This is a genomic window from Streptomyces sp. NPDC001544 (genome assembly GCF_042894285.1).
Lineage (GTDB): Bacteria > Actinomycetota > Actinomycetes > Streptomycetales > Streptomycetaceae > Streptomyces.
The window spans coordinates 56,521-279,944 of record NZ_JBIAVN010000010.1 but is presented as its reverse complement, the minus strand read 5'-3'; the positions used below and the strand labels follow the sequence as shown (position 1 = coordinate 279,944).

General features: G+C 70.3%; 224 protein-coding genes, 4 tRNA genes, 2 pseudogenes and 1 riboswitch (2 of these 231 only partly in view). Of the genes and pseudogenes, 75 read left to right on the top strand and 155 right to left on the bottom strand.

Annotated features, from left to right (window positions below; all coding sequences use genetic code 11):
- Positions 1-254, bottom strand: partial view of a tRNA (adenosine(37)-N6)-threonylcarbamoyltransferase complex dimerization subunit type 1 TsaB gene (tsaB, locus tag ACFY0F_RS25575; RefSeq protein ID WP_388798585.1) — the 5' portion only. The gene continues 403 nt to the left of window position 1, outside the view; 254 of the gene's 657 nt are visible here — the first part of the coding sequence; its start codon is at positions 252-254; the stop codon falls past the left edge of the window.
- Between the two features lie 126 nt (positions 255-380).
- Between tsaB and ACFY0F_RS25570 the strand changes: the two genes are divergently transcribed.
- A complete protein-coding gene (locus tag ACFY0F_RS25570) occupies positions 381-929 on the top strand; it encodes a hypothetical protein (RefSeq protein WP_388798583.1) in 549 nt (182 codons plus the stop codon).
- Positions 930-1,337: 408 nt separating this feature from the next.
- Here ACFY0F_RS25570 and ACFY0F_RS25565 read toward each other — a convergent pair whose 3' ends face one another.
- The 7 genes from ACFY0F_RS25565 to ACFY0F_RS25535 form a co-directional block, all read right to left on the bottom strand.
- Positions 1,338-1,505, bottom strand: a complete 168-nt coding sequence (locus ACFY0F_RS25565; RefSeq protein WP_388798580.1) for a hypothetical protein — start codon at positions 1,503-1,505, stop codon at positions 1,338-1,340.
- A 130-nt stretch (positions 1,506-1,635) separates the two neighbouring features.
- On the bottom strand, positions 1,636-2,148 hold the full coding sequence (gene tsaE / locus ACFY0F_RS25560) for a tRNA (adenosine(37)-N6)-threonylcarbamoyltransferase complex ATPase subunit type 1 TsaE (RefSeq protein WP_388798577.1): 513 nt from the start codon (positions 2,146-2,148) through the stop codon (positions 1,636-1,638).
- A complete protein-coding gene (locus ACFY0F_RS25555; protein WP_388798574.1) occupies positions 2,114-3,385 on the bottom strand; it encodes an alpha/beta fold hydrolase in 1,272 nt (423 codons plus the stop codon). The genes tsaE and ACFY0F_RS25555 overlap by 35 nt, the downstream gene beginning before the upstream one ends.
- 88 nt (positions 3,386-3,473) lie before the next feature.
- Positions 3,474-4,643 carry an alanine racemase gene (gene alr / locus ACFY0F_RS25550; RefSeq protein WP_388798571.1) on the bottom strand — a complete coding sequence of 390 codons (1,170 nt, stop codon included), beginning with the start codon at positions 4,641-4,643 and terminating at the stop codon, positions 3,474-3,476.
- Between the two features lie 59 nt (positions 4,644-4,702).
- The gene (locus ACFY0F_RS25545; protein WP_388798568.1) at positions 4,703-5,617 is read right to left on the bottom strand and encodes a L,D-transpeptidase family protein; all 915 of its coding nucleotides are present in this window, start codon (positions 5,615-5,617) and stop codon (positions 4,703-4,705) included.
- Positions 5,618-5,717: 100 nt separating this feature from the next.
- Complete coding sequence (locus tag ACFY0F_RS25540; RefSeq protein WP_388798565.1) at positions 5,718-7,151, bottom strand: NAD(P)H-hydrate dehydratase; 1,434 nt, start codon at positions 7,149-7,151, stop codon at positions 5,718-5,720.
- A 31-nt stretch (positions 7,152-7,182) separates the two neighbouring features.
- Entirely contained in the window at positions 7,183-7,947 is a 765-nt protein-coding gene (locus tag ACFY0F_RS25535) for a helix-turn-helix domain-containing protein (RefSeq protein ID WP_388798562.1), read from the bottom strand.
- An 88-nt stretch (positions 7,948-8,035) separates the two neighbouring features.
- Here ACFY0F_RS25535 and ACFY0F_RS25530 point away from each other — a divergent pair, with 88 nt between their 5' ends.
- Positions 8,036-9,025: an LLM class flavin-dependent oxidoreductase gene (locus ACFY0F_RS25530; RefSeq protein WP_388798559.1), complete on the top strand. Its 990-nt coding sequence runs from the start codon at positions 8,036-8,038 to the stop codon at positions 9,023-9,025.
- Here ACFY0F_RS25530 and ACFY0F_RS25525 read toward each other — a convergent pair.
- Complete coding sequence (locus tag ACFY0F_RS25525) at positions 8,980-9,351, bottom strand: holo-ACP synthase (protein ID WP_388798556.1); 372 nt, start codon at positions 9,349-9,351, stop codon at positions 8,980-8,982. The genes ACFY0F_RS25530 and ACFY0F_RS25525 overlap by 46 nt on opposite strands.
- 35 nt (positions 9,352-9,386) lie before the next feature.
- On the opposite strand from ACFY0F_RS25525, the gene ACFY0F_RS25520 reads away from it, so the two are divergent.
- Complete coding sequence (locus ACFY0F_RS25520; RefSeq protein ID WP_388798553.1) at positions 9,387-9,740, top strand: VOC family protein; 354 nt, start codon at positions 9,387-9,389, stop codon at positions 9,738-9,740.
- A gap of 43 nt (positions 9,741-9,783) precedes the next feature.
- Here ACFY0F_RS25520 and glmS read toward each other — a convergent pair whose 3' ends face one another.
- Positions 9,784-11,631, bottom strand: coding sequence for a glutamine--fructose-6-phosphate transaminase (isomerizing) (gene glmS / locus ACFY0F_RS25515; protein ID WP_388798550.1), 1,848 nt, complete (start codon positions 11,629-11,631; stop codon positions 9,784-9,786).
- Between the two features lie 200 nt (positions 11,632-11,831).
- Here glmS and coaA point away from each other — a divergent pair, with 200 nt between their 5' ends.
- Together coaA and ACFY0F_RS25505 are read left to right on the top strand one after the other, a co-directional pair.
- Positions 11,832-12,800, top strand: coding sequence for a type I pantothenate kinase (gene coaA, locus ACFY0F_RS25510; protein WP_388798642.1), 969 nt, complete (start codon positions 11,832-11,834; stop codon positions 12,798-12,800).
- A 16-nt stretch (positions 12,801-12,816) separates the two neighbouring features.
- On the top strand, positions 12,817-13,758 hold the full coding sequence (locus tag ACFY0F_RS25505; RefSeq protein ID WP_388798547.1) for a DUF389 domain-containing protein: 942 nt from the start codon (positions 12,817-12,819) through the stop codon (positions 13,756-13,758).
- On the opposite strand, the gene glmM is transcribed toward ACFY0F_RS25505, so the two are convergent.
- From glmM to rplM, 3 genes are all read right to left on the bottom strand, one after another.
- On the bottom strand, positions 13,755-15,113 hold the full coding sequence (gene glmM, locus ACFY0F_RS25500; RefSeq protein WP_388798544.1) for a phosphoglucosamine mutase: 1,359 nt from the start codon (positions 15,111-15,113) through the stop codon (positions 13,755-13,757). The two genes, ACFY0F_RS25505 and glmM, sit on opposite strands and share 4 nt — an antisense overlap.
- 165 nt (positions 15,114-15,278) lie before the next feature.
- Entirely contained in the window at positions 15,279-15,791 is a 513-nt protein-coding gene (gene rpsI, locus ACFY0F_RS25495) for a 30S ribosomal protein S9 (protein ID WP_004927169.1), read from the bottom strand.
- A 42-nt stretch (positions 15,792-15,833) separates the two neighbouring features.
- Complete coding sequence (gene rplM / locus ACFY0F_RS25490; protein WP_014674395.1) at positions 15,834-16,277, bottom strand: 50S ribosomal protein L13; 444 nt, start codon at positions 16,275-16,277, stop codon at positions 15,834-15,836.
- 930 nt (positions 16,278-17,207) lie between these two features.
- Here rplM and ACFY0F_RS25485 point away from each other — a divergent pair.
- Positions 17,208-18,086 carry a hypothetical protein gene (locus tag ACFY0F_RS25485; RefSeq protein WP_388798541.1) on the top strand — a complete coding sequence of 293 codons (879 nt, stop codon included), beginning with the start codon at positions 17,208-17,210 and terminating at the stop codon, positions 18,084-18,086.
- 205 nt (positions 18,087-18,291) lie between these two features.
- Here the strand turns inward: ACFY0F_RS25485 and ACFY0F_RS25480 are convergent, their stop codons facing one another.
- The 32 genes from ACFY0F_RS25480 to rpsJ all read right to left on the bottom strand — a co-directional run bounded on the left by ACFY0F_RS25480 (position 18,292) and on the right by rpsJ (position 36,903).
- Entirely contained in the window at positions 18,292-19,047 is a 756-nt protein-coding gene (locus ACFY0F_RS25480) for a polyprenol monophosphomannose synthase (protein WP_388798639.1), read from the bottom strand.
- Between the two features lie 289 nt (positions 19,048-19,336).
- On the bottom strand, positions 19,337-20,200 hold the full coding sequence (gene truA / locus ACFY0F_RS25475; protein ID WP_388798538.1) for a tRNA pseudouridine(38-40) synthase TruA: 864 nt from the start codon (positions 20,198-20,200) through the stop codon (positions 19,337-19,339).
- A gap of 73 nt (positions 20,201-20,273) precedes the next feature.
- Positions 20,274-20,768, bottom strand: coding sequence for a 50S ribosomal protein L17 (gene rplQ, locus ACFY0F_RS25470; protein WP_388798536.1), 495 nt, complete (start codon positions 20,766-20,768; stop codon positions 20,274-20,276).
- A 189-nt stretch (positions 20,769-20,957) separates the two neighbouring features.
- The gene (locus ACFY0F_RS25465) at positions 20,958-21,980 is read right to left on the bottom strand and encodes a DNA-directed RNA polymerase subunit alpha (protein ID WP_003966937.1); all 1,023 of its coding nucleotides are present in this window, start codon (positions 21,978-21,980) and stop codon (positions 20,958-20,960) included.
- Between the two features lie 255 nt (positions 21,981-22,235).
- On the bottom strand, positions 22,236-22,640 hold the full coding sequence (rpsK, locus tag ACFY0F_RS25460; protein ID WP_003956432.1) for a 30S ribosomal protein S11: 405 nt from the start codon (positions 22,638-22,640) through the stop codon (positions 22,236-22,238).
- 66 nt (positions 22,641-22,706) lie between these two features.
- The gene (gene rpsM, locus ACFY0F_RS25455) at positions 22,707-23,087 is read right to left on the bottom strand and encodes a 30S ribosomal protein S13 (RefSeq protein WP_004984507.1); all 381 of its coding nucleotides are present in this window, start codon (positions 23,085-23,087) and stop codon (positions 22,707-22,709) included.
- A 189-nt stretch (positions 23,088-23,276) separates the two neighbouring features.
- Positions 23,277-23,390 carry a 50S ribosomal protein L36 gene (gene rpmJ / locus ACFY0F_RS25450; protein WP_003998809.1) on the bottom strand — a complete coding sequence of 38 codons (114 nt, stop codon included), beginning with the start codon at positions 23,388-23,390 and terminating at the stop codon, positions 23,277-23,279.
- Between the two features lie 59 nt (positions 23,391-23,449).
- Complete coding sequence (infA, locus tag ACFY0F_RS25445; RefSeq protein WP_003948620.1) at positions 23,450-23,671, bottom strand: translation initiation factor IF-1; 222 nt, start codon at positions 23,669-23,671, stop codon at positions 23,450-23,452.
- A 199-nt stretch (positions 23,672-23,870) separates the two neighbouring features.
- Complete coding sequence (gene map / locus ACFY0F_RS25440; RefSeq protein WP_388798531.1) at positions 23,871-24,707, bottom strand: type I methionyl aminopeptidase; 837 nt, start codon at positions 24,705-24,707, stop codon at positions 23,871-23,873.
- 121 nt (positions 24,708-24,828) lie between these two features.
- Positions 24,829-25,491 carry an adenylate kinase gene (locus tag ACFY0F_RS25435; RefSeq protein ID WP_388798528.1) on the bottom strand — a complete coding sequence of 221 codons (663 nt, stop codon included), beginning with the start codon at positions 25,489-25,491 and terminating at the stop codon, positions 24,829-24,831.
- Positions 25,491-26,804: a preprotein translocase subunit SecY gene (gene secY, locus ACFY0F_RS25430; RefSeq protein ID WP_388798525.1), complete on the bottom strand. Its 1,314-nt coding sequence runs from the start codon at positions 26,802-26,804 to the stop codon at positions 25,491-25,493. Before secY ends, ACFY0F_RS25435 begins: the two co-directional genes overlap by 1 nt.
- A 230-nt stretch (positions 26,805-27,034) precedes the next feature.
- Positions 27,035-27,490, bottom strand: coding sequence for a 50S ribosomal protein L15 (gene rplO, locus ACFY0F_RS25425; protein WP_030745257.1), 456 nt, complete (start codon positions 27,488-27,490; stop codon positions 27,035-27,037).
- A 2-nt stretch (positions 27,491-27,492) separates the two neighbouring features.
- Positions 27,493-27,675: a 50S ribosomal protein L30 gene (rpmD, locus tag ACFY0F_RS25420; protein WP_003974250.1), complete on the bottom strand. Its 183-nt coding sequence runs from the start codon at positions 27,673-27,675 to the stop codon at positions 27,493-27,495.
- Between the two features lie 2 nt (positions 27,676-27,677).
- Complete coding sequence (gene rpsE / locus ACFY0F_RS25415; RefSeq protein WP_030860989.1) at positions 27,678-28,283, bottom strand: 30S ribosomal protein S5; 606 nt, start codon at positions 28,281-28,283, stop codon at positions 27,678-27,680.
- Positions 28,284-28,319: 36 nt separating this feature from the next.
- Positions 28,320-28,703, bottom strand: a complete 384-nt coding sequence (rplR, locus tag ACFY0F_RS25410) for a 50S ribosomal protein L18 (protein WP_030174556.1) — start codon at positions 28,701-28,703, stop codon at positions 28,320-28,322.
- A gap of 3 nt (positions 28,704-28,706) precedes the next feature.
- Complete coding sequence (rplF, locus tag ACFY0F_RS25405) at positions 28,707-29,246, bottom strand: 50S ribosomal protein L6 (protein WP_132857212.1); 540 nt, start codon at positions 29,244-29,246, stop codon at positions 28,707-28,709.
- 24 nt (positions 29,247-29,270) lie between these two features.
- Positions 29,271-29,669: a 30S ribosomal protein S8 gene (rpsH, locus tag ACFY0F_RS25400; RefSeq protein ID WP_007494756.1), complete on the bottom strand. Its 399-nt coding sequence runs from the start codon at positions 29,667-29,669 to the stop codon at positions 29,271-29,273.
- 213 nt (positions 29,670-29,882) lie between these two features.
- The gene (locus ACFY0F_RS25395) at positions 29,883-30,068 is read right to left on the bottom strand and encodes a type Z 30S ribosomal protein S14 (protein WP_003948630.1); all 186 of its coding nucleotides are present in this window, start codon (positions 30,066-30,068) and stop codon (positions 29,883-29,885) included.
- 5 nt (positions 30,069-30,073) lie between these two features.
- Positions 30,074-30,631, bottom strand: a complete 558-nt coding sequence (gene rplE, locus ACFY0F_RS25390; RefSeq protein WP_015658460.1) for a 50S ribosomal protein L5 — start codon at positions 30,629-30,631, stop codon at positions 30,074-30,076.
- Positions 30,631-30,954, bottom strand: a complete 324-nt coding sequence (gene rplX / locus ACFY0F_RS25385; protein WP_030671805.1) for a 50S ribosomal protein L24 — start codon at positions 30,952-30,954, stop codon at positions 30,631-30,633. The genes rplE and rplX overlap by 1 nt, the downstream gene beginning before the upstream one ends.
- 2 nt (positions 30,955-30,956) lie before the next feature.
- Positions 30,957-31,325 (bottom strand): 50S ribosomal protein L14, encoded by a 369-nt coding sequence (gene rplN / locus ACFY0F_RS25380; RefSeq protein ID WP_003998823.1) that lies wholly within the window; start codon positions 31,323-31,325, stop codon positions 30,957-30,959.
- Between the two features lie 208 nt (positions 31,326-31,533).
- On the bottom strand, positions 31,534-31,818 hold the full coding sequence (gene rpsQ / locus ACFY0F_RS25375) for a 30S ribosomal protein S17 (RefSeq protein ID WP_018543912.1): 285 nt from the start codon (positions 31,816-31,818) through the stop codon (positions 31,534-31,536).
- The gene (rpmC, locus tag ACFY0F_RS25370) at positions 31,818-32,042 is read right to left on the bottom strand and encodes a 50S ribosomal protein L29 (protein ID WP_007494763.1); all 225 of its coding nucleotides are present in this window, start codon (positions 32,040-32,042) and stop codon (positions 31,818-31,820) included. Before rpmC ends, rpsQ begins: the two co-directional genes overlap by 1 nt.
- Positions 32,042-32,461 carry a 50S ribosomal protein L16 gene (gene rplP / locus ACFY0F_RS25365; protein ID WP_132857211.1) on the bottom strand — a complete coding sequence of 140 codons (420 nt, stop codon included), beginning with the start codon at positions 32,459-32,461 and terminating at the stop codon, positions 32,042-32,044. Before rplP ends, rpmC begins: the two co-directional genes overlap by 1 nt.
- A gap of 5 nt (positions 32,462-32,466) precedes the next feature.
- Positions 32,467-33,291 carry a 30S ribosomal protein S3 gene (gene rpsC / locus ACFY0F_RS25360; RefSeq protein WP_094215512.1) on the bottom strand — a complete coding sequence of 275 codons (825 nt, stop codon included), beginning with the start codon at positions 33,289-33,291 and terminating at the stop codon, positions 32,467-32,469.
- On the bottom strand, positions 33,291-33,638 hold the full coding sequence (gene rplV / locus ACFY0F_RS25355; RefSeq protein WP_019329637.1) for a 50S ribosomal protein L22: 348 nt from the start codon (positions 33,636-33,638) through the stop codon (positions 33,291-33,293). Before rplV ends, rpsC begins: the two co-directional genes overlap by 1 nt.
- Before the next feature lie 43 nt (positions 33,639-33,681).
- Positions 33,682-33,963, bottom strand: coding sequence for a 30S ribosomal protein S19 (gene rpsS / locus ACFY0F_RS25350; protein ID WP_073753479.1), 282 nt, complete (start codon positions 33,961-33,963; stop codon positions 33,682-33,684).
- A 12-nt stretch (positions 33,964-33,975) separates the two neighbouring features.
- A complete protein-coding gene (gene rplB / locus ACFY0F_RS25345; RefSeq protein ID WP_388798514.1) occupies positions 33,976-34,812 on the bottom strand; it encodes a 50S ribosomal protein L2 in 837 nt (278 codons plus the stop codon).
- Positions 34,813-34,852: 40 nt separating this feature from the next.
- Positions 34,853-35,272 carry a 50S ribosomal protein L23 gene (gene rplW / locus ACFY0F_RS25340; protein ID WP_145886671.1) on the bottom strand — a complete coding sequence of 140 codons (420 nt, stop codon included), beginning with the start codon at positions 35,270-35,272 and terminating at the stop codon, positions 34,853-34,855.
- The gene (gene rplD / locus ACFY0F_RS25335; protein WP_388798511.1) at positions 35,272-35,925 is read right to left on the bottom strand and encodes a 50S ribosomal protein L4; all 654 of its coding nucleotides are present in this window, start codon (positions 35,923-35,925) and stop codon (positions 35,272-35,274) included. Before rplD ends, rplW begins: the two co-directional genes overlap by 1 nt.
- 8 nt (positions 35,926-35,933) lie before the next feature.
- On the bottom strand, positions 35,934-36,578 hold the full coding sequence (gene rplC, locus ACFY0F_RS25330) for a 50S ribosomal protein L3 (protein ID WP_005481233.1): 645 nt from the start codon (positions 36,576-36,578) through the stop codon (positions 35,934-35,936).
- A 16-nt stretch (positions 36,579-36,594) separates the two neighbouring features.
- On the bottom strand, positions 36,595-36,903 hold the full coding sequence (gene rpsJ / locus ACFY0F_RS25325; RefSeq protein ID WP_003948644.1) for a 30S ribosomal protein S10: 309 nt from the start codon (positions 36,901-36,903) through the stop codon (positions 36,595-36,597).
- A gap of 614 nt (positions 36,904-37,517) precedes the next feature.
- Here rpsJ and ACFY0F_RS25320 point away from each other — a divergent pair.
- Positions 37,518-38,045, top strand: a complete 528-nt coding sequence (locus tag ACFY0F_RS25320; RefSeq protein WP_388798508.1) for a restriction endonuclease — start codon at positions 37,518-37,520, stop codon at positions 38,043-38,045.
- Between the two features lie 526 nt (positions 38,046-38,571).
- Here the strand turns inward: ACFY0F_RS25320 and ACFY0F_RS25315 are convergent.
- The 8 genes from ACFY0F_RS25315 to rpsL all read right to left on the bottom strand — a co-directional run bounded on the left by ACFY0F_RS25315 (position 38,572) and on the right by rpsL (position 49,265).
- Entirely contained in the window at positions 38,572-39,084 is a 513-nt protein-coding gene (locus ACFY0F_RS25315) for a hypothetical protein (RefSeq protein ID WP_388798505.1), read from the bottom strand.
- 109 nt (positions 39,085-39,193) lie between these two features.
- Positions 39,194-40,984 (bottom strand): alpha/beta hydrolase, encoded by a 1,791-nt coding sequence (locus ACFY0F_RS25310; protein WP_388798502.1) that lies wholly within the window; start codon positions 40,982-40,984, stop codon positions 39,194-39,196.
- Positions 40,985-40,991: 7 nt separating this feature from the next.
- Entirely contained in the window at positions 40,992-41,270 is a 279-nt protein-coding gene (locus ACFY0F_RS25305; RefSeq protein ID WP_388798499.1) for a hypothetical protein, read from the bottom strand.
- Between the two features lie 404 nt (positions 41,271-41,674).
- Positions 41,675-44,710, bottom strand: coding sequence for a glycosyl hydrolase 115 family protein (locus ACFY0F_RS25300; protein ID WP_388798496.1), 3,036 nt, complete (start codon positions 44,708-44,710; stop codon positions 41,675-41,677).
- 194 nt (positions 44,711-44,904) lie between these two features.
- On the bottom strand, positions 44,905-46,098 hold the full coding sequence (tuf, locus tag ACFY0F_RS25295) for an elongation factor Tu (RefSeq protein ID WP_388798493.1): 1,194 nt from the start codon (positions 46,096-46,098) through the stop codon (positions 44,905-44,907).
- Between the two features lie 156 nt (positions 46,099-46,254).
- Positions 46,255-48,381, bottom strand: a complete 2,127-nt coding sequence (gene fusA / locus ACFY0F_RS25290; RefSeq protein WP_388798491.1) for an elongation factor G — start codon at positions 48,379-48,381, stop codon at positions 46,255-46,257.
- Between the two features lie 39 nt (positions 48,382-48,420).
- Complete coding sequence (gene rpsG, locus ACFY0F_RS25285) at positions 48,421-48,891, bottom strand: 30S ribosomal protein S7 (RefSeq protein ID WP_003992340.1); 471 nt, start codon at positions 48,889-48,891, stop codon at positions 48,421-48,423.
- 2 nt (positions 48,892-48,893) lie between these two features.
- On the bottom strand, positions 48,894-49,265 hold the full coding sequence (rpsL, locus tag ACFY0F_RS25280) for a 30S ribosomal protein S12 (protein WP_003948652.1): 372 nt from the start codon (positions 49,263-49,265) through the stop codon (positions 48,894-48,896).
- A 402-nt stretch (positions 49,266-49,667) separates the two neighbouring features.
- Between rpsL and ACFY0F_RS25275 the strand changes: the two genes are divergently transcribed.
- From ACFY0F_RS25275 to ACFY0F_RS25250, 6 genes are all read left to right on the top strand, one after another.
- A complete protein-coding gene (locus ACFY0F_RS25275) occupies positions 49,668-50,423 on the top strand; it encodes a Crp/Fnr family transcriptional regulator (RefSeq protein ID WP_388798488.1) in 756 nt (251 codons plus the stop codon).
- 170 nt (positions 50,424-50,593) lie between these two features.
- Complete coding sequence (locus ACFY0F_RS25270) at positions 50,594-51,499, top strand: hypothetical protein (protein ID WP_388798485.1); 906 nt, start codon at positions 50,594-50,596, stop codon at positions 51,497-51,499.
- A complete protein-coding gene (locus ACFY0F_RS25265; protein ID WP_388798482.1) occupies positions 51,496-53,688 on the top strand; it encodes a hypothetical protein in 2,193 nt (730 codons plus the stop codon). Before ACFY0F_RS25270 ends, ACFY0F_RS25265 begins: the two co-directional genes overlap by 4 nt.
- A 51-nt stretch (positions 53,689-53,739) precedes the next feature.
- Positions 53,740-55,335 carry a hypothetical protein gene (locus tag ACFY0F_RS25260; RefSeq protein WP_388798479.1) on the top strand — a complete coding sequence of 532 codons (1,596 nt, stop codon included), beginning with the start codon at positions 53,740-53,742 and terminating at the stop codon, positions 55,333-55,335.
- Positions 55,332-55,841: a Pycsar system effector family protein gene (locus ACFY0F_RS25255; protein ID WP_388798476.1), complete on the top strand. Its 510-nt coding sequence runs from the start codon at positions 55,332-55,334 to the stop codon at positions 55,839-55,841. Before ACFY0F_RS25260 ends, ACFY0F_RS25255 begins: the two co-directional genes overlap by 4 nt.
- Positions 55,842-55,921: 80 nt before the next feature.
- Entirely contained in the window at positions 55,922-57,193 is a 1,272-nt protein-coding gene (locus tag ACFY0F_RS25250) for a M48 family metalloprotease (RefSeq protein ID WP_388798473.1), read from the top strand.
- A gap of 81 nt (positions 57,194-57,274) precedes the next feature.
- On the opposite strand, the gene ACFY0F_RS25245 is transcribed toward ACFY0F_RS25250, so the two are convergent.
- The 10 genes from ACFY0F_RS25245 to ACFY0F_RS25200 form a co-directional block, all read right to left on the bottom strand.
- Positions 57,275-61,174 (bottom strand): DNA-directed RNA polymerase subunit beta', encoded by a 3,900-nt coding sequence (locus tag ACFY0F_RS25245; RefSeq protein WP_388798470.1) that lies wholly within the window; start codon positions 61,172-61,174, stop codon positions 57,275-57,277.
- Between the two features lie 102 nt (positions 61,175-61,276).
- On the bottom strand, positions 61,277-64,762 hold the full coding sequence (gene rpoB, locus ACFY0F_RS25240; protein ID WP_388798468.1) for a DNA-directed RNA polymerase subunit beta: 3,486 nt from the start codon (positions 64,760-64,762) through the stop codon (positions 61,277-61,279).
- A 568-nt stretch (positions 64,763-65,330) separates the two neighbouring features.
- The gene (gene rplL, locus ACFY0F_RS25235) at positions 65,331-65,714 is read right to left on the bottom strand and encodes a 50S ribosomal protein L7/L12 (protein WP_358656822.1); all 384 of its coding nucleotides are present in this window, start codon (positions 65,712-65,714) and stop codon (positions 65,331-65,333) included.
- Between the two features lie 116 nt (positions 65,715-65,830).
- Positions 65,831-66,361 carry a 50S ribosomal protein L10 gene (gene rplJ / locus ACFY0F_RS25230; RefSeq protein ID WP_388798465.1) on the bottom strand — a complete coding sequence of 177 codons (531 nt, stop codon included), beginning with the start codon at positions 66,359-66,361 and terminating at the stop codon, positions 65,831-65,833.
- Positions 66,362-66,653: 292 nt separating this feature from the next.
- On the bottom strand, positions 66,654-67,574 hold the full coding sequence (locus ACFY0F_RS25225) for a hypothetical protein (protein ID WP_388798462.1): 921 nt from the start codon (positions 67,572-67,574) through the stop codon (positions 66,654-66,656).
- A 165-nt stretch (positions 67,575-67,739) separates the two neighbouring features.
- On the bottom strand, positions 67,740-68,465 hold the full coding sequence (gene rplA, locus ACFY0F_RS25220; protein ID WP_388798459.1) for a 50S ribosomal protein L1: 726 nt from the start codon (positions 68,463-68,465) through the stop codon (positions 67,740-67,742).
- Positions 68,466-68,564: 99 nt separating this feature from the next.
- Positions 68,565-68,999, bottom strand: coding sequence for a 50S ribosomal protein L11 (gene rplK, locus ACFY0F_RS25215; protein WP_316750050.1), 435 nt, complete (start codon positions 68,997-68,999; stop codon positions 68,565-68,567).
- 168 nt (positions 69,000-69,167) lie between these two features.
- Positions 69,168-70,019: a transcription termination/antitermination protein NusG gene (gene nusG, locus ACFY0F_RS25210; RefSeq protein WP_388798455.1), complete on the bottom strand. Its 852-nt coding sequence runs from the start codon at positions 70,017-70,019 to the stop codon at positions 69,168-69,170.
- Between the two features lie 80 nt (positions 70,020-70,099).
- On the bottom strand, positions 70,100-70,384 hold the full coding sequence (gene secE, locus ACFY0F_RS25205) for a preprotein translocase subunit SecE (protein WP_388798452.1): 285 nt from the start codon (positions 70,382-70,384) through the stop codon (positions 70,100-70,102).
- Positions 70,385-70,491: 107 nt separating this feature from the next.
- A tRNA-Trp gene (locus ACFY0F_RS25200) sits at positions 70,492-70,564 on the bottom strand.
- A gap of 261 nt (positions 70,565-70,825) precedes the next feature.
- On the opposite strand from ACFY0F_RS25200, the gene ACFY0F_RS25195 reads away from it, so the two are divergent.
- A complete protein-coding gene (locus tag ACFY0F_RS25195) occupies positions 70,826-72,052 on the top strand; it encodes a pyridoxal phosphate-dependent aminotransferase (RefSeq protein ID WP_388798449.1) in 1,227 nt (408 codons plus the stop codon).
- 127 nt (positions 72,053-72,179) lie between these two features.
- The gene (locus ACFY0F_RS25190) at positions 72,180-73,220 is read left to right on the top strand and encodes an adenosine deaminase (RefSeq protein ID WP_388798447.1); all 1,041 of its coding nucleotides are present in this window, start codon (positions 72,180-72,182) and stop codon (positions 73,218-73,220) included.
- Here the strand turns inward: ACFY0F_RS25190 and ACFY0F_RS25185 are convergent.
- Positions 73,165-73,878 (bottom strand): hypothetical protein, encoded by a 714-nt coding sequence (locus ACFY0F_RS25185; RefSeq protein WP_388798444.1) that lies wholly within the window; start codon positions 73,876-73,878, stop codon positions 73,165-73,167. The two genes, ACFY0F_RS25190 and ACFY0F_RS25185, sit on opposite strands and share 56 nt — an antisense overlap.
- Positions 73,875-74,471 carry a TetR/AcrR family transcriptional regulator gene (locus tag ACFY0F_RS25180; RefSeq protein ID WP_388798636.1) on the bottom strand — a complete coding sequence of 199 codons (597 nt, stop codon included), beginning with the start codon at positions 74,469-74,471 and terminating at the stop codon, positions 73,875-73,877. The genes ACFY0F_RS25185 and ACFY0F_RS25180 overlap by 4 nt, the downstream gene beginning before the upstream one ends.
- A 135-nt stretch (positions 74,472-74,606) precedes the next feature.
- Here ACFY0F_RS25180 and ACFY0F_RS25175 point away from each other — a divergent pair, with 135 nt between their 5' ends.
- Positions 74,607-75,239: an NAD(P)-dependent oxidoreductase gene (locus tag ACFY0F_RS25175; protein WP_388798441.1), complete on the top strand. Its 633-nt coding sequence runs from the start codon at positions 74,607-74,609 to the stop codon at positions 75,237-75,239.
- Between the two features lie 15 nt (positions 75,240-75,254).
- Here ACFY0F_RS25175 and ACFY0F_RS25170 read toward each other — a convergent pair whose 3' ends face one another.
- The 4 genes from ACFY0F_RS25170 to ACFY0F_RS25155 form a co-directional block, all read right to left on the bottom strand.
- Entirely contained in the window at positions 75,255-76,310 is a 1,056-nt protein-coding gene (locus ACFY0F_RS25170; protein WP_388798438.1) for a UDP-N-acetylmuramate dehydrogenase, read from the bottom strand.
- A 143-nt stretch (positions 76,311-76,453) separates the two neighbouring features.
- Positions 76,454-77,923, bottom strand: coding sequence for a DHA2 family efflux MFS transporter permease subunit (locus tag ACFY0F_RS25165; RefSeq protein ID WP_388798436.1), 1,470 nt, complete (start codon positions 77,921-77,923; stop codon positions 76,454-76,456).
- A gap of 93 nt (positions 77,924-78,016) precedes the next feature.
- Entirely contained in the window at positions 78,017-78,586 is a 570-nt protein-coding gene (locus ACFY0F_RS25160; RefSeq protein ID WP_388798433.1) for a TetR/AcrR family transcriptional regulator, read from the bottom strand.
- A 32-nt stretch (positions 78,587-78,618) separates the two neighbouring features.
- A complete protein-coding gene (locus tag ACFY0F_RS25155; RefSeq protein ID WP_388798430.1) occupies positions 78,619-79,191 on the bottom strand; it encodes a CGNR zinc finger domain-containing protein in 573 nt (190 codons plus the stop codon).
- Positions 79,192-79,247: 56 nt separating this feature from the next.
- Here ACFY0F_RS25155 and ACFY0F_RS25150 point away from each other — a divergent pair, with 56 nt between their 5' ends.
- Positions 79,248-80,768 carry an MFS transporter gene (locus ACFY0F_RS25150; RefSeq protein WP_388798427.1) on the top strand — a complete coding sequence of 507 codons (1,521 nt, stop codon included), beginning with the start codon at positions 79,248-79,250 and terminating at the stop codon, positions 80,766-80,768.
- Positions 80,769-80,827: 59 nt separating this feature from the next.
- Here ACFY0F_RS25150 and ACFY0F_RS25145 read toward each other — a convergent pair whose 3' ends face one another.
- From ACFY0F_RS25145 to ACFY0F_RS25125, 5 genes are all read right to left on the bottom strand, one after another.
- Positions 80,828-81,256: a MaoC family dehydratase gene (locus tag ACFY0F_RS25145; RefSeq protein WP_388798424.1), complete on the bottom strand. Its 429-nt coding sequence runs from the start codon at positions 81,254-81,256 to the stop codon at positions 80,828-80,830.
- A gap of 7 nt (positions 81,257-81,263) precedes the next feature.
- Positions 81,264-81,719: a MaoC family dehydratase N-terminal domain-containing protein gene (locus ACFY0F_RS25140; RefSeq protein WP_388798421.1), complete on the bottom strand. Its 456-nt coding sequence runs from the start codon at positions 81,717-81,719 to the stop codon at positions 81,264-81,266.
- Between the two features lie 100 nt (positions 81,720-81,819).
- Positions 81,820-81,984 carry a 50S ribosomal protein L33 gene (rpmG, locus tag ACFY0F_RS25135; RefSeq protein ID WP_003948671.1) on the bottom strand — a complete coding sequence of 55 codons (165 nt, stop codon included), beginning with the start codon at positions 81,982-81,984 and terminating at the stop codon, positions 81,820-81,822.
- An 88-nt stretch (positions 81,985-82,072) separates the two neighbouring features.
- Positions 82,073-82,145, bottom strand: a tRNA-Met gene (locus ACFY0F_RS25130).
- Positions 82,146-82,191: 46 nt separating this feature from the next.
- A tRNA-Thr gene (locus ACFY0F_RS25125) sits at positions 82,192-82,264 on the bottom strand.
- 284 nt (positions 82,265-82,548) lie between these two features.
- On the opposite strand from ACFY0F_RS25125, the gene ACFY0F_RS25120 reads away from it, so the two are divergent.
- Together ACFY0F_RS25120 and ACFY0F_RS25115 are read left to right on the top strand one after the other, a co-directional pair.
- A complete protein-coding gene (locus ACFY0F_RS25120) occupies positions 82,549-83,829 on the top strand; it encodes an amidohydrolase family protein (protein ID WP_388798418.1) in 1,281 nt (426 codons plus the stop codon).
- 100 nt (positions 83,830-83,929) lie between these two features.
- Positions 83,930-84,586 (top strand): NAD(P)H-binding protein, encoded by a 657-nt coding sequence (locus ACFY0F_RS25115; RefSeq protein ID WP_388798415.1) that lies wholly within the window; start codon positions 83,930-83,932, stop codon positions 84,584-84,586.
- Positions 84,587-84,628: 42 nt separating this feature from the next.
- Here ACFY0F_RS25115 and ACFY0F_RS25110 read toward each other — a convergent pair whose 3' ends face one another.
- A complete protein-coding gene (locus ACFY0F_RS25110; RefSeq protein WP_388798412.1) occupies positions 84,629-84,841 on the bottom strand; it encodes a hypothetical protein in 213 nt (70 codons plus the stop codon).
- A 280-nt stretch (positions 84,842-85,121) separates the two neighbouring features.
- Positions 85,122-85,203: transfer RNA gene (locus ACFY0F_RS25105), tRNA-Tyr, on the bottom strand.
- Positions 85,204-85,428: 225 nt separating this feature from the next.
- Between ACFY0F_RS25105 and ACFY0F_RS25100 the strand changes: the two genes are divergently transcribed.
- Complete coding sequence (locus ACFY0F_RS25100) at positions 85,429-85,917, top strand: YajQ family cyclic di-GMP-binding protein (protein ID WP_152778272.1); 489 nt, start codon at positions 85,429-85,431, stop codon at positions 85,915-85,917.
- 58 nt (positions 85,918-85,975) lie between these two features.
- Here ACFY0F_RS25100 and ACFY0F_RS25095 read toward each other — a convergent pair whose 3' ends face one another.
- The gene (locus ACFY0F_RS25095) at positions 85,976-86,242 is read right to left on the bottom strand and encodes a GlsB/YeaQ/YmgE family stress response membrane protein (RefSeq protein ID WP_388798409.1); all 267 of its coding nucleotides are present in this window, start codon (positions 86,240-86,242) and stop codon (positions 85,976-85,978) included.
- A gap of 155 nt (positions 86,243-86,397) precedes the next feature.
- Between ACFY0F_RS25095 and ACFY0F_RS25090 the strand changes: the two genes are divergently transcribed.
- Positions 86,398-87,663 carry an APC family permease gene (locus tag ACFY0F_RS25090; RefSeq protein ID WP_388798406.1) on the top strand — a complete coding sequence of 422 codons (1,266 nt, stop codon included), beginning with the start codon at positions 86,398-86,400 and terminating at the stop codon, positions 87,661-87,663.
- Between the two features lie 93 nt (positions 87,664-87,756).
- Here the strand turns inward: ACFY0F_RS25090 and ACFY0F_RS25085 are convergent, their stop codons facing one another.
- The 12 genes from ACFY0F_RS25085 to ACFY0F_RS25030 form a co-directional block, all read right to left on the bottom strand.
- Positions 87,757-88,149, bottom strand: a complete 393-nt coding sequence (locus ACFY0F_RS25085) for a YccF domain-containing protein (RefSeq protein WP_388798403.1) — start codon at positions 88,147-88,149, stop codon at positions 87,757-87,759.
- Positions 88,146-89,009, bottom strand: coding sequence for a zinc metalloprotease HtpX (gene htpX, locus ACFY0F_RS25080; RefSeq protein ID WP_388798400.1), 864 nt, complete (start codon positions 89,007-89,009; stop codon positions 88,146-88,148). The genes ACFY0F_RS25085 and htpX overlap by 4 nt, the downstream gene beginning before the upstream one ends.
- A 185-nt stretch (positions 89,010-89,194) precedes the next feature.
- Positions 89,195-90,721, bottom strand: coding sequence for an NADH-quinone oxidoreductase subunit N (locus tag ACFY0F_RS25075; protein WP_388798397.1), 1,527 nt, complete (start codon positions 90,719-90,721; stop codon positions 89,195-89,197).
- A complete protein-coding gene (locus ACFY0F_RS25070; protein WP_388798394.1) occupies positions 90,718-92,292 on the bottom strand; it encodes an NADH-quinone oxidoreductase subunit M in 1,575 nt (524 codons plus the stop codon). Before ACFY0F_RS25070 ends, ACFY0F_RS25075 begins: the two co-directional genes overlap by 4 nt.
- Before the next feature lie 6 nt (positions 92,293-92,298).
- Positions 92,299-94,293 carry an NADH-quinone oxidoreductase subunit L gene (locus ACFY0F_RS25065; protein ID WP_388798391.1) on the bottom strand — a complete coding sequence of 665 codons (1,995 nt, stop codon included), beginning with the start codon at positions 94,291-94,293 and terminating at the stop codon, positions 92,299-92,301.
- Positions 94,290-94,670, bottom strand: coding sequence for an NADH-quinone oxidoreductase subunit NuoK (gene nuoK, locus ACFY0F_RS25060; protein ID WP_388798388.1), 381 nt, complete (start codon positions 94,668-94,670; stop codon positions 94,290-94,292). The genes ACFY0F_RS25065 and nuoK (ACFY0F_RS25060) overlap by 4 nt, the downstream gene beginning before the upstream one ends.
- Positions 94,670-95,329: an NADH-quinone oxidoreductase subunit J gene (locus ACFY0F_RS25055; RefSeq protein WP_388798385.1), complete on the bottom strand. Its 660-nt coding sequence runs from the start codon at positions 95,327-95,329 to the stop codon at positions 94,670-94,672. The genes nuoK (ACFY0F_RS25060) and ACFY0F_RS25055 overlap by 1 nt, the downstream gene beginning before the upstream one ends.
- Positions 95,326-95,985 carry a 4Fe-4S binding protein gene (locus ACFY0F_RS25050; RefSeq protein ID WP_388798382.1) on the bottom strand — a complete coding sequence of 220 codons (660 nt, stop codon included), beginning with the start codon at positions 95,983-95,985 and terminating at the stop codon, positions 95,326-95,328. The genes ACFY0F_RS25055 and ACFY0F_RS25050 overlap by 4 nt, the downstream gene beginning before the upstream one ends.
- Positions 95,985-96,953, bottom strand: a complete 969-nt coding sequence (locus tag ACFY0F_RS25045; RefSeq protein WP_388798379.1) for an NADH-quinone oxidoreductase subunit H — start codon at positions 96,951-96,953, stop codon at positions 95,985-95,987. The genes ACFY0F_RS25050 and ACFY0F_RS25045 overlap by 1 nt, the downstream gene beginning before the upstream one ends.
- Complete coding sequence (locus ACFY0F_RS25040) at positions 96,950-98,188, bottom strand: NADH-quinone oxidoreductase subunit C (protein ID WP_388798376.1); 1,239 nt, start codon at positions 98,186-98,188, stop codon at positions 96,950-96,952. Before ACFY0F_RS25040 ends, ACFY0F_RS25045 begins: the two co-directional genes overlap by 4 nt.
- Positions 98,185-98,868, bottom strand: coding sequence for an NADH-quinone oxidoreductase subunit B (locus tag ACFY0F_RS25035; protein ID WP_388798373.1), 684 nt, complete (start codon positions 98,866-98,868; stop codon positions 98,185-98,187). The genes ACFY0F_RS25040 and ACFY0F_RS25035 overlap by 4 nt, the downstream gene beginning before the upstream one ends.
- Positions 98,859-99,263 (bottom strand): NADH-quinone oxidoreductase subunit A, encoded by a 405-nt coding sequence (locus ACFY0F_RS25030; RefSeq protein ID WP_388798370.1) that lies wholly within the window; start codon positions 99,261-99,263, stop codon positions 98,859-98,861. The genes ACFY0F_RS25035 and ACFY0F_RS25030 overlap by 10 nt, the downstream gene beginning before the upstream one ends.
- 244 nt (positions 99,264-99,507) lie before the next feature.
- Here ACFY0F_RS25030 and ACFY0F_RS25025 point away from each other — a divergent pair, with 244 nt between their 5' ends.
- From ACFY0F_RS25025 to ACFY0F_RS25005, 5 genes are all read left to right on the top strand, one after another.
- A complete protein-coding gene (locus ACFY0F_RS25025; protein WP_388798367.1) occupies positions 99,508-100,704 on the top strand; it encodes a sensor histidine kinase in 1,197 nt (398 codons plus the stop codon).
- 112 nt (positions 100,705-100,816) lie between these two features.
- A complete protein-coding gene (locus ACFY0F_RS25020) occupies positions 100,817-102,187 on the top strand; it encodes a sensor histidine kinase (protein WP_388798364.1) in 1,371 nt (456 codons plus the stop codon).
- A gap of 233 nt (positions 102,188-102,420) precedes the next feature.
- A complete protein-coding gene (locus ACFY0F_RS25015; RefSeq protein WP_388798634.1) occupies positions 102,421-103,080 on the top strand; it encodes a LuxR C-terminal-related transcriptional regulator in 660 nt (219 codons plus the stop codon).
- A 138-nt stretch (positions 103,081-103,218) separates the two neighbouring features.
- Positions 103,219-105,147: a 2-oxoacid:acceptor oxidoreductase subunit alpha gene (locus tag ACFY0F_RS25010; RefSeq protein ID WP_388798361.1), complete on the top strand. Its 1,929-nt coding sequence runs from the start codon at positions 103,219-103,221 to the stop codon at positions 105,145-105,147.
- A complete protein-coding gene (locus ACFY0F_RS25005; RefSeq protein WP_388798358.1) occupies positions 105,140-106,219 on the top strand; it encodes a 2-oxoacid:ferredoxin oxidoreductase subunit beta in 1,080 nt (359 codons plus the stop codon). The genes ACFY0F_RS25010 and ACFY0F_RS25005 overlap by 8 nt, the downstream gene beginning before the upstream one ends.
- A gap of 14 nt (positions 106,220-106,233) precedes the next feature.
- Here the strand turns inward: ACFY0F_RS25005 and ACFY0F_RS25000 are convergent, their stop codons facing one another.
- A complete protein-coding gene (locus tag ACFY0F_RS25000; protein WP_388798355.1) occupies positions 106,234-106,623 on the bottom strand; it encodes a winged helix-turn-helix transcriptional regulator in 390 nt (129 codons plus the stop codon).
- A 96-nt stretch (positions 106,624-106,719) separates the two neighbouring features.
- Between ACFY0F_RS25000 and ACFY0F_RS24995 the strand changes: the two genes are divergently transcribed.
- The gene (locus tag ACFY0F_RS24995) at positions 106,720-107,574 is read left to right on the top strand and encodes an SDR family oxidoreductase (protein WP_388798352.1); all 855 of its coding nucleotides are present in this window, start codon (positions 106,720-106,722) and stop codon (positions 107,572-107,574) included.
- Positions 107,575-107,710: 136 nt separating this feature from the next.
- A complete protein-coding gene (gene rarD, locus ACFY0F_RS24990) occupies positions 107,711-108,742 on the top strand; it encodes an EamA family transporter RarD (RefSeq protein ID WP_388798349.1) in 1,032 nt (343 codons plus the stop codon).
- Positions 108,743-108,775: 33 nt separating this feature from the next.
- Here rarD and ACFY0F_RS24985 read toward each other — a convergent pair whose 3' ends face one another.
- The gene (locus ACFY0F_RS24985; protein ID WP_388798346.1) at positions 108,776-109,777 is read right to left on the bottom strand and encodes a hypothetical protein; all 1,002 of its coding nucleotides are present in this window, start codon (positions 109,775-109,777) and stop codon (positions 108,776-108,778) included.
- Positions 109,778-109,981: 204 nt separating this feature from the next.
- On the opposite strand from ACFY0F_RS24985, the gene ACFY0F_RS24980 reads away from it, so the two are divergent.
- Positions 109,982-110,569, top strand: a complete 588-nt coding sequence (locus ACFY0F_RS24980; RefSeq protein ID WP_388798343.1) for a flavodoxin family protein — start codon at positions 109,982-109,984, stop codon at positions 110,567-110,569.
- 13 nt (positions 110,570-110,582) lie between these two features.
- On the opposite strand, the gene ACFY0F_RS24975 is transcribed toward ACFY0F_RS24980, so the two are convergent.
- The 4 genes from ACFY0F_RS24975 to ACFY0F_RS24960 form a co-directional block, all read right to left on the bottom strand.
- On the bottom strand, positions 110,583-111,464 hold the full coding sequence (locus tag ACFY0F_RS24975) for an ABC transporter permease (RefSeq protein ID WP_388798340.1): 882 nt from the start codon (positions 111,462-111,464) through the stop codon (positions 110,583-110,585).
- A complete protein-coding gene (locus ACFY0F_RS24970; protein ID WP_388798337.1) occupies positions 111,451-112,425 on the bottom strand; it encodes an ABC transporter ATP-binding protein in 975 nt (324 codons plus the stop codon). The genes ACFY0F_RS24975 and ACFY0F_RS24970 overlap by 14 nt, the downstream gene beginning before the upstream one ends.
- A 62-nt stretch (positions 112,426-112,487) precedes the next feature.
- Complete coding sequence (locus ACFY0F_RS24965; protein ID WP_388798335.1) at positions 112,488-113,717, bottom strand: outer membrane lipoprotein carrier protein LolA; 1,230 nt, start codon at positions 113,715-113,717, stop codon at positions 112,488-112,490.
- Between the two features lie 240 nt (positions 113,718-113,957).
- Positions 113,958-114,968, bottom strand: a complete 1,011-nt coding sequence (locus ACFY0F_RS24960; protein ID WP_388798332.1) for a polyprenyl synthetase family protein — start codon at positions 114,966-114,968, stop codon at positions 113,958-113,960.
- Between the two features lie 527 nt (positions 114,969-115,495).
- Positions 115,496-115,679: riboswitch (cyclic di-AMP (ydaO/yuaA leader) on the top strand.
- Positions 115,680-115,684: 5 nt separating this feature from the next.
- Here ACFY0F_RS24960 and ACFY0F_RS24955 point away from each other — a divergent pair.
- Positions 115,685-116,164, top strand: coding sequence for a transglycosylase SLT domain-containing protein (locus ACFY0F_RS24955; RefSeq protein ID WP_388798329.1), 480 nt, complete (start codon positions 115,685-115,687; stop codon positions 116,162-116,164).
- A gap of 17 nt (positions 116,165-116,181) precedes the next feature.
- On the opposite strand, the gene ACFY0F_RS24950 is transcribed toward ACFY0F_RS24955, so the two are convergent.
- Positions 116,182-117,003: an HAD family hydrolase gene (locus ACFY0F_RS24950; RefSeq protein ID WP_388798327.1), complete on the bottom strand. Its 822-nt coding sequence runs from the start codon at positions 117,001-117,003 to the stop codon at positions 116,182-116,184.
- Between the two features lie 284 nt (positions 117,004-117,287).
- Here ACFY0F_RS24950 and fahA point away from each other — a divergent pair, with 284 nt between their 5' ends.
- The 8 genes from fahA (at position 117,288) to ACFY0F_RS24910 (ending at position 126,996) form a co-directional block, all read left to right on the top strand.
- Entirely contained in the window at positions 117,288-118,502 is a 1,215-nt protein-coding gene (fahA, locus tag ACFY0F_RS24945; protein ID WP_388798324.1) for a fumarylacetoacetase, read from the top strand.
- A 467-nt stretch (positions 118,503-118,969) separates the two neighbouring features.
- Positions 118,970-119,908, top strand: coding sequence for a M56 family metallopeptidase (locus ACFY0F_RS24940; protein WP_388798321.1), 939 nt, complete (start codon positions 118,970-118,972; stop codon positions 119,906-119,908).
- A gap of 160 nt (positions 119,909-120,068) precedes the next feature.
- Entirely contained in the window at positions 120,069-120,860 is a 792-nt protein-coding gene (locus tag ACFY0F_RS24935) for a GntR family transcriptional regulator (protein WP_388798319.1), read from the top strand.
- 41 nt (positions 120,861-120,901) lie between these two features.
- On the top strand, positions 120,902-121,129 hold the full coding sequence (locus ACFY0F_RS24930; RefSeq protein WP_031166915.1) for a ferredoxin family protein: 228 nt from the start codon (positions 120,902-120,904) through the stop codon (positions 121,127-121,129).
- A 15-nt stretch (positions 121,130-121,144) separates the two neighbouring features.
- Positions 121,145-122,500: an ABC transporter substrate-binding protein gene (locus tag ACFY0F_RS24925; protein WP_388798316.1), complete on the top strand. Its 1,356-nt coding sequence runs from the start codon at positions 121,145-121,147 to the stop codon at positions 122,498-122,500.
- Complete coding sequence (locus ACFY0F_RS24920; protein WP_388798313.1) at positions 122,497-123,423, top strand: ABC transporter permease; 927 nt, start codon at positions 122,497-122,499, stop codon at positions 123,421-123,423. The genes ACFY0F_RS24925 and ACFY0F_RS24920 overlap by 4 nt, the downstream gene beginning before the upstream one ends.
- Entirely contained in the window at positions 123,407-124,204 is a 798-nt protein-coding gene (locus ACFY0F_RS24915) for an ABC transporter ATP-binding protein (protein WP_388798310.1), read from the top strand. Before ACFY0F_RS24920 ends, ACFY0F_RS24915 begins: the two co-directional genes overlap by 17 nt.
- 11 nt (positions 124,205-124,215) lie before the next feature.
- Positions 124,216-126,996: a fumarate reductase/succinate dehydrogenase flavoprotein subunit gene (locus ACFY0F_RS24910; RefSeq protein ID WP_388798307.1), complete on the top strand. Its 2,781-nt coding sequence runs from the start codon at positions 124,216-124,218 to the stop codon at positions 126,994-126,996.
- Positions 126,997-127,009: 13 nt separating this feature from the next.
- On the opposite strand, the gene recQ is transcribed toward ACFY0F_RS24910, so the two are convergent.
- The 15 genes from recQ to ACFY0F_RS24835 all read right to left on the bottom strand — a co-directional run bounded on the left by recQ (position 127,010) and on the right by ACFY0F_RS24835 (position 145,191).
- The gene (recQ, locus tag ACFY0F_RS24905) at positions 127,010-128,986 is read right to left on the bottom strand and encodes a DNA helicase RecQ (RefSeq protein WP_388798631.1); all 1,977 of its coding nucleotides are present in this window, start codon (positions 128,984-128,986) and stop codon (positions 127,010-127,012) included.
- Between the two features lie 142 nt (positions 128,987-129,128).
- Positions 129,129-130,778, bottom strand: coding sequence for an NADH-quinone oxidoreductase subunit NuoN (gene nuoN / locus ACFY0F_RS24900; protein ID WP_388798305.1), 1,650 nt, complete (start codon positions 130,776-130,778; stop codon positions 129,129-129,131).
- Complete coding sequence (locus tag ACFY0F_RS24895) at positions 130,775-132,346, bottom strand: NADH-quinone oxidoreductase subunit M (protein ID WP_388798302.1); 1,572 nt, start codon at positions 132,344-132,346, stop codon at positions 130,775-130,777. Before ACFY0F_RS24895 ends, nuoN begins: the two co-directional genes overlap by 4 nt.
- 5 nt (positions 132,347-132,351) lie before the next feature.
- Complete coding sequence (gene nuoL / locus ACFY0F_RS24890) at positions 132,352-134,298, bottom strand: NADH-quinone oxidoreductase subunit L (protein ID WP_388798299.1); 1,947 nt, start codon at positions 134,296-134,298, stop codon at positions 132,352-132,354.
- Positions 134,299-134,313: 15 nt separating this feature from the next.
- The gene (gene nuoK, locus ACFY0F_RS24885) at positions 134,314-134,613 is read right to left on the bottom strand and encodes an NADH-quinone oxidoreductase subunit NuoK (protein WP_361449666.1); all 300 of its coding nucleotides are present in this window, start codon (positions 134,611-134,613) and stop codon (positions 134,314-134,316) included.
- Complete coding sequence (locus ACFY0F_RS24880; RefSeq protein ID WP_388798295.1) at positions 134,610-135,452, bottom strand: NADH-quinone oxidoreductase subunit J; 843 nt, start codon at positions 135,450-135,452, stop codon at positions 134,610-134,612. The genes nuoK (ACFY0F_RS24885) and ACFY0F_RS24880 overlap by 4 nt, the downstream gene beginning before the upstream one ends.
- On the bottom strand, positions 135,449-136,099 hold the full coding sequence (gene nuoI / locus ACFY0F_RS24875; RefSeq protein WP_388798292.1) for an NADH-quinone oxidoreductase subunit NuoI: 651 nt from the start codon (positions 136,097-136,099) through the stop codon (positions 135,449-135,451). Before nuoI ends, ACFY0F_RS24880 begins: the two co-directional genes overlap by 4 nt.
- Positions 136,092-137,456, bottom strand: coding sequence for an NADH-quinone oxidoreductase subunit NuoH (gene nuoH / locus ACFY0F_RS24870; protein ID WP_388798289.1), 1,365 nt, complete (start codon positions 137,454-137,456; stop codon positions 136,092-136,094). Before nuoH ends, nuoI begins: the two co-directional genes overlap by 8 nt.
- Positions 137,453-139,957 (bottom strand): NADH-quinone oxidoreductase subunit G, encoded by a 2,505-nt coding sequence (locus ACFY0F_RS24865; RefSeq protein WP_388798286.1) that lies wholly within the window; start codon positions 139,955-139,957, stop codon positions 137,453-137,455. Before ACFY0F_RS24865 ends, nuoH begins: the two co-directional genes overlap by 4 nt.
- On the bottom strand, positions 139,954-141,303 hold the full coding sequence (gene nuoF, locus ACFY0F_RS24860) for an NADH-quinone oxidoreductase subunit NuoF (RefSeq protein ID WP_388798283.1): 1,350 nt from the start codon (positions 141,301-141,303) through the stop codon (positions 139,954-139,956). The genes ACFY0F_RS24865 and nuoF overlap by 4 nt, the downstream gene beginning before the upstream one ends.
- Complete coding sequence (gene nuoE / locus ACFY0F_RS24855; RefSeq protein WP_388798281.1) at positions 141,300-142,172, bottom strand: NADH-quinone oxidoreductase subunit NuoE; 873 nt, start codon at positions 142,170-142,172, stop codon at positions 141,300-141,302. Before nuoE ends, nuoF begins: the two co-directional genes overlap by 4 nt.
- Complete coding sequence (locus ACFY0F_RS24850; protein WP_388798280.1) at positions 142,169-143,506, bottom strand: NADH-quinone oxidoreductase subunit D; 1,338 nt, start codon at positions 143,504-143,506, stop codon at positions 142,169-142,171. The genes nuoE and ACFY0F_RS24850 overlap by 4 nt, the downstream gene beginning before the upstream one ends.
- Complete coding sequence (locus ACFY0F_RS24845) at positions 143,503-144,267, bottom strand: NADH-quinone oxidoreductase subunit C (RefSeq protein WP_388798278.1); 765 nt, start codon at positions 144,265-144,267, stop codon at positions 143,503-143,505. Before ACFY0F_RS24845 ends, ACFY0F_RS24850 begins: the two co-directional genes overlap by 4 nt.
- Positions 144,264-144,818 (bottom strand): NADH-quinone oxidoreductase subunit B family protein, encoded by a 555-nt coding sequence (locus ACFY0F_RS24840; protein ID WP_007383964.1) that lies wholly within the window; start codon positions 144,816-144,818, stop codon positions 144,264-144,266. The genes ACFY0F_RS24845 and ACFY0F_RS24840 overlap by 4 nt, the downstream gene beginning before the upstream one ends.
- A 13-nt stretch (positions 144,819-144,831) precedes the next feature.
- Entirely contained in the window at positions 144,832-145,191 is a 360-nt protein-coding gene (locus ACFY0F_RS24835; protein ID WP_007383963.1) for an NADH-quinone oxidoreductase subunit A, read from the bottom strand.
- A gap of 762 nt (positions 145,192-145,953) precedes the next feature.
- Between ACFY0F_RS24835 and ACFY0F_RS24830 the strand changes: the two genes are divergently transcribed.
- On the top strand, positions 145,954-146,781 hold the full coding sequence (locus ACFY0F_RS24830) for a C40 family peptidase (protein WP_388798276.1): 828 nt from the start codon (positions 145,954-145,956) through the stop codon (positions 146,779-146,781).
- A 128-nt stretch (positions 146,782-146,909) separates the two neighbouring features.
- The gene (gene def, locus ACFY0F_RS24825) at positions 146,910-147,536 is read left to right on the top strand and encodes a peptide deformylase (RefSeq protein WP_388798273.1); all 627 of its coding nucleotides are present in this window, start codon (positions 146,910-146,912) and stop codon (positions 147,534-147,536) included.
- Here the strand turns inward: def and ACFY0F_RS24820 are convergent, their stop codons facing one another.
- A complete protein-coding gene (locus ACFY0F_RS24820) occupies positions 147,537-148,871 on the bottom strand; it encodes a geranylgeranyl reductase family protein (protein WP_388798270.1) in 1,335 nt (444 codons plus the stop codon).
- 49 nt (positions 148,872-148,920) lie between these two features.
- On the opposite strand from ACFY0F_RS24820, the gene ACFY0F_RS24815 reads away from it, so the two are divergent.
- The gene (locus tag ACFY0F_RS24815) at positions 148,921-149,430 is read left to right on the top strand and encodes a GNAT family N-acetyltransferase (RefSeq protein WP_388798267.1); all 510 of its coding nucleotides are present in this window, start codon (positions 148,921-148,923) and stop codon (positions 149,428-149,430) included.
- A 143-nt stretch (positions 149,431-149,573) separates the two neighbouring features.
- Positions 149,574-149,891: a PASTA domain-containing protein gene (locus tag ACFY0F_RS24810; protein ID WP_388798264.1), complete on the top strand. Its 318-nt coding sequence runs from the start codon at positions 149,574-149,576 to the stop codon at positions 149,889-149,891.
- On the opposite strand, the gene ACFY0F_RS24805 is transcribed toward ACFY0F_RS24810, so the two are convergent.
- The 7 genes and pseudogenes from ACFY0F_RS24805 to ACFY0F_RS24775 all read right to left on the bottom strand — a co-directional run bounded on the left by ACFY0F_RS24805 (position 149,878) and on the right by ACFY0F_RS24775 (position 156,648).
- Positions 149,878-150,573, bottom strand: a complete 696-nt coding sequence (locus tag ACFY0F_RS24805; RefSeq protein ID WP_388798261.1) for a demethylmenaquinone methyltransferase — start codon at positions 150,571-150,573, stop codon at positions 149,878-149,880. The genes ACFY0F_RS24810 and ACFY0F_RS24805 overlap by 14 nt on opposite strands.
- A gap of 225 nt (positions 150,574-150,798) precedes the next feature.
- A pseudogene (locus ACFY0F_RS24800) lies at positions 150,799-151,011 on the bottom strand (ABC transporter substrate-binding protein); the annotation flags it as partial.
- Positions 151,012-151,245: 234 nt separating this feature from the next.
- Entirely contained in the window at positions 151,246-151,851 is a 606-nt protein-coding gene (locus tag ACFY0F_RS24795) for a hypothetical protein (RefSeq protein ID WP_388798258.1), read from the bottom strand.
- A 7-nt stretch (positions 151,852-151,858) separates the two neighbouring features.
- Complete coding sequence (mqnC, locus tag ACFY0F_RS24790) at positions 151,859-153,058, bottom strand: cyclic dehypoxanthinyl futalosine synthase (RefSeq protein WP_388798255.1); 1,200 nt, start codon at positions 153,056-153,058, stop codon at positions 151,859-151,861.
- 81 nt (positions 153,059-153,139) lie between these two features.
- Positions 153,140-153,874 (bottom strand): prepilin peptidase, encoded by a 735-nt coding sequence (locus ACFY0F_RS24785; protein ID WP_388798252.1) that lies wholly within the window; start codon positions 153,872-153,874, stop codon positions 153,140-153,142.
- 134 nt (positions 153,875-154,008) lie between these two features.
- A complete protein-coding gene (locus ACFY0F_RS24780; protein WP_388798249.1) occupies positions 154,009-155,676 on the bottom strand; it encodes a serine/threonine-protein kinase in 1,668 nt (555 codons plus the stop codon).
- 123 nt (positions 155,677-155,799) lie between these two features.
- Complete coding sequence (locus ACFY0F_RS24775) at positions 155,800-156,648, bottom strand: menaquinone biosynthetic enzyme MqnA/MqnD family protein (RefSeq protein WP_388798246.1); 849 nt, start codon at positions 156,646-156,648, stop codon at positions 155,800-155,802.
- Between the two features lie 287 nt (positions 156,649-156,935).
- Here ACFY0F_RS24775 and ACFY0F_RS24770 point away from each other — a divergent pair, with 287 nt between their 5' ends.
- Positions 156,936-157,139, top strand: coding sequence for a cold-shock protein (locus ACFY0F_RS24770; protein ID WP_003992177.1), 204 nt, complete (start codon positions 156,936-156,938; stop codon positions 157,137-157,139).
- A gap of 179 nt (positions 157,140-157,318) precedes the next feature.
- Here ACFY0F_RS24770 and ACFY0F_RS24765 read toward each other — a convergent pair whose 3' ends face one another.
- Entirely contained in the window at positions 157,319-157,933 is a 615-nt protein-coding gene (locus ACFY0F_RS24765; RefSeq protein WP_388798243.1) for a helix-turn-helix domain-containing protein, read from the bottom strand.
- Positions 157,934-158,001: 68 nt separating this feature from the next.
- Here ACFY0F_RS24765 and ACFY0F_RS24760 point away from each other — a divergent pair, with 68 nt between their 5' ends.
- Together ACFY0F_RS24760 and ACFY0F_RS24755 are read left to right on the top strand one after the other, a co-directional pair.
- Positions 158,002-158,706: an AzlC family ABC transporter permease gene (locus ACFY0F_RS24760; RefSeq protein WP_388798241.1), complete on the top strand. Its 705-nt coding sequence runs from the start codon at positions 158,002-158,004 to the stop codon at positions 158,704-158,706.
- Positions 158,703-159,023 (top strand): AzlD domain-containing protein, encoded by a 321-nt coding sequence (locus ACFY0F_RS24755; protein WP_388798239.1) that lies wholly within the window; start codon positions 158,703-158,705, stop codon positions 159,021-159,023. The genes ACFY0F_RS24760 and ACFY0F_RS24755 overlap by 4 nt, the downstream gene beginning before the upstream one ends.
- Positions 159,024-159,444: 421 nt before the next feature.
- On the opposite strand, the gene ACFY0F_RS24750 is transcribed toward ACFY0F_RS24755, so the two are convergent.
- A complete protein-coding gene (locus tag ACFY0F_RS24750) occupies positions 159,445-159,834 on the bottom strand; it encodes a VOC family protein (protein ID WP_388798236.1) in 390 nt (129 codons plus the stop codon).
- Positions 159,835-159,935: 101 nt separating this feature from the next.
- Here ACFY0F_RS24750 and ACFY0F_RS24745 point away from each other — a divergent pair, with 101 nt between their 5' ends.
- Positions 159,936-160,706 (top strand): TetR/AcrR family transcriptional regulator C-terminal domain-containing protein, encoded by a 771-nt coding sequence (locus ACFY0F_RS24745; protein WP_388798233.1) that lies wholly within the window; start codon positions 159,936-159,938, stop codon positions 160,704-160,706.
- Positions 160,707-161,156: 450 nt separating this feature from the next.
- On the opposite strand, the gene ACFY0F_RS24740 is transcribed toward ACFY0F_RS24745, so the two are convergent.
- A complete protein-coding gene (locus tag ACFY0F_RS24740) occupies positions 161,157-161,696 on the bottom strand; it encodes a DUF6817 domain-containing protein (protein ID WP_388798230.1) in 540 nt (179 codons plus the stop codon).
- A gap of 153 nt (positions 161,697-161,849) precedes the next feature.
- Between ACFY0F_RS24740 and ACFY0F_RS24735 the strand changes: the two genes are divergently transcribed.
- The gene (locus tag ACFY0F_RS24735; RefSeq protein WP_388798227.1) at positions 161,850-162,743 is read left to right on the top strand and encodes a LysR family transcriptional regulator; all 894 of its coding nucleotides are present in this window, start codon (positions 161,850-161,852) and stop codon (positions 162,741-162,743) included.
- Here ACFY0F_RS24735 and ACFY0F_RS24730 read toward each other — a convergent pair.
- On the bottom strand, positions 162,682-163,185 hold the full coding sequence (locus tag ACFY0F_RS24730) for an ATP-binding protein (RefSeq protein WP_388798224.1): 504 nt from the start codon (positions 163,183-163,185) through the stop codon (positions 162,682-162,684). The genes ACFY0F_RS24735 and ACFY0F_RS24730 overlap by 62 nt on opposite strands.
- 127 nt (positions 163,186-163,312) lie before the next feature.
- Here ACFY0F_RS24730 and ACFY0F_RS24725 point away from each other — a divergent pair, with 127 nt between their 5' ends.
- Both ACFY0F_RS24725 and ACFY0F_RS24720 read left to right on the top strand, forming a co-directional pair.
- Positions 163,313-164,179: a helix-turn-helix domain-containing protein gene (locus tag ACFY0F_RS24725; RefSeq protein ID WP_388798221.1), complete on the top strand. Its 867-nt coding sequence runs from the start codon at positions 163,313-163,315 to the stop codon at positions 164,177-164,179.
- The gene (locus ACFY0F_RS24720; protein WP_388798218.1) at positions 164,176-164,385 is read left to right on the top strand and encodes a DUF397 domain-containing protein; all 210 of its coding nucleotides are present in this window, start codon (positions 164,176-164,178) and stop codon (positions 164,383-164,385) included. The genes ACFY0F_RS24725 and ACFY0F_RS24720 overlap by 4 nt, the downstream gene beginning before the upstream one ends.
- Here the strand turns inward: ACFY0F_RS24720 and ACFY0F_RS24715 are convergent.
- The 4 genes from ACFY0F_RS24715 to ACFY0F_RS24700 form a co-directional block, all read right to left on the bottom strand.
- Positions 164,345-165,550, bottom strand: coding sequence for a cytochrome P450 (locus ACFY0F_RS24715; RefSeq protein ID WP_388798215.1), 1,206 nt, complete (start codon positions 165,548-165,550; stop codon positions 164,345-164,347). The genes ACFY0F_RS24720 and ACFY0F_RS24715 overlap by 41 nt on opposite strands.
- A complete protein-coding gene (locus tag ACFY0F_RS24710; RefSeq protein WP_388798212.1) occupies positions 165,550-166,539 on the bottom strand; it encodes a DUF1259 domain-containing protein in 990 nt (329 codons plus the stop codon). The genes ACFY0F_RS24715 and ACFY0F_RS24710 overlap by 1 nt, the downstream gene beginning before the upstream one ends.
- A gap of 111 nt (positions 166,540-166,650) precedes the next feature.
- The gene (locus ACFY0F_RS24705; RefSeq protein ID WP_388798209.1) at positions 166,651-168,621 is read right to left on the bottom strand and encodes an AMP-dependent synthetase/ligase; all 1,971 of its coding nucleotides are present in this window, start codon (positions 168,619-168,621) and stop codon (positions 166,651-166,653) included.
- Between the two features lie 395 nt (positions 168,622-169,016).
- Positions 169,017-170,315: an acetyl-CoA C-acetyltransferase gene (locus ACFY0F_RS24700; RefSeq protein ID WP_388798206.1), complete on the bottom strand. Its 1,299-nt coding sequence runs from the start codon at positions 170,313-170,315 to the stop codon at positions 169,017-169,019.
- Between the two features lie 85 nt (positions 170,316-170,400).
- On the opposite strand from ACFY0F_RS24700, the gene ACFY0F_RS24695 reads away from it, so the two are divergent.
- Both ACFY0F_RS24695 and ACFY0F_RS24690 read left to right on the top strand, forming a co-directional pair.
- Positions 170,401-171,744: a 3-oxoacyl-ACP reductase gene (locus tag ACFY0F_RS24695; RefSeq protein ID WP_388798203.1), complete on the top strand. Its 1,344-nt coding sequence runs from the start codon at positions 170,401-170,403 to the stop codon at positions 171,742-171,744.
- Complete coding sequence (locus tag ACFY0F_RS24690) at positions 171,744-172,610, top strand: MaoC family dehydratase (protein ID WP_388798200.1); 867 nt, start codon at positions 171,744-171,746, stop codon at positions 172,608-172,610. Before ACFY0F_RS24695 ends, ACFY0F_RS24690 begins: the two co-directional genes overlap by 1 nt.
- Here the strand turns inward: ACFY0F_RS24690 and ACFY0F_RS24685 are convergent.
- The 9 genes from ACFY0F_RS24685 to ACFY0F_RS24645 all read right to left on the bottom strand — a co-directional run bounded on the left by ACFY0F_RS24685 (position 172,592) and on the right by ACFY0F_RS24645 (position 179,988).
- Entirely contained in the window at positions 172,592-173,293 is a 702-nt protein-coding gene (locus tag ACFY0F_RS24685; protein WP_388798197.1) for a TetR/AcrR family transcriptional regulator, read from the bottom strand. The genes ACFY0F_RS24690 and ACFY0F_RS24685 overlap by 19 nt on opposite strands.
- Before the next feature lie 46 nt (positions 173,294-173,339).
- Positions 173,340-173,651, bottom strand: coding sequence for a DUF4229 domain-containing protein (locus ACFY0F_RS24680; protein ID WP_388798194.1), 312 nt, complete (start codon positions 173,649-173,651; stop codon positions 173,340-173,342).
- A 112-nt stretch (positions 173,652-173,763) separates the two neighbouring features.
- Positions 173,764-174,288 (bottom strand): GNAT family N-acetyltransferase, encoded by a 525-nt coding sequence (locus ACFY0F_RS24675; protein ID WP_388798191.1) that lies wholly within the window; start codon positions 174,286-174,288, stop codon positions 173,764-173,766.
- A gap of 16 nt (positions 174,289-174,304) precedes the next feature.
- Complete coding sequence (locus ACFY0F_RS24670; RefSeq protein WP_388798189.1) at positions 174,305-174,958, bottom strand: UdgX family uracil-DNA binding protein; 654 nt, start codon at positions 174,956-174,958, stop codon at positions 174,305-174,307.
- Positions 174,959-175,110: 152 nt separating this feature from the next.
- The gene (gene mqnE, locus ACFY0F_RS24665; RefSeq protein ID WP_388798186.1) at positions 175,111-176,274 is read right to left on the bottom strand and encodes an aminofutalosine synthase MqnE; all 1,164 of its coding nucleotides are present in this window, start codon (positions 176,272-176,274) and stop codon (positions 175,111-175,113) included.
- A 51-nt stretch (positions 176,275-176,325) separates the two neighbouring features.
- Positions 176,326-176,781 (bottom strand): Lrp/AsnC family transcriptional regulator, encoded by a 456-nt coding sequence (locus ACFY0F_RS24660; RefSeq protein ID WP_388798183.1) that lies wholly within the window; start codon positions 176,779-176,781, stop codon positions 176,326-176,328.
- Positions 176,782-176,849: 68 nt separating this feature from the next.
- Entirely contained in the window at positions 176,850-177,506 is a 657-nt protein-coding gene (locus tag ACFY0F_RS24655; RefSeq protein WP_388798180.1) for a UbiX family flavin prenyltransferase, read from the bottom strand.
- Between the two features lie 125 nt (positions 177,507-177,631).
- Positions 177,632-178,534 carry a menaquinone biosynthesis prenyltransferase MqnP gene (mqnP, locus tag ACFY0F_RS24650; RefSeq protein ID WP_388798177.1) on the bottom strand — a complete coding sequence of 301 codons (903 nt, stop codon included), beginning with the start codon at positions 178,532-178,534 and terminating at the stop codon, positions 177,632-177,634.
- The gene (locus ACFY0F_RS24645) at positions 178,531-179,988 is read right to left on the bottom strand and encodes a menaquinone biosynthesis decarboxylase (RefSeq protein WP_388798174.1); all 1,458 of its coding nucleotides are present in this window, start codon (positions 179,986-179,988) and stop codon (positions 178,531-178,533) included. The genes mqnP and ACFY0F_RS24645 overlap by 4 nt, the downstream gene beginning before the upstream one ends.
- Positions 179,989-180,064: 76 nt before the next feature.
- Here ACFY0F_RS24645 and ACFY0F_RS24640 point away from each other — a divergent pair, with 76 nt between their 5' ends.
- The 3 genes from ACFY0F_RS24640 to ACFY0F_RS24630 all read left to right on the top strand — a co-directional run bounded on the left by ACFY0F_RS24640 (position 180,065) and on the right by ACFY0F_RS24630 (position 181,450).
- On the top strand, positions 180,065-180,352 hold the full coding sequence (locus ACFY0F_RS24640) for a PLDc N-terminal domain-containing protein (protein ID WP_388798171.1): 288 nt from the start codon (positions 180,065-180,067) through the stop codon (positions 180,350-180,352).
- 121 nt (positions 180,353-180,473) lie between these two features.
- On the top strand, positions 180,474-181,100 hold the full coding sequence (locus ACFY0F_RS24635; protein WP_388798168.1) for a DUF6232 family protein: 627 nt from the start codon (positions 180,474-180,476) through the stop codon (positions 181,098-181,100).
- Entirely contained in the window at positions 181,097-181,450 is a 354-nt protein-coding gene (locus ACFY0F_RS24630; RefSeq protein WP_388798165.1) for a hypothetical protein, read from the top strand. The genes ACFY0F_RS24635 and ACFY0F_RS24630 overlap by 4 nt, the downstream gene beginning before the upstream one ends.
- A gap of 27 nt (positions 181,451-181,477) precedes the next feature.
- Here the strand turns inward: ACFY0F_RS24630 and ACFY0F_RS24625 are convergent, their stop codons facing one another.
- Together ACFY0F_RS24625 and ACFY0F_RS24620 are read right to left on the bottom strand one after the other, a co-directional pair.
- Positions 181,478-182,455: an isopenicillin N synthase family dioxygenase gene (locus ACFY0F_RS24625; protein WP_388798162.1), complete on the bottom strand. Its 978-nt coding sequence runs from the start codon at positions 182,453-182,455 to the stop codon at positions 181,478-181,480.
- Positions 182,448-182,924, bottom strand: a complete 477-nt coding sequence (locus ACFY0F_RS24620; protein WP_388798159.1) for a nucleoside deaminase — start codon at positions 182,922-182,924, stop codon at positions 182,448-182,450. Before ACFY0F_RS24620 ends, ACFY0F_RS24625 begins: the two co-directional genes overlap by 8 nt.
- A 179-nt stretch (positions 182,925-183,103) precedes the next feature.
- On the opposite strand from ACFY0F_RS24620, the gene ACFY0F_RS24615 reads away from it, so the two are divergent.
- A complete protein-coding gene (locus ACFY0F_RS24615; RefSeq protein WP_388798156.1) occupies positions 183,104-185,224 on the top strand; it encodes a hypothetical protein in 2,121 nt (706 codons plus the stop codon).
- The gene (locus ACFY0F_RS24610; protein WP_388798152.1) at positions 185,224-186,774 is read left to right on the top strand and encodes a hypothetical protein; all 1,551 of its coding nucleotides are present in this window, start codon (positions 185,224-185,226) and stop codon (positions 186,772-186,774) included. Before ACFY0F_RS24615 ends, ACFY0F_RS24610 begins: the two co-directional genes overlap by 1 nt.
- On the opposite strand, the gene ACFY0F_RS24605 is transcribed toward ACFY0F_RS24610, so the two are convergent.
- The 8 genes from ACFY0F_RS24605 to hemL form a co-directional block, all read right to left on the bottom strand.
- Positions 186,771-187,028, bottom strand: a complete 258-nt coding sequence (locus tag ACFY0F_RS24605; RefSeq protein WP_388798149.1) for a hypothetical protein — start codon at positions 187,026-187,028, stop codon at positions 186,771-186,773. The two genes, ACFY0F_RS24610 and ACFY0F_RS24605, sit on opposite strands and share 4 nt — an antisense overlap.
- A 123-nt stretch (positions 187,029-187,151) precedes the next feature.
- Positions 187,152-188,234 (bottom strand): c-type cytochrome biogenesis protein CcsB, encoded by a 1,083-nt coding sequence (gene ccsB, locus ACFY0F_RS24600; protein WP_388798146.1) that lies wholly within the window; start codon positions 188,232-188,234, stop codon positions 187,152-187,154.
- Positions 188,231-189,949, bottom strand: a complete 1,719-nt coding sequence (locus ACFY0F_RS24595; protein ID WP_388798143.1) for a cytochrome c biogenesis protein ResB — start codon at positions 189,947-189,949, stop codon at positions 188,231-188,233. Before ACFY0F_RS24595 ends, ccsB begins: the two co-directional genes overlap by 4 nt.
- Positions 189,950-189,952: 3 nt before the next feature.
- Positions 189,953-190,726 (bottom strand): cytochrome c biogenesis CcdA family protein, encoded by a 774-nt coding sequence (locus ACFY0F_RS24590; protein ID WP_388798140.1) that lies wholly within the window; start codon positions 190,724-190,726, stop codon positions 189,953-189,955.
- 1 nt (position 190,727) lies between these two features.
- Entirely contained in the window at positions 190,728-191,318 is a 591-nt protein-coding gene (locus ACFY0F_RS24585) for a TlpA family protein disulfide reductase (RefSeq protein WP_388798137.1), read from the bottom strand.
- 66 nt (positions 191,319-191,384) lie between these two features.
- A complete protein-coding gene (locus ACFY0F_RS24580) occupies positions 191,385-192,659 on the bottom strand; it encodes a hypothetical protein (protein WP_388798134.1) in 1,275 nt (424 codons plus the stop codon).
- A gap of 144 nt (positions 192,660-192,803) precedes the next feature.
- Entirely contained in the window at positions 192,804-193,508 is a 705-nt protein-coding gene (locus tag ACFY0F_RS24575) for a histidine phosphatase family protein (protein WP_388798132.1), read from the bottom strand.
- Positions 193,505-194,824: a glutamate-1-semialdehyde 2,1-aminomutase gene (gene hemL / locus ACFY0F_RS24570; protein ID WP_388798628.1), complete on the bottom strand. Its 1,320-nt coding sequence runs from the start codon at positions 194,822-194,824 to the stop codon at positions 193,505-193,507. Before hemL ends, ACFY0F_RS24575 begins: the two co-directional genes overlap by 4 nt.
- Positions 194,825-195,119: 295 nt before the next feature.
- On the opposite strand from hemL, the gene ACFY0F_RS24565 reads away from it, so the two are divergent.
- Positions 195,120-195,767: a hypothetical protein gene (locus ACFY0F_RS24565; protein WP_388798130.1), complete on the top strand. Its 648-nt coding sequence runs from the start codon at positions 195,120-195,122 to the stop codon at positions 195,765-195,767.
- Between the two features lie 67 nt (positions 195,768-195,834).
- On the opposite strand, the gene ACFY0F_RS24560 is transcribed toward ACFY0F_RS24565, so the two are convergent.
- Both ACFY0F_RS24560 and ACFY0F_RS24555 read right to left on the bottom strand, forming a co-directional pair.
- The gene (locus ACFY0F_RS24560) at positions 195,835-197,178 is read right to left on the bottom strand and encodes a tyrosine-type recombinase/integrase (protein WP_388798625.1); all 1,344 of its coding nucleotides are present in this window, start codon (positions 197,176-197,178) and stop codon (positions 195,835-195,837) included.
- A gap of 1 nt (position 197,179) precedes the next feature.
- Positions 197,180-197,476: a helix-turn-helix domain-containing protein gene (locus ACFY0F_RS24555; protein ID WP_388798127.1), complete on the bottom strand. Its 297-nt coding sequence runs from the start codon at positions 197,474-197,476 to the stop codon at positions 197,180-197,182.
- A 483-nt stretch (positions 197,477-197,959) separates the two neighbouring features.
- Between ACFY0F_RS24555 and ACFY0F_RS24550 the strand changes: the two genes are divergently transcribed.
- The 5 genes from ACFY0F_RS24550 (at position 197,960) to ACFY0F_RS24530 (ending at position 203,144) form a co-directional block, all read left to right on the top strand.
- Positions 197,960-198,202, top strand: coding sequence for a helix-turn-helix transcriptional regulator (locus ACFY0F_RS24550; RefSeq protein WP_388798124.1), 243 nt, complete (start codon positions 197,960-197,962; stop codon positions 198,200-198,202).
- A 137-nt stretch (positions 198,203-198,339) separates the two neighbouring features.
- On the top strand, positions 198,340-199,590 hold the full coding sequence (locus ACFY0F_RS24545; protein ID WP_058081473.1) for a DUF3631 domain-containing protein: 1,251 nt from the start codon (positions 198,340-198,342) through the stop codon (positions 199,588-199,590).
- Between the two features lie 220 nt (positions 199,591-199,810).
- Positions 199,811-200,668: a DUF2637 domain-containing protein gene (locus ACFY0F_RS24540; RefSeq protein WP_388798622.1), complete on the top strand. Its 858-nt coding sequence runs from the start codon at positions 199,811-199,813 to the stop codon at positions 200,666-200,668.
- Between the two features lie 119 nt (positions 200,669-200,787).
- Positions 200,788-201,438, top strand: a complete 651-nt coding sequence (locus ACFY0F_RS24535; RefSeq protein ID WP_388798121.1) for a MobC family plasmid mobilization relaxosome protein — start codon at positions 200,788-200,790, stop codon at positions 201,436-201,438.
- Positions 201,435-203,144, top strand: a complete 1,710-nt coding sequence (locus ACFY0F_RS24530; RefSeq protein WP_388798118.1) for a relaxase/mobilization nuclease domain-containing protein — start codon at positions 201,435-201,437, stop codon at positions 203,142-203,144. Before ACFY0F_RS24535 ends, ACFY0F_RS24530 begins: the two co-directional genes overlap by 4 nt.
- 68 nt (positions 203,145-203,212) lie before the next feature.
- On the opposite strand, the gene ACFY0F_RS24525 is transcribed toward ACFY0F_RS24530, so the two are convergent.
- On the bottom strand, positions 203,213-203,767 hold the full coding sequence (locus ACFY0F_RS24525; protein WP_388798115.1) for a flavoprotein: 555 nt from the start codon (positions 203,765-203,767) through the stop codon (positions 203,213-203,215).
- Positions 203,764-205,035: a helix-turn-helix domain-containing protein gene (locus ACFY0F_RS24520; protein ID WP_388798111.1), complete on the bottom strand. Its 1,272-nt coding sequence runs from the start codon at positions 205,033-205,035 to the stop codon at positions 203,764-203,766. Before ACFY0F_RS24520 ends, ACFY0F_RS24525 begins: the two co-directional genes overlap by 4 nt.
- Positions 205,036-205,142: 107 nt before the next feature.
- Between ACFY0F_RS24520 and ACFY0F_RS24515 the strand changes: the two are divergent.
- From ACFY0F_RS24515 to ACFY0F_RS24500, 4 genes and pseudogenes are all read left to right on the top strand, one after another.
- Positions 205,143-205,373 (top strand): annotated as a pseudogene (locus ACFY0F_RS24515) (DNA mismatch repair protein MutT); the annotation flags it as partial.
- A gap of 790 nt (positions 205,374-206,163) precedes the next feature.
- On the top strand, positions 206,164-207,159 hold the full coding sequence (locus ACFY0F_RS24510; protein WP_388798108.1) for an STAS domain-containing protein: 996 nt from the start codon (positions 206,164-206,166) through the stop codon (positions 207,157-207,159).
- 236 nt (positions 207,160-207,395) lie between these two features.
- Positions 207,396-207,908, top strand: a complete 513-nt coding sequence (locus ACFY0F_RS24505) for a DUF5994 family protein (protein ID WP_388798106.1) — start codon at positions 207,396-207,398, stop codon at positions 207,906-207,908.
- 132 nt (positions 207,909-208,040) lie between these two features.
- Complete coding sequence (locus ACFY0F_RS24500) at positions 208,041-209,234, top strand: PP2C family protein-serine/threonine phosphatase (protein WP_388798103.1); 1,194 nt, start codon at positions 208,041-208,043, stop codon at positions 209,232-209,234.
- A gap of 52 nt (positions 209,235-209,286) precedes the next feature.
- Here ACFY0F_RS24500 and ACFY0F_RS24495 read toward each other — a convergent pair whose 3' ends face one another.
- The 3 genes from ACFY0F_RS24495 to ACFY0F_RS24485 all read right to left on the bottom strand — a co-directional run bounded on the left by ACFY0F_RS24495 (position 209,287) and on the right by ACFY0F_RS24485 (position 211,880).
- A complete protein-coding gene (locus ACFY0F_RS24495; protein WP_388798100.1) occupies positions 209,287-209,769 on the bottom strand; it encodes a DUF5994 family protein in 483 nt (160 codons plus the stop codon).
- A 462-nt stretch (positions 209,770-210,231) separates the two neighbouring features.
- On the bottom strand, positions 210,232-210,786 hold the full coding sequence (locus ACFY0F_RS24490; protein WP_388798097.1) for a flavoprotein: 555 nt from the start codon (positions 210,784-210,786) through the stop codon (positions 210,232-210,234).
- A 95-nt stretch (positions 210,787-210,881) separates the two neighbouring features.
- The gene (locus ACFY0F_RS24485) at positions 210,882-211,880 is read right to left on the bottom strand and encodes a 4,5-dihydroxyphthalate decarboxylase (RefSeq protein WP_388798094.1); all 999 of its coding nucleotides are present in this window, start codon (positions 211,878-211,880) and stop codon (positions 210,882-210,884) included.
- Positions 211,881-211,987: 107 nt separating this feature from the next.
- On the opposite strand from ACFY0F_RS24485, the gene ACFY0F_RS24480 reads away from it, so the two are divergent.
- Positions 211,988-212,842, top strand: coding sequence for a LysR family transcriptional regulator (locus ACFY0F_RS24480; protein WP_388798090.1), 855 nt, complete (start codon positions 211,988-211,990; stop codon positions 212,840-212,842).
- Positions 212,843-212,864: 22 nt separating this feature from the next.
- Here ACFY0F_RS24480 and ACFY0F_RS24475 read toward each other — a convergent pair whose 3' ends face one another.
- On the bottom strand, positions 212,865-213,782 hold the full coding sequence (locus ACFY0F_RS24475) for an NADP-dependent oxidoreductase (RefSeq protein ID WP_388798087.1): 918 nt from the start codon (positions 213,780-213,782) through the stop codon (positions 212,865-212,867).
- A gap of 287 nt (positions 213,783-214,069) precedes the next feature.
- On the opposite strand from ACFY0F_RS24475, the gene ACFY0F_RS24470 reads away from it, so the two are divergent.
- The 6 genes from ACFY0F_RS24470 (at position 214,070) to ACFY0F_RS24445 (ending at position 220,188) form a co-directional block, all read left to right on the top strand.
- A complete protein-coding gene (locus ACFY0F_RS24470) occupies positions 214,070-214,870 on the top strand; it encodes an SAM-dependent methyltransferase (protein ID WP_388798084.1) in 801 nt (266 codons plus the stop codon).
- A gap of 203 nt (positions 214,871-215,073) precedes the next feature.
- Entirely contained in the window at positions 215,074-216,156 is a 1,083-nt protein-coding gene (locus tag ACFY0F_RS24465) for a mannosyltransferase family protein (protein ID WP_388798081.1), read from the top strand.
- Positions 216,157-216,192: 36 nt separating this feature from the next.
- Positions 216,193-216,774 (top strand): 1,4-alpha-glucan branching protein, encoded by a 582-nt coding sequence (locus tag ACFY0F_RS24460; protein ID WP_388798078.1) that lies wholly within the window; start codon positions 216,193-216,195, stop codon positions 216,772-216,774.
- Positions 216,775-217,373: 599 nt separating this feature from the next.
- Positions 217,374-218,210: a molybdate ABC transporter substrate-binding protein gene (modA, locus tag ACFY0F_RS24455; RefSeq protein WP_388798075.1), complete on the top strand. Its 837-nt coding sequence runs from the start codon at positions 217,374-217,376 to the stop codon at positions 218,208-218,210.
- Positions 218,207-219,061: a molybdate ABC transporter permease subunit gene (gene modB / locus ACFY0F_RS24450; RefSeq protein WP_388798072.1), complete on the top strand. Its 855-nt coding sequence runs from the start codon at positions 218,207-218,209 to the stop codon at positions 219,059-219,061. The genes modA and modB overlap by 4 nt, the downstream gene beginning before the upstream one ends.
- On the top strand, positions 219,058-220,188 hold the full coding sequence (locus tag ACFY0F_RS24445) for an ABC transporter ATP-binding protein (RefSeq protein WP_388798069.1): 1,131 nt from the start codon (positions 219,058-219,060) through the stop codon (positions 220,186-220,188). Before modB ends, ACFY0F_RS24445 begins: the two co-directional genes overlap by 4 nt.
- Positions 220,189-220,289: 101 nt before the next feature.
- Here ACFY0F_RS24445 and ACFY0F_RS24440 read toward each other — a convergent pair whose 3' ends face one another.
- Entirely contained in the window at positions 220,290-221,753 is a 1,464-nt protein-coding gene (locus tag ACFY0F_RS24440; protein WP_388798066.1) for an amino acid permease, read from the bottom strand.
- Between the two features lie 153 nt (positions 221,754-221,906).
- On the opposite strand from ACFY0F_RS24440, the gene ACFY0F_RS24435 reads away from it, so the two are divergent.
- Both ACFY0F_RS24435 and ACFY0F_RS24430 read left to right on the top strand, forming a co-directional pair.
- The gene (locus tag ACFY0F_RS24435; protein WP_388798063.1) at positions 221,907-222,605 is read left to right on the top strand and encodes a FadR/GntR family transcriptional regulator; all 699 of its coding nucleotides are present in this window, start codon (positions 221,907-221,909) and stop codon (positions 222,603-222,605) included.
- Between the two features lie 44 nt (positions 222,606-222,649).
- Positions 222,650-223,424: the 5' portion of an APC family permease gene (locus tag ACFY0F_RS24430; RefSeq protein ID WP_388798060.1), read on the top strand. It continues 698 nt past the right edge of the window; only the first 775 of its 1,473 coding nucleotides appear in the window; it begins with the start codon at positions 222,650-222,652; its stop codon lies off the right edge, out of view.

Below are 223,424 nucleotides of genomic sequence, written 5' to 3'. Positions count from 1 at the left end.
GCGAGTCCGAAGGTGTCGGCGGTCATCAGTCCCACGCGCAGCCCGGTGTAGGGGCCGGGTCCGATGCCCACGACGATCCCGGTGACGGCTTCGAGCTTCAGCCCGGCCTCGGCGAGTACGCGGTCGACGGCCGGCAGCAGCAGCTCGCCGTGCCGGCGCGCGTCCACCTGGCTCGAGGAGGCGATGACGGCCGTGCCGTCGTGCAGCGCGACGGTGACGGCGGGGGTGGCGGTATCCAGAGCGAGCAAGAGCACGCGAACAGCCTACGGCTCCGCACGGCCCGTGTCGGCCGTCCCGGTCAGGTGGTCACCGAGTGCTACCGTCTGCACAACGTTCTGTACGAAGTAGGACAAATAACACGAGACAGAGGTGGGCGACACGTGGCAGGGACCAGCTCGTCGATCGTGGCCGGGCTCACCGCGGCGGCCGTCGGGGCGATCGGCCTCCTCGCCTACCAGGCCTCGGCCACCGTCCCCGCCGGGCCCGGCAAGGCCCCGGCGAGCGCGTCGCCCCTGGCGAAGGTCCCCCGGGACAGACGGAACCCCCTGGCGCTGCCCGCCATGTCCGGATCGGGTGAACGCGTGGTGTACGCGATGGACGACGACCGGGTCTGGCTGGTCAGCGACCACAACCGGGTGCTGCGCACCTTCGGGGTGCGGCCCGGCAGCGTGGACCCGCTGCCCGGCGCGTACGTCGTCACGTCCCGCTCGAACGCGGTCACCGGCACCGACGGCACCCCCATCGAGCACGTCGTGCGCTTCACCAGCGTGGACGGGGTCACCATCGGCTTCAGCGCCGCGGTGGACCAGAACGCGGCCCAGGTGCCGGACCCCATGGTGCGGACGGGCGGGATCCGCGAGACACGGGCGGACGGGGAGGCGATGTGGATGTTCGCGACGATCGGGGTGCCCGTCATCGTGATGCGGTAGCCCTGCCGGGCGGATCGAGTGGTGGGGGCCCGACGGCTCGCCACCTTGCCACGACGGCGTGCGCCCGCGCCTCCCGGCGACGCAGGCACTCACCCGCCCCCGGACACCCCGCGCGTCCTGGCAGCCCCACGCACTCGCGCCTCTCGGCGACCCCGGACTCACCCGAACCGGGCTCCGGCAGTCTCGGCAACGCCACACGCCCGCGCCTTCCGGCGACGCAGAACGCACACGTCCCGTCCCGGCGACACCGAGCTCACCCGGCCCCAGGCACCCCGCGCCCCGGCAACGCCGTACTCCCGCACCCTCCGGCGGCGCCGAGTCCGTGTCGGCGGGCTCCGGTCGTGCGGTGTGAAGGCCGGGCGCGGGGCGCACTCGCCGGGGGCTCGGCTCGGGTCCACCCGGGCGTGGTCACGCCGCGTCGCGGTGCCGTCGTACCGGCTCCATCCGCTCGGGCTCGGGTTCCGCCGGTGGCCGGGAGATCACCGCCGCCGCCGCACAGGAGGCCAGCAGGTCGCGCATGGACACCCCGGCGGGCACGGGCGGCCGCCACGGCACCTTGGACTGAGAAGCGGGCATGGGGCGCCTCCTGAGGTGCGGGGGCGGACGTACTTAGGCAGACCTAACTACGGACTGGACACCATGTCACCACGGCTGCCAGGCCCGGCGCAATGTGTTGCCGACGGTTTGTCGGAACGTGTCGGCGGCGTCAGGCCGCCAGCGACTCCAGGTCCACGGACTCCCACCGTTCCCCGAGACCGGTGAGGGCCACCCGCCGCACTTCGTCGGTGGTGTCCCCGACGGTCCGGTGGATCACGACCTGCAACCGGTCCTCGGTGAGTTCCTCGACCTTGCCCTCGCCCCACTCGACGACGATCACCGACTCGGGCAGCGACACGTCCAGGTCGAGGTCCTCCATCTCGTCCAGGCCGCCGGACAGCCGGTAGGCGTCGACGTGGACGAGCGGCGGGCCGTCCCCCAGCGACGGGTGGACCCGGGCGATCACGAAGGTCGGCGAGGTGACCGCGCCGCGCACGCCGAGCCCCTCGCCCAGCCCGCGGGTGAGCGTCGTCTTGCCCGCGCCGAGCTCGCCGGTGAGCATCACCAGGTCGCCCGCGCGCAGCAGCTTGGCCAGGCGGCGGCCCAGTTCCCGCATCTGCTCCGGGGAGGTCACGGTCAGCTGGGTCTCAGCGGGGTTGTGCGGTGCTGCTGGTGCTTCCATAGCCACTTACGGTAGCCCCTGCGGGCACGGCACCCGCGCGGGTGAGCAGGTCGGCGAGGCGGTCGGTGACCACTTCCGGGTGTTCCAGGATGACCAGGTGCCCGGCGTCCGGTACGAGGACCAGCTCGGCGTCGGGCAGCAGGTCGGCGATGGCCTCGCTGTGCTCGCTGGGCGTGACCAGGTCCTGGACGCCGGCCAGCACGAGCACCGGCATGTCGGTGAAGCAGGCGAGGGCCTCGGTCTTGTCGTGGTCGGTGAAGGCCGGGTAGAACTCGGCGACCACGTCGATCGGCGTCGACTCGATCATGCGTTCGGCGAAGCGGGCGATCGCCGGGTCCACGTCCCGCCCGGCGAACGAGTACCGCTTGATGATCCCGGCGAACAGGTCGGCGGTGGCCCGTCGCCCCTTCTCCACCAGCGCCGCCTGCTGCCCGAGCGCCTTCAGCACTCCGGGGAGCACCCGGCGCACCGCGTTGACGCCGGCGACGGGCAGCCCGAAGTTGACCTCGCCGAGCCGCCCGGACGACGTGCCGACGAAGGCGGTGGCGACCACCCGGTCCCGGATCAGCTCCGGGTACTGCGCGGCCAGCGCCATCATCGTCATCCCGCCCATGGAGTGCCCGACCAGCACGATCTGGCCCTCGGGCGCGGCCGCGTCGATGACGGCCTTCAGGTCGCGGCCGAGCTGGTCGATGGTGAGCGGCACCCCGTTCTGGACCTGGTCCACGCCCCGCGCCGACCGGCCGTGGCTGCGCTGGTCCCAGTGCACGGTGCGTACGACACCGCGCAGGGCGGCGCGCTGGAAGTGCCAGGAGTCCTGGCTGAGGCAGTAGCCGTGGCTGAAGACCACGGTGACCGGGGCGGGCGCCTTGCGGCCGAACAGCCGCCGCCGGCGCGGGGAGAGGTTCGGGCCGCCGGTGTCGGGCTCGACGTCGTCGACCTCGTAGTACAACTCGGTTCCGTCGTCGGCGTGCGCCTTGCCCGGGGTGCCGCGCAGCGCCCCGTACGGCCCCGCCGAGTCCAGCGCCAGCCGGGCCTTCCTGCGCATCCCCCGGCCGACGGTCATCCGCTCGATGGCGACACCGGCGGCCGCGCCCGCGGCGAGCACGCCTATCGCGGCGCCGGCGAGGCCGGTCGCCCTGCGCCAGCCCCCGACCGCCCCCGCGGCGGAGGCGACGACGGCCGCCGCGGCGACATCCGCCACGTCGGCCACGACCTCCGCGCTGCTCTCGCTCACGTACCGCTCCTCATCACAACTGCTGCTGCGTCACAGGTGTCACCGTGGCCACACCACTCCGGGTGCCCACCGGTGCGGGTAACCCGTCCTACCGGTCTTGTTCCCCGTTCACATAGACGCGCGGAACACGCGTTCCGATCCGCGTGACGATTTCGTACGCGATCGTGCCGGACGCCTGCGCCCAGTCCTCCGCGGTGGGCTCGCCCCGGTCGCCGGGCCCGAACAGCACGGCCTGCGCCCCCGCCTCGGGCTCGTCTCCCCCGAGGTCCACCACGAACTGGTCCATCGCGACCCGTCCGGCGACCGTACGCCACTTGCCCGCGACCAGGACAGGGCCGCTGCCGGAGGCGTGCCGCGGGATGCCGTCCGCGTAGCCGACGGGCACCAGGCCGAGGGTCGTCTCGCCCGGGGTGACGTAGTGGTGCCCGTAACTGACCCCGTGCCCGCCCGGTACGTGCTTCACCAGCGCCAGCGACGCCGACAGGGTCATCACCGGGCGCAGTCCGAAGTCGGCCGGGGTGCCGAGTTCGGGGCTCGGTGAGATCCCGTACACGGCGATGCCCGTCCGCACGAGGTCGAAGTGGGCCTCGGGCAGCGTGAGGGTGGCCGGGGAGTTGGCGATGTGCCGCACCTCGGGGCGCACGCCGCGCTCCTCCGCGTACGCCAGCATCTCCCGGAAGCGGACGAGCTGGGCGTCGATCGAGGGGTGGCCGGGTTCGTCGGCGCAGGCGAAGTGCGACCACAGCCCGGTGATCCGCAGCAGTCCCTCGCGTTCGGCGTGCAGGGCCTCGGCGACGAGTTCGGCCCAGTCCGGACCCGGCTGGCAGCCGCCCCGGCCCAGCCCGGTGTCGGCCTTGAGCTGCACGCGCGCGGGGCGGCCGGCCTGCCGGGCCGCCGCGACGACCTCCCGCAGCGCCCACATGGCGCTGACCGAGACGTCGAGGTCGGCCTCGATCGCCTCCCGCCACGGCCCGCCCGGCGTCCACAGCCAGCACATGATCCGCCCGGGCAGCCCGGCCGCGCGCAGTTCGAGGGCCTCCTCGGGGGTGGCCGTGCCGAGCCAGCCCGCCCCGGCCTCGACGGCCGCGCGGGCGCAGGGCACCGCCCCGTGCCCGTACCCGTCGGACTTCACCACGGCCATCAGGGCCGACTCGGGCGCGCGGGCACGCAGCGTCCGCACGTTGGCCCGGAGTGCGGCCAGGTCGATCTCGGCGCGGGCGCGCAGGGGCGCGCTCGGCGCAGGTGCTCTTTCAGTCATGGCGCCCCCAGTGTCTCAGAGGCCCCCGAGAGCCCCCGGGCGCAGGCCCTCCGCACGGCCTACGAGCCGGGCCTGCGGCCCCACACGAATACCCGGTCGCCCTTGCGCAACACGCCCCACAGCCTGCGCGCGTCGGCCAGCTCGAGGTTCACGCAGCCCCAGGAGCCGACGGTGGTGTAGATGCTGCCGTAGACGGCGTGGAAGGCCTGGCCGCCGTCGAAGAACTGGGCGTACGGCATGGGCTGGTTGTACAGCGTCGACCAGTGGTTCTTGTGCCGCCAGTAGACGGTGTGCCAGCCGGCCCTGGTGGCGTACCCCTTGCGCCCGCTGCGCATGGGCACCGGCCCGAACAGCACCTTCCTGCCCTTCTGCACCCAGGTGAGCTGCCGGCTCAGGTCCACGCAGGCGACCCGGTAGGTCCGCACCGGGCACTTCCCGGCCGCGTTGGGGTTCTTCCGGGCCGAGATGAGCGTCATCCGCGCCCAGGTGACCGGGCCGGCGAACCCGATCGCGGGCTTGATCCCGTGCTTCTTCTGGAAGTTCCGGATGGCCTTGCAGTCGGCCGTGGACTGTCTGCCGTCCACCTTCAGCTTCAGCCACCGCTCGACCTGCCGCTGGTACGGCCCGGCCTGTCTGCTGCACGCCACCTTGGCGACGGCGTCACCGAGCGGGACGTACTCGATGAGGTCGTACGTCCCCGGCGCGGCCTCCCGCGGCTCCCTGGCGTTCTCGCGGGCGCTGGGCGTGTACACCTTCGGCGGCAGCATCTGGTCGGGGGTGTCGATCTGCCAGGGCTGGGCGGGTCCCGGGGCCACCCCGGGCACCAGGGGGGTCGACGGGCCGGAGGCCGGCGGTGCGGGGGTGGCGGCCCTCGGTGCGCGGGGCGCGGCCGAGGTGGTTCCGGCGGCCGGGAGGGCGGTGACGGCGGCCAGGAGCACGGCGACGCCCCGGTAAGCGATATGTCTGCTGATCACACCATCAGCCAAGCCGCCTGCTCCCCCGAATCCCGGCAGCCGCGCGGGGAGGTCACCCGAGGGGACTCAGGGGGCCCAGGAGGCCCAGAGGGCCTCGCGCTCAGTCGATCACGTCCCGCCAGGCCTCCGGGATGGCCGCCGCCACGTCGTGCGCCCCGGCCGGTGCCCCGTCCGCCGCGTACCGCCCAGCCAGGCCGTGCAGATACGCCGCCGCGCTCCCCGCGTCCAGCGCCGACAGCCCCGACGCCAGCAGCGACCCGGCCAGCCCCGACAGGACGTCCCCGCTGCCGGCCGTGGCCAGCCAGGGCGTCCCCGTGGCGTTCACCCGTACGGCCCCGCCCCCGGGGTCCGCGACCAGCGTGGTCGACCCCTTCAGCAGCACCGTCGCCCCGTACAGCAGCGCCAGCTTCCGCACGGACTCCAGCCGCGCGCCCTCGACCTCCTCGCGGGCCACCCCGAGCAGCGCCGCGGCCTCACCGGCGTGCGGGGTCATCAGCGTCGGCGCGGTACGGGCGCGTACGGCGTCCCGGTCGGCGAGGCGCAGCCCGTCCGCGTCGACGAGCACCGGCACGTCCGTCCCCACCACCTCGGCGACGGTGCCGGCGTCGTCCCCGGCGCCCGGCCCGACCACCCAGGCCTGCACCCGCCCCGCCTTGTGCGGGCCCTGGTCGGAGACGAGGGTCTCGGGGAAGCGGGCGATCACGGCGTCCGCGGCGGGCCCGACGTACCGCACGGCGCCCGCCCCGCCGCGCAGCGCCCCCGACACCGCGAGGACGGCCGCGCCCGGGTACCGCGCCGAGCCGGCCGCGATCCCGACGACACCCCGCCGGTACTTGTCGCTCTCGGCCGCCGGCCGCGGCAGCAGCCGGGCCACGTCCGCGTGCTGCAGGGCCTCCAGTTCGGCCTCGGGCGGCAGCTCCAGCCCGATGTCCACGAGGCGCACGGTCCCGGCGTACTCCCGGGCGGGGTCGACCAGCAGCCCCGGCTTGTGCGTCCCGAAGGTCACGGTCAGGTCGGCCCGGACCGCGGCCCCGCGCACCTCCCCGGTGTCCGCCTCGACCCCGCTCGGCAGGTCCACGGCGACGACCGCGGCCCGGGAGGTGTGGGCGGCCTCCGCGAGCGGCGCGGCGTCGGCGCGCAGGCCCCCCTTCCCGCCGATCCCGACGATCCCGTCGACCACGAGGTCGGCCCGGGCCACGAGGTCCTCCGCGGCCGCACCCGGCCCGGCGACGGTGCCGCCCGCCCGGCGCAGCGCCGCGAGGCCGCCGGGGTGGGTGCGGTCGGGACTGAGCAGGACGGCCGCGACCCCGGCGCCGCGCCGGGCCAGCCGGGCGCCGGCGTACAGGGCGTCGCCGCCGTTGTCCCCGCTGCCGACGAGCAGCACCACCCGGCTGCCGTACACCCGGCCGAGCAAGTCCGCACAGGCGGCGGCGAGTCCGGCGGCGGCCCGCTGCATCAGGGCCCCCTCGGGGAGCCGCGCCATGAGCTCACGCTCGGCTGTCCTGACCGTTTCCACGCTGTAGGCGGTACGCATGCGATCGAGTCTGCCCCGAACAAGCCCGGCATCACACCCCGGGCAGCGCACCCGTGGACGAGCCGGCGACAGCCGAGAGGATCGCGGCCGTCTCCGCGTCGGCGGGCAGGAAGGCCTCCAGTTTCAGTTCGGAGAGGGTCACGTCGACAGCGGTGGCGAAGGTCGTCACCGTCGTCGTCAGGTGCAGCTCGCCGTGGGAGGACCGCAGCCGCAGCGGGACGGCGAAACCGAGCTGCCCGGCCGACGGCTCCGGATCCGGGACGTGGGCGGCGAGTTCGGCGCGCAGCTCCGGCAGATGGTCCAGGCGGACCAGGATGTGACGCGCCCATTCCGCGAGGTTGAGGATCCGGGGGGCCAGACCGTCGGGGTGCAGCGCCAGACGGTAGACGTTGGCGCCGGGGCCCAGCAGTTCGGCGGCCGCTCCCTCGGTGATCAGGCCGAACGCGTCGTTCGCCGCGATCAGACCACCGCCGCGGTCCGTCACCAGCGCGGGGTACGGCAGGTGTCCGCGCAGGATGTGGTGGATCGCCGTGCGTACGGGAGCCAGCGCCGGGTCGTCGAGGGAGCTCTCGGGATAGGCGGGCGCGTACCCGGCGGCCAGCAGCAGCTCGTTCCGTTCCCGCAGCGGCAGTTCCAGCGACTCGGCCAGCCGGACGACCATGTTCCGGCCGGGAGCGGAGCGGCCCGACTCGATGAAGCTGACGTGCCGCTGGGTGGTACCCGCCCGCAGTGCCAGCTCCAGCTGGCTGACACGGGAGCGGGTACGGCGTTCACGGAGCGCACGGGCGATGTCCACGCCGCCTGTTGTAACGCCGAGGCGGGACTCCCGGCCATTCCCCGGAGGGAATTGTCGCCACCCCGCCCTCGTCGCCAGCATCATGGGCATGGACATCGGTGTACTGCTTCCGACCGGAACCGCCCAGTGGGACAAGGGCGACGATCCCCGTGAGCTGGTCGCCTTCGGCCGCGATGCCGAACGCGCGGGCTTCTCCTCCCTGTTCGTCAACGACTCCCTGATCACCCCGCGCGTCGAGGCCCTGACGATGCTGGCCGCGCTGGCCCCCGCCACGGAGACCGCGACCCTGGGGACGGCCGCGCTGCTGCCCTTCCTGCGCCGGCCGGTGCAGGCCGCCCAGTCACTGGCCTCGGTGGACCTGTTGTCCGGCGGCCGCCTGACCGTGGCCGTCGGCGCCGGCTTCCCGGGGCGTTTCGGCCGTCCCCTCTACACCCTCTCCGAACTCCCCTGGGAGCGCCGCTTCACCCGCCTGGACGAGACGGTGGCGCTGTGGCGGGCCGTCTGGGCGGGTGCCGACGCCTTCCGGGGCGACATCCTCCGGTTCACCGGCATCCCGCCCGGGACCAGGCCGTTCCGGTCCGGGGGCCCGCCCGTCTGGCTCGGCGGCGCCACCCCCGCCGCCCTGCACCGCACCGGCCGGCTGTACGACGGCTGGCTGCCCTACCCGCCCGACCCCGCCGACTACGCGACCGGCCTGCACGGCGTCCACAGGGCGGCGGCCGAAGCGGGCCGGGCGGCCGGGGACATCACCCCCGCCCTGTTCGTGTCGGTCCGCGTGGACGAGGACACCGAGACCGGCCGCCGGGCGCTGGACCGGTACGCGCACGCCACGTACGGCATGCCGCTGACGGACCTGGAGCGGATCCAGGCGGTCGTCGCCGGCTCCCCCGAACAGGTCGTCAGGGGACTGCGGAGCTATGTCGCCGCGGGCGCCCGGCACATCGTGGTCCGCCTGGGCGCCGTGGGCCTGCGCGCCCAACGCGACCAGCTGGAGCGTCTCGCCGCCCTGCTCCCGGCGGTGTGCGACGGCCGTCAGCCTTCCGCGATCACGACCGCCGAGGCGATTCCGGCGTCGTGACTCAGGGACACATGCCAGGACCGCACGCCCAGTTCGGCCGCCCGGGCCGCCACCGTCCCCCTGACCCGCAGCCGTGGCTGTCCGCTCTCTTCGACGTACACCTCCGCGTCCGTCCAGAGCAGCCCGGGTGGCGCGCCCAGCGCCTTGGCCACCGCCTCCTTCGCCGCGAAGCGTGCGGCCAGCGAGGCGATGCCCCGGCGTTCCCCGCTCGGCAACAGCAACTCGCCCGCGACGAACAGCCGGTTCGCCAGGTTGGGCGTACGGTCCAGGGACGCCCGGAACCGGTCGACCTCGGCCACGTCGATCCCGACACCGATGATGCTCATGCGGGGCAGCCTATGGGGCCGGCAGGATGGGCGGCATGGAACGTGTGCTGGGGATCGGCGGATACTTCCTGCGGGCCACCGACCCGGAGGCCCTGGGCGCGTGGTATCGCGACTGCCTGGGCCTGGACACCGACGAGCACGGCCTGTGGCGTCAGGAGGCCGGGGCGACCGTGTTCGCGACGTTCGAGTCCGGAACCGACTACTTCGGATCCCACGCCCAGCAGACCATGCTCAACTTCCGGGTCCGCGACCTGGACGCGATGCTCGCGCAGTTGCGCGCCAAGGGAGCGGACGTGGCCGAGGAGACCCAGGACATGGAGGGGGTCGGCCGCTTCGGCTGGGTCACCGATCCCGAGGGCAATCGGCTCGAGCTGTGGCAGCCCGCCTGACCGTCTCGTCATGCGGGCAGCACCCTGCCGGCCCCCGAACGGATCACTCCACCGTCACCGACTTCGCCAGGTTCCGCGGCTGGTCCACCTCGTTCCCCCGCGCCGTGGCCAGCTCGCAGGCGAACACCTGCAACGGCACCGTCGCCACCAGCGGTTGAAGCAGCGTCGGTGTCGCCGGGATCCGGATCAGGTGGTCCGCGTACGGCACGACCGCCTCGTCACCCTCCTCCGCGATCACGATGGTGCGCGCGCCCCGGGCCCGGATCTCCTGGATGTTGGAGACGATCTTGTCGTGGAGGACGGACCGGCCCCGGGGCGAGGGCACGACCACGACCACCGGCAGGTCGTCCTCGATGAGCGCGATCGGCCCGTGCTTCAGCTCGCCCGCCGCGAAGCCCTCGGCGTGCATGTAGGCGAGCTCCTTCAGCTTCAGGGCGCCTTCGAGGGCGACCGGATAGCCCACGTGCCGGCCCAGGAACAGCACCGTGTTCTTCCCGGCGAGGGACCGGGCCAGTGACCGTACCGGTTCCATCGTCTCCAGCACCCGCTCGACCTCACCGGAGATCTGCGACAGGTCGCGGATGACGGCCCCGATCTCGTCGCCCCACTTGGTGCCGCGGATCTGGCCCAGGTACAGCGCGACCAGGTAGCAGGCGACGAGCTGCGTCAGGAACGCCTTCGTCGAGGCGACCGCGACCTCCGGCCCGGCGTGCGTGTACAGCACCGCGTCCGACTCCCGGGGGATCGTCGAGCCGTTGGTGTTGCAGATGGCCAGCACCTTGGAGCCCTGCTCGCGGGCGTGGCGCAGCGCCATCAGGGTGTCCATGGTCTCGCCGGACTGGGAGATGGCGATGACCAGGGTCTGCGCGTCCAGGATCGGGTCCCGGTAGCGGAACTCGCTGGCCAGCTCCACCTCGCAGGGGATGCGCGTCCAGTGCTCGATGGCGTACTTGGCGATCATCCCGGCGTGGAAGGCCGTACCGCAGGCGACGATGACGACCTTGTCCACCTCGCGCAGTTCGGAGGCGCTGATCCGGACCTCGTCCAGGGTCAGTGAGCCGGCCGCGTCGATACGGCCCAGGAGGGTGTCCGCGACCGCCTTGGGCTGCTCGGCGATCTCCTTGAGCATGAAGTAGTCGTAGCCGCCCTTCTCCGCGGCCGACGCGTCCCAGTCGATGTGGTACGAGCGGACCTCCGCGGGCCGGCCGTCGAACCCGGTCACCGTCACGCCGTCGCGGCGCAGCTCCACCACCTGGTCCTGGCCCAGCTCGATCGCCGACCGGGTGTGGGCGATGAACGCGGCGACGTCCGAGGCGAGGAAGGCCTCGCCCTCTCCGACGCCCACCACCAGCGGGGAGTTGCGCCGCGCCCCCACGACCACGTCCGGCTCGTCGGCGTGCACCGCGACCAGCGTGAACGCGCCCTCCAGACGCCGGCAGACCAGCCGCATCGCCTCCGCCAGGTCGGCGGTCGCCGAGAACTCCTCCGCCAGCAGGTGGGCGACGACCTCGGTGTCCGTCTCGGACGACAGCTCGTGGCCCCGCTCGGCCAGTTCCGCCCGGAGCTGCGCGAAGTTCTCGATGATCCCGTTGTGGACGACGGCGACCCGGCCCGCGTTGTCCAGGTGCGGGTGCGCGTTGGCGTCCGTCGGGCCCCCGTGCGTGGCCCAGCGGGTGTGGCCGACGCCCGTCGAACCCGTGGGCAGCGGCCGGTCGACCAGTTCCTTCTCCAGGTTGACCAGTTTCCCGGCCTTCTTCGCGGCGGCCAGACCGCCGTCCGCCAGCACGGCGACGCCCGCCGAGTCGTATCCCCGGTACTCCAGCCTCTTCAGCCCGGCCATCACGACCTCGAGCGCCGACTGTGACCCCACGTAACCCACGATTCCGCACATGGGCCGCAGCCTACGGGCCGAAGCCCGCCGAAAACCGTCTCCGCGTGCCCGAAATCGGAATTTCCCGGGGCCGTTCCCACCGTCGTGCGACCGTTTACTGCCAAGTGCCCCACTGGCGCCGCGGCCGAGCGTGACCGAGCACACCCGCCACGCCGTTCAAACTCCGTTAACAATGGAATGTGATCTCTCCGGTCTCCTCGATGCCCCGGAGCGCCCACCGGCACAGGCCGGAGGCGACTCCCTACGTCGACCTCACCCGCTCCGAGTGGAGCGCGCTGCGCGACAAGACGCCGCTGCCGCTGACCGCCGAGGAGGTGGAGAAGCTGCGCGGCCTCGGCGACGTCATCGACCTCGACGAGGTGCGGGACATCTACCTGCCGCTGTCCCGGCTGCTCAATCTCTACGTCGGCGCCACGGACGGGCTGAGAGGGGCGCTGAACACGTTCCTCGGCGAGCAGGGCTCCCAGTCGGGCACGCCCTTCGTCATAGGGGTCGCGGGTTCGGTCGCCGTCGGGAAGTCCACCGTCGCCCGGCTCCTGCAGGCACTGCTGTCCCGCTGGCCCGAGCACCCGCGGGTGGAGCTGGTGACCACCGACGGTTTCCTGCTGCCCACCCGGGAACTCCAGGCCCGCGGACTGATGTCGCGCAAGGGCTTCCCCGAGTCGTACGACCGCCGGGCGCTCACCCGCTTCGTCGCCGACATCAAGGCCGGCAAGGACGAGGTGACGGCGCCCGTCTACTCCCACCTGATCTACGACATCGTGCCCGACCAGCGGCTCACCGTCCGGCGGCCCGACATCCTGATCGTCGAGGGCCTTAACGTCCTGCAGCCCGCGCTGCCCGGCAAGGACGGCCGCACCCGCGTCGGTCTCGCCGACTACTTCGACTTCAGCGTGTACGTCGACGCGAGCGGCGAGGACATCGAACGCTGGTACCTCAACCGGTTCAGGAAGCTGCGCCAGACCGCCTTCCAGAACCCCTCCTCCTACTTCCGCAAGTACACGCAGGTGTCCGAGGAGGAGGCCCTCGACTACGCGCGGACGCAGTGGCGGACCATCAACGAGCCCAACCTGACGGAGAACATCGCCCCCACCCGGGGCCGCGCGACCCTCGTCCTGCGCAAGGGCCCGGACCACAAGGTGCAGCGGCTGAGGCTGCGCAAACTCTGACCGCTACCCTGCGGGGATGCTGCATCTGCGTCTGATCACACCGTCCGACAAGACGGACGAGGTGGTGCGCCTGATCGAGAAGACGGTCGGCACCACCCACCTCGCCGTCGTCCCGGGCGCCGCCCGCAACCCGGTCGGGGACATCGTGATGTGCGACGTGGCCCGGGAGGCGGGCGACGAGCTGCTGACCGGGCTGCAGCGGCTGGGCATCGACGCCACCGGTTCCATCGCCGTCGAGAACATCGACCTGTCCCTGTCCAAGCGGGCCGACAAGGCCGAGGCGGAGGCGCCGGGCGAGGGCGCGGACGCGGTGCTGTGGGAGCACCTCACCGAGGCGACGCACGAGGAGTCGACGCTGTCGGTCGCCTACGTCGCCTTCATCACCCTGGCCACGATGATCGCGGCCTGCGGTGTGGTGCTCGACAACGCGATCCTGATCGTGGGCGCGATGGCGGTGGGCCCGGAGTTCGGGCCGCTGGCGGGGATCTGCACCGCGGTGGTGCGGCGGGCGCCGCGGCTGGCGCTGCGCTCGCTGGTCGCGCTGCTGGTGGGGTTCGCCGCGGCCATGCTGCTGACCTCGGCGTTCAGCCTCTTCATGGACGCGGTGGGGCTGTTCAGCAAGGGTCAGCTGGAGGCGAAGCGGCCCAACACCGGTTTCATCTACGCCCCCGACTGGTTCTCGTTCGTGGTGGCCGTCCTCGCCGGGGCCGCCGGCACGCTGTCGCTCACCTCGGCGAAGTCCGGCGCCCTGGTCGGGGTCGCCATCTCCGTGACGACCGTGCCCGCCGCCGCCAACGCGGCCGTGGCCCTGATCTACGGCGACGGCAACCAGGCCGCGCGGTCCTCGGAGCAGCTGCTGCTGAACCTGCTCGGCATCGTCATCGCCGGGACGCTCACGCTGCTCGCCCAGCGGTGGTTCTGGGACCGGCAGCGCGAGCGCACCAGGGCGGCTGGTTAGCCGAGCGCCGACTTCACGGCGTCGGCGAGGCGGCCGGCGACGGTGCGGGCCTGCTCGATGTCGGCGGCCTCGACCATCACGCGTACCAGCGGCTCCGTACCGGACGGGCGCAGCAGCACCCGGCCGGTCGACCCCAGCTCCCGCTCGGCCTCGGTCACGGCGGCGGCGAGCTCCGCGGAGGTCTTCACCCGGGACCTGTCGACGTCACGGACGTTGATCAGCACCTGCGGCAGCCGCTCCATGACGGAGGCGAGGTCCCGCAGCGTACGGCCGCTCTCGGCGACCCGGGCCGCGAGCAGCAGGCCGGTCAGGGTGCCGTCGCCGGTGGTGGCGTGGTCCAGGACGATGACGTGGCCGGACTGCTCGCCGCCGAGGGCGTAGCCGTGCTCCTTCATCTCCTCCAGGACGTACCGGTCGCCGACGGCGGTCTGCACGAGGCTGATGCCCTCGCGTTCCATGGCCAGCTTGAAGCCCAGGTTCGACATCACGGTCGCGACGACGGTGTCGGAGCGCAGTGCGGAACGCTCCCGCATCGCCAGCGCGAGCACGGCCAGGATCTGGTCGCCGTCGACCTCCTCGCCGGTGTGGTCCACGGCCAGGCAGCGGTCGGCGTCACCGTCGTGCGCGATGCCGAGGTCGGCGCCGTGCTCGACGACGGCGGCCTTGAGCGTGTCCAGGTGGGTGGAGCCGCAGCCGTCGTTGATGTTGAGGCCGTCCGGCTCGGCGCCGATCGTGACGACCTCGGCGCCCGCCCGGGCGAAGGCCGCGGGCGAGACCCCGGCGGCCGCGCCGTGCGCCTCGTCCAGGACGATCTTCAGCCCGTCGAGGCGGTTCGGCAGCACGCCGAGCAGGTGGCCGACGTACTGCTCGAAGCCCTCGTCGTACGCCCGGACGCGTCCGACCCCGGCGCCCGTCGGCCGCTCCCAGGGCTCGCCGTGGCAGTGCGCCTGGTAGACGGACTCGATGCGGTCCTCCAGCTCGTCGGCGAGCTTGTGGCCGCCGCGGGCGAAGAACTTGATGCCGTTGTCGGGCATGGCGTTGTGGCTGGCGGAGAGCATGACACCGAGGTCGGCGCCGAGTGCCCCGGTGAGGTACGCCACCGCGGGCGTCGGCAGCACGCCGACGCATCGTACGTCCACGCCCGCGCTCGCCAGGCCCGCGACCACGGCGGCCTCCAGGAACTCCCCGGACGCGCGCGGGTCCCGTCCGACCACCGCCTTCGGCCTGTGGCCCTCGAAGGTGCCCGCCTCGGCGAGCACGTGCGCCGCCGCGACGGAGAGACCGAGCGCCATCTCGGCCGTCAGATCCGCGTTGGCGACACCGCGCACGCCGTCCGTGCCGAAGAGTCGTCCCACTTGTCCTCCTGAGGAAGCGTCACTTTCGAAGGCGCTTTGACATCCGATCACACTTGACTTTGAGCGTCTTGTGTCGTTATACGCCCTTGCACTGGGATAAACGAACGCCCCGGCGGCACAGTGGCGTGCCGCCGGGGCGTTCGGAGTACGAGCAGGCAGCGGAGATTAGCGCTTGCTGTACTGCGGAGCCTTGCGGGCCTTCTTCAGACCGGCCTTCTTGCGCTCGACCGCACGGTCGTCGCGCTTGAGGAAGCCGGCCTTCTTCAGCGGGCCGCGGTTGTTGTCGACGTCGGCCTCGTTCAGCGCGCGGGCGACACCGAGACGGAGCGCACCGGCCTGACCGGAGACACCGCCACCGGCGATGCGGGCGATGACGTCGTAACGACCCTCGAGCTCGAGCACCTTGAAGGGCTCGTTGACTTCCTGCTGGTGCACCTTGTTCGGGAAGTAGTCCTCGAGGGTGCGACCGTTGATCTTCCACTTGCCGGTGCCCGGGACGATCCGGACGCGGGCGATGGCGTTCTTGCGGCGGCCCAGGCCGGCGGCCGGCTGGGGCTCGCCGAAGCGGGAGGCCATGGACTCCGAGGTGTACTCACCCTCGACGGGGACCTCGGACTCGGTGGTGTAGCTGTCGATGTCAAGCTCTTCGAGCGGCTGCTCGGCAGTGGTCTCGGCCACGATTCTCCTCAGATTCTCTTCAGTCTTAGGGGGTGGCCGGACTTACTGCGCGACCTGGGTGATCTCGAACGGCACCGGCTGCTGGGCAGCGTGCGGGTGCTGGTCACCCTTGTAGACCTTCAGCTTCGAGAGCATCTGACGGCCCAGGGAGTTCTTGGGGAGCATGCCCTTGACGGCCTTCTCGATGGCCTTCTCCGGGTTCTTGTCCAGCAGCTCGTCGTAGCGGACGGAGCGCAGACCACCCGGGTAGCCGGAGTGGCGGTACGCCATCTTCTGGGTCCGCTTGTTGCCGGACAGGTGCACCTTGTCGGCGTTGATGATGATGACGAAGTCACCAGCGTCGACGTGCGGCGCGTAGATCGGCTTGTGCTTGCCGCGGAGCAGGGTCGCTGCGGTGGTGGCGAGACGGCCCAGGACAACGTCCTGAGCGTCGATGACGTGCCACTGGCGCGTCACATCGCCGGGCTTGGGGCTGTACGTACGCACGGTTCGTAGCCTTCGCTTCGAGTGAATGGTCCTGAACAGGTCACCGAAACGATCACGACAGCCTGGACCGCACGGCGGCGACGCATACCGCGTACGTGGGGTCGCTGGTCATCGGCCCGGTGGACCGGTGTAAGGGCCCGTCCCGTGAGAATGAGCAAGCCAATACACAACGAACAGGCAGGATACCTGCGGCGCGGCACCCGGGTCAAAACGGGCTCGCTGCCGCTGGGCTCAGCCGGTTTCGCGGATCCCAGTGTAATCGCCGCCCCACTGGGGGCTGCCGCCCCCAGACCCCCGCTTCGGCCTGAACGGCCTCGTCCTCAAACGCCGGACGGGCTGAGTGATGCCGACCGGGGCGGAGCCCGGCGGGGTGCAGGGAACGCAGTCCCCGCCGGGGGCTGGGGCAGAGCCCCGCGAGGGAAGGGACGTCGCCGCCAGGGGCTGGGGCGGAGCCCCGCGGGATGCAGGGGCAGAGCCCCGCAAGAGGACAGCGCAGTCCCCCGCCAGAGTCCGGGACGGAGCCCGGCGGGGTGAAGGGAACGCAGTCCCCGCCGGGGGCTGGGGCGGAGCCCCGCGAGGGAAGGGACGTGGCCGCCGGGGGCTGGGGCGGAGCCCCGCGGGATGCAGGGGCGGAGCCCCAAGAGGACAGCGCAGTCCCCGCCCGGGTTCGGGGCGGAGCCACGCGGGGTGCAGGGGCGGAGCCCCGCCGGGGGCTGGGGCGGAGCCCCGGGGGGTGCTTTTCGGCTGGCTGGCACGGGTGGGTGGGTGGGAAACGGGGTCCAAGGGGCGCAGCCCCTGGCGGCGGCTGGGGTGGGGCCCCAGGGCGGGGTGCGTCACCGGGCGGGATACCCCGGGTTGCGCGGAAAGGTCCCCTACCGCGGTTAGTAGCACCGCCCCCGCACCCCCCGCCCCCGTCTAAGATGACGCCCCATGAGCTATGGGCAGGGGGGCTCCCAGTCCCAGTGGGATCCCTGGAAACCGAACTCTCAGCAGCCTTGGACCAGCGGCGGTGACGACCGGACCCCGGACTGGGCCGCACTCGCCGACGCCTCGGAAGCGCGGCACAAGCGGCGCAAGGTGCTGTTCATCGGCGGCGGCGCGGTCGCCACCGTGGCGATCGGTACCGCCGTCGCCATGGCCGTCATGTCGGCGAACGGGGACAACAACGCCTCGAAGCAACCGTCCAACCTGCCCGCGAGCGCCTCACTGCCCAGCGACTCCGCGCCGGCGCCGTCCTTCGAGCCCACCAGCGCACCGCCGCCGCTGGACCCGAAGGACTTCATAGCCAGCGCGAAGAAGGACACGGCCCCGCTCAGCGCGGAGACGCTCTTCCCGGGCACCCGGCTGACCATGGGCGAGACCGTGTACAAGAAGGGCCCCACGGCCGACACCACGAACTGCGCCTCGGCCGCCGGCGGCACCCTCCCCAAGGTGCTCACCGCGAACGGCTGCACCCGGCTGCTGCGCGTGACCTACACCAGGGACGGTGTCGCGGTGACCGTCGGCGTGGCCGTCTTCGACACCGAGGCCAAGGCCGTCAAGGCCAAGGGCGCGGCCGACAAGAAGAGCATCGTGAAGTCGCTGGCCGGCAAGGGCGTCAAGGCGTTCTGCGACGCCGCGGTCTGCCGCTCGACGACCAACTCCGTCGGCCGCTACGCCTACTTCACCATCGCCGGCTTCCCCAGCGGCAAGGACGTGACCACCAAGGACACCAAGGTCTTCAGCGCCGGTGACGACCTGGCCGAGTTCACCTTCCGCCAGATCCGCCGCCGCGGCGAGGCCCAGGCATCCGCGGCGGCGAACCAGTAGCCACTCGCGGCTAGGGCCTGTCCGGCGGATCATGCCGCAGACGCGGGGCTTGGCACGCCTTCCCCGACGCTCGAACGAGCTCGCGCGGGGGCACCCCCATCGCGTCGACGCCCTCCTCCGCCTTGCAGCCGGACGCACCAAGCCCCGCTCAAGAGCGCCGATGAGGCACCACCCGTGCCCCGCGACCTGATCCGCCGGACAGGCCCTACCGGCGCTTCAGGCGCAGCCTGATCGGCACGATCGCCGACTCCAGCTGCGTGCGCAGGGTCATCTTGGAGACGCCCTCCGTGCGTTCCTCGAAGCGGATGGGAATCTCGACGGCGCGGTGCCCGGCCCGCACGGCCTTGTACTTCAGCTCCACCTGGAAGCTGTACCCCGCGCTGTCCAGCGACGACAGGTCGACATCACGCAGAGTGGCAGCCGACCACAGGTTGAAGCCCGCCGTGATGTCGTGGATGTCGGTGCCCAGAATCGTGCGCGCGTAGCGGTTCGCGAACCGGGAGAGCAGGACCCGGTGCGCGCCCCACTCCTCGTCCAGCGAGCCCCCCTCGACGTACCGGCTGCCGACCACCAGGCCCACGCCGGAGGCGAGGGCCGCGTCCAGCATGCGCGGCACCGCCTCCACCGGGTGGCTGCCGTCGGCGTCCATCTGGACGACGTACTCGGCGCCCTCCTCCAGCGCCGCGGTCATGCCCGCGGTGTACGCCCGCCCCAGCCCGTCCTTCTCCGTGCGGTGCAGCACGCTCATCCGGGTCCGGCCGGTGCCGTCCGCGTTGTACTTGTCCGCCAGTTCCTCGGCGATCCGCCCGGTGCCGTCCGGACTGGAGTCGTCGACGATCTTCAGATGCAGCCCGTCCAGCGGCAGCCCCAGCACCGCCTCGGCCATCCGCGGCACGTTCGCCGCCTCGTTGTACGTCGGCATCACCACGGTGATCGGTACGCCGTTGCCCTGCCCCGTCATGCCTTCTCCCCTCCACGGCGCCGATCTGCCCGGCGCCCGGAACAGCCGGCCCGACGCGGTCCTACGGTCCGCGTCGAGTACCCCTCGGCCGTCCCCAGTCAGCGGCCGGTCCACCGGCACGGCGGCCCGCTCGGGGTCGTCGTACGGAACTGCGGCCATTCGGTCAGTGCAGGACGATATCGGCCCCGCACAAAGTGTCCTCGGCCGACACCCGGTTCGAAGGCGACACCGGGCACGGCGCCCCGGCCGCCCTTGACGGCCGGGGCACATGCCGTGGAACACCGGGTGACTAACAGGTTGCGCAGCCTGCCGTACCCGGCAGCGACCGCTTGTTACGCGCCTCTTTGTTCCGCGCGGCCAGCAACTCGTCGGCCGGGTAGCCGACCTCCTCGAGCGTCAGCCCGTGCGGCCGGACGACGTGTACCGCCGAGTCCCGCACCCCGGCCGCGAGCACCTTCCCCGGCCAGTCGGGCGCGCGGTGCCCGTCCCCCACGAACAGCAGCGCCCCGATGAGCGAGCGCACCATGTTGTGGCAGAAGGCGTCCGCGCGGACGGTGGCGGTGATGATCCCGTCGGCGCCCTTTTCGAGCCGCAGCTCCTGGAGCGTACGGATCGTCGTGGCGCCCTCGCGCTTCTTGCAGTACGCGGCGAAGTCGTGCTCACCGAGGAGCTGCCGGGCGGCCTCGTTCATGGCGTCCACGTCGAGCGGCCAGTCGTGCCAGAGGACGTGGCCGCGGAGCAGCGGGTCGACCCCGCCGGGGTTGTCGGTGACGCGGTAGGCGTAGCGGCGCCAGATCGCGGAGAAACGTGCGTTGAAGCCGCTGGGCGCCTCCCTGAGCGCCCACACCCGTACGTCCCTGGGCAGGCGGCCCGCGAGCCGCTTGAGGAGCTTCTCGTGGTGCTCCACCCAGACCTCCCTGGGGAGATCGACATGGGCGACCTGGCCGCGCGCGTGCACCCCGGCGTCCGTCCGCCCGGCCACCGTCAGCTCGTACGTCTGACTGGACCGCGTGACGGTACGCAGGGCGTCCTCGATCTCGCCCTGCACGGTCCGCCGGCCACCGGCCTGCTTGGCCCAGCCGGAGAACTCGGTGCCGTCGTAGGACAGGTCGAGACGGACACGGACGTGGCCGGGCTGTACTTCGTCACTCACGTACAGATCCTTTCAGTACGCGAAAGCGGGCTCGCCCCGAAGGGCGAACCCGCTTCCTGCGTCAGGCAGAGCCTCAGGCGTCCTTGGACTCCTCGGCAGCGGCCTCCTCGGCCGGAGCCTCGGTGGTCTCCTCCGCCTTGGCCTCCTCGGCCTCCTTGACCGCACGCTTGGTGGCGGCCTCGGCCTCACCGGTCGCCTGCTGCGCCACGGTCAGCGCCTCGACCAGCTCGATGACGGCCATGGGCGCGTTGTCGCCACGGCGGTTACCGATCTTGGTGATACGGGTGTAGCCACCCGGGCGGTTCTCGTAGCGCGGGCCGATCTCGGTGAAGAGCGTGTGGACGACGCTCTTGTCCGTGATGACCTGCAGCACCTGGCGGCGGTTGTGAAGGTCGCCCTTCTTCGCCTTGGTGACCAGACGCTCGGCGTACGGGCGCAGGCGGCGGGCCTTCGCCTCGGTGGTGGTGATGCGGCCGTGCTCGAACAGGCTCTTCGCCAGGTTCGCGAGGAGCAGCTTCTCGTGCGCGGCACTGCCGCCCAGACGGGCACCCTTGGTGGGCTTCGGCATTGTTCTCTCCTGTGTGTCTGCCCCGGCCGTATCAGGTACCGGAGTCAGTATCCGAGCAGGCGGTCGCCTGTCGGAGATCCGGGGTCCATTTCAACCCCGGAAGGGTCCGCGCCCCCGAAGGGGCGCGGGGAACTGCGCGACCAGCCACAGCGAGCCCGCAGCCGCAGAACCGGCCTCCTCGCGGAGCGCTCAGTACTGCTCGGTCTCGACGAACCCGGCATCCGCATCGTCGTCCGCGCCGAACGCGTCCGCCGCAGCGGTCGGGTCGAATCCGGGCGGGCTGTCCTTGAGGGCCAGGCCCATGCCGGCCAGCTTCGCCTTGACCTCGTCGATCGACTTCGCACCGAAGTTGCGGATGTCGAGCAGGTCGGCCTCGGAACGAGCCACGAGCTCACCCACGGAGTGGATGCCCTCGCGCTTGAGGCAGTTGTAGGAGCGGACGGTCAGCTCGAGCTCCTCGATCGGAAGCGCGAGGTCGGCCGCCAGCGCCGCGTCCGTCGGGGACGGACCCATGTCGATGCCCTCGGCGTCGATGTTCAGCTCGCGGGCGAGACCGAACAGCTCGACCAGGGTCTTACCGGCCGACGCCATGGCGTCACGCGGACGCATCGCCTGCTTGGTCTCGACGTCGACGATCAGCTTGTCGAAGTCGGTGCGCTGCTCGACACGCGTGGCCTCGACCTTGTACGTGACCTTCAGCACCGGCGAGTAGATCGAGTCGACCGGGATACGGCCGATCTCCTGACCCACCTGCTTGTTCTGCACGGCGGAGACGTAACCGCGGCCACGCTCGACCGTGAGCTCCATCTCCAGCTTGCCCTTGCCGTTGAGCGTGGCGAGGACCAGATCGGGGTTGTGCACCTCGACACCGGCCGGGGGCGCGATGTCGGCGGCGGTGACCAGACCCGGCCCCTGCTTGCGCAGGTACATCACGACCGGCTCGTCGTGCTCCGAGGAGACGACCAGCTGCTTGATGTTGAGGATCAGGTCGGTGACGTCCTCCTTGACGCCCGGCACGGTGGTGAACTCGTGCAGGACACCGTCGATACGGATGGACGTGACCGCCGCACCCGGGATCGAGGAGAGGAGCGTGCGGCGGAGGGAGTTGCCGAGGGTGTAGCCGAAGCCCGGCTCCAGCGGCTCGATCACGAACCGGGAGCGGAACTCGTCGACGACCTCTTCGGTCAACGAGGGACGCTGAGCGATCAGCATGTGTGGATCAGATCCTTCTTTCGTGGACGCCCGCTATTTGACGTCCGACGGAAACCGCACCCTTGAGAAGTGCGGGTACTGCAAGGGTACGGGCGGCACGGCCCTTTTACGGATGCCGTACCGCCCGAACCCCGAAGCCGGTGAAGCGGCGAGCGTCAGACGCGGCGGCGCTTCGGCGGGCGGCAGCCGTGCTGCGACATGTGGGGGGTAACCCCCACACCCCCAGCCGGAGGCCAACCGCCGTGAGCCGGTGCGTCAGACGCGGCGGCGCTTCGGCGGGCGGCAGCCGTTGTGCGGGGTCGGGGTGACGTCCTGGATGGAGCCGACCTCGAGGCCCGTGGCCTGCAGGGAGCGGATCGCGGTCTCACGACCGGAGCCCGGGCCCTTGACGAACACGTCGACCTTGCGCATGCCGTGCTCCTGGGCGCGGCGGGCAGCCGACTCGGCGGCCATCTGCGCGGCGAACGGCGTGGACTTCCGGGAGCCCTTGAAGCCGACGTGGCCGGCGGAGGCCCAGGAGATCACGTTGCCGGACGGGTCCGTGATGGACACGATCGTGTTGTTGAACGTGCTCTTGATGTGCGCGTGGCCGTGAGCGACGTTCTTCTTTTCCTTGCGGCGCACCTTCTTGGCAGCGCCCTGACGTCCCTTGGGGGGCATCTCTTAACTCCTACGGGAGGTGGTCGGTCCTACAGCGAAGACCGTGGACAGGCGGTCCGCTGCGGACTACTTCTTGCCCGGCTTCTTCTTGCCGGCGATGGCGCGACGCGGGCCCTTGCGGGTGCGGGCGTTGGTGCTGGTGCGCTGACCGCGGACGGGCAGACCGCGGCGGTGACGCAGACCCTGGTACGTGCCGATCTCGACCTTGCGGCGGATGTCGGCCTGGATCTCGCGACGGAGGTCACCCTCGGTCTTGATGTTGTTGTCGACGTACTCGCGGATCGCGACGAGCTGCTCCTCGGAGAGGTCGCGAACGCGGGTGTTCGGGTCGACGCCGGTGGCTGCCAGCGTCTGCTGCGAAAGAGTCCGGCCGATGCCGAACACGTAGGTGAGGGCGATCTCCACGCGCTTTTCGCGCGGGATGTCAACACCGGAAACGCGTGCCATTCAATGGCTCCAGTTTGATCTTCGGAGGTCTTCCACAGGACCGACTCCCAGCCGCCGTACTAGGTACGAACTGGGTCCCCGGCCTCCGAACCGGGGGTGTCGAGCTTGATCGGCTCGGGCCCTGCGTATGAACATATTCAGCTTGCGTCGCGCGAAACTCTGCGTCGGTGCAGAGGGATCGGTCGTGCGTCAGCCCTGGCGCTGCTTGTGGCGCGGGTTCTCGCAGATGACCATGACCCGGCCGTGACGGCGGATCACCCTGCACTTGTCGCAGATCTTCTTGACGCTCGGCTTGACCTTCATTGGTGAGGTTCTCCGGGTCAGTGCCAGCGCTCCGGGCGGAGCCGGGGCTCGGGCAAGATCTACTTGTACCGGTAGACGATCCGGCCACGCGTCAGGTCGTAAGGAGACAGCTCCACCACGACCCGGTCGTCAGGGAGGATGCGGATGTAGTGCATACGCATCTTGCCGCTGATGTGTGCCAGGACCTGGTGGCCGTTCTGGAGCTCGACCTTGAACATGGCGTTCGGCAGAGACTCGACGACAGTGCCCTCGATCTCGATGGCACCTTGCTTCTTGGCCACGCTTCGCCCTTCGAATCGACTACCTTGATCGACTCCCGAGCTGTCCCTTACGGGCGCATGCGGACATGCGGGTGCACGAGAGCCGACGAGTCAGTCTACGTCAGCGCACCCGGAAACACGAATCGGGGGAGCCTGCCCGGCGCTCAAGATCGGTATGCACGGAATGCACCGGCGATCTCGGCCGCGCCCGGGGCCGACGTCAGGCGAGAGGGTCGGGGGCGGTCGTGATGCCGTACTCCGCCAGCTTGGCCTTGCCGCCGTCCGGGGCGGTCAGGACCAGAGGGCCCTCTTCCATGAGGGCCACCGAGTGCTCCCAGTGGGAGGACCAGGTGCCGTCGGTGGTGATGACCGTCCAGTCGTCCGAGAGGACCTCGGTCTTCGGGGTGCCCAGGGACACCATGGGCTCGATGGCCAGGCAGAAGCCGGGGACCAGCTTGGGTCCCTTGCCGCGGCGGCGGTCGACGTAGTTCAGCAGGTGCGGGTCCATGTGCATCTCGGTGCCGATGCCGTGGCCGCCGTAGTCCTCGATGATCCCGTACCGGCCGCCGCCGGGCTTGGGCTGACGGCGGATGTACGTCTCGATGGCCCGCGAGACGTCGACGAGCCGGTTGCCCTGCTTCATCGCGGCGATGCCGGCCCACATGGATTCCTCGGTCACCCGGGACAGCTCGATCAGCTCCGGGGAGTGCCCCGAGCCGACGAACGCGGTGTACGCCGCGTCACCGTGCCAGCCGTCGACGATCGCACCGCAGTCGATGGAGATGACGTCGCCGTCCTTGAGGACGACGTCGTCGGACGGGATGCCGTGCACGACGACCTCGTTCACGGAGGTGCAGATCGTCGCGGGGAAGCCGCCGTACCCCAGGAAGTTCGGCTTGGCGTTGTGCTCGGCCAGGACCTTGCGCGCGACCTGGTCCAGATCCTTGGTGGTCGCTCCGGGTACCGCGGCCTCCCGGGTGGCCGCGTGGATCGCGGCGACGACCAGCCCCGCCGCACGCATCTTGGCGATCTGCTCCGGGGTCTTGATCTGCACCATGGGGGCGAGGGCCTTTCTGGACCGGGAAGAACGGACGCTTCCAAAGATACGGGGGCGCGCACCCGCCCCACAGCGCAGCCGCGGCCCCCGGAAGGAACCGCGGCTGCAACGGACGTGAGAACTACTGGGTGGCGTCCTCGCGCTTCAGCGCGTCCAGCGCACGCTTCGTGACCTCGTCCACCGGCCCCAGGGACGAGATCGTCACGACCAGGCCCTGCGCCTTGTAGTAGTCGATGATCGGCTCGGTCTGCGTGTGGTAGACCTCCAGCCGCTTGCGGACGGTCTCCTCGGAGTCGTCGTCACGCTGGTAGAGCTCGCCGCCGCAGACGTCGCAGACGCCCGGCTGCTTCGGCGGGCTGTACGTCACGTGGAAGACGTGGGAGGAGTCCTTGCGGCAGATCCGCCGGCCGGCGATCCGCTTCACGACCTCTTCCTCCGGAACCTCGAGGTCGAGTACCGCGTCGAGCTGGATGCCTTCGCCCTCGAGCAGCTCGTCCAGCGCCTCGGCCTGGGAGACGTTGCGCGGGAAACCGTCCAGCAGGAAGCCGCCCTCGGCGTCCGGCTGCTCCATGCGGTCCTTGGCCATGGCGATGGTGACCTCGTCCGGGACGAGGTTGCCGGCGTCCATGTAGGACTTCGCGAGTTTACCGAGCTCCGTCTTCTGGCTGATGTTGGCGCGGAACAGGTCACCCGTGGAGATGTGCGGGATGTGCAGCTTCTCGGCAAGGCGCACTGCCTGCGTTCCCTTACCGGCACCCGGCGGCCCGACGAGGACGATTCGCATCAGCGGAGGAACCCTTCGTAATTGCGCTGCTGGAGCTGGCTCTCGATCTGCTTCACCGTCTCGAGACCGACACCCACGATGATCAGGATGCTCGTCCCGCCGAACGGGAAGTTCTGGCTTGCGTTGAAGCCAACCAACGCCATCGTCGGTACGAGAGCGATCAGACCCAGATACAGCGAACCCGGCCAGGTGATCCGGTTGAGCACGTAGCTGAGGTACTCAGCGGTCGGTCGGCCAGCCCGGATGCCCGGGATGAAGCCACCATACTTCTTCATGTTGTCCGCGACTTCCTCGGGGTTGAAGGAGATCGCCACGTAGAAGAACGCGAAGAAAACGATGAGCAAGAAGTACGAAACGATGTAAATCGGATGGTCGCCCTTGGTCAGGTTGTTCTCGATCCAGGTCTTCCAGCCCGAAGTACTCCCGGAGAACTGCGCCACCAGCGCCGGAATGTAGAGCAGCGACGAAGCGAAGATGACCGGGATCACACCTGCCTGGTTCACCTTCAGCGGGATGTAGGTGGACGTACCGCCGTAGGACCGGCGCCCGATCATGCGCTTGGCGTACTGCACCGGGATGCGGCGCTGGGCCTGCTCCACGAAGACCACCAGGCCGACCATGACCAGACCCACGACGATCACGGTGCCGAACTCGATCCAGCCGTCGGCCAGGGTGCCCTGCTTCTTGATGGCCCACAGCGCGGACGGGAAGGTCGCGGCGATCGAGATGAACATCAGGATCGACATGCCGTTGCCGATGCCGCGGTCGGTGATCAGCTCGCCCAGCCACATGACGACACACGTGCCGGCGGTCATGCAGACGACCATGGTGATGGTCGTGAAGATCGCCTGGTCGGGAACGATCTGGCTGGCGGCCGAGCAGTTGCCGAACAGGGCGCCGCTGCGGGCGGTGGCCACCAGGCCGGTGCCCTGGAGGATGGCGAGCGCCACCGTCAGGTAGCGGGTGTACTGCGTGATCTTCGCGGTACCCGCCTGGCCCTCCTTCTTCAGGGCCTCCAGGCGCGGGATGACCACGGTCAGCAGCTGCAGGATGATGCTCGCCGTGATGTACGGCATGATCCCGAGCGCGAAGATCGTGATCTGCAGCAGCGCACCGCCGCTGAACATGTTGACCAGACCGAACAGGCCCTGGTTGCCGGACGCCTCGGTCACGCACGTCTGGACGGCTTGATAGTTGACACCCGGGATCGGGACGTGGGTACCGACCCGGTACACCACGATGATGCCCAGCGTGAAGAGCAGCTTCTTGCGCAGGTCGGGCGTCCTGAACGCCCGGGCGAACGCGGTGAGCACGGTGCCTCCTGCGACCCCCGCGCAACTGCGTCAAGGGTGAGTCTGAGGTTCGACAAATACGTAACGGTCAACTGCCGCTCAGAGTGCCCTATGTGAGCACTCCGTGAAAGTGGGCAGTGCAGGCCACCTTACCGGCGAGACCGCCCCCTCTGGAACGACCAACCGGGGATACCCCATTTGTGGGGTATCCCCGGTCGGGATTGCTCACGTCATCGAGGCGCCTGATCGGGTCAGACGAGCTCGGTGACCGTACCGCCGGCGGCGGTGATCTTCTCCTTGGCGGAGCCGGAGACGGCGTCGACCGTCACCTGCAGCGCCACGGAGACCTCGCCCTGGCCCAGGACCTTGACGAGGCTGTTCTTGCGAACGGCACCCTTGGCCACCAGGCCCTCGACGGTGACCTCGCCACCCTCGGGGTAGAGCGCGGCCAGCTTGTCGAGGTTCACGACCTGGTACTCGGTCTTGAACGGGTTCTTGAAGCCCTTCAGCTTCGGGAGACGCATGTGGAGGGGCATCTGGCCACCCTCGAAGCGCTCCGGAACCTGGTAGCGGGCCTTGGTGCCCTTGGTACCACGACCGGCCGTCTTACCCTTCGACGCCTCACCACGACCGACACGGGTCTTGGCGGTCTTGGCGCCCGGGGCGGGACGGAGGTTGTGGATCTTGAGCGGGTTCTGCTCCGCCATGATCAGTCGACCTCCTCGACCGTCACGAGGTGGCGGACGGTGTGCACCATGCCGCGGAACTCGGGGCGGTCCTCCTTGACGACCTGCGTGTTGATGCCCTTGAGACCAAGGGAACGCAGGGTGTCACGGTGGTTCTGCTTGCTGCCGATGTAGGACTTGACCTGCGTGATCTTGAGCTGCGCCATGATCACACACCCGCCCCGGCACGCGCACGCAGCAGGGCCGCGGGGGCGACGTCCTCGAGCGGCAGACCACGGCGGGCCGCGATCTCCTCGGGACGCTGCAGGCCCTTCAGGGCCGCCACGGTGGCGTGCACGATGTTGATCGCGTTGTCGGAGCCGAGCGACTTCGACAGCACGTCGTGGATACCGGCGCACTCGAGCACGGCACGCACCGGACCACCGGCGATAACACCGGTACCGGGGGACGCGGGCTTGAGCAGCACGACGCCGGCAGCCTTCTCACCCTGGATGGGGTGCGGGATGGTGCCCTGGATCCGGGGGACCTTGAAGAAGTGCTTCTTGGCCTCCTCAACACCCTTGGCGATGGCGGCCGGCACCTCCTTGGCCTTGCCGTAACCGACACCCACGGTGCCGTCACCGTCGCCCACCACGACCAGCGCGGTGAAGCTGAAGCGACGACCACCCTTCACAACCTTGGCGACGCGGTTGATCGCGACAACGCGCTCAACGTACGCGGTCTTCTCGGCGGCAGCAGCGCCGCCGTCACGGCCCTTCCGGTCCCGCCGCTCGCCGCCACCGGCACCGCCACCGCGGCGCTGGGGTCCAGCCATTGGATTACCTCTCTCTTTCCGCTAGCTACAAGCGGCTCAGAACTTGAGCCCGGCTTCGCGGGCGGCGTCCGCCAGAGCGGCGATGCGCCCGGCGTACTGGTTACCACCACGGTCGAACACGACGGCCTCGACACCGGCGGCCTTGGCACGCTCGGCGACCAGGGCGCCGACCTGCTTGGCCTGCGCGGACTTGTCGCCCTCGCCACCGCGGATCGAGGTGTCCAGGGTGGACGCCGACGCCAGGGTGTGGCCCTTGAGGTCGTCGATCACCTGCGCCACGATGTGGCGGTTGGAGCGGGTCACGACCAGACGGGGACGCTCCGCGGTACCCGCGATCCGCTTGCGGATCCGGATGTGACGGCGCTTGATCGCGGCGCGCTTGTAGGCGTCGCCCTTGAGGATCTTCTGCCCGTATGCCATGGCTTACTTACCCGCCTTTCCGACCTTGCGGCGGATGACTTCGCCCTCGTACTTGACGCCCTTGGCCTTGTACGGGTCGGGCTTGCGCAGCTTGCGGATGTTGGCCGCAACCTCGCCGACCTTCTGCTTGTCGATGCCCTCGACCTGGAAGCGGGTCGGGGTCTCCACCTTGAAGGTGATGCCCTCGGGCGCCTCGACGGTGATCGGGTGGCTGTAGCCGAGAGCGAACTCGAGGTTCGAACCCTTGGCCTGCACGCGGTAACCGACACCGCTGATCTCGAGCTTCTTCACGTAACCCTGGGTCACGCCGGTGATCATGTTCGCCACCAGCGTGCGGGACAGGCCGTGCAGGGCCTTGTTCTGACGCTCGTCGTTGGGGCGGGTGACGTTGAGAACGCCGTCCTCACCCTTGGCGATGTCGATCGGCGCGACGATGGTGTGGGTCAGCGTGCCCTTGGGGCCCTTGACCGAGACCGTACGGCCGTCGATGGTGACGTCCACGCCGGCGGGAACCGTGATAGGGAGCTTGCCAATACGCGACATAGCTGTTTCCTCCGTTCCCTTCCGCTACCAGACGTAGGCGAGGACTTCCCCACCCACGCCCTTCTTGCCGGCCTGCTTGTCGGTGAGGAGCCCGTGCGACGTGGAGATGATCGCCACGCCGAGGCCGCCCAGCACCTTCGGCAGGTTGGTGGACTTCGCGTACACCCGGAGACCGGGCTTGGAGATCCGCTTGATGCCCGCGATGGAGCGCTCACGGTTCGGGCCGAACTTCAGCTCGAGAACGAGGTTCTTGCCGACCTCGGCGTCCTCGATCTTCCAGCCCGTGATGAAGCCCTCCTGCTGGAGGATCTCCGCGATGTGCGACTTGATCTTCGATGCCGGCATCGTCACGGAGTCGTGGTATGCCGAGTTCGCGTTCCGCAGACGCGTAAGCATGTCTGCGATCGGATCAGTCATGGTCATGAATTGGCCTTCGGCCTCTCTCGCCGGGGTTTCCTGGTGCGCCATCCCTCTCCCCGATCCGAGACGGGACGGGTGCGGCGCGGTGGACCTACGGCGTAGTAAGTCGTATGGGCGGCGACAGACGCCCAACCCCACAAGCCTAAGGCATGGGAGGTGGGCGTCTTACCGCCCTGTCTGCTTACCGAGAGCCTTGGGAATCCCGAACTACCGGGACTACCAGGAGCTCTTGGTCACGCCCGGCAGCTCGCCACGGTGAGCCATCTCACGAAGGCACACGCGGCACAGGCCGAACTTGCGGTACACGGAGTGCGGACGGCCGCAGCGCTGGCAGCGGGTGTAGCCACGCACACCGAACTTGGGCTTGCGAGCAGCCTTGGCAATCAGAGCCTTCTTCGCCATCTCGCTCACGCCTCCTTGAACGGGAAGCCGAGGTGACGAAGGAGCGCGCGGCCCTCAGCGTCGTTGGTCGCCGTGGTGACCACGGTGATGTCCATGCCCCGGGTACGGTCGATCTTGTCCTGGTCGATCTCGTGGAACATGACCTGCTCCGTGAGACCGAAGGTGTAGTTGCCACGGCCGTCGAACTGCTTGGGGGACAGGCCGCGGAAGTCGCGGATGCGCGGCAGCGCGAGCGACAGGGTGCGGTCCAGGAACTCCCACATGCGGTCGCCACGGAGCGTGACGTGGGCACCGATCGGCTGGCCCTCACGCAGCTTGAACTGCGCGATGGACTTGCGGGCCTTGGTGACGGCCGGCTTCTGACCGGTGATGGTGGTCAGGTCGCGGATCGCGCCCTCGATCAGCTTCGAGTCACGGGCGGCGTCGCCGACACCCATGTTGACCACGATCTTGACGAGGCCGGGAACCTGCATGACGTTCTCGTACTTGAACTCGTCACGCAGCTTGCCCGCGATCTCCTCGCGGTACTTCGTCTTCAGACGCGGAGTGGTGGTGGTAGCCATCAGATGTCCTCACCCGTCCGCTTGGCAACGCGGATCTTGTTGCCTTCGTCGTCGAAGCGGTAACCGACACGCGTGACGACCTTGTTGCCGTCCTTCTCCACGACGAGCTGAACGTTGCTCACGTGGATCGGGGCCTCAGTGGTCACGATGCCGCCGGCCTGCGAACCGCGAGCGGTCGGACCGGCCTTGGTGTGCTTCTTGACCCGGTTGACACCCTCGACCAGGACACGGTCCTCGCGGGGGTAGGCCGCGATGACCTTGCCCTGCTTGCCCTTGTCCTTACCGGTGATGACCTGGACCAGGTCGCCCTTCTTGATCTTCATGCTTACAGCACCTCCGGAGCCAGCGAGATGATCTTCATGAACTTCTTCTCGCGCAGCTCACGGCCAACCGGGCCGAAGATGCGGGTGCCGCGAGGGTCACCGTCGTTCTTCAGAATGACGGCGGCGTTCTCGTCGAAGCGGATGTACGAGCCGTCCGGACGACGGCGCTCCTTGACGGTGCGAACGATGACCGCCTTGACGACGTCACCCTTCTTCACGTTGCCACCGGGGATCGCGTCCTTGACGGTGGCGACGATGACGTCACCGATGCCCGCGTAGCGGCGACCGGAGCCACCGAGCACACGGATGCAAAGGATCTCCTTCGCACCAGTGTTGTCGGCGACACGCAGTCGCGACTCCTGCTGGATCACGTCTATCTCCTGATCGTCTGCCGGTTCCCGCAGGGACCCTGTCGGGCCGAGCCTGCGAGCCTGGCGGAACTGTCCTGCGGGGATGCTCCGCAGGAATTACTTGCGCCTCCGAGGGCGGAAAACCACGCCGGGGGCCTCACCACGGCCAGACCCTGGGGCCTGGGGGCTTCAGCCCCCGGCGGGGGCAGCGGGGCGGAGCCCCGCTTGATTACTTCGCCTTCTCGAGGATCTCGACGACGCGCCAGCGCTTCGTCGCGGACAGCGGCCGGGTCTCCATGAGGAGGACGCGGTCGCCGACACCCGCGGCGTTCTGCTCGTCGTGGGCCTTGAGCTTGTTCGTACGACGGATGACCTTGCCGTACAGCGCGTGCTTGACGCGGTCCTCGACGGCGACGACGACGGTCTTGTCCATCTTGTCGCTGACGACGAGACCCTCACGGGTCTTGCGGAAGCCGCGCGCCTCTGCGTTCTCAGTCACGTTCTTCTCGCTCATCAGGCGTTCTCCACCGTTTCGATGCCCAGCTCACGCTCGCGCATCAGGGTGTAGATCCGCGCGATGTCCTTGCGGACCGCCTTGAGACGGCCGTGGTTCTCGAGCTGACCGGTCGCCGCCTGGAAGCGGAGGTTGAACAGCTCTTCCTTGGCCTCGCGGAGCTTCGCCAGAAGCTCCTCGTTGCCCAGCTCGCGCAGCTCGGACGCCTTGGTACCGGCCGACATCACGCTTCACCTGCCTCGCGCTTGACGATCCGGCACTTCATCGGCAGCTTGTGGGCCGCACGAAGGAGCGCCTCACGGGCGATCTTCTCGTTCGGGTAGGACAGCTCGAACATCACCCGACCCGGGTGAACGTTCGCGATCCACCACTCCGGCGAACCCTTACCGGAACCCATGCGGGTCTCGGCAGGCTTCTTGGTCAGCGGACGGTCCGGGTAGATGTTGATCCAGACCTTGCCGCCACGCTTGATGTGGCGGGTCATCGCGATACGGGCCGCCTCGATCTGGCGGTTGGTCACGTACGCCGGCGTGAGGGCCTGGATGCCGTACTCGCCGAACGCAACCGTCGTACCGCCCTTGGCCTGACCACGGCGCTTCGGGTGGTGCTGCTTGCGGTGCTTGACCCTACGGGGGATCAGCATTTCGGTCAGGCCTCCGTTCCGGTGCTCTCAGCCGGAGCGGACGCGGGAGCCTCGGCCTTGGGGGCCTCGGCGCCGGCAGCCTGCTGCGGCTTGCGACCGCGCCGCTCGCCACCGCGGCCACCACGGGCCGGGCGGTCGGCACCGCCACCGCGAGCCGGGCGGTTACCCGCACGGGCGGCAGCGTTCTCGGCGCGGACCTCGGCGATGTTCTTGACGTCGCCCTTGTAGATCCAGACCTTCACACCGATACGGCCGAAGGTCGTCTTGGCCTCGAAGAAGCCGTAGTCCACGTTCGCACGGAGCGTGTGCAGGGGCACGCGGCCCTCGCGGTAGAACTCCGAGCGGGACATCTCGGCGCCACCGAGGCGGCCACCGCACTGGATCTTGATGCCCTTGGCGCCGGCCTTCATCGCCGACTGCATGCTCTTACGCATGGCGCGGCGGAAGGAGACGCGGGAGGAGAGCTGCTCGGCAACGGCCTGGGCCACGAGCTGAGCGTCGGTCTCGGGGTTCTTGACCTCGAGGATGTTCAGCTGGACCTGCTTGCCCGTGAGCTTCTCGAGGTCGCCGCGGATGCGGTCGGCCTCGGCGCCACGGCGGCCGATGACGATGCCCGGACGAGCGGTGTGGATGTCCACACGCACGCGGTCACGGGTGCGCTCGATCTCGACCTTGGAGATGCCGGCGCGCTCCATGCCGGACGTCATCATCCGACGGATGGCGACGTCTTCCTTGACGTAGTCCTTGTACAGCTTGTCGGCGTACCACCGGGACTTGAAGTCTGTGGTGACACCGAGCCGGAACCCATGCGGGTTAACCTTCTGGCCCATTACCGGGTTCCTTCCTTGCTGCTGACGACCACGGTGATGTGGCTGGTCCGCTTGCGGATCCGGTAGGCACGGCCCTGGGCGCGCGGCCGGAACCGCTTCAGGGTCGGGCCCTCGTCGACGTACGCCTCGGAGATGTAGAGGCTGTCGGCGTCGGTGTGGTCGTAGTTGTGCGCGGCGTTGGCGATGGCGCTGTCGAGCACCTTGCCGACCGGCACGGAGGCTGCCTGCGGAGCGAATCGCAGAACAGCCTGGGCCTCCGTGGCGTCCATGCCACGGATGAGGTCCACCACGCGGCGGGCCTTCATGGGCGTGACGCGGATGTACCGCGCCTGGGCCCTGGCTTCCATGGTTGTCCCTTCAGTTACTTACGTGTCTGAATGCGATCCGCTGCTAGCGGCGCTTCGACTTCCGGTCTTCCTTGACGTGGCCCCGGAAGGTGCGGGTCGGCGAGAACTCGCCGAGCTTGTGGCCGACCATCGACTCGGTGACGAACACCGGGATGTGGGTCTTGCCGTTGTGCACCGCGATCGTGTGGCCGAGCATGGCCGGGACGATCATCGAGCGACGGGACCAGGTCTTGATGACGTTCTTGGTACCGGCTTCGTTCTGCGTGTCCACCTTCTTGATCAGGTGGTCGTCGACGAAGGGTCCCTTCTTCAAGCTACGAGGCATCTCAACCCGTCCTTAGCGCTTCTTGTTCGTCTTGCGGCGGCGGACGATGTACTTGTTCGACGCCTTCTTGGGCGAACGAGTACGGCCTTCCTTCTTGCCCCACGGGGACACCGGGTGGCGACCACCGGAGGTCCGGCCCTCACCACCACCGTGCGGGTGGTCAACCGGGTTCATCACGACACCACGGACGGTCGGGCGAACGCCCAGCCACCGCTTGCGGCCCGCCTTGCCCCAGTTGATGTTGCTCTGCTCGGCGTTGCCGACCTCGCCGACGGTGGCGCGGCAGCGCTGGTCGACCAGGCGGATCTCGCCGGACGGCATGCGGAGGTGGGCCATCGAGCCCTCCTTCGCGAGCAGCTGCACGGAGGCACCGGCGGAGCGGGCGAACTTGGCACCGCCACCGGGACGGAGCTCGATCGCGTGGATCGTGGTACCGACCGGGATGTTGCGGAGGGCCAGGTTGTTGCCCGGCTTGATGTCGGCCCCGGGACCGTTCTCGACGCGGTCACCCTGCTGCAGGTTGCGCGGGGCGAGGATGTAGCGCTTCTCGCCGTCGGCGTAGTGCAGCAGCGCGATGCGCGCGGTGCGGTTGGGGTCGTACTCGATGTGCGCGACCTTCGCCGGCACGCCGTCCTTGTCGTGACGACGGAAGTCGATCACGCGGTAGGCGCGCTTGTGTCCGCCACCCTGGTGGCGAACGGTCACACGACCGGCGTTGTTACGGCCGCCCTTGCTGTGCAGCGGGCGGACCAGCGACTTCTCCGGCGTGGACCGCGTGACCTCGACGAAGTCGGCGACGCTGGCGCCACGACGGCCCGGCGTAGTCGGCTTGTACTTGCGGATTCCCATTTCTCAGTCCTCGTCCGATATCGGACGATCCGGACCGCCCTCAGGCGGTCGGACCGCCGAAGATGTCGATACGGTCGCCCTCGGCGAGGGTCACGATCGCGCGCTTGCTGCCGGCACGCTGACCGAAACCGGTCTTCGTGCGCTTGCGCTTGCCCTGGCGGTTGATCGTGTTGACCCCGGTGACCTTGACCGAGAAGACCGCCTGGACGGCCTGCTTGATCTGGGTCTTGTTGGCGTTCGGGTCGACGATGAACGTGTACTTGTTCTCGTCGAGGAGCGCGTAGCTCTTCTCGGAGACGACCGGCTTCAGCAGGACGTCACGGGGGTCCGTGTACGACTTGCTCAGCGGGGTCTCGACGGTGTTCTTGCCCTCGGTGGCGTGGCGACGCGCCTTGGCGACGCGCGCGGCCTTGGCGGCCTTGGCGGCCTTCGAGGCAATGCTCGGGTGACGCGTAGCCATCAGGCCTCGCTCCCTTCGGTGTCAGCGGCCTTGGGGCCAGACACGAAGGACTCGAAAGCGGCCTGGGTGAAGACCACGTCGTCCGAGACGAGAACGTCGTACGTGTTCAGCTGGCCCGGCTCCAGGATGTGGACCTGGGGCAGGTTGCGGGCGGACAGCCACGCGGCCTCGTCGGCGCGGTCGACGACCAGGAGCAGGTTCTTGCGCTCGCTGATCTTGCCGAACAGGCTCTTGGCGGCCTTGGTGCTGGGGGTCCCGCCCTCGACCACGCCGGAGACGACGTGGATGCGGTTGTGACGCGCCCGGTCCGTGAGGGCACCGCGCAGGGCGGCGGCCTTCATCTTCTTCGGGGTGCGCTGCGAGTAGTCGCGCGGCTGCGGGCCGTGGACGACGCCACCACCGGCGAACTGCGGCGCGCGGGTCGAACCCTGGCGGGCGCGACCGGTGCCCTTCTGGCGGTACGGCTTCTTGCCACCGCCGCGGACCTCGCCACGCGTCTTGGTCTTGTGGGTGCCCTGGCGGGCAGCGGCCAGCTGTGCGACGACGACCTGGTGGATCAGCGGAACGCTGACCTTGGCGTCGAAGATCTCCGCGGGGAGCTCGACGGAACCGGCCTTGTCGCCAGCCGGCGAAAGGATGTCAACAGTGCTCATCGGTTACCTCAGGCCCCCTTGGCCGCGGTGCGGACCAGGACGAGGCCGCCGTTCGGACCGGGAACCGCGCCCTTGATGAGCAGCAGACCCTTCTCCGCGTCAACGGCGTGGACGGTCAGGTTCTGGGTGGTGACCCGCTCGTTGCCCATGCGACCCGCCATGCGGAGGCCCTTGAACACGCGGCCCGGGGTGGCGCAGCCACCGATGGAACCGGGCGAGCGGTGCTTGCGCTGGGTGCCGTGTCCGGCGCCGAGGCCCTTGAAGTTGTGACGCTTCATGACACCGGCGAAGCCCTTGCCCTTGCTCTTGCCGGTCACGTCCACCTTGACGCCCGCCTCGAAGACCTCAGCGGAGATCTCCTGGCCCAGCGTGTACTCGGAGGCGTCCGCGGTGCGGATCTCGACGAGGTGACGGCGGGGAGTGACGTCGGCCTTGGCGAAGTGGCCCTTGAGGGGCTTGTTCACCTTGCGCGGGTCGATCTCGCCGAACGCGATCTGGACGGACTCGTAGCCGTCGACGTCGTTCGTGCGGACCTGGGTGACGACGTTGGGGCCGGCCTTGACGACGGTGACCGGAACAACACGGTTGTTCTCGTCCCACACCTGCGTCATGCCGAGCTTCTCGCCCAGGATGCCCTTGATCTGCTTAGCCATTCTCAGATCACCGGCCTCAGAGCTTGATCTCGATGTCGACACCGGCCGGGAGGTCGAGTCGCATCAGAGAGTCAACGGTCTTGGGAGTCGGGTCGAGGATGTCGATCAGGCGCTTGTGCGTGCGCATCTCGAAGTGCTCGCGCGAGTCCTTGTACTTGTGCGGCGACTTGATGACGCAGTACACGTTCTTCTCAGTGGGCAGCGGCACCGGGCCCGCGACCGACGCACCAGTGCGGGTCACCGTCTCGACGATCTTCTTCGCCGAGGAGTCGATGACCTCGTGGTCGTAGGCCTTGAGCCGGATGCGGATCTTCTGTCCCGCCATGGCTACTCAGTAGTCCTGTCTCTCTTACGCTCTGGAACCCGGCGGATTCCGTCTGCTGCCTTCGTTTCTCCGACCCACGCGGTCGGGCGTGTCGCGCTTCCACTGACACAGATGTCCCTTGTTCGAACATCCCTGCGGAATGCACACGGCCCTTCCGGAACCGCAGACCGGGGGCGAAAGGCCCACCGGGCGCCTGGTCGGTGCCGCACCGCACTTCCCGAAAGATTCCCGTACGTCCGCCCCAGCGCTGCCGTGTGGCAGTTAAGGCGACGAGTACTGTGGGACTCGCTTCCGGTCCCCCCGGCGGGAGGCGCACAGCATCAACACTCGACCGAGCAACTCGGACAGTCTGCCATATGGGGCGGGTCGCTGGCCAATCGAGCCGAAGAGATTACCCCGAAGGTGACGTAGGTCAAACAGGCTCCGCTGTCAGCGACACCGCGCACGTCGCGCATATCAGGTCTCCGCCCCTGCCATGCGGCGCCGACGGTGGAGGGCGTCACCAGGACAGCGCTCGGACCGACCGATGTCAGTGGGCCGGTCTACTGTTCTGGGGCGCCGCCGTTCGGGGCGGCTCATCCTGTCATAGCGCGCTGAGCAGAGAGCGAGCCTCCGTGACCACCACCGTGCACGACGTCCTCCATGCCATTCGCCAGAAGGCGAAGACGAACCGGGAACTCGGTACCGCGTTCGAGCGGCTCATGGTGCGATTCCTGAGCACGGACCCGGTGTGGAGCGAGCAGTTCAGTCGCGTGTGGATGTACGGCGAGTGGCCCGGGGCAGCCGCGAACCATAAGGACCTCGGCATCGACCTGGTGGCGCAGGAGCGGAACACGGGCGCCGTGTGGGCGATCCAGTGCAAGTTCTATGAGGCTGAGCACACGGTCCAGAAGGCGGACATCGACTCCTTCTTCACCGCCTCCGGCAAGGGCGGTTTCGCGCACCGCCTGATCATCTCGACAACCGACAAGTGGGGGCCGAACGCGGAGGCGGCTCTGGACGACCAGCAGATCCCGGCGCAGCGCCTCGGCCTGTCGGACATCGCCGCGAGTCCCATCGAGTGGCGGCTGCCCTCCAGTGGTGACGCCGCCACGGCTACCTGGCCCGCCTCCCCGGACGCCTCCCCAGCGGCCCGATCGTGACGTACACGGTGTCGTACAACCAACCCCGGACCGGGGGCCGCCCCGAGGCCGTCCCCGCGCCCGCCCCCAAGGCACAGCCCCGGCAGCCCCACGACGACGTACCGCCACCCCCGTCCCCCACCGAGCCCGACTCCTGCTCTCCGAGCGCGCCGTCCGCCACATCGCCCCGGCCGTCGCCGCCTGGCTCGAACGCGGGGCACGCCCCGAGGCCGTGCGCCATGCCCTGACCTCGGCGCTGCCCCGTGAGCTCTCCGCAACCCGGCGGCCCTCCTCGCCCACCGCCTCACCAAACTGCTGCCGCCACCTGCGCCGACCGAACCACCGTCCGGCGACAGCCGGCCTTCCGCCCCGCCGCCGTTCCACAACTGCGAGGGCTGCGAGCGCGCGATCCGGACTCCCGTGCCGGGTGAGTACTGCCGCGACTGCCGCGACGCGGGTCTCGACACTTCCGAAGCGGCGTGAAGTCGCGCCGGACGGGCGAGCCGCCTGCCCTGCGTGACTGGCGCGAGGCGGGCAGCCGGGCGAACTAGTACTGGGTGTTGAGGTCCGTACCCTTGGGGGCCCGCCAGCAGCCGGAGACGACGTTGACCATGATCAGTGGCTCCTTCTCATGCGGATTGGTGGGGGTGGAGACCATGAGTACAGCGTGCACCGAGAAGCGTTCCTTGTCCCAGTCCGCCGTGAGGGAGAGCGACTTGGCCTTGCTCTTGTTGGGGCCGTATTCGACGATCTTCCAACCCCTCTTCGGCAGTTCCTCCCGCAGCCGCTGGAAGCCGGCCTTCAGATCGTCTTCGGAGACGCCGTAGACCGACCAGGGATGGAAGGTCTTGTACAGGTGATCGGGGTCCTCGTCGCAGGGTGTGATGCTGGGGCCCGGCTCTGTGGCCTTGCCCTTGCGAAGGCCGATCATCTCGTAGATCGCACTCGAGGCGCTCTTCGCCTTCTCACGGGCCTTGTCCACGTCCAGTGTGGGATGCCCGGAGGCCGTCGCCGAGCCTGAGGTCTGCGGCGTCGCGGGCGAGTGTCCGTTGTCGTCCACGGTCTTCGAACATCCTGCCGTGAGGAGGGAAACTACGACTGCGGCAGCGGCAAGAGCCATGGAGGTCCCTCGGCACCGCTTCCTTGCTGGAGTGCGCATCGAAATCACCTTACGGGTCCACTACTTGGCTGTACCGTCCAACGACTACGGCCGCCTGGTTTTGGAGGCTGATCGAATCCTCGTCCCAGTAGCCGCTGTGACCCCCCGTGTCGACGGCCATACGATGCGCGCCGAACGCCTCGTCGGACGGGACCGTCTGGACGTAGCCGGCGTTGTAGGGCAACCCGTGGAAGGTCTCGACTCCCCACTTGTAGCCGCCGAGGCCGGCGACCTTGCCGCCCAGTGGGACCGGGTCGTCGTGTGCTGCCTCGGCCCACACGTGACTCTTTCCGACATCCAGGTCGCTCGCGTCGCCGACCAACATGCCGGGGCTGCCCGCCACGACGATGTCGTCCGCCGCGAAATGTCCGGCTGCCTTGGATGCGGCACCCACGGTGGTGGAGCCATAACTGTGGCCGATGACGGTGGTATGGCTTGCGGTCGGGCCGCCCTGGACGGTTTGCACACCATCCAGGAAGCTGTTGAGCTTCGGCGCGCCCTCATAAGCCCAGTGCTTTTCCATGGCCTGGGGGGCGATGTTCTGTGGGGCGTCGTACCCGATCCAGGTGATGGTTGAGACCGACTTGCTGGGGGACAGGCCGTGGGCTTCCTTCCACATACGCTGCATGCGCTCGATGTCGCCGTGGGCACCCGCGAGCTTCGACTTCGTACCCGGCACATACACCGCGGTGTTGTCGGCGGTGTCCGGGTTGCCGTTGGCCAGGATGACGTGTCCGTTGCCCTTGAGGTCGAAGCCCAGTAAATAGGCCTCGGGAAGCCCGTCGACGCCCGTCTGGTCGAAGCGTGTCCGGATGGCGTCCATACCCTTGAGCTGGTCCGTGAACCGCGTGCCGCCCATGGCGTTCCACGCGGTCCACTTCGGATTACGGACCTCGCCGGCCGCCGTGAGGACCGTCTTGGGGGGCTCCGGGCCCAGCGCGTCGAGGTTGTGCTGGACCTGCGCATGGGTCTCGTCCAGCACGATCCGGTTGGACGCGTCGCGGATCACACTAGGTAAGCCGTCGAGCGCACCTATCTCGGCGGGATACAGCGCTTGGTACTCCTCGCGCTGCTCCTGCGTGAGACCGTCCCACCATTTCTTGTTCTCGGCGGGGGACTCGCCATGCGGGATGCTGTCCTTGTTGAGGTAGTCGCCGACCGCCTTCTGGACACCGCTCGTGTCATGGGCCTCGTCCATGAGCATGTCGTCGGTCACGGCCAGGCCGTCCGGTGCTTTCAGCTCGCGCAGGATCCGGGCATACCGGCTGTCGATCTCGACGGCACTGTTCACAGCCTGCGAGATGCGCTCGGCGATGTCCTCGGCCTTGCCCTTGTTGGGGTCCCCGTTGGCCTCTCCCGCGCCGGGCAGGAAGGGTACCGGGGCGCCCGGCTCGGCGGCGCCGGTGCCGGCGGATGTGCCGGGGGACAGGGGGAGCTCGGTGCTTTTCGGGTAATCGACCGAACCATCGTCGTTCACTGTGAATTTGAGATCTGCCGCGTCCTGCAGGGCCTGCTTCAGTTTTTTCTGGGCGCCGGACAGTTCCGAGGCGAGACCGTTCAGGGCCGCGCGAACGAGGCCACATTCGCTGTGCAGGTACTGGTAGTTCCGGCTCAGCTGGGTCAGATCCCGCTCGGCCGAGATGTGTCCCTCACCCTTCTGTGTGGCACGAAGCGGCGCGACCATCTCCTGGTCCACCCGTAATCGTGCGGCGTCGGATCTGTTGCTGACCTTGCCCCAGCCGTCGGCCGCGTCCTCGTACTCGGTGAGCTTCGCGTCGCGTAATTGCTGCCAGGTGGGCATGCCCGCCTCACCGAGCCCAGTCGGGTGTGTCGCCGACGCTCACGCTGCCGAGCTTCTTGGCGACGGTGGGGTCGAGCTCACCGAAGTCGCGCCCGGTCCTGGTCAGCGCGCCATGCAGCCGGCCACACTCGTTGCGCACCGAGGTGAGGCGTTTCTCCCAGGTCAGGAGGATCTCGTCCAGAGCTGCGGTGCTGGTGAAGCCGTCGGTCCCGGCTTTGACGCCCTCGTGCGCTGTCTTGAGGTCGGAAAGTCCCGAGTTGGTGGCCGTCTGCAATGCCTCGGCCACGCCGGCTGCCTTGGTCCACGGTCCCTTCGACGCCTTAAGGTCAGGACCCGCCCCCCAGGAAGGTGATGGACCACTCGCTCCTCCGCCCCCGGGGTCGGCCAAGTGGTCGATCTGCCTCCGCTGGGCCGCGCCTGCCACGAGCTGATCCCACTCGTCCCACGCCATCAGTGTTTTCCTCCCCGGTTCGTGACGGCGATGTGGTGCCTGCCGTGACCTGTTGAGTCGCTGCAGTGCGCCAGCTTATGGGAGCGATTCCAGGAGCACCTGAGTACACGTACTCAACTCGTGGCCGTTCAAGCCCAGTTGTAGCGTCACCGAAGCCGAGTAACAGGTCAGGGGTGAAGGAGGCGGCTCACTGCCTCCTTCACCCCTGATCCCGCTCACCCACCCCCCCCGGTTCGCCCTCAGACCCGCCGGCTCTCCAGTGGTCCCAGATACGTCGGCTCCAGCCCGCCCGTTTCGATGACCAGCCGCTGGAGCACCACCGTCGGGTCCACCATCCAGAACTTCAGCCGGTGCACGCCGGGCCGGCTCACCGCATGCCGTGTCGCCGTGCGGTTCACGTTGTCGGAGGTGTTGCGGGCCCAGACGGCGTTCAGCAGGCCGTCGTCCGCCCCCGCGTTGATGTCGACGGTCCGGATGTCCCCGTCGTCCAGGGACACCCCGTACCGCAGCCCGCCCGTCGGCAGGGCCGGGTTCCGCGGTGACAGGTACGCCCAGACCGTCACCTCCCCCGAATCCACCGACAGCAGGCTCACCTCGTACTCCAGCCGCGGCGAAGACCCCCCGGGCACCCTCCGCGCCCCCGTCACCGGCCAGGGCGTCATCCCCGCCCCCGTACGGCCGATGCCCTCCAGGCGCCGCCAGTGCCCCACCGCGCGGTCGTGGTGGTCCGCGTCGATCGCCACGTAACCGCCCGCCTCGACGAAGCCGCGCAGGCCCCGTCGGGAAGGGTTGTCCGTCACGCACCCGACGGTCACCGAACTTCCCGCCCCGGTCACCGTCAATGTCGCCTCCGTCCGGCCGCGGGGCGCCTTCGACCAGTCCACGCTCACCTCGACCCGCACCTGCTGCTCCACCCGTCCCCGCGGCCGGTCCACGACCAGCCACGGCGCCGAGGCCTCCACCCGGTAGTCGAAGGGGGTACGGCCCCGGTTGAAGAGCTCCACGTACTGCCGTGGCCGCGTCTGGTACGGACTGAACTCCGGCAGCGCCGCCCGCCGCCCCGACGCTCCGCCCGGCCACCAGTCCCCCGAGTCCTCCGAACCGTCCAGCGACACGCCCAGTTCCGCGCCGGTCGCGAGCTCCACCCGCCGTACCGCGGGGAACAGCACGTCCGGCAGGGCCACGTTGTCCTTCTCCGGCTGCTGCCACGGCGCGTTCGGGCCGTAGCGGTCCACGTCCCCGTAGTCGATGTGCGGTTGGGTCTGGAAGCCCTTCCATTTACCCCCGGCCACCTGGGAGTTGAAGCGGTCGGCCAGCGCGAGGTCCTTCCGCAGTCCCGCCTCCGCCTCCGCGGCCCGGTCGTTCGCCGCCGCTCTGCCCTGCCGCGCGTACAGCAGGTTCGTGAACTCGGCCGCCCGCAGCGCGTACAGGTTCGCGGTCGCCGCCACCTCGTAGCCCACCAGCTCGAACCACGCGTCCTGCACTCCGCCCGGCAGCTTGCGTGCGATCCGGTCCGCCTTCCGCGCCAGCCCCTTCCACTCCGCCGTCACACGCTCCAGCTCCCGGTGCCGGAAGTAGTACGGGGTCTGCTGGTCGTCGTTCGCCACCTGCCCCGCGTCGTCCAGGGCGATCCGGCGGTTCAGGAGTTCCGGCTTGCGCCGGGCCTGCAGCCGGCCGTACTCGGCCAGCACCTCCCCGACCGCCTCCGCCGTCGCCCCGCCGAAGTTCTGGCGGGCGTACCGGCGCTCCCACTCCCCCAGCCGGTCCAGGTCCCAGCGGTCCGGGTTCCAGGCGTAGGTGAGGAAGAACTCGGTCGGCAGCTCGTTGCCCTTCAGGTCGCCGACGTTCGCCACCCACAGGCCGTGGTTGCCGTAGGCGTGCGCCTGGTGGAGCTGGTCCCAGGTGTTGCGCAGGTTGGCCGTGTCGACCCACTTGTAGTTCCGGCCCGCGCCGACGTAGTCGAAGTGGTAGTACAGGCCGTAGCCCCCGGTCCTTGTCCCCTCCGCCGGGTCCGGGTGCTTGCGGATGTTGCCCCAGTTGTCGTCGGTGAGGACCACCGTGACGTCGTCCGGGGCGCGCAGGCCCCGGTCCCAGTACCGCTGCACCTCCTTGTACAGCGTCCACACCTGCGGAGTCTCGGCAGCGGGTCGGCCCGTCACCTCCTCGATGATCTGCCGCTGGGTCGCGATGATCTCCTGCATCAGTTCGATGCCGTCACCGTCGGGGAGGCTGGTGTCGCCGTTGCCGCGCATGCCCAGGGTCACGACGCCCTCGAAGCCCTCGTCCACCATGCGCTGGATGCCGGCCCGCCAGTACTTCCTGATCGCCTCGGCGTTGCGGCGGTACGACCACTCCCCCGTGCCGCCGTAGGGGTCCTTGCCGCCGCTCGCGTGGCGGTTCCACTCCTCGATGCCGCGCATCATCGGCGCCTCGTGAGACGTGCCCATGACAACGCCGTACTCCGCGGCCCGCCGGTGGTTCTCCGGGTCGTCCTCGGCGAAGGCCCGCCCCCACACCGCCGGCCACAGGTAGTTCCCCTTCAGGCGCAGCAGCACCTCGAACACCTTCGCGTAGAAGTCCGCGTTGAAGCCGCCCGGGTAGCCCGGCGCCTTCCCGGGACCGAAGTACGCCGGCGCCCAGGTGCCGAGGGCCGGGTTCTCGTCGTTGACGAAGAAGCCGCGGTACTTCACCGCCGGGGTGCCCTGGGTGTACCGGCCGGGCAGCACCCAGACCCCGCTCCGGCGCGCCGGGGGCACGTCGTCCCACCAGTGCCAGGGGGAGACGCCGATGCCGTACGAGACGTCGTACGCGCCGTAGATCGTGCCGCGCGGGTCGCTGCCCGCGATGACGAGGGCGCGCTCCACCCCCGGCATCGGGTGGTCCACGACCGTCTGCAGCGAGGTCTCCCACTTGCCGCGCACGCCCGTGACGTCCAGCTTGCCGGACTTCACCAGGCCGTCGATCAGCGGGCTGCGGCCGATGGTGCCCACCAGCACCGGGTGGCGTCCGATCGTGGCGCCGGGCCGTACGCCCGTCACCCGCTCGAGGTCGTCCCGCAGGTCCCCCGCCACCCGTACGACCCCCGGGTGGTCCTCGGCACTGACCACGACGGGCGCGCCGACCAGCGAGAACGCCCCGCCGGTGAACGAGATGTACGCGCCCGGGTCCGTCACCCGCAGACTTCCGCCGCCGTCCGAGGCCCACGCGACTCCCGAGGCCAGTACCGGCACCGAGGCCAATCCCGCACCGATCACGGCTCTGCGACTGACAGGCATGCCTCACCCCTCCACCCGGAATTTGGTCAGCGGCATGACAAATGCTGGGGCGTGTGACGCGGAGGGACAACGGGTCGTGCGCGGCGAATAGTTTCGAACCGAGCCGCACCAGAAAGGCGAAGGGGCCCGTACGACCGAAGTCGTACGGGCCCCTTCAGAGCTACCAGGCAGATACCCGCCGGGTCAGTTCAAGATCACTTGTTGATCTTGGTGACCTGGCCGGCGCCCACGGTCCGGCCACCCTCACGGATGGCGAACTTCAGGCCCTCTTCCATGGCGACGGGCTGGATGAGCTCCACCTTCATCTCGGTGTTGTCACCCGGCATGACCATCTCGGTGCCCTCGGGGAGGGTCACGACGCCGGTCACGTCCGTCGTACGGAAGTAGAACTGCGGACGGTAGTTGTTGAAGAACGGCGTGTGGCGGCCACCCTCGTCCTTGGAGAGGATGTAGGCCTGCGCCTCGAACTCGGTGTGCGGGGTGACCGAGCCCGGCTTGATGATGACCTGGCCGCGCTCGACGTCCTCGCGCTTGATGCCACGGAGGAGCAGACCGACGTTCTCACCGGCCTGGCCCTCGTCGAGCAGCTTGCGGAACATCTCGATGCCGGTGACCGTGGTGGAGGTCTTCTCCTGCTTGATACCGATGATGTCCACGGTCTCGTTGACCTTGAGGACACCACGCTCGATACGGCCGGTGACGACCGTACCGCGACCGGTGATCGTGAAGACGTCCTCGATCGGCATCAGGAACGGCTTGTCGACGTCACGCTCGGGCTCCGGGATGGAGGTGTCGACGGCGTTCATGAGGTCCAGGACCGACTGGGTCCACTGGGCGTCGCCCTCGAGCGCCTTCAGCGCGGAGACGCGGACGACCGGCAGGTCGTCGCCCGGGAACTCGTACTCGGAGAGGAGCTCACGGACCTCGAGCTCGACGAGCTCCATGATCTCCTCGTCGTCCACCATGTCGGCCTTGTTCAGGGCGACGACGATGTACGGAACGCCGACCTGGCGGGCCAGGAGCACGTGCTCCTTGGTCTGCGGCATCGGGCCGTCGGTGGCGGCGACCACCAGGATCGCGCCGTCCATCTGCGCGGCACCGGTGATCATGTTCTTGATGTAGTCCGCGTGACCCGGGCAGTCGACGTGGGCGTAGTGACGCGCCTCGGTCTGGTACTCGACGTGCGCGATGGAGATGGTGATACCGCGCTGACGCTCTTCGGGCGCCTTGTCGATGTTGTCGAACGGGGTGGCCTCGTTCAGCTCCGGGTACGCGTCGTGCAGCACCTTGGTAATGGCGGCCGTGAGGGTCGTCTTACCGTGGTCGATGTGACCGATGGTGCCGATGTTGACGTGCGGCTTAGTCCGCTCGAACTTCGCCTTCGCCACTGGGGTCCTCCTGGGAGTGGTTCTGGTACGCCTTACTTCATCGGCGCCAGGTGATCTTTGCTGGATGTCCCGGAACCCGGGGCATTCATCCGGCGATTGCCGCTGAATGCCCCCTGAGGCTCCGGAGTCAAGCCTACGGCGTGTAAACGGAGAGTGTTACTCGCCCTTGGCCTTCGCGATGATCTCCTCGGCGACGTTCCGCGGAACCTCGGCGTAGGAGTCGAACTGCATCGAGTAGCTTGCGCGACCCGACGTCTTGCTGCGGAGGTCGCCGACGTAGCCGAACATCTCCGACAGGGGCACGAGGCCCTTCACGACGCGGGCACCAGCCCGCTCCTCCATGGCCTGGATCTGGCCACGGCGGGAGTTGATGTCGCCGATGACCTCGCCCATGTAGTCCTCGGGCGTGGTGACCTCGACGGCCATCATCGGCTCGAGCAGCACGGGGCTGGCCTTGCGCGCGGCCTCCTTGAAGGCCTGCGAACCGGCGATCTTGAAGGCGAGCTCGGAGGAGTCGACCTCGTGGTAGGCGCCGTCGTGGAGGATGACGCGCACGCCGGTCATCTCGTAACCGGCGAGGATGCCGAACTGCATGGCCTCCTGCGCACCGGCGTCGACCGAAGGGATGTACTCCTTCGGGATACGACCACCGGTCACCTTGTTCACGAACTCGTACGAGACGTCGCCGCCCTCGAGGGGCTCGATGCCGATCTGCACCTTGGCGAACTGACCCGTACCACCGGTCTGCTTCTTGTGCGTGTAGTCGACGCGCTCGACGGCCTTGCGGATCGTCTCGCGGTAGGCCACCTGCGGCTTGCCGACGTTCGCCTCGACCTTGAACTCGCGCTTCATGCGGTCGACGAGCACCTCGAGGTGCAGCTCGCCCATACCGCCGATGACGGTCTGGCCGGTCTCCTCGTTGGTGTGCACCTGGAAGGAGGGGTCCTCCTCCGCGAGACGCTGGATGGCGACACCCAGCTTCTCCTGGTCACCCTTGGACTTGGGCTCGATCGCGACCTCGATGACCGGCGCCGGGAAGTCCATGGACTCCAGGATCACCGGGTTCTTCTCGTCGCAGAGCGTCTCACCGGTCGTGGTCTGCTTCAGACCCATGACGGCGATGATGTCGCCGGCGCCCACCGCGTCGATCTCCTCACGCTTGTTCGCGTGCATGCGGTAGATCTTGCCGATGCGCTCCTTCTTGCCCTTGACGGAGTTCAGCACCGAGGTGCCGGACTCCAGGCGGCCCGAGTAGACCCGGACGAAGGTGAGCTTGCCGAGGTGCGGGTCGCTCATGATCTTGAACGCCAGCGCCGAGAGGGGCTCCTCGTCGGACGGCTTGCGCTTGACGACGACCTCGGGGTCCTTGACGTCGTGGCCCTCGATGGCCTCGATGTCGACCGGGGACGGCAGGTAGCGCACGACCGCGTCGAGCAGGGGCTGGACGCCCTTGTTCTTGAACGCGGTGCCGCAGAACACCGGGGTCACGGTGGTGCCGGTGCCCTTGCCGGACGCGATGGTGATACGACGGATCGCGGCGTAGAGCTGCTCCACGGAAGGCTCCTGGCCCTCCAGGTACAGCTCCATGAGCTCCTCGTCGTTCTCGGCCACGGCCTCGAGCAGCTTGCCGCGGTACTCCTCGGCAGCCTCGGCGTGCGTGTCCGGGATGTCGACGGTGTCGTACATCTCGCCCTTGGTGGCCTCGGCGGACCAGACCAGGGCCTTCATCGTCACGAGGTCGATGACGCCCTTGAAGTCGGCCTCGGCACCGATGGGGAGCTGCATCACGATCGGCTGCGCGCCGAGGCGGTCGCTGATCATGTCGACGCAGCGGTGGAACTCGGCGCCGGTGCGGTCGAGCTTGTTCACGAAGCAGATACGCGGAACGCCGTAGCGGTCCGCCTGACGCCACACCGTCTCGGACTGCGGCTCAACACCGGCGACGCCGTCGAACACCGTCACGGCACCGTCGAGGACGCGCAGCGAACGCTCCACCTCGACGGTGAAGTCGACGTGGCCCGGCGTGTCGATGATGTTGATGGTGTGGTCGACGTCTTCCAGCGGCCAGTGACAGGTGGTGGCAGCAGAGGTGATCGTGATGCCACGCTCCTGCTCCTGCTCCATCCAGTCCATGGTGGCAGCGCCGTCGTGGACCTCACCGATCTTGTACGACACACCGGTGTAGAACAGGATCCGCTCGGTGGTGGTCGTCTTGCCCGCGTCGATGTGGGCCATGATCCCGATGTTGCGGACCTTGGCCAGGTCAAGTGAAGTGGTAGCCATAAGGCTTCAGTCTTCTCTCGGTCTCGATGTGGGTAGCGACTACCAGCGGTAGTGCGCGAAGGCCTTGTTGGACTCGGCCATCTTGTGCGTGTCCTCGCGCTTCTTCACAGCGGCACCGAGGCCGTTGGAGGCGTCGAGAAGCTCGTTGAGCAGACGCTCGGTCATGGTCTTCTCGCGACGGGCGCGGGAGTAACCGACCAGCCAGCGCAGCGCGAGCGTGTTGGCGCGACCGGGCTTGACCTCGATCGGAACCTGGTACGTCGCACCACCGACACGGCGGGACTTGACCTCGAGGGTCGGCTTGATGTTCTCCAGTGCGCGCTTCAGCGTGATGATCGGGTCGTTGCCCGTCTTCTCACGCAGACCCTCCATGGCGCCGTAGACGATGCGCTCGGCGGTGGAGCGCTTGCCGTTCAGCAGCACCTTGTTGATGAGGGAGGTCACCAGAGGAGAACCGTAGACCGGGTCGATGATGACCGGGCGCTTCGGGGCGGGGCCCTTACGAGGCATTCTTACTTCTCCTTCTTGGCGCCGTAACGGCTGCGAGCCTGCTTGCGGTTCTTGACACCCTGGGTGTCGAGCGAGCCGCGGATGATCTTGTAGCGAACACCCGGCAGGTCCTTCACACGGCCGCCGCGCACGAGCACGATGGAGTGCTCCTGCAGGTTGTGTCCCTCACCCGGAATGTAAGCGGTGACCTCGATCCCGCTGGTCAGACGCACACGCGCGACCTTACGCAGGGCCGAGTTCGGCTTCTTCGGGGTGGTCGTGAACACACGCGTGCAGACGCCGCGACGCTGAGGGGAACCCTCGAGTGCGGGCGTCTTGTTCTTCTCGACCTTGTCCTGCCGGCCCTTGCGGACCAGCTGCTGGATCGTAGGCACTACTTCTCCGGTTTCTGTGTGCCGAATGGTGAAGCTAACCTGGAACGTCGCCGACCCACGCGGTCGGGTGTGTCGAATCCGGCAGACTCTCACCGCTAGGCGAGGAAGGCGCAGATTACGGTGGCCGGTTACGGCTCACTATGCGGTTTGAAGGCACGCACGGGAGCCAGGGCACACCCCAGGCACAAGGTCTGAGCGTACCTAGCTCACGGACTTCGGTCAAAACAAATGGAGCGCGCCACGACACGCCGGGTGCCCCGTCCGTCCTGCCGTGATTCATCCCGGTTGTCCCGACGACCGGAACGATCTTCAGTCATTGGCTGATTCGCGCTCTTCCACGCTCCGCGTCCGCACGCTTTCTGTACGTTGATCCGTCCGCTGCGGGTGATCGGGGGGCCGAACATGACGACGTGGACGCCGGCGTACTCACCGGACGACGGTGGCCTGGACGACCGGGTGCCGTTCCTGGCCCGGCTGGAGAGCGAGGACCGCTCCGCGCTGCTGGCCCTCGGCCGCACCCTGGACTTCACCCCCCGCACCATCCTGATCCGGCAGCACGAACCGTCGGCGCACGTGCTGTTCCTGGTGCACGGCTGGACGAAGGTGACCGCGTCGGCGGCCAACGGCTACGAGGCGCTGCTGGCACTGCGCGGCCCCGGTGACGTCGTCGGCGAGTCGGCCGCGCTGACCGGGCGCTCCCGGTCGGCGACGGTCACCGCGCTGGAGGAGGTGCGGGCGGTGGCGGTGGAACGCGAGCGCTTCCGGGACTTCCTGGGCCGCTCACCCGCCGTCTCCTTCGCCCTGCTCGGTCTCACCGCGGACCGCACCCGCGCGGCCGACCGGCGCCGGCTGGAGTTCGCGTCGCTGAGCGTGCGGGAGCGGTTCGCGGTCCTGCTCCTCGATCTGGCCCGCACCCACGGCCGCCGGACACCGGCCGGCATCGAACTCGCCGTACCGCTGAGCAAACAGGAACTCGCCGGTTCGGTGGGCGCCTCCCGGGAGATGGTGCAGCGCCTGCTGAAGGAACTGCGCGACAAGGACGCCGTCGCCACGGGCCGCCGCACCATGCTGATCATGCGCCCCGACATCCTCCGCCGTATCGCGGCGACGGACCCGGCGCCCGGGATCCCCTCGCCTCCGGGGCCGAGCGAGCGGTGAAAACCGCCCGGGCGAGCGGTGCCCGGAGGCGTCCGGAACAGCGAACGCACATGCCCCACTGCGTCTTCTGTGCATCCCGTCACACTTGAAGTGGGTCATCCGCCCTCACAGGAGCACCGCCGGGACCAGCAGTCTTCAGGTCTGCCCGGCCCACCCCTCGAGAGGCGACGATGAGCGACCCCGTTATCCGGACGATCCTGCTGCTCGACATCGAGAGGTTCAGTGACCGGGACGACGTGGAGCAGGCCTATCTGCGGCGGATGCTCTACGACATCACGGACCGCACGCTGGACAGCGCCGGCGTCGACGTGACCCGGCGGCTGCGGGCCGACCGCGGGGACTCCGTGATGGAACTGATCGACGCGGGTGCCCCCGTGACCGCCCTGCTGCGGGCCCTGCTCACCGAGGTGCCGGCCCAGCTGCGGACGGTCAACCGCATGGCGTCCCGCTCCGCGCAGATCCGGCTGCGCGGGGTCCTGGCCACCGGCTGGGTGGCCGTGGACCAGCACGGCGGCTGGGTCGGCGCCGACCTCAACCACGCCTGCCGCCTGCTGGACGCGGACATGCTGCGCGCCGCCCTGCGCGAGCGCGCCGGCGACTTCGCCCTGTGCGTCTCGGACGCCCTGTACGAGGGAGTCGTGCGCCACGACCACCCGGGCATCCCGGCCACCGACTTCAGCAGGGTGACCCTGGGCAGCAAGAACGGCCCGCTGACGGCGTGGCTGCACGGTCCGCTGCCGGCCCCCGCCGAAGCGGCCGAGGGCACTGGAGGGACCGAGGAGACCGCGGAAGCGGCAGACGGCACGGACCACCGTGGGACGGGGGAAGGGGAGGCGCCGGGCGGATCGGGGGACCGCCCGGCGCCTCGGGTACCCATGCAGGGCGGGCCCCCCGAGGACCGCCCGGCGCCGGACGGACAACGGGGAGCCCCGGCGCCGGGTGCGGTCTTCCACTTCAACGGCGGCGCGCCGTCCTTCGGCGGCAGCCTGGTCGGCGGCGACCAGCACGGCGTCAGCGGCGGCACGGTCAACGGCGACGTCAGCCTGGGCGGCCATGAGCGGGGTGAGAGCGCGTGAGCACTCCCGAACAGCCGGAGAGCGGCAGACCGGCCCCGGGCAACGCTCCGGAGGCCGCTGAGCCGCCCGCCCCCGAGGAGGACCGGCAGCAGCGTCCCGCCGAGACCGACGAGGAGCGCGACCAGCCGCAGGACGCGTGGGCCGCCCGGCGCGACCTCATCGACCACAGCCCGCGCACCATGAACGTCGGCGACCGGTCCCGCTTCGGCGGCGGCCTCGCCGGCCGCGACCAGCACGGCGTCAGCGGCGGCCGGGTCACCGGCGACGTCATCATGGGCAGCAAGACCGAGTACCACTTCGCGATACCCGGCCTGTCCGCGCCCGCCTCGGCCTCCGGCGAGGTGCCGCGGACCACCCTGGAGCGCCTGGCGAGGACCTTCGTCGCCGACGAGGAGTTCATGGCCGGCCTGCTCGAGCGGCTGCGCCGCGACCGCGTACTGGTCCTGTCCGGCGCCCGGTTCACCGGTCGGCGCACCGCCGCCCTGATGCTGCTGCACCGTCTGGGCGCCGACCCCGTGCGCACCCTGGTGCGCGACACCGACCCGAGCGAGCTCGCCGAGCGGTTCACCGCCGAGGACAAGGCCCGCGGCTACGTCGTGTGCGACCTCGCCACCCGCCGCGACCGTCCGCTGCGCGAACCGCACCTGCTCGCCGCCAGGGACCGCCTCGCCGAGCAGGACGCCTATCTGGTCGTCACCCTCGGCCCCACCGCCGTACTGGAGGACGTGGCGGCCGTGGAGTGGCGTCCGCCCGCCACCGCCGACGTCCTCGCCGCGCATCTGCGCACCCGCACCGACGAGGCGACCGCCGAGAAGCTGCTCGGGCTCACGGCCGTCACCGAATTCCTGGCGCGCGGACACCAGTTGCGCGAGGTCACCGCCTTCGCGCAGGTCCTCGGCGAGTACGCGGCCGGGGAGGCCTCCGAGCGGGCGGTCGCCGACTTCTCGCTGGGCTCGCTGGAGAACCAGGTCCAGGAGTGGTTCGAGGAGGACGAGCACACGGTCCACCTGCGTGACAAGGCGTTCCTCGTCGCCCTGGCCGCCTTCGACGGTGGCCCGTACGCGCTCACCGCCGAACTGAGCGACCTGCTCTACCGGTTCCTGCAGGAGACCGAGGACCCCTCCCGCGTCCCGGAGGTCCCCGTCTTCGGCACGCACGTCGGCAAGCGCCTCCAACTGGCCCGCGCCGAGCGGTACGAGGACGACGAGCACACCGAGTGGGGTCCCGTCACCCAGCAGAAGGCGAGGTTCCGCGACGAGCGGGCCTCTCTGGTCCTGCTGCGCGAGGTGTGGACCGGCCACCCCTCCGCCCGGCCCGCCCTCATCGCCTGGCTGCGCCAACTGGCCGACGACGGCCGCCCGCTGGTGCGCACCCGCGCCGCCTCCACCGTCGCCGTCCTCGCCCGCACCGACCTGCCGTCGGCGATGGCGCTGGTCATCGAGCCCTGGGCGACGTCCAAGCGGTTCCGGCAGCGGCTCGTCGCCGTCAACGCGCTCACCCTCGCCCACCTCATCGACACCCCCAACATCCCGCGCATCCTCGACACCTGGTGCGAGGGCGACGACGCGCGGCTGCGCTGGGTGGCCGTGCGGTCGTACGGACTCATCGGCCCCGAACGGCCGGAACAGGCGCTGGCGGCGCTGCGCGGAGCCGTGCGGCGGCTCTACGAGGACGGGCCCGGTGACCTCGACGAGTCGATGGCCCGCGAACTCGCCGAAGCGGTCGAGCTGTTGCTGCTGTCCCCGGCCAGCGACCGGGTCCTCGCCGAACTGCGCGGCCACCTCGACGACGACCGTGCGGTCCGCGACCTCACACTCGCCGGCTTCGTGGGCGCCTGCCGCCGCAAGGAGGGCGACGAGCGCTACGGCACCCCGCTGGTCCTCGCCTGGTACGCCCGCGCGGTGACCGACGGTGACGCCCCGGCGCAGGGCATCCCGTACCTGTGGCGGGCCGCGCTGGCCGACCCGGGTTCCGCCCGGCCGGCGCTGGAGGTGCTGCGCGAGTGGGTGCTGGTCGCCGACCGCGCCACCGCCGCCGAGTGGGCGCTGGCCGCCCTGCTGCCCACGCTCGTCACCACGCCCACCGAACACCAGCGGCTGAGCCACCTGCTGCGCACCATGTCCGGCGAGGACGGCAATCCCCCGCCCGAGGTCGCGGCCCGTCTGCTGACCACGCTTCCCACCCGCTGAGCCCACCACACCTCCCGCCCGTCCGCGGGGCCGCACAGGAGAGATCCGCACATGCCCACCTTCCGCCAGCCCGAGTGGCAGCAACAGGCCGACCGGCACTCGCAACTGATCGACCCGGTCCTGACCGTGCGCCAGCTGTCCCGCTTCGACTTCAACCTCAAGTCGTACGTCCGTATCGACAACGCCCTGGTCTTCTCCACCGCCCGCGGCGAGTACAGGCCGTACCTGCCGCCCGAGCGGCCCACGCGCGCGGAGATCGTGGCCAACCACTACACGTCCGTCTACGAGGTCGACATGGGCGTGCACCCGTACACGTCCGACCTGCTGCTGCCCAGTGACAACGACGCGCTCGAGTTCACGGCGGAGGTCGACCTGTCCTGGCAGGTGCTGGACCCGGCCCGGTTCGTGGCCACCGGGTACCGGGACGTGCCGAAGCTGCTGCTCGGTGAGCTCCAGGAGGCGGCCCGGCCGGTGACGCGCCGGTTCGCCGTGACCGACAGTGCGGCGGCGGAGGCGGAGCTGCTGGAGCGGATGAAACTGCTGGGTCCGCTCGGCGCCACCGCCGGCCTCCAGGTCACCTGGACGCTGCGGGTGCGCCGGGACCAGGCCAACCTCGACCACGAGATGCGCAAGCAGGCCATCCAGCACTCCGCCGCCGAGCAGATCCTCGCGGCGGAGCAGGGCATGGGCATCGACGTCGCGATCGACCGCCGGGGCCGCCAGCAGGACGCGCTGCAGATCGAACGGGCCATGGCGTACGGCCAGCAGCAGCAGGCCTACCTGCTCCAGCAGCAGCACTGGCAGCACCAGCAGGCGCTGCTGGCGAGTCAGCAACAGCTGGAACTCCAGCGCGTGGAGGCGGAGAAGATCAACTTCTACCAGTACCACCTCCAGCAGGGCGGCGTGCACGCCTGGGCGCTGCACCTCGCCCAGCACCCGGAGGACTCCCACCTCGTGATGAACAGCATGCGGCAGGACCAACTCCGCATGATCCAGGACCAGATGGAGCTGGTGAAGCAGCTGCTGAACGGGGACGCGGCGGAGAACTGGGAGCTGGAGGGTCCCAAGCAACTGGCCCTGCGCACGGTCAACGACATCCTCAACCAGCGGCTGCCCGGTGTGCCGCAGACGCCTCCGCCGCTGGCGGCGGGTGACGGCCCGGCCTACCCCGAGTCCCCCGGGGAGGGGCAGCAGGGGACGCCCGGCGCGGGCGGCTTCCCGGGCCCGTCCGCAACACCCACCGTGCCGCCCGTCCCGGGGCCGTCCGGCACGTCCGCCATGCCGCCCGTCCCGGGGCCGTACGGCACGTCCGCCATGCCGCCCGTCCCGGGGCCGTACGGAGCGCCCGGCCCGGGTGCCTTCACCCCGCCGCCTCCGTTCCCGGCAGCTCCGCCTGCCACGGCCGCCTTTCCTCCGCCCTCACCGGCCGCACCACCCGTCGCGCCGCCGGCCGCACCACCGGTTGCGCCGACGGCCGTCCCGGCGCCGGGCCCGCAACCGCCCGTGGCCGGCCCGGCACCCGTGCCCCCGCCTGTCCCCGCGGCCCCGCCCCAGCCCCCGTCCGAGTCCCCGGCGTGGCAGCCACCGCCCGGATACGGGAGCGCTCCTACCCAGCCCGACCAGGCCTCGGAGGACGACAGCTCATGACCAGCCCCGCCCCCGCCGACCTGGTCCCCGTGTGCGAGCGGCTCCTCTCGGAGCTGCGCAACGAGGTCGCCCGGGCCGACAGCAAGGCGTCCGTGCTGGTCGCGGCGCTCGGGATGACCGCGGGCGTGTTCAGCGGCCTGCTCGCCGGGCGCGACTGGACACCGTCCGACCTGTCCTGGACCGCCACGGCGCTGTGGTGGGCGGGCACCGTGGCGCTCGGCCTGTCGCTCTTCGCCCTGCTGCTGGCCGTCCTGCCCCGCTTCGGCTCCGGGACATGGGCACCGGGCCGTCCCCTGTCCTACTTCGGCGACATCCGCCAGGCCGTCCGGATGGGCCGGCTGGAGGCCGCGCTCGCGGACACCCACCGCGACCCGACGACGGGGCTGACGGCCGCCCTCGCCGAGATGAGCCGCATCGCCGCCCGCAAGCACCAGTGGATCCGCACCGGGCTGATCGCCTTCTGCACCGGCACGGTCCTGCTGCCCGCCTCCCTGCTGATCGGCTGACCGCCCCCGTCCCCGCCCCACCGGCCCCTCCCCGAAGCACGACGCACACCGCTCGAGAAGCACGAACCGAAGGAACGACCATGACCCAGCCGCCCTCACCACCGGAGTACCCGGGACACCGGCAACCGCCCCAGTACCCGCAGTCAGCGCCCCCGTACCCGCAGCAGACCACACCGCAGTACCCGCAGTCCGCACCGCAGTACCCGCAGTCCGCACCGCAGTACCCGCAGCAGGCCGGCCCGCAGTACCCCCAGGCGGCGCCCCAGTACCCGGCGTCCTCGGCGCCCATACCGCCGCAGTACCCGCAGCCCCCGCAGCCCCCGCAGTACCCCCTAACGCCCCCCGCGGCCCCACCGGGCGCCCCGCCGTCGTCCGCCCCGACGGCGGCCGACGACACCGCCCATCCCCACCACATCAGCACCGACGCCCGCCGCGTCCACATCTCGGCCCACCAGCGCCGCACGGACGCGACAGCGATCGGTGCCCTGCTGCTCTACCTGCCGAACTTCCTGTGCAGCCTCTTCGTAGTCGGCCTGATCTCCCTCTTCTTCGGCGACCTCGCGTTCGTCGTGATCCTGCTCTGGCTCGCCAGCGGCGCACTCGTCTTCCACCGCCCGACGGAAAGCGCCCTCGCGCGCCATCTGCTCCGTTTGCGCTACCCCACTCCACAAGAACGAGCCAAACTCGAACCGGTCTGGCGGGAAGTCACGGCGCGGGCCGGCATCGAGGGACGCACCTACGAACTCTGGGTCGAGGACAGCGACGCCCTGAACGCGGTCGCGGCGGCCGGCCACATCGTCGGTGTCACCCGGTTCGCCATGAACAACCTGCCCAACGGCGAACTCGCCGCCGTCCTGGCCCACGAACTGGGCCACCACGTCGGCGGCCACGCCTGGTCCGGTCTGCTCGGCTACTGGTACGCGCTGCCCGGGCGCATCGCCTGGCGCGTGCTGAAGGCCGTCTCCACCGTCGCCTTCCACGTCTCCAAGGCCTTCGGCTGCCTCGGCGTCGCCTTCGTCGTGATGCTCGTCGGCGGTCTCGCCGTGGCGACCGTCAGCACGCTGTACGGTCTGCCGCTGCTGATCCTCGGTGTGCCGTACGCGCTCGCCGCCGTCGGCCGGCGCTCCGAGCTGCGCGCCGACGAGCACGCGGCCGCCCTCGGTTTCGCGCCCATGCTGGTCGGCGTACTGCACAAGCTCCACCAGGCGGAGGAGCAGGAGAAGGCCGCGCTGGCCGCACAGAACGGGGGTGTCCCCGTCGAGGAGAGCTCCCTGGCCAAGCTGCTGTCCTCGCACCCGGACCACCACACCCGGCTGCACCACCTGCAGCCGTACCTCCAGCAGTACGGCTGACACCCCCGGCACCTGACCCGCACACACGCCGAAGGGCGGTCACCCCGTAACGGGATGACCGCCCTTCATGCGATCGCTCGCTTACTGGTTGTACGGACCGTAGTCGTAGTCCTCCAGCGGAACGGCCTGGCCGGAGCCGGTGCCGAACGGCGAGTAGTCGATGTCGTCGTAGCCCACGGCCGAGTACATCGCGGCCTTGGCCTCCTCGGTCGGCTCGACCCGGATGTTGCGGTAGCGGGACAGACCCGTACCGGCCGGGATGAGCTTACCGATGATGACGTTCTCCTTGAGGCCGATCAGGGAGTCGGACTTGGCGTTGATCGCCGCGTCCGTGAGGACCCTGGTCGTCTCCTGGAAGGACGCCGCCGACAGCCAGGACTCGGTCGCCAGCGAGGCCTTGGTGATACCCATGAGCTGCGGACGACCGGAGGCCGGGTGACCGCCCTCCTGGACCACACGACGGTTCTCGGTCTCGAACTTCGAGCGCTCGACCAGCTCGCCGGGCAGCAGCTCGGCGTCGCCGGACTCGATGATCGTCACACGGCGCAGCATCTGCCGGATGATGATCTCGATGTGCTTGTCGTGGATCGACACACCCTGCGAGTTGTAGACCTTCTGGACCTCGCCGACCAGGTGGACCTGGACGGCACGCTGACCCAGGATGCGCAGCACGTCGTGCGGGTTGGTGGCACCCACGGTGAGCTTCTGGCCCACCTCGACGTGCTCGCCCTCGCTGACCAGGAGCCGGGCACGCTTCGAGATCGGGTAGGCCGTCTCGTCGCTGCCGTCGTCCGGCGTGATGACGATCTTCTTGGTCTTCTCGGTCTCCTCGATCCGCACGCGGCCCTGGGCCTCGGAGATCGGGGCGACACCCTTCGGGGTACGGGCCTCGAAGAGCTCGACGACACGCGGCAGACCCTGGGTGATGTCGTCACCGGCCACACCACCGGTGTGGAAGGTACGCATCGTCAGCTGGGTACCGGGCTCACCGATGGACTGGGCGGCGATGATGCCGACCGCCTCACCGATGTCGACCAGCTTGCCGGTGGCGAGCGAGCGGCCGTAGCACATGGCGCAGGTGCCGACCTGGGACTCGCACGTCAGGATCGAGCGGGTCTTGACCTCCTCGACACCGTGGTGCACGAGCTGGTCGATCAGCACGTCGCCGAGGTCCACGTTGGCCGGCGCGATCACCTTGCCGTCGATGACGACTTCCTCGGCGAGCATGCGGGCGTAGACGCTGGTCTCGACGTCGTCCGCCTTGCGCAGCACACCGTCGGCGCCACGGTGGGCGATCTTCAGCTTCAGGCCGCGCTCGGTACCGCAGTCCTCCTCGCGGATGATGACGTCCTGCGAGACGTCCACCAGACGACGGGTCAGGTAACCCGAGTCGGCGGTACGCAGGGCGGTGTCCGCCAGACCCTTACGGGCACCGTGCGTGGAGATGAAGTACTCCAGCACGGAGAGGCCCTCACGGAAGGACGCCTTGATCGGACGCGGGATGGTCTCGTTCTTCGCGTTCGACACCAGACCACGCATACCGGCGATCTGCCGCATCTGCATCATGTTTCCTCGGGCACCCGAGTCAACCATCATGAAGATGGGGTTCGTCTTGGGGAAGTTCTCGTTCATCGCCTCGGCGACCTCGTTGGTCGCCTTGGTCCAGATCGCGATGAGCTCCTGAGTGCGCTCTTCCTTGGTGATGAGACCGCGCTCGTACTGCTTCTGGACCTTCTCGTCCTGCGCCTCGTACCCGCGGACGATCTCCTTCTTCGCCTCGGGAACGACGACGTCGGAGATGGCCACGGTGACACCGGAACGGGTCGCCCAGTAGAAGCCGGCCGCCTTCAGGTTGTCGAGCGTCGCCGCCACGATGACCTTGGGGTAGCGCTCGGCGAGGTCGTTGACGATCTCGGAGAGCTGCTTCTTGCCCACCGAGTAGTCGACGAACGGGTAGTCCTCGGGCAGCAGCTCGTTGAAGAGCGCGCGGCCCAGAGTGGTGCGCAGGCGGAACGAGTCACCCTGCTGCCACTCGGGCTCGCCCTCCTCGCGCTCCGGCGGGGTCCAGCCGCGCGGCGGGATGGTACCCACCGGGAAGCGGATGTCGATCGGCGACTGCAGCGCGAGCTCGCCGGCGTCGAACGCCATGATCGCCTCGGCCGTGGAGCCGAACGCCCGGCCCTCGCCCTTGGTGTCACGCAGCTCGCCGTCGGTGGTGAGGAAGAACAGACCGAGGACCATGTCCTGGGTCGGCATCGTCACCGGACGGCCGTCGGCCGGCTTGAGGATGTTGTTCGAGGACAGCATCAGGATGCGGGCCTCGGCCTGCGCCTCCGCGGACAGCGGCAGGTGCACGGCCATCTGGTCACCGTCGAAGTCCGCGTTGAACGCGGTGCAGACGAGCGGGTGGATCTGGATGGCCTTGCCCTCGACCAGCTGCGGCTCGAAGGCCTGGATGCCGAGGCGGTGCAGGGTGGGAGCACGGTTCAGCAGCACCGGGTGCTCGGCGATGACCTCTTCGAGGACGTCGTACACGACCGTGCGGCCGCGCTCCACCATGCGCTTCGCCGACTTGATGTTCTGCGCGTGGTTCAGGTCGACCAGGCGCTTCATCACGAACGGCTTGAACAGCTCCAGCGCCATCGCCTTCGGCAGACCGCACTGGTGCAGCTTGAGCTGCGGACCGACGACGATCACGGAACGCGCGGAGTAGTCCACACGCTTACCGAGCAGGTTCTGACGGAAGCGGCCCTGCTTACCCTTCAGCATGTCGCTGAGGGACTTCAGCGGGCGGTTACCGGGACCGGTCACCGGACGGCCGCGACGACCGTTGTCGAAGAGGGCGTCAACAGCCTCCTGAAGCATGCGCTTCTCGTTGTTGACGATGATCTCCGGGGCACCGAGGTCCAGGAGCCGCTTCAGACGGTTGTTGCGGTTGATCACACGGCGGTACAGGTCGTTCAGGTCGGAGGTCGCGAAGCGGCCACCGTCCAGCTGCACCATCGGACGCAGGTCCGGCGGGATGACCGGGACGCAGTCGAGGACCATGCCCTTGGGGCTGTTGGAGGTCTGCAGGAACGCGGACACGACCTTCAGCCGCTTCAGCGCACGGGTCTTCTTCTGGCCCTTGCCGGTGCGGATGATCTCGCGGAGACGCTCGGCCTCCTCGTCGAGGTCGAAGGACTCCAGGCGCTTCTGCAGCGCCGCGGCACCCATCGAACCGTCGAAGTACGTGCCGAAGCGGTCACGCAGCTCGCGGTAGAGCAGCTCGTCGCCCTCGAGGTCCTGGACCTTGAGGTTCTTGAACCGGGTCCACACCTCGTCGAGGCGGTCGATCTCGCGCTGCGCGCGGTCGCGCAGCTGCTTCATCTCGCGCTCGGCGCCCTCGCGCACCTTGCGGCGCACGTCGGCCTTGGCGCCCTCGGCCTCCAGCTCGGCCAGGTCGGACTCGAGCTTCTTGGCGCGGGCCTCGAGGTCGGCGTCGCGGCGGTTCTCGATCTGCTGGCGCTCGACGGAGACGTGCGCCTCCAGGGAGGGCAGGTCGCGGGTGCGGCGCTCCTCGTCGACGTACGTGATCATGTACGCCGCGAAGTAGATGACCTTCTCGAGGTCCTTGGGAGCCAGGTCGAGCAGGTAGCCCAGCCGGCTCGGGACACCCTTGAAGTACCAGATGTGCGTGACGGGCGCGGCCAGCTCGATGTGGCCCATCCGCTCACGACGCACCTTGGCGCGGGTGACCTCGACGCCGCAGCGCTCGCAGATGATGCCCTTGAAACGGACGCGCTTGTACTTGCCGCAGTAGCACTCCCAGTCCCGGGTCGGACCGAAGATCTTCTCGCAGAAGAGTCCGTCCTTCTCGGGCTTGAGGGTGCGGTAGTTGATGGTCTCGGGCTTCTTCACCTCGCCGTGGCTCCACTGACGGATGTCGTCAGCGGTGGCCAGGCCGATCCGGAGCTCGTCGAAGAAGTTGACGTCGAGCACTATGCGTCAATCCCTCTCAGGGTCGTAAGTCTGTGGTCTGAAACGGGGGCCTGGGGGTCGGCGGGGGCCTCACACGGTGGCGAGGCCCCTACCGGACTCCCGTCAGACCTCTTCGACGCTGCTCGGCTCGCGCCGGGACAGGTCGATGCCGAGCTCCTCCGCAGCGCGGAAGACATCCTCGTCGGTGTCACGCATCTCGATGGACATACCGTCGCTGGACAGCACCTCCACGTTCAGGCAGAGCGACTGCATCTCCTTGATGAGCACCTTGAAGGACTCGGGGATGCCGGGCTCGGGGATGTTCTCGCCCTTGACGATGGCCTCGTAGACCTTCACGCGGCCGGTGACGTCGTCGGACTTGATGGTCAGCAGCTCCTGGAGGGCGTAGGCGGCGCCGTAGGCCTCGAGGGCCCACACCTCCATCTCGCCGAAGCGCTGGCCACCGAACTGGGCCTTACCACCCAGCGGCTGCTGGGTGATCATCGAGTAGGGACCGGTCGAACGGGCGTGCAGCTTGTCGTCGACCAGGTGGTGCAGCTTCAGGATGTACATGTAGCCGACCGAGATCGGGTCCGGGAACGGCTCACCGCTGCGGCCGTCGAACAGCCGCGCCTTGCCGGACGGGAGCACCATGCGCTCGCCGTCGCGGTTCGGGATGGTGTGCTGCAGCAGACCCGCGAGCTCGTCCTCACGCGCACCGTCGAAGACGGGGGTCGCGACGTTCGTGCCCGGGGCGACCTGGTCGGCGCCGATGGCCTGCAGGCGCTGGGCCCACTCGTCCGCGAGACCGGAGACGTCCCAGCCGCGGCTGGCGAGCCAGCCGAGGTGGATCTCCAGGACCTGTCCCGGGTTCATTCGGGACGGCACACCCAGCGGGTTGAGGATGATGTCGACCGGGGTCCCGTCCTCGAGGAACGGCATGTCCTCGATGGGCAGGATCTTCGAGATGACACCCTTGTTGCCGTGACGGCCGGCGAGCTTGTCACCGTCGGTGATCTTGCGCTTCTGCGCGACGTAGACGCGCACCAGCTGGTTCACACCGGGGGGAAGCTCGTCGCCCTCCTCGCGGTCGAAGACGCGCACGCCGATGACCTTGCCGGTCTCACCGTGCGGGACCTTCAGCGAGGTGTCACGGACCTCACGGGCCTTCTCACCGAAGATCGCGCGCAGCAGGCGCTCCTCCGGCGTCAGCTCGGTCTCACCCTTGGGCGTGACCTTGCCGACGAGGATGTCGCCGGCGATGACCTCGGCGCCGATGCGGATGATGCCGCGCTCGTCGAGGTCGGCGAGGACCTCCTCGGAGACGTTCGGGATGTCCCGGGTGATCTCCTCGGGGCCGAGCTTGGTGTCACGGGCGTCGACCTCGTGCTCCTCGATGTGGATCGAGGAGAGGACGTCGTCCTGCACGAGGCGCTGCGACAGGATGATCGCGTCCTCGTAGTTGTGACCCTCCCACGGCATGAACGCCACGAGCAGGTTCTTGCCGAGCGCCATCTCACCGTTCTGGGTGGCCGGACCGTCGGCGAGGACCTGGCCCTCGATGATCCGGTCGCCCTCGGCGACGACGACCTTCTGGTTGACCGAGGTGCCCTGGTTGGAGCGGGCGAACTTGGCCAGGCGGTACGTGATGTACGTGCCGTCGTCGTTGGCGGTGGTGATGTAGTCCGCGGAGACCTCCTGGACCACACCCGCCTTCTCGGCCTTGACCACGTCACCGGCGTCGACGGCGGAGCGGTACTCCATGCCGGTGCCGACGAGCGGGGCCTCGGACTTGATGAGCGGAACGGCCTGACGCATCATGTTCGCGCCCATGAGGGCACGGTTGGCGTCGTCGTGCTCGAGGAAGGGGATCATGGCGGTCGCGACCGACACCATCTGGCGCGGCGAGACGTCCATGTAGTCCACGTCCTCGGGGCCGACGTAGTCGACCTCGCCGCCACGGCGGCGGACGAGCACACGGGCCTCGGCGAAGCGCAGGTCGTCGCCCAGCGTGGCGTTGGCCTGCGCGATGACGAAGCGGTCCTCCTCGTCGGCGGTCAGGTAGTCCACCTCGTCGGTGACCTGGCCGTCGACGACCTTGCGGTACGGGGTCTCGACGAAACCGAACGCGTTGACCCGGCCGTACGAGGCGAGCGAGCCGATCAGACCGATGTTCGGGCCTTCGGGCGTCTCGATCGGGCACATGCGGCCGTAGTGCGAGGGGTGCACGTCACGGACCTCGAAGCCGGCCCGCTCACGGGAGAGACCACCCGGGCCGAGCGCGGACAGACGACGCTTGTGCGTCAGCCCGGACAGCGGGTTGTTCTGGTCCATGAACTGGGACAGCTGGCTGGTGCCGAAGAACTCCTTGATGGAGGCGACGACCGGCCGGATGTTGATCAGGGTCTGCGGCGTGATCGCCTCGACGTCCTGGGTCGTCATGCGCTCGCGCACGACGCGCTCCATACGCGCCAGACCCGTACGGACCTGGTTCTGGATGAGCTCGCCGACACTGCGCAGACGACGGTTGCCGAAGTGGTCGATGTCGTCGGTCTCGACGACGATCGTCTCGCCGGAGTCACCGGTGGTCTCGGTCTCGCCGGCGTGCAGCTTCACCAGGTACTTGATCGTCGAGATGACGTCCTCGACGGTCAGGATGCCCGCGTCGAGCGGAGCGTCCGCACCCAGCTTCTTGTTGACCTTGTAGCGGCCGACCTTGGCGAGGTCGTAGCGCTTGGGGTTGAAGTAGAGGTTCTCGAGCAGCGTCTGCGCGGCCTCGCGCGTGGGGGGCTCGCCCGGGCGCAGCTTGCGGTAGATGTCGAGCAGCGCGTCGTCCTGGCCCTGGGTGTGGTCCTTCTCCAGGGTGGCGCGCATGGACTCGTACTCGCCGAACTCCTCGAGGATCTGCTCGGTCGTCCAGCCGAGCGCCTTGAGCAGGACGGTGACGGACTGCTTGCGCTTGCGGTCGATACGGACACCGACCATGTCGCGCTTGTCGATCTCCATCTCCAGCCAGGCACCCCGGGACGGGATGATCTTGGCGGAGAAGATGTCCTTGTCGGACGTCTTGTCGATGCTGGAGTCGAAGTAGACACCCGGCGAACGGACCAGCTGCGACACCACGACACGCTCGGTGCCGTTGATGACGAAGGTGCCCTTGTTCGTCATGAGCGGGAAGTCGCCCATGAAGACGGTCTGGGACTTGATCTCGCCGGTCTCGTTATTGGTGAACTCGGCCGTCACGAAGAGGGGCGCGGCGTACGTGAAGTCGCGCTCCTTGCACTCGTCGATCGAGTTCTTGGGCGGCTCGAAGCGGTGGTCGCGGAACGTCAGCGACATCGACCCGGAGAAGTCCTCGATCGGGGAGATCTCCTCGAAGATCTCCTCGAGGCCGGACTTGGTGGGGACGTCCTGACCGTTCTCCAGAGCCTCCTCGACCCGACTCTGCCAGGCGGTGTTGCCGAGCAGCCAGTCAAAGCTCTCGGTCTGCAGCGCGAGCAGGTTCGGAACCTCGAGAGGCTCCTTGATCTTTGCAAAGGAAATGCGCAGCGGGGCGGTGCTGGCGCCGTTGTTCGTATTCGCGGTCGAGGCGTTGCGCGAGGCGGCCAAGAGGGGGTCCTTCCGAGGGCTCGGACTCACTACGCGCGTACCGGCCCCTCTCTCATACATAGCGACAAAAGTCCCAGGTCGGGGAACGTTCGTCGACGATGTACGAGTGAGGGCAGACCCCTGGTGACGGGCAGGGGACAGCTAACAGGCAGCGCAAAGGGTCAGTGTAGCCACTTGGCACACTGATGTCCAGTGCGGGTTTTTCGCGACCCTCGCTGTGCTCACCGCTCTTGTCAACGCCCTTGGCATCCTGCCCTCAACGCACGTTGATACTGCCCTCTTCGTCGTCGATCCATGCCTCGGATTCGGATCGTTGTGACGACGCGTCCTGAGAATTGCGCGCTGCGTGCGGTTCGTCAAGGCCCCCCTGCGCCCGAAGCGGAGGCCCCGGGGCCACGACGAAGATCACCTTACCCCTCGCCGTCACAGGCGCAAGGCAACCGTGGCCGGACCCCCGGAACGCCGAAGAGCGACCACCCGGATGGATGATCGCTCCTCGGTGCGTGACCGTTACAGCCCCAGGGGACTGTTTCGGCCGTCGCTCAGGTCGTGGTCGACCCGAATGGTCTTACTTGACCTCGACGGAGGCGCCGGCGCCCTTGAGGGACTCGGCGGCCTTCTCGGCGGCGTCCTTGGCGACCTTCTCGAGAACGGGCTTCGGGGCGCCGTCCACGAGGTCCTTGGCCTCCTTCAGACCCAGGGAGGTCAGCTCACGCACGACCTTGATGACCTGGATCTTCTTGTCGCCGGCACCGGTGAGGATGACGTCGAACTCGTCCTTCTCCTCGGCCTGCTCGGCCGGGGCGGCCGGGCCGGCCGGACCGGCGACGGCGACCGCGGCGGCGGCGGTGACGTCGAACTTCTCCTCGAACGCCTTCACGAACTCGGAGAGCTCGATGAGGGTCATCTCCTCGAACTGCGCGAGCAGGTCTTCCTGGCTGAGCTTCGCCATGATGGGCGATCCTTCCACTAATTCGGCTGGTGCCGGATGTACATGAGTGGCGGGCGTACGTTGGCCCGCTGTGACCTCTGCCGCCTCAGGCGGCCGGGGTCAGAAAGCGAGCCGAATTACTCGGCACCGCCCTGCTCGTCCTGCTTGGCGCGAAGAGCGTCCACGGTGCGGACGAGCTTCGAGGGAAGCGCCTGGAAGAGCTGCGCAGTCTGGGACTGCTTGCCCTTGAAGGCACCCGCCAGCTTGGAGAGCAGAACCTCGCGGGACTCGAGGTCCGCAAGCTTCTTGATCTCGTCGGCGGACATCGCCTTGCCGTCAAGGACACCGCCCTTGATGACGAGATTCGGGTTGTCCTTGGCGAAGTCACGGAGACCCTTCGCCGACTCCACCGGGTCACCGGTGACGAAGGCGACAGCCGTCGGACCAGCGAAGAGCTGGTCGTCCAGCGTGATCCCGGCCTCGTTGGCCGCAATCTTGGTCAGCGTGTTCTTCACCACGGCGTACTGGGCGTTCTCACCGAGCGACCGGCGCAGCGTCTTGAGCTGCGCCACGGTGAGACCGCGGTACTCGGTCAGCACGGCGGCGTTGGAGCTGCGGAACTTGTCCGTCAGCTCGGCAACCGCGGCAGCCTTGTCGGGCCTCGCCATAGAGCCTCGGCCTCCTTCCGGGTGATTCTGACCGCGCGGACCCGAAGGAGGACTGGGGAAAACGAAACGCCCCGGCGCAGGCGCACGGGGCGGGCTCGACCGGTCACATGCGCTGGTCGCGCTTGCTCCGGGAGCTCTTCCACAGTCACCTGCGCGGGTCGCCCGCATTTTCAGCGGATCCTTCGGCCACCGCACCCTCATTCAAGCGCGCGGCAACGACCAGCGGTCTTTGGCTTCTGTAGGAGAGTACGTGAGCGGATCGCGGTCGTGCAAATCCGCTCACGCTGCCGCATCAGGAAGAGCTCGTGGCGGACCCGGTGGCGACGTTGCCACTGCCGGAAGCGCCGAGGGACTTCATCAGATCCTTGAAGTCCCTGGTGTCACTGGCCGGGGGCTGCTGGACGGAGACCTTCACGCCGTAGTCGGTGTAGTACACCGTGCTGCTCATCAGACCGGTCGCCATGTCCGCCTTGGTGACGCTCTTCACCGGGAGGTCCTGGTCGTTGATCCAGAGGTCGACGGTCTCCGTGGTGATGCCCGCCTGCTTGAGCTGCTTCTTCAGGTCGGCGAGCTGGCCGGCGCCGAGGTTGCTGTTCTTGCCGGCGAGGTCGGCGACACTCACCGTGCCCGAGTAGTGCGCGGTCTGCACGCCGGACACCTTCTCCTCGCCGACCTTCTTCACGTCGCCGGAGGCCAGGGTCATCTTCACCGTCTGGTTCGGCGTGGCGTTCTGCATCTGGTCCTTCATGTACGAGCCCGAGCCACCGCCGAACTTGGCGAGGTCGTCGTAGCCGTAGCGGAGCCAGTGCTTGCCGCCCATCTGCTGGGTGAGCTTCCCGCTCATCTTCGTGTAGCAGGCGTCCGGCAGATAGCGGGCCTCCGTCGACGCCGTGCCCATCTGGCGCATGGCGTCGGCCAGCTTGCCGCCGGTGTACGTGATGGTGACGTCGCCCCGCATGCCGGCGCCCCACGCGAAGCGCCCGTCCATGTTCATGGACATCGCGTTGCCGATGGTCGTGGTGGAACGCACCTTGGCGGACAGGGCCTTGCCGGTGGACTTCTCGGCCGAGCGCAGGGCGGCGACGGGGCTGACGTGCGCGAGGCTCTCGCCGCCCGCCTTGCCGGTCTTCTCGGTGCCGCAGGCGGCCAGCCCGGTCAAGGCGGTCACCACCGCTATGGAAAGGGTCACCCGGCGCACGGTCGTGCTCTTCATCTCGTCCCACCCCTATGCGAGTTGTGTGCCTGCACCGTAGTCCAGGCCACTGACAGCCACGCGGAAGACCGCGCAAAGAAAGGACGGGCCCCGCACCTCGGAAGGTTGCGGGGCCCGCCCTTTTTTGTCACGTCCGTGACGCGGCTACCGGGGTGAGCGCGAGGCTCAGACGGCGGCCGGGTCCTCCTCGACGAGGAGGTTGCGGGTGCGGTTCGGGTCGACCGGGATGCCGGGGCCCATCGTGGTGCTGATGGCGGCCTTCTTGATGTAGCGACCCTTCGCGGCGGACGGCTTGAGGCGGGTGATCTCCTCGAGCGCCGCGGCGTAGTTCTCCACCAGCTTGGTGTCGTCGAACGACGTCTTGCCGATGATGAAGTGCAGGTTCGAGTGCTTGTCGACGCGGAACTCGATCTTGCCGCCCTTGATGTCCGTGACGGCCTTGGCCACGTCGGGGGTGACGGTGCCGGTCTTCGGGTTCGGCATCAGACCACGCGGGCCGAGGACGCGGCCGAGGCGGCCGACCTTGCCCATGAGGTCCGGGGTGGCGACGACGGCGTCGAAGTCCAGGCGGCCCTTCGAGACCTCGTCGATCAGCTCGTCGGCACCGACGATGTCGGCGCCCGCGGCACGCGCGGCCTCGGCACGGTCACCGGTCGCGAAGACCAGGACCCGGGCGGTCTTACCGGTGCCGTGCGGAAGGTTCACGGTGCCACGGACCATCTGGTCGGCCTTGCGCGGGTCGACACCCAGACGGAAGGCGACCTCGACGGTGCCGTCGAACTTGGTCGTGGAGGTCTCCTTGGCGAGACGGACGGCCTCGAGCGGGGCGTACTGCTTCTCCCGGTCGATCTTGGCGTCCGCAGCGCGGAGGGCCTTGCTGCGCTTGCTCACAACTGCTCCTGTGTGTTCTGAAAGGAGTCGTGGTACGGGCCGAGCAGGCCCTGCCACGTGCGACCGGCTACGGCCGCATGACTGCTACGAGGTGAGGGTTCAGCCCTCGACCGTGACGCCCATGGAACGCGCGGTACCGGCGATGATCTTCGCGGCGGCGTCCAGGTCGTTGGCGTTGAGGTCGGGGAGCTTGGTCTGGGCGATCTCGCGGACCTGCGCCTCGGTGATCTTGGCGACCTTGGTCTTGTGCGGCTCGCCGGAGCCCTTCTCGATGCCCGCGGCCTTGAGGATCATCTTCGCGGCCGGCGGCGTCTTGGTCACGAAGGTGAAGGAGCGGTCCTCGTAGACCGTGATCTCCACCGGGATGACCCAGCCACGCTGCGACTCGGTCGCGGCGTTGTAGGCCTTGCAGAACTCCATGATGTTGACGCCGTGCTGACCCAGCGCCGGGCCGACCGGCGGAGCCGGGTTGGCGGCACCGGCCTGGATCTGGAGCTTGATGAGCCCCGTGACCTTCTTCTTCTTGGGAGGCATAGCTCTCCGGGTCCTTTCGGTTCGGGTCCTGCCTGCGTTCGGGGGCGACCCGGACGCAGGCATACCGCACAACGATAACGGGTATAGATGCGCGGCTTAAAACCGCGCAGGTCAGGCGTCCGCCGAGCGTTCGCCTGACCTGCGCGGAAGCGGTGGGTCCAGAAAGAACTAGTTCTTCTGGATCTGGTCGAAGGAGAGCTCGACCGGCGTCTCGCGGCCGAAGATCTCCACCAGGCCCTTGACCTTCTTGGAGTCGGGGTTGATCTCGTTGATGGTCGCCTGGAGCGTGGCGAACGGGCCGTCGGTGACGGTGACCGAGTCGCCGACCTCGAAGTCCAGGACCTGGACCTCGACCTTGCGCTGCGGGGCGGGCTTGCCCTCGGCCTCCGCGGCCTCGCGGGCGGCCTTCTCCTCCGCCTCCGGGGCGAGCATCTTGACGATCTCGTCCAGGGTCAGCGGGTAGGGGTCGTAGGCGTTGCCGACGAAGCCGGTGACACCGGGGGTGTTGCGGACGACGCCCCAGGACTCGTTGGTCAGGTCCATGCGGACCAGGACGTAACCCGGCAGCTTGTTCTGCTTGATCGTCTTGCGGTCGCCGTTCTTGATCTGGACGACCTCTTCCTGCGGCACCTCGGCCTGGAAGATGTAGTCCTCGACGTTCAGCGAGACGGCGCGCTGCTCGAGGTTGGTCTTCACGCGGTTCTCGTAACCGGCGTAGGTGTGGATCACGTACCACTCGCCGGGCAGGGTGCGCAGTTCCTCGCGGAGGGCCTCGATGGGGTCGACGGGCTCGGTCTCCTCGGCCTCGGCCTCCTCGACCTCGGCTTCGGGCTCGGACTCCGTCTCGTCGTCCTCGACGTGCAGGGCGGTTTCCTCGGCAGGCTCACCCAGTGCGGCCTCCGCAGCCTCGAACTCGTCCTCGTCGTCCGCGCCCTCGACGATGTCGAGCTCGTCGTCCACCGTCTCGGCAGCAGCCCCGCGAGGCTCGGTGGCGTCGTCGTTCAGGTTCGGGTCAGACACGATGGCTGCTTCTTCCTGGATACATAGGGGTGGAACATGCGAAAACGGGCGCCGGTACCACGGCGCCCTTCGCTCTTGGCTCAGCCGAAGACGTACTTGGCCGCGTGGTTGAGCCCATAGTCAATCACGGTCACCAGCGCGATCATGATGGCGACGAAGAAGATCACCACGGTGGTGTACGAGGACAGCTGGTTACGCGTCGGCCAGACGACCTTGCGGAGTTCCGCGATGATCTGGCGGTAGAAGATGGCGAGGCGCTTCAGCGGGCCCTTCTTGGCACGCTTGCCACCCTTGCGGGCCTTCTTCTGGCTCTCCTGCACCTCATCCGCGTCAGGCGTGTCGATGGAGCCCACGGCGTCCGTCATTCGTCCTCACCTGATCCCGGGTCGTGGCCGTGCCGCGCCCGGTTTCTGAGCCGCACGGCGGTGCATTGCTGTACGTACATGCGCACACATCCTGGCGGTGTGTGTAGCAGGGCCGGAGGGACTTGAACCCCCAACCGCCGGTTTTGGAGACCGGTGCTCTACCAATTGAGCTACGACCCTTTGTGTGCTCCCCAACGTACCGCATCCGACCGGGTGCTCGGTGTGCACCTGTCGCGGTGCGGCTGCTGAAGGCCAACGAGGTGAGAGTGTACGTGGTCGCGAGCCCGGCGTCGAACAGAAAGTGCCCGTTCGGGACCACCGCACGGAAGATCGTCCTGGCCGCGGTGGGAATTCGGACCCTTGTTCACGACTCGGCCCGATGCTGTTCAGTGGGTGAAACCCGTGTGCCCGGCACATTCGGGGTCTGGAACCATGGGCCCCATGAGCGCTGCAACCCCTCCCACCGAGCGCCGGGTCTCCGCCCGAGTCGGCGCGATCTCCGAGTCCGCCACCCTCGCCGTGGACGCCAAGGCCAAGGCCCTCAAGGCCGCCGGGCGTCCGGTGATCGGCTTCGGCGCGGGCGAGCCCGACTTCCCGACCCCGGACTACATCGTCGAGGCGGCCGTCGAGGCCTGCAAGAACCCCAAGTACCACCGGTACACCCCGGCCGGCGGCCTGCCCGAGCTGAAGGCCGCGATCGCCGCGAAGACGCTGCGTGACTCCGGCTACGAGCCGGACGTCTCCGAGATCCTCGTCACCAACGGCGGCAAGCAGGCCATCTACGAGGCCTTCGCCGCGATCCTCGACCCGGGCGACGAGGTCATCGTGCCGGCGCCGTACTGGACGACGTACCCGGAGTCGATCCGTCTGGCCGGCGGTGTCCCCGTCGAGGTCGTGGCGGACGAGACCACCGGCTACCGGGTCTCGGTCGAGCAGCTGGAGGCCGCCCGCACGGACCGGACGAAGGTCGTCCTCTTCGTCTCCCCGTCGAACCCGACCGGCGCCGTCTACTCCGAGGCCGACACCGAGGCGATCGGCCGCTGGGCCCTGGAACACGGCCTGTGGGTGCTGACCGACGAGATCTACGAGCACCTGGTCTACGGCGACGCGGTCTCCGTCTCCCTGCCGGCGATCCTGCCCGAGCTGCGCGACAAGTGCATCGTGGTCAACGGTGTGGCGAAGACGTACGCCATGACGGGCTGGCGCGTGGGCTGGGTCATCGGCCCGAAGGACGTCGTGAAGGCCGCGACGAACCTGCAGTCGCACGCCACGTCCAACGTGTCCAACGTGGCCCAGGCCGCGGCCCTGGCCGCCGTCTCCGGTGACCTGTCGGCCGTCGAGAAGATGCGCGAGGCCTTCGACCGGCGGCGCAGGACCATCGTGCGGATGCTCAACGAGATCGACGGCGTCCTCTGCCCGGAGCCGGAGGGCGCCTTCTACGCGTACCCGTCGGTGAAGGCCCTGCTCGGCAAGGAGATCCGCGGCAAGCGCCCGCAGAACACGGTGGAGCTGGCCGCGCTCATCCTGGAGGAGGCCGAGGTGGCGGTCGTCCCGGGAGAGGCCTTCGGCACCCCCGGCTACCTGCGGCTGTCGTACGCGCTCGGTGACGAGGACCTGGTCGAGGGCGTGAGCCGGATCCAGAAGCTGCTGGCGGAGGCGCAGGACTGACGTTCCCGCCGAAGGAGGGCCGGGGGCAGTAGTACTACTGCCCCCGGCCCTCCTTCACTTGTGCGAGCAAGACCACGTTCGGGGAATCCGCTTCCGGGACGGCGGGGACGTGCGGCAGGATCCTCCAATGGAGCGTGTACGTGATGTCTCTGAGCTGCCGAAAGCCCATCTGCACCTGCACTTCACCGGGTCGATGCGGCCCACCACCCTGCTGGAACTGGCCGACAAGTACGGCGTGCGCCTGCCCGAGGCGCTCACCGACGCCCTGACCAGCGGGGAGCCGCCGAGGCTGCGGGCGACGGACGAACGGGGCTGGTTCCGCTTCCAGCGGCTCTACGACGCGGCGCGCTCGTGCATCAGAAAGCCCGAGGACATCCAGCGGCTGGTGCGGGAGGCGGCCGAGGAGGATCTCGGGGACGGCTCGGGCTGGCTGGAGATCCAGGTGGACCCGACCTCGTACGCGCCCCGGCTGGGCGGGCTGATCCCGGCGCTGGAGATCATCCTGGACGCGGTGGAGACCGCTTCGCGGGACACCGGCATCGGTATGCGGGTGCTGGTGGCGGCCAACCGGATGAAGCACCCCCTGGACGCGCGCACGCTGGCCCGGCTGGCCGTGCGGTATGCCGACCGGGGCGTGGTCGGCTTCGGGCTGTCGAACGACGAACGCCGGGGCATGGCACGGGACTTCGACCGGGCGTTCGCCATCGCCAGGGACGGCGGTCTGCTGTCGGCCCCGCACGGCGGGGAGCTGACCGGGCCTTCCTCCGTGCGGGACTGCCTGGACGACCTGCACGCCTCGCGGATCGGTCACGGGGTGCGCGCCGCGGAGGACCCGCGGCTGCTGAAGCGGCTCGCCGACCGGGGCGTGACCTGTGAGGTGTGCCCGGCGTCGAACGTGGCCCTGGGCGTGTACGAGAAACCGGAGGATGTTCCGCTGCGCACGCTCTTCGAGGCGGGGGTTCCGATGGCGCTGGGCGCCGACGACCCCCTGCTCTTCGGCTCCCGGCTGGCCGCCCAGTACGAGATCGCCCGCCGGCACCACGACTTCACGGACGCCGAACTGGCGGAACTGGCCCGGCAGTCGATCCGGGGTTCGGCGGCGCCGGAGGAGGTCAGGGCCCGGCTGCTGGCCGGGGTGGACGACTGGCTCGCCGGCCCGGCCGCCTGAACCGGACGTGGTGGGGATCCCCCCTGTAGCAGATCAGCACCTCCACGGGATGCCCGCCGCCGGGCGGCTGGGTCAGCACCGGGAGCCCGGACATCAGCACCGGGTACCCCTTGGCGACACCTTTCTGGCGCGGCCCCCAGCCCGCCGCCTGCGCGAATTCCGTGGCTGTGTGGGCGAAGACGCCCCGGCTGCCGAAGAGGAAGAACGTGCGGGCATGCGTGGCGTGCCGCAGCTCGTCCCGGAAGTCCGCCCGCTCCCACCGCTCGCGCAGGGAGGAGGCGTCGCGGGCGGTGCGCGCCTCGTCGGTGCGGACGGTCAGCGGGGTGCCCTGGCGCAGTTTCCCGCGCAACTCGGGCCACTGGCTGGGGCGCAGGCCGAGGGTGTGGTGGGCCAGGACGAGGTCGACCGGCTCGCCCCTGCCGTCGTCGGGCGGGGCGCCGTCGCGCAGCGGCACCTGGACGATGGTGCGGCGGGAGTAGGCGGCGAAGGAGAACAGGCCGGCGAGCCGGCTGAGCCCGTCGTGGTCGCCCTCCAGCAGTCCGATCGGGAGCGGCTCCGGGGCGCGCAGCCAGGTGTGGCGCAGGGGCTGCCGGGGCTGGACGACCCGGTGCAGGTACGGGCCGGTGCGGGGCCGGAACTGGCGCAGCCTCAGCCTCATGCGGTGATTCCGCTCAGCAGCGTGCGGGCGAGCCGTCGGGCGAAGTGGTCCACCTGGGGCGGCTCGCCGTCGCTGGTGGCGTCGTAGGCGAAGGCCCGTTGCGCGCAGGCCCCCAGGAGGAGGGACGCGGCCGCGAAGGTGTCCGCGTCGGGGTGGATGCGGCCGGCGGCCTGTTCGGCGCGGAGATAGGCGTCGAGGCCTTCGATGGGCAGGTGCGGGCCGGTTCCCATCTCCCGCATGGCGTCGTCGTGCCGTTTCTTGAGCTGGGTCTCGGCGTAGAGGGAGGCCGCGATCGGGAAGCTCTGCTCGTAGAACAGGGCGGCCCGCCGGGCGATCTCGGTGAGGTTGTCCTCGAGGGGGTTGCGGCCCGGTTCGGCGGTGAGCCCGTTCAGCAGCGGGGTGAGCCCCGGCAGTCGTTCGCGGAGGACCTCGATGAACAGTTCCTCCTTGCCGGTGAAGTGCTTGTAGAGGGCCGCCTCGGAGCAGCCCGCCGCCTTGGCGATCTCCTTGGTGGTGGCACGCGCGAGCCCGACGGTCAGCATCAGCTCGTGGGCGGCGTCGAGGATGCGGGCGCGGGCCGGTTTCTGCTGCATGGCGCCCAAGGATTGCATGGCGTCTCCCAGGGGGCTTGACGGGTGGTGAGTGCTTACCCACCCTAGAGGACAGGTGGGTGAGTGAATACTCACCCACCGAGTTGCTTCGACGAAGGAGCACGGAGGGAGTACGCCATGAATCTCACCGTTTTCGGTGCCACCGGAGGAATCGGGCAGGAGGTCGTCCGTCAGGCGCTCACCGCGGGGCACCGGGTCACCGCGGTGGTGCGCGACCCGGCCCGGCTCGATGTGACCGGTGCGGCCCTGGAGGTGTTCCGCGCCGACCTCTGCGACCCGGAGGCGATACGCCCCGCGGTCGCCGACCGGGACGCCGTCCTGTCGGGCCTGGGCCCACGGAGCCGCGGGGACGCCGGGGTCGCGGCCCGGTTGACCCGTACGGTTCTGCGGGCCATGGAGGCCGAGGGCGTGCGGCGGGTGCTCGTGGTGAGTGCGGGTCCCGTCGGGCCCGAGCCGGAGGGCGACGGCCTTCTCGACAGGGGTGCGCGCAGGATCGTGTCGGCGCTGCTGAAGGACGTCTACGCCGACCTGCGGGAGATGGAGGACGAGCTGGCCCGCAGTGGCACGGACTGGACGTCCGTGCGGCCGCCACGGCTGCAGGACAAGCCCCTCACCGGTTCGTACCGGACGGTCGTCGGCGGTTTCCCGTCCGGGGGCCGCTTCATCGCGCGGGCGGACGTGGCCCACGCGATGCTGCGGATGATCGAGGACCCGGGGACGGTGAAGCAGGGGGTGGGGGTGGCGTACTGACCGCCCCGGGCGTGCCTACAGGCTCACGCCCACCGTCACCGGCTCGTTGACCAGCGTGATGCCGAAGGCCTCGCGGACTCCGGCGACGACCTCGCGGGCGAGGGCCAGCAGGTCCTCGGTGGTGGCACCGCCCCGGTTGGTGAGGGCGAGGGTGTGCTTGGTGGAGATGCGGGCGGGCCCGGTGCCGTACCCCTTGGTGAAGCCCGCCTTGTCGATCAGCCAGGCGGCCGAGGTCTTGGTGTGGCCCTCACCCGCGGGGTAGGCCGGCGGCTCCACGCCGTCGCCGAGCCGCTCCCGCACGCGCGCGCGGAAGGCGTCGAACCGGGCGTCCTCGAGGATCGGGTTGGTGAAGAACGATCCGGCCGACCAGGTGTCGTGGTCGTCGGGGTCCAGGACCATGCCCTTCCCGGCGCGCAGCTTCAGGACGGTCTCGCGGGCGGCGGCGAGCGGCACCCTCTCGCCGGGCTCGACGCCGAGCGCGCGGGCCGCCTCGGCGTACCTGACCGGCGCCGACAGCCCGTCCGCGTCCTGCAGACGGAAGCGGACACGCAGCACCACGTAGCGCTCGGGGTCGGCCTTGAAGCGGCTGTGGCGGTAGGAGAAGGCGCACTCCTCGTTCGTCAGCGTGACCGTCTCGTGGGCCCGGCGGTCGTAGGCGATCACCTCGGTGATGACCGAGGAGACCTCCTGGCCGTACGCGCCGACGTTCTGGATCGGTGTCGCGCCCGCCGAGCCCGGGATCCCGGCCAGGCACTCGATGCCCGCGAGGCCGGCCTCCACGGTGCGGGCGACCGCGTCGGTCCACACCTCGCCGGCGGCCAGCTCCAGTGTGCCGTCCCGCAGTTCGAAGCCGGTGGTGGCGATGCGCAGGGCCGTGCCGTCGAAGCCCTTGTCGCCGATGACCAGGTTCGAGCCGCCTCCGATGACCAGCAGCGGTGTGCCGGCGGCGTCGGCCTCGCGGACGGTGTCGATCACCTCGGCGTCGGTGGTGGCGGTGACCAACCGGGCCGCGGGGCCGCCCAGCCGGAAGGTGGTCAGCGGGGCGAGGGGGGCGTCGTGGAGTTCCTGCACGCGCTCAAGACTACGAGACGGCACCGACAGCCCTGTCCGCTCGCCCCGTGCGTACCCGTGGCGCAGCCTCCACGCGCGCGTACGGCCCCGTCGGCGGGACGGGGCCGTACGCGCGCGTGGAGTGGGTGGCGGGGGTGGCCGGGTCAGTGGGCGGCGGGCTGCAGGGCCGGCTCATCGGCCTGGTCACCGGTCAGCTCGCCGATCTGGTCACCGGTCGCCTCCGCGGTGCGGGAGGCGCTGCGCCGGGCGGGGATCGCCAGGGCCGCGACCGCCGCGAGGGCGACCACCGCGGAGCCGGTCACGAGGGCGGGCCGCAGCCCGTCGACGAAGTTCTGTGCGGACGCGTAGCCGCCCTGCGCCGAGAAGATCGAGGACATGACCGCGACGCCGAGGGCGCCGCCGACCTCGCGCAGCGCGTTGTTGGCGCCGGAGGCGATGCCCTGTTCCTGCGGGCGGACGCTGGACATCACCAGGTTGGCGGCCGGGGCGAAGAACAGGGCCATGCCGATGCCGCTGACGATGAGGCCGGGCAGCTGCGCGGCGTAGGAGACGTGGGTCGTGTCCACGACGGCCAGGTAGCCCAGCCCGACTGCCTGGAGGAACAGTCCGGCCGCCACGACCGGGCGGCCGCCGATGCGGTCCGAGAGGATGCCGGCGATCGGTGCGACGAGCATCGGCATCCCGGTCCAGGGCAGCATCCGCAGGCCGGCCTCGGTGGGCGTGTAGCCGAGGACGCCCTGCATGTACTGGCTGAGCAGGAAGATCGAGCCGAACATGCCGAGGAACATCAGCAGGCTGGCGGCGTTGATGCCGGCGAAGGCGCGGGAGCGGAAGAGCCGCATCGGGAGCATGGGGTTCTCGGCGCGGGAGCCGTGCACCACGAACCCGGCCAGCAGGGCGGTACCGGCGAGCAGCCCGGTGAGGACGACGGAGTCGGTCCAGCCGTCGGCGGGCCCGCGGACCAGGCCGTAGACGACCCCGAAGAGGCCGCCGCTGGCGAGCAGGGTGCCGGGGAGGTCGAGCCGTGCGCCGGCGCCGTAGGACTCGGCGAGACGCAGCCGGGCGAGTGGCAGCAGGACGACGCCCAGCGGCACGTTCAGCCAGAAGATCCAGTGCCAGGAGATGTGTTCGGTGAGACTGCCGCCGATCAGCGGCCCGGAGGCGACCGCGAGACCGTTGACGGCGCCCCAGATGCCGTACGCCATCCCGCGCTTGGCGGCGGGCACGGCCGCGGTCAGCAGGGTCAGTGTGAGCGGCATCATCACGGCCGCACCGGCGCCCTGGACCGCACGGGCGGCGATGAGGGAGCCGATGCCGGGTGCCATGGCGGCGGCCGCGGAGGCACCGGTGAAGACGGTGAGCCCGGCGAGGAAGAGCCGTCGGCGGCCGAAGCGGTCACCGAGCGCCGCTCCGAACATCAGCAGGACGGCGAAGGTGAGCGTGTAGGCGCTCACGGTCCATTCCAGGTCGTCCAGCGCACCGCCCAGGTCCCGGCGGATCGAGGGCAGCGCGGTGGTGACGACGAGGTTGTCCAGGGCCGCCATGAATCCGGCGACGCTGGTGATGACGAGGGCCCAGGCGGCTCCCCCGCGACGTGTGCTCTGCTGTTGCATCTCTCCCCCAGGGAGTGCTCGCGTTGTGCTGATTAGTTATTACTGACTAACTTTCACGGGCAAGCGGCGACGACACCGCCCCCTCGACCCGCGCTACTTCTCCAGCCGGCCCGTGACCCGCGCCGACGGGTACAGCCCCTCCCACACCCGGTGCTGGGGAGGAAACCCCATCGCCACCAGGCAGTTGACCAGCATTCCGTACGCCATGAAGGTGGTCGTCTCGTTCACGTCGGCGCCGAGCGGCAGGTGCGCGACGTCCCACAGGCGCATCCAGCCGGCCCGCACGGACTCGCCGAAGGCGGTGTCACCCTCCTCCTCGGCCGCCGCGACCGCGACGTACATCTGCATCTGCATCAGCAGCCGCTCGGGCTGCTCCTCGATGACCCGGATGTACGCGGTCGCCATGGCGTGCAGGGCCTCTTCGCCCTTCAGCCCGTCGGCGGCCTCCTCGAAGGCACGGATGGTCTCCTCCATGCAGCGCTCGGCCGCCGCGAGGAAGATCGCCTTCTTGCCCGGGAAGAGCCGGAAGAGATACGGCTGCGAGACACCGACCCGCTTGGCGATCGCCTCGGTGGACGTCCCGTGATAGCCGCCCCGCGCGAACTCGCTCATCGCCGCACGGACGACGCTCTCACGCCTCTCGTCTGCGCTCATCCTGACCATGCCCTTAAGTTAGTACTCAATCACTAACTACGTCAAGCGGTCCTGCCGCCCGGCCGTGAACGGCGGTGGGCCGCGACCCGCTCACGGGTCGCGCAGCGCCGGGAGCAGTACCGGCGCTCGGGCCCCTGCCCCTGCGTGATGAAGACGTTCTCGCAGGCGGGCGAGGCGCAGACCCGGCCGGGTGAGCGCTGGTGGTCCCACACAAGAACGGCGAGCGCCAGACAGGAGGACGCGAGGAGCCACTCGTCCCAGGGGGCGTCGTCGTCACGGTCGAGATGCGGATGCCAGGGTGTGCCGCCCCGGTGCGAGGTCAGCCGCAGCGGCCCGGAGCACTCCTGCAGAAGGCGGTTGAGGGTGGCGGCGGCCGTGTCCACGTGGTCGGCGACGAAGACCTCGCGGAGCAGCATCGCAGCGGCCCGCATACACCTGACGTCCTGGACTGTCAGGCGCAGTTGGTCGACCTCGCCGTACTCGCACAGGACGGCGGCGACCGCGTCCGGATCAGGGGCCGGGTCGCCGGTCAGGGCGTTGACCAGGTCGGCGGCGCGACGGGCGTTGACCAGCACGGAGTGACGGGTGGACCAGTCGGAGGCGCGGGACGGCATGACGCGAACGTAACGCATATTGAGCATTTTTGCGTTGTCTGAGTAACGTCGGCCGGATGAAAAAGCGTTACACGGGTGTCTCCCCGGGTGTCTACCTGACGGGAGCGGCAGCCGCCCGCACCGGTGACGAGATGTCCGGTCCGGCACTGCTTCTGGCCGCTCTCACGGCCGCCGGACCGGCCGCCGAGGCGTCGTCGCTGCTCGCGGCCGTGACGGCTGCGGCGGCGGTGGGCGGCCCCGTATTCGGGATGGTCCTCGACCGGTCGGCCCGGCCGGGCCGACTGCTGGCAGTCGCGCTGGCCCTGCACGCGGCCGGGTTGCTGCTGGTCCTCTCGGCGCTGGGGCGCCTGCCGTACGCCCTCGTGCTCGTGATCGCCGTCGGCACCGGCCTGTCCGGGCCCGCCCTGTCGGGCGGCTGGACCGCCCAACTGCCCCGCGTCGCCCCGCCGGAGGGGGTAGCGCGCGCCACCGCCCTCGACGCCATGACCTTCGGCGCCGCGAGTCTCATCGGCCCCGCCCTCGCCGGCACCACGGCGGAGCTGCTGGGGGCCACGGCCGCAGTACTGCTGTCGGCGACACTCATCGCCGCGGCGCTGCCGGTCGCCTGGACACTGCCGGCGCGGCGACCGGTGGCGGGGCGGGGTCCGTACCGGGGCACGGCGGTGGAGGGCGTTCCACCTCGAAGCGGGGCGGTGGGGCAGGTTCCGCACCGAAACGTGGGGGCGGATGGCGATCCACAGCGGTACGCGGCTGCAGACGGTTACCCAAACCGTTACGCGGCGGCGGACGGTGACCCAAACCGTTACGCGGCGGCGGACGGTGACCCCCACCGCAACACCGCGGTGGACGGCGCCCAGCACCAAAGCACCGTGGCAAGACGGGCACCGCACGAAAGCACCACGGCGGACGACGACCCGCACCAGAACACGGCGGCAAGACGGGCACCACACGGAAGCGCGGTGTTGGGCGATCTCGCGGCCGGTGTGCGGTGCATCGGGCGCAGTCCGTCCCTGGCCGGGGCCACGGTGACGTCGGTCGCTTCCTGCGCGGCGCAGGGCGTGCTGATCACGTGTACGCCGTTACTCGGGGCACGGTTCGTCGGTGGAGCCGGGCGGGGCGCGTTGCTGCTCTCCGGAATCGCTGTCGCGTCCCTCGCCGCGAGTGCCGTCCTCGCCCGCTCCCCCGGCCGTCGGCTCACCCCGGACGCGGTGGTCCGTATCGGCGCGCTGCTGCAGGCCGCCGCCCTTGCGCTGGCCGCGACCGGCCGCCCGGCACTGCTGGCCGCCACGGTCGTGCTTGCCGGCGCCGGGGAGGGGCCACAGCTCACGGCACTGTTCGCGGTACGGCACCGGGAGGCGCCGGAGCGGTTGCGCGGCCAGGTCTTCACCACCGGCGCCAGCCTGAAGATCGCCGGCTTCGCCCTGGGCGCGGCGGTCGCGGGCCCGATGGCCGACTGGTCACTGCACGGCGCCCTGCTCACGGCGGCCGGTCTGCACGTCGCCGGGGCGCTGTTCGCCAGCGCGGGACATCCGACACGTAAGAAGCACCCGAACAAGCAAGGCGCACTCGACAGGTAAGGGGCACCCGCCCCTGGCGGATGCCCCTTACCTCTGCCGTCCGTCTTCCGGCCGGGTGCTCAGGCGAGCCGTACGACCGCCCGGGACATCCCGAGTACCTTCTGCCCGGCGCTGGTCGCCGTCAGATCGACACGGACGGTGTTGTCTTCGAGCTTGGCCGCCACCTTGGCGCTGACCTCGATCGTGGCGCCCTGGTCGTCGTTCGGGACGACGACGGGCTTGGTGAAGCGGACGCCGTACTCGACGACGGCGCCGGGGTCCCCGGCCCAGTCGGTGACCACTCGGACCGCCTCCGCCATGGTGAACATGCCGTGTGCGATCACGTCAGGCAGGCCCACCTCCTTGGCGAACTTTTCGTTCCAGTGGATCGGGTTGAAGTCCCCGGAGGCACCCGCGTACCGCACGAGGGTGGCACGGGTCACAGGGAAGGTCTGCGCCGGCAGTTCGGTGCCGACCTCGACGTCCTCGTACGCGATCTTCGCCGTCATCGCTTCCTCACGCCTCCGTGTCCGCCGCACGGGCCACGAGCTTGGTCCAGGCGGTCACGACGTGCTCGCCCGCCTCGTCGTGGACCTCGCCGCGGATGTCCAGGATGTCGTTGCCCGCGAGGGACTTGATCCCCTCGATCGTCGAGGTGACCGCGAGCCGGTCGCCTGCGCGCACCGGGCGGGTGTAGGCGAACTTCTGGTCGCCGTGCACGACCCGGCTGTAGTCGAGGCCGAGCTGCGGGTCCTCGATGACCTGCCCCGCGGCCTTGAAGGTGATCGCGAAGACGAAGGTCGGCGGCGCGATCACATCGGGGTGGCCGAACGCCTTGGCGGCCTCCGCGTCCGTGTACGCCGGGTTGCTGTCCCCCACCGCCTCGGCGAACTCGCGGATCTTCTCCCGGCCCACCTCATAGGGCTCGGTGGGCGGGTAGGTCCGCCCCACGAAGGACTGGTCGAGCGCCATGGGCTCGGCACCTCCTGCTTGCTCTACTGACCGGTACGGGTCGTTCAACGACGTGAGGCCGCCCCCGACACTCGGGGACGGCCTCACGTACGAGCCTGATTTATCGCGTCTCGCGGTGCGCGGTGTGCGCATTGCAACGCGGGCAGTGCTTCTTCATCTCAAGACGGTCCGGGTTGTTACGCCGGTTCTTCTTGGTGATGTAGTTCCGCTCCTTGCACTCCACGCAGGCCAGCGTGATCTTCGGGCGGACGTCGGTGGCAGCCACGTGAGTGCTCCTTGACGAACGGGTAGGTTATTCAACGCAAGAAAGAGTAGCCGACTGAAGGACCGACCCCGCAATCGGCTACTGTGTGTAGCGGTGACCGGACTTGAACCGGTGACACAGCGATTATGAGCCGCTTGCTCTACCGACTGAGCTACACCGCTGCGATGCGATCGGATCCCGCCTCACGGCGGGAACCTCTCCCATCAGAGCCCCAATACGGAATCGAACCGTAGACCTTCTCCTTACCATGGAGACGCTCTGCCGACTGAGCTATTGGGGCGAGCGATGAAGACATTACACGCTCGGCTGCCGTTCACCCAAATCCATTGCGGGCGACCGACCCGTACCCGTCCGGCAGGGCGCTCTCGGCCTCGTAGGCACCTCCCGCATGCCCCACGACCAGCACCACCCGTGACGGACCACGCCGGTACGACTATTGCGCTCCTCCCCGCCAGGCTCGACTCGCCACCCTAGGCTCGACTCACTCTGCGTGATCATGCCCCCGTCCCCGCAGCCACGAACCCTCGCAGCCCGAACCCCGCAGCCCCGAACCCCTGGAGCGCGATGCCCGAGAGCCAGCCGCAGCCGCCTTCCTCGTCGTCGGACCCGTCGTCCCGCTCGCCGGGCTCGCCGGGACAGCCCGATGCCGCGCCCCTCCTGCTGTGCGGGGCACGGCTGACCGACGGCCGGACCGTGGACGTACGGCTGGGCGGCGGGCGCATCGAGGCGGTCGGTACGGCCGGCAGCCTCGCCCCGGGACCGGCCCGGGCCGGCTTCGCGCGCGTGGACCTCGCCGGGTATCTGCTGCTCCCGGCCCCGGCCGAGCCGCACGCCCACGGCGACACGGCCCTGTCGGCCGAGAGCGACGGCCCGGTCTCGTACGCCCCCGACGACGTCCAGCGCCGGGCCACCGAGGCCGCCCTGCAGCAGCTCGGCCACGGGGCGACGGCGCTGCGGGCGCACGTGCGCGTGGGCGACGTCCAGGGTCTGGGCGCATTGACCGCCGTACTGCGGGCACGGCGCTCCCTGCGCGGGCTGGTGGAGCTGACGGCCGTGGCCGTGCCACGCGTGCTGACCGGGGTGGCGGGGACGGACGGGCTGGCGATACTGCGGGACGCGATGAAGATGGGCGCCTCCGTGGTGGGCGGGTGTCCGGATCTCGACCCTGATCCGACCGGCTACGTGGAGGCGGTGCTGGAGATCGCCTCCGAGCACGGCTGCCCGGTCGACCTGCACACGGACGCCGCAGACCCGGCCCGCCTGTCCCGGCTGGCGGCCATGGCGGGCGGCCTGCGCCCCGGCGTGACGCTCGGCCCGTGCGCCGGGCTGGCCCGGCTGCCCACCGAGGCGGCCGCACGCATCGCGGACCGGCTCGCGGCGGCCGGTGTGACCGTCGTCTGCCTGCCCCAGGGCGGTTGCGGGAGCGTCGAGGGACTCGGCACGGCTCCGGTACGGCTGCTGCGCGCGGCCGGGGTCCAGGTCGCGGCCGGCAGCGGCGCCCTGCGGGACGTGTCCAACCCGGTGGGGCGCGGCGACCCCCTGGAGGCGGCCTACCTGCTGGCCTCCCGGCACGGCCTGCGCCCCGAGGACGCCTACGACACGGTCAGCGCCTCCGCCCGCGCGGTGCTCGGCCTGCCCGAGGTGCGCGTCGAGGCCGGTTTCCCGGCCGAACTGCTCGCCGTGCGCGGCGACCACCTCGCCGCGGCCCTGTCCCTGGCGTACAGCCGCATCGTGGTGCACCGGGGGCGTGTGGTGGCACGGACCAGCGCGGTGCGCGAGTACTGCAATTCGGCCGCGGCGGCGGAACTGGGACTGCCGCGGCAGGGCCGGGGCGAGCTGTCCTGAACCGGCGGCCGGACCGGTGATCGGGCAGGCCGGTGGCCGCCGGTGTGGCGGAGCCGAAGTCGTGCGGCGGATGCGTCCCTTCGGGCGTACGGTCGGAAACATGCGCATTGTCATAGCTGGTGGTCATGGTCAGATCGCGCTGCGGTTGGAGCGGTTGCTCGCCCTGCGCGGATACGAGGTAGCGGGCATCATCCGCAAGGCGGAACAGGGCAACGACCTGCGGGAGGTGGGCGCCGAACCGGTTCTGCTCGACCTGGAGTCGGCGTCGGTGGAGGAGGTCGCGGCGTATCTGCAGGGCGCGGACGCGGCGGTCTTCGCGGCGGGCGCCGGACCGGGCAGCGGCACGACCCGCAAGGAGACGGTGGACAAGGGTGCCGCCGTGCTGTTCGCGGACGCTGCCGTGCGGGCGGGCGTACGCCGTTTCGTGGTCGTCTCCTCCATGGGCGCGGATCCGGCCCACCAGGGCGACGAGGTCTTCGACGTGTACTTGCGCGCCAAGGGCGAGGCCGATGCCTACGTCCGTGGCCTGGACGCCCTGGACTGGACGATCCTGCGCCCCGGTTCGCTGACGGACGACGCCGGTACCGGCCTGGTCCGTCTGGAGGCGCACACCGGCCGCGGTTCTGTCCCCCGTGACGACGTGGCGGCCGTCCTGGTGGAACTCGTGGAGACCCGGGCGACGGCGGGCCTGACGCTGGAGCTGATCAGCGGGTCGACTCCGGTGACGGTGGCGGTGAAGTCCGTCGCGGGAAACTGAGGCTGACTGTTCGACAATCGGGATCGAGCGGGCGGGTGGCGCTCAGAACAGGGGCAGTTGCCCAGGGAAGTCCGGCACCTCATACCCGTCCAACGACGGCTGAACGGCTCCGAGTTCCGCCTGCCGCCGGGACCCGGAACACGACACGAGTTCCCCGCTGCGCCGCTCACCGGGCGGGTCGTGCCGCGCGAAGCGTCCCGCGACGACGGCGATTTCGCGGCGGCACACAGGGCAGGTTCTGCGACGGGATGACATACGGCCAGTGTCCCCCGCGACGGAAACGGCGTACCGGCCGGAGCCACAGCCCACTCCGGACAGACACCCGCCTCGACACAGTGATCATGCTCACCCCCGAGGGACGCCTGGGGGCGTCTGGGGGCGTCTGGGGGGACACGCACTGATCAACGGTGGGACGCGGGCGATACGAGGGGAGACACGTCCGCATCACGACCACGCCGAATCGAACGATGGCGACCAACGAAAAACCCCCTCCAGCCAGGCTAAAGAACCTGATCAGAGGGGGTCTTCCCCAGTGTGGCGGCGCCAGGATTCGAACCTGGGAAGGCTGAGCCGGCAGATTTACAGTCTGCTCCCTTTGGCCGCTCGGGCACACCGCCGGGGGGTGATGCCGGTCGAACCGCTTTTCGGCGGTGCTCCCTGGCAACGACGTAAACAATACCCGATGCGGAGGGGTGCTTCGCCACTCCATTGATCGGCCCCTCGACGACGCGGGGTGGCTAGGCTGGTGCGGATGCGGTCCGGCCCTGTGCCGGGCTCGGCTGCCGCCGCCGCGCACGCCGACACGCACCCGATACACACCCGGACACAAGGAGCCACAGGACATGGCCGACTCCAGTTTCGACATCGTCTCGAAGGTCGAGCGGCAGGAGGTCGACAACGCCCTCAACCAGGCCGCCAAGGAGATCTCGCAGCGTTACGACTTCAAGGGCGTGGGCGCCTCCATCTCGTGGTCCGGCGAGAAGATCCTGATGGAGGCGAACTCCGAGGATCGGGTCAAGGCGATCCTCGACGTCTTCCAGTCCAAGCTGATCAAGCGCGGTATCTCCCTGAAGGCACTCGACGCGGGCGAGCCTCAGCTCTCCGGCAAGGAGTACAAGATCTTCGCGTCGATCGAGGAGGGCATCTCCCAGGAGAACGCGAAGAAGGTGGCGAAGATCATCCGCGATGAGGGTCCGAAGGGCGTGAAGGCCCAGGTGCAGGGCGACGAGCTGCGCGTCAGCTCCAAGAGCCGCGACGACCTGCAGACCGTGATCGCCCTCCTGAAGGGCAAGGACTTCGACTTCGCGCTGCAGTTCGTGAACTACCGGTAGGACGGCACGCCAGTGCGAGGAAGGGCGGGCTCCCGACGGTGCCCGCCCTTCCGTCGTGTCAGTCGCGTGAGTTGCCGAACAGGATGCGGTAGACGATCAGCAGGACCAGCGAGCCGCCGATCGCGGCGGCCCAGGTGGCGCCGTCGTAGAAGTGCTTGGACACCGGGTGGTCGAGCCAGCGGGCCGAGATCCAGCCGCCGATGAACGCGCCCGCGATGCCGATCAGGGTCGTGCCGATGAAACCGCCCGGGTCGCGCCCGGGAAGCAGGACCTTGGCGATGGCTCCGGCCAGAAGCCCGAGGATGATCCAACCGACGATGCTCATGCCGTGAACCTGCCCTTCCCTGCTGTGCCCGCGCTGTCCGGTGCTTGAGAATTCGGTGAGGACCGGCTGTCCGGCGTGCACGTGTTCGTGCCCTGTTGATGAACGGGACGTCCCGGGCACACCCGGCGGTTGCATCGGTCAGTAGGGTCCAGCGCATGGCACTCTCCGGTTCAGAGCTGCGCCGCACCCTGGGGGTGCGAGACGCCGTGGTCGTCGGACTCGGCTCGATGGTCGGGGCGGGCGTCTTCTCCGCACTCGGACCCGCGGCCCGCGCCGCCGGTTCGGGCCTGCTGCTCGGCCTGGCCGTCGCGGCTCTGGTGGCCTACTGCAACGCCGCCTCGTCCGCTCGGCTCGCGGCCCTGTATCCGGCCTCGGGCGGTACGTACGTGTACGGAAGGGAACGCCTCGGAGTCTTCTGGGGCTACCTCGCGGGCTGGGCCTTCGTCGTCGGGAAGACGGCCTCCTGCGCGGCGATGGCACTCACCGTGGGCGCGTACGTCTGGCCAGGGCACGCGCACGTGGTGGCGGTCGCGGCCGTCGTCGCATTGACCGCCGTGAACTACGGCGGCATCCAGAAGTCGGCCTGGCTGACGCGGGCGATCGTGGCCGTGGTGCTGGCGGTCCTCGCTTCCGTAGTGGTCGTGTGCTTGCCCTCCGGCCCGTCCGACGCCGGGCGGCTGGACATCGGGCTGTCCTCGGGCGGGGGCGGGGTGCTTCAGGCGGCCGGGCTGCTCTTCTTCGCGTTCGCCGGGTACGCGCGGATCGCGACCCTCGGTGAGGAGGTGCGGGATCCGGTCCGCACCATCCCGCGCGCGATCCCGCTGGCCCTCGGTATCGCACTGGTGGTGTACGCGTGCGTGGCCGTCGCCGCCCTGTCCGTGCTCGGCGCGGGCCGGCTGGGGCACGCGGAGGCACCGCTGGCCGACGCGGTGCGGGTGGCGGGGGCGCCGGGGCTGGTGCCGGTGGTGCGGGTGGGGGCGGCCGTGGCCGCGCTGGGCTCGCTGCTCGCGTTGATCCTCGGCGTCTCGCGGACCACGCTGGCCATGGCACGCGACCGGCATCTGCCCGGGGCGCTGGCCGCGGTGCACCCACGCTTCCAGGTTCCGTACCGCGCGGAGCTGGCGGTGGGCGCGGTCGTCGCCGTGGTGGCGGCGACGGTGGACGTACGGGGCGCCATCGGCTTCTCCTCCTTCGGTGTCCTGGCCTATTACGCGATCGCCAACGCGTCGGCCTGGACGCTGAGCCCGGCTCTGTGGGCCCGTGCGGTGCCGGCGGTGGGGCTGGTGGGGTGTGTGACGTTGGCGTTCGCCCTGCCGGCGGTCTCGGTGGCCGTGGGGGCGGGTGTGCTGGCGGTGGGAGTGCTGGCCTTCGCGGTACGGCGGCGGATGGGATTCGGTACCTATGATGCAGGCCGCCGCTGACAGCCGGGCGGGCCTGTGGACAACGAGCCGGTTGTGGACAACTCGGCGCGCGCGGAACGCTCCTGAAAGCCGGTCAGTCGAGGTGGACGGCGGTCAGCGCGTCGCGAACGGCTCGTCCGACGGCACGATCTCGCGTCCCAGGGGAAACAGCGAGATGGGGATGAGTTTGAAGTTGGCGATCCCGAACGGGATGCCGATGAGCGTGAGGCAGAGGGCGATGCCGGTGACGATGTGGGCGATGGCCAGCCACCAGCCGGCGAGCACCAGCCACAGGACGTTGCCGACGCAGGAGGCGGCGCCCGCGTCACGGCGCTCGACCGTGGTGTACCCGAAGGGCCACAGGGCGTAGACGCCGATACGGAAGGCAGCGATGCCGAACGGAATCCCGATGATCGTGATGCAGAGCAGCAGACCCGCGAGCAGGTAGCCGAGGAACAGCCAGAAGCCGCTCAGGATCAGCCAGATGACGTTCAGAATGGTTCTCACTGGTATCGGCCTGCCATCTTCTCGAGCCGGGCGATGCGGTCCGCCATCGGCGGGTGGGTGGAGAACATTTTCGACAGACCCTGCCCCGGGCGGAAGGGGTTCGCGATCATCATGTGGCTGGCGGTCTCGATGCGGGGCTCGGGGGGCAGCGGAAGCTGCTGGGTGCCGGACTCGAGTTTGCGCAGGGCGCTGGCGAGGGCGAGCGGGTCACCGGTGAGCTGGGCGCCGGAGGAGTCGGCCTCGTACTCCCTGGACCGGCTGATGGCCAGCTGGATCAGGCTGGCGGCGAGCGGGCCCAGAATCATGATCAGCAACATGCCGAGCAGGCCGGGGCCCTCGTCGTCGTCGGAGCGGCCGATCGGGATCAGCCACGCGAAGTTGACCAGGAACATGATCACCGAGGCGAGCGCGCCGGCGACCGACGAGATGAGGATGTCGCGGTTGTAGACGTGGCTGAGCTCGTGGCCGATGACGCCGCGCAGCTCGCGCTCGTCCAGGATCCGCAGGATGCCTTCTGTGCAGCACACGGCGGCGTTGCGCGGGTTGCGGCCCGTGGCGAAGGCGTTCGGCGCCTCCGTCGGGGAGATGTACAGGCGTGGCATGGGCTGGCGGGCCTGGGTGGAGAGGTCGCGGACCATGCGGTACAGCCCGGGGGCCTCGAACTCGCTCACCGGGCGGGCGCGCATCGCGCGTAGCGCCAGCTTGTCGCTGTTCCAGTACGCGTACGCGTTCGTGCCGAGGGCGACGAGGACCGCGATGATCAGCCCCATGCGGCCGAAGAGGCTGCCGATGACGATGATGAGTGCGGACAGTCCCCCGAGGAGTACTGCGGTCCTGAGCCCGTTGTGCCGGCGGTGCACGGTGCGCCCTCCAAGTCGTGCATCAGGGGAACCCTTTGGTCCAGTGGACCCTCCCGCTCTGGTCAACGCCAGGTGGCCGCCGCGAGTTCCCTGGTACAGGCGGCGGCGCGTGTCGGCCGTACGGGTGACGTGCCCTTATGGCCCCACGCGCGTGGGCCACGAGTGCCCCGTGCGTGCGTGGCGAGTCATCCGAACAGACCGGTGGCCGCGAAGCGCAGGACCAGCTGGGGTGCGCCGGAGAGGGCGACACCGAGGACGCCGGTGAGGGCGAGCGCGGCGGTGAGGGGGGCCGGGACCCGGTGGCGGCCGGGCTCGCCCTCGGGAGCGCGGAACAGCATGGCCGTCCACTGGAGGTAGTAGAACAGGGCGATCACCACGTTGACGGCCATGACGACGGCGAGCCAGCCGAGGCCCGCGTCGACGGCCGCGGAGAAGACGGTGACCTTGGCGAAGAGGCCGATGACACCCGGCGGCAGTCCGGCCAGGCACAACAGGAAGAAGGCCAGGAGCAGCGCGGTCAGCGGGTTGGACGCGTAAAGGCCCCGGTAGTCGGTGATCCGGTTGAGGGGCCTGGTGCGGCTCACCAGCGCGGCCACGGCGAAGGCGCCGAGGTTCACGGCGGCGTACATCAGCGCGTAGGCGACGGTGGAGCCGATGGTCTTCTGGGCGTCCTTGGTGTATCCGGCGGCGGCGATCGGCACCAGCAGGTAGCCGGCCTGGCCGACGGAGGACCAGGCGAGCAGTCGTACGGCGCTGTACGCGCGCGTGGCCTGCTGCCGCAGGGCGCCGACGTTGCCGACGGTCATGGTGAGGGCGGCCAGTGCGGCGAGCGCGGGGCCCCAGACGCCGGCGTACGACGGGAAGGTGACGACGGTGACGAGGATCAGACCGGAGAAGCCGACGGCCTTGCCGACGACCGACAGGTAGGCGGCGATGGGCAGGGGGGCTCCGACGTAGGTGTCGGGCACCCAGAAGTGGAAGGGGACGGCGGCCGTCTTGAAGGCGAAGCCGACCAGGGTGAGGACCACACCGGTCTGGGCGAGGGTGTGGAGCTGTCCGTCGACGTGCTGGATCCGGTCGGCCACCTGGGTGAGGTAGAGGGTGCCGGTGGAGGCGTAGACGAAGCTGATGCCCATCAGACTGACCGCGGTCGCGGTGACGGAGGACAGGAAGAACTTCAGGGCCGCTTCGGAGGAGCGCCGGTCGCCGTGCCGGATGCCGACGAGGGCGAAGGCGGGCAGGGAGGCGACCTCCAGGGCGACGATCAGGGTCGCGAGATCACGGGATGCGGGCAGGAGGGCGGCGCCCGCGGCCGAGGAGAGCAGCAGGAACCAGTACTCCCCTTCGGGGACACGTCGGGCGGCGTCCTTCAGGGTGGTGACCGACAGCAGGGCCGCGAGGAGGGCTCCGCCGAGTACGAGGAACTGGATGACGAGGGTGAACCGGTCGACGGTGTAGCTGCACGCGTGCGTGGCGCCGGTGAGACAGAAGGTGCTGCGGTCGCCGTCGAGGAGGGGCAGCAGCAGGAGAGCTGACGCGGCGAGTCCGGCGACGGACACCCAGCCGAGGACGGCCTTGCGGGCGTCCGGCACGAACAGGTCGGCGACGAGGACGGCGAGGGCGACGATGGCCGCGAGGGTGGGCGGGGCGATCGCGAGCCAGTCGACGGACTGGACGGCCGACTGGGCCAGGGGCTGGGCCAAGGCGCTCATCGGGTGCCTCCTGCGAGGAGCTGCTGCACGGCCGGGTCGGTAAGACCGAGGAGGGCTTTCGGCCAGAGCCCGGCGACGACGGTGAGGGCGACGAGCGGCGTCCAGGCCGCGAACTCGTAGCCGTGGACGTCGGCGAGCTTCGGCAGGTCCTGCGGCGCGGCGCCCATGCAGACGCGGCGGACCACGACGAGCATGTACGCGGCCGTCAGCAGGGTGCCGAACGCGCCGATCGCCATGAAGGTGAGGAAGGCGGGGCGACTGAGACCGGCGGCGGGGTTGAACGCGCCGAACAGCGCGAGCATCTCCCCCCAGAACCCGGCGAGGCCGGGCAGGCCGAGCGAGGCGACGGCGCCGAAGGCGAGCAGGCCGCCGAGGCGGGGAGCCTTGCCGTACAGCGCGGCCCCCGTCTCCTCGGCCAGGGTGTCGAGGTCGGTGGTGCCGGTGCGGTCCTTCAGCGCGCCGACCAGGAAGAACAGCAGGCCGGTGATGAGGCCGTGGGCGATGTTGGCGAACAGCGCGCCGTTGACGCCGGTCGCGGTGGTGGTGGCGATGCCGAGCAGGACGAAGCCCATGTGACCGACGGAGGAGTAGGCGATCAGCCGCTTCAGATCACCCTTCGCGCCCTGTTTGGCCAGGGCCAGGCAGGCCAGGGACCCGTAGATGATCCCGACTACGGCGAAGGCGGCGAGACAAGGCGCGAAGGTGTGGAAGCCGTCGGGTGCCACCGGCAGCAGGATCCGGACGAACCCGTACGTGCCCATCTTCAGCAGGACGCCGGCCAGCAGCACCGAGCCGACGGTGGGCGCGGCGGTGTGGGCGTCCGGCAGCCAGCTGTGCAGCGGCCACATCGGGGTCTTGACCGCGAGTCCGATCCCGATCGCCAGAACAGCGATGATCTGCACGGATGTGCTCAGCGACCGGCCGTTGTCAGTGGCGAGTGCCACCATGTCGAACGTGCCCGCCTTGATCCCGATCAGGAGCAGGCCGAGCAGCATGACCACGGATCCGAGCAGTGTGAAGAGGATGAACTTCCAGGCGGCCCGGGTCCGCCCCTCGCCGCCCCAGCGGGCGATGAGGAAGTACATCGGGATGAGCACCGTCTCGAACGCGAGGAAGAACAGCAGCAGGTCGAGGACGGCGAAGGTCGCGAGGGTGCCGGACTCGAGGACGAGGAGCAGTGCGACGAACGCCTTCGGGCTCGGGCCCGCAGGCGGCTTGAAGTACGAGTAGAGCGCGCAGAGGAAGGTCAGCAGCGCGGTCAGGACCAGAAGGGGGAGGGAGATGCCGTCGATGCCGAGGTGGATCCGCACGTCGAGTGCGGGGATCCAGCTGATGTCGGTCGTGGCCTGCATCTTCGACGGGTGGTCGTGGTCGAAGCCGAGCGCGAGGACGATCGCGGCGATGAGGATCGCGCCGGTGACGGTGACGCCGTGCCGTAGTACGGCCTGCTCGGGCGACTTCCCCTTCAGTCCGGGCGGGGCGGGCAGGAGAGCGGCGACGGCGCCGAGGAGCGGGCCGACGACGACGAATGCCAGAAGGAACTGCATCACGGACTCGTTGATATCGATCACGCCTGCTCACGCTCCCGAGGCGACGAGGAGGACGGCGACCGCCAGGACGACGGTGCCGGCGAGCAGCGCGCTCACATAGGTCTGGACGTTGCCGGTCTGGGCTCGCCGTACGGCGGCCCCGAGCAGGCGCGGCAGCGCGGCCGCGCCGTGTACGTAGGTGTCGACGACCTCGCGGTCCAGGAACCGGACGAGGCTCGCCCCGGCCTGCACCGGGCGGACGAACAGCGCCGCGTACACGGCGTCCAGGTGGAAGCCGACGGCCGCGTGCCGGTGCAGCGGGCCGAGCAGCAGCCGTCCGGGATCGGCCGGGTCGGGGGCGTAGGCCACGTCTCCGTAGACGGGGGCGTGGCTGGCGATGGCCTCCGCCTCGACCAGTGCGGCGTCGCCCTCCGGGTGGGCGGCGACCGCGCCGAGCGGGGCGCGGGCTGCGAGTGCGGTGGTGCGCTGCCAGGCGCCGTAGGTGGCGAGCCCGCCGGCCAGGGCCAGGCCGGTGCCGAGGATCGACGTGAGGAGGGTCGGGGTGAGACCACGGCCGTCGAACCAGCCGGGCAGCGTCCGGTAGGCGAAGGCGCCGAAGGCGAGGGACGGGACGGCGAGCACCCACAGCACTACGGTCATGCTGAGCGGCTGGCGTCCGTGCTCCGGGACCTCGGCGCCGTGTCCGCGGAAGGCCAGCAGCCACAGGCGGGTGGCGTAGGCGGCGGTGAGCACTGCGGTGAGCAGGCCGGCGACGAGGATCAGCCAACCCGCGGCGGCGGGGGCGTGCTCGGTGTGGCCGGTGGCGACGTGCTCGGCCGCGCCGAGGACGGACTCCTTGGAGAAGAAGCCGCTGAAGGGAGGGATCGCGGCGAGTGCGAGGAGCGCCACGGTCATCGTCCAGAAGGCGTCGGGGATGCGGTCGCGCAGGTGGCTCATGCGGGACATGGCGGCCAGCGAGTTGGTGCCGGCGGCGTGGATGATCACGCCGGCCGCGAGGAACAGCAGCGCCTTGAAGGCGCCGTGAGAGAGGAGGTGGAAGACGGCGGCGCCGCGGTCGCCGACGGCCAGGGCACCGGTCATGTAGCCGAGCTGTCCGATCGTCGAGTAGGCGAGGACCCGCTTGATGTCGTCCTGGGCGAGCGCGGCCAGGCCGGAACCGGTCATGGTGACGGCCGCCATGACGGCGAGGACGAGCATCGCGGCCGTGGAGGCCTCGAAGACCGGGAGGAGACGGGCGACGAAGTAGACGCCGGCGGCGACCATGGTCGCGGCGTGGATCAGCGCGGAGACGGGGGTGGGGCCCGCCATCGCGTCGGGAAGCCAGGTGTGGAGCGGGAACTGTGCCGACTTGCCGGCCACGCCCGCCAGGAGCAGCAGAGCGATCAGCGTCGGGTGGTGGAGACCGCCGTTCGCGACGGTCCCGAGGACGCGGGTGATCTGGAACGACCCTGCGTCGGTGCCGAGCGCGAACAGGCCGATGAGGAAGGGGACGTCGCCGAGCTTGGTGACCAGGAAGGCCTTGAGGGAGGCGGCGCGGGCTTCCGGGGTCTCCCAGTAGTGGCCGACGAGGAAGTAGGAGCAGATGCCCATGACTTCCCAGCCGACCAGCAGCACGATCAGGTCGCCCGAGTAGACGACCAGGAACATCGCGGAGGTGAACAGGGAGACGAGGGCCGCGTACGAGGGGTAGCGCGGGTCGTCGCGCAGGTAGCCGGTCGAGTAGACCTGCACGCAGGTGGCGACGACGCCGACCAGGATCGCGACGAGGGCGGCGAAGCCGTTGACGTAGAGGGCAAGATCGATCGGTACGGAGCCGGTGGGTGTCAGCTCGGTGGCGGACGTGATCGCCTGGCCCCCGCCCTGGCGGACGGCGACGAGCACGGCCAGTACCAGGGAGACCAGGGTCGGCAGGACGGCGAGCGGGCGGACGAATCCGGGGGCCGTGCGGCCCAGCAGCAGGCCGGCCGCCGCGCCCAGGAACGGCAGGAGGGGGACGAGGACGGCGAGGGTGGTCGAGCTCACGCGGTGGCCTCAGCCTTCTCGGCCGCGGGGGTGTCGCCGTCGGGGCCGTCTTCACCGCGGCCCTCGGCGGTGTCGCGGAGACGGTCGATGTCGGAGGTGCCGCGGTTGCGGTACACGGAGAGGACGATCGCCAGGCCGATGCCGATCTCGGCGGCGGCGATGGCGATCGTGAACAGGGTCAGGGCCTGGCCGGAGTGCAGGGTCTCCCGGGCGGCCTTGCTGAGCCAGACGTCGAAGGCGACCAGGTTGAGGTTGACGGCGTTGAGCATCAGCTCGACCGACATCAGGACCAGGATCGCGTTGCGGCGGGCGAGGACGCCGTACAGGCCGGTGCAGAACAGGAGGGCGGAGAGTACAGCGGGATAGGCGAGGTGCATCAGCGGACACCTTCCTTGTCGGCCTGGTCCTGCCGCGCGTCGCCGGCGTCCGGGGTGCCGGCCGTGTCCGCCCCGGCCTTGCGGGACAGCACGATCGCGCCGACCAGGGCGGCGAGGAGGAGGACGGAGAGGGCCTCGAAGGGGAGGACCCAGTTCTGGAAGAGGCTCGCGCCGGTGACCTTCGTCGATCCGGCGGCCGGGCCGTCCAGGTCGATCCAGGTGGTGCGGAAGGCGTCGACGACCACCCAGACCAGGGCGGCCGCGGCGGCGACGGCCACGGTGAGGGCGGCCCAGCGGTTGCCGGAGTCGGCGTCCGTCGACCGGCCGATGGGGGCCCTGGTGAGCATCAGGCCGAACAGAAGGAGAACGACGACGGAACCGACGTAGATCAGGACCTGCACCCAGGCGATGAACTCGGCGGTGAGCAGGAGGTACTCCACGGCGAGGCCGCCGAGGGCGACGACCAGCCACAGGGCGGCGTGCACCAGTTGCCGGGTGGTGACGGTGACCAGCGCGGCGCCGAAGGTGACCAGGCCGACGAGGAGGAAGGCGATCTCGACGCCGTCCGGGGAGAGGAAGCCGTGGGTTCCGTCGGCGACGGAGCCGGCGGTGGTGGCGGAGTGCGCCGTGACGAGGCCGGTGGCTGCGAGGAGGGTCATTCCCGGCCCTCCTGCCTCGGCTGGTCCGTCTGCTGCGCGGAGTCCCCCGCCGGTCGGGTCGGCTGCTCGGCCGCGCGCGCCTGCTCGTCGGCGAGCGGCTCGCCGGCCGCGGCCTCCTGCTGGGCCACCTCCTGCTGGGCCGCGAGCTTCTCGGCGGTCTTGCGGGCGGCGGCGATCTCCTTCGGCTCCTCCGCGCCGGGATCGAGGGCGGGCGGGGCCGGGACGGTCCACATCCACTCGCGGAGCTTGTCGCGTTCGTGGGTGAGCTCGCGGATGTCGGTCTCGGCGTACTCGAATTCCGGGGACCAGAACAGGGCGTCGAAAGGACAGACCTCGATGCAGATACCGCAGTACATGCACAGGGAGAAGTCGATGGCGAACCGGTCGAGGACGTTGCGGCTGCGTTCACGGCCGCCGGGGGTCGCCGCCGGGACCGTCTCCTTGTGGGAGTCGATGTAGATGCACCAGTCCGGGCACTCACGGGCGCACAGCATGCAGACGGTGCAGTTCTCCTCGAACAGGCCGATGACGCCGCGTGTGCGGGGCGGCAGGTCGGGCTGGACGTCCGGGTACTGCTCGGTGACGGTCTTCTTCGTCATCGTGCGGAGGGTGACGGCCAGGCCCTTGGCGAGGCCGGATCCGGGGACGGGGGCCACTAGGAGATCACCACCTTGACGATGCCGGTGAGGGCGATCTGGGCGAGGGAAAGGGGCACGAGGAGCGTCCAGGAGAGTTTCTGCAGCTGGTCCTCGCGCAGCCGCGGGTAGGTGACGCGGAGCCAGATCACGACGAAGGCGAGGATCGCGGTCTTCAGCAGGGTCCAGACCCAGCCGAGGCCGTCGGTGCCCCACGGGCCGTGCCAGCCGCCGAGGAAGAGGACGGTGGTCAGGCCGCAAAGGACGACGATGCCGGCGTACTCGGCGAGCAGGAACAGGGCGAAGCGCAGACCGGTGTACTCGGTGTACGCGCCGAAGATGATCTCCGAGTCGGCGACGGGCATGTCGAAGGGCGGGCGCTGCAGCTCGGCCAGTCCCGCCACGAAGAAGACGACCGCACCGACGATCTGCCAGGGCAGCCACCACCAGTGGAAGGCGTGGAGGATCCCGGGGATCGACACGGTCCCCGCCGCCATGGCCACCGAGGCGGCGGCCAGGAGCATCGGGAGTTCGTAGGCGAGGAGCTGGGCGGCGGTGCGCAGTCCGCCGAGGAGGGAGAACTTGTTGGCGCTGGCCCAGCCGGCCATGAGCGAGCCGAGGACGCCGACGCCCATCACCGCGAGCACGAAGAACACGCCGGCGTCCAGCACCTGACCGACCGCGCTCTCGCTCGGACCGATGGGGATGGCCAGGAGCACCAGGAGGTACGGCAGAAGTGCCACGGCGGGCGCCAGCTGGAAGATGCGGCGGTCCGCGCCCGCGGGGACGATGTCCTCCTTCTGCGCGAACTTCACGCCGTCCGCGATGAGCTGCGCCCAGCCGTGGAAGCCGCCCGCGTACATCGGGCCGAGGCGGCCCTGCATGTGGGCCATCACCTTGTGCTCGGTCTGTCCGATGATCAAGGGGAAGGTGAGGAAGACGACGAACACGACCAGGAGTCGCAGGGCGACGTCGAGCGCGTCGTTCACTGCGGGCCTCCTGAGGAGTCGTTGTGGGCGTCCCCGGGCGAGGGCCCCTCGCCGGGTCCGTCCCCGGGCTCGGTCTCGGTTCCGCTCCCTGGCTCGGTCTCGGTTCCGTCCCCTGGCTCGGTCTCCGGCTCGGGTCCGTTCCCGCGCTTGGTCTCGGGTTCTGGCCCGCTCCCGGTCTCGGGTCCGCTCCCGTTCCGGGGCTCGGGTGCCGTCTCGGTCCCCGGCCCCGGCGCGCGCTTCGCCTCCGGCTCGTCGAAGGCCGGGCGGGCGTGATGCCAGGGTGCGTCCGGGCTGTGGGCGGCGGCCCCGCGCGGGGAGGGCCGGGCGGAGGTGCCCGGCGGTGTCGCGGTCGGCTCCCCCGGGTCAGCCGACTCCACCGGCTCCGCGCCCTGCGCACGCTGCGAGGCGGACCCCCCGCTCGCGCTGCGCGCCCGGCGCGGCCCGGCCGGCCCGGCGGTGTCCCGCTGGCTCGTCGACCCCTCCGACGCGCTGCGCGCCCGGCGAGGTGTCGTGGGTGCCGACTCCGCCGCCGGGGTCTGGCTCGCCGAGCCCTCCCCGGCCGTGCGGGTCCGTCGTACCGGCCGTTCGCCCGCGGCGCGCCCCGACCGTTCCCCGACGGCCGCCGCGCGGCCCGCGCCCCGGGCCGGGCGGGCCGGGGCAGGAGGGAGCTGACCCTTGAGCGGACCCCACTCGTTCGGGTCGGGAACGCCGGGGGGAAGCATCTGCCGGCGCTTGGGGCCGCCGTGGTCCGATTCGCCGGGTTCCTTCGCGCCCGGCCAGGCCTTGGCGACCCGGGCGGCCAGGACGAAGTCCTTGCGCAGGGGGTGGCCCTCGAAGTTCTCGGGAAGGAGGAGGTGCTCCAGGCCGGGATGGCCGTCGAAGCGGACACCGAACATCTCGTGCGTCTCGCGCTCGTGCCAGGCCGCGCCCGCGTACACGCCGACCGCGGAGGCGAGTGTCGGCGCCTCGTGCGGGACCGTGGTGCGCAGCAGCAGACGGCGGACCGGGGAGAGGGCGACGACGTGCGCCACCACGCGGAAGCCCGTGCCCGGTTCGTCGACCGCGCTCAGCCAGTCGAAATAGGTGCAGGACAGGGTCGTACGCGCCGCTTCCAACGCGGGGATCCAGGAGGACGGCGGCACGTCGACCGTCAGGACCTCGTAGGACTCCTCGGCCGTCGCCTGCGCACCGAAGAGATCCTCGACGGGGGCGGGGAGCCAGCCGACGGTGCTCATCGGGCGTCGACCCCCTTGTCGGGCCTGCCGGACCCGCCGGACCCGCCGGACCCGTCGAGCCCGTCCGACCTGTCGGGGCTGCCGGACGGCTGCGCCGGGGGTCGTACGAGGCCGCTCTGGAGCGCCGCCGCCGAGGGGCGTGCGGCTTCGCCGGTGCCGTAGCGCTCGCCGAGCGACTCCCGGGCGATCTTCTCCTGGAGCTTGAGGATGCCCTGGAGGAGGGCCTCGGGCCGGGGCGGGCAGCCGGGCACGTACACGTCGACGGGGATGATCTGGTCGACGCCCTTGGTCACCGAGTACGAGTCCCAGTACGGCCCGCCGCAGTTGCTGCACGCGCCGAAAGAGATGACGTACTTCGGCTCGGGCATCTGCTCGTACAGGCGCTTGACGGCCGGGGCCATCTTGTCCGTGACCGTGCCGGAGACCACCATCAGGTCGGCCTGGCGGGGTCCCGGTGCGAAGGGGATGACGCCGAGCCGGATGAAGTCGTGGCGAGCCATGGACGCGGCGATGAACTCGATCGCGCAGCAGGCGAGGCCGAAGTTGAAGACCCACAGTGAGTAGCGGCGGCCCCAGTTGAGGACCACCTTCATCGGCTCGGGGGCCAGCCGGGCGAGCGCGCCCAGCCGCTTCGGCTCGGGGAGCAGAACGGGCTCGGAAGGAGTGGGGGTCACGTCCATGCCAGGACGCCCTTCTTGTATGCGTACAGCAGGCCGACGGCGAGGAAGCCGAGGAAGACGAACATCTCCACCAGCGTCGTCGCGCCGTAGCCGGGGGCGGCGAAGACGGTCGCCCAGGGGAACAGGAAGATCGAGTCGACCGCGAAGATCACGTAGAGGAAGGCGTAGACGTAGTAGCGGACCTGGGTGTGGGCCCAGCCCTCGCCGACGGGGTCGACGCCGCACTCGTAGGTCAGCAGTTTCTCCGGGGTGGGGACGACCGGTCGCAGCAGACGGCCGGCCCCGAAGGCGACCGCGATGAACAGCACGCCCACCAGGGCGAGCAGTCCCACGACCGAATAGGACCGGAAGTAGTCCGCCGCGACGACGGTCGAGCCCCCCAACGTCTCCCGCACCGTGCGTCCCTCGCTCCCTGACCTGGTGACTGTGACGAATCGTGAACCGTGGTGATCGTGGACCGTGGTGGTTGACGCGATCCGACGATGTGTACGCACGGGAGTCTAGGCCCTGATAAAGAGAGGGTAAGCAGCCCGTCACCGCCTGAGACGGGGTGGGCGGGGCGAGGGTGGGGTTTTCCCCCGCCCATGGTGGCGGCGGACCTCATGGCGCCGCGGCGCCGGGCACGGCACGCTACGCGGTATGACCGCACCCGACTCGAGTGCCGACGACCGTGCCGACGACCACCGTCTGCCGCCGGCGCGCTTCGCCTACGACAAGCACACCTGGAAGGAGATCGCCCATCTCCTGACCAACCTGCCGGTGGCGCTCCTCGGCTTCACCTACGTCTTCAGCGTGCTGCTGGTCAGCGGCATCCTGACACTGACCGTGGTCGGGTTCCCGCTGCTCGCATCGAGTCTGCTGGGCGCGCGTCAGCTGGGGAAGCTGGAGCGGGGCCGGGCGCGGGCGCTCCTCGGCGTCCGGGTGGAGGAGCCGACCCCGCTGCCGCTCCGGAAGGGCGGCGGTCTGTTGCAGCGGCTGTGGATGGCGTTGAAGGATCCGGTCGGCTGGCGGACGCTGCTGTACGACTTCGTCCGGCTGCCCTGGGGCGTTCTCACCTTTGCCACCACGCTGACCTCGCTGCTCGTGCTGTGGCCGGTGCTGCCGTTCATCGCGAGGGGCCTGGCGAACGCGGACCGGGCGATGGTGCGCGGGCTGTTGTCACCCTCGAATGAGCTCGAACGTCGTATCGCCGAACTGGAGTCCGATCGTGGGGTGGTGGTGGACACGGCGGCGGCCGACCTGCGACGCATCGAGCGCGACCTCCACGACGGCGCGCAGGCCCGTCTGGTCAACCTTGCGATGGGGCTCGGCCTGGCGAAGGAGAAGCTGCTGGAGGATCCCGATTCGGCGGCCGTCATGGTCGCGGAGGCGCACGGCGAGGTGAAACTGGCGCTGCAGGAGCTGCGCGATCTGGCCCGGGGCATCCACCCGGCCGTCCTCACCGACCGCGGCCTGGACGCCGCCCTGTCCTCCGTCGCCTCCCGCTGCACCGTGCCGGTGAAGGTGACCGCCGACCTGACGGAGCGGCCCGCGGCCGCGATCGAGGGCATCGCCTACTTCACCGTCTCCGAGCTGCTGCAGAACGTCAGCAAGCACAGCGGGGCGGGGTCCGCGTCCGTCGAGGTGTGGCGGTCCGGGGACCGGCTGCTGATCCAGGTCCGGGACGACGGGCGCGGTGGCGCGCGGCTGGACGGCGGCACCGGGATGCGGGGGCTCGCGGAGCGGCTCGGTGCCGTCGACGGGCTGTTCGTCGTCGACTCTCCGCCGGGCGGACCCACCACCGTCACCGCCGAGCTGCCCTGGCGGGACCGGACGCAGCCCCACGGGCGCGGGTAGGGAAAACCCCCCGCCGAAGACGCCGACGGCCTCCATGGCTCGTCGACCTGCGCCGCAGCAGTCTGGACGTACGGCAGGACAGCCGTCGGACGAGGAGAACGGGACGACACCGATGACCATGGGGTACGGACAGGAGTACAGGCAGGGCTACGGGTACGACGACCTGCCCGGACCCCGCGGCACCGACGGCCGGGGTCACCGCCGGCACCGGCTGCCCGCCGCGCTGCGGACACCGCTGGAGGCGCGCAGCTGGCGCGAGTTCGGCTACGTCCTGCTGAACCTGCCGGTCGCGAGCGTGACGTTCACGTACGCAGTGACCATGGTGGCGCTGGGCGCGGGCCTGCTGGTGACGTTCCTCGGCATCCCGGTGCTGGCCGGTGCGCTGGCGGGGTGCCGGGGCATCGGGGCGCTGGAGCGGGCACGGGCGCGTGGGCTGCTCCGGCTGGAGGTGACCGACCCCGAGCCGCTGCGGGTGCGCAAGAGCGGTGCGCCGGCCTGGATGGGGGCGGTCCTCAAGAGCGGCACGTCCTGGCGGCACCTGCTGTACACGCTGCTGCACTTCCCGTGGGCGGTGTTCTCGTTCTGCGTCGCCGTCACCTTCTGGACGTGCGGCTGGACGCTGCTCACGTACCCGCTGTGGTTCTGGGTGTTCCCGATGTACGGCGGGCAGGGCGGTCTGCAGCTGTACGGCGACACCCACCACAGCGTCTACCTCGACAACCCGTTCGAGATCGCGGTGACCGCGCTGGTCGGGCTGCTCTTCACGATCGCCACGCCGTGGATCGTCCGGGCCCTGACGATGGTGGACCGGCTGCTGGTGGTGGGGTTGCTCGGGCCGTCGCGGCTGGCGAAGCGGGTGGTGGAGCTGGAGTCGGACCGCGGTGTCGTGGTCGACACCGCGGCGGCCGACCTGCGGCGCATCGAGCGTGACCTGCACGACGGCGCGCAGGCCCGTCTGGTGGCGCTGGCCATGGGCCTCGGGCTGGCGAAGGAGAAGCTCACCGAGGACCCGAAGGCGGCGGCCCGGATGGTCGAGGACGCGCACGGCGAGGTGAAGACGGCGCTGCAGGAGCTGCGCGACCTGGCCCGGGGCATCCACCCGGCCGTCCTCACCGACCGCGGCCTGGACGCCGCCCTGTCCTCCGTCGCCTCCCGCTGCACCGTGCCCGTCCAGGTCGAGGTGGAGCTCAGCGAACGGCCCGCCCCGGCCATCGAAGGGATCGCCTACTTCACGGTCTCCGAGCTGCTGCAGAACGTCAGCAAGCACGCCCGGGCCTCGTCGGCCACCGTGGACGTGTGGCGGTCGGAGGACCGGCTGATGCTCCAGGTCATGGACGACGGTGCCGGTGGAGCGGACGTGTCCGCCGGCTCGGGGCTCGCCGGGCTGGCCGAGCGGCTGGACGCGGTGGACGGGATCCTCGTGGTGGACTCCCCGGTCGGCGGCCCCACCCGGGTGACGGCGGAGCTGCCCTGGCGCCGCTGACGGCCGACGGTCGACCGCAGACCGCAGACCGCAGACCGCAGACCGCAGACCGCAGACCGCAGACCGCAGACCGCAGACCGCAGACCGCAGACCGCAGACTGTCGACCGCCCGCTGACCGCCGAGGAAATCCCGTTGTCCGGCCACGGCCCGCTCGCGATGCTGGAATGCTGAACCTTCACAGGAACAGACGGGGACGGCGGGCGTGGGGGGCCGGAAGATCGTGGAGAACAGGGTGCGGGTGGTCATCGCCGAGGATTCAGTGCTGCTCAGGGAGGGCCTGACCCGGTTGCTGACCGATCGCGGACACGAGGTGGTCGCCGGTGTGGGGGACGCCGAGGCGCTGATCAAGACCATCGCCGACCTGGAGGCGCAGGGCACCCTGCCCGACGTGGTGGTCGCCGACGTCCGGATGCCGCCGACCCACACCGACGAGGGTGTCCGGGCCGCCGTACGGCTGCGCAAAGCGCATCCCGGACTGGGTGTGCTGGTGCTGTCACAGTACGTGGAGGAGCGCTACGCCACCGAACTGCTGGCCGGTTCCAGCAACGGCGTCGGCTACCTGCTCAAGGACCGCGTCGCCGAGGTGCGCGAGTTCGTGGACGCGGTGGTGCGGGTGGCGGCGGGCGGTACGGCGCTGGACCCGGAGGTGGTCGCGCAGTTGCTCGGACGCAGCCGCAAGCAGGATGTGCTCGCCGGCCTCACCCCGCGGGAGCGGGAGGTTCTGGGGCTGATGGCCGAGGGCCGGACGAACTCGGCGGTCGCCCGGCAGCTGGTGGTCAGCGACGGAGCCGTGGAGAAGCACGTCAGCAACATCTTCCTGAAGCTGGGTCTGTCGCCGAGTGACGGCGACCACCGGCGTGTGCTGGCGGTCCTCACGTACCTGAACTCCTGACCGGGTCGGCCCCCGGCGAATCGCCGTCCATCATGCGAATGGCCGAGGGAAGGCGACCCTAAGCGACGTAGGGTTGATCCTGGGAAGGTCCACGGGACGACCACGCCCCGGACAGCCGCCTCGAGGAGGTCCAGTTCAGTGACCAGCCAGGTCAGCAGCGCAGCGGAACAGGCCGACGGAGCCGTCGTGGGAGAGCAGCGCAAACCGGCGGGGGTGAAGGACGTCCGCCGCCTCGACCGAGTGATCATCCGGTTCGCCGGCGACTCGGGTGACGGGATGCAGCTCACCGGTGACCGCTTCACGTCGGAGACGGCGTCGTTCGGCAACGACCTGTCCACGCTGCCGAACTTCCCGGCCGAGATCCGTGCTCCCGCCGGAACCCTGCCGGGTGTGTCGTCGTTCCAGCTGCACTTCGCCGACCATGACATCCTCACCCCGGGTGACGCGCCGAACGTGCTGGTGGCGATGAACCCGGCGGCCTTGAAGGCGAACATCGCCGACCTGCCGCGCGGTGCGGAGATCATCGTCAACACGGACGAGTTCACCAGGCGGGCCCTGCAGAAGGTCGGCTATGCCTCCGACCCGTTGGAGGACGGCTCGCTGGACGGCTACAGCCTGCATCCGGTGCCGCTGACGACGCTCACCGTCGAGGCGCTCAAGGAGTTCGATCTCTCCCGCAAGGAGGCCGAGCGCAGCAAGAACATGTTCGCGCTGGGGCTGCTGTCGTGGATGTACCACCGGCCCACCGAGGGCACGGAGAAGTTCCTGAAGGGGAAGTTCGCGAAGAAGCCGGAGATCGCGGCGGCGAACATCGCCGCGTTCCGGGCGGGCTGGAACTTCGGGGAGACCACGGAGGATTTCGCGGTCTCCTACGAGGTGGCGCCGGCGGCGAAGGCGTTCCCGGTGGGCACCTACCGCAACATCTCCGGGAACCTGGCTCTGGCCTACGGGCTGGTGGCGGCGTCCCGGCAGGCGGACCTGCCGCTGTTCCTGGGCTCGTACCCGATCACCCCGGCCTCGGACATCCTGCACGAGCTGAGCAAGCACAAGAACTTCGGTGTGCGGACCTTCCAGGCGGAGGACGAGATCGCGGGGATCGGCGCGGCGCTGGGCGCGGCGTTCGGCGGCTCACTCGCGGTGACCACGACGTCCGGCCCTGGTGTGGCGCTCAAGAGCGAGACGATCGGTCTGGCGGTGTCTCTGGAGCTGCCGCTGCTGGTGGTGGACATCCAGCGCGGCGGCCCGTCCACGGGGCTGCCGACCAAGACCGAGCAGGCGGACCTGCTGCAGGCGATGTTCGGCCGCAACGGCGAGGCCCCGGTCCCGGTGATCGCCCCCAGGACGCCCGCGGACTGCTTCGACGCCGCCCTGGAGGCCGCCCGGATCGCGCTGACGTACCGCACACCGGTGGTGCTGCTCTCGGACGGCTACCTGGCCAACGGCTCCGAGCCCTGGCGGATCCCCGAACTGGACGAGCTCCCCGACCTGCGGGTGCGGTTCGCCACCGGCCCGAACCACACGCTGGACGACGGCAGTGAGGTGTTCTGGCCGTACAAGCGGGACCCGCAGACGCTGGCCCGCCCCTGGGCGGTGCCGGGCACCGCCGGGCTGGAGCACCGTATCGGCGGGATCGAGAAGCAGGACGGCAGCGGCAACATCTCCTACGACCCGGCCAACCACGACTTCATGGTCCGCACCCGTCAGGCGAAGATCGACGGCATCGATGTCCCCGACATCGAGGTCGACGACCCGCAGGAGGCGTCCACCCTGGTGCTGGGCTGGGGATCCACCTACGGGCCGATCACCGCCGCCGTGCGCCGGCTGCGCAACGCCGGGGAGTCGGTCGCGCAGGCCCACCTGCGCCACGTCAACCCCTTCCCACGCAACCTCGGTGCGGTGCTGCGCAGATACGACAAGGTGGTGATCCCCGAGATGAACCTCGGGCAGCTCGCCACGCTGATCCGGGCGAAGTACCTGGTCGACGCCCACTCCTACAACCAGGTCAACGGCATGCCGTTCAAGGCCGAACAGCTCGCCACCGCGCTGAAGGAGGCCATCGATGGCTGAGACGTCCACGGAAGGCACGGGCACGATCGAGGCGCTCTCCCTCGTGCCGAAGGCCGCGGCCAGGCAGTCGATGAAGGACTTCAAGTCCGACCAGGAGGTGCGCTGGTGCCCGGGCTGCGGGGACTACGCGATCCTGGCCGCCGTCCAGGGCTTCATGCCCGAACTCGGCCTGGCGAGGGAGAACATCGTCTTCGTCTCCGGCATCGGCTGCTCCTCCCGCTTCCCGTACTACCTGAACACCTACGGGATGCACTCCATCCACGGCCGTGCCCCCGCCATCGCCACCGGCCTCGCCACCAGCCGCCGCGATCTGTCGGTGTGGGTGGTCACCGGTGACGGCGACGCCCTGTCCATCGGCGGCAACCACCTCATCCACGCCCTGCGCCGCAACGTCAACCTCAAGATCCTGCTGTTCAACAACCGGATCTACGGCCTGACCAAGGGGCAGTACTCCCCCACCTCCGAAGTCGGCAAGATCACCAAGTCCACGCCGATGGGCTCCCTCGACGCCCCCTTCAACCCGGTGTCACTGGCGCTGGGCGCGGAAGCCTCCTTCGTCGCGCGCACCATCGACTCCGACCGCAAACACCTCACCGAGGTTCTGCGCGCCGCGGCCGAGCACCCGGGCACGGCACTGATCGAGATCTACCAGAACTGCAACATCTTCAACGACGGCGCCTTCGACGCCCTCAAAGACAGGCAGCAGGCCGAAGAGGCCCTGATCCGTCTCGAGCACGGCCGGCCGATCCGCTTCGGCCCCGACGGCAGCCGCGGGGTCGTACGCGACCGGCGCACCGGCGATCTGGAGGTGGTCACCGTCACCCCCGACAACGAGGCAGACATCCTGGTCCACGACGCCCGCGCGACGTCCCCCACCACCGCGTTCGCCCTCTCCCGGCTGGCCGACCCCGACACGCTGCACCACACGCCCATCGGCGTCTTCCGCTCCGTGGACCGCCCGGTCTACGACGAGCAGATGACCGAGCAGCTCGACACGGCCGTCGAACGCCAGGGCAAGGGCGACCTGGCCGCCCTGCTGGCCGGCGGCGACACCTGGACCGTCGTCGGCTGACGGGGGGCGGTGTCTCAGGAGGCCCGGGTCTGTGCCGCCCGGGCCTCGTCATATGCGGCGCGGGCCTGCTCCACGTCGTCCATCCGCGCTTGCGTCCACATCGCGAGCCCCCGCACCTGCTCCGCCGCCTCGCGGCCCAGCCCGGTCAGGGAGTAGTCGACGCGCGGCGGGATGACCGGCTGGGCGTCCCGGTGGACCAGGCCGTCGCGCTCCAGGGTCTGCAGGGTCTGGGTGAGCATCTTCTCGCTGACCCGTCCGATCGCCCGGCGCAGCTCGCTGAAGCGGTGGGGGCGGTCGAGGAGATGGATCAGCACGAGCACTCCCCAGCGGCTGGTGACGTGCTCCAGGACGAGGCGGTAGGGGCACATCGCCTCACCCACGGGGTCCAGCTTGCTTACGGCCATGCAAGTACCTTACTTCAAAGTGGGTACTTTCCAGAAGTTAGTGCAGCTCCTAGGGTGAGTGTCAGAAGACGCACCCCACAAGGAGTTCGCTGAATCATGAGCATCGTCGTCACCGGAGCCACCGGCCACCTGGGCCGCCACGTCGTCGAGCAGCTGCTGGAGAAGGTCCCGGCCGAGCAGATCACCGCGGTCGTCCGCACCCCTGAGAAGGCCGCCGACTTCGCCGAGCGGGGCGTGCGCATCGCGGTCGCCGACTACAACGCCCCGGAGACCTTCGACGGCGTCTTCGCCGCCGGCGACAAGGTGCTGCTCGTCTCCGGCAACGAGTTCGACAAGGGCCGCGTCCAGCAGCACCAGGTCGTCATCGACGCCGCGAAGGCGGCCGGTGTCGCCCTCCTCGCCTACACCAGCGCGCCGGGCAGTCTGACCGCCGCGCTCGCCGACGACCACCGCGGTACCGAGAAGGCGCTGCTGGCCTCCGGTCTGCCGTACGCGCTGCTGCGCAACGGCTGGTACCACGAGAACTACACCGAGAACCTCGCCCCGGTGCTGGAGCACGGCGCGGTCGTCGCGGCCGCCGGTGACGGCCGGGTCTCCTCGGCCTCCCGCGCCGACTACGCCGCCGCCGCGGTGGCGGTGCTGACCGGCGAGGGGCACGAGAACAAGACGTACGAGCTGGGCGGCGACGAGGCATGGAGCTTCGCCGAGTACGCGGCCGAGCTGAGCCGGCAGACCGGCAAGGAGATCGTCTACAACCCCGTCTCCGTCGAGGCCTTCGAGGGCATCCTGACGGGCGCCGGCCTGCCGGCCCCGTTCGCCGCGATCCTGGCGGGTGTGGACGCGTCCATCGAGAAGGGCGAGCTGGTCGTCGCCGGCGGCGACCTGTCCCGGCTGGCCGGCCGTCCGACCACCCCGCTGGCCGAGGCGATCAGCGCCGCGCTCAAGGGCTGAACTCCCGCGCCTGAAGCCCTTGGGCCTCCGACCCCCGCCTGTCATGACCGTATGGCGATACGGGCATGACAGGCGGGGGTGTCCGGCGTTACCTTCGTGCGGGCGGACAGACGTACGAAGTGAGCAGGAGGAGCCCATGGCGGCGGAGTCGAGGGGTGAGCGGCGGACAGGCCTGCTGAACGGCTTCGCGGCGTACGGGATGTGGGGTCTCGTGCCCTTGTTCTGGCCGCTGCTGAAGCCGGCCGGCGCGGCGGAGATCCTCGCCCACCGGATGGTGTGGTCCCTCGCCTTCGTCGCCGTGGCCCTGCTGGCCGTACGGCGCTGGGCCTGGGCCGGCGAGCTGCTCCGGCAGCCCCGACGGCTGGCCCTGGTCGCGTTCGCGGCCGGGGTGATCACCGTCAACTGGGGCGTCTACATCTGGGCGGTGAACAGCGGGCACGTGGTCGAGGCCTCGCTGGGCTACTTCATCAACCCGCTGGTCACCATAGCGATGGGCGTGCTGCTCCTGAAGGAGCGGCTGCGACCCACGCAGTGGCTCGCGGTCGGCGTCGGCTTCGCGGCCGTGGTCGTCCTCACCGTCGGGTACGGGCGGCCGCCGTGGATCTCACTGTGCCTCGCCTTCTCCTTCGCCACCTACGGCCTGGTGAAGAAGAAGGTCAACCTCGGCGGTGTCGAGTCACTGGCCGCGGAAACCGCCATCCAGTTCCTGCCGGCGCTCGCCTATCTGCTGTGGCTGACCGCGCGGGGCGAGTCGACGTTCAGCACAGGCAGCACGGGGCACGCCGCGCTGCTCGCCTCGACCGGCGTCGTCACCGCGCTGCCGCTGGTCTGCTTCGGGGCGGCCGCGATCCGGGTGCCGCTGTCCACGCTGGGCCTGCTGCAGTACCTGGCGCCCGTCTTCCAGTTCCTGCTGGGCATCCTGTACTTCCACGAGGCCATGCCGCCCGAGCGCTGGGCCGGCTTCGCGCTCGTCTGGCTGGCGCTGACCCTGCTCACCTGGGACGCGCTGCGCACCGCGCACCGGACGGCCCGGGAGCTGTCGGCCCGCACCCTGGCCGCCGAACCGGCGGACATCGTCGCCCCGACCGAGCCCGTCACCCCCACCGGCACCGTGGTGCGGCAACCGGAGGGCGTCGCGTCCGGCCCCGAGGCGGAACCGGCCTCCTGAACGCCCCCGTGGCCCCGCGCACGCAAGAGACCGTCAGACGCCCGACGCCGCCTTGGCGGCACGGTCCCGCAGGCGGACCATGCGGGACCGGGCGGACTCCAGACGCTCCAGGTCGTCGCCCGCCGGGCCCGGCTCCGCCGCGAGCTCGGTCCACAGGTCGATCAGGTCCCGCCCCAGGCGCAGGCCGTGCTCGGGGTCGCGGACCGCGCGCCAGGCGGTGGCGGCGCTCTGGACGTTGCCGTACGCGGCCTCGCTGTTGCGGGCCCGGTGGTGGAGGCGGGCGAGGTCCAGGGAGAGGTGGAAGGCGCGCAGCGGGTCGCCGGCCAGGTAGGCGATGTAGGCGGTCAGTTCGCGCAGCCGGAGCACCTCGGGGTGACCGGCGCCCAGTACGTCCGACGCGTGCACGACGGTGCGCTCGGCGAGTTCGGCGGCCGTCGCGATACGGCCTTCCATGACGGCCTCGTTGATCCGCGTCATGGGTTCGGTGAGCAGTTCGGCGCCCTCCGCGGTGGCGGTCACCGGTCCGTCGCCGAGGACCGCTTCGGCGACCGCGTCGAAGCCCCGGGCGGGCGTGTGGTGCCGGGCGTCGGGTTCGTGGTTCCGCGCCGGGAGCGGCGGCGCCGGCGCGGGCGTGTCACCGTGGGACGGCAGGAGGGCCGTGGGACGGGGCGGCTGCGGGGCGCCGACGTGGGACGGCTGCACGGCGGCGGTCCGGGGCGACTGCGCTGGAGTGACCGGTCCGCGCAGTTCCGGCTCACCCGTGAAGCGGCTGGCGCCGTCCACGTCCACCTCGAGCGGGACGACGCAGCCGACGCGCTCGTCGTGGATGGTGGCCTGCACGGACCGGCCGAGGCTGATGGCGAGGCGCTGCAGATGGTTCAGGACGGCCTGCTGGATCTCCTGGCCGGGGGCCGCGACGACGGCCACGCCGCCGACGGAGGCGCTGCCCGAGCCCGACACCCGCACATCGAGCGGGGCTGCCGGGTGGAGGTCGCTCCACTGGTCCCGCTTCTTCTCGAAGCTGAGTCGAGCCATCGGTTTCCTCACTCCCCCGGCATCACGATCCGGTCGTACGCGTCCCTGCCCCCGAGTGTCCCCGCTACACCCCCGTCCCCGCGTCACCACGACGTCACAGCCTCGCACCAGCCGGGCGCCCCCTGGGCAATTGCTTGCGTGTGCATATAATGCAGGCGCTTGTACTCGCGTCGTACGACGACCATGCCGATCCCTGGGGGACCCATGACCCGCCGCTTCCTGTTCGTGCTGGGCAGCGCCCGCGCCGACGGCAACACCGAACTCCTGGCCCGCACCGCCGCCGAACAACTGCCCGGGGACGTCGCGCAGCAGTGGATCAGCCTGTCCGAGCACCCGCTGCCCGACTTCGAGGACCTGCGGCGCGACAGCGACCACGTGCGGCCGCCCGCCGACACCAGCACCGGCCTGCTACTGGAGGCGACGCTCGCGGCCACGGACATCGTGATCGCCTCGCCGCTGTACTGGTACTCGGTGTCCAGCCTCGCCAAGCGCTACCTGGACCACTGGTCCGGCTGGCTGCGCACCCCCGGCCTCGACTTCAAGGCGGCCATGGCCGGGCGCACCCTGTGGGGCGTCGCCGCCCTCGCCGACCGGGAGCCCTCGGTGGCCGACCCGCTCATCGGCACGCTCAACAACTCGGCCGCCTACCTGGGGATGCGCTTCGGCGGCGTGCTGCTCGGCAACGGCAGCGCACGCGGGGACGTACGCAAGGACACCGAGGCACTGACCCGGGCGAAGACGTTCTTCGCCGGCGAGGCGCCGCTCGCCCGCTTCCCGTACCAGGACCGCTGAGCACTGCCCTCCGCTACGCGGTGATGTCCTTCGCCGTGAACCTCGCCCAGGCCGCCGACCCGAACACCGCCGCGTACAGGGCCTGGAGACCGAGGTTCTTCACCAGGTCGTCCCAGTAGACCGGATCGCGCATCAGGTCGGCGAAGGACAGCCAGTAGTGGGAGAAGAAGTAGGGCTGGAGTGCGTGCAGCTGGGGTATCTGGTCGAGGATCTGGACGGTGATGAGCAGGCCGACCGTGGTCGCCATCGCCGCGATGCCGCTACCCGTCAGCGTGGAGACGAACAGGCCGAGCGCCGCGACGCCGACCAGTGACGCGGCGACGACCAGGGCGATCAGCAGGGCACGGGCGAGGCCTTCGGCGAAGCCGATCCGCGTGCCCGAGATGGTCGTCAGGTCGCCGAGCGGGAACAGCAGCGCGCCCACCAGGAGGGCGGAGGCGGCAACCACGAAGGTGGCGGCCAGACAGAAGGCCATGACCGTCGCGTACTTGGTCAGCAGCAGCCGGGTGCGACCGGCCGGGGCGACCAGCAGATAGCGCAGCGTCCCGGTGCCCGCCTCGCCCGCGATCGCGTCGCCCGCCACCACGCCGACGGCCATGGGCAGGAAGAACGGGAGCGTCGCCGCAAGAGCCGTGAACACCAGGAACAGCCCGTTGTTGGTGATCTGCGCGATGAACGCCGGGCCCTCGCCCCCGCCACCGCGGCCGCCGGCCGGCGAGCCGCCCCGCGTCTCGATCTTCACGGCGACCCCGACCAGGACCGGCACCGCGGCCAGCACACCGAGCAGCGCCAGCGTGCGCCAGCGACGGAAGGTGACGACCAGTTCGTTGCGCAGCAGCCCGAAGGTCCACAGCGGGGTGGGCCGACGTACGGCCACCGCCTCAGCCGGCGACATCGAAGCCCTCCCCCGTCAGCGCCACGAACGCGTCCTCCAACGAGGCTCGTTCCACTCCGAAGCCGCGCACCCGCACCCCGGCCGTCACCAGCGCCGCGTTCAGCTCGGCGAGGTCACGGTCGGGCGGTTCACCGCTCACCCGGTCGTCGGCCACGACCACGTCCCCGACCCCCTGCTCCTTGAGCACCCGGGCCGCTTCACCCGGATCCGGCGTGGTGACCATCAGCCGCCCGCGTGTCCCGGCCGCCAGTTCGGCCACCGTGCCCTGGGTGATCAGCCGGCCGCGTGACATCACCGCGACATGGCTGCACACCTGCTCGATCTCGTCGAGGAGGTGCGAGGAGAGGAACACGGTGGTGCCGTCCGAGGCCAGTTCCCGCACCAGGGCGCGGATCTCCCGCATGCCCTGCGGGTCGAGCCCGTTGGTCGGCTCGTCCAGGACAAGCAGTCTGCGGGGCTGAAGCAGTGCGGCGGCCAGTCCCAGGCGCTGTTTCATGCCGAGGGAGTAGGCCTTCGCCTTCTTGCCTGCGGCGGCCGTCAGCCCCACCCGGTCCAGTGCCGCCGCGACGCGGGCGCGCCGGGTGCGGGGATCGGCGGTCGGGTCGGCGGCGTCGTAGCGCAGCAGGTTGTCCCGGCCGGTGAGGAAGCCGTACAGGGCCGGTCCCTCGATGAGCGCGCCGACCTGCGGGAGCACGGTGCGCGTGGCCCGGGGCATGGGATGTCCCAGGACGCGGGCGGTGCCGGAGGTGGGCTCGATGAGCCCCATCAGCATGCGGATGGTGGTGGTCTTGCCGGAGCCGTTCGGACCGAGGAAGCCGAAGACGCTGCCTGCCGGGACGGTCAGGTCGAGACCGTCGACGGCGAGCTGCCCGCCACGGTAGCGCTTGGTGAGCGCGCGGGTGCGGATGACACTGTCATCCGTGCGCCGCGTGTCCGGCTCCGTGGCGGACGGTTCGTCCATCGGCTCCCCCGATTCCTCGTGCGTGCGGTCGTGCGCGGGTACCCGCGTGGCGCGACCGGCGCCTACCGGGCCGCGTCGGCCGCCTTCACCAGCGCGTTCTTGGTCACGGCGCCGACGTACACCTTGCCGTCGTCGGTTATCAGGGCGTTGACCAGGCGGGTGGAGAACACCGTGCCCTTGCCGAACTTGCCGGTGACGTGGTCGCCGATCGAGCCGAGGAAGCCGCCCAGGTCGCCGCCGCCCGAACCGGAGGGCAGGCCGCCGCCCTCGCTGCCGCTGTCGAAGGTGGCGATCGAGTTCCAGCCCTTGCCGATGACCTTGAAGCCGTCGGCTCCCTTGGCGAGGTCCCCCTCGGACTTCGGGGCGCCCTTCCCGGGCTGTGGGAAGCCCTTGCCGGGCGCCTTGCCGGCGTCGTCCTGCTGGGTGACCTTCGCGCCCTTGGGCGGGGTGAAGTGGAAGGTCGAGGCAGCCGGCTTGGCGAAGCTGACCTGGGTGAAGCCCGCGTCCAGCACGGCGGCGCCACCGCTCGCCGGGGTGAGGGTGAACTTCAGCGGCATCCCTGTCTTCGCGTCCACCGCGATGCTGATCGCACCCACCGTGGTGCCGGACTGCTTCGGCTTGACGAGCAGCTTGTAGGCGTCCCGGCCGGCGACCTGGACGGTGCCGTCTACGGTCACGGACGTGGTGTCGTCGACGGACTTCAGGGCCTCGTCGGCGAAGTCCTTCGGCGTGGCGGGGGTCTTCTCCCGCTGCTCCTTGCCGTGCTGCTCGGCGGTGCCGTGGTAGACCTCGTCGGACTTGCTGTCGTAGCCCCAGACGTCCTTGCCGTCGTGGATGAGGCTGTACTCGGCGGCGCGCTCGATCAGCGACACCTTCTGACGGTCCGGCCCGTCGGCCGCCACGCGCAGGGTGTGGCTGCCCGTCAGCAGCTCGGTGAACTTGGACTGCGGGTCCGCCGACGATCCGCCGCCGCCCTGGCCGGCCCCGGACAGCAGGCCGCTCTCCAGGCCGCCGAGATCCGGCAGACCGAGGTCGGTGCTGACCCGCACCGTGCCGGAGAGCTGCTGCACGTCCGACTTGGCGATCTTGTCTATGAGCTGCTGCGCGGTGATCTTCGGCAGATCGGGGTCACCGGAGTCGGCGAGCGCCGGGACCAGCCCGATGGTCGCCGCCGCCACCCCCACCACCGCGACCGGAACGACGTAGCGGGCCGCCTTGCGGCGTCCGGCGGCCGCGGTGTCGTCGACCATCGCGTCGTCGGCCGTGGTGTCGTCGGATTCGTACGGTGCCATGTGTGCCTTACCTCCGTCGTCGGCGGCGGCCGTCCTCACACGTTTGGTCCCACCCTGAGCCGCCATTCTCACCCGAATCGGTGAGGAGTGGTGATTTCCGTGGTTTCCATCTGACCAAATCGGCCGTGAGGACGCGTCAGCCCCGGGAGCCAACTCGACGTACGCCTGCGGTATGACACGGGGAGGCGAGATCTCCACCCGACCCGTAGGGGTCGGGGGCACAAGTGAGCGGGGCGCCTGCTAACCGGCCCGGTGGACCACCGCGTCGCACAGTTCCATCAGCGCCGCCTTCGCGTCGCACTCGCGCAGTGGGGCCAGCGCCGCACGCGCGTCCTCCGCGTAGCGCACGGTGTCCCGGCGGGCCTGCTCCAGCGCGGGATGGGCGCGCAGGCCGGCGAGGGCCTCGGCGTGCCGGGCGTCGTCGGTCAGGTCGGAGTCGAGCAGGCGGCACAGGGCGACGTCCTCGGCCAGCCCGAGCCTCGCCGCCCGTTCCCTGAGGCGCAGCACGGGCAGGGTCGGGATGCCCTCGCGCAGGTCGGTGCCCGGGGTCTTGCCGGACTCGTGGGAGTCGGACGCGATGTCCAGGACGTCGTCCGCGAGCTGGAAGGCGACGCCGAGCCGCTCGCCGTACTGGGTGAGGACGTCCACCACCGCCTCGTCGGCCCCGGACATCATCGCGCCGAAGCGGCAGGAGACCGCGACCAGCGAGCCGGTCTTGCCGCTCAGCACGTCCAGGTAGTGCTCGACCGGGTCCCGGCCGTCCTGCGGCCCGGCGGTCTCCAGGATCTGCCCGGTGACCAGCCGCTCGAACGCCAGGGCCTGCACCCGTACGGCCTCGGGGCCGAGGTCGGCGAGGATCTGCGAGGCGCGGGCGAAGAGGAAGTCGCCGGTGAGGACGGCGACGGAGTTGCCCCAGCGGGCGTTCGCGCTGTCCACGCCGCGGCGCACCGTGGCCTCGTCCATGACGTCGTCGTGGTACAGCGTCGCCAGGTGGGTGAGCTCGACGACGACGGCCGAGGGCACGATCCCGGGTGCGTACGGGTCCCCGAACTGCGCCGCGAGCATCACGAGCAGCGGCCTGAACCGCTTCCCGCCCGCGCGCACGAGGTGCTGCGCGGCCTCGGTGATGAAGGGGACCTCACTCTTGGTGGCTTCGAGCAGACCCTCCTCGACAGCCGCCAATCCGGCCTGGACATCGGCTTCCAGAGCCTGGTCCCGCACGCTCAGCCCGAATGGCCCGACGACGGTCACGAGGGGTCTCCTGTCTGCTGGTGTCTGCTGGCGATTACGCGGTTTGTCGATAGGTCGCTGCCCTCACTCGAGTCAGCGTATCCGGTCGGCTTTCGATCACCGAGGGCGCCCACCGTTACAGGCCGGGCGCTATCGGATCACGACCGTTATGTTTTCGATCGGTCGATAAGGACGGATATTTATCCGCTTACCCGGAAGTACGACTGGAGTACCTCGACCAAAGCAGCCGACTCCCCTCACCCTGCCCGCCGGGATTACCGGCACCGCGCCCTTCATGCCCTATTTGCCGCGATTGCCATTTCGTGAATTGGGTCACGCCGCCTACCAGGAGGGGCCCGACACCCCAGACCGCTTTTCCCCGTTCACCTCTGGCCAGTTGAGGCTTGGCAGACGCAAAGGATCAAGTGCCCCATACACGATAGAACAAGGTCAACTAGGACTTTGTGTGAATCCAAGGCTTGTTCCGGACATGTGCTCTCGCATACGTTCCCGGCCGTCGGGCGGACGCCGAATCCTGCCGCCGCCCATCAGACCCATCGACGAACTCATTCGCGTACGGCAGGAGCGGGGGACCCAGGTAAGCCGCCGGTCCGGGCGACACCCGTCGTCCCGGGACGGCTCGGGGTGAAGTCGTGCCGCCTTCGGGCGGCACGGCCGGGCAGCTCCCAGCCCGAACCCGACAGCTCACCTCGCAGGCGACGGAGAGGAACTTCGCCATGTCTGCTGCCGCTCAGCACCGCCCTGCCCGCTTCGCCCGCATCGCCCGCAGACTCGCCGCCGCCGGCGCCGGGGCCGCCGTGATCGCCCTGCCGCTGGCCGGCGCGACCAGCGCCTCGGCCGCCACGCCCACGACCGCGCCCAGCACGGTCACGTACCCGAACAACCTGGACGGCTGGATCCGCGACTCGCTCGCGGTCATGGCGCAGCACGGCATCCCCGGCACGTACAACGGCATCTACCGCAACGTGATGCGCGAGTCCTCGGGCAACCCGCTGGCCATCAACCTCTGGGACTCCAACGCCGCCGCCGGCACTCCGTCCAAGGGCCTGCTGCAGGTCATCGCCCCGACGTTCAACGCCTACCACGTGTCCGGCACCTCGTGGAACATCTACGACCCGATCGCCAACATCACGGCCGCCTGCAACTACGCCGCCCACCGCTACGGCTCGATCGACAACGTGTACGGCGCGTACTGACCGGCTGACCGGTTCCCTCACGGGAAGCATCTTTCGAGGACGACGGCGATGCCGTCGTCCTCGTTCGACAAAGTGATCTCGTCGGCCACCGCCTTGAGTTCCGGGTGCGCGTTGGCCATGGCCACACCGTGCGCAGCCCAGTCGAACATCGGGATGTCGTTGGGCATGTCCCCGAAGGCGACCGCCCTGTCGGGGCTCAGCCCGAGGTGGTCGGCGGCCAGCGCCAGCCCGGTCGCCTTGGTCACACCGCACGGCTGCAATTCGACGGTTCCCGGTCCCGACATGGTGACCGTCGCCAGCGAGCCCACGGCCGCGCGGGCCGTGGCGGCCAACTCGTCGTCCGTCAGTGTGTGATGGCGCAGCAGGACCTTGCTGATCGGCTCGCACCACAGGTCGTCGCGCCGCCGGACCCGCACGGCGGGCAGCGTCGGGTGGGGCATCAGATAACCGGGTTCGATGAGCGTGAGCCCGTCCACCCCGTCCTGGTCGACGGCCGCGTACACCTCCCCCACCTCGGCCTCGATCTTGCCGAGCGCGGTCTCGGCCAGCTCCCGGTCCAGGGTGACCGACCACAGCAGGCGGTCGGCACCGGCGTCGTACACCTGCGCCCCCTGGGCACACACCGCGAGTCCCCTGCCACCCAGGTCGTCGAGCAGCGGCCGCACCCGCGGTGCCGGGCGTCCGGTCACCACGAGGTGCCGGGCACCCGCGTGCCCGGCACGCGCGAGGGCGGCCAGGGACCGGTCGGAGAGGGTGTCGTCGCCACGCAGGAGCGTTCCGTCGAGATCGGTCGCGACGAGGGTGAAGGCGGGGAGCGGATTTCCGGGGGGTGCGGCCATGATCAGAGAATACGGACACCACGCCCCGGCAACTCACCGCTGTTTTCGGCCTCAGCCGTGCACCGCCGCCGGGTGCTTCGCCGGACGCGGCGAGGCCGGCCCGGTGCCCGCGGACGAAGCGCGTGACCGGGCCGTGGGACGCCGCGTCGGGAAGGCCGGTGAATCAGACACATCCGCCACCCTGCCCGGCACACTGCCAGGACTCGAGACTCACCCGTAACGTGTGGCCCGACCGCATGCAACGGCCTGCAGTGATGGCACGGATGAGAGCGAGGCAGCACCCCATGCTCCCCTTCGACGTCCCCGAGGGCGATCCCTTCGGCCCGCACAACCTCCCCTACGGCGTCTTCTCCCCGGCCGGCTCGGATGAACGACGCGTCGGTGTCCGGCTCGGCGACCATGTCCTCGACGCGGGCGCGGCGGCACGGGCGCTCGGCTCGCCCTACGCCTCCCTGCTCGCGCACCCCACCCTCAACCCGCTGCTGGCCGCCGGACGCACGGCATGGTCGGACGTGCGACGTGCTCTGACCGGCTGGGTGACGGTGCCCGCGCACCGGCAGACCATCGAACCGCTGTTCCACTCCCTGTCCTCGGTGACCCTCCACCTGCCCTTCGAGGTCGCCGACTACGTCGACTTCTACTCTTCCGAGCACCACGCCCGGAACGCGGGCCACATCTTCCGTCCCGACGCCGAGGAACCGCTGACCCCCAACTGGAAGCACCTCCCGATCGGTTACCACGGCCGCTCCGGCACCGTCGTGGTGTCGGGCACCGACGTCGTACGGCCGCACGGGCAGCGCAAGGCCCCAGGGGACCCGGCTCCTGTGTTCGGGCCCTCGACCCGCCTCGACATCGAGGCCGAGGTCGGCTTCGTCGTGGGCGTGCCCTCGCAGCGGGGCGAGCCGGTTCCGCTCGGCGACTTCCGCGAGCACGTCTTCGGGCTGACCCTGCTGAACGACTGGTCGGCGCGGGACATCCAGGCCTGGGAGTACGTCCCCCTCGGACCGTTCCTCGGCAAGTCCTTCGCCACGTCGGTGTCGGCGTGGATCACCCCGCTGGAGGCCCTGGAGGACGCGCGCGTGGCGCCGCCCGAGCGGACCCACCCGGTGCTTCCCTACCTGGACGACTCCGGCGAGGAGCCCGGCGGCTACGACCTGCGGATCACCATCGCGATCAACGGCCATCCGGTGTCCGAGCCGCCCTTCTCCACCATGTACTGGACGGCCGCGCAGCAGTTGGCGCACATGACCGTGAACGGTGCGTCGCTGCGCACCGGTGACCTGTACGGATCGGGGACCGTGAGCGGACCCGAGGAGCGGCAGCGCGGCTCGCTGCTGGAGCTGACCTGGAACGGGCGGGATCCGCTCGAACTCCCGGAGGGCAAGCGGACCTACCTGGAGGACGGCGACGTGGTGACGCTGTCGGCGTGGGCGCCCGGGGCGGACGGGGCCCGGGTGGGGCTGGGGGAGGTCAGCGGTCGGGTCGTGACAAACAGCTGACACAAATACGGGTCGGCACCACCTGCCCCGTCCCTTCCCGTCCCGCCGTGCCGTGCCGTCTGGCGACCGGGACGATGGCCCGGCCTGCTGAGAGGACGAGGGCCCGGCCGAACGAGAGCTGGAGTCCGCGGGTCTGTTCCGCGCCCGACGGGGCGCGGGCACCCGCATCGCCCCCCTGCCGGCCCCAGCGCGGCGTCCCGGGCCGTCCGAACCGGCCGATCCCGCCCGCAGGTTCGCGGCGGAGGCCCGGGCCCTCGGTGCGGCGGACGACGAGGTGTTGGGGGCGGCCAGGGGAGCGCTGTGAGAACAGGGGCCGGGAGGATCGAGATCGGCCGGTGTTTGCCGATGACGACTGACTCCGGGCCCCGTCGGCGTCATACTGGCGTAACAGCGTGCACCACCTGAACCGCCACCCGGACCAGCCCTCCGTCCGTCCCTGTCTCCGACCAGGAACCGGAGCCCCCGGCATGACCGTCTGCCTGCTCCTGCTCAGCGTCGTCGCCCTGACGGCCGCCGTGCCGGTGCCACGCGCGCTGACCCGGGCATCGTGGGCCGAACGGGAGCCCGTGGTCGCGCTGTGGGTCTGGCAGTGCCTCGTCGCCACCGTGCTGCTGTGCTGCCTGACCGCGCTGGTTCTGGGCGCCGCCGCCGTCTTCCACACGGTCCGCGACCGCGTCTTCGCGCCCGCGCCGCCCGCCGTGACCGCCGCGTACGACCTGTCGGCCGCCCCGGTCTGGGCCGTCTCGCTCACCGTGCTGCTCGCCTGCGGGGCCGCGTGGACCACCGCGATGCTCGGCCGCGAGCTCTTCGAGGCCCGTCGGCGCCGCGGCGTGACCCGGGCCCATCTGCGTGAACGCGCGCCGGAGCTGCCCGCCGGGCTGCCTGCCGCGCGGGGCCCCATGCTGGTACTCGAGGACGAGTACCCCGACGCCTGGTGGATGCCGGGTCATCCGCCCCAGCTGGTCGTCACCACAGGCGCCCTGCAGCGGCTCACCGACCACCAGCTGGACGCCGTCCTCACCCACGAGCGCGGCCACGCCCGCGCCCACCACGACTGGCTGCTGCACCTGTCCACCGCCCTCGCCACCGGCTTCCCCCGTGTCCCGCTCTTCGCCCACTTCTGCGACCAGACCCACCGCCTGGTCGAGCTGGCCGCCGACGACGCCGCCTCCCGCCGCTGCGGCCACCTCACCACCGCGCTGGCCCTGATCGAGCTGAACCAGCACCGCGGTGTGCTGTCCTGCGCCTCCAGCCGCCGGCTCCTGGGCGAGCGCGTCGACCGCCTCCTGCAACCCCCACCGCGGCTGCTGCGCAGGCAGCGTGCACTGACCACCACGGTGGCGGCACTGGTGCCGCTGCTGCCGCTGCTGATCACCTTCGCTCCGGGGCTGTCGGCACTGTCCTGACGCCGCGCCGCAGAGCGGGCCGAACGATCACGCAGTCAGTGGCGCATCTCCCCGCAGCCAAAGGCAAAGTCCCAGCTCAGCGCCCCAACTCATCGATGCGTCAGATGGCGCAACACTCCAGCAACACGACTTTCCCTACCGGCTCGGTATGGTTCACGACATGCCACCCACCGACCGCATCCGAGACCACGCCGGTCAAGGCGCCGCGACCACGGTCGCCGCCCACCGGACGCGTCGTCGGCTGCGTGCGGACCAGGCAAGGCAGCTCGCCGATCTCCTCCGCCACCAGATCCTCACCGGCGCCCATCCCGACGGCACACTTCCCCACGAATCCACCCTCGCCGCCGACTACCGCGCCTCCCGCAACACCGTCCGCCAGGCCCTCGACCTGCTCCGCGCCGAGGGACTCGTGGACCGCCTGCCCGGTGTGGGCACCGTGGTCGTCGCCCGGAAGTACCCCCACGGGCTCGACCGGCTGATGGGCCTCGCGGAAACCCTCCGCGAACACGGCCGCGTCACCAACGAGGTCCGCACCATGTGCCCCGCTCCCGCGCCCGCCCCGGTGGCCGAACGCCTCCGAGTCCCCCCCGGCGCCGACGTCCTGTACATCGAACGGCTGCGCCGCCTGGGCGGCCTGCCCCTCTCCCTCGACCTCACCTACATCCCGCTCGACGTCGGCACCGCCCTGCTCGGCGCCGACCTGGAGAACACCGACGTCTTCCGCCTTCTCGAGGCCACCACCGGCCAGCGCCTCGGCCACGCCGAGATCACGCTGGAGGCGGTGAACGCGGACGCGCACTCCGCCACCGTCCTCGAGGCCCCGCGCGGCGCGGCCGTCCTGATGCTGGAACGGCTCACCCACCTCGCCGACGGCCGCCCGGTCGACCTGGAGTTCATCCGCTTCCGCGGCGACCGCATCACCATGAGCGGCCTGCTGCGCCGCTGCCTCTGACACCCCGCTTCCCCTAGAGCTCGACCTTCCTGGAGACAGCCATGCCCTTGGCGCCCCAGCGGGCCGACGTGCCCGTGACCATCGACGAGTCGAAGTGCATCGACGGCTGCACCCTCTGCGTGGACATGTGCCCGCTGGACTCCCTCGCCATCGACGAGACCAACGGCAAGGCGTACATGCACGTCGACGAGTGCTGGTACTGCGGCCCGTGCGCGGCCCGCTGCCCCACCGGAGCCGTCACGGTCAACATGCCCTATCTGCTCCGGTGAAAGGCCCGAACTCCCATGAAGCGCACGGCAACACGCACGGCGATCGCCCTGTCCGCCGCATCCCTGCTGCTCCCCCTCTCCGCCTGCGGTGGGACCGCGCAGGCCGGTGACGGCTCCACGGTCACCATCACGGTCGGCTACCAGTCCAAGACCATCAACACGGTCACCGCGGGCACGCTCCTGCGTTCCCTCGGCTACTTCGAGCAGCAGCTCAACGCCCTCCATGACGGCCACACCTACAAGGTCGACTGGCAGGACTACGCCACCGGCGCCCCCATCACCGCCCAGATGACCGCCGGGAAGATCGACATCGGTTCGATGGGTGACTTCCCGCTGCTGCTCAACGCCGCCCGCGGCAAGCAGCTCGGCCGCCCCACCCGCCTGGTGTCCGTCACCGGCTACAACCTGCGCGGCGGCCTCAACACCATCGTCACGGCCCCGAACTCCAAGCTCACCTCCCTTACGGACCTCAAGGGCAAGAAGGTCTCCACCAGCATCGGCTCCGCCGCCGACGGCACCCTGGTACGGGCCCTGCAGCGAGCTGGGATCGACCCGAACAAGGGCATCTCCAAGCTCAACCAGCAGCCCGCGGTCGGTGCCTCGGCACTCTCCGCCGGCAGCGTCGACGCGTTGTCCCAGTTCGTGGCCTGGCCGGGTCTGCTCGCCTACCAGGGCAACGCGAAGGCCCTGTACGACGGCGCCCAGCTGAACCTGCCCACCTTCCACGGCGTCACCGCACGCGAGGACTTCGCCAAGCAGCGGCCCGCCGTCCTGAAGGCCTTCCTCAAAGCCCAGGCCCAGGCGACCGACTACCTCAACGCCCACCCCGTCACCGCCGCAGAGAAGGTCGCCAAGGCCACCGGCCTGCCCGCAGAAGTCGTCTATCTCTACAACGGCGCCCACGGCATCTCCACCTTCGACCCCGCCGTCAAGCCGCAGCTCGTCTCCGCGCTCAAGCAGGACGTGTCAGTCCTGAAGGCCGCCAAGCTGACCGGTGACATCGACGTCGACTCCTTCGTGGACGACCAGTACGTGAAGAAGGCCCTCGGCTCCTCCTACGCCAAGGAGCTCGCCGCGGCCCCCGCACCGTTCGCGAGCGAGGTGTGGACGAAGGGAGCCGAGAAGACCACAAGCTTCAAATCCCCGAAGGCGCTGCTCACCTACGTGGCCGGGCACAAGAACGGTGTGCGTGCCGCGTACGTCCCCGACGCCACCACCGGCACGCTGTGGTTCGCCGACAAGGCGGTGTGGGTGGCCGACGGCGACCAACTGCTCCCGTTCGTCGCCCCGGCGACCGCCCAGGCGTACATCACAACTCACCAGGGGGCCCGCACCGTCTCGTACGCCGACGCTCTCGGGCGGGCCTCGTGACGGCCCGGCGCCCGCTCACCCGGTATGCGCTGCGGGTGGCGTCCCTGGCCACCGCACTCGGTCTCTGGCAGCTGCTGACCACCTTGAAAGTCGATCTGTGGCTGCGCTTCTCGCAGTTCCCCACGGTCACCGACATCGCCCACGCCTTCGCCGACCGGCTCTCCGGCAGCGACTACTGGACCGATCTGACCGACAGCCTCACCCGGATCGTCACCGGTTTCGCACTCGCGGCCGTCCTGGGCGTGGCGACGGGCGTGCTCGTGGCCCGCTCGCGCCTCGCCGAGGACCTGCTCGGCCCGGTCCTGGAGGTGATCCGACCGATCCCGGCGATCGCCCTTGTCCCGGTCGCGATCCTCCTCTTCCCCTCCAACGAGCAGGGCATCGTCTTCATCACCTGCACCGCCGCCTTCTTCCCCGTGCTGGTCTCCACCCGGCACGCGGTCCGGGCACTGACGCCGGTCTGGGAGGAGGGGGTACGCACCATGGGCGGCGGCCGGTGGCGGATCCTCGGCTCCGTGGTCCTGCCGGGGGCGCTGCCCGGCATCTTCGGAGGCCTGTCGGTGGGCATCGGCGTCTCGTGGATATGCGTGATCTCCGCCGAGATGATCTCCGGCCAGTACGGCGTCGGTTACCGCACCTGGCAGGACTACACGATCGTCAACTACCCGGGTGTGTTCGTCGGCATGGTCACCATTGGCGTACTCGGCTGGGTCACCTCCACCCTCGTCGAACTGCTCGGTCGTCGGCTGACCCGCTGGCTGCCGCGCACCTCGTACGTCTCCGGCGGCCGGCCCCGTACCGCGGCTCCCCCAGTCACCGCCCCGGCCGTGCAGGCCGATGGCAAGCCCGAGAACCAGTCCGAGGCCCAGCACGAAGGCCATGACGAGTCCGAGCAGGAGGCGCGCGATGAGCACCTCGTCTGACACGGTCGAGACCGCCGCCGCACCGGCGGCAACGGCACCGCAGCCCGCACGCGGCACCCGGCTCACCCTGCGCGCCGCCGTCCTCGGCCGGCCGGACGCCCCCGTCCTGCACGACGTCCGCCTGGACGTCGCCCCCGGCGAGATCCTCACGGTCGTCGGCCCCTCCGGCTGCGGCAAGTCGACGCTGCTGCGCACGCTGGCCGGGCTGCTGTCCCCGCTGGCCGGGTCGGTGGAGCAGGACGGCAGCCCGCTGACCGGGCCGTCCGCCGACCGCGCGCTGGTCTTCCAGGAGGATGCCCTGCTGCCCTGGCGCACCTTGCGCGCCAACGTCGAACTTCCACTGGCCATCAAGGGAGTTCCGCGCTCCGCACGTCGTTCCGAGGCCGAGTCCTGGCTCGCCCGTGTCGGACTCACCGCACAGGCAGGGCAGTTGCCGCACCGCGTTTCCGGCGGGCAGCGCCAGCGGGCGCAGTTGGCCCGAGCACTGGCCGGCAGCCCGCGGGCGGTGCTCATGGACGAGCCCTTCGGCGCGCTCGACGCCCAGACCCGCTCCGGCATGCAGGACCTGCTGGTGGAGGTGCTGCGCGGCACCGGCGCGACGGTCGTCTTCGTCACCCATGACGTCGACGAGGCGCTGTTCCTCGGCGACCGTGTCGTCCTCCTCGGCGCCGGCCGCGTGGCCGCCGTGCGCGAGGTGCCGCGCCCGCGCGACCGCGGCGCCCTCGACAACCCGGCCCGCACGGCCCTGCGCCGCACCGTCCTCTCCTTGCCCGGCACCTGAAAGGCACCCCGGTGACCACCCCCGCGAACGCCCCCACGCAGGCCCCCCTGGAGATCCCCGCCGTCACCGACGCCGACGAGCTGACCTGCGACGTCCTGGTCATCGGCGGCGGCACCGCCGGCACCATGGCCGCCTTGACCGCCGCCGAGCGCGGTGCGAACGTCCTGCTCCTGGAGAAGGCCCACGTCCGCCACTCCGGCGCGCTGGCCATGGGCATGGACGGCGTCAACAACGCGGTCATCCCCGGCCGCGCCGAGCCCGACGACTACGTCGCCGAGATCACCCGTGCCAACGACGGCATCGTCGACCAGTCCACCGTCCGCCAGACCGCCACCCGCGGCTTCGCGATGGTCCAGCGCCTGGAGTCGTACGGGGTCAAGTTCGAGAAGGACGAGCATGGCGCGTACGCGGTCCGCCAGGTGCATCGCTCCGGTTCGTACGTACTGCCGATGCCGGAAGGAAAGGATGTCAAGAAGGTCCTGTACCGGCAGTTGCGGCGTCGTGAGATGCGGGAGCGGATACGTATCGAGAACCGGGTGATGCCGGTGCGCGTGCTGACGGCGCCGGACGACGGGCGGGCAGTGGGTGCCGTCGGCTTTCACACCCGCACCGGTGCGTTCGTCACCGTCCGCGCGGGCGCGGTGATCCTCGCCACCGGTGCCTGCGGCCGCCTCGGCCTGCCCGCCTCCGGCTACCTCTACGGCACCTACGAGAACCCCACCAACGCCGGTGACGGGTACGCCATGGCCTACCACGCGGGCGCCGAGCTCACCGGTATCGAGTGCTTCCAGATCAACCCGCTGATCAAGGACTACAACGGGCCGGCCTGTGCCTACGTCGCCAACCCCTTCGGCGGGTACCAGGTCAACCGGCACGGCGAGCGCTTCGTCGACTCCGACTACTGGTCCGGGCAGATGATGGCCGAGTTCGCCGCCGAGGTCGCCAGCGACCGCGGCCCGGTCTACCTGAAGCTGAGCCATCTGCCCGAGGAGTCCGTCTCGGCTCTGGAGTCCATCCTGCACTCCACCGAGCGGCCCACCCGAGGCACCTTCCACGCCGGCCGCGGTCACGACTACCGGACCCATGACGTCGAGATGCACATCTCCGAGATCGGTCTGTGCGGCGGCCACTCGGCCTCCGGCGTCCGGGTCGACGACCACGCCCGCACCACCGTCCCGCGCCTGTACGCCGCCGGCGACCTGGCCTGCGTCCCGCACAACTACATGATCGGTGCCTTCGTCTTCGGCGACCTGGCCGGTGCGGACGCCTCCCGGTACCGCGCGTACGAGGGGGAGCTTCCCGAGGACCAGTTGCGGGAGGCGCACGACCTGATCTACCGTCCGCTGCGCAACCCGGAGGGCCCGCCGCAGACCCAGGTCGAGTACAAGCTGCGCCGCTTCGTGAACGACTACGTGACCCCGCCGAAGTCGGGAGCCCGGCTGTCGCTGGCCCTGGAGGCCTTCGAGCGGATGCGCTCCGACATCGCGGCCATGGGTGCCCGCACCCCGCACGAGCTGATGCGGTGCGCGGAGGTCACCTTCATCCGCGACTGCGCCGAGATGGCCGCCCGCGCCTCCCTCGCCCGCACGGAGTCCCGCTGGGGCCTCTACCACGACCGTCTCGACCATCCCCGGCGTGACGACGCGTCCTGGTTCCATCATCTCGATCTGCACAAGTCCCCCTCTGGTGCGATGGAGTTCACGGCTCGCCCCGTGGCTCCGTATCTGGTTGCGGTGGATGAATTCACCCCGGTCGGCGGCCCGTCCCGGCATCTGGGCGAGGTCCATGCCGAGGACGTGGCCACGGCCGGGTCCCGGGACGTGGCGCCGGTGGCGACGGGACCGGCCCCGGCACGTGCTGCCGAGCCCGCGGACCACGGTTTGGGGCGGACTGCCTCGCCCCGGCTGCTCCGGCTGCTGGAGCTGGCCGAGGAGGAGCCCGAACTCGCCACGATCGAGCCCTACTTGACCGATCCCGACCCATCCGTGCGGCGGACGGCGGTCTCGGTCCTCACCGAGACGGCGCCGCCCGGCACCGGGCAGGCACTCGCCGACGCCCTTACCGACCCCGACACCGACGTACGGGCGGCCGCCGCGGCCTCGCTGCGCGAGCTGGTCGAGACCCTCCCGGCCGAACCCGCCCTCGGTGCCGCCCTCACCGGGGCACTGTCCGAGGCCGACCCCGTTGTCCGCGCCACCGCCCTGGACGTGCTGCGCGCCCTGCGCCTGGGGAACGCCAACCTGTTCGCCGGGGCACTGGACGACGCCGACATCGCCGTCCGTATCGAGGCCGTGCGCGCACTCGTCTCGGTGGACGCGGTCGAACCGCTGGCCGGTGCGGCGGGCGACCCCTCCCGGGAAGTGCGCGTCACCGTCGCCAAGGCGCTGTCCGCCGTCAGCTCACCAGCCCTGGCCCCGAACGCTCTGGAGCTGCTCACCGGCACCCTTGACGGCCTCACCGTGGACGCCGATCCGCTGGTGCGCGGTGCCGCGCTCGGGGCGCTGGCCACGGTCGGCTGCCCTGCACCGATCGCCGCGCGTGCCGTGGCCGCGCTGTCCGACGCGGCGTGGCAGGTCCGCGCCGGTGCCGCCACCGCCCTGTCCGCCGCGCCCGCCGACACGGCCGTGCCCGCCCTGGCCAAGGCGCTGGCCGACCCGAACGCCGACGTACGCAAGGCGGCGGTGCTGGCCCTGACCGGGCACCACACCGCAGCGGAGGCCCGGGCGGCCCTCGCCACGGTCACGTCGGATCCGGACGCGGATGTCAGGGCCTACGCGGTGCGGGGGCTGTGACGCGCTCCGGCGTCTATATCCAGTCGGGATCCGGCTCCGGCTCCTCGTCCGGCTCCGGCCAGTCGTCGTCCGCGGTGGCCGGGGCCGGGCGGTCCGCGGCGGGGGCGTCCAGGGAGGACAGCACTTCGAGGACGCCCTCGCCGTATGTCGCCAGCTTCTTCTCGCCGACGCCTCCGACGCTGCCCAGTTGCGCCACGGAGGTCGGCCACGCCGTGACGATCTCCCGGAGTGTGGCGTCGTGGAAGACGACATAGGCCGGGACACCCTGTTCCCGTGCCTGCTCGGCGCGCCAGGCGCGCAGTGCCTCGAAGGCGGGAAGCAGTTCCTCGGGCAGTTCGGCCGCGACCGTCTTCGCCTTGCGCTCGCCCCGGCCGGAGGAACCCGCAGACGACGTCCGCGAAGTCGCCGGCGTCTTCGGCTCCTTGCGCAGCGGCACCTCCCGTTCCCGGCGCAGCACGGCCCCGCTCGCCTCGGTGAGCACCAGCGTGCCGTACTCCCCCTCGACCGCGAGCAGTCCCTGGGCCAGCAACTGCCGGATGACGCCGCGCCACTCGCCCTCGCCGAGGTCCTCGCCGATGCCGAAGACGGACAGCTGATCGTGGTCGAACTGGATCACCTTGCCGGTGCGCTTGCCGAGCAGGATGTCCACGATCTGCACGGCGCCGAACTTCTGCCCACGCTCGCGCTGCAGCCGCACCACCGTCGACAACACCTTCTGCGCGGCGACCGTGCCGTCCCAGGTCTCCGGTGGTGTGAGGCACGTGTCGCAGTTGCCGCAGCCCGCCGGGTCGGGGTCCTGGCCGAAGTAGGCGAGCAACTGGCCGCGGCGGCACCTGGCCGTCTCGCACAGGGCGAGCATCGAGTCCAGGTGGGCGGCGGCGCGGCGGCGGAATGCCTCGTCGCCCTCGCCGGACTGGATCAGCTTGCGCTGCTGTATGACGTCGTTGAGACCGTACGCCATCCAGGCCGTCGACGGCAGGCCGTCCCGTCCCGCGCGGCCCGTCTCCTGGTAGTAGCCCTCGATCGACTTGGGCAGGTCGAGATGTGCGACGAACCGCACGTCCGGCTTGTCGATGCCCATACCGAAGGCGATGGTGGCGACCACGACCAGGCCGTCCTCACGCAGGAACCGGGACTGGTGCGCCGCGCGTGTGCCCGCGTCCAGGCCGGCGTGGTACGGCACCGCCTCGATGCCGTTGCGTGAGAGGAACTCCGCGGTCTTCTCCACCGAGTTGCGCGAGAGGCAGTACACGATGCCCGCGTCACCCGCGTGCTCCTCCCGCAGGAACGCGAGGAGCTGCTTCTTCGGGTCGGCCTTGGGCACGATCCGGTACTGGATGTTGGGCCGGTCGAAACTCGCCACGAAATGGCGGGCCGTCGGCATGTGCAGCCGCTGGGTGATCTCCTGGTGGGTGGCGTGGGTGGCCGTCGCCGTCAGGGCGATCCGCGGCACGTCCGGCCAGCGCTCGCCCAGTACGGAGAGCGCCAGGTAGTCGGGCCGGAAGTCGTGACCCCACTGGGAGACGCAGTGCGCCTCGTCGATGGCGAAGACCGCGATCTTGCCCCGGGAGAGCAGGTCGAGCGTGGACTCCAGGCGCAATCGCTCGGGCGCCAGGTAGAGCAGGTCCAGCTCGCCGGACAGGAACTGCGCCTCGACCACGCGCCGCTCGTCGAAGTCCTGCGTGGAGTTCATGAACCCGGCGTTGACGCCGAGCGCGCGCAGGGCGTCGACCTGGTCCTGCATGAGGGCGATGAGCGGGGAGACGACGATGCCTGTACCCGGTCTGACCAGGGCCGGGATCTGGTAGCACAGCGACTTGCCGCCGCCGGTCGGCATGAGGACGACGGCGTCGCCGCCCGCCACCACATGCTCGATGACCGCTTCCTGCTCGCCACGGAAGGCCTCGTATCCGAAGACCCGGTGCAGCGTGGCCAGCGTCTCGCTGTCCGTCGTCCCTGGCATCTCGCCGATCCCGCCTGTCCCGCCCATCGTCGTGTCCCCCGTACGTCGTCTGACGACCACTGCGTCCACGATAGGGCTCCGCGGTGACAGCGCCGGAGTTATCCACAGGGCTGGGTGCGCACGAAGGGCCCCGGCCTCCCGAAGGAGGACCGGGGCCCTTCGTATCCGGTCAGCGCACGAACACTCCGGCCTGGCTCGCCAGGTCCAGGAAGTACTGCGGTGCCACACCGAGCACCAGCGTCACCGCCACGCCCACGCCGATCGCCGCCATGGTCAGCGGGGACGGCACGGCGACCGTCGGGCCCTCGGGCCGGGGCTCGCTGAAGAACATGAGCACGATCACGCGGATGTAGAAGAACGCCGCGATCGCCGAGGAGATCACACCGATCACGACCAGCGGGACCGCGCCGCCCTCCGCCGCCGCCTTGAAGACGGCGAACTTACCGGCGAACCCGGAGGTCAGCGGGATACCGGCGAAGGCGAGCAGGAACACCGCGAACACGGCGGCCACCAGCGGCGACCGGCGGCCGAGCCCCGCCCACTTGGACAGGTGCGTCGCCTCACCGCCGGCGTCGCGCACCAGGGTCACCACGGCGAACGCGCCGATCGTCACGAAGGAGTACGCGGCCAGGTAGAAGAGGACGGACGACACACCGTCCTTCGAGGTCGCGATGACACCCGCGAGGATGAATCCGGCGTGCGCGATCGACGAGTAGGCCAGCAGCCGTTTGATGTCGGTCTGGGTGATCGCGACGATCGCACCGCCCAGCATCGTGATGATCGCGACGGCCCACATGACCGGCCGCCAGTCCCAGCGCATCCCCGGCAGTACGACGTACAGCAGCCGAAGCAGCGCGCCGAAGGCCGCCACCTTGGTGGCCGCCGCCATGAAGCCGGTCACCGGGGTCGGGGCGCCCTGGTACACGTCGGGCGTCCACATGTGGAAGGGGATGGCGCCGACCTTGAACAGCAGGCCCATCACCACCATCGCGGCGCCGATCAGCAGCAGAGCGTCGTTGCCCATGGTGTCGGCCAGCGCCGGGTCGACGTTGGTGACCGTGCCGTCGACGACCTGTGCGATCGTCCCGTACGACACCGAGCCCGCGTAGCCGTACAGCAGCGCGATGCCGAACAGGGTGAACGCCGAGGCGAACGCGCCGAGCAGGAAGTACTTGACCGCGGCCTCCTGCGACATCAGCCGCTTGCGGCGGGCCAGCGCGCACAGCAGGTACAGCGGCAGTGAGAAGACCTCCAGGGCCACGAACAGCGTCAGCAGGTCGTTGGCCGAGGGGAACACCAGCATCCCGGCGACCGCGAACAGCAGCAGCGGGAAGACCTCGGTGGTGGTGAATCCGGCCTTCACCGCGGCCTTCTCGCTGTCGCTGCCCGGCACGGACGCCGCCTGCGCGGCGAAGGAGTCGACCCGGTTGCCGTGCGCCGCCGGGTCGAGCCGCCGTTCGGCGAAGGTGAACAGGCCGACCAGGCCGGCCAGCAGGATCGTGCCCTGCAGGAACAGCGACGGCCCGTCGACCGCGATCGCGCCCATCGCCGCGATGTGCGCCTTCGTGGTGCCGTAGCCATCGGCCGCGAGGCCGATCACCGCGGCGAAGGCGGCGGCCAGCGCGACCGCGGAGACGAACACCTGTGCGTAGTAGCGGGACTTGCGGGGGACGAACGCCTCGACCAGCACCCCGACGATCGCCGCGCCGACGACGATCAGGGTCGGGGAGAGCTGTGCGTATTCGATCTTCGGCGCGTCGATCTTCGAGATCGGTTCGGCCGCGGTTGTCCACAGGCTGTGGACGGCTGCTGCACTCACTTGGCCGCCTCCACCTCGGGCTTGGGATCCTGCTTGTGTACGTCGGACATGGTCTGTTTGACCGCCGGGTTGACGATGTCCGTGACGGGCTTCGGATAGACGCCCAGGAAGATCAGCAGCACGATCAGCGGAGCCACGACCACCAGCTCACGCGCGCGGAGGTCGGGCATCGCGGAGACCTCCGGCTTCACCGGGCCCGTCATCGTCCGCTGGTACAGGACGAGGGTGTAGAGCGCGGCGAGCACGATGCCGAAGGTGGCGATGATCCCGATCACCGGGTGGCGTGTGAACGTACCGACCAGCACCAGGAACTCACTCACGAACGGCGCGAGCCCCGGCAGCGAGAGGGTGGCCAGACCGCCGATCAGGAACGTGCCGGCGAGCACCGGGGCCACCTTCTGCACACCTCCGTAGTCCGCGATGAGCCGCGAACCGCGCCGGGAGATCAGGAAGCCCGCGACCAGCATCAGCGCGGCCGTGGAGATGCCGTGGTTGACCATGTACAGCGTCGCCCCGGACTGACCCTGGCTGGTCATCGCGAAGATGCCCATGATGATGAAGCCGAAGTGGGAGATCGACGCGTATGCCACCAGCCGCTTGATGTCCCGCTGGCCGACCGCGAGCAGGGCGCCGTAGACGATGCTGATCAACGCCAGTACGAGGATGACGGGCGTCGCCCACTTGCTCGCCTCCGGGAAGAGCTGGAGGCAGAAGCGGAGCATCGCGAAGGTGCCCACCTTGTCGACGACCGCCGTGATGAGCACGGCGACCGGGGCGGTGGCCTCCCCCATCGCGTTGGGCAGCCAGGTGTGCAGCGGCCACAGGGGCGCCTTCACCGCGAAGGCGAAGAAGAAGCCCAGGAACAGCCAGCGTTCGGTGCTCGTCGCCATGTGCAGGGAGCCGTTGGTACGCGCCTGGGCGATCTCCGTGAGCGAGAAGCTCCCGGCGACCACGTACAGGCCGATCACCGCGGCCAGCATGATCAGGCCGCCGACCAGGTTGTAGAGCAGGAACTTGACCGCCGCGTACGAGCGTTGCGTCGAAGCCGCCTCTTCTCCGTGCTCGTGGGCACGGTCTCCGAAGCCGCCGATGAGGAAGTACATCGGGATCAGCATGGCTTCGAAGAAGATGTAGAAGACGAAGACGTCGGTGGCCTCGAACGAGATGATCACCATTGCCTCGACGGCCAGGATCAGCGCGAAGAAGCCCTGGATGGGCCGCCAGCGGCGGCTTCCGGTCTCCAGCGGATCGGCGTCGTTCCAGCCCGCCAGGACGATGAACGGGATCAGCAGGGCGGTCAGCGCGACGAGCGCCACCGCGATACCGTCCACGCCGAGCTCGTACCTGACCCCGAAGTCCTTGATCCAGGCGTGGGACTCGGTGAGCTGGTAGCGGGCGCCGCCCGGGTCGAAGCGGACCAGGACGACGACCGCGAGGACGAGCGTGGCGACCGAGAACACCAGCGCGAGCCACTTGGCGGCGGTGCGCCGCGCGGCCGGTACGGCGGCCGTGGCGACCGCTCCGACGGCCGGGAGCGCCGCCGTCGCTGTCAGCAGAGGAAAGGACATCGGTATCAGACCGCCCTCATCAGCAGGGTCGCGGCGACCAGGAGTGCCGCGCCGCCGAACATCGAGACCGCGTAGGAACGCGCGAAGCCGTTCTGCAGCCTGCGCAGCCGTCCGGACAGGCCCCCGAACGAGGCCGCGGTGCCGTTGACGACCCCGTCGACCAGGGTGTGGTCGACGTACACCAGGGAGCGCGTGAGGTGCTCTCCGCCGCGCACCAGGACCACGTGGTTGAAGTCGTCCTGGAGCAGGTCGCGCCGGGCTGCCCGGGTGAGCAGCGACCCGCGCGGGGCGACGGCCGGGACGGGTTTGCGTCCGTACTGGGCCCAGGCGAGACCGACGCCGATGACCAGGCACACCATGGTCGCGCCGGTGACCGCCCAGGCGCTGACCGGCGAGTTGCCCTCACTGTGCCCGGTGACCGGCTCCAGCCAGTGCAGGAAGCGGTCGCCGAGGCTGAAGAACGCGCCGCCGAAGACCGATCCGACGGCCAGCACGATCATCGGGATCGTCATGATCTTCGGGGACTCGTGCGGGTGCGGTTCCGCGTGCTCGCCGTGGTGCTCGGCCGCGGGCTCCGCGCTCGGCGCCTCGGGCGAGCGGGTGGGCTGGTTCCGCCAGCGCTCCTCGCCGAAGAACGTCATCAGCATCACGCGCGTCATGTAGAAGGCGGTGATGGCCGCGCCCAGCAGGGCCACGCCGCCGAGGATCCAGCCCTGGGTGCCGCCCTTGGCGAAGGCCGCCTCGATGATCTTGTCCTTGGAGAAGAAGCCGGACAGACCGGGGAAGCCGATGATGGCGAGATAGCCGAGGCCGAAGGTGATGAAGGTGACCGGCATGTACTTGCGCAGGCCGCCGTACTTGCGCATGTCGACCTCGTCGTTCATGCCGTGCATGACCGAACCGGCCCCGAGGAACAGCCCCGCCTTGAAGAAGCCGTGCGTCACCAGGTGCATGATCGCGAAGACGTAGCCGATGGGGCCGAGGCCCGCGGCCAGCACCATGTAGCCGATCTGCGACATGGTCGAGCCGGCCAGCGCCTTCTTGATGTCGTCCTTCGCACAACCGACGATCGCACCGAACAGGAGCGTGACCGCGCCGACCACGGTGACCACGAGCTGTGCGTCGGGTGCCGCGTTGAAGATCGCCGCGGACCGGACGATCAGGTACACACCCGCGGTCACCATCGTCGCGGCGTGGATCAGGGCCGAGACCGGGGTCGGGCCCTCCATCGCGTCCCCGAGCCAGGACTGCAGCGGCACCTGGGCGGACTTGCCGCAGGCGGCGAGCAGCAGCATCAGGCCGATGGCGGTGAGCTTGCCCTCGGAGGCGTCGCCGACGTGGCTGAACACCGGGCCGAAGGCGAAGGACCCGAAGGTCGTGAACATCAGCATGATCGCGATCGACAGGCCCATGTCGCCGACCCGGTTGACCAGGAAGGCCTTCTTCGCCGCGGTCGCCGCGCTGGGCTTGTGCTGCCAGAACCCGATCAGCAGGTAGGAGGCGAGACCGACGCCCTCCCAGCCGACGTACAGCAGCAGGTAGTTGTCGGCGAGGACCAGCAGCAGCATCGCCGCGAGGAACAGGTTCAGATAGCCGAAGAAGCGGCGGCGGCGCTCGTCGTGCTCCATGTACCCGACCGAGTACAGGTGGATCAGCGAGCCGACGCCGGTGATCAGCAGCACGAACGTCATCGACAGCTGGTCGAGGCGGAAGGTGACGTCCGCCTGGAAGCTGCCCACGGAGATCCACGTCCACAGGTGCTGGGTGAGCGTGCGGTGTTCGGCGTCCTTGCCCAGGAGGTCGGCGAAGAGCATCACGCCGAACACGAAGGAGGTCGTCGACAGGAGCGTGCCGATCCAGGGGCCGACGGCGTCGAGCCGCCGGCCGCCGACCAGCAGGACGGCCGCTCCGAGCAGGGGCGCCGCGATCAGCAGCGCGATCAGGTTCTCCACGATTCTCCCGACCCCTTACAGCTTCATCAGGCTGGCGTCGTCGACCGAGGCCGAGTGGCGGGCACGGAACAGCGACACGATGATCGCCAGACCGACGACGACCTCGGCGGCGGCGACGACCATCGTGAAGAAGGCGATGATCTGGCCGTCGAGGTTGCCGTGCATCCGCGAGAAGACGACGAACGCGAGATTGCAGGCGTTGAGCATCAGCTCGATGCACATGAACACGACGATCGCGTTGCGCCTGATGAGCACACCGGTCGCGCCGATCGTGAACAGCAGCGCCGCGAGATACAGGTAGTTGACGGGGTTCACTTCGACGCCTCCTCGGCCCGCTTGAAGTTCGCCGGCTCGATCGTCCTGCGCTCCAGGCGCTCCTCCGCACGCTGTTCCAGGGCCCGCAGGTCGTTGAGGGCTTCCGTCGACACGTCACGGATCTGACCGCGCTCACGCAGCGTCTTGCTGACCGTGAGCTCCGACGGGGTGCCGTCGGGCAGCAGGCCCGCGATGTCGACGGCGTTGTGCCGGGCGTACACACCCGGGGCGGGCAGCGGCGGGACGTACTTCCCCTCGCGCACCCGCTGCTCGGCCAGCTCGCGCTGCGTCTTGGCGCGCTCGGTGCGCTCGCGGTGGGTGAGCACCATGGCGCCGACGGCGGCCGTGATGAGCAGGGCGCCGGTGATTTCGAAGGCGAAGACGTACTTGGTGAAGATGAGCTGCGCCAGGCCCTGCACGTTGCCGTTCGAGTTCGCCCGTCCGGTGCCGGCGAACTCGGTCAGCGAGGCGTTGGCGATCCCGGCGAACAGCAGGACCGCGAAGCCGACCCCGCACAGGAGGGCCAGCCAGCGCTGGCCCTTGATGGTCTCCTTCAGCGAGTCAGCGGCGGTGACGCCGACGAGCATCACCACGAACAGGAACAGCATCATGATCGCGCCGGTGTAGACGACGATCTGCACGATCCCCAGGAAGTAGGCCCCGTTGGCGAGGTAGAACACCGCCAGGATGATCATGGTTCCGGCGAGACAGAGCGCGCTGTGCACGGCCTTCTTCATGAAGACGGTGCACAGGGCGCCGATCACGGCGACGGCCCCGAGGACCCAGAACTGGAAGGCCTCTCCCGTGGAGGTGGAGTAGGCGGCGAGCTGCGCGGTCATCGGCCGATCACCTTCTGGGAGGCGGGCTCGTCCTCGCCGAAGGTCGAGGCGGCCTCCTGCGGCACCTCGCCCTTGGAGCGGGCCACCTGCCGTACGGTCCCGGGCGCGGCCTCGGTGACCAGGCCCCGGTAGTAGTCCTGCTCGTCCATGCCCGGGTAGATGGCGTGCGGGGAGTCGACCATGCCCTCCTCGAGCCCGGCGAGCAGTTGCTCCTTGGTGTAGATGAGGTTGGCGCGGCTGGAGTCGGCCAGTTCGAACTCGTTGGTCATCGTCAGCGCGCGCGTGGGGCACGCCTCGATGCACAGCCCGCACAGGATGCAGCGGGCGTAGTTGATCTGGTAGACGCGGCCGTACCGCTCGCCCGGCGAGTAGCGCTCCTCGTCGGTGTTGTCGGCGCCCTCGACGTAGATGGCGTCGGCAGGGCAGGCCCAGGCGCACAGCTCGCAGCCGACGCACTTCTCCAGGCCGTCCGGATGGCGGTTGAGCTGGTGCCGTCCGTGGAACCGCGGAGCCGTGGTCTTCTTCTGCTCCGGGTACTGCTCGGTCAGCCGCTTCTTGAACATGGCCTTGAAGGTCACGCCGAAGCCGGCCACGGGGTTCTGGAAGCCGGGCTTCGACTGCCCGGTCTCCTGAGGCTCCTCAGCCATCGGACGCCTCCTTTCCATCCGAAGATCCGTCACTGACAGTGTCCGGTCCACCACTGACAATCAGCTCGCGGTCGCGGTGCGAGCGGCGCCTGGGCACCGGTGGAAGTTCCTGCCCGGGCAGCGGCGGCACCGGGAACCCGCCGGCCATCGGGTCGAACCCGGCGGGCTGGGCGGCGGGCGGCTCGGCCTTCCCGCCCTTGTCGCGGAACACGTCGGCGACGAAGGACAGCAGAAGCAGGACCAGGACACCTCCGCCGACGTAGAGGGCGATGTCGGCGAAGTCGTAGTTCTCGTTCCTGAGGGTCCGTACGGTCGCGACGAGCATCAGCCACGTCACGGAGACAGGGATGAGGACCTTCCAGCCGAGCTTCATCAGCTGGTCGTAGCGCACGCGCGGGAGCGTGCCGCGCAGCCAGATGAAGAAGAACAGCAGCAGCTGCACCTTGATGACGAACCACAGCATCGGCCACCAGCCGTGGTTCGCGCCCTCCCAGAAGGTGCTGATCGGCCACGGGGCACGCCAGCCGCCCAGGAAGAGTGTGGTCGACACGGCCGAGACGGTCACCATGTTGACGTACTCGGCGAGCATGAACATCGCGAACTTGATCGACGAGTACTCGGTGTTGAAGCCACCGACCAGGTCGCCCTCGGACTCCGGCATGTCGAAGGGGGCGCGGTTGGTCTCGCCCACCATCGTGACGATGTACAGGATGAAGGAGACCGGCAGCAGCAGGATGTACCAGCGGTCCTGTTGCTGCTCGACGATCGTCGACGTCGACATGGACCCCGAGTAGAGGAACACGGAGGCGAACGCGGCGCCCATGGCGATCTCGTAGGAGATCATCTGCGCGCAGGAGCGCAGGCCACCCAGCAGCGGATAGGTGGACCCGGAACTCCAGCCGGCCAGCACGATGCCGTAGATGCCGACCGAGGCGACCGCGAGGATGTAGAGCATCGCGATCGGCAGGTCGGTGAGCTGCATCGTGGTGCGGTGGCCGAAGACCGAGATCTCGTTGTCGGCCGGCCCGAAGGGGATCACCGCGATCGCCATGAAGGCCGGGATGGCCGCGACGATCGGCGCGAGGACGTAGACCACCTTGTCCGCGCGTTTGACGATGACGTCTTCCTTCAGCATCAGCTTGATGCCGTCGGCGAGCGACTGGAGCATGCCCCAGGGGCCGTGCCGATTGGGGCCGATGCGCAGCTGCATCCAGGCGACGACCTTGCGCTCCCACACGATGGAGAACAGCACGGTCACCATCAGGAAGGCGAAGCAGAACACCGCCTTGACGACGACCAGCCACCAGGGGTCGCGGCCGAACATCGAGAGGTCTTCAGCGGCAAGGTACGGGCTCATGCCTCCACCTCCTTGGGGGCCTCACCGGCGAGCGCCGCCGGGCCGATACGGACGAGGGAGCCGGGCTGTGCCCCGGTGTCGGAGGCGACACCGCCGCCGACGGAGTTCAGCGGGAGCCAGACCACCCGGTCGGGCATCTCGGTGATCTGGACGGGGATTTCGACCACCCCGGCGGGACCGGTCACGGCGAGGACGCCGCCGTTCTCGACCCCTGCCTCGGCGGCCGTGGCGGCCGACACACGCGCGCGTGCCGCGTGCCGGGTCCCGGCGAGGGCCTCGTCGCCCTCCTGGAGCACGCCCTGGTCGAGGAGCAGCCGGTGCCCGGCGAGCACCGCCTCCCCGGCGGCCGGACGCGGCAGCACACCCGCCGTCTCCAGCGACTCGGAGGCCCGCGGCCCGTCCCAGGCGCCGAGCCGGTCCAGCTCCGCGCGCGTGGTGCGCAGATCCGGCAGGCCCAGGTGTACGTCCATGGCGTCGGCCAGCATCTGCAGCACCCGCCCGTCGGACGGCGCCAGACGGCGGGTCATCTGGTCGGGCTTGAGCGCGGCCTCGAAGGGGCGACCGCGGCCCTCCCAGTTGAGGAAGGTGCCCGCCTTCTCGGCGACCGCCGCGACCGGGAGGACCACGTCGGCGTGTTCGGTGACCTCGCTGGGCCGCAGCTCCAGCGACACCACGAACCCGGCCTCCCGCAGTGCCTCACGCGCGCGTGCCGGGTCCGGCAGGTCGGCGACCTCGACGCCCGCGACCAGCAGGGCCTGGAGCTCGCCGCTCGCGGCGGCCTCGATGATCTGGCCGGTGTCGCGGCCGTAACGGTGCGGGAGTTCGGCCAGGCCCCAGGCCGCGGCCACCTCGTCACGCGCGCGAGGGTCGGTCGCCGGGCGACCGCCCGGCAGCAGCGACGGCAGCGCACCGGCCTCGACCGCGCCGCGCTCCCCGGCCCGCCGGGGAATCCACACCAGCCCCGCACCGATCGCGGAGGCGGCCCGTACGGCGGCGGTGAGGCCACCGGCGACCGAGGCCAGCCGCTCACCGACGACGATCACCGCGCCCTCGGCCCGCAGCGCCTCGGCGGCCAGCGCCCCGGCGTCCTCCAGGCCGACGCCGCTGGCGAGCGCGTCGAGCCACTCGGTCTCGGTCCCGGGAGCGGCCGGCAGCAGCGTGCCGCCCGCCTTCTCCAGGCCCCGAGTGGCATGCGTGGCCAGCGAGAACACCCTCTGCTTTCGCTTGCGCCAGGCCTTGCGCAGCCGCAGGAAGACGCCGGGCGCCTCCTCCTCCGACTCGAACCCGACCAGCAGGACCGCGGGCGCCTTCTCGAGAGAGGCGTAGGTGACGCCCGTACCGTCGAGGTCGCGGCCGTGCCCCGCCACCCGGGACGCCAGGAAGTCGGCCTCCTCGCTGCTGTGCACACGCGCGCGGAAGTCGATGTCGTTGGTGTCGAGGGCCACGCGCGCGAACTTGCTGTACGCGTAGGCGTCCTCGACGGTGAGCCGCCCGCCGGTGAGGACACCGGTCCTGCCGCGCGAGGCCAGCAGGCCCTGGGCGGCGATCTGCAGGGCCTCCGGCCAGGAGGCCGGCTCCAGCTCACCCTCGGCGTTGCGGACGAGCGGCGTCTCGAGCCGGTCCTTCGCTTGCGCGTACCGGAACGCGAAGCGGCCCTTGTCGCAGATCCACTCCTCGTTGACCTCGCGGTCCTCGGCGGCGAGCCGCCGCATGACCTTGCCGCGCCGGTGGTCGGTGCGGGTCGCGCAGCCACCCGCGCAGTGCTCGCAGACCGACGGCGACGAGATCAGGTCGAAGGGACGGGAGCGGAAACGGTAGGCCGCCGAGGTCAGCGCGCCGACCGGGCAGATCTGGATGGTGTTCCCGGAGAAGTACGACTCGAACGGGTCGCCCTCACCGGTGCCGACCTGTTGCAGCGCGCCCCGCTCGAGCAGTTCGATCATCGGGTCGCCCGCGATCTGGTTGGAGAACCGGGTGCAGCGGGCGCACAGCACGCACCGCTCGCGGTCGAGCAGCACCTGTGTGGAGATCGGGACCGGCTTCTCGTACGTCCGCTTCTTGCCCCCGAAGCGGGACTCGGCGTTGCCGTGCGACATGGCCTGGTTCTGCAGCGGGCACTCGCCGCCCTTGTCGCAGACCGGGCAGTCCAGCGGGTGGTTGATGAGCAGCAGTTCCATCACACCGTGCTGGGCCTTCTCGGCCACCGGCGAGGTGAGATGGGTCTTGACCACCATCCCGTCCGTGCACGTGATCGTGCAGGACGCCATGGGCTTGCGCTGGCCCTCGACCTCGACGATGCACTGGCGGCAGGCGCCGGCCGGGTCGAGCAGGGGGTGGTCGCAGAAGCGGGGGATCTCGATGCCGAGCTGCTCGGCGGCCCGGATGACCAGGGTGCCCTTGGGCACGCTGATCTCGATGCCGTCGATCGTCAGCGTGACGAGGTCCTCCGGCGGGACCGCCGCCTGTCCCCCACTCGTGGGGGAACTGGTGGTCACGGTCATGCGTTCACCTCCGGGCGGTCCGCCCAGGCCGTCGACTTGGCCGGGTCGAAGGGGCAGCCCCGGCCCGTGATGTGCTGCTCGTACTCCTCGCGGAAGTACTTGAGCGAGGAGAAGATCGGCGAGGCGGCGCCGTCGCCGAGGGCGCAGAAGGACTTGCCGTTGATGTTGTCGGCGATGTCGGCGAGCTTGTCGAGGTCGGACGTGACGCCCTTGCCGGCCTCGATGTCCCGCAGCAACTGCACCAGCCAGTACGTGCCTTCGCGGCAGGGCGTGCACTTGCCGCAGGACTCGTGGGCGTAGAACTCGGTCCAGCGGGTGACGGCCCGCACCACGCAGGTGGTCTCGTCGAAGCACTGCAGTGCTTTCGTGCCGAGCATGGAACCCGCGGCGCCCACTCCTTCGTAGTCGAGGGGGACGTCGAGGTGCTCGTCGGTGAACATCGGCGTGGAGGAGCCGCCGGGCGTCCAGAACTTGAGCCGGTGCCCGGGGCGCATCCCGCCGCTCATGTCGAGGAGCTGGCGGAGTGTGATGCCGAGCGGGGCCTCGTACTGGCCGGGACTGGCGACGTGGCCGCTGAGCGAGTACAGCGTGAAGCCCGGGGACTTCTCGCTTCCCATCGACCTGAACCACTCTTTCCCGTTTTTCAGGATGGCGGGAACCGACGCGATCGACTCGACGTTGTTCACAACAGTCGGGCACGCATAGAGGCCCTCGACAGCAGGGAAGGGGGGACGGAGCCGCGGTTGACCACGGCGGCCTTCGAGCGAGTCGAGCAGTGCGGTCTCCTCACCGCAGATGTACGCGCCGGCGCCGGCGTGCACGGTGAGCTGGAGGTCGAGTCCGCTGCCCAGGATGTTCTCGCCGAGGTAGCCCGCCGCGTAGGCCTCGCGCACGGCCTCGTGCAACCGCCGCAGAACGGGGACGACTTCACCACGCAGATAGATGAAGGCATGCGAAGACCTGATGGCGTAGCACGCGATGACGATGCCCTCGATGAGGCTGTGCGGGTTCGCGAAGAGGAGCGGGATGTCCTTGCACGTCCCGGGCTCCGATTCGTCGGCGTTGACAACTAGATAGTGCGGTTTTCCATCACCCTGCGGAATGAACTGCCACTTCATTCCCGTCGGGAACCCCGCGCCGCCCCGCCCGCGCAGGCCGGACTCCTTGACGTACGCGATCAGGTCGTCCGGTGACATGGCGAGCGCCTTGCGGAGCCCCTCGTACCCCTCGTGCCTCCGGTAGACGTCCAGCGTCCAGGACCTGTCCTCGTCCCAGAAGGCCGACAGCACGGGTGCGAGCAGCTTCTCGGGGCTGGTGTCCTTGAGTTCGGCAGCCACGCTCATCACTCCCCCTCCTCGGCGGTAGGCCCTGCCGGGTGGGACGGGTCGGAGGCCGACGTGTCCTGCGGCGCGTCATGTGAACTGAGGTGTTCGGCCGGCGACGGCTCGTGCACCACCCGGTCCTGCGGTTCGTCGTGCGGTCCGCCGTCCCGCGGATGCACCACCCGCGCGGGTGCGGCCTCTCCCCTTGCCAGGCGAAGGCCCACCAGCGAAGCGGGTCCCGCACCACCGCTCTCCTCGACGGCCCCTGGCCGCTCGTCGGGGAAGCCCGCCAGGATCCGGGCGGTCTCCTTGAAGGTGCACAGGCGTGCCCCGCGCGTGGGCTGTACGGGACGTCCCGCGCGCAGGTCGTCGACCAGACGCCTGGCGCTGGCCGGGGTCTGGTTGTCGAAGAACTCCCAGTTCACCATCACGACCGGCGCGTAGTCGCAGGCCGCGTTGCACTCGATGTGCTCCAGGGTGACCTTGCCGTCGCCGGTGGTCTCGCCGTTTCCGACACCGAGGTGTTCCTGGAGCTCCTCGAAGATCGCGTCGCCGCCCATCACGGCGCACAGGGTGTTGGTGCACACCCCGACCTGGTAGTCGCCGGAGGCCTTGCGCCGGTACATGGTGTAGAAGGTGGCGACGGCGGTCACCTCGGCCGTGGTCAGGCCCAGCACGTCCGCGCAGAACTGCATCCCGGTGCGCGTGACATGGCCCTCCTCGGACTGCACCAGGTGCAGCAGCGGCAGCAGGGCGGACCGGGAGTCGGGGTAGCGGGCGATGATCTCGCGCGCGTCCGTCTCCAGCCGGGCTCGGACGTCGTCCGGGTACGCGGGCGCGGGCAGCTCGGGCATGCCCAGACTGACGCCCCGTTCCGAAGAAGAGGTGGTCACCGGTCGACGCCTCCCATCACGGGGTCGATGGACGCCACGGCGACGATGACGTCGGCGACCTGGCCGCCCTCGCACATCGCCGCCATGGCCTGCAGGTTGGTGAACGACGGGTCGCGGAAGTGGACCCGGTAGGGGCGGGTGCCGCCGTCCGACACGGCGTGGGCCCCGAGTTCGCCCTTGGGTGACTCGACGGCCGCGTACGCCTGTCCCGGCGGGACGCGGAAGCCCTCCGTGACCAGCTTGAAGTGGTGGATCAGGGCCTCCATGGAGGTGCCCATGATCTTCTTGATGTGGTCGAGCGAGTTGCCGAGGCCGTCCGGTCCGAGGGCGAGCTGGGCGGGCCAGGCGATCTTCTTGTCGGCGACCATGACCGGGCCGGGCTGCAGCCGGTCCAGGCACTGCTCGACGATCCCGAGGGACTGGCGCATCTCCTCCAGGCGGATCAGGAAGCGGCCGTAGGAGTCGCAGGAGTCCGCGGTCGGGACCTCGAAGTCGTACGTCTCGTAGTCGCAGTACGGCTGCGCCTTGCGCAGGTCGTGCGGCAGGCCGGTGGAGCGCAGGATCGGCCCGGTGGCGCCGAGGGCCATGCAGCCGGCCAGGTCCAGGTAGCCGACGTCCTGCATACGGGCCTTGAAGATGGGGTTCCCGGTGGCGAGCTTGTCGTACTCCGGGAGGTTCTTCTTCATCTTCTTCACGAACTCGCGGATGTGGTCCACCGCGCCGGGCGGCAGGTCCTGCGCGAGTCCGCCGGGGCGGATGTACGCGTGGTTCATCCTGAGGCCCGTGATGAGCTCGTAGATGTCGAGAATCATTTCACGATCACGGAATCCGTAGATCATGATCGTGGTGGCGCCGAGTTCCATGCCGCCGGTGGCGATGCACACCAGGTGGGAGGAGAGCCGGTTCAGCTCCATCAGGAGCACCCGGATGATCTTGGCGCGTTCGGTGATCTGGTCCTCGATGCCGAGGAGCTTCTCGACGGCGAGGCAGTAGGCGGTCTCGTTGAAGAAGGACGTCAGGTAGTCCATGCGCGTCACGAACGTGGTGCCCTGCGTCCAGGTCCGGTACTCGAGGTTCTTCTCGATGCCGGTGTGGAGGTAGCCGATGCCGCAGCGGGCCTCGGTGACCGTCTCGCCCTCGATCTCCAGGATGAGGCGGAGCACCCCGTGGGTGGACGGGTGCTGGGGACCCATGTTGACGACGATGCGCTCGTCGTCGGCACGGGACGCGGACTGGACGACCTCGTCCCAGTCGCCACCGGTGACCGTGTAGACGGTGCCCTCGGTGGTCTCACGTGCCGACGCGGCGGACGCGGCTGCTGACTGCGTGCTCACGAGTACGACCTCCGCTGGTCCGGAGCCGGAATCTGGGCGCCCTTGTACTCGACGGGGATGCCGCCGAGGGGGTAGTCCTTGCGCTGCGGGTGGCCCTGCCAGTCGTCCGGCATCATGATCCGGGTCAGGGCCGGGTGGCCGTCGAAGACGATCCCGAAGAAGTCGTAGGTCTCGCGCTCGTGCCAGTCGTTGGTCGGGTAGACGGAGACCAGCGAGGGGATGTGCGGGTCGCCGTCGGGGGCGCTGACCTCGAGGCGGAGCAGCCGGTTGTGGGTGATCGAGCGCAGGTGGTAGACGGCGTGCAGCTCGCGGCCCTTGTCGTGCGGGTAGTGGACGCCGCTGACGCCGGTGCACAGCTCGAAGCGCAGGGCGGGGTCGTCGCGCAGGGTCTTCGCGACGCGCAGCAGGTGCGCGCGTTCGATGTGGAAGGTGAGCTCGCCCCGGTCGACGACCGTCTTCTCGATCGCGTTGTCGGGGAGCAGGCCCTGTTCCTCCAGGGCGCCCTCGAGCTCGTCGGCGACCTCGTCGAACCAGCCTCCGTAGGGGCGGGTCGCCGGTCCGGGGAGGCGCACCGAGCGGACGAGGCCGCCGTACCCGGAGGTGTCGCCGCCGTTGTTGGCGCCGAACATGCCGCGCTGGACGCGGATCTCCTCGCCGCCCTGGCCGCGCCGGCCGGGAAGGTTGGAGGCGGCGAGGTCCTTCTCGGGGTTCACCCCGTTCGCGGACCCGTTCACGCCGCTCGTGCCGTTCGCGTCGCTCACCGCAGCAGCCCCTTCATCTCGATCGTGGGCAGGGCCTTGAGCGCCGCCTCCTCCGCCTCGCGGGCGGCTTCCTCGGCGTTCACGCCGAGCTTGGAGGACTGGATCTTCTGGTGGAGCTTGAGGATCGCGTCCATCAGCATCTCGGGGCGCGGCGGGCAGCCGGGCAGGTAGATGTCGACCGGGACGATGTGGTCGACGCCCTGGACGATCGCGTAGTTGTTGAACATGCCGCCCGAGGAGGCGCAGACGCCCATGGAGATCACCCACTTCGGGTTGGGCATCTGGTCGTAGACCTGCCGGAGCACCGGCGCCATCTTCTGGCTGACCCGGCCGGCGACGATCATCAGGTCCGCCTGGCGCGGTGAGCCGCGGAAGACCTCCATGCCGAAGCGCGCCAGGTCGTAGCGGCCGGCTCCGGTGGTCATCATCTCGATGGCGCAGCAGGCGAGGCCGAACGTGGCCGGGAAGACGGACGCCTTGCGCACCCAGCCCGCGGCCTGCTCGACGGTGGTGAGCAGGAAACCGCTCGGCAGCTTTTCTTCGAGTCCCATGTCGTTAGGCCCCTCAGTCCCATTCCAGGCCGCCGCGCCGCCACACGTACGCGTAGGCGACGAAGACGGTGAGCACGAAGAGCAGCATCTCCACGAGCCCGAAAACACCCAGGGCGTCGAAGGTGACGGCCCAGGGGTAGAGGAAGACGATCTCGATGTCGAAGACGATGAAGAGCATCGCCGTCAGGTAGTACTTGATGGGGAACCGCCCGCCGCCGGCCGGCGTGGGGGTCGGCTCGATACCGCACTCGTAGGCCTCGAGCTTGGCGCGGTTGTACCGCTTCGGACCGATCAGCGTGGCCATGACCACGGAGAAGATCGCAAAGCCTGCCCCGAGGGCTCCCAGTACGAGGATGGGCGCATACGCGTTCACCGCTCCTCGCTCCTCTCAGTCGGCACTGACTGCTGGCGGTTGCGTCGGACCATCCGCCTCACCGGTCCCACGAACCCCGCTCGTCCCGGGCGAAGATCGAGAACATGTGAAGCAGGTCACAAGCCCGACTGCCTCGCATCTTATGCCTGTCGCTCTGTGATCTGCGACACGGCGTATTACCCAAGCTTTGTGATCTCTGCCACCTGACGAAGGATCATGAAGTCGGATGAGCAGTGATCTTCATACCGGAAGCGTTCGAGTGATCACCAGAGGTGACATTTTCGCCCGTCATCGCAGGCCGGACGGTGCGTCTCCATATCAAGAGAGTTCCGCTGCATGCAAATTCGCGCGGGAGACCGGATCTTGATAGAGGCGCCCGTTCACACATCCGAGGGAGCCTTGGGGCGGGATGTGGACGCGTGCGCGCGTTCACGAAGTCCGTCGCGTGACCCGGTCGTGACGCGGTCGTGATCCTCGCGCGGGACGCGGCGCCGACGGTGACTGTTCCGTGACCTCCACCACACCCATGAGAGGTCCATAAGAACCGGGCTTGGCCACCGAGCCCACTCGATGGTAGGCGGAGGGCAATTCGGACGTAATCATGAAAACCCATGATCAACGCCATGATCGCTTGCGCCCGTAATGTCCGTTACGGCGTCAATAAAGAATGACGCGTGAGGGATTCGGGGCCGCGATTGAGCAACTGTGGCGCAGCACACGTTTCTTGAAGATATGAAGGAGCCCCTGGTACCGCTTGTTCCCATGTCCCACACCGCTCACATACGCAGCCACCGGAAACCCCGCCGCAGCGCGTCGAAAATCGCGATGCGGGCTGGAGTTGCCGGTGGTGTTCTCGGCACCCTGGCAGTGGCCGGTGCGTCCGGCGCGGCGAACGCCGCCGAGCCGGTGACGCAGACCCTCGAACTGCCCACCCTGACGGCCGATGTGGCCGCTCAGGTCGCCCAGTCCGCGGACGCCACGCAGCAGGCCGCCGCGAACTACCAGCTCCAGGCCGAGCGTGACGCGGCCGCCGCAAACGCCGCGAAGCAGGCCAAGGCGGACCTCGCCGACGCACAGAAGAAGGCGGAGGCCAAGAAGAAGGCCGCCCAGGAGGCCGCCCGCAAGGAGGCCGCCGCCAACGCCCGCGCTTCGCGCAGCTCCGAGCGGACCACCCTCTCCGCCACGGCGAGCACCGGCGTCGGCACCAGCACCTCCACGAGCACGTCCACGGCGACCGGTTCGGCCGCGGCGGTCGTCAACTTCGTCAAGGCGCAGATCGGCAAGGCCTACGTCTCCGGCGCCACCGGCCCGTCCGCCTACGACTGCTCCGGCCTGGTGCAGACCGCGTTCAAGCAGGTGGGCATCAGCCTGCCGCGTGTCTCGCAGGACCAGTCGACCGCGGGTACCCAGGTCTCGCTGAGCAACCTGCAGCCGGGCGACATCCTTTACTGGGGCAGCGCGGGCAGCGCGTACCACGTCGCGGTGTACGTGGGCGGCGGCATGTTCGTCGGCGCGCAGAACCCGTCCAGCGGCGTCGGCGAGCACCCGCTCGACTACGACCCGCCGACCGGCGCCGTGCGGGTGCTCTGACCGCACCCCACCCAGACGTGTGAAGGGCCGCTGCCGCTCGGGGGCAGCGGCCCTCAGGAGTCTCCTGACATCCTCGTCGACGGGCCGGACCGTCTCCGGCCCGTCGACGCGACGAAGGAGACCGAATCATGCCAAGTGTGTTCGTACAGGGGCGATCCGTCCCGTCCTACCCCCCGCTCGCACCCGAGGCCCGGCGCGGCAAGGTGCGCCGGATCACCGAGGCGGGTGAAGAGGTGCTGCACAGGCCCTGCCGGGACGTCACCGAGTTCGGGCCGGACCTCGCCGCGCTCATCGACGACATGTTCCTCACCATGTACGCCGCCGACGGCGCGGGTCTCGCGGCGAACCAAGTGGGGGTCGATCTGCGCCTGTTCGTGTACGACTGCCCCGATGACGACGGTGTCCGACATGTCGGACACATCGTCAACCCGGTACTGGAGCCCCTGGACCCGGCCGGTCGGCGGCTGCTCGTCGAGGGCGAGGGGTGCCTGTCGGTGCCGGGCGCCGTCATGGACGTACCGCGGCCGGACCGGGCGGTGGTGCGCGGACTGGACAAGGACGGCGGCCCGCTCGTCGTGGAGGGCACGGGCTACTTCGCGCGCTGCCTCGCCCACGAAACCGACCACACCAACGGGTACGTGTACCTGGACCGGCTCTCGAAGCAGGAGCGGAAGGAAGCCCTCCGGCAGGTGGCGGCCCGACGGGAGGAGGTACTCGCCCGCCGGGCCGCCAACGAGGCCGCGCTCAGCGCCTGATCACGCCTTCGGCGCCACCCTGCTCAGCCCGTTGATGATCCGGTCCATCGCGTCGCCGCCCGTCGGGTCGGTGAGGTTGGCCAGGAGCTTCAGGGTGAACTTCATCAGCATCGGGTGGGTCAGACCGCGCTGGGCGGCGATCTGCATGACCTTCGGGTTGCCGATGAGCTTCACGAAGGCGCGGCCCAGCGTGTAGTAGCCGCCGTAGGTGTCCTTGAGGACGCGCGGGTAGCGCTGGAGGGCGAGTTCGCGCCCGCTGGGCGTGGCCCGCGCGTGGGCCTGGACGATGACGTCGGCGGCGAGCTGGCCGGACTCCATGGCGTAGGCGATGCCTTCGCCGTTGAAGGGGTTCACCAGGCCGCCGGCGTCGCCGACCAGCAGCAGGCCCTTGGTGTAGTGCGGCTGGCGGTTGAAGGCCATCGGGAGGGCGGCGCCGCGGATCGGGCCGGTCATGTTCTCGGGCGTGTAGCCCCAGTCCTCGGGCATGGAGGCGCACCAGGCCTTCAGGACCTCGCGCCAGTCCAGTTCCTTGAAGGAGTCGGAGGTGTTGAGCACGCCCAGGCCGACGTTGCTCGTCCCGTCGCCCATGCCGAAGATCCAGCCGTAGCCGGGCAGCAGGCGGTCCTGGGGGCCGCGGCGGTCCCAGAGCTCCAGCCAGGACTCCAGGTAGTCGTCCTCGTGGCGCGGGGAGGTGAAGTAGGTGCGGACCGCGACGCCCATCGGGCGGTCCTCCCGGCGGTGCAGGCCCATCGCCAGGGACAGCCGGGTGGAGTTGCCGTCGGCGGCGACGACGAGCGGCGCGTGGAAGGTGACCTCGCGCTTCTCCTCGCCGAGCTTGGCGGTGACGCCGGTGATGCGGCCGGTGCGGTCGTCGACGACGGGGCCGGAGACGTTGCAGCGCTCGTACAGTCGCGCGCCGGCCTTCTGCGCCTGCCGGGCGAGCTGCTCGTCGAAGTCGTCGCGCTTGCGGACCAGCCCGTAGTCCGGGAAGGAGGCGAGATCGGGCCAGTCGAGCTGGAGGCGGACGCCGCCGCCGATGATCCTGAGGCCCTTGTTGCGCAGCCAGCCGGCCTCCTCGGAGATGTCGATGCCCATCGCGACGAGCTGCTTCACGGCGCGCGGGGTGAGGCCGTCACCGCAGACCTTCTCCCTCGGGAACTCGGTCTTCTCCAGCAGGAGTACGTCGAGTCCGGCCCTGGCGAGGTGGTAGGCGGTGGTGGAGCCGGCTGGCCCCGCCCCCACGACGATCACGTCGGCGGTGTTGTCGGAGAGGGGCTCGGTCACGGCGGGATCTCCCCAAGGTTCGTAATGTGCGTGCCGACCGGCACTGGACATGGGCAGTCTATTCAGCAGCATTGATCACCCGGCTGAAGGGCTGCCTGTCGTGAACCGACCTCTCCCCGCGGTACGACTGCGCGTCCCCACGCACGAGGACGCCTTCGCCTGGCACCGGGCCTTCGACGACCCCGAGGTCATGGAGTTCCTCGGCGGCGGGGGCGCGGCGCTGTCGTTCTACGAGGAACTCACCGCACGCCAGCGTCGGCACGACGCCGAGCGGGGCTTCTGCCTGTGGTCCCTGCTGGGCGAGGCGGACGAGGTCATCGGTTTCGCGGGCGCCCAGCCGTGGCCGCACGAGTGGGGCCCGAAGGGCGAGATCGAGATCGGCTGGCGGCTCGGGCGGGCCCACTGGGGCAAGGGGTACGCCACCGTGGCGGCGCGGGAGACGGTCGACCGGGTGCGCGCGGCGGGCGTACCGGACGTGATGGCCATGATCCGGCCCGGCAACGAGCGTTCCGTCGCCGTGGCCCGGCGCCTGGGCATGGAACCGGCCGAGTCCTACAACCACCCGAGGTTCGACGCGCCGGTGCACTGCTACCGGCTCAGCCTGACCTAAGAGGCCGCACTCCACTTGTGTCACTCAAAGTAATCAATTGTCACAGAAAGACACCAAACGCTTCCGGGTGCCCTGCGCCCGGGGTTACCCTTCCAGTATCACTGGGGGTGACATCTGTGCATATAACACCCAAAACACCCGAAGTGCGCGTACCCCGTCTCGTCGGCCTGATGGCCGTGGACGCGCGCGAGACCGCCCAGGCATGGGGCCTGTTCCTCAGCGCGCCGGACCGGCCGGACTTCCGCCGCACCGTCGTCGACTACGTCGTACGCCAGTATCCGCAGCCAGGCGCCGAAGTGCCGCGGGACTCCCTGGTGTACGTGTGGTTCGACTTCGGTGAGGGCGAGGGCGGCGGAGGTGTGCGCGAACCGCGCATCCCGCGACCGCCCGGAGGAGGGATGCAGCGCGAGCTCGACGAGCCCGGCGACCCTTTCGCCGTGGCCGGGTTCAGCTCTCCTTGAAGCCCCGGTGCAGGGCCACCACGCCGCCCGTCAGGTTCCGCCACGCCACCCGCGACCAGCCCGCCTTGCGCAGCCGTTCGGCCAGCGCGGGCTGGTCGGGCCAGGCGCGGATGGACTCGGCGAGGTAGACGTAGGCGTCGGGGCTGGAGGAGACCGCCCGCGCGACCGGCGGCAGCGCGCGCATCAGGTACTCGGTGTAGACGGTGCGGAAGGGTGCCCATGTCGGGTGCGAGAACTCGCAGATCACCACCCGCCCGCCGGGCCGGGTGACCCGGTACATCTCGCGCAGCGCCGCGTCCGTGTCCTGCACGTTGCGCAGCCCGAAGGAGATGGTGACGGCGTCGAACGTGTCGTCCTTGAAGGGCAGCCGTGTCGCGTCCCCGGCCGTGAAGGGCAGCCACGCGGTCCGCCGTTTGCCGACCTGGAGCATGCCCAGGGAGAAGTCGCACGGGACGACGTAGGCACCCGTCCGCGCGAAGGGCAGCGACGAGGTGGCCGTCCCCGCGGCCAGGTCCAGGACCTTCTGCGCGGGCCGCGCGTCGACCGCCTTCGCCACCTCCTTGCGCCAGCGCCGGTCCTGCCCGAGGGACAGCACGTCGTTGGTCAGGTCGTACCGTTCCGCCACGTTGTCGAACATCGAGGCGACTTCGTGCGGCTGCTTGTCCAGGGATGCGCGGGTCACGGGCCCATTGTGGCAGCAGGGCCCCCGACACCGGCGCAGCACCCTCGGGACGCCGGTCACGGCAGCAGCCTCGGCTTCTTCCCCGCCGCGACGTCCTCCACCCGGCGGGAGCGTCGGCAGGGCCGGAGTCGCCGAGTCTGTCCGGCGCCTGCATGAGGGCCAGGAATTGCCGGGCCGCCGGCCCATCGCGCGGGGAGTGCGGGGCCGGGCGGCACCGGTCGGCGGTCAGGCCCCCGGGTGAAGTCCGAGCCGGCCGGGGGTCGGGTCACCCTTGACCTCGCCGAAGTACAGGGCGAAGGTCTGCTTCCAGCGCTCCACCCCGGCGCGGTCGGCCATGAACTCGGGGAAGCCGTCCAGGTGGGCGTTGGGGTACTCCCAGATGGGCTTCAGACCGCCCTGGGCAGGGATGTCGGTGCGCACCGACCAGCCGTTGAAGGAATGCAGCCGGCCCTGCTGCTTCCACCGGACGAAGTCCTGCACGGTCTGCAGTTGTACGACGTCCGCCGCCACCTCGAGCGCATCCTGCGCACACTCCGCGACGCGAACGCGTGAGTTCCTGTCCCTGATCCCCGTTCCCTGGGGCCTGTCCGGCGGATCATGCCGCAGACGCGGGGCTCACCAGCGCCGATGAGGCACCGCCCGTGCCCTGCGACCTGATCCGCCGGACAGGCCCTAGCGGCGCCGGAACACGAGACGTCCGCCGACGACCGTGGCCACGCAGGTGTCCGTCCCGCGCTCGGCCAGCTCGGCCTCGTCACGGACGTCGAAAACGGCGAAGCGGGCGGCGGAGCCCTGCTGCCGTTCGGTCGCCGTCATGGGGGGCCGTGCGGAGCGGAACGGGTCGAGGGAGGGCAGGTCGCCGGGGCTGCCCAGCCGGCCCATGACGCCGATCCCGCTGCGCCGGACGGCGTCCTGCACGGCGCGGTTACGGAAGGGTTCGCAGGCCACGGCGACCGTGCCCCGCGCCAGCATGCGCTGGATCCCGCGCCGGGCGCTGCCGCCCCAGCGGGCGTCGTCGAGGACGAGCGTGGTCAGCGCGTCCCCCGTCAGCGGCTCGGTGCCGAGGTCGTCGGCCTCTCGTGGGTCCGGGTGGTACGTCCGCTCCAGCAGCTCGTTGCCGTAGAGGTTGACGAACCCGGGCGTGAGGATGCCCGGCCAACTGCGCACGCGCGCGCGTGGATGCGTGGCGGCCAGCTCCTCCAGGGGCCCGACGGCGGCGATCCACTCACCCTGAACGGCGAAGGCATGGCCCCTGGAGTCGGCGTGGATCGTCAACAAGGCGGCGCTAGTTGGACGCGAGCAGCTTCAGCTCGGGATGTGCCGTCCCGCCCGAGATCGCCGTCGACGAGATGTGCGACATCACCCGCTCGTCGACGGGGTCGTTCGCCGGGTCGTCGTGGACGACGAGGTGCTCGTACGTCGTCGCCCGCTGGGCCGGGACGCGGCCCGCCTTCCTGATGAGGTCGATGATCTCCAGCCGGTTGGAGCGGTGCTTGGCACCGGCCGAGGAGACCACGTTCTCCTCCAGCATGATCGAGCCGAGGTCGTCCGCGCCGTAGTGCAGCGACAGTTGGCCGACCTCCTTGCCGGTGGTCAGCCAGGAGCCCTGGATGTGCCGGACGTTGTCGAGGAACAGGCGGGCGATCGCGATCATCCGCAGGTACTCGAAGAGCGTGGCCTGGGTGCGGCCCTTCAGGTGGTTGTTCTCGGGCTGGTAGGTGTACGGGATGAACGCCCGGAAGCCGCCCGTGCGGTCCTGCACGTCCCGGATCATCCGCAGGTGCTCGATGCGCTCGGCGTTCGTCTCGCCGGTGCCCATCAGCATGGTCGAGGTGGACTCCACGCCCAGCCGGTGCGCGGTCTCCATGATCTCCAGCCAGCGCTCACCGCTCTCCTTCAGCGGGGCGATGGCCTTGCGGGGCCGCTCCGGGAGGAGTTCGGCGCCGGCGCCCGCGAAGGAGTCGAGGCCCGCCTCGTGGATGCGGGTGATGGCCTCCTCCACCGAGACGCCGCTGATCCGGGCCATGTGCTCGACCTCGGAGGCGCCCAGCGAGTGGATGACGAGCTGGGGGAACTCCTTCTTGATGGCGGCGAAGTGCTTCTCGTAGTACTCGACGCCGTAGTCCGGGTGGTGCCCGCCCTGGAACATGATCTGGGTGCCGCCGAGCTCGACGGTCTCCGCGCAGCGGCGCAGGATGTCGTCGAGGTCGCGGGTCCAGCCCTTCTCGGTGTCCTTGGGGGCCGCGTAGAAGGCGCAGAACCTGCACGCCGTGACACACACGTTCGTGTAGTTGATGTTCCGCTCGATGATGTACGTGGCGATGTGCTCGATACCGGCGTACTCGCGGCGCCGTACCGCGTCGGCGGCGGCGCCCAGCGCGTGCAGCGGGGCGTCGCGGTAGAGGACGAGCGCCTCCTCGGGGCTGATCCGCCCACCTGCGGCGGCACGGTCGAGCACGGACTGAAGGTCGGCCTTCTCGGTCACCGGCGTCCCTTTCGCAAGGTTCACAATGGGGGTTGTGGACGGACCGAACCAGCCTACGTCAGGCGGTTCGCCCGGCTGACGTCAGGCCGTGTACGCGCCGATCAGCAGCCCCGCGAAGGCTCCCGCGATCAGGAACGGCCCGAACGGGATCAGCGTCTTGCGTCCCGCCCGCCGGGCCACGACGAGCGCGCCGCCGTACAGCGCCCCGAAGAGGAACCCGGCGAAGGTGCCGAGCAGCACCGTCGGCCAGCCGTACCAGCCGAGCGCGGCCCCCGCCCCGAGCGCCAGTTTCACATCGCCGAAGCCCATGGCGCCGGGGTTGACCAGCCACAGCACGTAGTAGCCGGCGCCGAGGGCGAGGGTGCCCAGCAGAGCGGTGAGCCAGTCCCCGGAGTGCTCGGGCACGAGGGTGACCAGCGCGAGCAGCCCGAGCGCGGCCCCCGCGAGCGGCAGCGTCACCACGTCCGGCAGCCGCTGCACGCGCAGGTCCACCACCGCCAGCAGCACCGCGAGCGGCGCGAGCAGCAGCCAGACCCCGAGTTCGGGCCGGGTGCCGGTGGCGGCGGCGAGGGCGGCGCAGACCAGGGCGGTGACGGTGGCGAGCAGCAGGCCGCTCGGGCCGTACGACGACTGGGGCCAGGGGCATCGCACACACCGCGCCCGCCCGACCCACCCCGCGACCGGATGCCCGCCCGGGCAGCTCTCCCGCCACCGCTCCTCCGGGGGGACGGAGAAGCGGTAGGCGGCCCGGGGCAGCAGCACGCCCGCCGCCGCGCCCCACAGCGCGGCGACGACGACCAGCAGGGCGTCGCTCATTCCGGCATCCGCATCGTGGTCTTCCTCCCCGTCAGCCCTTGTGGCCGCGCTCTCCGCACTCGCCGTACTCGCCGCGCTCGCCGCGCTCGCCGCACAGCAACGGAGACTAGTGGCAGGCCGGCAGCCCCCGCCCGCTACTTGACCTTCGACATCCGGGAGACCGGGTTCCCCTCCGCCGCACTGTCCGACGTGTACTTCAGGTCGTCCCCCACCGGCGTCAACTGCACGTCGTGCGGCGCCGGGTCGCAGCCCGCGTGGTTGCCCTTGGCGCCGACGGAGGTGACGACCAGTCGGGCCGACGTCACCTTCTTCAGCGTCAGTACGTCGGTGCAGACGCCGCCGAGCTGGTCGGTCTGGACGAGCCGGCCCAACTCCTCCCCCACACCCGCCCGGTGGACGGTGAGCCGGAAGGTCCCGACGGGCAGGGTCCCGCCGAGGGCGGTGGCCTGGCCCTCCCAGGTGCCCAGGTAGCGGGACGGAACGGAGTCGGCGGTCTTGCCGGGGGGACCGGCACTGCGGTCGACGGCGCTGGAGGCGGGCCCGGGCGCCGGCGAGTAGGCGCTGCCCCCGGAGGACTCGTCGTCCGTGCCGCCGATCAGTGGCCCGACGAGGAACCCGAGCCCCACGACCGCCCCGACGAGCGCCCCGGCGACGGCGAGCGCCACCGTGCAGCTCACCCGGCGTCCACGACCGCCCTCACCCGGGGTGGAGGAGGCCGCCATGGTGACGGAGACCTTGCCCGGAGGCTGCTCCACGGACGGCGGGGGCGCGTCCCGGGGCCCGGGCATGACGACCGGCTCGGCCTCCGGCATCACCGGCGCCGGCCCGAACCCGCCGCCCACCACGCCCGAAGCCCCGCCCACCGACGGGCTGCTGAACCCGACCGGCCCGGACGGCACCGCCTCCGCGGCCTCCAGGTTCAGCAGCCGTACGGCACTGCGGCTGACCTGCTCGACCAGCGGCCCCGGCAGCCAGCCGCCCGCCATCAGCCGGGCCGCGCCGTCGGGGGCCAGCCGCCGGGCGACCTCCCCGGGTGCGGGCCGCCGACCGGGCTCCTTGGCCAGGCAGGCCTCGGCCACCTCCCGCAGTTCACCGCTCAGCGCGCCGAGTTCCGGCTCCTCGTGGACGACCTTGTACAGCAGCGCCGCCGAGGAGTCCCCGGGGAAGGGCGGCTCACCGGTGGCCGCGAACGCCAGGACCGCGCCGAGGGAGAAGACGTCCGCCGCGCCGGTGACGTCCTTGCCGAGGATCTGTTCCGGGGACATGTAACCGGGCGAGCCGACGGAGACGCCGGAGGAGGTCAGGGAGGCGGTGCCGTCGGTGGCGCGGGCGATGCCGAAGTCGATCAGCAGGGGGCCGTCGAGGGTGAGCAGCACGTTGGACGGCTTCACGTCCCGGTGCACCAGTCCCAGTTCGTGCACGGCCGCCAGCGCCTCGGCGAGGCCCGCGCCCAGCGCCCGTACCGAGTGCGCGGGCAGCGGGCCGTCGGCCTCCACCGCGGCGGCGACGGTCGGGCCGGCCGCGTAGGCCGTGGCGGCCCAGGGCACGGGGGCGTCGGGGTCGGCGTCCAGGACGGGGGCCGTCCAGGCGCCGCCGACCCGCCGGGCGGCCGCGATCTCACGCCGGAACCGCGCGCGGAACTCGTCGTCCAGCGCCAGGTGCGGGTGCACGATCTTCACCGCGACGGTCCGGCCGCCCGCGCTGCGGCCGAGGTACACCCGCCCCATCCCGCCCGCGCCGAGCCGGCCGAGCAGCCGGTAGGGCCCGATCACGGCAGGTTCGTCGGCAGCGAGCGGCTGCATGGCGTCCCCCCATCCCCCGTAGGCCCCCGCAGGCCCCCATGGGCCCCGTCGGGCACTCCAGCAGATTAGTGCGGAACGCCCCGCTACGGCTGGAGCAGTTCCCCTAGGACTGGAGCAGCTCCCCTACGGCTGGAGCAGTTCCACCTTCACGTCGGCCGGGAAGCCGGTCGTCGGTCCCACCCGTCGCGCGAACTCCGTGACCGCGTTGAGCTGCGGACCGCCGAAGCTGAAGTCGAGGGTGGTGAAGTACTGCTCCAGGGTCCGCTCGTCGAAGGACTCCCAGCGGGCCGCCTGCTCGGCGACCTTGCCGACCTCCTGCAGGGAGAGGTTGCGGGAGGCGAGGAACGCCTCGTGCACCTGACGGGTGATGTCGGGCTCACGCTCGGCGTACTCCCGCCGGGCGGCCCACACCGCGAAGACGAACGGCAGCCCCGTCCACTCCTTCCACAGCGCGCCCAGGTCGTGCACGTCGAGCCCGTAGCGCGGCCCGTCGTGCAGGTTGGCGCGCAGCGCCGCGTCCCCGATCAGTACGGCGGCCTCGGCCTCCTGCATCATCAGGCTGAGGTCGGGCGGGCAGGTGTAGTAGTCGGGCTGGACGCCGTAGCGCTCGGCGAGCAGGAGCTGGGCGAGGCGGACGGAGGTGCGGGAGGTCGAGCCGAGGGCGACCCGGGCGCCGTCCAGCCGGTCGAGGGGGACCTGCGAGACGATCACGCAGGACATCACCGGGCCGTCGCAGCCGACGGCGATGTCGGGGAAGGCGACGAGGTCGTCGGCGTTGCGCAGGAACTCGACGAGGGTGACGGGCCCGATGTCGAGGTCCCCCCGCACCAGCTGCTCGCTGAGCTTCTCGGGAGTGTCCTTCGTCAGCTCGAAGTCGAGAAGGGTGCCGGTTCTCGCGAGCCCCCAGTACAGGGGCAGGCAGTTCAGGAACTGGATGTGACCGACACGCGGCCGAGTGCGAGAATTGTCCACATCGCGAGACTAGCCCCCTGGGGATACGGTGCCGCCCCCGGCCCCTGCGTCAACTGGCCCAACGCTTGTCAAACGTTGGGGTGAAGTGATCTTGGCCTCTATTGCTTTCCCCTGGCCACGTGCTAGGCTCGCCGCAAGTTGCAGTTTGGTTTCCCTTGCAGTACAGAGCCTGCGGAGCATGTAACCGCGGGCTCTAGTCGTTTTCAGACGTATGCAGTTGTGCGGCACTTGCTTTCACGCTTGCAGGGTTCTGGAGCAGGGCGACCCTTTGGGCCCAAGGAGGGCTTATGGCTACCGGAACCGTGAAGTGGTTCAACGCCGAAAAGGGCTTTGGCTTCATCGCCCAGGAAGGCGGCGGCCCCGACGTCTTCGTTCACTACTCCGCGATCAACGCCTCCGGCTTCCGCTCCCTCGAGGAGAACCAGCAGGTGAGCTTCGACGTCACGCAGGGCCCGAAGGGTCCGCAGGCGGAGAACGTCACCCCCGTCTGATCACGGCTGCCCCTCGGAACCTCCCGATTCCGGTCGGAAGGTTCCGATAGAGCTGTCTGATCGACACTGCCTGATCGCAGTCCGATTCGCAGTACCCAAGGAGCCCCACGCCATCCGGCGACGGGGCTCCTGCCTTTTCCGCCGCCTTCTGGCAGCGGTGGTGTGCGTTCATTTTCCGTTCACACGTGCTGCATGATCAGTACGAATTTCGTTCCGGCCGCGAGCGCCTCGTACGTGTGCGGCACGTCCCCCCGGTACGACATGTAGTCCCCCGCACCGAGCTCGACCGCCTCCCCGCGCGGACCCGCCTTCACACTCCCCTCTCCGACCACGATGTGCTCGACGGTCCCGGGAATGTGCGGCTCGGAATCCCGGACGGTGCCGGGTTCCAGCCATACGTAGTAAATGTCCCGCCGAGCGTGCGGCGGGCTCGCGGAAAGCAGCGTGGCGAGATAGCTGGACTGCTCCGAGTGCACGGTGGGCCCCTCCCCCGCCCGGATCACCTGGACGGCGGGCGCGGGCGGCTCCACCAGCACGCTGAACGGCACCCCGAGCGCCACCGCGAGCGCCCAGATCGTCTCCATGCTCGGATTCCCGCCCGCACCTTCCAACTGGGACAGCGTGGACTTCGCGACCCCGGCCCGCTTGGCCAGCTCGGACAGGGACAGACCGGCGCGGGTGCGTTCGCGGCGGAGGGCGGCGGCGATCCAGTCGAGGGGGAGGCGGGAAGGGGGGCCGGCGGGGGTGTCGGAGGGGGTGCCGGAGGCAGTGCCGGAGGGGGGTGAGTCGGGCATGGCGTTCACTCCATCGGTACGACTGTTCGTCTTGACGAACGCACGAGCTACTGTCCATTGTAGAAAACATGCGTTCGCCACACCGAACACTCCGGGCGGATCGTGCCGTGACGAGCCTGGTCCGCGACAGCTCTCTCGTCTGGCTGGCCAGCGGCATCGTCGGTGTCTCCTTCGGCGCGGTGTCCGTCGCCGGCGGTCTGCCACTGTGGGTGCCGGTCGTGATGTCGGTGGTGGTGTACGCCGGGTCGGCCCAGTTCAGCGCGGTCGGCGTGCTGCTCGCCGGGGGCGGTCCGCTGGCCGCGGCGGCCACCGGGCTGCTCCTCAACACCCGTACGGCCGCCTTCAGCCTCGCCGTCGCGGAGACCATCGGGGGCGGGCGCCTGGCCCGCCTGGTCGGCGCCCACCTCGTGACCGACGAAACCGTGGCCTTCGCCCTGGCCCAAGAGGACCCCGGCCGTCGCCGGGCGGCGTTCTGGATCTCCGGGCTCGGCCTGTTCGCCGTGTGGAACGCCGGGGTACTGGCCGGCGCGTTCGCCGGGAACGCCCTCGGCGACACCGCCCGCTACGGCCTGGACGCCGCCTTCCCCGCCGTTCTCGTGGCCCTCGTCCTGCCCACCCTGCGCACGGACCGCGCGGCACGCCGTTCCGCCCTGCTCGGCGCCGCCCTGGCCCTGGCGGTGACACCGGCCGTGCCGGCGGGGGTGCCGGTGCTGGTGGCGTTGTGCGGGTTGGTGCTGCACCGCCGGGTGCGGGAGGAGGTGACGGCCCGGTGAGCCCGACGGCCGTCGTGATCCTGGCCCTGGCCGTGGGCACGTACGCCTTCCGGCTGGTGGGCCCGGTACTGCACGGGCGCGTGGAGGTACCGGCGCGGGTGCAGGAGCTGGCGTCGGCGGGGGCGGTCGTCCTGCTGGTCGCCCTGCTGGCAACGGGCGCCCTGACGGAGGGCGGCGACTTCGCCGGATGGGCACGGCCGGCCGGGGTACTGACGGCGGGCGTACTGGCGTGGCGCAGGGCGCCCTTCGTGGTGGTGGTGCTGGGGGCGGCTGTGGTGACGGGGGTGTTGCGGGCGGTGGGGGTGAGTTCAGGGTGAGGGGTGGCTGCGGGAGGGCCGCACCCTAGGCATCGGCCAGGGGGCCCGGGTAGGGCGGCCCCAGCCGTCGGCCGGGCTGCCGGACGGGGTGGGGGGCGCGATCGCGCCTCGCCTGCACGCCGGGGGGGTAGCGGCTTGCGGTGAGTGGGGGGTGGGGGCTCGTGCGCGCGCTGGGCGGGTGGGGCACGCCGGGGCGGCTCAGCGGCTTGCGTCCGGTGGGCGGTGGGCGGTGGCCGGTGATCGGTGCCGCGCGGTCGCGCGGTCGCGCTGGTGGCGTAGCGGGGTGACGGGGTGACGGTAATTGGAGGGAATGTCTCACGACCGCGCGGCGTGACCTGCGGGTTTATCTCTCACCCGTGAGACATTCACTCCAATTACCGGGCGGGAGGCGGCCGTCGATACCGGGCGCCGGCTCAGGCCCTCACTGGTTGCTGTCGGGGGTGGCCCAGGCGACGAGTTGGAGGGTTACGCCGTTCGGGTCGGTGACCTGGAAGAGGCGCTCGCCCCACGGCTCTTCACGGAGCGGCATGGTGATGGAGACTCCTTCGCTCTGCAGTCGCTCGTATTCGGCCTCCAGGTCGGTCACGGTGAACACGATGATCACGCCGGCGGCGTGCTGATCCCTGAAGCCCTCGGGCAGGACCTCGATGCCGCGCTGCAGGAAGATCACGTTGGGGGCGTCCTCCCGGCCCAGGGAGGCGAAGCCTTCGGCAGCCATGGCCTCCTGGAAGCCGAAGTGCCGGATGAGGAATGCGGCGGAGGCGGGGACGTCGTCGACGGTCAGGCAGACCGCCGCAGAAGCGATCTTCATGGCTCCTCCTTGAGTGTCGTTAACTCTGTACTTTGTACTCTATACATCGTACAGAGTATGGGGATGTGGCGCCATCGCTTCTTGCGGAGAAGATGGGGCGCATGGCCAAGGAACGAAGCGGCGCAGGGGACCCGGCCCGCACCCTGGAACTGCTGTGGCGCGAGCCCGGACGTGGTGGCTCCCGACGCGGCCCCAGACAGGGCTTGACGGTTGACGCTGTTGTCCAGGCCGCCATCGAGCTCGCCGACGCCGGTGGGCTGGACGCCCTGACCATGCGCAGCGTCGCCCAGCAACTGGGCGTCACGCCGATGACGCTCTACACCTACGTCCCGGGTAAGGCAGAGCTGCTCGACCTCATGCTGGACGCCGTCTATCTGCAGATGCCGCGTACCGACCAGACGGCCGCCCCATGGCGTTCGAGGGTGGAGGCCGTCGCGCGCGAGAACCGCGACCTGTACCGACGCCATCCCTGGGTGGCGACCCTGCCCACCACGCGCCCGCCGCTCGGGCCCGGACTCATGGCCAAGTACGAGCACGAACTGGCCGCCTTCGACGGCCTCGGGCTCGACGACGTCGAGATGGACGCGGCCCTCACCTTCCTGCTCGGCTTCGTCCAGTCCGTCGCCCGCGCCGACTTCGACACCCAGGCCGCCGCCCGCGACAGCGCCATGTCCGACGAGCAGTGGTGGGCCGTCAACGCCCCACTGCTGGCCAGAGTCTTCGACCCCGCCCGCTTCCCCCTCGCCGCCCGCGTCGGAAGCGCCGCAGGCGCGGCTCATCGCGGCACGTACGACCCCGAACACGCCTTCGTCTTCGGGCTGGAGCGCATCCTCGACGGCCTCGCCCACCTCATCGAGAGCCGGTCCCGGTAGCAAAACCTCACACGCCATGGCAGTGATTGGCAGACATGGGCCACGCCCTTCCTGCCTGACCGGGGGTTTCCCCTCCTTTCCCCCGCCCATATCTGCCAATCCTCGAGCGGCCGCGACCGGTGAGGCCGATGTGGCACGTCACCCGCCCCCCTCGCGCCCTGCCCCCCACTCACCGATCGCCGCCGAACCCACCCGGCGTGCAGGCGAGGCGCGACCGCGCACCCCGAACCCCGGTCCCCACGCCAGTCCGGCGAAGGGACCGCCTGCCCCGGCACCGGCTTTCCGGGCCGCTCACTCGCTTCTTCCCCGTGCTGGAGCGAGCCGAGTCAAGGGTCGGCCGCAGGCCGATCGCCGCAGGCGACGCGCAGCGCCCTTTACTCGGGTCGCGGAAGCACGACAATCACAAAGAAGCGAGCGGCCCCCACGGTCACCTTCCAAGGGGCGGGGCCGTCAGTCGGGTCTCCGGCCCAGTACCGCCTCGCAGTCCTGCCACGCGGGCGCGCTCAGCAGGGGGCGCAGGCGGGTGAAGAGGGTGAGGAGGGGGTGGGCGAACCGGGCGTGGAAGGTGGGGTCGTGGGCGGCCAGGTCCAGTTCGTTGGCGGCCGTCAGTTCCGCGAAGTCGCGGGCGAGTTGGCGGGTTGGGTGTACGGCCTCGCTGGTGAAGCGGTCGTACAGGGGCGCGTCGGGGTCCTTGCCCAGGGTCGGGTACGTCGCCTTGCGGTCGCAGCTTCCATAGGCGTACACGATCACCTCCGCCTCCTCTCCGACGGCGGCCCGCAGTTCGTCTCGGCGGGTCAGGGGGAGCAGGGGCGCGGGGAAGCCGTCGGTGCCGTAGGAGGCGTGGTACAGGCCGGCCAGTTGGAGGGGCGGGCGGGCGCCCCAGGTGGCCAGGCGGGTGCGTACTCGCTCGCAGTGGGCGAGGAGGGTGCCGCCCGGGTGGGGGATCGCGTCGGCGTTCAGTCGGCGTAACAGGGCTGTCGCTTCCTTCACCGCCGTCACCGCCCCTTCGGTGTTTGTGGTCGGCACCCGCTCCCGGGCCCTGGGAGCGGGTTGCCGCCTGGGCCCGGAGAGATCGTTCTACGTGAGCAACCTCCAGTCAATCCTGGGGATTTGGCGACTGACCCAAGTGTTAGCTTGGGGATTGTGACGCTCGACGATCTACGTGTGTTCGTGGCCGTGTGCCGGGGCGGGAGTCTCAGTGCGGTGGCTCGTGAGCTGGGGTGCACGCAGTCGGCCGTGAGCCAGCACGTCAAGCGGCTGGAGCGGGAAACGGGGGTGGCGCTGCTGGAGCGGCAGCCTCGCGGGGTCGTACCCACGCAGGCGGGGCGGGTGCTGGAGGCCGCCGCCGCGGAAGGGATCGCGGGACTGGATCTCGCCATGCGGGAGTTGCGGGACCTCGTCGACGGGCGCAGCGGATATGTGCGGGTCGCCACGGGGGCCACCACCGTGCGGCACTTCATGTCCGATGCCGTCGTCCGGTTCCGGCGGCGGTATCCGCACGTCAACCTCGAGTTCCGGACCGTCAGTTCGGGACGCGGCAGCTTCGACGCGCTCGCCGACGGCACGCTCGACCTCGCCTGGATCACCCTCGGTCCTCCCGTGCGCGGGATCGAGCAGCGGGCGGTGGTCGAGCTGCCCTGGGTGCTTGCCGTACGGGCCGACGACCCTCTCGCCCGGCGGCCCCACCTCGACCCCGGCGAACTGCGCGACGTACGGCTGATCCGGCTGCCGCCCAACTCCGTCTCCGCCGCGCATCTCGACGCCGCCTGCGAGGAACTGGGCGTGCGCTTCGCCTACGAGCCGAGTGTCGCCGACTGGGACACCGCCCTGCTGCTCGCCGAGCTGGGAGTCGGGCGGGCCGTCGTGCCTGCCGTGCCGGGACTTCCCGTTCCCGGGGAGGGAGACCTGCGGCTCGTGCCCGTCCCAGGGCTGCGACCCCTCCCTGTCGGGTGGGCCGTACGCCGCTGGGACGCACTCAGTCCGCCGGCCCGGGCCTTCGCCGACACGGTCGTCCAGTGCCGGGTGCGGGGCGGGTGAGGGGCAGTTCCGCCCAGACTGTCTTGCCTACGGCGCGTTCCGTGACGCCCCAGGTCTGCGACAGCAGCGATACGAGGATCAGGCCTCGGCCGCCCTCGTCGTCCTCGCCGTTCTCGTCGTCCTCCGGGGCGAACCTGAGCTTCTTCTCTCCTCTCGCGTCCGTGACCTCGATGCGGAGGGTGTACTCGGGGAGGAGGCGTAGGCGTAGTTCGAAGTCCCTGCCGGGTACGCGGCCGTGCGTGACCGCGTTCGCGGCGAGTTCCGCGACCAGGTGCTGGGCGGTGTCGTTCACGTCTCCGCCGTAGGGGTGACCCCAGCTCGCCAACTGGTTCGCCGTCAGGTGGCGGGCCAGGCGTGCGCCTCTCGGGGTCGAGCTCAGACGGACGGCCAGTTCCGTGATGGTCGTGGGGGAAGTGGTGGGGGTGGAGATTTGCGAGTTCACGTGACAGAGGGTGGCGGTTTCTCCCTACCCTGACCAGGAGCGACCTGGCGACTGTGCGTAGCCGTACGGGTGCGGTGGGTTGGACGTACGGGGTGTCGGGCGTGACCTGAGAGACGGGGTGCGTGCGGTGACGGAAGAGGGCGGCGAGCGAAGGCCGGAGACGCCTGCGGAGGCCGACGGGACGACGGGGTTGTTCACGACCCTGGGCAAGCAGTTGAAGGTGCTTCGGGAGCGGAAGGGGCTTACGCAGAAGGAATTGGGCCAGCTTGTCGCCTACGGGCCGGATGCCGTTTCCGCCATGGAGCGGGGCGTGCGGGTTACTCAGCCAGAGCTGTTGGAGAAGGCGGATGAGTTGCTCGACGCGGGGGGCGTCCTGCGGGCTGCCATTCCCGACGTCAAGGAAGCGCTGAAGAAGGCGCGGACGAGACATCCTGAGTGGTACCGGAGTTATGCGGCGCTGGAGGCGGAGGCTGTCGAGCTGCACTTCTATGCCAACCAGGCCATGCCAGGGCTGTTGCAGACCGAGGATTACGCCTACGCCGTGTTCCGCCAGCGACGTCCTTTCCTGAGCGAGGAGACCATCGAGAAGCGCGTAGCGGACAGACTCTCGCGTCAGCAGGTCTTCGACCGTTGGCCGCCGCCCGCCGTGAGTTACGTGCTTGAGGAGGTGCTGCTCGACCGGCCGATCGGCGGGGTCGCCCTCTTCAAGAACCAGCTACAGAACCTGCTGCGCGTCGGCAGCATGCGCAACGTCGAGATTCAGGTGATGCCCACCCGGCGCGAGGAACACCCCAACCTGGACAGTGCGTTCAACCTGCTGACGCATAAGCGGCATGGTCAGGCGGCGTACACGGAGTCCCAGGGGTACCCCCGGCTGATCACGGAGCCGGAAGAGGTCAGGAAGATCGCCGATCGCTATGGGATCATGCGCGCACTGGCACTCAACCCCATGGAGTCCCGGTCTCTGATCGAGAAGAAGCTGGAGGAGCTGTGAGCATCGAGAACCTCAACTGGTTCAAGTCCAGCTACAGCAGCGGTGAGGGCGGCGAATGCCTCGAAGTCGCCATGAGCCCCCAACTCATCCACATCCGCGACTCCAAAACCCCCACCGCCCCTCACCTGACCCTCTCCCCCACCACCTGGCTCGCGTTTCTCCCGCTCACCAACTCACCGGCAACTCCACAGGAAACCGCCGGATAGTCTTCGCGTCCCACCGCAAGTCCCCCGGCGGCACCGCCAACCGCAGCCCGGGGAAGCGCTCCAGCAACCGCCCCACCGCGACCTCCAGCTCGGCCAGAGCCAAGGGCACGCCGATGCAGCGGTGGCCGCCCCAGCCGAAGGTCATGTGCGGGGCGTGGGGGCGGTCGGGGTCGATGGAGTGGGGGTACGGGTAGCGGGCGGGGTCGCGGTTCGCCGTCAGATACGAGACGTGGACGAACTCGCCGGCCCGGATCTTCACGCCGTCCAGCTCGACGTCCTCCAGGGCCACCCGGGGGATGCCGACCCCCTTGCGGAAGGGGATGTAGCGGAGCAGCTCGTGGATGAGGGCCGGCAGCGACTCCGGGTTCCGCCGGATCCAGTCCATCAGCTCCGGCCGGGTCAGCAGCAGGTACACGATGTTGCTGATCTGGCAGGTCGCCGTGTCCTGGCCGCTGAGCACCAGGGTCAGCGTCATGACGGCCATTTCCTGGTCGTCGAGCTGGTCCTGGCCGTCCCGGGCGGCGATCATCCCGCTGATGATGTCGTTGCCGGGGGTGCGGCGGCGCTGCTCGACGAGGGTGCGGAAGTATCCGGTCAGGTCGGTCTTGACCTGGGCCGCCGCCTCCTTGTTGTCCCGGCCGGTGACGAGGAGCTTGAGGACCAGCTCCCGCATCCGGCCCCAGTCCGCCCGGGGGATGCCGAGGAGTTCGAGGATGGTGTGCTGCGGGAACGGGTCCGACAGGTGCCGGACGAGGTCGGCGGGCGGGCCTTCCTCCGCCATGCCGTCCAGCAGTGAGTCGGCGAGCCGGACGATCCGTTCGCGCATGCCGTCGACCCGTTCCTGGGTAAAGGCCTGGGAGACCAGGCTCCGTACGCGGCTGCTCTGCGGGGGGTCCATGACGTTGACGGACTCGGGGGAGACGATGGGCTCCGGGGTCATGCGGGGGTAGTCGTGGCCCATGATCCCGGCGCGGCTGAAGCGGCGGTCGACGGTGATCTGCTGGACCGAGTGGAAGTCGGTGGCCAGCCAGGCGTCGGCCTCGCCGTACGGGAGGCGGATACGGGTGATGGATCCGCGCTCCATGAGCCCGGCGAGCTCGGGGTCGAAGTCCAGGGCTTCGCTGAAGTCGAAGGGGCAGGTGCGGGGCCCGTTCTCGGTCGTCATCAGTCGATCGCTCCCGCCATCGGTACGACGTGGGTGGCGTCCACGGCGGTGCGCAGGCGCCGGGCCAGCTGGACGGCGTCGCCGACGGCCCAGTAGTGGACGAAGAAGAGGCGGGGCTCGTCGGTGAGATTGTGGTGGTGGACCTCGACGAGGTCGGCCCCGGCGCGGCGGAGGGCCACGAGGACGCCCTGCAGTTCGGCGGCGGTCGTGACGATGTCGCCGTTGATCGCCGCGCGGCCCTGTCCGAGGGGCTGGTAGTTGACGGAGGTCGTGGCGCCGAGGCCCGGGGGGAGGATCAGGTGGCCGTCGGTGATCGTCTCGGCGCGTACGAAGGTGCTCTTGTAGACGCCGTCGTCGGCCACGCCCTTGACCCCGATCGCCTTGTCGACGGCGGCGGTGTCGAGATCGATGGAATCCACGGAGGTGCTGGTCGTGGTCGGCGGCGGGGTGGCCGTGCGGTCGAGCGCCGCGCGCAGGCCGTGGGCGACGGCCACCGGGTCGTGGCCGTGGGCGTGCAGGTGGACCCACCAGATGTCGGGCTTCTGGGCGAGCAGGTGCTTGTGGATCGCGGTCTGCCGGATGTCGTGCTTCTGCAGGGTGTCGCTGAACGGCTGCAGCTCGGGCTCGGTGACCACGGCGTCGCCCATGAGGAGTGAACTGCCGTCGGCGTAGCGGACGAAGGACAGATGGGTGCCCAGGGCGAGCGCGGGTTTGATCCTGATGCCCTGCGAGTACACCTTGAGGTCCCGGCGGGGCATGCCCGTGTGGTACATGAACCGCTTCATCTCGCCGGGGCCGCGGAGGGCGCGGCCCACGTCCGTCCAGTCGGCGAGTCGGGTCATCACCGGTTCGACCGTCTGGCGGCCTGCCGCCCGGGGCGCCCCGGCCGCCGCCCCGGTCAGTACTGGCGCGAGCGCGGCGGTGGCCAGCACGCGGCGGCGGGACGGGATGAGCGGGCGGTGGGTGTGCTGCTGCGGGTCGTCAGTCATGTCATATGCCTCCTGGCGCGATGGAAACACGGCAGGAGGCACGGGCCCGTGACCCGCACCCGCTGGTGGGCCGAGTGGGCTAAGAATCCGTAACGCGGTGCGGTCGGGTCGTCAGCCGTACAGCTCCTCCACCTGCGCCGCGAAGTCCCGCATGATCGCTTCCCGCCGCAGCTTCATCGACGGGGTGAGGTGGCCGGTCTCCTCGGTGAAGTCGACGGGCAGGACCGCGAACCGCCGGATGGACTCGGGCCGGGAGACCAGTTTGTTGGCCTCGTCCACGGCCCGTTGCAGGACGGCGGTCAGTTCCTCGTCGCCGATGAGGAGCTCGGGGGGAACCGGGTGCTTGCCGTTCATCAGGCGCCAGTGGGTGATGCCGTCGGGGTCGAGGGTGATCAGGGCGCTGATGTAGGGGCGGCCGTCGCCGACCAGCATGGCCTGGGAGATCAGGGGGTGGGAGCGGAGCCAGTTCTCCAGCGGGGCGGGGGCGACCGACTTGCCCCCGGCGGTGATGAGCAGTTCCTTCTTGCGGCCGGTGATGGTGAGGTAGCCCTCGTCGTCGAGTTCGCCGAGGTCGCCGGTGGCGAGCCAGCCGTCCTGGGTCGCGGGGACCACGCCGCCGGCCTGGGGGTCCCAGTAGCCGCGGAGCACATGGTCCCCGGCGATCAGGATTTCGCCGTCCGCGGCGATGCGGACCCTGGTGCCGGGCATGGGCCAGCCGACGGTGCCCAGGCGCGGTTTGAGGGGCGGGGTGACGGTGGAGGCGGCGGTGGTCTCGGTGAGGCCGTAGCCCTCGAAGATCTCGATGCCCGCGCCCGCGTAGAAGGCGGCGAGGCGGCGGCCGAGCGGGGAGCCGCCGCAGATCGCGTACCGGACCCTGCCGCCCATCGCGTTGCGGATGCGGCGGTAGACGAGGGGGTCGTAGAAAGTGCGGGCGGTCTTCAGGGAGCGGCTGGGGCCGCTGCCGGTGCCGGTCTGGCGGGCTTCGAGGGCCTCGCCGTAGCGCTGGGCGACGGAGGCCGCGCGGTCGAAGGTGGACAGGCGTCCGCCCGCCTCCGCCTTGGCGCGGGCGGAGTTGAAGACCTTCTCCAGCATGTAGGGGATGGTCAGCAGGCAGGTCGGCCGGAAGGCGGCGAGGTCCGGGAGCAGGTCGTCCGCCTTCAGGCTCGGGGAGTGGCCGAGCCGTACTCTCGCCCGGACGCACGCGATGGCCACCATCCGGCCGAAGACGTGGGACATCGGCAGGAACAGCAGCACCGACGCCTTCTCGTCCGACTTCGCCTTGAACACGGGGTGGAGGAGTTCGATGGCGTTGTCGACCTCGGCGAAGAAGTTGCCGTGCGAGAGGGCGCAGCCCTTGGGGCGGCCGGTGGTGCCGGAGGTGTAGATGATGGTGGCGAGCGTGTCGGGGACGAGCATGCCCCGGCGTATGTCCGCTTCCGCGTCGGGCAGTTGGGCGCCCGCTTCGGCGAGGCGGTCCACGTGGCCCTTGTCCATCACCCAGACGTGGCGGAGGTCGGGGAGGTGTTCGAGTTCGGGGCCGATGGCGGCTGCCTGCCCGGCGGTTTCCGTGACGAGGGCGAGTGCGCCGGAGTCGTGGAGGATCCAGCGGGTCTGGAAGACGGAGGAGGTCGGGTAGATGGGGACGGTGACCAGTCCGGCCGCCCAGGCGGCGAAGTCCAGCAGCGTCCACTCGTAGGTGGTGCGGGCCATGACGGCTATGCGGTCGCCGGGTGTGAAGCCCTCGGCGATCAGGCCCTTCGCCACCGCCAGCACCTGTTCGGCGAAATCGAGGGCGGTCACGTCCTGCCAGTCGCCGTCGGACGTCCGGCGGCTGAGGACCACCGCTTCGGGGTCCTTCTCCGCGTTGTCGAACGGCAGGTCCGCGAGGGATCCGTGGGTGACGGGCGGCGCGAAGGGCGGGACGGACGCCTCCCGTACCACCCCGTCCAGACGGCGTGTCTCCGGCTCGACGAGGACCGGCAGGCCGTCGTAGTCGGTGGCGTGGACGGGGGCGTGCACGGGGGCACCGGAGGAGACGTGGGAGTCAGGAGGGACGGGGACGGTCGGGTACGGGGTGGACACGGGCGGCTCCTCGGGCGTGCAGCGTGAACTGCTTGCTGCATGACGTACGTGCCTCGCACACCGAGGCGTTCACCGGCGGGCCGCTGCGGAAGGGGGTTACCGACGGTTCAGGCAGGTGATGCTACGAGGCTCCTGTGGTGGGCTTGTGCGGGTTCGGGGATGGTCCGGGGACAGGGGTGTGCAATCTCGGCGGTTAGGGCCTGTCCGGCGGATCAGGTCGCAGGAAACAGGCGGTGACTCATCGGCGCTGGCGAGCGGGGCTTGGTGCGTGCAGCTGCAAGGCGGAGGAGGGAGTCGACGCGGAGCGTCGGGGACCGACGACAACGCCGCAGATGGGCGTGCCAAGCCCCGCGTCTGCGACGTGATCCGCCGGACAGGCCCTAAGTGACGGTCACTCACGTTCGCTCCAGGATTGCCGTCACGCCCTGGCCGCCGGCCGCGCAGACGGAGATCAGCCCGCGTGCCGGTCCCTCCCGTTCGGCCAGCAGTTTGGCCAGGGTCGCGACGATCCGGGCGCCGGTCGCCGCGAAGGGGTGGCCGGTGGCGAGGGAGGAGCCGGCCACGTTCAGGCGGCTGCGGTCCACCGGGGCCAGGCCGCGCTTCTCCCAGGCCGCGAGGGTGGCCAGCACCTGGGAGGCGAAGGCCTCGTGGACCTCGATCAGGTCGAAGTCGGCCATGGCCAGGCCCGCGCGCTCCAGCATCCGCGGGACCGCGTACGCGGGGGCCATCAGGAGGCCGTCCTCGCCGTCCGCCACGTCACCGTGCGGGAAGTCCACGGCCGCCGTCTCGTACGCCGTGAGGTAGGCCAGCGGTTCCAGACCGCGTTCGGCCGCCCACTCCTCGGACGCCAGCAGGACCAGGGCGGCGCCGTCGGTGAGCGGGGTGGAATTGCCCGCCGTCATGGTCGGGTGAGGGTCTTTCAGGCCGAACACCGGCTTCAGCGTGGCCAGTTTCTCCACCGTCGAGCCGGGGCGGAGGTTCTGGTCCCGGGCCAGGCCCCGGAAGGGGACCACCAGGTCCTGGAAGAAGCCGCGTTCGTACGCAGCCGCCAGCCGCTGGTGACTGGCCGCCGCCAACTCGTCCTGGGCCTCCCGCGTGATGCCCCAGGCCCGGGCGGTGACCGCGGCGTGCTCGCCCATGGACAGGCCGGTGCGCGGCTCGGCGTTGCGGGGGATGTCGGGGACGAGGTGGGCGGGGCGGACCTTGGCGAGGGCCTTCACCCGGGCGCCGAGGGACTTCGCCCGGCGGGCCTCCAGCAGGACGCGGCGCAGGTCGTCGTTGACGCCGAGGGGGGCGTCGCTCGCGGTGTCGACGCCGCCGGCGATGGCCGACTCGGCCTGGCCGAGGGCGATCTTGTTGGCGGCGGCGATGATCGCCTGGAGGCCGGTGCCGCAGGCCTGCTGGATGTCGTAGGCGGGGGTGCGGGGGTCGAGGCCGGAGCCGAGGACGGTCTCCCGGGTGAGGTTGAAGTCGCGGCTGTGCTTGAGGACCGCTCCGGCCACCAGCTCCCCCACCGCGCCGGGCGCCTGGAGCCCGTACCGCTCGACCAGGCCGTTCAGGGCGGCGGTCAGCATCTCCTGGTTGGAGGCGGTGGCGTACGGGCCGTCGGCGCGGGCGAAGGGGACACGCGTGCCGCCGATCACCGCGACGCGGCGGGCGACGGCAGGGCCCAACGGGGGTTCAAGGGGACTCATTCTCGACCTGTTCCTCACCGTGACGTAGGCTTACCTCCGGTAACCTTACTCCAGAGTAAGCATGTGGACCCCTGGGAGTCGTCAGATGGCCGACCGCTACCTGAGCTTCACCGGCACCGCGCCCGGCCGCTTCCTGACCCGTCGGCTGGGACTGCCGCAGCCCGCGCCGCTGAAGCGCTGGTCGGAGCGGAGCACCTCCCTGGGCGGCCCGCTGCTCCATCTCACCGCCGGGAAGTCCGACCTGGAACTGGCCCCCGTCCTCGCCCGTACGGGGCTCGCGGCGGGCACGGAATCGGGGGCGCGCTCGGGTGCCGAGAAGCCCGCCGCCGTCGTCCTCGACGCGACCGGCGTCCGGGACGTCGGGACGCTCGGCGAGGTGCACGCGGCCCTGCACCCGGTGGTGCGGTCGGTCGCCGCGAGCGGCCGGGTGGTGGTGCTGGGCGCCCCGCTCGACACGGACGACCACCACCAGTGCGCCGCCCAGCAGGCCCTGGAGGGCTTCACGCGGTCGCTGGGCAAGGAGATCGGGCGGGGCAGGACCGTCAACCTGGTCCGGCTCACCGACGCGGACGCCGCCGAGTCCACCCTGCGCTTCCTCCTCTCCCCCAAATCGGCCTACGTCAGCGGGCAGGTCATCGGCATCGGCATCGGCATCGGCATCGGCGACGGTGAGGTCACCGCCCCCGCCGCCTGGGACCGGCCGCTCGCCGGGCGCACCGCGCTGGTCACCGGCGCCGCGCGCGGCATCGGGGAGGCGGTCGCCGAGACACTGGCCAGGGACGGCGCGCGGGTCGTCGTACTGGACGTGCCGGCGGCGGAGGCGGACGCCCGCCGGGTCGCCGAACGGCTCGGCGGTACCGCACTCGCCCTCGACATCACCGCCGCCGACGCCGGTGAGCGGATCGTGGACGCGCTGCCCGACGGGCTCGACGTACTGATCCACAACGCCGGGATCACCCGGGACCGGCGGCTGGTCAACATGCCCGCCGAGCGGTGGAGTTCGGTTCTGGAGGTCAACCTCGCCAGTGTGCTGCGCACGACGGACGCGCTGCTCGCGGGCGGCGCCCTGCGCCCCGGCGGGCGGATCGTGGCGACCGCGTCGATCGCGGGGCTGGCCGGGAACGCGGGGCAGACGAACTACGGGGCGAGCAAGGCGGGGGTGGCCGGGCTGGTGCGGTCCCTCGCGCCCCGGGCGCTGGCCGAACACCGGGTCACCGTGAACGCGGTCGCGCCCGGCTTCATCGAGACGAAGATGACCGCCGCCGTCCCGCTGTTCATCCGGGAGGCCGGGCGGCGGATGAACTCCCTCGCCCAGGGCGGGCTGCCCGCCGACGTCGCCGAGACCACCGCCTGGCTGGCCCATCCGGCCTCCGGCGCGGTCAACGGGCAGGTCGTCCGGGTCTGCGGCCAGAGCCTGCTGGGGGCCTGATGGGTGCCGTGTCCGCCGTGGTCCTCACCGGCTCCCCCGCTCTCGCGCCGCTGTTCGCCCGCGGCGCCCTGCGCTCCCCGTTCAAGCGGCCCCGCCCGGACGCCGACTACCCGCGCGCCCGGCTGGTGCTGCCCGGCGTACGCGTCGACCAGGACCGGCTGGCCGCGTACGAGCGGGTGTGCGGCTTCGCCACCGGCGACGACGGGCTCCCGGTCACCTATCCGCACGTCCTCGGTTTCCCGCTCGCCATGCGGCTGATGAGCGGCCGGGACTTCCCGCTGCCGCTGGTCGGCCTCGTCCACACCTCCATCGAGATCACCCGGCGCACCGCCCTCGCGGCCGACGGCGAGTACCAGCTCAGCGTGTACGTCGCCGGTCTGGCGCCGCACCGGCGCGGCACCGAGGCCGCCGTCGTCACCGAGCTGCGGGACGGCGGGAGCGGCGGGGACCTGGTGTGGGAGTCGACGAGCACCTATCTGGCGCGGCACCGCACCGGCACCACCCCGCCGGGCGAGGAGCCCCCGCCGCTGCGGGAGGTACTGCCGCCCGTCGCCGAGTGGCGGCTCGCCGGGGACGTCGGCCGGCGGTACGGGGCCGCCTCCGGCGACCGCAACCCCATCCACCTGCACCCCCTCACCGCCCGACTCTTCGGCTTCCCGCGCGCCATCGCCCACGGCATGTGGACCGTCGCCCGCTGCCTCGCCGCCCACGGAACACCGAGGGCCACGCTGGTCCGGGCGGAGTTCCGGGCGCCGGTGCTGCTGCCGGGGACGGTGGTGTACGGGGCGGACGGCGACGGGCGGTTCGAGCTGCGGGGCGGCGAGAGGGTGCACGTGGCCGGGGGTGTCTACCCGGCGGCCGGCTGAGCCCCGGGTTCCGGCGCCGGTCCCGGTTCCGGCGGTGCCCCCTGTTCCGTCGGCGACCACGGCCGCCCGTCCATGAGGTCGCCCAGACCCGCCCACGCGAAGTTCATCAGAGTCGCCGCGGCCTGCCGGGCCGTGACGCCCGGGGTGGCGTTGGCCCAGGCGGCGAGGGACTCGGCGGCGCCGACCAGGGCCTCGGCGAGCCCGGCGACCTCGTGCTCGGGGAGGTCCGGGTTGCGGTGCGCCGCACGGGCGGCCTCGGCGATCAGCCGGGTGACGAACGCGACGAGCTCCTCGCGCATCGCCGTCACCTCGGCGGCGAACGGCTCGCCGTGGGTGCGGGCCTGCAGGTGCAGCACGGACCAGCCGTCCGGGTGCTCGGCGGTGTGCGCGAAGAACGCCTGGAGCCCCTCCCAGAGCTGGCGGTCGGCGGGCAGCCCGGGCCGGACCCCGTCCCGTACCGCCTCGGTGAGCGCCTTCGCCTCGCGGCGGATGCAGGCGGTGAAGAGGTCTTCCTTCGAGTTCAGGTACAGGTACACCAACGGCTTGGACACGCCCGCCAGTTCGGCGATCTCGTCCATCGACGCGGCCATGTAGCCCCGCTCGCCGAAGGTCCGTACGGCGGCGTCGAGCATCTGCTGCTCCCGCACCGCGCGCGGCATCCGCTTGGTCTTCACGGCACCCATGGGGCAAGAGTAGTTGGGGGCACGGCTCCCGCCCCCGGGCCTGCGCTCAGGAGGAGGAAGTGGAGGTTTGGCCCTGCGCCCGCGCGGTGTCGTCGGCCAGGTCCTCCTGGCTGCGGTTGGCCTCGAGGTTGGCCTTCGCCCGGTCGACCCGCTCCACGATCTTCACGGAGGCGCGTTCCCGCTCCTTGCGCAGCACGACCCAGCTGATCGGCGCGGAGATCACAAGCGAGAGCAGCAGGATCCACAGGAAGTTCGAGGCGCCGAAGCCGCGCGGGAAGATGCCGGAGTAGACGGCGCCCCAGACGACCACGAGGCAGCCCGCGAAGATACCGAGGCGCATCAGCGTGTAGCGGAGCATCTCAATCCAGTCTTCCGATTCCGAAAAGGGGCACCGTCCAGTGAAGCACGCCCGGTCGCCCGTCCTGGAAGCGGGTGGGACGAATCACCTCAGAGGATTCACCGCAGAGGATTCACCGCAGAGGCAGCAGCATCGTGATGTCGTCCCGGTCGTCCCCGGGCGCCACCCGGATCGCGCCGGGCACCCGGCCGACCTCCTTGTAGCCGCAGGAGGCGTAGAACCGCTCGAGGCCGAGGCCGCCCCGGCAGGTGAGCCGTATCGCGTCGACGCCGTCGAAGCCGCGGGCGGCGTCCTCGCCGGCCGCCAGCAGGTCGCGGCCGTACCCCTTGCCCTGGTGCCGGGGGTGGACCATCACCGTGTACAGCCACACCCAGTGCGTCATCAGCCGGTGGGTGTTGAAGGCGAAGAAGGCGGTGGCGGCCGGCTCGCCCGTCTCGTCGTGCCCGACCAGGAGGCGGTGGCGGCCCTCGGCCATCGCGGCCAGGTGCTTCACCAGCTCGGGGCGTATCTCCTCGCGGGTCACGGGCGCCACGAAGCCGACGGCTCCGCCCGCGTTGGAGACGTCGGTCCACAGGTCGAGGATGCCGTCGCGCAGGGCGGGCGTGACGGCGGGATCGAGCGTGAAGGTAAGGGGCATGCAGGGATGGTACTCATTACGAGAGCTCGCGGGCAGCCACTTTCAGATCCGCCACCAGACCCCGGTACGCCCCCTCACGGTCCTCCGCACGCAGCACCGCGGACGGGTGCACCGTGGGGACGAGCCGCTCCCGCCGCCCGTGGATCTCCCGCTCCAGCACCGTCCCGCGCGCCTCGGTCACCCGGAACGACGACCCGAGCAGCGCCTTCCCCGCGGTGGCGCCCAGCACCACGATCAGCTCCGGTTCCACCAGCGCGAGCTCGGCCGCGAGCCAGGGGCCGCACGCGGTCATCTCGCGCAGGGTGGGCGCCTTGTGGATGCGGCGCTTGCGGGGCTCGGCCTGGGTGAATTTGAAGTGCTTGACCGCGTTGGTCACATACGCCTCGCCCGGGTCGATCCCCGCCTCGGCGAGCGCCTTGTCCAGCAGCTTCCCGGCGGGGCCCACGAAGGGTTTCCCCCGGCGGTCCTCCTGGTCGCCGGGCTGCTCGCCTACGAGCATGACGCGAGCGGCTGTGTCACCCGCACCGAACACCGTCTGCGTGGCGTTCCGGTGCAGGGGGCAACCCCGGCAGCCGGCGGCGGCCTCGCGGAGGTCGTTCAGACCGGCGGCACGGTCCGGTACGAAGGGTTGTGCCGTGTAGGCGTCCTCAGGCGCTCGGGTGGTCACCATGGCGCCCGAGTACCCGCCGTGGGATGCAAGGACCCATGTAGTCCGCGGGTGCGTGGGGGCTGGTAGCGCCCACGCGGCGGAGCCGCATATCGCTACAGCCCCGCGCCCCTGGGTGGGTGCCCTTGCCGCCCGTACCAAGTCCCCGTACCAAGTCACACCCGCATCGGCTGCGGCGACTCCCGGCGCGCCGGGTCCGGGCCCTCGTACTCGCGGATGATCTCGTACCGGGTGTTGCGCTCCACCGGGCGGAAGCCCGCGTCGCGGATCAGGTCGAGCAGGTCGTCGCGGGTGAGCTTGTTCGGGGTGCCGTAGTTGTCCGCGTCGTGGGTGATCTTGTACTCGACGACCGAGCCGTCCATGTCGTCGGCGCCGTGCTGGAGGGCGAGCTGGGCGGTCTGCACGCCGTGCATGACCCAGAAGACCTTGACGTGCGGGACGTTGTCGAACAGCAGCCGGGAGACCGCGAAGGTCTTCAGGGCCTCCGCGCCGGTCGCCATCTGGGTCCGGGCCTGGAGACGGTTGCGGATCTTGCCGTCCTGCATGTCCACGAAGTCGTGCTGGTAGCGCAGCGGGATGAAGACCTGGAAGCCGTTCGTCTCGTCCTGCAGCTCGCGCAGGCGCAGGACGTGGTCGACGCGGTGGCGGGGCTCCTCGATGTGGCCGTACAGCATGGTGCACGGGGTCTTGAGCCCCTTCTCGTGCGCCAGGCGGTGGATCCGCGACCAGTCCTCCCAGTGGGTGCGGTGGTCGACGATGTGCTGCCGGACCTCCCAGTCGAAGATCTCCGCGCCGCCGCCGGTGAGGGACTCCAGCCCCGCGTCGATGAGTTCGTCGAGGATCTCGCTCGCGCTGAGGCCCGAGATGGTCTCGAAGTGGTGGATCTCGGTGGCCGTGAACGCCTTCAGGGACACGTTCGGCAGGGCGGCCTTCAGCTCCCGCAGGGACCGCGGGTAGTACCGCCAGGGGAGGTTGGGGTGCAGCCCGTTGACGATGTGCAGTTCGGTGAGGTTCTCCCCCTCCATCGCCTTGGCGAGCTTCACCGCCTCCTCGATGCGCATCGTGTACGCGTCCTTCTCGCCCGGCTTGCGCTGGAACGAGCAGTACGCGCAGGACGCGGTGCACACGTTCGTCATGTTGAGGTGCCGGTTGACGTTGAAGTGGACGACGTCGCCGTTCTTCCGCGTCCGCACCTCGTGGGCGAGTCCGCCGAGCCAGGCCAGGTCGTCCGACTCGTACAGCGCGATGCCGTCCTCACGGGTCAGCCGCTCACCGGAGCGGACCTTCTCCTCCAGCTCGCGCTTGAGCCCGACGTCCATGCCAACACCTTTCTACGACAACTCGCCCCACGTTACGCCCCCGCTGAACCCCTACATCTCCTCGGGCAGCTCCCCGACCCGGTTCTCCCACTTCGTGGACAGCACGATCGTGGTGCGGGTCCGCGAGACGCCCTTCGTGCCGCTGAGGCGCCGGATGGTCTTCTCCAGCCCGTCGACGTCGGGCGAGCGCACCTTGAGCATGAAGGAGTCGTCGCCGGCGATGAACCAGCAGTCCTCGATCTCCGGCAGGTCCTTGAGCCGGCGGGCCACGTCCTCGTGGTCGGCGGCGTCGGACAGCGAGATGCCGATGAGGGCCGTGACTCCGAGGCCGAGGGAGGCGGAGTTCACGGTGGCGCGGTAGCCGGTGATGACGCCGGCCGCCTCCAGCCGGTTGATGCGGTCGGTGACGCTGGGTCCCGACAGGCCGACGAGGCGCCCCAGCTCGGCGTAGGAGGCCCGGCCGTTCTCCCTGAGGGCCTGGATGAGCTGCCTGTCCACCGCGTCCATGCGATCGAAGCCTTCCGGTGAAATGTTCTTGGAGAGATGAGAGGTACTGCGACTAGCTCAGATGGCACTCAGGTCTTTCGGGTTGCTTCGCCGCCGCCGAGTTCGCCCTGCCAGCGGCGGTAGAGCCGGTGCTCCACGCCCGCCGCGTCGAGGACGCGTCCGGCGACGAAGTCCACCAGGTCCTGGATGTGGGTGGCGCCCGCGTAGAAGGCCGGCGAGGTCGGCACCACGGTCGCGCCCGCGTCGTCCAGCGCGACCAGGTGACGCAGCGTCTGCCCGTTCAGCGGGGTCTCCCGTACGGCGACGACCAGTTTGCGGCGCTCCTTCAGCGTGACACTCGCGGCCCGCTGCAGCAGGTCCTTCGACAGCCCCAGCGCGACCCCGGCCACGCAGGCGGTGGAGGCGGGCACGATGAGCATCCCGCGCACCGGGTACGACCCCGAGGACGGCCCCGCCGCCAGGTCCCCCGCGCTCCAGTACCGCACCCCCGTGACGTCCACCGGGAAGCTGTCGGGCTTGCCGTCGGCCCCCCTGGCCAGCCATTCCCGCAGGTCGTCCCGCCAGTGCGCGTCCCGGAACGAGATCCCCGTCTCGTCCAGCAGCGTGAGCCGCGACGCCCTCGACACCACGAGGTCGACCGGCTCTCCCGCCTCCAGCAGCGCCCGCAGCACCGCTGCCGCGTACGGCGTCCCGGATGCTCCGGACACCCCCACGATCCAAGGCACGCGCTGCGTTTCTCCTGCGTTCACATCTTGAGCGTACCGGCGGGGCGAGTGGTGTTCAGGACGGGTGGGGCGCCGTCCGGGGCAGCCGACCGGGCCCGGCGGTGCATCGCCTTCACCCGAACGGACTACACGGTGAGGCCGCGCACCAGCAGATCGAGCAGCGCGCACACGAACAGGGCGATCCCGATGAACCCGTTGACGCTGAAGAACGCCCTGTTCAGACGGGACAGGTCGTGCGGGCGGACGATCCGGTGCTCGTAGACGAAGGCGCCCGCGACGATCACCAGGCCCAGCCAGAAGAACGGGCCGGCGTGGGTGGCGAGGGCGTACCAGACGAACAGGGCCGTCGTGATCGTGTGGCAGGCCCGCGCGCCCCAGATCGCGGCGGGGATGCCGAAGCGGGCCGGGACCGACATGACGCCGATCTCACGGTCGGTCTCGACGTCCTGGCAGGCGTAGATCAGGTCGAAGCCGCCGATCCAGACGCCGACCGCGAGGCCGAGGATCACCGCGTCCCAGGACCACTCGCCGCTGATCGCCAGCCAGCCGCCGACCGGGCCCATCGCCTGGGCGAGGCCCAGGATGGCCTGCGGGAAGTTCGTGAAGCGTTTGCCGTACGGGTAGACCACCATCGGGATCACCGCGATGGGGGCCAGGGCCAGGCACAGCGGGTTCAGCAGGGCCGCCGCGCCGAGGAAGACCACCAGGGCGATCAGGGCGCCCGTCCAGGCGTGCTTCACCGACATCGCGCCGGTCACCAGCTCACGGTGGGCGGTGCGCGGGTTCCTCGCGTCGATCTCACGGTCGATGATCCGGTTGACCGCCATGGCGAAGGTCCGCAGGCCCACCATGCAGACGGTGACCAGCAGCAGCCGGCCCCAGTGGATGTTGCGGTCCCACTGGTACATCGCGGTGAGGGAGGCGATGTACGCGAAGGGCAGGGCGAAGACGGAGTGCTCGATCATCACCAGGCGCAGGAACGCCTTGGTGCGCCCCGGCTGGGGGATCGCGGCTGACGCGCTGCTCACAGCCCGTACTCCTTCCAGCGGCGGTCGACCTTCGCCGCCGTCTGCGGGTCCGACTCCACCATGTCCGGCCACCCGCCGTCGCGCGTGTACCCCTCCTCGGGCCACTTCTTCGTCGCGTCGATGCCCGCCTTGCCGCCCCAGAACTGCTGGTAGGAGGCGTGGTCGAGGTGGTCGACGGGGCCCTCGACGACCGTGAGGTCGCGGGCGTAGTCGGTGTTGCCGAGGGCCCGCCAGGCGACCTCGTGGAGGTCGTGGACGTCGCAGTCGGCGTCGACGACCACGATCAGTTTGGTCAGCGACATCATGTGCGCGCCCCACACGGCGTGCATCACCTTCTGCGCGTGCTTGGGGTACTTCTTGTCGATGGAGACGATCGCGCAGTTGTGGAAGCCGCCGGCCTCGGGCAGGTGGTAGTCCACGATGTCCGGGACGATGATCTTCAGCAAGGGGAGGAAGAAGCGCTCGGTCGCGCGGCCGAGGGGGCCGTCCTCCGTCGGGGGCCTGCCGACGACGATCGACTGCAGCAGGGGCCGGCGGCGCATCGTCACACAGTCGATCTTCAGCGCGGGGAAGGGCTCCTGCGGGGTGTAGAAGCCGGTGTGGTCGCCGAAGGGGCCTTCCGGGAGCATCTCGCCGGGCTCCAGCCAGCCCTCCAGTACGACCTCGGCGTTCGCCGGGACCTGGAGCGGGACCGTCTTGCAGTCGACCATCTCGATCCGCCTGCCCGCGACGAACCCGGCGAACAGGTACTCGTCGATGTCGCCGGGGAGGGGGGCGGTCGAGGCGTAGGTGACGGCGGGCGGGCAGCCGAAGGCGATGGCGACGGGGAGGCGCTCTCCCCTTCGGGCCGCCACCTGGTAGTGGTTGCGGCTGTCCTTGTGGATCTGCCAGTGCATGCCGATGGTGCGCTTGTCGTGGCGCTGGAGGCGGTAGAGCCCGAGGTTGCGGACGCCCGTCTCCGGGTCCTTGGTGTGGGTGAGGCCGAGGTTGAAGAAGGAGCCGCCGTCCTTGGGCCAGGTGAACAGCGCGGGCAGCCGGTCGAGGTCCACCTCGTCGCCCTGCAGCACCACCTCCTGCACCGGCGCGTTGTCCGGCTTCACCTTCTTCGGCGGTACGTGCGTCATCGCGCCGAGCTTGCCGAAGGCCTCGCGCACCCCGACGAAGCCCTGCGGCAGTTCGGGCCGCAGCAGCCCGCCGATCTTGTCGCTGATGTCGCCGTACGACTTCAGGCCGAGCGCCTTCAGCAGCCGGCGGTCGGTGCCGAAGACGTTCATCGCCAGCGGCATCGCGGAGCCCTTCACGTTCTCGAAGAGCAGGGCGGGGCCGCCGGACTTCTGCACCCGGTCGACGATCTCCCCGACCTCCAGATACGGGTCGACCTCGGCCTTGATGCGCTTGAGGTCCCCCTCGCGCTCCAGTGCCCTGAGCAGGGAGCGAAGATCGTCGTAAGCCATGCGTCCCAGTATCTGCCACCCGCTACCCTGGCCCGGTCACCGGGGCCGTCCCACTTCCCGAGGAGTTCGCGCTCGCATGCTCAGGTATCTGCCGTTCCTGCTGGTCCTGGCGGTGTGGATCTACGCCTTCGTGGACTGCCTGAACACCCCCGAGGAGGAGGTGCGGGTGCTGCCGAAGGTGATCTGGGTGATCGTCATCCTGCTCTTCGGCGAGGTGCTGGTCGGCCCGCTCGGCTGGCTGATCGCCGGCAAGGTGCGCGGTGCCCGGGCGGGCGCTCCGGGCGCGGCCGGGGGCCGCTGGGTGGCGCCCGACGACAACCCGGAGTTCCTGAAGTCGCTGGGCAAGGACGATCCCAAGGACTGAACTCTCCACAACCGCCTCACAGTTGCCCGCTGATTACGACTTGCACCCAGGGCCACCTTGCGTGGTTAATGAGCAGCAGTCAGTGATGGGTCGTGTCATCACCCATACCTCAGGGGGACGTATGAGCAGCACCGAGCCGCCGGTCGCCAGACCCGAACCACCGGGGCACTACGACATCCCGCCACCGCCCGCCGTTCCGCCGCTGTCGGCGACCGCCATCGACCTGCGGGTCGGCAAGCGGCTGCTCTGGGTCGGCGGGGGCGCGTACCCGCTGGAGAACGTGACGCGGGTGTACACCTACCTGCTGAAGCCGAAGCGCAAGGAAGCCACGATGCTCTTCCTGAGGCGCCTCGGGATCATCCTGTCGGTGGCGTTCGCCCTGACGATCCTCGGCGGCATCACGAGCATCGCGAGCCAGAGCGCCGCCGGCGGGATCGTCACGTTCGTGTGGCTGGGCGCGGTGGCCGCGCTGGTGTTCAGCCTGGTCGAGCTGTACTCCGTGCTGACGTCGCCGGTGCAGTACGTGCTGGCCGTGGAGACGTCGGGCCCGTCCATCGCCATGGTGACGAGCCGCGACCCGCACCAGCTGGACGCTCTGGTCGGGTCGATCGTGCACGCGATCGAGAACCCGGAGGCCGAGTTCCAGGTCCGGGTGGAGCGGCTCATGGTCAACCCAAGGAACTACTACTTCGGGGACAACGTCAACATGTACGGCGGTACGGGCAACGTGGGGGTGTCACACGCGTGAGCGGCGACCACTACTACTTCGGTGACAGCGTGACCATGCACGGCGGGCGGGGCAACACGGGCATCGTCAAGAACCAGACGGCGCCCGCCGCGCCCGCCGCCTCCCCCGAACTGCAGGCCGCGATCGGGGAACTGATCGTGCTGGTGGGGCAGTTGCGGGCCCAGGTCCCGGCGGCCAGCGCCCAGGCCATCGACGACTCCCTGCCGGACATCACCGCCGACCCGGACGCGGCGCCGCAGGAGAGGCACCGGGCGCTGATGGCGGTCGCGGGCATCGCGGCGACGGTCGGGGCCGTGGGCCAGCCGGTCGTGGAGGCGGTCAACAAGATCCTGGGGCTGCTGAGTTCGTAGGCACGGCACCGGGCTCCGTGCCGGTGCTCACTCGACGGTGATCGAGTCCAGCTTCTCCCTCAGGTACGCATGGGAGTCGACGGGCGGGTACGCCACCCGCCCCACCGGCGCGGGCACGGACTCCACCCGTGTGCCCGGGGTGCACTCCCCGAAGTACACGAGCGACATCAGCTCCTCGGCGGGCGCGTCCGCGGGCGGCGGCAGCACCCGGTGCCGCCCGGACCGCCACCGGTCACCGGTCCAACGGGCCAGCAGATCACCGATGTTGACCGTGAAGGCGGCGGGATCGTAGGGCGCGTCCGCCCAGCCGGCGCCTCCTTCCGAGGGGTCCGTGTACACCTGCAGCCCGCCCTTGCCGGCCTGCCGGTCCAGGATGGTGACCGTCCCGAAGTCGGTGTGCGGCCCGATCCGGAACTGCCCGGGCCGCGCCTCGCCGACCACCTCGGTCCCGGGGTACCAGTTGATGTTGAAGCCGTACGTCGGACGGTCCATGTGCCGGCTGAAGAAGTCCGGCTCCAGCCCCAGGGCGTGCCCGAGCAGCAGGAGCAGTTCCATCTCCAGCGCGGCCATCCTGCCGAGGTACTCCTCGCACAACGGCCGCAGTTCGGGCACCTCGGCGGGCCACACGTTGGGCGCGTACCACTCCGCATTGACGGCCGGGTCGTCGAACGGCTCCTGTGTGGCGAACGTCAGCGACTCCTTCAGGTCCGGCGGGGTCTCGGTCCCCTCGGCGTACCCGTTGGCCTCCGCGCCCGGCCCCAGCCAGCCGCGCCCGCCGACCCTCGCCTCGTACACCTGCTTCACCTCGGCGGGCAGCGTGAAGAACGCCCGCGCGGCCACCCGGATCCGCGAGCGCAGCACCGGCTCCACTCCGTGCCCGGTGACCAGCAGGAACCCGGCGGTCTGCAGGGCCTCGTCGACGGTGCGGGCGATCCGGGCGCGGGTGTCCCGGTCGCCGTCCCGCCACGGCCGCAGGTCGATGGTGGGGATACGGGGCTCAGTCATCCGCGGTGTCCTCTCCGGTGCCCTCACCGATGTCCTCGTTCCACAGAGCCGGGTTCGCCGCGATGAAGTCGCGCATCAGCGCCGTGCACCCGGGATCGTCGAGGAGGACCACCTCGACGCCGTTCTCCGCGAGCCAGTCGTGCCCGCCGTGGAAGGTGACCGCCTCGCCGACCACCACCCGCGAGATGCCGAACTGCCGGACCAGCCCGCTGCAGTACCAGCACGGGGAGAGGGTGGTCACCATGGTCGTCCCCCGGTACGTCCGCTGCCGTCCCGCCGCGCGGAAGGCCGCCGTCTCCGCGTGCGTCGAGGGGTCGCCGTCCTGGACCCGGCGGTTGTGGCCGCGGCCGAGGACGGTGCCGTCGGGGCCGTAGAGCGCGGCGCCGATCGGGATGCCGCCCTCGGCCAGACCGGCGCGGGCCTCGGCGACGGCGGTGGCGAGCCAGGTGCGTGCCTGTGCCTGATCCATGCCCCCACTCTGGCACTCCGCCCCGGCGATCCGGCGGTCCATGCCGACGCTTCGGCGCTCCTTGCCGACGATCCGGCACTCCATGCCGACACTCCGCCCAATTTCGTAACCCAACGGACATCACGCGATCTGGTCGGAAGCAACCACCTCTTCCTACACTTGAGTCAAGGGGGGATGCGGTGCACAGACGTCTGCACGGGCGTGGGGCCCTGTTCGACACGGATCCGGCCGGGCTCGCTCCGCGGCTGGTGGGCTTGCGCCCGTACCAGCATCGCGCGCATCCGGTCGAGCATCCGAAGGAACTGCCCCTCGTCCTGTTCACGGGGGCCCGGGGGCTGGGCAAGAGCGCGGTGCTCGGCGAGTTACGCGAGGCGTACCGGGGACACACACCGGTCGCGTTGATCGACTGCGCCGACGAACAGTTCGCCCGGCCGCCCGCGGACCGGCCCGCCGAGTCCTGGTCGCCGGTGGCGCAGGCGCTGCTGGTGGTCGCCGAGCAGCTCGCCGAGCCGGTGACCGGTGCCGGGCGGATCCAGTTCCCGCGGCTGATGTCGGGCCTGGTCGCGGTGGCGGCGAGCGGCTGGGGCGACGCCGACTCCGAGCGGATCCGGCGGGAGGTCGAGCGGATCCTGCTGCTGGGCGAGAGCGGGTCCTGGGTCAGTGGCTTCGCCGGGCGGTGGGCGGGGAAGGTGGCGGCGAAGGTCGTCGCCGCCGCGACGGGCACCGGGCCGCTGCTGTCGGGGGCCATCGAGGCCACCCTGGAGTCCGTCGCCGAAGGATTCTCGCACCGGCGGCACCAGAAGGCCTCCGTGTGGTACCGCACGTACCCGAACGCCGGCGGGCACGCCCAGCGCGGGCTGATGCTGCTGGCGGGGCACTTCCGGGCGGGCGGCACCTCCCGGGAGCACGCCGAGCGGTATCTCGTACGGGCCCTGCTCGCCGACCTGACCGAGGCGTACACGGGTGTGCTGCCGCGTATGCAGCGCCTGGGCCGGCCGCTGGTGCTGGTCGACAACGCGCAGGCCCCGCCCGGGCCCGGACTCGTCGACGCCGTGCTGCGGGACCGGGCCGAGGGCATCGCCGACCGGGTGGTGTTCGTCGGCGCCCGGCGCGGTGAGGGCCGCGAGGCACTGCGCAACGCCGCCCGCCGCGGCCTGCCCGAGGTGGCCCGGCGCAGCGGCTGGACCCCGGACGCGGCCGTGCCGTCCTCCCGGGCGCTGCTGGTGTCGCTGCCCGCGCTCAGCCCCGACGACACCCTGCACATCGTCGGCGCGGTCTGCGACGAGACCCCGGTGCCGCCGCAACTTCCGCACGCCACGCACCGGCTGACGGGCGGCAACCCGCTGGGCATCGCCCTGCTCGCCGAGTCGGCCGCGCAGCACCTGCCCGGGGCCACCTCCCTCGGCGAGCTGCTCACCGCCGACGTGCGGCTGCACGAGGACCAGGACGGCGCCCCGGCCTACCGCGAGCTGCTCGACCGGCTGGTGCCCGCCGACCGGCTGGACGAACTCACCGTGCTGGCCGCCGCCCACGACCACGACTCCGCCTGCGCCCTGGCGTCCGCGCTCCTCCCGGACGACTTCGGCCCGTCGGACGTACGGGCCCTGCAGACCCGGCTCGCCGAGGAGGGGCTGCCGGGCGTGCCCGGCCACTTCGTCGGCGACCCCTTCGTACGGACCCTGCTGCTGCTCCGGCTGCATCTGCGGGACGCCGACCACAGCGGCTGGCGGGCGGCGCACGAGACGCTGATCGCGCACTACGCGCCGGACGCCGACGAGGGGTCCGGCCGGGCCGGGTACCGGCTGTACCACGAACTCGCCCTGGGCTCCGCGGACTCGGCGGTCGCGCACCTGCGGGACACCTTCCCCACCGCCGACACCCGCACTTGGCTGCGCACCCTCCGCTTCGTCGCCGCCGCGCCGTACTTCCACGCGCACGACGCCGACGGCCGTGATTTCACCGGCCGGGGCGACCGGCGGGCCGCCGTCGCGCTGGGCCGCACCGACGCGGCGCAGGAGGTGCCGCCGGGCGTGGACGCCGTACTGCACCTGCGGGTGCGGCGGTTGCTGCACTCGGTGTGGCAGCTCTCCGACCCGCTGGTGCTGCCGGATCCCAAGGTGTGCGACCGGCTGCGGTTCGAACTGGAGCAGCTGTCCAACCTGCGGCCCGCGGGCAACGCGCTGCTGTGGCGGGCCTCCCGGGACTGGCCCGCGAGCGCGCTCGCCGGGCGCCCGCTGGACACCTGGGACGACGAGGAAGACGGCGAAGGCACCGCGGGCGGACCGGGCGGGGAGGCGTGATGGCGCGCAGGGGCATGGGCACGTGGGTGCGCGAGGGCGTGTGGGAGATCCCGTTGCGCCGCTATCTGGCGCTGCTGGTCACGGTGGCGCTGCTGGTCGGCCTGGTCTTCGCGGTGCGGACGCTCGCGCACGACGACCGGTCCTGCGCGGCCGGGGTGGTGCGGCCCGAGGGCAGCGACGAGTGCGTGGGCGTGGCGACGGGCGGCTACGACTTCGGGCGGCCGCAGTTCCGGGACGCGGTCCGGGCGATCGAGCGGGAGAACGGGCGGTTGAAGCCCGGCAAGTCCGTGACGGTGGCCCTGATGCTGCCGTTCACCTCGACCGCCCCCGCGAACCTGGCCGACATCCAGCACCAGCTCCAGGGCGCCTACCTGGCCCAGTACCAGGCCAACCACCAGTCCAACGGCGAGGCCCCGGCGATCCGGCTGGTGCTCGCCAACCCCGGGGCCACCGGCGACCACTGGCAGCTCACGGTGGACGAGCTGGACGGCATGACGAGGACCGCGGACCGGCTGCGGGCGGTCGCCGGGGTCGGGCAGAGCACGGACAACAACAAGAAGGCGGTGAAGGAGCTGACCCGGCGCGGGATCCCGGTGGTCGGCTCCTCCATCACCGCCGACGACCTGGCCAACGGCCAGGGCGGCAAGGATCCGTTCCCGGGGCTGGCGCGGGTCTCGCCGACCAACACCGACGAGGCCCGTGCGCTGGCCTCCTTCGCGAAGGTCAGCGCGGGCCGGGCACTGCTGGTCTACGACAAGCCCGGCGACCCGTACACGCGGACGCTGCAGAGCGCGTTCACGGCGCTGCTGAAGGGATCGCGGTACGAGCCCCGGCCGTTCTACCCGCCCGCCGACCGCAGCAAGGAGGGCACGACCGCCAACACGTTCTGGGAGATCACGCAGATCCTGTGCTCCACGCCCAGATCGACCGACACGATCCTCTTCGCGGGCCGGCACACCCAGCTACGGCAGTTCATCAACGCGCTGGGCGGACGCGGCTGCGCCGACCGGAAGTTCACGGTGCTCACCGGTGACGAGGGCTCGTACCTGAGCGGTGACAGGAAGCTGGAGCGCGGCGCCCTGGAGCACAACCTCTCGGTGCGCTACACCTCCCTCGCCCACCCGGACGCCTGGAAGACGGCCCCCGCGTCCGCCACCGGCGGCTCGGCCAAGGACGCGCAGGACCTGGCGCGGCTGGTGGCGGACGGCAGGAGCGGGCCGGTCGGCCCGATCGGCTCGGTGGCGCTGGACGACGGCCAGCTGATCATCGGCTACGACGCCGTACGGCTCGCCGTGCGCGGCATCCGCATGGCCACGCACCGCGGCTCGGGGACCCCGGCGCTGGTCACGGTGGGCCATGAGTGGACCCAGGTGCAGGGCACGCTGCGGCTGGGCGGCGCCGGCGGCTGGATCTGCCTGGACGCGCACGGCAACCCGTACGACAAGGCCGTACCGATCGTGGAACTCGTCCCGGAGGGCGGCTCCCGCTTCGTGAAGACCGCCTGGCCGGAGGGGAAGCCGCCGGGGAAGGAGTGCCTGCCGCCGTCCTAGGAGCGTTCGGGCTTCGGTTCGAACGTGAAGTAGACGCTGAGGCAGTGGGGCTCTTCCTCGCCGTCGAGGACGTCCCAGGAGACGTCGGCGATGCGGACGTCGTGCTCGCTCACCCAGGCTTGTGCCTTCGCGAAGACCTGGGCGGCATGCGCCCCGAGGAAGAGCTTCCGGGCCATCGGATGCACCCCGGTCTCCGCCTCCGAGTCGTCGAAGTCCTCGGGAACGTCCAGGCAGTAGGAGGGGTTCAGCGTCACGGTACCGTCCTCGGCGAAGGGGGTGGCCACCCGCCCGGGGGAAGTTCCGGGCGTGTCACCGTGTAGGACGCCGCGTGGCCGGAAAAGTTGCTTCGGGCCGGCGACCGGGCCGGCCCCGGGTGCTCAGACGCCCGCGTAGGAGTGCTTGCCGGTCACGAAGATGTTGACGCCGTAGTAGTTGAACAGCCAGCAGCCGAACGCGATCATCGCCAGGTAGGCGGCCTTGCGGCCCTTCCAGCCGGCGGTGGCGCGGGCGTGCAGGTAGCAGGCGTAGCCGATCCAGGTGATGAAGGACCAGGTCTCCTTGGGGTCCCAGTTCCAGTAGCGGCCCCAGGCGTCGCCCGCCCAGATCGCGCCCGCGATGATCGTGAACGTCCACAGCGGGAAGACGGCCGCGTTGACCCGGTAGGCGAACTTGTCGAGCGAGGAGGAGGCGGGCAGCCGCTCCAGCACCGACGTCGCGAAGCTGCCGGGCTTGCCGCCGGTCTGCAGCTTGTTCTCGTACGAGTCCTTGAAGAGGTACAGGATCGTGGCGACCGCGCCGACGTAGAACACCGCGCCGCAGAAGATCGCGGTGGAGACGTGGATGTACAGCCAGTACGAGTGCAGGGCGGGGACGAGCTGGTCGCTCGCGGTGTAGAGGACGGTGACCGCGAGGCCCAGGTCGAGCAGGACCGTGGTGATCAGGAACAGGCCCATCCAGCGGACGTTCTTCTTCAGGGCCAGCAACCCGAGGTAGACGGCGACGGCGACCGTGGAGAAGGTGATGTTGAACTCGTACATGTTGCCCCACGGCGCCCGCTCCACGGAGGCCGCGCGGGTGACGACACCGGCCAGCTCCACGAGGAAGGCGAGCACGGTGAGGGAGACGGCGATCCGCCCGTAGAGGTCGCCCTGCTCGTCACCGCCGTGGGCACCGGGGCCGTCCGGCACGTCCCTGGTCCCGGACGCGGAGCGCACGACGACCTTGGGCCGCTCCAGCACCGTGGTGCCCCCGGCCTGCTTCACCGTGACGGCGGGCCCCCCCTTCGCGGCCGTGGTGTCCGACGTGAGCGCGGCGGCCGTGCGGGCCACCTTGCTGCGGCTGCCGAAGAGCCATTCGGCGATGTAGGCGAAGAAGGCCAGGGTATAGACGGCCATCGACGAGTAGATGAGCGTGTTGCTCATGCTCGCGAGGTGTTCGTTGGTGGCGGCGGCGAGAGTCACTGCTGCTCAGCCCCTTCGGCAGGTACGACTTGAGGGTCGGGGGTGGGTGAGGGGTCGTCGGGGTCGGGTGCCCCCGGCGCCTGGTCGTAGAGGATTGCGGCGAGGTCGCCCAGTTCCTCGGGCACCTTGGCGGACTCGCTGCGGCCGAGGCCGGCCATCTCGACGACCGTGACACCGTCGGCGCCGCGGACGGCCCGGACCCAGACGCGGCGGCGCTGGATGAACAGGGACGCGGCGAGACCGAAGATCGCGGCGAGCGCGCCGCCGAGGGCCCAGCCGCTGCCGGGCTCCTGGACGATCTCGAAGCCCGCCCACTCCTTGACGCCCTTCTCGAAGGTGACCGAGCCGGCGCCGCCCGGCAGCTTCATGGTCTGCCCGGGCCTCAGGTTGTCCCTGAACTGCTTGCCCTTGGCGTCCTTGTAGTCCTTCATGTGGGTCTTGTCGAGCTGGTACACGCTCTGCGGGATGCCCGCGTCGACGCCGAGGTCGCCGTGGTACGGCGTCAGGTTCAGCACCGGGTTGTTCAGCGCGGGGAAGGTCGACAGGACCGAGGAGCCGCCGCCGTAGGTCGGCAGGAAGAAGGCTTGGATGCCGAGCTGCTCGCTGACGCCCTGGGCGTTCTTGTAGCCGTCCATGACCTTGATGACGCCCTGCGAGCTGACGTTCCCGTCGAGCGGGAGCAGCGGCACGGCCTCCTTGTAGATGACGTCGCCCTTGCCGTCGCGGACGGTGATGACGGGCGCGTAGCCGTGGCTGACGAGGTAGACCTTGGAGTCGTCGATCTTCAACGGCTCGTTGACCTTGACGGTCGTCGACTTCGCCTTGCCGTCCGCACCCTTGCTGTAGTCGATCTTCGCCTGGAAGGTGCGCGGGGTGCCCCGGTTGGGGCCGCTGGTCTCGTAGGTGGCCTTGAAGTCCTTGAGGTCGAAACTGAAGGGCACCAGGTCGTCGGGGGTGAACATGCTGCCGGACTTGAAGTCGTCGTACATCGGCAGCACGTTGGAGAATCCGGGGTCGCCCTCCACCATCAGCTTGGTGCCGTCCGACTTGTAGAGCTGGCCCGAGGCGAAGGCGATCAGCAGCACGATCAGCGCGATGTGGAAGACCAGGTTGCCCAGCTCGCGGACGTAGCCCTTCTCCGCGGCGACGGCGTCACCGGTGAGATCGGCGCGGAAGCGGTGCTTCTTCAGCAGGGCGAGCGCGGCCTCGCGGACCCGCTCGGGCTCGGCCGTCGTGCGCCACGTGGTGTAGGCGGGCAGCCGGGTCAGCCGCTTGGGCGCGACCGGCGGACGGCCGCGGAGCTGGCCGACGAACTGCCAGGTGCGCGGGACGATGCAGCCGACGAGGGAGACGAACAGCAGGATGTAGATCGCGGAGAACCACACCGAGCTGTAGACGTGGAAGAGCCCGAGCTTGTCGTAGATCGGCGCGAGCACCGTGTGGGACTTGCGGAAGTCGGCGACCTTGGTGGCGTCGACGCCGCTCTGCGGGATCAGCGACCCGGGGATCGCGCCTAGCGAGAGCAGCAGGAGCAGCAGCAGCGCGACCCGCATGGAGGTGAGCTGGCGCCAGAACCAGCGGGCCCAGCCGATGACGCCCATGCCGGGCGCACCGGACAGCTCCTCCCGGGGGGCGGTGGACAGCTGGGAGCCGGCCGCTCCGAGGCCCTGGTCCTCGGCCGCGCCCGTGGAGTCGTCGGCAGTGGTCTTGCTCATGGATCAGATCCCCACAGTGAAGCCGTTGGACCAGGTCTGCATCTCCTGCACCAGACGGTCCCACGCGCCGGTCAGCAGCAGCACACCGGTCAGGATCATCATCGTGCCGCCGATGCGCATCACCCAGACATAGTGGCGCTTGACCCAGCCGAACGCACCGAGGGCCTTGCGGAAGGCGACCGCGGTGAGGACGAAGGGGACGCCGAGGCCGAGGCAGTAGGCGACGGTCAGTACGGCGCCGCGTCCGGCGCTGCCCTGCTGGGACGACAGGAAGGCGACGGCGCTGAGCGTGGGACCGAGGCAGGGCGTCCAGCCGATCCCGAACAGGGCGCCGAGGACGGGCGCGCCCACCAGGCCGGTGGCCGGCCGCTTGTGGAAGCGGAACTCACGCTGGGTGAGCCAGGGCATGAGTCCCATGAAGAAGACGCCCAGGAGGATCATGAGCACGCCGAGCACCTTGGACAGCGTGTCCTTGTATTCCTGCAGTGTGGACCCGAAGAAGCCGAACAGCGCGCCGCCGGAGACGAACACGGCCGTGAAGCCGAGCACGAACAGTGAGGCACCCGCCACCATCCGGCCCCGCCTGGCGTCCCCCAGGTCGGCACCGGTGACACCGGTCACGTAGGAGAGGTAGCCGGGGACGAGGGGCAGGACGCAGGGCGAGAAGAAGGAGACGAGTCCGCCGAGCACGGCGATGGGCAGGGCGATCAGCAGGGCGCCGTTGAGGACGGTCTGGTTCGGGTCCGTCTCCGCGGCGAGCGTCACGAGCGCGCTCACGTCACTTCTCCGCGAGGACCGGCTTGAGCATCTTCAGCAGGCTCTCCTCGCTGAGCGCCTGCAACGCCCGCGCGGCGATCTTCCCGTCCCGGTCGAGGATCAGGGTGGAGGGGATCAGCTGGGGGTTGAGCGTGCCCTTCTTGAAGCGCAGCATCAGCTTGCCGGTCGGGTCGTACAGGCTGGGGTAGGTGATCCCGTGGCCCTTCTCGAAGGCGACCGCGGGGGTGGTGCTGGAGTCCCGGGTGTTGAGTCCGACGAACTGCACGCCCTTGCCCTGGTACTCCTTGGAGACCTTGGCGAAGTAGTTCGCCTCCGCCCGACAGGGCGGGCACCAGGAGCCCCAGACGTTGATGACGACGACCTTGCCCTTGTAGTCGGCGACGTCGAGGGTCTTGCCGTCGACGGTCTTGCCGGACAGGTCGGGGGCGGCGACCCGCTTGCCCTGCGGCACCGTGCCGATGCCGTTCTTGCCGGTGACGAAGTTGGTGTTGCCGCCTCCGCCGGACATGCCGCCGTTGCCGCATGCGGACAGGGTCAGGGCCGCCGTGGCGGCCACGGCGCTGAGCAGGATGGCGCGGCTGCGGGTACTCATGTGAAAAGTTTCGCATGCCCGTTCCGGGGATCTCGGGCACCCCCCTTGCGGGCGGAAAACCGCATTTCAGGCAGCGTCCGACAGGAACCCCTTCCAGCCCCCGGCCGGCTGCTGCCCGACCTCCAGGGTACGCAGCTTGGCGAGCACCTCGGGCTTCTGCACGTCCATCCAGTCCACGAACTGCCGGAAGGAGACCAACCGCACGTCGGCGCCCTTCTCCTTCTCCCGGGCGATGTGCTTGAAGGCCTCTTCGACGGCGTCCATGTAGATGCCGCCGTTCCAGTGCTCGAAGTGGTTGCCGATGAAGAACGGCGCCCGGTTCGTCTCGTACGCCCGCTGGAATCCGGAGATGTAGGCCTGGGCGGACTGCTTCCGCCAGCGCGGGTAGTTGTAGGCCGGGGCCTTGGTGGAGTTGACGGACTGGTTGGCGAGCATGTTGTAGTCCATCGAGAGAACCTCGAAGGAGTGGCCGGGGAACGGTATCTGCTGCAACGGCAGGTCCCAGATCCCCATGCGCTTGACCGGCCACACCTGGCGCCCGCCGGGCGAGGAGGCGTCGTAGCGCCAGCCGAGCTCGCGGGCGGTGGGCAGCAGGTGGTCCTGGCCGAGCAGACAGGGCGTACGGCCGCCGACGAGCTCCTTGTCGTAGTCGAACGGCAGCGCCGGCAGGTTCTTCCAGCCGGTGTTGGTCCGCCATTCCTTGACGAAGGACTTGGCCTGCTCGATCTCGCTCTTCCACTGCTGCGGCGTCCACCACTTGACCGAGCCGTGCGCCTCGCCGCAGAAGTGCCCGTTGAAGTGGGTGCCGATCTCGTGGCCCTCGAGCCAGGCGCGGCGGACGTTGGTCAGGGTGGCCTTGACGTGGTCGTCGGAGAGGTAGCCGATGTCGGAGGCGCCGCGCGGGTTGTTCGGGGGGTTGTACAGCCGTTTCTTCGACTCGGGCAGCAGGTACAGCCCCGAGAGGAAGAAGGTCATGCTCGCGCCGTGCTCCTTGGCGAGGTCCAGGAAGCGCGGGAAGAGGCCGTTGCCGACCTCGCCGGCGCCGTCCCAGGAGAAGACGACGAACTGCGGCGGCTCCTGGCCGGGCTGGAGCGGCTCGGGCTTGCCGGGCTGGTGGGGCTGCTTGCCGGTGAAGGACGTGGAGCCGTCCCCGATGGGGCGGGCGGGGTGTGCACCGCTGCCGCCGCCGGCTTTGCCGTGGCCCTGCGAGTGTCCCTTGCGGGAACCGGAGTTGTGGCCTCCGTCGTCCGACCCGTCGAGCGTTCCGCAGCCGGCGAGTGAGGCGGCGGCCGCGGTGGCCGCGCCGAGGCCGAGCATTCCCCGGCGGGAGAAGGTGCGCATGAGGACCCCGATTCGTCACGTCCTGCTGGTGGTCACCCACTCAGAGGGCGCGACGAACCGGGAGGTTCCTCGGTTTTTCAGATAATCCGCAACAAATATCGCAGGCGTGTCACAGACCCCTGTGACAGATGTCTCAGGCCTCCGTCAGGCTCCGAACGCCTTCCCCTGCTGACCCTTCACCGGCTTCGCACCGGCCAGCAGATGGGCCGGGACGAGATCGCGGGCGGGCTCGGAGTAGCCGACGGAAACGATCCTGTCACCCTGGTATGTGAAAGTCGTCAGGGAGGCGAGCGTGCACTGCCGCTTGCGCGGATCGTGCCACAGCCGCCGCCGCTCGACGTACGACCGCACGATCCAGATCGGCAGCTGGTGGCTGACCAGCACGGCCTCGTGCCCACGCGCCCGGTCCTTGGCCGCGTTCAGCGCGCCCATCATCCGCACGACCTGGTCGACGTACGGCTCTCCCCACGACGGCTTGAAGGGGTTGACCAGGTACTTCCAGTTCTCCGGCCGGCGCAGCGCCCCGTCCCCGACCCCGAAGGTCTTGCCCTGGAAGACGTTCTCGGCCTCGATGAGCCGCTCGTCGGTGCCCAGGTCCAGGCCGTGCGCCTTGGCGATCGGGGTGGCGGTCTCCTGCGCCCGCTCCAGCGGGGAGGCGGCGACGTACGTCACATCACGCGGGGCGAGGTGCTCGGCGACCCGCTCGGCCATCTGCCGGCCCAACTCCGAGAGGTGGTAGCCGGCCAGCCGGCCGTAGAGGACGCCGGTGGGGTTCTCCACCTCGCCGTGCCGCATGAGGTGGACGACGGTGATGTCCTTGCTGTCCTTGCCGTTGCCGTTGCCGCTCATGCCGCCGTGGCCTCCGCCGCCGCTCGGGCCGCCGCCGGAAGGGCGTCGGCGATCTTCTGGACGGCCTGCTCGTCGTGGGCCGTGGAAACGAACCAGGACTCGAAGGACGACGGCGGCAGGTAGACGCCGTCCGCCAGCAACGAGTGGAAGAACGCGGTGAAGCGGAAGGACTCCTGCGCCTTGGCGTCCTCGTAGTTCCGCACGGCGCGGTCGGTGAAGAAGACGGAGAACATGTTGGAGGCGCTCTGCAGCCGGTGCGCCACGCCCTCCTTGGTGAGCGCCTCGGTGACCAGCTGCTGGATCTGCTCCGACACGGCGTTCACCTTGTCGTACGCGGCGTCGTCGAGCAGCCGGAGCTGGGCGAGGCCCGCGGCGGTGGCGACCGGGTTCCCGGAGAGGGTGCCGGCCTGGTAGACGGGCCCGGCGGGCGCGAGGTGCGCCATGACGTCGGCCCGGCCGCCGAACGCCGCGGCCGGGAAGCCGCCGCCCATCACCTTGCCGAAGGTCATCAGGTCCGGCCGGACCCCGTCGACGCCGTACCAGCCGGCCCGGCTGGTGCGGAAGCCGGTCATCACCTCGTCGGAGATGTACAGGGCGCCGTTCTGCGCGCAGGCGTCCTTGAGCCCCTGGTTGAAGCCGGGCAGCGGCGGCACGACGCCCATGTTGCCGGGCGAGGCCTCCGTGATCACGCAGGCGATCTCACCGGGGTGGGCCCGGAACGCCGCGTGCACGGCCTCCAGGTCGTTGTACGGCAGCACGATCGTGTCGCCGGCCTGGGCGCCGGTGACGCCCGGGGTGTCGGGCAGTGCGAAGGTGGCGACGCCGGAGCCCGCGGCGGCCAGCAGCGAGTCCACGTGCCCGTGGTAGCAGCCGGCGAACTTGATCACCTTGGACCGGCGGGTGAACCCGCGGGCGAGCCGGATCGCCGACATGGTGGCCTCGGTCCCGCTGGACACGAGCCGTACCTGCTCGACGGGCTCGACCCGGGCGACGATCTCCTCCGCCAGGGCGACCTCGCCCTCACCGGGCGTACCGAAGGACGTACCGCGTGCGACGGCCTCCTGGACGGCGGCGATGACCTCGGGGTGGGAGTGCCCGAGGATCATCGGCCCCCAGGAGCACACCAGGTCGACGTACTCCCGCCCGTCGGCGTCGGTGAGGTACGGGCCGGTGCCGGAGACCATGAAGCGGGGCGTGCCGCCCACGGCGCGGAAGGCACGCACCGGGGAGTTCACGCCACCCGGCGTGACGGCGGACGCGCGGTCGAACAGTTCCTGCGAGAGGGGCGCTTCGTAGGGGTAGGGCGCTGCCGGCAGCGCTCCCGAGGAGTTGGCTTCACTCATGACCTGCGGCTTCTCCCACCTTCTTGGACAGGGTGACCTCATCAGGGTAGGCCGAAGGCGGAGTGACTCCGACGTAGCGGGGGCCGCTGCCACAAACTCGCGGGCGACCCGCCGCCATCTGCGAGACTGGGACATGACCCTGGACCTGATCCTGCGGACTGTTGTTTTCCCGCACGTTTCGGCGGGCGGCCGTGGGGGAGGTCACTGACACGATGATCGGGTTGCGCGGCGGGGGCCGCGCGTCCTAGAAAAGCAGTCGGGTGGAGATATGCATCGCGGTGGCGGACTGGGCGAGGGGACCGATGACCTGGGTCCTCGACGTGCCCGGCGGGGAAGGCACCGACGCGAGGCGGAGGAAGCCGGCGAAGCACATCAGGCGCAGGGCGGACCGAATGAGCCGGAACGGGCCGACCGACGTATTGATCACCGTGATCGTCGAATGGACCGGCTGGGGGCGGGGAGCAGGAATGGTGGTCGGGTGGGGGTGACGTACAAGTACTTCGGCGCGCCCGACGGCGCGACCGCGGCCCGCGTACCGATCTCGATGCGCCCCGAGGAGCTCGGCGGCGACGAGCTCGGCATGAACGGCATGTTCACCAAGATCAAGCCGGAGACGATGGCCGCGATGGTCCTCACCGGCATCGAGGGCGTCCCCCTGCACAAGGTGCCGCCCCTCGAACTGGTCGTGCTGCACCCGGACTACGCGGTCGTGAAGCTCCCGATGACCGTCGTCGACCCCCTGCGGGGAATCGGCGAGGAGGCGGTCGGCGCGGCGGCGTTCATCTGGTCCACGGTTCCGGACCGGGGCGGGCCCCGGGACGCGTTCAACGTGTACCAGTTGCTGCACGAGTGGCAGGACTTCTCGCACCGGCTGCATGAGGCTGGGCATCAGCCTTATTGCCTTGTGTGGCCGTGACCTGGGGTTTCGGTGGTTTCGGGCGGGGTCTTCGGGCCTCGCCCTTTTTGGTGCCGGGGAGGGGCCGTCAGGCGGCCAGGGCACATTGAGGGCACATTGGTTTCGCTGGGGGTGCTGATGTGCCCTGGGCGGCGGGCTGGTCGCCGTCGTCTTCCGCCTCCGCCTCCGCTTCCGTTTCCGTCAATGCGTCGTCGATCGCCTTGCGGGTGCGGGTCTCGCTGGACGGCAGCAGGTGCGTGTACGTCCGCAGCGTGAAGCCCGGGTCCGAGTGGCCGAGGTACTCGGAGAGCGCCTTGATGCTCTCCCCCGCGTCCAGGAGCACGGAGGCGTAGGCGTGCCGGAGGGCGTGCATCCCGTCTTCGGGGGCCGCCTGGAGGTACCTCGCGCCGCGCTCGCGGGGAGGGATCACGCCGGCGGCAGCCAGAGCGCGCTTCCAGTCGCCCATGTTGAAGACGCTGCGGTTGTAGGCCCGCCCCTTCTGGTCGACGAAGAGGAGACGGAAGGTCTTCGGCTCGCCGTCCGGCTTGGCCCACGGCAGGGTGACCTCGACCGGCGGGAACTCCTTCGTGTGGGCCTTGAGGGCGGCAGCAAGCTGGGCCGGTAGAGGCACAGATCGGATCTTGTTCCCCTTGGGCAGGGCGAAGACGGGCTTCGTGCCGACGAGCCGTACCTGGCGGTTGACGTGGATCCAGCCGGTCTTGAAGTCGATGTCCTCGACGGCAAAGCCGAAGACCTCGCCCTGACGCAGGCCGCAGCCGAAGGCGAGCTTGCCGCCGGCCTGGAAGCGCTTGGGCAGGCCGGCGAGGACTGCCCGGACGCGCTCCAGCGGCCAAGAGATGATCTTCTTCTTGGTCGCGGTCGGCAGCTTGACCGACTTCGCCTTGCAGGGGTTCTTCGGCAGGAGCCCATCCTCCACGGCCGCGCCGAGGATGCTGGAGAGGATGTCGAAGATGCCCTCGATCGTCGACACCTCCAGGCGGGCGTCCTGGAGGGTGCGGATCCAGCCCTGGATGACCGAGGGCTGGTTGAGGGAACGAAGCTCGCGTCGCCCGAGGTGCTCGACGATGTGGTTGCGGACCGTTGCCTCGTAGCGGAGGGCTGTCGTCGGACCGACGGAGTTCGCGTCCAACCACTTCTGTGCGTAGGCGCCGAGCGTCTGCTTCGTCTCGGCTGGCACGACGTAGGAACCGCGCCGGATCTCGACGTCGACCTCAGCGGCCCGGTTGTCCGCCTCAGCCTTGGTGTCGAAGTTTTCCTTGCGCTGGCGGCCGTCCAGATCGCGGTAGCGGACCTGCCACCGCTTGCCGACGCCATGATCGGCGGTGGGGACCATCTGCCGCGTACGGCTCTTGTGTTCACCGCACTCGGCCTCGGTGGGCTTGGGGTGGGACTTGTGCCAGCGGTCGTACACGTCAGCCAAGAAGGACCCGCTGAATGCGCTCCCAGGTCCGGAGCGGAGAGGTCTCCAGAGGCAGCAGGACTGCGTGCGAGACGCCGAGGGCGGCGGCGATCGCGACGAGGTCGTCGACGTCACAGCGGCGGTGGGCGCGCTCGGTGCGGCTGAGGGCTGTGTTACACATCGGGCGGCCCAGCGCGGTGCATCGGGCAGCCAGCTGGTGCTGGGTCAGGCCGCGCGCGATGCGTATTCGCTCTATGGCGCGGGCGGCGTGGAGGCCGGCGGGGCCTATTTCAACGGGTCGAGTTGCCATGACAGGTAGCTGTAACTTGCAGCCGACCTTTATGGCAAGAGTTGGCTCTAAAACTCTACAGAAGTCGCTGCAGGGTGACCATGGGGCGGCGTGGCGTTTATCTCGCCCATTCACGAGGCACGGACGGGTAATTCCAGGAGTCGCCGTGCTAACTTGCCGTCGCGCGTGAACTTTGGGCGTTTTGAGCCGGTAACCGATGATGTGCTCACCGCTTGCTTCAGCTCACCTGATCACCTGCCCAGACAGGCTCCGGCCTGCACCAACCGACGAGACGGGCCCGGTCGGTGCCCCCCCCCGGGGCGATCAGGGATGAGGAGGTAGTCGCCAACTTTTTGGTCAACGGCCGATCCACCTCTACGGTTATTACCCCTCCCAGCCACGCCGAGGGAATTAGTGGAGAGTTTTAGAACCAACGCTGGACTTCTTCGCTGGCGGTGTGGCTGTGTTGTCCAGGCACGCTGTCCAAGACCGAAAAGGAGCCCTGTGCCGAATACCTCTCTCCGCAGCGCGAACGCCCATTCCTCCGCCGACGCTGCCCGGCGCGGCCCGTTGGCCACCCCGGCGGAAGTCGCTGCCTATCTCGGGGTGCCGGTGAAAACGCTCTACCAGTGGAAGTACCGGGGCATCGGCCCCAACGTGCACAAGGTCGGCCGCCACCTCCGCTACCGCTGGTCCGAGGTGGACGCCTGGGTGAACGCCCAGTCCGCGTACGACCTCACGGCCTGAAGCCGCTCTGCCGGGACAGCGAAGCGGCTCTCCGCGAGCCACCGCCGAGAGCCACAGAGTCCCCGCCCCCATCGCCCTTGAACGATCGAATCGGTGGGCCGGGCCTTGCCCGTCCGGCCCACCGGGAAGGAACGCCTATGGACGAATCTACGTCCCCCGACTCCTCCGCCGCATCCTCGATACCCACCTGGCCGCCCGTCGCCGCCCTGGGCCAGGACGCCACCGCGAAAGCCTCGACCTCGGAGGACGACGAGCCAGGGCAGCCCGGAGAAGGCGCACAGCTACTGGACGAGCTGCAGGAAGCCATCGCGCGGTACGTGATCCTGCCCAGCAGTGAGGCGCTGACCGCCGTCACGCTGTGGGTGGCGGCCACGCACATCCAGCCCGCCCTCCAGCACGCACCTCGCCTCGCCGTGGTCGGGCCTGCGAAGCGGTGCGGTAAGTCCCGCCTGCTGGACGTGCTCACCGAGACTGTGCGCGAGCCGCTGATCACGGTCAACACCAGCCCGGCGGTGGTCTTCCGCGCCATCGGTGCGGACCCGCCCACCCTGCTGGTGGACGAGGCCGACACCATCTTCGGCAGCATCAAGGCCGCCGAAAAGAACGAGGAGCTGCGTGGCCTCCTCAACGCCGGCCACCAGCGCAACCGGCCCGCCCTGCGGATCTCCGGGCCGGAGCACAAGCCGCAGGCGTTCCCCACCTTCGCCATGGCCGCGCTCGCCGGCATCGGGGACCTGCCGGACACGGTCATGGACCGGGCCGTGGTGATCCGAATGCAGCGGCGCAAGCCAGGTGAGCGGGTGGAACAGTTCCGCTCCCGCCGCGACATACCCGCCCTGCACGCCCTACGTGACCGGCTGACTGCCTGGCTGCGCCCGCTGATGGACACCGCAGCCGACCTGGTGCCGCCGATGCCGGTGCAGGACCGTGCGGCCGACACCTGGGAACCGCTGGTGGTCGTCGCCGAACTGGCAGGCGACTCCTGGCCGGAGCGAGCACGCGAAGCGTGCGTGGCCATGTGTGCCGCCGAGGTCGGCCAGGACGACGAGTCCAACGTGAAGACACGCCTGCTGAAGGACATCCGCCGCGTCTTCGCGTGCTACGGCGATCCTGACACCGTGCGCACGCGGGACCTGCTGGAAGAGCTACTCAAGGACCAGGAGGCGCCGTGGGCGGAGTACCGCAACACCGGTCTGACCCCGCGCTACCTGGGGATCCTGCTGAAGGACTTCGGTATCCAGGCAGCCGTCCTCCGCTTCGAAGGCGGACGGCAGGCCCGGGGATTCACCCACGCACAGTTCACCGATGCCTGGGCCCGCTACTGCCCCGAGGAGCAGCCACCCGACGGCGGTGAGACCACACGTCACGGGTCGGCCGTACACCCGTAAACACCCGTCGCACACGTCGCACCGCAGGTCATCCCCGTGACGGGTCCGGCAACTGTGACGGGTCCTCCCGTATCACGCCAGGTTCCCGTACCTGCCCTGACCAGGCATGCGACGGGTGCGACGAGTCCGCCGCCCTCCCCACTGGCAACCCCGCACCGTGCCTAGGCACCCGTCTCCCCCTGGAGTACCACGCTTGCCCTCACGCACCGCCCAAGCCCCCGTGCCGCCAGTGACCGTAGCGATCCGCCTCGGGGTCGCCCTGGTCGGCACGATCGGCTTCGCCCTCTCCTACGACGCCCTGCGGCAGATGGCCGTCGCCATCCACATCCGCGGAGTCCTCACCTACGCCTTCCCCCTCGTGATCGACGGGTTCATCGCCATCGGCGTCGCCGCCCTGCTCATCCTCCGTACCGCGCCCTGGCGTTCTCGCCTGTACGTCTGGGCACTGGTCGGCCTCGCCACCGTCACGAGCATCTGGGCGAACGCTCTGCACGCCGTCCGCCTCAACCAGCAGGCACACACCGCCGGGCTCCATCTGGACGATGTCACCGTCGGCGCCCTGTCCGCGATAGCTCCGCTCGCCCTGGCCGGCGCGGTCCACCTCGACCTCGTCATCCGCCGCCACCCCACGAGTCTGGGCGAAGAGGCCGCCGCCACACCGGGCCACAACTCCTCTGGCCACAGCCACAACGGCACGCACAGCGCCATGCGGCCTGCCCGTTCGCAAGACGATGACTTCCTGCCAAAGGAGGCACAGAGCTCGCGTGACATGGCCGAGCGCCCAGACCTGGCGGAGGCAGCCGCCAACGTGCCGCGGGCCCCGAAGCCGCTCTCCAAAGACGAGGGCCACGAACGGGATGTCACCTTCGACGAACTCCTCGCCATCGCCCGCACCGCACCGCTGGGACGCGGGGACCGTGCCTCACGCCGCAACATCGAAGCGGCCATCCGAGCCGCTGAGTACCGCATCGGCAAGGACCGTCTCACTCAGCTCAAGGACCGAGTACAGGCCGACCTCGACCGGGCTGCCCGCCAGCGACAGGCCGAGCCCGACACGGCCCCCGTCGGCACGCGCTGAGGGCCGCCGCCCCACCCCGATCGACCCCCTCCGCTCGTTCCCGCACAGCCCGGAGCGGGGACGAGCGGCCCACTAGGCGACACGGCCTCGCCCCCCAACACCGCACGGAGAACCCCTCAATGCACGACCAGCACCCCGAACTCGCCACCGACCGGACGCAGATGATGACCATCGCCACCAGCGCAGCAAGGTATGGCGTTGGACCGTCCAAGGGCCGGTCCGACGCAGGCACCTCCGCCCCGGGGGTGGCGGAGGACCTCGGGCACCAGGGGGTGCCCGAGGAGGTAACGCCCGGCGACGCAGCCGAACAGTCGCCCGCCGCCCCCGCCGACGAAGTCACCCTGCGTCGCATCGCTCGCCGCCGTACCCGCGAGAGCGTCCAGCGCAAGCAACGTGTCGATGTCCGCTACAGCAGCGATGAGAAGGCCCGGATCCTTACCCGTGCCCGCAAGATGGGCATCGCCGGCGCCCACCTCGTCGGCGCCGTGATCACGGCCTACCTCGACGGTGATCTCGCCGTGGGCCTGGCCGGGCAGCGCACCCAGCTCGATGACTGCCTCGACAAGCTCGACGCCCTACGGGCCGAAGTCGCGCGCATCGGCAACAACGTCAACCAGATCGCGCACCGCCTCAACGCCGGAGGCGATCCACACCCTGTGGACGCCACCGTCCTCGCCCAGACCGAACGCACCCTGGTCGCCGTCCGCGGCGCCATCAGCGACATCGCGCAGACCATGAACCACGCCGTCTCCGTGAAGGCGGCCTGGTGATCGCCAAGATCGGCAGCGGCAAGAGCACCGCCGGCCTGATCCGGTATCTGTTCGACACGAAGAAGGCCAAGGACCACACCGACCCGCACCTGGTCGCCTCCTGGGACGGCTTCGCTCCCGATCCCGGCCGCGCCGACGGCTTCGACGCCACAAAGAAGCGGCTCGTGGCCGACCTCGACCTGCGGGTTAAGCAAGCCCGCCGACTGGGCCGGGCGCCCGAGCGGCACGTGTGGCACTGCTCGGTACGTGCCGCCCCCGGCGACCGGCACCTCACCGACGCCGAGTGGGCGGACATCGCGCGCCGCGTTGTGGCGGCCACTGGCATCGCGCCACAAGGCGATCCGGACGGGTGCCGGTGGGTCGCCGTCCGCCACGCCGACGACCACATCCACATCGCCGCCACCAAGGTCCGTGGCGACCTGCGCACCGCCCGCCACTGGAACGACTACCTGACCGCCGACAAGGAACTCGCCGCCATCGAGAAGGAATACGGCCTCAAGCAGGTCGTGCGCGGCGACCGCACCGCCGCCAAGCGCCCCACCCGCGCCGAGACGGAGACAGCCCGCCGCGCCGGCAAGACCCAGACCTCCCGCGAACGCCTGCGCACCACCGTCCGCCAGCTAGTGTCCATCGCCACCAGCCCGGAGGAGTTCCTCCTTCTGCTCGACGGCGTCGAGGGCGTCCTTGTGGACGTGCAGCACTTTCCCTCCGGTGACGTGCGCGGGTACAAGGTCGCCGTGGAAGGCGACACCAACGCCGCCGGCGAGCCGATCTGGTTCTCCGGCGCCAAACTCGCCCCCGACCTGCCCTTCCCCAAGATCCGCGAACGCCTCACCGCCATCGATGCCCCGCCCGCAGCGGAGCCGGGCAGCCGACGCAGGCCCAACCCGTGGCACCAGGCCACGGCAGCAGCCGAGCGCATCCTCCACCACCTCGACCACGGCGACGACGAAGCCGCCCAGGCCCACATCGCTGCGCTCGGCGAAGCCATCGACGTCCTGCCGCTGCTCGCCCCCAGCCACCTGCGGCCACATCTGCAGCAGGCCGCCGTCGCCTTCGAGCGCGCCACCCGCTCCCGCATCCGCGCCCAGCAGGACCAGGCCCGCGCCCTGCGGGGTGCCGTCCGAGCCCTGCGCACCGCGCCGGTCACCAGCGACGGCTCCGGGCTGGCGATGTTCCTCGACATCGCCGTCCTCATCGTCATCGCCACAGCTCGCTGGCACCAAGCCCGCCGGCACAACCAGCAGGTCGCCGCCGCCCACCAGACCCTGGCCCATCTCCAGACCGCCTACCGACAGGCTGCTGCCGGGCCGCTGGCCGCCCTGGCTCAGCGCCAACCACCGGCCCGCGCCATGGAACGGCACACCCAGCGCATCCTCGTGATCCTGCCCGACCACGCCCAGCAGATCCTCGACGACCCCGCCTGGCCGGCACTGGCCGCCGCCCTGACCGAAGCCGAGAACGCCGGCCACGACCCCGAGCAACTCCTCCAGCACGCCGCACGTCAGCGCACCCTCGACGACGCCCGCTCCACCGCCAGGACCCTCACCTGGCGCGTCCAACGCCTCGCCGCCCGGCAGGCTCCCAGCGCCCGAGCACGGGCTGCCCAAGCCCGCACCAGGGTTGCAGCCCGACCGGCACAGCCTGGCCAGACTCCATCCAGCCCGTCACAGCCTGGCCTGGCGGCACCTGCTCGACACCGGTGATGCCGTCAGCGGGCGCGGAGGTACCTGTCGCGTCCACCCTTCAGGTTTCCCACACCGAGGCAACAGCGTCACCGCACCGTGTTGACCAGAGGCTCCAGCAAGTCCAGTGCTTCCTCCCAGCGGAAGCGTTCCGTCGCTCCGCCAGCCCTCGGCCGGTGCGGTTCGCATGAGCCGATCAGAACACCCATGCCCCGCAGCCGGTCCAGGCTCTGCTGGTAGGCGGGGTGGGCGGCCTGGGCGGAGTTCAGGTAGGGCAGCACCACAGTCGGGATGGCCATGTCGTACGCCTCGCACAGGATACCCAGGGCGAGGGTGTCGGAGATCCCGGCGGCCCACTTGTTGATCGTGTTGAAGGTGGCGGGAGCCACGGCGATCGCGTCCGCCGGGGGCAGTGGGCGCGGGTCTCCCGGTGAACGCCAGGCGGAGCGGATCGGGTAGCCGGTCTGTGCCTCGATCGCCGTAGCGTCGATGAAGCCAAATCCCTGCGGTGTGGCGATGACGCCGACATCCCAGTTCGCCTCCTGGGCGGCCGTGATCAGCTTGCCGACGTCACGGGCCACGCCTGCCGCGCACACGACGACGTACAGGAAGGGCTTCTTGTCCGGGGCAGTCGGTTCGGTCACGCGGGGACTCCCAGTTGGCGGCTGAAGTGGTGCAGTTCCGGCAGGGTACGTCGGCGGTCGCGGGCGGCCATATCGGCGACCAGGTTGCGGACGTCGGGGCGGCGGATGTCCTGGGCGGCGCAGGTCTCGGCGATCCTCAGGGCTTGGTAGCCGTCGGCAAGGCGGCCCTGCTGGCTGTAGGCGCGAGCCGCTTCGACCCATAGTGCGGCCCGGCGTTCGGGCACCGGGATGTGCCGGCGCATGAGGGGCCTGGCCGCCTGAAGGGCGAGGCCGGCATCGCCGAAGGCCACCAGAGCGCTCAGCTCGTGCAGGGCGACGTTGGTCGGGCTGAAGGTGGCCCAGGCGTCGGGCCGGTCGAGAGTGACGTACCGCGAGACTTCTTTCGCCTCGGTGAGGAATTCCTTCGTGGCCGCGCGATCACCACGACTGCTGGCCGCGGTCACGCCGCGCAGGAGCAGCAGTCCGACGGCGGCGAGGTACTTCGGTGAACGCCGGTCGTAGGAGCCGGTGAGCTGGTCCGCGGTGTGCCGGACCAGGCTGACGGCCTCTGTGGCGTGCTTCTCGCGGACCAGGACGTGGGCCTGGACACGGACGCTGGAGGCGAGAACGACCGGGTCGCCTGAGCGTTCGGCTTCTGCCATCGCCCGGCCGACGGCGAGCCATGCGTTGCCCTGGTCGTGCTGCTTGAGCAGCAGGCTCGTCGCCGTCTGGTACGCCGTGGCCAGGAGCCGGGACACCGTGTCCCCGTCCGTCGCATCACCGACCGCCAGTCGCAGGTCGGCAATCAGGCTCGGGAGGGTGCGCTCCAACTCCGTGTATTGGCAGGTGTGGAAAAGCCTCAGTGCTGATCCGACGCGTTCGTACAGGACGGCCGTGCCCTGGGGGCCACCGGTGCCCGCGGGGCCGGGACCGGGCAGGAGGGCCTGGACGAGGGCGGTGTGCGAGGCCGAAGAGCCGGCCGGGGCCGCGAGCGCTGCGATGCTCGCGGCGAGGAAGGTGCGGCGGTGCATGTCGTCAGCTTCTCGATCGGCGGCGGAGACGTCCTGAGACGGGGCGAGGCCCAACTCATGAGGCGGGATGTTCAGTTCCTGCGCGATGGCGCGTAGTACGCGGATGTCCTCCGTGCCGCGACCGCTCTCCAGACGGCTCACCTTGGACTGGTGATACCCAAGCGCTGCGGCCACGCCGTGCTGTGAACGCCGCTGTAACACCCGTGCCCGACGGATCCGGTCTCCGATCCGTCTCGCTTCCCCATGCGCGTCGGCCATCTGCCACGGCTCCTTCCGCCGTCGCTGATCCTGCCTGCTCAATCGAGCATAGATCAGCCGTAGTTGGCCGTGATGCAGCCCCTGCATAAGTCATGCAGCACCAGCGCCACGTCATCCACAGCGCCTGGGGCGTGGAAGCCCCCAACGGCTTCCTCACGGTCGTCTTCGTCGCCCATGAATGGTCCGGCGAGCCGGAGAACCGCGAACCGCGCAAGCACGCCCAAGTCCGCTGGGTCGACACCGGTGCCATCCCCGAAGAGTTCGTGGAGACCACCGCCAGCGCCCTTCATCGCTACCTGGCCGGCGGGCCTCAGGTGTCGCTGGAGGGTTGGAACTGACCGAGCGCCTCTTCTGGGATAGCGTCTCGCCCCCACGGTGAGATGAGTGACCGCGTTCAGCGTTCGCCGACCTCGCCGCTTTCCTCCGCTACATGCTCGCCCCTGCCACGTCCCCCTTCGCGGGACGGTTTCGGTAACAGGTGGGTCATCTGCTCCATGAGCGCTGGCTTTCACGTAGCGACCGATCCTCCTGGCGTGGGTCGTTTCGCTCGGATGGGTTCGGAGACCCGGTGAGCGGAGGTCGCGTCGCATGTGGGTTCGGAAGTGAGCTGGCATTCAATTCGTCCGCCCGCTCTGCCGCCCGGCTTCGATCGCGGGCGGCAGTGTTGTGCTGTGTCCAGGGGAACTGCGCGGCGGCCAGTGTTGTGTCCAGAGCGGCGCGCATCCGGGCACCTGTCGCGACAGGGCAGGGGCGAGGTGGTACCCCCTTACCCTGCCGGCCCTCGGCTGTGAGGTGCACACGTACCAGCAGCCGCAGCATCACCACCGTTCTGACGTTGGAGAACAGCCCCTCAAGTGACGCGGCCCCTACCGTGCCGCGCCCTTCGACCCAGCCGCTTCCGGTTGCGGCCGACGTACGGTTGAAGTACCGAGGGCATCACGCACTCCGGGCCACCACGCCGGGTCGTCCTCGGCGAGAGACGAGTGAATCCGGGCCGCCCCAGCGGTCGGCGCGGAGACGGGTCGGGGCCATGTACGCCGCGGTCGAAGCAACTCAGCGCAAGCTCATCACGGCAAGGGCCGCGCTGAGCGCCCGTGCAGGTCCGCAACCTCGCCGAGGGGAGACGTGATGACCTTTTCCCGGCTGGACATCCATCGGCGGAACCGAGGAGAGCGGACGCTCGTCACGCTTGCCGGCGACATCGGGCCGGCCACGACGCCGCTGCTGCGGGCCGCAGTGGAGCAGTGTCTGCTGGACGGTGTCACCGTGATCGACATCGACCTGACCACGGTCGGCTCCTGCGACGCCAGGGGCTTGGACGTCCTCCTGTCGGCAGCACAGCGCGCCGGCCGGGTCCACGCTCGCCTGCGGCTGCACCATCCGTGCGCTCAGATCACCCGGGTCCTCGATGCCACGGGATCGACTTCGCTGCTCCCTACGGCCCCCGCGAGTCTCGTGCCGCCCGCCGCATCCGACGGCTTCATGAGTGCGGCGACGGGGGCGCCCGAAGACTCCGCTCGCCGACCGGACCAGCCGGTCCTCAAGGACGGGATCCGCCTTCGTCGGCTGACCCGCTGGCAGGCAGAAGACATGCGCGCGGACATCGCGGACCTGGCTGCGGAGTCCGTCGCAGGCACCACGGGCGAGCGGTACCACAACCGCGGGGACTTCCTGCACCGCTTGTCGATCACCGCCCGCCGCCCCGGCTTCGCCCTGCTGGTCGCCGAGACGACGGTGCTGGTCGGTTGCGCCTTCGGTTTTCCGATGGGCTCTGAAGGCTCCGGCAGTCGGGGGTCCGACGGAACGCTCCAGGAGATCATCCAGCGGCTCACCTCCCGCGCACGGTTCGTCGTCCTCACCCAGGTCGTGGCCCACCCGCACGTTCAGCACCGCGACATCGCCCGCCGGCTGCAACAGCGTCTGCTCACAGAGCTGCACTCCTCCCTCGGGATCACCCTGCTGCATCCTGCCGACCGGGCAGGACAAGCCGCCTTCTCGTCCTGGGGCTGGCAGAACATGGGTGAGGTCGTCGGGCTGCCCGGCTCCGTCGCCCCCTGCGTGTTGACCCTGTCCGCCGAAGGGCAGCCCCCTCGGCACGCCGATGACGTGGCAGAGGAGCGATGAGCCGGCGGTCGTACCGGCCGGGGCGGTCACGTGACCCGTCGTCCGCCGTACCGAGGTGCCTCCACGCGATGGCTGCCTGCCTCTCGGCGCGATGGCTGCGCACCACGCCGCCCGCCACGGCTGGGAGTAGCGTGGGAGGTACCGAGAACTTCCGGGCGTACGACCACGGCGGCGCCGTTCCCGGCGAGTGACTGACACGGGCAGCCGGAAAGCAGCGCCCGGAACGGGATCGCACGATGAACGCCATCACAAAGCCCGCCGAAGGTACCGCGCCAGGTTACGGACACTCCTACCGGATGCCCATGCCCCGGCTGCGCCTCACGCCGGACGTCAGCCATGGCCCGCTGGACGGCGCATGGTGGCCGCGCTGCGACGCACTCGAACTCGAATTGCCCGCGCTGGTCGGCTCCCTGGATCCGAGCAGCGGCACCGTCACCCGCGTTACCGTGGGGTCCGCCGCCTGGCCCGATGCTCCGCAGGAGGTGATGGCGCCCGGCCACGTGATCGAGGTGGTCCTGACCGATTCCGCCGCCGAGGCGCACGCCATCACCGTGGACTGCGGCACCGTGGGACGCTGGGAACTGCTGGTGATCCCCCCGGACGAGCCGGCCGGAGTAGCCACCCGGCTGCTGACCGCCGCCGCCGACCCCGGGAACCCACTGTCGGCTCCGCGCCTGCTGGCACTCGCCGAGAGCGGCCTCGACGGACAGAACGCTTGGGAGTCGGAAGGCGGAGCCGGACCGAGATGAGCAGCCCGACCCGGCCGACTCCGTGACCGGCAGGCCGGGCGTCCACGACCCCGTGATGGAGCCATGGCACCGACAGACCCTTCGTCATCCTGGCCCGCCCCCACACGAAGCGTGACTGCGGCGGGTGAGGGGATGACGGCAGTACAGCGTACGGACCGGTCCGAAAGCTTCGGGGAAGCTCTCCTGGGAAAGATCCTCGACAGCGCGCACGAACTCCCGCCCCACCTCATCGGGCCCCTGGTCGCCGACGTCGTGGAGCGGCTCGGTGGCCGCCGTCCACAGGTGCTGTTGCAGGACTACGGCCAGCTGCTGCTCGTACCGCTGCCCGGTGAGTGCCTCGCCGGCGGGGAACCGCAGGTTATCGACGACTCCGAGGCGGGCCGCTGCTTTCTCGACGCGGTCCCCGTGGAGGTGCCCCAGGAGGACGGCGTCCGGATCCATCTGCCTCTGCTGGACGGCGGTGACCAGGTAGGGGTCATGGCGGTGACGCTGGACAGCATCGACGCCCACGACCGCCGCCTGCTGCTCAGGATCTCCGGCCTGGTGGCCGACCTTCTGGTGACCAAGCACGGCTACTCCGACCTGTTCTTCGACGTCCGACGCGGTGAGGCGATGAGCGTCGCCGCGGAGATCCAGTGGTCACTGCTGCCACCGCTTGCGATGATCATGCCCCGGGTCGCTGTGGCCGGGATCCTGGAACCCGCCTACGACGTGGGCGGCGACAGTTTCGACTACGCGCTCAACCACGACGTCCTCCACGTGGCCATGATCGACGCGATGGGCCACGGACTGGACGCGGCCACCATGGCCACGGTGGCCATCGGCGCCTACCGCCACGCCCGCCGCGCCGGCATCGGACTGTCGGAGATCTACGCGTTCATGGACCGCGCCGTGGCCAGGCAATTCGGTCCCGAGCATTTCGTCACCGCGCAGATGATGCAGCTGGACACGACGACGGGACGGGTGCAGTGGGTCAACGCCGGACACCCGCCGCCGATCCTCGTCCGCGACCACCGCGTCGCGCGGCGTCTGGCCGCCCCGACGACCCTCCCCGTCGGCCTCGGTGGTTCGGAGCCCCGGATCAGCGAGCTGGGGCTGGTGCCCGGGGACCGAGTCCTCTGCTTCACGGACGGAGTGGTCGAGGAGCACAGGAGCGGTGGGGAGGAGTTCGGGGAGGACCAGCTGATCGACTGCGTGAACCATCTGGAGAGGACCGGCCGCGGCATCCGGGCGGTGACGCGCTCCCTGTCCCACACGCTCAAGCAGGCGCGGGGCGGACAGACCAGCGATGACGCAACGCTGCTCATGGTGGAGTGGCGCGGCTGATCTCCCCCGCCGTCCGACACCGCTCGGCCGGTCACGCCCAGCGGCGGGCCCGTCAGCCGGACGGACCGTGCCCGCTCCCGGTCTCGATGAGGATCTGCTCGGCCTGGCTGATGTTGTCCGCCCGGACCGCCTGGGCCATCGCGGCGCGGGCGGCGTCCGGTGCTGTGTCCGGCGGGACCACCAGCAGCGAGAAGATATCCCTGTCGCCCCGGGTGGCCAGGACCGTGTCGTCACCGACCGGGAAGGAATCGACGTGCACCACCCGGTCGTCCGCGGCGATACGTGTCGGGAGACCTTCCCAGGCCGCGGTGTCCAGTCCCACGCGGGTCACGGGGCCGAGGTGGGCAATGAGGGCGCTGAGCAGCGCGGGCAGCTCAGCGCCGATGTCGCGCGAGCGCAGCCACCACGCACCGTCGAGGACGCCTTCGCGTGATGCGGTCGTCTCCAGCCGGAGAAGCGCGCACCCCGGCCGCACCGCCTCGTGGACGCCGCTGGGCAGACGCCGGGGAACAGGTGGTGTATCCGAGCCGGTCATGATGACCACCCGTCTGAGGGCTGGTGCGACGACGGGACTCCACCTCGCACCTGCCACGTTACTCCTGGTGTCACGCGCGACGGGCATCTCCGAAGCTCCCCCTCGTCCGGCCCCGGAGGGAACGGATGCAGCACACAGGACGTCCGTCGCATGTCGAGAGCTCCCTAGGCGCGAAAACTGGGCATGTACGTCCCCAGCCAGGTCCCCGGAGGGCACATCCAGGGCACATGAGTCCGGGAAACGGCGTTGACCCGTGAGAACTACCGAGGAGTGTTTCCGCAGGTCAACGCGCGCTTCACAGAGAAACCCCAGGCCAGCGCCCCGCCCCTCCCATTCGCTGCACGAGTGGCAGGACTTCAGCCACCGGCTGCATGAGGCGGGGCATCAGCCTTATTGCCTTGTGTGGCCGTGATCTGAGGTTTCACGTGGATCGGGCGGGGCTTTCGGGTCCCGCCCTTGTCGTCACCGCACCGGGTTGACGCCCGGTTTCAGCAACTCCAGTGCTTCCTCCCAGCGGAAGCGATCCGCCGCGCCACCGGCCCTCGGCCGGTGCGGTTCGCACGAGCCGATCACGATCCCCATCCCCCGCAACCGGTCCAGGCTCTGCTGGTAGGCGGGGTGGGCGGCCTGAGCGGAGTTCAGGTAGGGCAGCACCACGGTCGGGATGCCCATGCCGTACGCCTCGCACAGGATGCCCAGGGCGAGGGTGTCGGAGATCCCGGCGGCCCACTTGTTGATCGTGTTGAAGGTGGCGGGAGCGACGGCGATGGCGTCCGGCGGGGGCAGTGGGCGCGGGTCTCCCGGTGAACGCCAGGCGGAGCGGATCGGGTAGCCGGTCTGTGCCTCGACCGCCTTGGCGTCGATGAAGCCGAGTCCCTGCGGTGTGGCGATGACACCGACATCCCAGTTCGCCTCCTGGGCCGCGGTGATCAGCTTGCCGACGTCACCGGCGACACCGCTGGCGCACACGACGACGTACAGGAACGGCTTGTTGTCCGGGGCGGTCGGTTCGGTCACGCGGGCACTCCCCGTCGGCGGCTGAAGTGGTGCAGTTCCGGCAGGGTACGTCGGCGGTGGCGGGCTGCCCATGTCGGCGACCAGGTTGCGGACGGCTACGTGTCCAGCAGTTCCGCGGCGAAGACGTCCTCGATCCGCCACTGCCGGTCGGTCAGGCCCTGCTCGTGGTGATACCGCAGGCAGGTGTCGAGGGCGGCGCGGTTGGCCGCGATGCCGTAGGGCCACCAGTCCTCGGGGAACTCCTCACCGTTGCGGTCCACCAGGGCGTTCATCCACGGGATCATGGTCTGGACCTGGTAGAGCCTGCGGCTTTGGCGATAGCGTTCGGCGGCGGCGTCCTTCGCCCGGGAGAAGGCACGGTAGACGGCGTGCGCGAGGCCGGGACGGTCCCGGAGCAGTTCCCGCCGGACGACGATGGTGTGCATCATCGGGAAGATGCCGGTTCGCCGGTAGTAGTCCCGTTCCAGCGGCTCGAAGTCGGGGAACAGGCGGGTGACGTTCGGGGATCCGTCGAGCACGCACTGCGGGACGTTCGCCGAGAACAGCGCGTCGATCTCACCGGCGTCGAGCATCGCGCTCAGTGTCTTTCCCTCGGGTGCGACGCGCACGTCGACTTCGGCCGGGTGCGGATGGGGGATGAAGTCGAAGGGGGGCGCGGGGTGTTCGAGGCCGCCGATCACCCAACGGCTCTCCTCGGGTTCGAACCCGTACTCGTCCATCAGGATCCCCTTGGCCCACACGCCGGAGTCCTGACCGTAGACGCCGAACTCCCCGATGGTTTTGCCCGCGAGGTCGCTCGGTTCCCGAATCCCGCTGTGGACGTTGACGAAGACGCACGAGTGACGGAACACGCGGTTTGGGAAGACCGGCAACGCCACGAACGGCAGTCCGGTCTTCAGCAACCGCAGGTAGAACGTGAGGCCGAGCTCGGCGACGTCGAACTCGTCCCCGCGGATCAGCCGTTCGAAGAGCTCCGGCAGGGTCGCTCCGGTTCTCATCGTGAAGTCGACACCGTCGGTGCTTACGGTCCCCTCGAACAGCGCCCGCGTCGTGTCGTACGGGAAGCACCCGACCGTGAGGGCAGGGGCGGACATGAATACTCCTCCTCGTCGGTTCTGCTGCTTCCATCGTTGGCCGTCACGGTGTCCGCCGTCCAAGACCCGTCGGGAACGTCCGATACCGCACGGGTATCGTGCTAGAGGTGGACCTTCGCTCGCTCCGGTATTTCGTCGCCGTCGCCGAGGAGTGCCACATCGGCCGGGCGGCGAACCGCCTGCACATGACGCAACCGCCACTGAGCCGCGCGATCCGGCAACTCGAGGACGAACTCGGTGCCCTCCTGTTCGAACGCACCCCCAAAGGCGTCACCCTCACGCCCGCTGGAAAGGTCCTGTACGAAGAAACGGGGCCGTTGTTGGGGCGAGCCGACCGGATCCGCCGACGGGTGGCCGCCGCGGCGGGCACGGCGCCCCTCGCCGTCGGGACCCTGGCGGACGCGGCCCAGCAGGTCGGTGGCCGACTGGTCTCCCTCTTCCGGGCCCGTCATCCGCACGTCCACGTCACCCTCCACGAAGCCGACCTCGGCGACCCGACGGCCGGGCTGCGCGCCGGGCTGGTCGACGTGGCGATCACCCGAACTCCGTTCGACGACACAGGCGTCAGCACCCGCGTCCTGCGCTCGGTGCCCGTCGGCGTGGTGATGCGTGATGACGATCCGTTCGCCGGCCACGCCTCCGTCTCGTCGACCGACCTCTCCGGCCGCCGGTGGGTCCGGCTGCCGGACGGTGCCGATCCGGCGTGGACGGCGTACTGGACCGGCGGTGGAGACGACGACGGGTCACCGGTCATGCGGACGATCCAGGAGTGCTTGCAAGCGGTCCTGTGGAACGGCACATCGGCTCTCGCCCCCATCGATCAGCCGCTGCCCGCCGGCCTGGTCGTCGTACCGCTGAACGACCGCCCGCCCAGCGATCTCGTCGTGGCCTGGCCACGGACCGCAAGCAGCCCACTGGTACGCGGCTTCGTCCAGGTCGCGGAGAACTGTCGGCGCACCTGAAATCCAGTGCCGGTGGCCCGGTTCAGGGCCGCAGCACGATCTTGCCGTGGGTGTGCTGCTGTTCCAGCTCGCGGAAGGCGTCTCGTACCTGTTCCAGCGGGTAGGTGCGGGCGATCGGCACCTCCAGCTGCCCGCGTGCGGCGAGCCGGGCCAGTTCGCCGAGTACGACCGCGCACGCCGCCGCGCCTTCTCCATGGGTCCGCGCGCCGACCTTGGCCGCGGTCTGCCAGTCGCTGATCGTGTTGATGCGCTCGGGCCGCACGCCCAGCTCCACTGCCAGGGTCACGTATCCGTCGCCGAAGGTGTCGATGAACGCGTCGACCCTGCCGCCGGACGCCTGTCGGATGCGCTCGGCCACACCTGGCCCGTACTCGACCGGGAGGACACCGTGCTCCTTCAGCCAGGCGTGGTTCCGCTCGCTCGCCAGCCCGATCACGGTGGCGCCGCGCCGCCGCGCGAGCTGCACGGCGAGCGATCCGACTCCGCCCGCCGCTCCGGAGACGACGACCGTGTCGTCCGGGCCGGGGTCGACCGCGAACACGGTGGCGTAGGCCGTCGTGCCGGCCACGTACAGCGCGCCGGCCACCTCCCAGGCCAGCCCCGCCGGACGGGAGACCAGGTTCACGTCGTCGACCACGACGAACTGGGCGTGGCTGGCCCGCCGGTGAGTGAAGCCCAGAACCTCGTCACCCACCGCGAAACCCCGGACGTGCGGGCCGGTCTCCACCACGACGCCGGCCAGATCGCTGCCCTGCCCGGAGGGAAACGTCGCCGGCCAGCGTTCGTGCAGCGCGCCCGTGCGGATGTGCGCCTCGCCGGGCTGGATGCCGGCCGCGCGGACCTCGACCAGCACCTGCCCAGGACCGGGCACCGGCCGCTCCACCTCCTCCACCCGCAGCACATCGATCCCGCCGTACTCGTGAAACCGCACCGCCTGCATCGTGTGATCACCGCACTCTCTTGTCGGGACAGGGTTCGGCCGGCCGCGTGCCGGGGAGCCGGCGCCGACCGGGCCACCGCGTTCAAAGACCGGGCGCGGATCCGTATTCCCAGCCGCTGATCACCAGGATCCGAGGAGCGATCTCCCGGCTCCCGGTGTCTCCCGGTCGAAAACGTGACCGCCTTCGATCACGTCTGTGTTAGAACCAGCGCAGTGCGCGTGCCGCACCGGAGCACGACGCCCGCGCACGCCCCCTGTCCGCCTGCGACGACTTCAGGACGCCTGTCATGCGAGAAGAGCGCTTAGCCGGCTTCGCCCCCACCACGGCCCACCCCGCCCGCACCTGGAACTACTGGCTCGGCGGCAAGGACAACTACGAGGCCGACCGTGAGGCCGGGGACGCCATCCTCAGCATCTATCCCGAGATCGCGGACATGGCCCGTCTGCAGCGGGCCTTCCTCCGGCGGGTCATCAGCCACTTCACCGTCGACTGCGGCATCCGCCAGTTCCTCGACATCGGCACCGGCCTGCCCACCGCCGACAACACCCACGAAGTGGCCCAGCGCCTCGCTCCCGAAGCGCGTGTCGTCTACGTCGACAACGACCCCATCGTCCTGCGCCACGCCGAAGCACTGCTCCGCAGCACCCCCGAGGGCAGGACCGACTACATCGAGGCCGACCTGCGCGACCCCGGCCGGATCCTCGAGGAGGCCGCGCGCACGCTCGACTTCACCCGACCGGTCGCCATCACCCTGCTCGGCGTCCTCCTGTTCATCACGGACGACGACGAGGCGGCCGGCATCATGCGCCGGCTGCGCGACGCCATGGCCCCCGGAAGCTGTCTCGCGCTCACGCACACCACCACCGCGGTGGGCGGCGGCCGTACCGACAACGCGGCCAAGGAGTGGAACGACAACAGCCCCAACCCCATGGTCATGCGCACCCCCGAGCACATCCGCGGCTACGTGCAGGGCCTGGAACTGCTCGAACCCGGCATCGTCCCGCTGCCGCGCTGGCGTCCCGACCCCACGGACACCGGCGGCATCCGCGACATCGACGAGTTCTGCGCGGTCGCCCGAAAGCCCTGACCCGAGCCCTGACCGAGCCCTGACCGGACGTCCCGCCCAAGCCCTCCTGCACCGAACGGCCTGTTCGGGATGCGTCCGTCCGGCCGGTCGGTCACGGTCGAAGGGTGAGCACTTACCCGGCGCTGCGGCGATCCAGCAGTCCCCACGTGGCCCGGCGGCGTCGATGGCAGGGACCGCCGGGGCTTCTTCCCGCCCTGGCCCTCGTGTCTGCCCTCCGCCTCGCCGGTGTCGCCGCGGTGGCCGTGATCGACCACGCTCTCGGCCGGAGCACGACGACCAGCCTGGCTCACTCCTGGGACTCGGTCTGGTACCTGCACATCGCGGAGCACGGCTATGGGACCCGGTTCCGCGTCGTCAAAGGCGCGATCCAGACCGACTGGGCGTTCTTCCCCCTGTATCCGGAGCTCATCCGGGCGCTGCGGGACGTCGTGCCGGTGTCACCGGGGCAGGCCGCGCTGCTGATCGCCTGGAGTGCGGCGGCGCTCGCCGCGTGCGGGGTGTACGTCATCGGCCACCATCTGCACGGGCGGGCGGTCGCCACCGCTCTGGTCCTGCTGTGGGCGTCGCTGCCGCACTCGGTCGTCCTCGGTCTGGCCTACACCGAGCCGCTGTTCACCGCGTGCGCCGCGTGGTCGCTGTACGCCGTGCTCAAGGGGCGCTGGCTGACGGCGGGCGCTCTCGCGACGCTGGCCGGGCTGACCCGGCCGAGCGGCATCGCCGTGGCCGTGGCCGTGGTCGTCGCGGCCGTGTGCGAGGTCGTGCGGCGGCGCGGGCGGGTTCCCGGCCGGCTCTGGATCGGCGCCGGTGTCGCCCCGCTGGGCTGGGTGGGCTATGTGCTGTGGGTGGGAAGGCGGACCGGTGACCTGTTCCACGGCTACTTCAGGGTGCAGAGCGCCTGGAACTCCCGCCTCGATTTCGGGGTGGGTTCCCTGCGGTTCGTCAAGGCACTGTTCCTGCACGGCGGCAGGGTCGCCTTCCCGGTCGCCGTGCTCGTCGTCGCGGTGAGCGTGTTGTTGTTCTGCCTGCTGTGCCTGGAGCGTCCCCCGCCGGCGTTGGTGGTCTTCGCCGGCGTGCTGCTTGTGCTGGTGCTCGCGGTGTCCGGCCCCTTCTCGTCCAAACCCCGCTTCCTCGTGCCGGCCTTCCCCCTGCTCATCCCGCCGGCGCGGGCGATCGTGCGGGCCTGGTGCTCAAGCCCGGCCCGGGCCGTGCTGGTGGGCGGCACCCTTGCCGCCGTGTCCCTGGCCTACGGCGCGTATCTGGCCGTCCTCGGCCACGAACCTCTTTGACCGCGACTTGCGGCGGTTTACGATAGGTTCGCACGCATGGCCACCATCCACCACACCACCATGACGCCCACCAAGCTGGAACTGCTCACCGGATGGCTACCGAAGCAGAGCTGGTACGTGGGCGACGCGTCGGCGCCGGAACTGGTCAAGGCCGGGGGTTTCCGTCTCGACGACCCGGAGGGCGAGGTCGGGATCGAGCTCATGGTCGTGGTGGACGCCGCCGGGCGGGAGCCGGTGGCGTATCTGGTGCCGATGGGTTACCGCGGTGCCGCGCTGGAGGGTCTCCCCGGCGAGGCGCTGATCGGCACGTCCGAGCACGGGCTGCTCGGCACCCGGTGGATCTACGACGGCGTCCACGACCCGGTGGTGACGGCGGGGTTGCGCGCCCTGCTGCGCGGTGAGGCGGTACCGCAGCGGCAGAGCGAGAGCGACACCCCCGACCCGACGGTCACCGTGCACGGAGCCGGCCCCGAAGACGGACTCGACGAGGTACGGGTCAACCGCGTCCTGCGGCCCGCGGCCACCGCGCAGGGTGCGGCCGGGCGTCTCGTCGCCGGGTGGACGTGGCCGGACGGGTCGGCTGCACGGGGGGTGTTCGCGACCGTCGCGCAGCGGTAGGAGGGTGCCCGGGTATCGACCCGGCGGGTGGTCACCGGCCCGCGGTGGTACGGCCTGACGGCCGCTCAGCGGGTCCGGCACCGGCAGCCGACGGCCGTGACGTGTCATCACCAGCTGCTGGACGCCCAGCGTGACTCCGAGGCCGAGCCACAGCGCGTCACCGTTGAACGGCTCGCCGAACGCCGCTTCCGCGATCGCCCCGAGCCCCAGTTTGACGACGGCCGTGGCGAGCCAGAGGAACAGGGTCGTGCGGCCGCCCTTGCGGTGGAGCCGCCCGTCCGTGTCCCGCCACATCGGCATGGTGCGACCGCGCAGGACCCCGGCGACCACCGACACGACCTCATCCTCGTCGAGGGCGGCGCCTTCGGTCTGTAGCGGGGCGGGGCCGCTCCTGGGCCGGCCCGGCCCGTCGTCGGTGTGAGCGCAGATGCAAGCTCCGCGCTCTATCGGCCAGGCTGATGCGGCGCCACAACCCTGTTTCGGCTCGCATCTGCGGCACTATGATCGGCCTGGGCACGCCCGCCGGATCGGAGCTGCGGTCGGTGGTCGTCGAAAGACCGTGGATGTGTCCGCCAGGACCCCGAGGGAGTGGACCCGTGATGACCCGTTCCGCACGCCGGACCCGCCGGATGCTCCAGATGACCGGTGCAGGCGCCGCCGCCCTGCTGGCTCTGAGCGCCTGCTCGTCGTCCGGCTCGGACAAGTCCACGAAGCCGGACTCCTCCGCGTCGGACAAGTCGGCGTCCTCGCCGGACAAGCTGTCCGGCACGGTGACCGTCTTCGCCGCGGCCTCGCTGAAGGAGAGCTTCACGACGCTGGGCAAGGAGTTCGAGCAGGCCCACCCGGGCACGAAGGTGACCTTCAGCTTCGGCGGCAGTGACACCCTCGCCGCCCAGATCACCGGTGGCGCCCCGGCCGATGTGTTCGCCGCGGCCAGCCCCAAGACGATGAAGATCGTCACGGACAAGGGCGACGCGGCCGGCACGCCCGTCACCTTTGTGCGCAACCAGCTGGAGATCGCCACCCTGCCGGGCAACCCCGACAAGGTCTCCTCCCTGAAGGACCTCACCAAGTCCGGGCTGAAGGTCGTACTGTGCGACAAGACGGTGCCGTGCGGTGCGGCAGCTCAGAAGGCCCTCGACGCGAGCAAGCTGAAGCTCACGCCCGTCTCCTACGAGCAGGACGTCAAGGGCGCCCTGAACAAGGTGGTGCTGAAGGAGGCCGACGCCGCGGTCGTCTACAAGACCGATGTGAAGGCCGCGGGTGACAAGGTGGAGGGCGTGGAGTTCCCCGAGTCGGCCAAGGCCGTCAACGACTATCCGATCACGCCGCTCAAGGGTTCGGAGCACGCCGCCACCGCCGAGGCCTTCATCGCGTTCGTGCGGTCCGCCGAGGGCCGGAAGGTCCTGTCCGCAGCGGGGTTCCTCAAGCCGTGACCTCCCCTCCCCCGGACGACGCCGGCCCCGCGGACACCCTCACCGGTGGCCCGCGGCAGCGTCGGCGCGTCCGCGGGGGCGCACCGCTGCCGCTCCTCCTGCCCGCGCTGATCGGCCTGGCCTTCCTGGTCCTGCCGCTCGTCGCCCTGCTGGTGCGGGCGCCCTGGCGGAGCATGCCCGACCTGCTGACCAGCGCCGAGGTGTGGCAGGCGCTGCGGCTGTCCCTGGTGTGCGCGACGGCGGCGACCGCGGTCAGCCTGGTGCTCGGAGTGCCGCTGGCCTGGCTGCTGGCCCGGGTCGAGTTCCCGGGGCGCGGGCTGGTGCGGGCCCTCGTCACCCTGCCCCTCGTCCTGCCGCCGGTGGTCGGCGGTGTGGCCCTGCTGATGGCGCTGGGTCGCAACGGGGTCGTCGGGAAGTGGCTGGACTCCTGGTTCGGGATCACGCTGCCGTTCACCACCGCCGGGGTCGTGGTCGCCGAGGCGTTCGTGGCGATGCCGTTCCTCGTCATCAGCGTGGAGGGCACGCTGCGGGCGGCCGACCCGCGCTACGAGGAGGCGGCGACCACGCTCGGCGCCTCCCGTTTCACCGCGTTCCGCCGGGTCACCCTGCCGCTGATCGCCCCCGGCATCGCGGCCGGTGCCGTACTGGCGTGGGCCCGCGCGCTCGGCGAGTTCGGCGCGACGATCACCTTCGCCGGGAACTTCCCGGGTCGCACCCAGACCATGCCGCTGGCCGTCTACCTCGCCCTGCAGAACGACCCGGAGACGGCGATCGCCCTCAGCCTGGTCCTGCTGGCCGTGTCCGTCGCGGTGCTGGCGGGGCTGCGGGACCGCTGGATGACCACCTCATGACCGGCATCGAGAAGACCGGCACTGCGAAGACCGGCACTGCGAAGACCGGCATCGAGAAGGCCACCGTCGGCGCTCCCGTCGCCACCGGCGAAGGGCTCGACGCCCGTCTCGTCGTCGAGCGCGGCTCCTTCCGCCTCGACGTGGCGCTGACCGCGGCGCCGGGTGACGTCGTCGCGCTCCTCGGCCCCAACGGCGCGGGCAAGACGACCGCGCTGCGCGCCCTCGCCGGTCTCGTCCCGCTCACCGGCGGCCATCTGCGTCTGGACGGCGCGGAACTGGACGGTACGCGGCCCGAGGCCCGCCCGGTCGGCGTGGTCTTCCAGGACTACCTGCTCTTCCCCCATCTGTCCGCCCTGGACAACGTGGCCTTCGGGCCGCGCTGCCAGGGCGCCGGGAAGGCGGAGGCCCGCGCCCGGGCCGCCGAGTGGCTGGAGCGCATGGGCCTCGCCGAGCACGCCTCGGCCAGACCGCGCCGTCTCTCCGGCGGCCAGGCCCAGCGGGTCGCCCTGGCCCGCGCCCTGGCCACCCGCCCGCGCCTGCTGCTCCTGGACGAGCCGCTCGCCGCGCTCGACGCCCGTACCCGCCTGGACGTACGCGCCCGGCTCCGTCACCACCTCGCGGAGTTCGAGGCGGTCGCCGTCCTGGTCACGCACGACCCGCTGGACGCCATGGTCCTCGCCGACCACCTCGTCGTCGTCGAGGACGGCCGCGTCGTACAGGAGGGCACCCCCTCCGACATCGCCCGCCACCCGCGCACCGACTACATCGCCCACCTGGTCGGCCTCAACCTGTACCAGGGCGAGGCCGAGGGGCACACGGTCCGTGTCGACGGCGGCGCCGGGATCACGACGGCGGAGGACCTCACCGGCCCGGTCTTCGTCGCCTTCCCGCCCAGCGCGGTCACCCTCCACCGCGACCGCCCCACCGGCTCCAGCGCCCGCAACCTGTGGCGCTGCGAGGTCACCGGCCTGGAGACCCACGGCGACCAGATCCGCGCCGCGCTGACCGGCGAACTGCCCCTGGTCGCCGACCTGACCACGGTCGCCGCCGCCGAACTCGACCTCCGCCCCGGAGCCACGGTCTGGGCGACGCTCAAGGCGACCCAGACGCACGCGTACCCCGCCTGAGGGGACGGGGAGCGAGGAACAGCGGTCCGGGCCCTGGTCGTCCGCAAGCGCGGCCCGTCCTTCGGAGCGGCGAAGGACGGGCCGCGGGTACGGACCCGTGCCTACGACGAGGTGACCGCGGCGCGTGCCCGGCCCAGCCGTTCGCGGACCAGAGCGACGACGACCACGCCCACGGCCACCAGCGTGGACAGGACCACCTGGTCGCGGCCGCCGCCGTCGGCCGTGTCGGTCAGCATGTAGCCGAGGACGAAGGTGATCAGGGCGATGGTGGCCCAGGTCAGGTAGGGGTAGAGCCACATCTTCACGATCAGCTTCTCCGGCGCCTCCCGCTGGATGATCTTGCGCATGCGGAGCTGGGAGAAGCAGATGACCAGCCAGACGAAGAGGGCGATGGCGCCGGAGGAGTTGAGCAGGAACTGGAATACGGTGTCCGGCCACAGGTAGTTGAAGGCGACCGCGACGAAGCCGAAGACCACCGAGGCGAGGATGGCGGTACGGGGGACGCCGCGGCCCGTGGTGCGGCCGAAGGAGGCGGGGGCGTCGCTGCGCCCGCCGAGGGAGAACGCCATGCGGGAGGCGGTGTACAGGCCCGAGTTGAGGCAGGACAGCACGGAGGTCAGCACGATGGCGTTCATGATCTCGCCGGCGTGCGGGATGCCGATGGAGCTGAGGGCGGCGACGTACGAGCCGTCCTTGAGGATCGCCGGGTCGTCCCAGCGCAGCAGCGACACCACGATGAGGATCGAGCCGAGGTAGAACACGGCGATCCGCCAGATCACGCTGTTGGTGGCCTTGGTGACCGCGCCGCGCGGGTCCTCGGACTCGCCGGCGGCCAGGGTGACGATCTCGCTGCCCATGAAGGAGAAGACCACCATCAGGACGCCGGTGAGGATGGCTCCCGGCCCGTGCGGCAGGAAGCCGCCGTGTGCGGTCAGGTTGGAGAAGCCGGACGCCGGGTGGTCCGAGCCGGGCAGCAGGCCGAAGATGGCGAGGGCGCCGAGCACGATGAACGCGGCGATGGCGACGACCTTGATGCCGGCGAACCAGAACTCGAACTCGCCGTAGGAGCTGACCGAGGCCAGGTTGCTGGCGGTGAGGACGAGCATGACGATCAGTGCCCAGCCCCACTGCGGTACCGCCGGCACCCAGCCGGCGAGGATCTTCGCGCCGGCGGTCGCCTCGACCGCGAGCACCACGACCCAGAAGAACCAGTACAGCCAGCCGATGGTGAATCCGGCCCAGCGGCCGAGCGCGCGGTCCGCGTAGGCGGAGAACGAGCCGGAGGTCGGGTTGGCCGCCGCCATCTCGCCCAGCATCCGCATGACGAGGACGACGAGGGCGCCGACGAGGGCGTAGGAGACGAGGATGCCGGGGCCCGCGGCGGCGATGCCGGAGCCGGAGCCGACGAACAGGCCGGCGCCGATGACACCGCCGATCGCGATCATCGACAGATGGCGGTTCTTCAGTCCGGCCTGCAGGCCGGAGCCCGTGCCGGTGCCGTCGGCGGTGGCGCTTTCGCCGGGCGTGAGCGGGTCGGTGTCGGGGAGCGGGGGACGCGTGGTCATCTCGGCATCCAGGGGAGGAGTGGGGACGAGGGCATGCGTCCGGAAATTAGTTCAGCACGATCTAAAAAAACAAGAGCTGTTCACCTTGTTTAAGTGTTCAGGGTGCTCTATTTTTCACGCATCCCCGCTCAGCAGGACGGTTAGGGTGACGCCGTGGTGAATGCAGCGGGCAAGTTCGGACCCTACGGCGGCGCGGACACCCGCCTCCTGCCCGGCAGGGGACCCACGGGATCGGAACTCGTCCGGTCCCGGATCGCCCTGCGGGTGCGCCTGAAGGCCGTCTCGCCCGGAGACCGGCTGCCGGACGTCGGCGTCCTCGCCGAGGAACTGGGGATCAGTGAGATCACCGTGCGCCGCGCGCTGGAGGGAATGTGCCAGGACGGCCTGCTCGACCGGCGGCGCGGCCGCGCGGGCGGCACCTTCGTCGCACCGGACTGGGACGCCGTCGTCGCCCTGCTGCACGACGCCGACGAGGCGGCCGCGCTGGACGGCTTCCACCTGCTGCTCGAGTGCGGGCTGGTGGCCCACGGGGCCGGCGAGGTCCCGGCCGGTCACCTCGACGGGCTGCGGTCGCTGGTCGACGCGATGGACCTGGTGACCGACCCGGCCCGCCTGGTCGAGCTGGAGACCCGCTTCCACCTGGACCTCGCGGAAGCGCTCGGCGGCGCCGGGATCCGCGAGTTCGCCGCCGACCTGCTCGGCCGGCAGTGCCTGCTGGGGCCCGCCCCGGCACCCGACGTGGTGCGGGAGCGCAACCGCTGCCACGCCGACCTGCTCACCGAACTCGGCCGCGGCGCCCTCGGCCCGGCCGTGCGCGCCGTCAAGGCCCACCGCCACGCCCACCCGGACTGACGCCGTGGTGACCGCACCGCCCCACCGCAGAAGGAGCCCCCGCTATGCCTGACCTCGGAGCCGTCGGCCCGTCGTCGACATCGGGCCCCGCCGGCGGCACGCCCCAGCGGCTGCGCGGCGGCGTTCTCGGCATGGCGGACATCGCCGCCGCCACGATGGCCAACGTCGGCCCGGCCATGAGCTTCTACTTCGGTTTCGCCTTCCTCGCCACCACCGCGGGCATCGCGTCGCCGCTGACCATCGTCACCGCGGGGCTGGCGGTCGCGCTGCTGGGCAACACGCTCGCCGAGTTCTCCCGGGCGCACCCCTCCGCGGGCAGCTTCACCACGTTCGTCGGCAGGACGTTCGGGCCGGTCAGCGCGGTGACCACGGCCCTGCTGGCCGGGCTCGGCTACATCATCGCAATGGCCTCCGTCATCGCGATCTCCGGCGGGTTCGTGCAGATCACCCTGCACCACTACACCGGCGTCGACCTGCCGTGGATCATCTGGACACTGCTGCTGACCGGGCTGTCCGTGGGGTTGATGCTGCGCGGCGTGGTGGTGTCCACCAAGTGGGCCGGCTACTTCTTCGGCGTGGAGATGCTGGTGCTGGTCGTGGTCTCGGTCGCCGCGATCGTCGAGCACCGCGGCCACCTCTCCGCCGCCCCGTTCCTGCCCGGGCACATCAGCCACGGCCTGAACGGACTGGCGGCGGGCTTCCCGCTGGCGGTGTACCTGTTCATCGGCTGGGAGAACTCGGCGGCGCTGGCCGAGGAGACGGAGAACCCGCGGCGCAACGTCGGCCGGGCTGTGTTCCTCTCCGTCGCGATCATGACGG

Bases quoted from the DNA above. Each gene is read 5' to 3' on its own strand.
- ACFY0F_RS24440 (WP_388798066.1), bottom strand. From the start codon at position 221,753: ATGACCACGCGTCCCCCGCTCCCCGACACCGACCCGCTCACGCCCGGC.
- ACFY0F_RS24765 (WP_388798243.1), bottom strand. From the start codon at position 157,933: ATGCCCGACTCACCCCCCTCCGGCACTGCCTCCGGCACCCCCTCCGAC.
- ACFY0F_RS25485 (WP_388798541.1), top strand. From the start codon at position 17,208: ATGAGCTATGGGCAGGGGGGCTCCCAGTCCCAGTGGGATCCCTGGAAA.
- ACFY0F_RS25055 (WP_388798385.1), bottom strand. From the start codon at position 95,329: ATGACCCTCCTCGCAGCCACCGGCCTCGTCACGGCGCACTCCGCCACC.
- map (WP_388798531.1), bottom strand. From the start codon at position 24,707: ATGGTGCAGATCAAGACCCCGGAGCAGATCGCCAAGATGCGTGCGGCG.
- ACFY0F_RS25035 (WP_388798373.1), bottom strand. From the start codon at position 98,868: ATGGACGTGACCCCCACTCCTTCCGAGCCCGTTCTGCTCCCCGAGCCG.
- ACFY0F_RS24980 (WP_388798343.1), top strand. From the start codon at position 109,982: ATGACCCGCCGCTTCCTGTTCGTGCTGGGCAGCGCCCGCGCCGACGGC.
- ACFY0F_RS25090 (WP_388798406.1), top strand. From the start codon at position 86,398: ATGGCACTCTCCGGTTCAGAGCTGCGCCGCACCCTGGGGGTGCGAGAC.
- ACFY0F_RS24895 (WP_388798302.1), bottom strand. From the start codon at position 132,346: ATGTCCTTTCCTCTGCTGACAGCGACGGCGGCGCTCCCGGCCGTCGGA.
- ACFY0F_RS25195 (WP_388798449.1), top strand. From the start codon at position 70,826: ATGAGCGCTGCAACCCCTCCCACCGAGCGCCGGGTCTCCGCCCGAGTC.
- ACFY0F_RS24675 (WP_388798191.1), bottom strand. From the start codon at position 174,288: ATGCCCCTTACCTTCACGCTCGATCCCGCCGTCACGCCCGCCCTGCGC.
- ACFY0F_RS24460 (WP_388798078.1), top strand. From the start codon at position 216,193: ATGGCCACCATCCACCACACCACCATGACGCCCACCAAGCTGGAACTG.
- rpsQ (WP_018543912.1), bottom strand. From the start codon at position 31,818: ATGAGCGAGAAGAACGTGACTGAGAACGCAGAGGCGCGCGGCTTCCGC.
- ACFY0F_RS24880 (WP_388798295.1), bottom strand. From the start codon at position 135,452: ATGACCGCGCAGCTCGCCGCCTACTCCACCTCCACGGGAGAGGCCTTC.
- rplR (WP_030174556.1), bottom strand. From the start codon at position 28,703: ATGGCATACGGGCAGAAGATCCTCAAGGGCGACGCCTACAAGCGCGCC.
- recQ (WP_388798631.1), bottom strand. From the start codon at position 128,986: ATGGGCGGGACAGGCGGGATCGGCGAGATGCCAGGGACGACGGACAGC.
- ACFY0F_RS25310 (WP_388798502.1), bottom strand. From the start codon at position 40,984: ATGCCCACCTGGCAGCAATTACGCGACGCGAAGCTCACCGAGTACGAG.
- rplV (WP_019329637.1), bottom strand. From the start codon at position 33,638: ATGGAAGCCAGGGCCCAGGCGCGGTACATCCGCGTCACGCCCATGAAG.
- ACFY0F_RS24660 (WP_388798183.1), bottom strand. From the start codon at position 176,781: ATGGACGCGGTGGACAGGCAGCTCATCCAGGCCCTCAGGGAGAACGGC.
- ACFY0F_RS25120 (WP_388798418.1), top strand. From the start codon at position 82,549: ATGCCCGAGAGCCAGCCGCAGCCGCCTTCCTCGTCGTCGGACCCGTCG.
- ACFY0F_RS24445 (WP_388798069.1), top strand. From the start codon at position 219,058: ATGACCGGCATCGAGAAGACCGGCACTGCGAAGACCGGCACTGCGAAG.
- ACFY0F_RS24520 (WP_388798111.1), bottom strand. From the start codon at position 205,035: ATGGCCGACGCGCATGGGGAAGCGAGACGGATCGGAGACCGGATCCGT.
- ACFY0F_RS25525 (WP_388798556.1), bottom strand. From the start codon at position 9,351: ATGAGCATCATCGGTGTCGGGATCGACGTGGCCGAGGTCGACCGGTTC.
- tsaE (WP_388798577.1), bottom strand. From the start codon at position 2,148: ATGGAAGCACCAGCAGCACCGCACAACCCCGCTGAGACCCAGCTGACC.
- rpmD (WP_003974250.1), bottom strand. From the start codon at position 27,675: ATGGCGCAGCTCAAGATCACGCAGGTCAAGTCCTACATCGGCAGCAAG.
- ACFY0F_RS25565 (WP_388798580.1), bottom strand. From the start codon at position 1,505: ATGCCCGCTTCTCAGTCCAAGGTGCCGTGGCGGCCGCCCGTGCCCGCC.
- ACFY0F_RS25140 (WP_388798421.1), bottom strand. From the start codon at position 81,719: ATGGCGCTCGACCAGTCCTTCGTGGGGCGGACCTACCCGCCCACCGAG.
- ACFY0F_RS24950 (WP_388798327.1), bottom strand. From the start codon at position 117,003: ATGGCCGCACCCCCCGGAAATCCGCTCCCCGCCTTCACCCTCGTCGCG.
- ACFY0F_RS25505 (WP_388798547.1), top strand. From the start codon at position 12,817: ATGCTGCATCTGCGTCTGATCACACCGTCCGACAAGACGGACGAGGTG.
- ACFY0F_RS24475 (WP_388798087.1), bottom strand. From the start codon at position 213,782: ATGCAGGCGGTGCGGTTTCACGAGTACGGCGGGATCGATGTGCTGCGG.
- fusA (WP_388798491.1), bottom strand. From the start codon at position 48,381: ATGGCTACCACTTCACTTGACCTGGCCAAGGTCCGCAACATCGGGATC.
- ACFY0F_RS25185 (WP_388798444.1), bottom strand. From the start codon at position 73,878: ATGAGGCTGAGGCTGCGCCAGTTCCGGCCCCGCACCGGCCCGTACCTG.
- ACFY0F_RS24510 (WP_388798108.1), top strand. From the start codon at position 206,164: ATGACCTTTTCCCGGCTGGACATCCATCGGCGGAACCGAGGAGAGCGG.
- rplB (WP_388798514.1), bottom strand. From the start codon at position 34,812: ATGGGAATCCGCAAGTACAAGCCGACTACGCCGGGCCGTCGTGGCGCC.
- ACFY0F_RS25270 (WP_388798485.1), top strand. From the start codon at position 50,594: ATGAGCGACCCCGTTATCCGGACGATCCTGCTGCTCGACATCGAGAGG.
- ACFY0F_RS24710 (WP_388798212.1), bottom strand. From the start codon at position 166,539: ATGACTGACGACCCGCAGCAGCACACCCACCGCCCGCTCATCCCGTCC.
- ACFY0F_RS25100 (WP_152778272.1), top strand. From the start codon at position 85,429: ATGGCCGACTCCAGTTTCGACATCGTCTCGAAGGTCGAGCGGCAGGAG.
- ACFY0F_RS25180 (WP_388798636.1), bottom strand. From the start codon at position 74,471: ATGCAGCAGAAACCGGCCCGCGCCCGCATCCTCGACGCCGCCCACGAG.
- nuoI (WP_388798292.1), bottom strand. From the start codon at position 136,099: ATGGCTGAGGAGCCTCAGGAGACCGGGCAGTCGAAGCCCGGCTTCCAG.
- rplQ (WP_388798536.1), bottom strand. From the start codon at position 20,768: ATGCCGAAGCCCACCAAGGGTGCCCGTCTGGGCGGCAGTGCCGCGCAC.
- ACFY0F_RS24715 (WP_388798215.1), bottom strand. From the start codon at position 165,550: ATGACGACCGAGAACGGGCCCCGCACCTGCCCCTTCGACTTCAGCGAA.
- ACFY0F_RS25435 (WP_388798528.1), bottom strand. From the start codon at position 25,491: ATGCGAATCGTCCTCGTCGGGCCGCCGGGTGCCGGTAAGGGAACGCAG.
- fahA (WP_388798324.1), top strand. From the start codon at position 117,288: ATGCTCCCCTTCGACGTCCCCGAGGGCGATCCCTTCGGCCCGCACAAC.
- modA (WP_388798075.1), top strand. From the start codon at position 217,374: ATGACCCGTTCCGCACGCCGGACCCGCCGGATGCTCCAGATGACCGGT.
- ACFY0F_RS24925 (WP_388798316.1), top strand. From the start codon at position 121,145: ATGAAGCGCACGGCAACACGCACGGCGATCGCCCTGTCCGCCGCATCC.
- ACFY0F_RS25165 (WP_388798436.1), bottom strand. From the start codon at position 77,923: ATGCAACAGCAGAGCACACGTCGCGGGGGAGCCGCCTGGGCCCTCGTC.
- ACFY0F_RS25250 (WP_388798473.1), top strand. From the start codon at position 55,922: ATGACCCAGCCGCCCTCACCACCGGAGTACCCGGGACACCGGCAACCG.
- ACFY0F_RS24820 (WP_388798270.1), bottom strand. From the start codon at position 148,871: ATGTCCAGTGCCGGTCGGCACGCACATTACGAACCTTGGGGAGATCCC.
- ACFY0F_RS25520 (WP_388798553.1), top strand. From the start codon at position 9,387: ATGGAACGTGTGCTGGGGATCGGCGGATACTTCCTGCGGGCCACCGAC.
- rpmJ (WP_003998809.1), bottom strand. From the start codon at position 23,390: ATGAAGGTCAAGCCGAGCGTCAAGAAGATCTGCGACAAGTGCAGGGTG.
- rplO (WP_030745257.1), bottom strand. From the start codon at position 27,490: ATGGCGGAGCAGAACCCGCTCAAGATCCACAACCTCCGTCCCGCCCCG.
- rplK (WP_316750050.1), bottom strand. From the start codon at position 68,999: ATGCCTCCCAAGAAGAAGAAGGTCACGGGGCTCATCAAGCTCCAGATC.
- ACFY0F_RS25160 (WP_388798433.1), bottom strand. From the start codon at position 78,586: ATGGTCAGGATGAGCGCAGACGAGAGGCGTGAGAGCGTCGTCCGTGCG.
- ACFY0F_RS24785 (WP_388798252.1), bottom strand. From the start codon at position 153,874: ATGAGCGACGCCCTGCTGGTCGTCGTCGCCGCGCTGTGGGGCGCGGCG.
- ACFY0F_RS24975 (WP_388798340.1), bottom strand. From the start codon at position 111,464: ATGTCGCCGGCTGAGGCGGTGGCCGTACGTCGGCCCACCCCGCTGTGG.
- ACFY0F_RS25095 (WP_388798409.1), bottom strand. From the start codon at position 86,242: ATGAGCATCGTCGGTTGGATCATCCTCGGGCTTCTGGCCGGAGCCATC.
- ACFY0F_RS25000 (WP_388798355.1), bottom strand. From the start codon at position 106,623: ATGGCCGTAAGCAAGCTGGACCCCGTGGGTGAGGCGATGTGCCCCTAC.
- ACFY0F_RS25190 (WP_388798447.1), top strand. From the start codon at position 72,180: ATGGAGCGTGTACGTGATGTCTCTGAGCTGCCGAAAGCCCATCTGCAC.
- ACFY0F_RS24915 (WP_388798310.1), top strand. From the start codon at position 123,407: ATGAGCACCTCGTCTGACACGGTCGAGACCGCCGCCGCACCGGCGGCA.
- ACFY0F_RS24470 (WP_388798084.1), top strand. From the start codon at position 214,070: ATGCGAGAAGAGCGCTTAGCCGGCTTCGCCCCCACCACGGCCCACCCC.
- ACFY0F_RS25145 (WP_388798424.1), bottom strand. From the start codon at position 81,256: ATGACGGCGAAGATCGCGTACGAGGACGTCGAGGTCGGCACCGAACTG.
- nuoH (WP_388798289.1), bottom strand. From the start codon at position 137,456: ATGAGCCCGTACCTTGCCGCTGAAGACCTCTCGATGTTCGGCCGCGAC.
- ACFY0F_RS24555 (WP_388798127.1), bottom strand. From the start codon at position 197,476: ATGGCAACTCGACCCGTTGAAATAGGCCCCGCCGGCCTCCACGCCGCC.
- def (WP_388798273.1), top strand. From the start codon at position 146,910: ATGCCAAGTGTGTTCGTACAGGGGCGATCCGTCCCGTCCTACCCCCCG.
- rplC (WP_005481233.1), bottom strand. From the start codon at position 36,578: ATGGCTAAGCAGATCAAGGGCATCCTGGGCGAGAAGCTCGGCATGACG.
- ACFY0F_RS25150 (WP_388798427.1), top strand. From the start codon at position 79,248: ATGAAAAAGCGTTACACGGGTGTCTCCCCGGGTGTCTACCTGACGGGA.
- ACFY0F_RS24680 (WP_388798194.1), bottom strand. From the start codon at position 173,651: ATGCTCCGCTACACGCTGATGCGCCTCGGTATCTTCGCGGGCTGCCTC.
- rpsC (WP_094215512.1), bottom strand. From the start codon at position 33,291: ATGGGCCAGAAGGTTAACCCGCATGGGTTCCGGCTCGGTGTCACCACA.
- ACFY0F_RS25115 (WP_388798415.1), top strand. From the start codon at position 83,930: ATGCGCATTGTCATAGCTGGTGGTCATGGTCAGATCGCGCTGCGGTTG.
- ACFY0F_RS24840 (WP_007383964.1), bottom strand. From the start codon at position 144,818: ATGGGACTCGAAGAAAAGCTGCCGAGCGGTTTCCTGCTCACCACCGTC.
- ACFY0F_RS24565 (WP_388798130.1), top strand. From the start codon at position 195,120: ATGCATCGCGGTGGCGGACTGGGCGAGGGGACCGATGACCTGGGTCCT.
- ACFY0F_RS25540 (WP_388798565.1), bottom strand. From the start codon at position 7,151: ATGCGTACCGCCTACAGCGTGGAAACGGTCAGGACAGCCGAGCGTGAG.
- ACFY0F_RS25110 (WP_388798412.1), bottom strand. From the start codon at position 84,841: ATGTCATCCCGTCGCAGAACCTGCCCTGTGTGCCGCCGCGAAATCGCC.
- ACFY0F_RS24670 (WP_388798189.1), bottom strand. From the start codon at position 174,958: ATGGTGACCACCCGAGCGCCTGAGGACGCCTACACGGCACAACCCTTC.
- rplF (WP_132857212.1), bottom strand. From the start codon at position 29,246: ATGTCGCGTATTGGCAAGCTCCCTATCACGGTTCCCGCCGGCGTGGAC.
- ACFY0F_RS24995 (WP_388798352.1), top strand. From the start codon at position 106,720: ATGAGCATCGTCGTCACCGGAGCCACCGGCCACCTGGGCCGCCACGTC.
- ACFY0F_RS24955 (WP_388798329.1), top strand. From the start codon at position 115,685: ATGTCTGCTGCCGCTCAGCACCGCCCTGCCCGCTTCGCCCGCATCGCC.
- ACFY0F_RS24485 (WP_388798094.1), bottom strand. From the start codon at position 211,880: ATGTCCGCCCCTGCCCTCACGGTCGGGTGCTTCCCGTACGACACGACG.
- ACFY0F_RS25260 (WP_388798479.1), top strand. From the start codon at position 53,740: ATGCCCACCTTCCGCCAGCCCGAGTGGCAGCAACAGGCCGACCGGCAC.
- ACFY0F_RS24610 (WP_388798152.1), top strand. From the start codon at position 185,224: ATGGCGCGCAGGGGCATGGGCACGTGGGTGCGCGAGGGCGTGTGGGAG.
- ACFY0F_RS25075 (WP_388798397.1), bottom strand. From the start codon at position 90,721: ATGAGCGCCTTGGCCCAGCCCCTGGCCCAGTCGGCCGTCCAGTCCGTC.
- ACFY0F_RS24865 (WP_388798286.1), bottom strand. From the start codon at position 139,957: ATGACCGTGACCACCAGTTCCCCCACGAGTGGGGGACAGGCGGCGGTC.
- ACFY0F_RS24930 (WP_031166915.1), top strand. From the start codon at position 120,902: ATGCCCTTGGCGCCCCAGCGGGCCGACGTGCCCGTGACCATCGACGAG.
- ACFY0F_RS25275 (WP_388798488.1), top strand. From the start codon at position 49,668: ATGACGACGTGGACGCCGGCGTACTCACCGGACGACGGTGGCCTGGAC.
- ACFY0F_RS25465 (WP_003966937.1), bottom strand. From the start codon at position 21,980: ATGCTGATCGCTCAGCGTCCCTCGTTGACCGAAGAGGTCGTCGACGAG.
- ACFY0F_RS24695 (WP_388798203.1), top strand. From the start codon at position 170,401: ATGGCCGACCGCTACCTGAGCTTCACCGGCACCGCGCCCGGCCGCTTC.
- ACFY0F_RS24620 (WP_388798159.1), bottom strand. From the start codon at position 182,924: ATGGATCAGGCACAGGCACGCACCTGGCTCGCCACCGCCGTCGCCGAG.
- ACFY0F_RS24635 (WP_388798168.1), top strand. From the start codon at position 180,474: ATGAGCAGCACCGAGCCGCCGGTCGCCAGACCCGAACCACCGGGGCAC.
- ACFY0F_RS24940 (WP_388798321.1), top strand. From the start codon at position 118,970: ATGACCGTCTGCCTGCTCCTGCTCAGCGTCGTCGCCCTGACGGCCGCC.
- glmS (WP_388798550.1), bottom strand. From the start codon at position 11,631: ATGTGCGGAATCGTGGGTTACGTGGGGTCACAGTCGGCGCTCGAGGTC.
- ACFY0F_RS24685 (WP_388798197.1), bottom strand. From the start codon at position 173,293: ATGGGTGCCGTGAAGACCAAGCGGATGCCGCGCGCGGTGCGGGAGCAG.
- ACFY0F_RS24935 (WP_388798319.1), top strand. From the start codon at position 120,069: ATGCCACCCACCGACCGCATCCGAGACCACGCCGGTCAAGGCGCCGCG.
- coaA (WP_388798642.1), top strand. From the start codon at position 11,832: ATGCCCCGGAGCGCCCACCGGCACAGGCCGGAGGCGACTCCCTACGTC.
- rplE (WP_015658460.1), bottom strand. From the start codon at position 30,631: ATGGCTACCACCACCACTCCGCGTCTGAAGACGAAGTACCGCGAGGAG.
- ACFY0F_RS24700 (WP_388798206.1), bottom strand. From the start codon at position 170,315: ATGAGTCCCCTTGAACCCCCGTTGGGCCCTGCCGTCGCCCGCCGCGTC.
- alr (WP_388798571.1), bottom strand. From the start codon at position 4,643: ATGACTGAAAGAGCACCTGCGCCGAGCGCGCCCCTGCGCGCCCGCGCC.
- ACFY0F_RS24830 (WP_388798276.1), top strand. From the start codon at position 145,954: ATGTCCCACACCGCTCACATACGCAGCCACCGGAAACCCCGCCGCAGC.
- rpsE (WP_030860989.1), bottom strand. From the start codon at position 28,283: ATGGCTGGACCCCAGCGCCGCGGTGGCGGTGCCGGTGGCGGCGAGCGG.
- rplL (WP_358656822.1), bottom strand. From the start codon at position 65,714: ATGGCGAAGCTCAGCCAGGAAGACCTGCTCGCGCAGTTCGAGGAGATG.
- ACFY0F_RS25025 (WP_388798367.1), top strand. From the start codon at position 99,508: ATGACCGCACCCGACTCGAGTGCCGACGACCGTGCCGACGACCACCGT.
- rplW (WP_145886671.1), bottom strand. From the start codon at position 35,272: ATGGCTACGCGTCACCCGAGCATTGCCTCGAAGGCCGCCAAGGCCGCC.
- ACFY0F_RS24625 (WP_388798162.1), bottom strand. From the start codon at position 182,455: ATGACTGAGCCCCGTATCCCCACCATCGACCTGCGGCCGTGGCGGGAC.
- ACFY0F_RS25020 (WP_388798364.1), top strand. From the start codon at position 100,817: ATGACCATGGGGTACGGACAGGAGTACAGGCAGGGCTACGGGTACGAC.
- rpsJ (WP_003948644.1), bottom strand. From the start codon at position 36,903: ATGGCGGGACAGAAGATCCGCATCCGGCTCAAGGCCTACGACCACGAG.
- rplJ (WP_388798465.1), bottom strand. From the start codon at position 66,361: ATGGCGAGGCCCGACAAGGCTGCCGCGGTTGCCGAGCTGACGGACAAG.
- rplP (WP_132857211.1), bottom strand. From the start codon at position 32,461: ATGCTGATCCCCCGTAGGGTCAAGCACCGCAAGCAGCACCACCCGAAG.
- ACFY0F_RS24545 (WP_058081473.1), top strand. From the start codon at position 198,340: ATGGACGAATCTACGTCCCCCGACTCCTCCGCCGCATCCTCGATACCC.
- ACFY0F_RS24770 (WP_003992177.1), top strand. From the start codon at position 156,936: ATGGCTACCGGAACCGTGAAGTGGTTCAACGCCGAAAAGGGCTTTGGC.
- ACFY0F_RS24575 (WP_388798132.1), bottom strand. From the start codon at position 193,508: ATGAGCGGCAACGGCAACGGCAAGGACAGCAAGGACATCACCGTCGTC.
- ACFY0F_RS24645 (WP_388798174.1), bottom strand. From the start codon at position 179,988: ATGGCTTACGACGATCTTCGCTCCCTGCTCAGGGCACTGGAGCGCGAG.
- ACFY0F_RS24750 (WP_388798236.1), bottom strand. From the start codon at position 159,834: ATGAAGATCGCTTCTGCGGCGGTCTGCCTGACCGTCGACGACGTCCCC.
- ACFY0F_RS25040 (WP_388798376.1), bottom strand. From the start codon at position 98,188: ATGAGCACCGTCGGCTGGCTCCCCGCCCCCGTCGAGGATCTCTTCGGT.
- ACFY0F_RS24780 (WP_388798249.1), bottom strand. From the start codon at position 155,676: ATGCAGCCGCTCGCTGCCGACGAACCTGCCGTGATCGGGCCCTACCGG.
- ACFY0F_RS25530 (WP_388798559.1), top strand. From the start codon at position 8,036: ATGGACATCGGTGTACTGCTTCCGACCGGAACCGCCCAGTGGGACAAG.
- ACFY0F_RS24965 (WP_388798335.1), bottom strand. From the start codon at position 113,717: ATGGCACCGTACGAATCCGACGACACCACGGCCGACGACGCGATGGTC.
- secE (WP_388798452.1), bottom strand. From the start codon at position 70,384: ATGACGGACGCCGTGGGCTCCATCGACACGCCTGACGCGGATGAGGTG.
- ACFY0F_RS25225 (WP_388798462.1), bottom strand. From the start codon at position 67,574: ATGAAGAGCACGACCGTGCGCCGGGTGACCCTTTCCATAGCGGTGGTG.
- rpsG (WP_003992340.1), bottom strand. From the start codon at position 48,891: ATGCCTCGTAAGGGCCCCGCCCCGAAGCGCCCGGTCATCATCGACCCG.
- ACFY0F_RS25255 (WP_388798476.1), top strand. From the start codon at position 55,332: ATGACCAGCCCCGCCCCCGCCGACCTGGTCCCCGTGTGCGAGCGGCTC.
- ACFY0F_RS25005 (WP_388798358.1), top strand. From the start codon at position 105,140: ATGGCTGAGACGTCCACGGAAGGCACGGGCACGATCGAGGCGCTCTCC.
- nuoK (WP_388798388.1), bottom strand. From the start codon at position 94,670: ATGCACCTCGCCTATCCCGCTGTACTCTCCGCCCTCCTGTTCTGCACC.
- ACFY0F_RS24760 (WP_388798241.1), top strand. From the start codon at position 158,002: ATGCGTTCGCCACACCGAACACTCCGGGCGGATCGTGCCGTGACGAGC.
- ACFY0F_RS24985 (WP_388798346.1), bottom strand. From the start codon at position 109,777: ATGGCTCGACTCAGCTTCGAGAAGAAGCGGGACCAGTGGAGCGACCTC.
- rpsM (WP_004984507.1), bottom strand. From the start codon at position 23,087: ATGGCACGCGTTTCCGGTGTTGACATCCCGCGCGAAAAGCGCGTGGAG.
- ACFY0F_RS24535 (WP_388798121.1), top strand. From the start codon at position 200,788: ATGCACGACCAGCACCCCGAACTCGCCACCGACCGGACGCAGATGATG.
- ACFY0F_RS24745 (WP_388798233.1), top strand. From the start codon at position 159,936: ATGGCCAAGGAACGAAGCGGCGCAGGGGACCCGGCCCGCACCCTGGAA.
- rpsK (WP_003956432.1), bottom strand. From the start codon at position 22,640: ATGCCCCCCAAGGGACGTCAGGGCGCTGCCAAGAAGGTGCGCCGCAAG.
- ACFY0F_RS24505 (WP_388798106.1), top strand. From the start codon at position 207,396: ATGAACGCCATCACAAAGCCCGCCGAAGGTACCGCGCCAGGTTACGGA.
- ACFY0F_RS25480 (WP_388798639.1), bottom strand. From the start codon at position 19,047: ATGACGGGGCAGGGCAACGGCGTACCGATCACCGTGGTGATGCCGACG.
- ACFY0F_RS24640 (WP_388798171.1), top strand. From the start codon at position 180,065: ATGCTCAGGTATCTGCCGTTCCTGCTGGTCCTGGCGGTGTGGATCTAC.
- ACFY0F_RS24495 (WP_388798100.1), bottom strand. From the start codon at position 209,769: ATGACCGGCTCGGATACACCACCTGTTCCCCGGCGTCTGCCCAGCGGC.
- ACFY0F_RS24690 (WP_388798200.1), top strand. From the start codon at position 171,744: ATGGGTGCCGTGTCCGCCGTGGTCCTCACCGGCTCCCCCGCTCTCGCG.
- ACFY0F_RS24585 (WP_388798137.1), bottom strand. From the start codon at position 191,318: ATGAGTACCCGCAGCCGCGCCATCCTGCTCAGCGCCGTGGCCGCCACG.
- rpmC (WP_007494763.1), bottom strand. From the start codon at position 32,042: ATGTCGGCCGGTACCAAGGCGTCCGAGCTGCGCGAGCTGGGCAACGAG.
- ACFY0F_RS24580 (WP_388798134.1), bottom strand. From the start codon at position 192,659: ATGCGCACCTTCTCCCGCCGGGGAATGCTCGGCCTCGGCGCGGCCACC.
- rpsH (WP_007494756.1), bottom strand. From the start codon at position 29,669: ATGACCATGACTGATCCGATCGCAGACATGCTTACGCGTCTGCGGAAC.
- rarD (WP_388798349.1), top strand. From the start codon at position 107,711: ATGGCGGCGGAGTCGAGGGGTGAGCGGCGGACAGGCCTGCTGAACGGC.
- ACFY0F_RS24595 (WP_388798143.1), bottom strand. From the start codon at position 189,949: ATGAGCAAGACCACTGCCGACGACTCCACGGGCGCGGCCGAGGACCAG.
- ACFY0F_RS25300 (WP_388798496.1), bottom strand. From the start codon at position 44,710: ATGCCTGTCAGTCGCAGAGCCGTGATCGGTGCGGGATTGGCCTCGGTG.
- ACFY0F_RS24970 (WP_388798337.1), bottom strand. From the start codon at position 112,425: ATGGACGAACCGTCCGCCACGGAGCCGGACACGCGGCGCACGGATGAC.
- ACFY0F_RS24500 (WP_388798103.1), top strand. From the start codon at position 208,041: ATGACGGCAGTACAGCGTACGGACCGGTCCGAAAGCTTCGGGGAAGCT.
- rplX (WP_030671805.1), bottom strand. From the start codon at position 30,954: ATGAAGATCAAGAAGGGCGACCTGGTCCAGGTCATCACCGGTAAGGAC.
- ACFY0F_RS25155 (WP_388798430.1), bottom strand. From the start codon at position 79,191: ATGCCGTCCCGCGCCTCCGACTGGTCCACCCGTCACTCCGTGCTGGTC.
- mqnE (WP_388798186.1), bottom strand. From the start codon at position 176,274: ATGGACGTCGGGCTCAAGCGCGAGCTGGAGGAGAAGGTCCGCTCCGGT.
- ACFY0F_RS25395 (WP_003948630.1), bottom strand. From the start codon at position 30,068: ATGGCGAAGAAGGCTCTGATTGCCAAGGCTGCTCGCAAGCCCAAGTTC.
- rpsS (WP_073753479.1), bottom strand. From the start codon at position 33,963: ATGCCTCGTAGCTTGAAGAAGGGACCCTTCGTCGACGACCACCTGATC.
- rplD (WP_388798511.1), bottom strand. From the start codon at position 35,925: ATGAGCACTGTTGACATCCTTTCGCCGGCTGGCGACAAGGCCGGTTCC.
- ACFY0F_RS25175 (WP_388798441.1), top strand. From the start codon at position 74,607: ATGAATCTCACCGTTTTCGGTGCCACCGGAGGAATCGGGCAGGAGGTC.